This is a genomic window from Halogeometricum rufum (assembly GCF_900112175.1).
In the GTDB taxonomy this organism is placed as follows: Archaea; Halobacteriota; Halobacteria; order Halobacteriales; family Haloferacaceae; genus Halogeometricum; species Halogeometricum rufum.
Window position 1 is genome coordinate 662135 of the sequence record NZ_FOYT01000001.1, and the last position, 221323, is coordinate 883457.

General features: G+C 67.7%; 217 protein-coding genes, 8 tRNA genes and 1 pseudogene. 114 read left to right on the top strand and 112 right to left on the bottom strand.

Going from position 1 to position 221323, the window contains the following annotated elements; all coding sequences use genetic code 11:
- Window positions 1-47 precede the first annotated feature (47 nt).
- Window positions 48-120, bottom strand: a tRNA-Val gene (locus BM310_RS03505).
- Between the two features lie 86 nt (window positions 121-206).
- Between BM310_RS03505 and BM310_RS03510 the strand changes: the two genes are divergently transcribed.
- The 3 genes from BM310_RS03510 (at window position 207) to BM310_RS03520 (ending at window position 3057) form a co-directional block, all read left to right on the top strand.
- Complete coding sequence (locus BM310_RS03510; RefSeq protein ID WP_089804670.1) at window positions 207-707, top strand: DUF192 domain-containing protein; 501 nt, start codon at window positions 207-209, stop codon at window positions 705-707.
- A 38-nt stretch (window positions 708-745) separates the two neighbouring features.
- Complete coding sequence (locus BM310_RS03515; protein WP_089804672.1) at window positions 746-1021, top strand: DUF7538 family protein; 276 nt, start codon at window positions 746-748, stop codon at window positions 1019-1021.
- A gap of 92 nt (window positions 1022-1113) precedes the next feature.
- Window positions 1114-3057: an ABC transporter ATP-binding protein gene (locus BM310_RS03520; protein WP_089804674.1), complete on the top strand. Its 1944-nt coding sequence runs from the start codon at window positions 1114-1116 to the stop codon at window positions 3055-3057.
- 22 nt (window positions 3058-3079) lie between these two features.
- Here the strand turns inward: BM310_RS03520 and BM310_RS03525 are convergent, their stop codons facing one another.
- Window positions 3080-3379, bottom strand: coding sequence for a DUF5789 family protein (locus BM310_RS03525; protein ID WP_089804676.1), 300 nt, complete (start codon window positions 3377-3379; stop codon window positions 3080-3082).
- 117 nt (window positions 3380-3496) lie between these two features.
- On the opposite strand from BM310_RS03525, the gene BM310_RS03530 reads away from it, so the two are divergent.
- On the top strand, window positions 3497-4243 hold the full coding sequence (locus tag BM310_RS03530) for a creatininase family protein (protein ID WP_089804677.1): 747 nt from the start codon (window positions 3497-3499) through the stop codon (window positions 4241-4243).
- Window positions 4244-4306: 63 nt separating this feature from the next.
- Here BM310_RS03530 and BM310_RS03535 read toward each other — a convergent pair whose 3' ends face one another.
- Both BM310_RS03535 and BM310_RS03540 read right to left on the bottom strand, forming a co-directional pair.
- Window positions 4307-4822 (bottom strand): DUF5790 family protein, encoded by a 516-nt coding sequence (locus tag BM310_RS03535; RefSeq protein ID WP_089804679.1) that lies wholly within the window; start codon window positions 4820-4822, stop codon window positions 4307-4309.
- Window positions 4823-4907: 85 nt separating this feature from the next.
- Entirely contained in the window at window positions 4908-5252 is a 345-nt protein-coding gene (locus BM310_RS03540) for a dihydroneopterin aldolase family protein (RefSeq protein WP_089804681.1), read from the bottom strand.
- A 100-nt stretch (window positions 5253-5352) separates the two neighbouring features.
- Between BM310_RS03540 and azf the strand changes: the two genes are divergently transcribed.
- Window positions 5353-6117 (top strand): NAD-dependent glucose-6-phosphate dehydrogenase, encoded by a 765-nt coding sequence (gene azf / locus BM310_RS03545; RefSeq protein WP_089804684.1) that lies wholly within the window; start codon window positions 5353-5355, stop codon window positions 6115-6117.
- A gap of 3 nt (window positions 6118-6120) precedes the next feature.
- On the opposite strand, the gene BM310_RS03550 is transcribed toward azf, so the two are convergent.
- The gene (locus BM310_RS03550) at window positions 6121-6741 is read right to left on the bottom strand and encodes a DUF309 domain-containing protein (protein ID WP_089804686.1); all 621 of its coding nucleotides are present in this window, start codon (window positions 6739-6741) and stop codon (window positions 6121-6123) included.
- Between the two features lie 170 nt (window positions 6742-6911).
- Here BM310_RS03550 and BM310_RS03555 point away from each other — a divergent pair, with 170 nt between their 5' ends.
- On the top strand, window positions 6912-7130 hold the full coding sequence (locus BM310_RS03555) for a DUF7564 family protein (RefSeq protein WP_089804688.1): 219 nt from the start codon (window positions 6912-6914) through the stop codon (window positions 7128-7130).
- Between the two features lie 144 nt (window positions 7131-7274).
- Here BM310_RS03555 and BM310_RS03560 read toward each other — a convergent pair.
- Window positions 7275-7347, bottom strand: a tRNA-Arg gene (locus BM310_RS03560).
- 355 nt (window positions 7348-7702) lie between these two features.
- A tRNA-Arg gene (locus BM310_RS03570) sits at window positions 7703-7775 on the bottom strand.
- 141 nt (window positions 7776-7916) lie between these two features.
- Here BM310_RS03570 and BM310_RS03575 point away from each other — a divergent pair.
- The 4 genes from BM310_RS03575 (at window position 7917) to BM310_RS03590 (ending at window position 11650) form a co-directional block, all read left to right on the top strand.
- Window positions 7917-8408, top strand: a complete 492-nt coding sequence (locus tag BM310_RS03575) for a hypothetical protein (protein ID WP_089804692.1) — start codon at window positions 7917-7919, stop codon at window positions 8406-8408.
- A 219-nt stretch (window positions 8409-8627) separates the two neighbouring features.
- On the top strand, window positions 8628-10082 hold the full coding sequence (locus tag BM310_RS03580; protein WP_089804694.1) for a single-stranded DNA binding protein: 1455 nt from the start codon (window positions 8628-8630) through the stop codon (window positions 10080-10082).
- A 119-nt stretch (window positions 10083-10201) separates the two neighbouring features.
- Window positions 10202-10633, top strand: a complete 432-nt coding sequence (locus BM310_RS03585; protein WP_089804696.1) for a histone family protein — start codon at window positions 10202-10204, stop codon at window positions 10631-10633.
- Window positions 10634-11650, top strand: a complete 1017-nt coding sequence (locus tag BM310_RS03590; RefSeq protein WP_089804697.1) for a histone deacetylase family protein — start codon at window positions 10634-10636, stop codon at window positions 11648-11650.
- A gap of 87 nt (window positions 11651-11737) precedes the next feature.
- Here BM310_RS03590 and cca read toward each other — a convergent pair whose 3' ends face one another.
- Complete coding sequence (gene cca, locus BM310_RS03595) at window positions 11738-13102, bottom strand: CCA tRNA nucleotidyltransferase (RefSeq protein WP_089804699.1); 1365 nt, start codon at window positions 13100-13102, stop codon at window positions 11738-11740.
- A 147-nt stretch (window positions 13103-13249) separates the two neighbouring features.
- Here cca and BM310_RS03600 point away from each other — a divergent pair.
- The 4 genes from BM310_RS03600 (at window position 13250) to BM310_RS21980 (ending at window position 16478) form a co-directional block, all read left to right on the top strand.
- Window positions 13250-13322, top strand: a tRNA-Asn gene (locus tag BM310_RS03600).
- Between the two features lie 106 nt (window positions 13323-13428).
- Window positions 13429-13503, top strand: a tRNA-Ile gene (locus tag BM310_RS03605).
- Window positions 13504-13634: 131 nt separating this feature from the next.
- Window positions 13635-14465 carry a site-specific tyrosine recombinase/integron integrase gene (gene xerA, locus BM310_RS03610; RefSeq protein WP_089804701.1) on the top strand — a complete coding sequence of 277 codons (831 nt, stop codon included), beginning with the start codon at window positions 13635-13637 and terminating at the stop codon, window positions 14463-14465.
- Between the two features lie 387 nt (window positions 14466-14852).
- On the top strand, window positions 14853-16478 hold the full coding sequence (locus tag BM310_RS21980) for a DUF7845 domain-containing protein (RefSeq protein WP_449271703.1): 1626 nt from the start codon (window positions 14853-14855) through the stop codon (window positions 16476-16478).
- A gap of 314 nt (window positions 16479-16792) precedes the next feature.
- Here the strand turns inward: BM310_RS21980 and BM310_RS20850 are convergent, their stop codons facing one another.
- From BM310_RS20850 to BM310_RS03630, 4 genes are all read right to left on the bottom strand, one after another.
- Window positions 16793-18400, bottom strand: a complete 1608-nt coding sequence (locus BM310_RS20850) for a hypothetical protein (protein WP_143105102.1) — start codon at window positions 18398-18400, stop codon at window positions 16793-16795.
- Complete coding sequence (locus BM310_RS03620; protein WP_089804705.1) at window positions 18397-22011, bottom strand: Eco57I restriction-modification methylase domain-containing protein; 3615 nt, start codon at window positions 22009-22011, stop codon at window positions 18397-18399. The genes BM310_RS20850 and BM310_RS03620 overlap by 4 nt, the downstream gene beginning before the upstream one ends.
- A gap of 124 nt (window positions 22012-22135) precedes the next feature.
- Window positions 22136-25915, bottom strand: a complete 3780-nt coding sequence (locus BM310_RS03625; RefSeq protein ID WP_089804707.1) for a helicase-related protein — start codon at window positions 25913-25915, stop codon at window positions 22136-22138.
- A gap of 75 nt (window positions 25916-25990) precedes the next feature.
- Entirely contained in the window at window positions 25991-29548 is a 3558-nt protein-coding gene (locus BM310_RS03630; protein ID WP_089804709.1) for an Eco57I restriction-modification methylase domain-containing protein, read from the bottom strand.
- Window positions 29549-29940: 392 nt separating this feature from the next.
- Here BM310_RS03630 and BM310_RS21210 point away from each other — a divergent pair, with 392 nt between their 5' ends.
- The 4 genes from BM310_RS21210 to BM310_RS21710 all read left to right on the top strand — a co-directional run bounded on the left by BM310_RS21210 (window position 29941) and on the right by BM310_RS21710 (window position 34137).
- Window positions 29941-31266: a restriction endonuclease gene (locus BM310_RS21210; RefSeq protein WP_177232521.1), complete on the top strand. Its 1326-nt coding sequence runs from the start codon at window positions 29941-29943 to the stop codon at window positions 31264-31266.
- A gap of 1012 nt (window positions 31267-32278) precedes the next feature.
- On the top strand, window positions 32279-32485 hold the full coding sequence (locus tag BM310_RS03645) for a hypothetical protein (RefSeq protein WP_089804711.1): 207 nt from the start codon (window positions 32279-32281) through the stop codon (window positions 32483-32485).
- Between the two features lie 143 nt (window positions 32486-32628).
- On the top strand, window positions 32629-33378 hold the full coding sequence (locus BM310_RS03650; protein WP_089806992.1) for a tyrosine-type recombinase/integrase: 750 nt from the start codon (window positions 32629-32631) through the stop codon (window positions 33376-33378).
- Window positions 33379-33852: 474 nt separating this feature from the next.
- Entirely contained in the window at window positions 33853-34137 is a 285-nt protein-coding gene (locus BM310_RS21710; protein WP_245778422.1) for a DUF5797 family protein, read from the top strand.
- Here the strand turns inward: BM310_RS21710 and BM310_RS03660 are convergent.
- Entirely contained in the window at window positions 34076-34837 is a 762-nt protein-coding gene (locus BM310_RS03660) for a hypothetical protein (protein WP_089804714.1), read from the bottom strand. The two genes, BM310_RS21710 and BM310_RS03660, sit on opposite strands and share 62 nt — an antisense overlap.
- Window positions 34838-34972: 135 nt before the next feature.
- On the opposite strand from BM310_RS03660, the gene BM310_RS03665 reads away from it, so the two are divergent.
- Entirely contained in the window at window positions 34973-35386 is a 414-nt protein-coding gene (locus tag BM310_RS03665; protein WP_089804717.1) for a winged helix-turn-helix domain-containing protein, read from the top strand.
- 238 nt (window positions 35387-35624) lie between these two features.
- Here the strand turns inward: BM310_RS03665 and BM310_RS03670 are convergent, their stop codons facing one another.
- Both BM310_RS03670 and BM310_RS03675 read right to left on the bottom strand, forming a co-directional pair.
- Entirely contained in the window at window positions 35625-36089 is a 465-nt protein-coding gene (locus BM310_RS03670) for a hypothetical protein (RefSeq protein WP_089804719.1), read from the bottom strand.
- Window positions 36067-37563 carry a PIN domain-containing protein gene (locus tag BM310_RS03675; RefSeq protein WP_089804721.1) on the bottom strand — a complete coding sequence of 499 codons (1497 nt, stop codon included), beginning with the start codon at window positions 37561-37563 and terminating at the stop codon, window positions 36067-36069. The genes BM310_RS03670 and BM310_RS03675 overlap by 23 nt, the downstream gene beginning before the upstream one ends.
- Before the next feature lie 266 nt (window positions 37564-37829).
- Between BM310_RS03675 and BM310_RS03680 the strand changes: the two genes are divergently transcribed.
- Together BM310_RS03680 and BM310_RS03685 are read left to right on the top strand one after the other, a co-directional pair.
- On the top strand, window positions 37830-39698 hold the full coding sequence (locus BM310_RS03680; RefSeq protein WP_089804723.1) for a DUF262 domain-containing protein: 1869 nt from the start codon (window positions 37830-37832) through the stop codon (window positions 39696-39698).
- A 280-nt stretch (window positions 39699-39978) separates the two neighbouring features.
- Entirely contained in the window at window positions 39979-40452 is a 474-nt protein-coding gene (locus tag BM310_RS03685; protein WP_089804725.1) for an EVE domain-containing protein, read from the top strand.
- Between the two features lie 774 nt (window positions 40453-41226).
- On the opposite strand, the gene BM310_RS03690 is transcribed toward BM310_RS03685, so the two are convergent.
- The 4 genes from BM310_RS03690 to BM310_RS03705 form a co-directional block, all read right to left on the bottom strand.
- The gene (locus BM310_RS03690) at window positions 41227-42228 is read right to left on the bottom strand and encodes a halocyanin domain-containing protein (protein ID WP_089804728.1); all 1002 of its coding nucleotides are present in this window, start codon (window positions 42226-42228) and stop codon (window positions 41227-41229) included.
- A gap of 1 nt (window position 42229) precedes the next feature.
- Window positions 42230-43375, bottom strand: a complete 1146-nt coding sequence (locus BM310_RS03695; protein ID WP_089804730.1) for a multicopper oxidase domain-containing protein — start codon at window positions 43373-43375, stop codon at window positions 42230-42232.
- A 193-nt stretch (window positions 43376-43568) separates the two neighbouring features.
- On the bottom strand, window positions 43569-45263 hold the full coding sequence (locus BM310_RS03700) for a thermonuclease family protein (protein WP_089804732.1): 1695 nt from the start codon (window positions 45261-45263) through the stop codon (window positions 43569-43571).
- 253 nt (window positions 45264-45516) lie between these two features.
- Window positions 45517-46569 carry an iron transporter gene (locus BM310_RS03705; protein ID WP_089804734.1) on the bottom strand — a complete coding sequence of 351 codons (1053 nt, stop codon included), beginning with the start codon at window positions 46567-46569 and terminating at the stop codon, window positions 45517-45519.
- Window positions 46570-46663: 94 nt separating this feature from the next.
- Between BM310_RS03705 and BM310_RS03710 the strand changes: the two genes are divergently transcribed.
- Both BM310_RS03710 and BM310_RS03715 read left to right on the top strand, forming a co-directional pair.
- The gene (locus BM310_RS03710; RefSeq protein WP_089804736.1) at window positions 46664-46864 is read left to right on the top strand and encodes a hypothetical protein; all 201 of its coding nucleotides are present in this window, start codon (window positions 46664-46666) and stop codon (window positions 46862-46864) included.
- Between the two features lie 119 nt (window positions 46865-46983).
- A complete protein-coding gene (locus BM310_RS03715; protein WP_089804738.1) occupies window positions 46984-47391 on the top strand; it encodes a DUF7575 domain-containing protein in 408 nt (135 codons plus the stop codon).
- A gap of 19 nt (window positions 47392-47410) precedes the next feature.
- Here the strand turns inward: BM310_RS03715 and BM310_RS03720 are convergent, their stop codons facing one another.
- The 3 genes from BM310_RS03720 to BM310_RS03730 all read right to left on the bottom strand — a co-directional run bounded on the left by BM310_RS03720 (window position 47411) and on the right by BM310_RS03730 (window position 50146).
- The gene (locus BM310_RS03720; protein ID WP_089804739.1) at window positions 47411-48241 is read right to left on the bottom strand and encodes a winged helix-turn-helix transcriptional regulator; all 831 of its coding nucleotides are present in this window, start codon (window positions 48239-48241) and stop codon (window positions 47411-47413) included.
- A 284-nt stretch (window positions 48242-48525) separates the two neighbouring features.
- Window positions 48526-49623, bottom strand: coding sequence for a hybrid sensor histidine kinase/response regulator (locus BM310_RS03725; RefSeq protein WP_089804741.1), 1098 nt, complete (start codon window positions 49621-49623; stop codon window positions 48526-48528).
- Between the two features lie 94 nt (window positions 49624-49717).
- Complete coding sequence (locus BM310_RS03730) at window positions 49718-50146, bottom strand: CopG family ribbon-helix-helix protein (protein ID WP_089804743.1); 429 nt, start codon at window positions 50144-50146, stop codon at window positions 49718-49720.
- 244 nt (window positions 50147-50390) lie between these two features.
- Between BM310_RS03730 and BM310_RS03735 the strand changes: the two genes are divergently transcribed.
- Window positions 50391-51371 (top strand): C-terminal binding protein, encoded by a 981-nt coding sequence (locus BM310_RS03735; RefSeq protein ID WP_089804745.1) that lies wholly within the window; start codon window positions 50391-50393, stop codon window positions 51369-51371.
- A gap of 33 nt (window positions 51372-51404) precedes the next feature.
- Here the strand turns inward: BM310_RS03735 and BM310_RS03740 are convergent, their stop codons facing one another.
- Window positions 51405-52064: a DUF6663 family protein gene (locus BM310_RS03740; RefSeq protein ID WP_089804747.1), complete on the bottom strand. Its 660-nt coding sequence runs from the start codon at window positions 52062-52064 to the stop codon at window positions 51405-51407.
- 95 nt (window positions 52065-52159) lie between these two features.
- On the opposite strand from BM310_RS03740, the gene BM310_RS03745 reads away from it, so the two are divergent.
- Complete coding sequence (locus BM310_RS03745; RefSeq protein ID WP_089804749.1) at window positions 52160-52621, top strand: phosphate-starvation-inducible PsiE family protein; 462 nt, start codon at window positions 52160-52162, stop codon at window positions 52619-52621.
- 40 nt (window positions 52622-52661) lie between these two features.
- On the opposite strand, the gene arcD is transcribed toward BM310_RS03745, so the two are convergent.
- Window positions 52662-54140, bottom strand: a complete 1479-nt coding sequence (arcD, locus tag BM310_RS03750; protein ID WP_089804751.1) for an arginine/ornithine antiporter ArcD — start codon at window positions 54138-54140, stop codon at window positions 52662-52664.
- 141 nt (window positions 54141-54281) lie between these two features.
- Between arcD and BM310_RS03755 the strand changes: the two genes are divergently transcribed.
- The gene (locus BM310_RS03755) at window positions 54282-55466 is read left to right on the top strand and encodes a sensor histidine kinase (RefSeq protein ID WP_089806994.1); all 1185 of its coding nucleotides are present in this window, start codon (window positions 54282-54284) and stop codon (window positions 55464-55466) included.
- Here the strand turns inward: BM310_RS03755 and BM310_RS03760 are convergent.
- The 4 genes from BM310_RS03760 to BM310_RS03775 form a co-directional block, all read right to left on the bottom strand.
- Window positions 55434-56837 carry a dihydrolipoyl dehydrogenase family protein gene (locus BM310_RS03760; RefSeq protein ID WP_089804753.1) on the bottom strand — a complete coding sequence of 468 codons (1404 nt, stop codon included), beginning with the start codon at window positions 56835-56837 and terminating at the stop codon, window positions 55434-55436. The two genes, BM310_RS03755 and BM310_RS03760, sit on opposite strands and share 33 nt — an antisense overlap.
- A gap of 84 nt (window positions 56838-56921) precedes the next feature.
- Window positions 56922-57881: a bifunctional 2-dehydro-3-deoxygluconokinase/2-dehydro-3-deoxygalactonokinase gene (gene kdgK1 / locus BM310_RS03765; RefSeq protein WP_089804755.1), complete on the bottom strand. Its 960-nt coding sequence runs from the start codon at window positions 57879-57881 to the stop codon at window positions 56922-56924.
- A gap of 87 nt (window positions 57882-57968) precedes the next feature.
- Window positions 57969-60305, bottom strand: a complete 2337-nt coding sequence (mutL, locus tag BM310_RS03770) for a DNA mismatch repair endonuclease MutL (RefSeq protein WP_089804757.1) — start codon at window positions 60303-60305, stop codon at window positions 57969-57971.
- The gene (locus BM310_RS03775) at window positions 60302-60706 is read right to left on the bottom strand and encodes an NUDIX hydrolase (RefSeq protein WP_089804759.1); all 405 of its coding nucleotides are present in this window, start codon (window positions 60704-60706) and stop codon (window positions 60302-60304) included. Before BM310_RS03775 ends, mutL begins: the two co-directional genes overlap by 4 nt.
- A 167-nt stretch (window positions 60707-60873) precedes the next feature.
- On the opposite strand from BM310_RS03775, the gene BM310_RS03780 reads away from it, so the two are divergent.
- Both BM310_RS03780 and BM310_RS03785 read left to right on the top strand, forming a co-directional pair.
- A complete protein-coding gene (locus BM310_RS03780) occupies window positions 60874-62832 on the top strand; it encodes an ABC transporter ATP-binding protein (protein ID WP_089804761.1) in 1959 nt (652 codons plus the stop codon).
- A 62-nt stretch (window positions 62833-62894) separates the two neighbouring features.
- Window positions 62895-63833 (top strand): Gfo/Idh/MocA family protein, encoded by a 939-nt coding sequence (locus BM310_RS03785; protein ID WP_089804763.1) that lies wholly within the window; start codon window positions 62895-62897, stop codon window positions 63831-63833.
- Between the two features lie 6 nt (window positions 63834-63839).
- Here BM310_RS03785 and mutS read toward each other — a convergent pair whose 3' ends face one another.
- The 3 genes from mutS to BM310_RS03800 form a co-directional block, all read right to left on the bottom strand.
- Complete coding sequence (mutS, locus tag BM310_RS03790) at window positions 63840-66584, bottom strand: DNA mismatch repair protein MutS (RefSeq protein ID WP_089804764.1); 2745 nt, start codon at window positions 66582-66584, stop codon at window positions 63840-63842.
- A 237-nt stretch (window positions 66585-66821) separates the two neighbouring features.
- Window positions 66822-67136: a hypothetical protein gene (locus BM310_RS03795; RefSeq protein ID WP_089804766.1), complete on the bottom strand. Its 315-nt coding sequence runs from the start codon at window positions 67134-67136 to the stop codon at window positions 66822-66824.
- 118 nt (window positions 67137-67254) lie between these two features.
- On the bottom strand, window positions 67255-68907 hold the full coding sequence (locus BM310_RS03800) for an NADH-quinone oxidoreductase subunit D (RefSeq protein WP_089804768.1): 1653 nt from the start codon (window positions 68905-68907) through the stop codon (window positions 67255-67257).
- Between the two features lie 84 nt (window positions 68908-68991).
- Between BM310_RS03800 and BM310_RS03805 the strand changes: the two genes are divergently transcribed.
- Both BM310_RS03805 and BM310_RS03810 read left to right on the top strand, forming a co-directional pair.
- On the top strand, window positions 68992-69669 hold the full coding sequence (locus BM310_RS03805; RefSeq protein WP_245778424.1) for a helix-turn-helix domain-containing protein: 678 nt from the start codon (window positions 68992-68994) through the stop codon (window positions 69667-69669).
- Window positions 69670-69772: 103 nt separating this feature from the next.
- Window positions 69773-71446 carry a methyl-accepting chemotaxis protein gene (locus tag BM310_RS03810; protein WP_089804770.1) on the top strand — a complete coding sequence of 558 codons (1674 nt, stop codon included), beginning with the start codon at window positions 69773-69775 and terminating at the stop codon, window positions 71444-71446.
- A gap of 76 nt (window positions 71447-71522) precedes the next feature.
- Here the strand turns inward: BM310_RS03810 and ubaA are convergent, their stop codons facing one another.
- A complete protein-coding gene (gene ubaA / locus BM310_RS03815) occupies window positions 71523-72332 on the bottom strand; it encodes an SAMP-activating enzyme E1 (protein ID WP_089804772.1) in 810 nt (269 codons plus the stop codon).
- 165 nt (window positions 72333-72497) lie between these two features.
- Here ubaA and BM310_RS03820 point away from each other — a divergent pair, with 165 nt between their 5' ends.
- Window positions 72498-72818: a rhodanese-like domain-containing protein gene (locus BM310_RS03820; RefSeq protein ID WP_089804774.1), complete on the top strand. Its 321-nt coding sequence runs from the start codon at window positions 72498-72500 to the stop codon at window positions 72816-72818.
- A gap of 69 nt (window positions 72819-72887) precedes the next feature.
- Window positions 72888-73700 carry a CPBP family intramembrane glutamic endopeptidase gene (locus tag BM310_RS03825; RefSeq protein ID WP_089804777.1) on the top strand — a complete coding sequence of 271 codons (813 nt, stop codon included), beginning with the start codon at window positions 72888-72890 and terminating at the stop codon, window positions 73698-73700.
- 85 nt (window positions 73701-73785) lie between these two features.
- On the opposite strand, the gene BM310_RS03830 is transcribed toward BM310_RS03825, so the two are convergent.
- The 5 genes from BM310_RS03830 to BM310_RS03850 form a co-directional block, all read right to left on the bottom strand.
- The gene (locus BM310_RS03830) at window positions 73786-74376 is read right to left on the bottom strand and encodes a 50S ribosomal protein L15e (RefSeq protein ID WP_089804779.1); all 591 of its coding nucleotides are present in this window, start codon (window positions 74374-74376) and stop codon (window positions 73786-73788) included.
- Window positions 74377-74558: 182 nt separating this feature from the next.
- The gene (locus tag BM310_RS03835; RefSeq protein ID WP_089806997.1) at window positions 74559-75113 is read right to left on the bottom strand and encodes a cupin domain-containing protein; all 555 of its coding nucleotides are present in this window, start codon (window positions 75111-75113) and stop codon (window positions 74559-74561) included.
- A gap of 141 nt (window positions 75114-75254) precedes the next feature.
- Complete coding sequence (locus BM310_RS03840) at window positions 75255-76337, bottom strand: sugar ABC transporter permease (protein WP_089804780.1); 1083 nt, start codon at window positions 76335-76337, stop codon at window positions 75255-75257.
- Window positions 76334-77299, bottom strand: coding sequence for a carbohydrate ABC transporter permease (locus tag BM310_RS03845; RefSeq protein WP_089804782.1), 966 nt, complete (start codon window positions 77297-77299; stop codon window positions 76334-76336). Before BM310_RS03845 ends, BM310_RS03840 begins: the two co-directional genes overlap by 4 nt.
- Before the next feature lie 7 nt (window positions 77300-77306).
- Window positions 77307-78602, bottom strand: a complete 1296-nt coding sequence (locus BM310_RS03850) for an extracellular solute-binding protein (protein WP_089804784.1) — start codon at window positions 78600-78602, stop codon at window positions 77307-77309.
- Window positions 78603-78734: 132 nt separating this feature from the next.
- Between BM310_RS03850 and BM310_RS03855 the strand changes: the two genes are divergently transcribed.
- Complete coding sequence (locus tag BM310_RS03855; RefSeq protein ID WP_089804786.1) at window positions 78735-79856, top strand: ABC transporter ATP-binding protein; 1122 nt, start codon at window positions 78735-78737, stop codon at window positions 79854-79856.
- A 26-nt stretch (window positions 79857-79882) separates the two neighbouring features.
- On the opposite strand, the gene BM310_RS03860 is transcribed toward BM310_RS03855, so the two are convergent.
- Complete coding sequence (locus BM310_RS03860) at window positions 79883-81907, bottom strand: glycoside hydrolase family 15 protein (protein WP_089804787.1); 2025 nt, start codon at window positions 81905-81907, stop codon at window positions 79883-79885.
- A gap of 104 nt (window positions 81908-82011) precedes the next feature.
- Between BM310_RS03860 and BM310_RS03865 the strand changes: the two genes are divergently transcribed.
- Both BM310_RS03865 and BM310_RS03870 read left to right on the top strand, forming a co-directional pair.
- Window positions 82012-84114: an alpha-amylase family glycosyl hydrolase gene (locus BM310_RS03865; protein WP_089804789.1), complete on the top strand. Its 2103-nt coding sequence runs from the start codon at window positions 82012-82014 to the stop codon at window positions 84112-84114.
- 152 nt (window positions 84115-84266) lie between these two features.
- Window positions 84267-85319, top strand: a complete 1053-nt coding sequence (locus tag BM310_RS03870; protein WP_089804790.1) for a TrmB family transcriptional regulator — start codon at window positions 84267-84269, stop codon at window positions 85317-85319.
- 241 nt (window positions 85320-85560) lie between these two features.
- Here BM310_RS03870 and BM310_RS03875 read toward each other — a convergent pair whose 3' ends face one another.
- Window positions 85561-86472, bottom strand: coding sequence for an RIO1 family regulatory kinase/ATPase domain-containing protein (locus BM310_RS03875; protein WP_089804792.1), 912 nt, complete (start codon window positions 86470-86472; stop codon window positions 85561-85563).
- Between the two features lie 173 nt (window positions 86473-86645).
- Here BM310_RS03875 and BM310_RS03880 point away from each other — a divergent pair, with 173 nt between their 5' ends.
- Genes BM310_RS03880 through BM310_RS03890 form a run of 3 tightly spaced genes read left to right on the top strand, consistent with a single transcriptional unit; the run spans window position 86646 to window position 89410 of the window.
- A complete protein-coding gene (locus BM310_RS03880) occupies window positions 86646-87341 on the top strand; it encodes a hypothetical protein (RefSeq protein ID WP_089804794.1) in 696 nt (231 codons plus the stop codon).
- Window positions 87338-88669: a hypothetical protein gene (locus BM310_RS03885; protein WP_089804795.1), complete on the top strand. Its 1332-nt coding sequence runs from the start codon at window positions 87338-87340 to the stop codon at window positions 88667-88669. The genes BM310_RS03880 and BM310_RS03885 overlap by 4 nt, the downstream gene beginning before the upstream one ends.
- A 45-nt stretch (window positions 88670-88714) precedes the next feature.
- Window positions 88715-89410 (top strand): hypothetical protein, encoded by a 696-nt coding sequence (locus BM310_RS03890; protein ID WP_089804797.1) that lies wholly within the window; start codon window positions 88715-88717, stop codon window positions 89408-89410.
- A gap of 79 nt (window positions 89411-89489) precedes the next feature.
- Here BM310_RS03890 and BM310_RS03895 read toward each other — a convergent pair whose 3' ends face one another.
- Window positions 89490-89960 (bottom strand): DUF4112 domain-containing protein, encoded by a 471-nt coding sequence (locus BM310_RS03895; protein ID WP_089804799.1) that lies wholly within the window; start codon window positions 89958-89960, stop codon window positions 89490-89492.
- Window positions 89961-90203: 243 nt separating this feature from the next.
- Between BM310_RS03895 and BM310_RS03900 the strand changes: the two genes are divergently transcribed.
- The 3 genes from BM310_RS03900 to BM310_RS03910 all read left to right on the top strand — a co-directional run bounded on the left by BM310_RS03900 (window position 90204) and on the right by BM310_RS03910 (window position 92232).
- On the top strand, window positions 90204-90563 hold the full coding sequence (locus BM310_RS03900; protein ID WP_089804801.1) for a hypothetical protein: 360 nt from the start codon (window positions 90204-90206) through the stop codon (window positions 90561-90563).
- Between the two features lie 81 nt (window positions 90564-90644).
- The gene (locus BM310_RS03905; protein WP_089806999.1) at window positions 90645-91367 is read left to right on the top strand and encodes an SDR family NAD(P)-dependent oxidoreductase; all 723 of its coding nucleotides are present in this window, start codon (window positions 90645-90647) and stop codon (window positions 91365-91367) included.
- Window positions 91368-91404: 37 nt separating this feature from the next.
- Window positions 91405-92232, top strand: coding sequence for a lipoate--protein ligase family protein (locus BM310_RS03910; RefSeq protein WP_089804803.1), 828 nt, complete (start codon window positions 91405-91407; stop codon window positions 92230-92232).
- On the opposite strand, the gene BM310_RS03915 is transcribed toward BM310_RS03910, so the two are convergent.
- Window positions 92229-92759, bottom strand: coding sequence for a peroxiredoxin family protein (locus BM310_RS03915; protein ID WP_089804805.1), 531 nt, complete (start codon window positions 92757-92759; stop codon window positions 92229-92231). The two genes, BM310_RS03910 and BM310_RS03915, sit on opposite strands and share 4 nt — an antisense overlap.
- Before the next feature lie 123 nt (window positions 92760-92882).
- On the opposite strand from BM310_RS03915, the gene BM310_RS03920 reads away from it, so the two are divergent.
- The 3 genes from BM310_RS03920 to BM310_RS03930 all read left to right on the top strand — a co-directional run bounded on the left by BM310_RS03920 (window position 92883) and on the right by BM310_RS03930 (window position 96243).
- Window positions 92883-93758, top strand: coding sequence for a deoxyribonuclease IV (locus tag BM310_RS03920; protein WP_089804807.1), 876 nt, complete (start codon window positions 92883-92885; stop codon window positions 93756-93758).
- Between the two features lie 91 nt (window positions 93759-93849).
- Window positions 93850-95394, top strand: a complete 1545-nt coding sequence (locus tag BM310_RS03925) for an endonuclease/exonuclease/phosphatase family protein (protein WP_089804809.1) — start codon at window positions 93850-93852, stop codon at window positions 95392-95394.
- A 45-nt stretch (window positions 95395-95439) separates the two neighbouring features.
- Window positions 95440-96243 carry a class I SAM-dependent methyltransferase gene (locus BM310_RS03930; protein ID WP_089804811.1) on the top strand — a complete coding sequence of 268 codons (804 nt, stop codon included), beginning with the start codon at window positions 95440-95442 and terminating at the stop codon, window positions 96241-96243.
- Between the two features lie 33 nt (window positions 96244-96276).
- Here the strand turns inward: BM310_RS03930 and BM310_RS03935 are convergent, their stop codons facing one another.
- Entirely contained in the window at window positions 96277-96492 is a 216-nt protein-coding gene (locus tag BM310_RS03935) for a zinc ribbon domain-containing protein (protein ID WP_089804812.1), read from the bottom strand.
- A gap of 126 nt (window positions 96493-96618) precedes the next feature.
- On the opposite strand from BM310_RS03935, the gene BM310_RS21215 reads away from it, so the two are divergent.
- Complete coding sequence (locus BM310_RS21215) at window positions 96619-96783, top strand: hypothetical protein (protein WP_177232523.1); 165 nt, start codon at window positions 96619-96621, stop codon at window positions 96781-96783.
- A 27-nt stretch (window positions 96784-96810) separates the two neighbouring features.
- On the opposite strand, the gene BM310_RS03940 is transcribed toward BM310_RS21215, so the two are convergent.
- Window positions 96811-97455, bottom strand: a complete 645-nt coding sequence (locus BM310_RS03940; protein WP_089804814.1) for a DUF7095 family protein — start codon at window positions 97453-97455, stop codon at window positions 96811-96813.
- Between the two features lie 103 nt (window positions 97456-97558).
- On the opposite strand from BM310_RS03940, the gene ncsA reads away from it, so the two are divergent.
- Window positions 97559-98527 carry a tRNA 2-thiolation protein NcsA gene (ncsA, locus tag BM310_RS03945; RefSeq protein ID WP_089804816.1) on the top strand — a complete coding sequence of 323 codons (969 nt, stop codon included), beginning with the start codon at window positions 97559-97561 and terminating at the stop codon, window positions 98525-98527.
- A 91-nt stretch (window positions 98528-98618) separates the two neighbouring features.
- Here ncsA and ftsZ read toward each other — a convergent pair whose 3' ends face one another.
- From ftsZ to BM310_RS03960, 3 genes are all read right to left on the bottom strand, one after another.
- Window positions 98619-99824, bottom strand: a complete 1206-nt coding sequence (gene ftsZ / locus BM310_RS03950; RefSeq protein WP_089804818.1) for a cell division protein FtsZ — start codon at window positions 99822-99824, stop codon at window positions 98619-98621.
- 4 nt (window positions 99825-99828) lie between these two features.
- Entirely contained in the window at window positions 99829-100008 is a 180-nt protein-coding gene (locus BM310_RS03955) for a ribbon-helix-helix domain-containing protein (RefSeq protein WP_006056364.1), read from the bottom strand.
- A gap of 206 nt (window positions 100009-100214) precedes the next feature.
- Window positions 100215-100844 (bottom strand): double zinc ribbon domain-containing protein, encoded by a 630-nt coding sequence (locus BM310_RS03960; protein WP_089804820.1) that lies wholly within the window; start codon window positions 100842-100844, stop codon window positions 100215-100217.
- Between the two features lie 110 nt (window positions 100845-100954).
- Between BM310_RS03960 and BM310_RS03965 the strand changes: the two genes are divergently transcribed.
- Window positions 100955-101028 (top strand) — tRNA-Tyr (locus BM310_RS03965).
- 250 nt (window positions 101029-101278) lie between these two features.
- Here the strand turns inward: BM310_RS03965 and BM310_RS03970 are convergent.
- Both BM310_RS03970 and BM310_RS03975 read right to left on the bottom strand, forming a co-directional pair.
- On the bottom strand, window positions 101279-101485 hold the full coding sequence (locus tag BM310_RS03970; protein WP_089804822.1) for a TOBE domain-containing protein: 207 nt from the start codon (window positions 101483-101485) through the stop codon (window positions 101279-101281).
- 92 nt (window positions 101486-101577) lie between these two features.
- The gene (locus BM310_RS03975; RefSeq protein WP_089804824.1) at window positions 101578-102060 is read right to left on the bottom strand and encodes a peroxiredoxin family protein; all 483 of its coding nucleotides are present in this window, start codon (window positions 102058-102060) and stop codon (window positions 101578-101580) included.
- A gap of 112 nt (window positions 102061-102172) precedes the next feature.
- On the opposite strand from BM310_RS03975, the gene BM310_RS03980 reads away from it, so the two are divergent.
- The 11 genes from BM310_RS03980 (at window position 102173) to BM310_RS04030 (ending at window position 112008) form a co-directional block, all read left to right on the top strand.
- Window positions 102173-102613: a DUF5789 family protein gene (locus BM310_RS03980; RefSeq protein ID WP_089804826.1), complete on the top strand. Its 441-nt coding sequence runs from the start codon at window positions 102173-102175 to the stop codon at window positions 102611-102613.
- A 92-nt stretch (window positions 102614-102705) separates the two neighbouring features.
- The gene (locus BM310_RS03985) at window positions 102706-103905 is read left to right on the top strand and encodes a M24 family metallopeptidase (protein ID WP_089804828.1); all 1200 of its coding nucleotides are present in this window, start codon (window positions 102706-102708) and stop codon (window positions 103903-103905) included.
- A 136-nt stretch (window positions 103906-104041) separates the two neighbouring features.
- Complete coding sequence (locus tag BM310_RS03990; protein ID WP_089804831.1) at window positions 104042-104953, top strand: DNA-3-methyladenine glycosylase family protein; 912 nt, start codon at window positions 104042-104044, stop codon at window positions 104951-104953.
- Between the two features lie 48 nt (window positions 104954-105001).
- Entirely contained in the window at window positions 105002-105661 is a 660-nt protein-coding gene (locus tag BM310_RS03995; protein ID WP_089804833.1) for an HAD family hydrolase, read from the top strand.
- Window positions 105652-106575, top strand: coding sequence for an adenosylcobinamide-phosphate synthase CbiB (gene cbiB / locus BM310_RS04000; RefSeq protein WP_089804836.1), 924 nt, complete (start codon window positions 105652-105654; stop codon window positions 106573-106575). Before BM310_RS03995 ends, cbiB begins: the two co-directional genes overlap by 10 nt.
- Window positions 106566-107318 (top strand): adenosylcobinamide-GDP ribazoletransferase, encoded by a 753-nt coding sequence (gene cobS, locus BM310_RS04005; RefSeq protein ID WP_089804838.1) that lies wholly within the window; start codon window positions 106566-106568, stop codon window positions 107316-107318. Before cbiB ends, cobS begins: the two co-directional genes overlap by 10 nt.
- Complete coding sequence (locus tag BM310_RS04010) at window positions 107318-107878, top strand: NTP transferase domain-containing protein (RefSeq protein WP_089804840.1); 561 nt, start codon at window positions 107318-107320, stop codon at window positions 107876-107878. Before cobS ends, BM310_RS04010 begins: the two co-directional genes overlap by 1 nt.
- Window positions 107869-108855: a nicotinate-nucleotide--dimethylbenzimidazole phosphoribosyltransferase gene (locus BM310_RS04015; RefSeq protein WP_089804842.1), complete on the top strand. Its 987-nt coding sequence runs from the start codon at window positions 107869-107871 to the stop codon at window positions 108853-108855. Before BM310_RS04010 ends, BM310_RS04015 begins: the two co-directional genes overlap by 10 nt.
- Entirely contained in the window at window positions 108845-109870 is a 1026-nt protein-coding gene (locus BM310_RS04020) for an aminotransferase class I/II-fold pyridoxal phosphate-dependent enzyme (RefSeq protein WP_089804844.1), read from the top strand. The genes BM310_RS04015 and BM310_RS04020 overlap by 11 nt, the downstream gene beginning before the upstream one ends.
- Window positions 109867-110646 (top strand): adenosylcobinamide amidohydrolase, encoded by a 780-nt coding sequence (locus BM310_RS04025; RefSeq protein WP_089804846.1) that lies wholly within the window; start codon window positions 109867-109869, stop codon window positions 110644-110646. Before BM310_RS04020 ends, BM310_RS04025 begins: the two co-directional genes overlap by 4 nt.
- A gap of 51 nt (window positions 110647-110697) precedes the next feature.
- Window positions 110698-112008, top strand: coding sequence for a cobyrinate a,c-diamide synthase (locus tag BM310_RS04030; RefSeq protein WP_177232580.1), 1311 nt, complete (start codon window positions 110698-110700; stop codon window positions 112006-112008).
- 35 nt (window positions 112009-112043) lie between these two features.
- Here BM310_RS04030 and BM310_RS04035 read toward each other — a convergent pair whose 3' ends face one another.
- Entirely contained in the window at window positions 112044-113381 is a 1338-nt protein-coding gene (locus BM310_RS04035) for a hypothetical protein (RefSeq protein WP_143105103.1), read from the bottom strand.
- On the opposite strand from BM310_RS04035, the gene BM310_RS04040 reads away from it, so the two are divergent.
- Both BM310_RS04040 and BM310_RS04045 read left to right on the top strand, forming a co-directional pair.
- Window positions 113380-114087 (top strand): cob(I)yrinic acid a,c-diamide adenosyltransferase, encoded by a 708-nt coding sequence (locus tag BM310_RS04040; RefSeq protein ID WP_089804852.1) that lies wholly within the window; start codon window positions 113380-113382, stop codon window positions 114085-114087. The genes BM310_RS04035 and BM310_RS04040 overlap by 2 nt on opposite strands.
- Window positions 114087-115760 carry a cobyric acid synthase gene (locus tag BM310_RS04045; RefSeq protein WP_089804854.1) on the top strand — a complete coding sequence of 558 codons (1674 nt, stop codon included), beginning with the start codon at window positions 114087-114089 and terminating at the stop codon, window positions 115758-115760. The genes BM310_RS04040 and BM310_RS04045 overlap by 1 nt, the downstream gene beginning before the upstream one ends.
- An 11-nt stretch (window positions 115761-115771) precedes the next feature.
- Here the strand turns inward: BM310_RS04045 and BM310_RS04050 are convergent, their stop codons facing one another.
- Both BM310_RS04050 and BM310_RS04055 read right to left on the bottom strand, forming a co-directional pair.
- Window positions 115772-117307, bottom strand: a complete 1536-nt coding sequence (locus BM310_RS04050; RefSeq protein ID WP_089804856.1) for an NADH-ubiquinone oxidoreductase-F iron-sulfur binding region domain-containing protein — start codon at window positions 117305-117307, stop codon at window positions 115772-115774.
- A gap of 106 nt (window positions 117308-117413) precedes the next feature.
- The gene (locus tag BM310_RS04055) at window positions 117414-117617 is read right to left on the bottom strand and encodes a hypothetical protein (RefSeq protein WP_089804858.1); all 204 of its coding nucleotides are present in this window, start codon (window positions 117615-117617) and stop codon (window positions 117414-117416) included.
- Window positions 117618-117727: 110 nt separating this feature from the next.
- On the opposite strand from BM310_RS04055, the gene BM310_RS04060 reads away from it, so the two are divergent.
- Genes BM310_RS04060 through BM310_RS04070 form a run of 3 tightly spaced genes read left to right on the top strand, consistent with a single transcriptional unit; the run spans window position 117728 to window position 119842 of the window.
- A complete protein-coding gene (locus BM310_RS04060; protein ID WP_089804859.1) occupies window positions 117728-118501 on the top strand; it encodes a nucleotide-binding protein in 774 nt (257 codons plus the stop codon).
- A complete protein-coding gene (locus tag BM310_RS04065; protein ID WP_089804861.1) occupies window positions 118498-119058 on the top strand; it encodes a hypothetical protein in 561 nt (186 codons plus the stop codon). The genes BM310_RS04060 and BM310_RS04065 overlap by 4 nt, the downstream gene beginning before the upstream one ends.
- Before the next feature lie 43 nt (window positions 119059-119101).
- Window positions 119102-119842: a hypothetical protein gene (locus BM310_RS04070; RefSeq protein ID WP_089804863.1), complete on the top strand. Its 741-nt coding sequence runs from the start codon at window positions 119102-119104 to the stop codon at window positions 119840-119842.
- Between the two features lie 13 nt (window positions 119843-119855).
- Here the strand turns inward: BM310_RS04070 and BM310_RS04075 are convergent, their stop codons facing one another.
- Window positions 119856-120128 (bottom strand): DUF7521 family protein, encoded by a 273-nt coding sequence (locus tag BM310_RS04075; RefSeq protein ID WP_089807001.1) that lies wholly within the window; start codon window positions 120126-120128, stop codon window positions 119856-119858.
- Window positions 120128-120487: an ArsR/SmtB family transcription factor gene (locus BM310_RS04080; RefSeq protein WP_089804865.1), complete on the bottom strand. Its 360-nt coding sequence runs from the start codon at window positions 120485-120487 to the stop codon at window positions 120128-120130. The genes BM310_RS04075 and BM310_RS04080 overlap by 1 nt, the downstream gene beginning before the upstream one ends.
- 166 nt (window positions 120488-120653) lie before the next feature.
- Between BM310_RS04080 and BM310_RS04085 the strand changes: the two genes are divergently transcribed.
- Window positions 120654-121097: a hypothetical protein gene (locus tag BM310_RS04085; RefSeq protein WP_089804866.1), complete on the top strand. Its 444-nt coding sequence runs from the start codon at window positions 120654-120656 to the stop codon at window positions 121095-121097.
- A gap of 1 nt (window position 121098) precedes the next feature.
- Window positions 121099-121437, top strand: a complete 339-nt coding sequence (locus tag BM310_RS04090) for a hypothetical protein (protein WP_177232524.1) — start codon at window positions 121099-121101, stop codon at window positions 121435-121437.
- 44 nt (window positions 121438-121481) lie between these two features.
- On the opposite strand, the gene BM310_RS04095 is transcribed toward BM310_RS04090, so the two are convergent.
- Together BM310_RS04095 and BM310_RS04100 are read right to left on the bottom strand one after the other, a co-directional pair.
- On the bottom strand, window positions 121482-122030 hold the full coding sequence (locus BM310_RS04095; protein WP_089804868.1) for a hypothetical protein: 549 nt from the start codon (window positions 122028-122030) through the stop codon (window positions 121482-121484).
- Entirely contained in the window at window positions 122027-122764 is a 738-nt protein-coding gene (locus tag BM310_RS04100; protein WP_089804870.1) for a DsbA family protein, read from the bottom strand. The genes BM310_RS04095 and BM310_RS04100 overlap by 4 nt, the downstream gene beginning before the upstream one ends.
- Window positions 122765-123125: 361 nt before the next feature.
- On the opposite strand from BM310_RS04100, the gene BM310_RS04105 reads away from it, so the two are divergent.
- Window positions 123126-123449 carry a hypothetical protein gene (locus tag BM310_RS04105; RefSeq protein WP_089804872.1) on the top strand — a complete coding sequence of 108 codons (324 nt, stop codon included), beginning with the start codon at window positions 123126-123128 and terminating at the stop codon, window positions 123447-123449.
- Between the two features lie 27 nt (window positions 123450-123476).
- Here BM310_RS04105 and BM310_RS04110 read toward each other — a convergent pair whose 3' ends face one another.
- From BM310_RS04110 to BM310_RS04150, 9 genes are all read right to left on the bottom strand, one after another.
- Window positions 123477-123869 carry a response regulator transcription factor gene (locus tag BM310_RS04110; protein ID WP_089804874.1) on the bottom strand — a complete coding sequence of 131 codons (393 nt, stop codon included), beginning with the start codon at window positions 123867-123869 and terminating at the stop codon, window positions 123477-123479.
- 262 nt (window positions 123870-124131) lie between these two features.
- A complete protein-coding gene (locus tag BM310_RS04115; protein ID WP_089804875.1) occupies window positions 124132-124806 on the bottom strand; it encodes a helix-turn-helix domain-containing protein in 675 nt (224 codons plus the stop codon).
- Window positions 124807-124874: 68 nt separating this feature from the next.
- The gene (locus BM310_RS04120) at window positions 124875-125399 is read right to left on the bottom strand and encodes a DUF7261 family protein (protein WP_245778425.1); all 525 of its coding nucleotides are present in this window, start codon (window positions 125397-125399) and stop codon (window positions 124875-124877) included.
- Complete coding sequence (locus BM310_RS04125) at window positions 125387-125794, bottom strand: DUF7262 family protein (protein ID WP_089804877.1); 408 nt, start codon at window positions 125792-125794, stop codon at window positions 125387-125389. The genes BM310_RS04120 and BM310_RS04125 overlap by 13 nt, the downstream gene beginning before the upstream one ends.
- Window positions 125787-126461, bottom strand: a complete 675-nt coding sequence (locus BM310_RS04130) for a DUF7263 family protein (RefSeq protein ID WP_089804879.1) — start codon at window positions 126459-126461, stop codon at window positions 125787-125789. Before BM310_RS04130 ends, BM310_RS04125 begins: the two co-directional genes overlap by 8 nt.
- Window positions 126458-127054, bottom strand: coding sequence for a DUF7266 family protein (locus BM310_RS04135; protein ID WP_245778426.1), 597 nt, complete (start codon window positions 127052-127054; stop codon window positions 126458-126460). Before BM310_RS04135 ends, BM310_RS04130 begins: the two co-directional genes overlap by 4 nt.
- Window positions 127051-127788, bottom strand: coding sequence for a DUF7289 family protein (locus BM310_RS04140; RefSeq protein ID WP_089804881.1), 738 nt, complete (start codon window positions 127786-127788; stop codon window positions 127051-127053). The genes BM310_RS04135 and BM310_RS04140 overlap by 4 nt, the downstream gene beginning before the upstream one ends.
- Window positions 127785-129695: a type II secretion system F family protein gene (locus BM310_RS04145; protein WP_089804883.1), complete on the bottom strand. Its 1911-nt coding sequence runs from the start codon at window positions 129693-129695 to the stop codon at window positions 127785-127787. The genes BM310_RS04140 and BM310_RS04145 overlap by 4 nt, the downstream gene beginning before the upstream one ends.
- A gap of 108 nt (window positions 129696-129803) precedes the next feature.
- On the bottom strand, window positions 129804-132059 hold the full coding sequence (locus tag BM310_RS04150; protein ID WP_089804885.1) for a type II/IV secretion system ATPase subunit: 2256 nt from the start codon (window positions 132057-132059) through the stop codon (window positions 129804-129806).
- A gap of 464 nt (window positions 132060-132523) precedes the next feature.
- Between BM310_RS04150 and BM310_RS04155 the strand changes: the two genes are divergently transcribed.
- Both BM310_RS04155 and BM310_RS04160 read left to right on the top strand, forming a co-directional pair.
- The gene (locus BM310_RS04155) at window positions 132524-134005 is read left to right on the top strand and encodes a S8 family peptidase (RefSeq protein ID WP_245778427.1); all 1482 of its coding nucleotides are present in this window, start codon (window positions 132524-132526) and stop codon (window positions 134003-134005) included.
- Window positions 134006-134271: 266 nt separating this feature from the next.
- Complete coding sequence (locus BM310_RS04160; RefSeq protein ID WP_143105104.1) at window positions 134272-134766, top strand: hypothetical protein; 495 nt, start codon at window positions 134272-134274, stop codon at window positions 134764-134766.
- Window positions 134767-134871: 105 nt separating this feature from the next.
- Here the strand turns inward: BM310_RS04160 and BM310_RS04165 are convergent, their stop codons facing one another.
- Window positions 134872-135441, bottom strand: coding sequence for a response regulator (locus BM310_RS04165; protein ID WP_089804891.1), 570 nt, complete (start codon window positions 135439-135441; stop codon window positions 134872-134874).
- A 121-nt stretch (window positions 135442-135562) separates the two neighbouring features.
- Between BM310_RS04165 and BM310_RS04170 the strand changes: the two genes are divergently transcribed.
- Entirely contained in the window at window positions 135563-137275 is a 1713-nt protein-coding gene (locus BM310_RS04170; protein ID WP_089804893.1) for a sensor histidine kinase, read from the top strand.
- Here BM310_RS04170 and BM310_RS04175 read toward each other — a convergent pair.
- Both BM310_RS04175 and BM310_RS04180 read right to left on the bottom strand, forming a co-directional pair.
- Window positions 137246-138628: a PGF-pre-PGF domain-containing protein gene (locus BM310_RS04175; RefSeq protein WP_089804895.1), complete on the bottom strand. Its 1383-nt coding sequence runs from the start codon at window positions 138626-138628 to the stop codon at window positions 137246-137248. The two genes, BM310_RS04170 and BM310_RS04175, sit on opposite strands and share 30 nt — an antisense overlap.
- A gap of 73 nt (window positions 138629-138701) precedes the next feature.
- The gene (locus BM310_RS04180) at window positions 138702-139016 is read right to left on the bottom strand and encodes a hypothetical protein (RefSeq protein WP_089804897.1); all 315 of its coding nucleotides are present in this window, start codon (window positions 139014-139016) and stop codon (window positions 138702-138704) included.
- A gap of 202 nt (window positions 139017-139218) precedes the next feature.
- On the opposite strand from BM310_RS04180, the gene BM310_RS21220 reads away from it, so the two are divergent.
- The 3 genes from BM310_RS21220 to BM310_RS04190 all read left to right on the top strand — a co-directional run bounded on the left by BM310_RS21220 (window position 139219) and on the right by BM310_RS04190 (window position 142229).
- The gene (locus BM310_RS21220; protein WP_177232525.1) at window positions 139219-139380 is read left to right on the top strand and encodes a DUF7331 family protein; all 162 of its coding nucleotides are present in this window, start codon (window positions 139219-139221) and stop codon (window positions 139378-139380) included.
- A gap of 66 nt (window positions 139381-139446) precedes the next feature.
- On the top strand, window positions 139447-141060 hold the full coding sequence (locus BM310_RS04185; protein WP_089804899.1) for a bacterio-opsin activator domain-containing protein: 1614 nt from the start codon (window positions 139447-139449) through the stop codon (window positions 141058-141060).
- Window positions 141057-142229, top strand: coding sequence for an ATP-binding protein (locus BM310_RS04190; protein WP_143105105.1), 1173 nt, complete (start codon window positions 141057-141059; stop codon window positions 142227-142229). The genes BM310_RS04185 and BM310_RS04190 overlap by 4 nt, the downstream gene beginning before the upstream one ends.
- Before the next feature lie 43 nt (window positions 142230-142272).
- Here the strand turns inward: BM310_RS04190 and BM310_RS04195 are convergent, their stop codons facing one another.
- Window positions 142273-143331, bottom strand: a complete 1059-nt coding sequence (locus BM310_RS04195; protein WP_143105106.1) for a DUF5995 family protein — start codon at window positions 143329-143331, stop codon at window positions 142273-142275.
- A 186-nt stretch (window positions 143332-143517) separates the two neighbouring features.
- A complete protein-coding gene (locus BM310_RS04200) occupies window positions 143518-143853 on the bottom strand; it encodes a hypothetical protein (protein WP_089804904.1) in 336 nt (111 codons plus the stop codon).
- Between the two features lie 194 nt (window positions 143854-144047).
- Between BM310_RS04200 and BM310_RS04205 the strand changes: the two genes are divergently transcribed.
- Entirely contained in the window at window positions 144048-144689 is a 642-nt protein-coding gene (locus BM310_RS04205; RefSeq protein ID WP_177232526.1) for a helix-turn-helix domain-containing protein, read from the top strand.
- Window positions 144690-144783: 94 nt separating this feature from the next.
- Here the strand turns inward: BM310_RS04205 and BM310_RS04210 are convergent, their stop codons facing one another.
- The 7 genes from BM310_RS04210 to BM310_RS04240 form a co-directional block, all read right to left on the bottom strand.
- On the bottom strand, window positions 144784-145434 hold the full coding sequence (locus tag BM310_RS04210; protein WP_089804909.1) for a potassium channel family protein: 651 nt from the start codon (window positions 145432-145434) through the stop codon (window positions 144784-144786).
- 2 nt (window positions 145435-145436) lie between these two features.
- Window positions 145437-147005: an APC family permease gene (locus BM310_RS04215; protein WP_089804911.1), complete on the bottom strand. Its 1569-nt coding sequence runs from the start codon at window positions 147003-147005 to the stop codon at window positions 145437-145439.
- A 185-nt stretch (window positions 147006-147190) separates the two neighbouring features.
- On the bottom strand, window positions 147191-147520 hold the full coding sequence (locus BM310_RS04220) for a hypothetical protein (protein ID WP_089804913.1): 330 nt from the start codon (window positions 147518-147520) through the stop codon (window positions 147191-147193).
- Between the two features lie 118 nt (window positions 147521-147638).
- Window positions 147639-148640 carry a hypothetical protein gene (locus tag BM310_RS04225; RefSeq protein WP_089804915.1) on the bottom strand — a complete coding sequence of 334 codons (1002 nt, stop codon included), beginning with the start codon at window positions 148638-148640 and terminating at the stop codon, window positions 147639-147641.
- A 94-nt stretch (window positions 148641-148734) separates the two neighbouring features.
- Window positions 148735-149208, bottom strand: coding sequence for a redoxin domain-containing protein (locus BM310_RS04230; RefSeq protein ID WP_089804917.1), 474 nt, complete (start codon window positions 149206-149208; stop codon window positions 148735-148737).
- Window positions 149209-149395: 187 nt separating this feature from the next.
- Complete coding sequence (locus BM310_RS04235; protein ID WP_089804919.1) at window positions 149396-151168, bottom strand: cation:proton antiporter; 1773 nt, start codon at window positions 151166-151168, stop codon at window positions 149396-149398.
- 104 nt (window positions 151169-151272) lie between these two features.
- Window positions 151273-152073, bottom strand: coding sequence for a helix-turn-helix transcriptional regulator (locus BM310_RS04240; protein ID WP_089804921.1), 801 nt, complete (start codon window positions 152071-152073; stop codon window positions 151273-151275).
- Between the two features lie 375 nt (window positions 152074-152448).
- Here BM310_RS04240 and BM310_RS04245 point away from each other — a divergent pair, with 375 nt between their 5' ends.
- Genes BM310_RS04245 through BM310_RS04260 form a run of 4 tightly spaced genes read left to right on the top strand, consistent with a single transcriptional unit; the run spans window position 152449 to window position 155742 of the window.
- Complete coding sequence (locus BM310_RS04245) at window positions 152449-153378, top strand: DUF4129 domain-containing protein (RefSeq protein ID WP_089804923.1); 930 nt, start codon at window positions 152449-152451, stop codon at window positions 153376-153378.
- Entirely contained in the window at window positions 153375-153941 is a 567-nt protein-coding gene (locus tag BM310_RS04250; RefSeq protein WP_089804925.1) for a DUF7269 family protein, read from the top strand. Before BM310_RS04245 ends, BM310_RS04250 begins: the two co-directional genes overlap by 4 nt.
- Entirely contained in the window at window positions 153938-155209 is a 1272-nt protein-coding gene (locus BM310_RS04255) for a DUF58 domain-containing protein (RefSeq protein ID WP_089804927.1), read from the top strand. The genes BM310_RS04250 and BM310_RS04255 overlap by 4 nt, the downstream gene beginning before the upstream one ends.
- Window positions 155206-155742: a DUF7519 family protein gene (locus tag BM310_RS04260; RefSeq protein ID WP_089804929.1), complete on the top strand. Its 537-nt coding sequence runs from the start codon at window positions 155206-155208 to the stop codon at window positions 155740-155742. Before BM310_RS04255 ends, BM310_RS04260 begins: the two co-directional genes overlap by 4 nt.
- 48 nt (window positions 155743-155790) lie before the next feature.
- Here BM310_RS04260 and BM310_RS04265 read toward each other — a convergent pair whose 3' ends face one another.
- On the bottom strand, window positions 155791-156678 hold the full coding sequence (locus BM310_RS04265; RefSeq protein WP_089804931.1) for a halocarboxylic acid dehydrogenase DehI family protein: 888 nt from the start codon (window positions 156676-156678) through the stop codon (window positions 155791-155793).
- A 59-nt stretch (window positions 156679-156737) separates the two neighbouring features.
- Window positions 156738-157688 (bottom strand): AAA family ATPase, encoded by a 951-nt coding sequence (locus tag BM310_RS04270; RefSeq protein WP_089804934.1) that lies wholly within the window; start codon window positions 157686-157688, stop codon window positions 156738-156740.
- A gap of 104 nt (window positions 157689-157792) precedes the next feature.
- Between BM310_RS04270 and BM310_RS04275 the strand changes: the two genes are divergently transcribed.
- The 5 genes from BM310_RS04275 to BM310_RS04295 all read left to right on the top strand — a co-directional run bounded on the left by BM310_RS04275 (window position 157793) and on the right by BM310_RS04295 (window position 161627).
- Window positions 157793-157877: transfer RNA gene (locus BM310_RS04275), tRNA-Ser, on the top strand.
- Window positions 157878-158202: 325 nt separating this feature from the next.
- Window positions 158203-158523, top strand: a complete 321-nt coding sequence (locus BM310_RS04280) for a DUF7344 domain-containing protein (RefSeq protein ID WP_089804936.1) — start codon at window positions 158203-158205, stop codon at window positions 158521-158523.
- A gap of 248 nt (window positions 158524-158771) precedes the next feature.
- The gene (locus BM310_RS04285) at window positions 158772-159461 is read left to right on the top strand and encodes a hypothetical protein (protein ID WP_089804938.1); all 690 of its coding nucleotides are present in this window, start codon (window positions 158772-158774) and stop codon (window positions 159459-159461) included.
- 249 nt (window positions 159462-159710) lie between these two features.
- Window positions 159711-161336: a molybdopterin-dependent oxidoreductase gene (locus tag BM310_RS04290; protein WP_089804940.1), complete on the top strand. Its 1626-nt coding sequence runs from the start codon at window positions 159711-159713 to the stop codon at window positions 161334-161336.
- Between the two features lie 108 nt (window positions 161337-161444).
- Window positions 161445-161627 carry a hypothetical protein gene (locus BM310_RS04295; protein WP_089804942.1) on the top strand — a complete coding sequence of 61 codons (183 nt, stop codon included), beginning with the start codon at window positions 161445-161447 and terminating at the stop codon, window positions 161625-161627.
- A 76-nt stretch (window positions 161628-161703) separates the two neighbouring features.
- Here BM310_RS04295 and BM310_RS04300 read toward each other — a convergent pair whose 3' ends face one another.
- Window positions 161704-163275: a (R)-citramalate synthase gene (locus BM310_RS04300; protein ID WP_089804944.1), complete on the bottom strand. Its 1572-nt coding sequence runs from the start codon at window positions 163273-163275 to the stop codon at window positions 161704-161706.
- Window positions 163276-163363: 88 nt separating this feature from the next.
- Complete coding sequence (locus BM310_RS04305) at window positions 163364-163711, bottom strand: DUF192 domain-containing protein (RefSeq protein ID WP_089804945.1); 348 nt, start codon at window positions 163709-163711, stop codon at window positions 163364-163366.
- A 96-nt stretch (window positions 163712-163807) separates the two neighbouring features.
- Here BM310_RS04305 and BM310_RS04310 point away from each other — a divergent pair, with 96 nt between their 5' ends.
- Window positions 163808-164365 carry a DUF7097 family protein gene (locus BM310_RS04310; protein ID WP_089804946.1) on the top strand — a complete coding sequence of 186 codons (558 nt, stop codon included), beginning with the start codon at window positions 163808-163810 and terminating at the stop codon, window positions 164363-164365.
- A gap of 18 nt (window positions 164366-164383) precedes the next feature.
- Here BM310_RS04310 and BM310_RS04315 read toward each other — a convergent pair whose 3' ends face one another.
- On the bottom strand, window positions 164384-165424 hold the full coding sequence (locus tag BM310_RS04315) for a flippase-like domain-containing protein (RefSeq protein ID WP_245778428.1): 1041 nt from the start codon (window positions 165422-165424) through the stop codon (window positions 164384-164386).
- Between the two features lie 240 nt (window positions 165425-165664).
- On the opposite strand from BM310_RS04315, the gene BM310_RS04320 reads away from it, so the two are divergent.
- From BM310_RS04320 to BM310_RS04335, 4 genes are all read left to right on the top strand, one after another.
- Window positions 165665-166216, top strand: coding sequence for a GMP synthase subunit A (locus tag BM310_RS04320; RefSeq protein WP_089807007.1), 552 nt, complete (start codon window positions 165665-165667; stop codon window positions 166214-166216).
- A gap of 41 nt (window positions 166217-166257) precedes the next feature.
- Complete coding sequence (locus BM310_RS04325) at window positions 166258-168168, top strand: DUF2070 family protein (protein ID WP_089804948.1); 1911 nt, start codon at window positions 166258-166260, stop codon at window positions 168166-168168.
- Window positions 168169-168288: 120 nt separating this feature from the next.
- Window positions 168289-169116 (top strand): ZIP family metal transporter, encoded by an 828-nt coding sequence (locus BM310_RS04330; protein WP_089804949.1) that lies wholly within the window; start codon window positions 168289-168291, stop codon window positions 169114-169116.
- A 60-nt stretch (window positions 169117-169176) separates the two neighbouring features.
- Complete coding sequence (locus BM310_RS04335; protein ID WP_089804951.1) at window positions 169177-169599, top strand: universal stress protein; 423 nt, start codon at window positions 169177-169179, stop codon at window positions 169597-169599.
- A gap of 82 nt (window positions 169600-169681) precedes the next feature.
- Here the strand turns inward: BM310_RS04335 and BM310_RS04340 are convergent, their stop codons facing one another.
- The 7 genes and pseudogenes from BM310_RS04340 to BM310_RS04370 all read right to left on the bottom strand — a co-directional run bounded on the left by BM310_RS04340 (window position 169682) and on the right by BM310_RS04370 (window position 172307).
- Window positions 169682-169882, bottom strand: a complete 201-nt coding sequence (locus BM310_RS04340) for an HVO_0649 family zinc finger protein (protein WP_089804954.1) — start codon at window positions 169880-169882, stop codon at window positions 169682-169684.
- Window positions 169883-170047: 165 nt separating this feature from the next.
- Window positions 170048-170281, bottom strand: a pseudogene (locus tag BM310_RS04345) (DUF3194 domain-containing protein); the annotation flags it as partial.
- Window positions 170282-170285: 4 nt separating this feature from the next.
- Window positions 170286-170675, bottom strand: coding sequence for a prefoldin subunit beta (locus BM310_RS04350; RefSeq protein WP_089804958.1), 390 nt, complete (start codon window positions 170673-170675; stop codon window positions 170286-170288).
- A 67-nt stretch (window positions 170676-170742) separates the two neighbouring features.
- On the bottom strand, window positions 170743-170994 hold the full coding sequence (locus BM310_RS04355) for a KEOPS complex subunit Pcc1 (RefSeq protein WP_089804960.1): 252 nt from the start codon (window positions 170992-170994) through the stop codon (window positions 170743-170745).
- 20 nt (window positions 170995-171014) lie between these two features.
- Window positions 171015-171149: a DNA-directed RNA polymerase subunit P gene (locus BM310_RS04360; RefSeq protein ID WP_006056430.1), complete on the bottom strand. Its 135-nt coding sequence runs from the start codon at window positions 171147-171149 to the stop codon at window positions 171015-171017.
- 32 nt (window positions 171150-171181) lie between these two features.
- Window positions 171182-171463, bottom strand: a complete 282-nt coding sequence (locus tag BM310_RS04365) for an eL43 family ribosomal protein (RefSeq protein WP_089804962.1) — start codon at window positions 171461-171463, stop codon at window positions 171182-171184.
- A gap of 121 nt (window positions 171464-171584) precedes the next feature.
- Entirely contained in the window at window positions 171585-172307 is a 723-nt protein-coding gene (locus BM310_RS04370) for a DUF2103 domain-containing protein (protein ID WP_089804963.1), read from the bottom strand.
- A 102-nt stretch (window positions 172308-172409) separates the two neighbouring features.
- On the opposite strand from BM310_RS04370, the gene BM310_RS21225 reads away from it, so the two are divergent.
- Complete coding sequence (locus tag BM310_RS21225; RefSeq protein WP_089804964.1) at window positions 172410-173726, top strand: hypothetical protein; 1317 nt, start codon at window positions 172410-172412, stop codon at window positions 173724-173726.
- Between the two features lie 70 nt (window positions 173727-173796).
- On the opposite strand, the gene truD is transcribed toward BM310_RS21225, so the two are convergent.
- The 4 genes from truD to BM310_RS04395 form a co-directional block, all read right to left on the bottom strand.
- Window positions 173797-175203 carry a tRNA pseudouridine(13) synthase TruD gene (gene truD, locus BM310_RS04380; protein WP_089807008.1) on the bottom strand — a complete coding sequence of 469 codons (1407 nt, stop codon included), beginning with the start codon at window positions 175201-175203 and terminating at the stop codon, window positions 173797-173799.
- Window positions 175204-175315: 112 nt separating this feature from the next.
- A complete protein-coding gene (locus tag BM310_RS04385) occupies window positions 175316-176710 on the bottom strand; it encodes a PAS domain-containing sensor histidine kinase (protein WP_089804966.1) in 1395 nt (464 codons plus the stop codon).
- Between the two features lie 89 nt (window positions 176711-176799).
- Window positions 176800-177138 (bottom strand): peptidyl-tRNA hydrolase Pth2, encoded by a 339-nt coding sequence (pth2, locus tag BM310_RS04390; RefSeq protein ID WP_089804968.1) that lies wholly within the window; start codon window positions 177136-177138, stop codon window positions 176800-176802.
- A 39-nt stretch (window positions 177139-177177) separates the two neighbouring features.
- The gene (locus BM310_RS04395) at window positions 177178-178398 is read right to left on the bottom strand and encodes an AI-2E family transporter (RefSeq protein ID WP_089804970.1); all 1221 of its coding nucleotides are present in this window, start codon (window positions 178396-178398) and stop codon (window positions 177178-177180) included.
- Between the two features lie 128 nt (window positions 178399-178526).
- On the opposite strand from BM310_RS04395, the gene dcd reads away from it, so the two are divergent.
- From dcd to BM310_RS04415, 4 genes are all read left to right on the top strand, one after another.
- Window positions 178527-179165 carry a dCTP deaminase gene (dcd, locus tag BM310_RS04400; RefSeq protein WP_089804972.1) on the top strand — a complete coding sequence of 213 codons (639 nt, stop codon included), beginning with the start codon at window positions 178527-178529 and terminating at the stop codon, window positions 179163-179165.
- Complete coding sequence (locus BM310_RS04405; RefSeq protein WP_089804974.1) at window positions 179165-180073, top strand: thiamine-phosphate synthase family protein; 909 nt, start codon at window positions 179165-179167, stop codon at window positions 180071-180073. Before dcd ends, BM310_RS04405 begins: the two co-directional genes overlap by 1 nt.
- A 2-nt stretch (window positions 180074-180075) precedes the next feature.
- A complete protein-coding gene (locus BM310_RS04410; protein ID WP_089804976.1) occupies window positions 180076-180747 on the top strand; it encodes a class I SAM-dependent methyltransferase in 672 nt (223 codons plus the stop codon).
- A 96-nt stretch (window positions 180748-180843) separates the two neighbouring features.
- The gene (locus BM310_RS04415) at window positions 180844-181347 is read left to right on the top strand and encodes a halocyanin domain-containing protein (protein ID WP_089804977.1); all 504 of its coding nucleotides are present in this window, start codon (window positions 180844-180846) and stop codon (window positions 181345-181347) included.
- Window positions 181348-181428: 81 nt separating this feature from the next.
- On the opposite strand, the gene BM310_RS04420 is transcribed toward BM310_RS04415, so the two are convergent.
- Window positions 181429-182355 (bottom strand): sulfide-dependent adenosine diphosphate thiazole synthase, encoded by a 927-nt coding sequence (locus tag BM310_RS04420; protein WP_089804979.1) that lies wholly within the window; start codon window positions 182353-182355, stop codon window positions 181429-181431.
- A 153-nt stretch (window positions 182356-182508) separates the two neighbouring features.
- Here BM310_RS04420 and BM310_RS04425 point away from each other — a divergent pair, with 153 nt between their 5' ends.
- The 3 genes from BM310_RS04425 to BM310_RS04435 all read left to right on the top strand — a co-directional run bounded on the left by BM310_RS04425 (window position 182509) and on the right by BM310_RS04435 (window position 185139).
- Window positions 182509-183510 (top strand): glutathione S-transferase family protein, encoded by a 1002-nt coding sequence (locus BM310_RS04425; protein WP_089804981.1) that lies wholly within the window; start codon window positions 182509-182511, stop codon window positions 183508-183510.
- 171 nt (window positions 183511-183681) lie between these two features.
- Window positions 183682-184815, top strand: a complete 1134-nt coding sequence (locus BM310_RS04430) for a molybdopterin-dependent oxidoreductase (protein ID WP_089804984.1) — start codon at window positions 183682-183684, stop codon at window positions 184813-184815.
- Window positions 184816-184875: 60 nt separating this feature from the next.
- A complete protein-coding gene (locus BM310_RS04435) occupies window positions 184876-185139 on the top strand; it encodes a hypothetical protein (protein ID WP_089807010.1) in 264 nt (87 codons plus the stop codon).
- 42 nt (window positions 185140-185181) lie between these two features.
- Here BM310_RS04435 and BM310_RS04440 read toward each other — a convergent pair whose 3' ends face one another.
- From BM310_RS04440 to BM310_RS04455, 4 genes are all read right to left on the bottom strand, one after another.
- Complete coding sequence (locus BM310_RS04440; protein WP_089804986.1) at window positions 185182-185931, bottom strand: 4-phosphopantoate--beta-alanine ligase; 750 nt, start codon at window positions 185929-185931, stop codon at window positions 185182-185184.
- 94 nt (window positions 185932-186025) lie between these two features.
- Complete coding sequence (locus tag BM310_RS04445; protein WP_089804988.1) at window positions 186026-186946, bottom strand: pantoate kinase; 921 nt, start codon at window positions 186944-186946, stop codon at window positions 186026-186028.
- A 107-nt stretch (window positions 186947-187053) separates the two neighbouring features.
- Window positions 187054-187395 (bottom strand): hypothetical protein, encoded by a 342-nt coding sequence (locus BM310_RS04450; protein WP_089804990.1) that lies wholly within the window; start codon window positions 187393-187395, stop codon window positions 187054-187056.
- Window positions 187396-187503: 108 nt separating this feature from the next.
- Window positions 187504-188094, bottom strand: coding sequence for a hypothetical protein (locus tag BM310_RS04455; RefSeq protein WP_089804992.1), 591 nt, complete (start codon window positions 188092-188094; stop codon window positions 187504-187506).
- A gap of 96 nt (window positions 188095-188190) precedes the next feature.
- On the opposite strand from BM310_RS04455, the gene BM310_RS04460 reads away from it, so the two are divergent.
- Together BM310_RS04460 and BM310_RS04465 are read left to right on the top strand one after the other, a co-directional pair.
- Window positions 188191-188493, top strand: a complete 303-nt coding sequence (locus BM310_RS04460) for a UPF0175 family protein (RefSeq protein WP_089804994.1) — start codon at window positions 188191-188193, stop codon at window positions 188491-188493.
- Window positions 188494-189018 carry a hypothetical protein gene (locus tag BM310_RS04465; protein ID WP_089804996.1) on the top strand — a complete coding sequence of 175 codons (525 nt, stop codon included), beginning with the start codon at window positions 188494-188496 and terminating at the stop codon, window positions 189016-189018.
- Between the two features lie 342 nt (window positions 189019-189360).
- Here the strand turns inward: BM310_RS04465 and aspS are convergent, their stop codons facing one another.
- On the bottom strand, window positions 189361-190665 hold the full coding sequence (gene aspS, locus BM310_RS04470) for an aspartate--tRNA(Asn) ligase (RefSeq protein WP_089804998.1): 1305 nt from the start codon (window positions 190663-190665) through the stop codon (window positions 189361-189363).
- A gap of 166 nt (window positions 190666-190831) precedes the next feature.
- Here aspS and BM310_RS04475 point away from each other — a divergent pair, with 166 nt between their 5' ends.
- Window positions 190832-191563, top strand: a complete 732-nt coding sequence (locus tag BM310_RS04475; RefSeq protein WP_089805000.1) for a DUF4013 domain-containing protein — start codon at window positions 190832-190834, stop codon at window positions 191561-191563.
- 163 nt (window positions 191564-191726) lie between these two features.
- Here BM310_RS04475 and BM310_RS04480 read toward each other — a convergent pair whose 3' ends face one another.
- Together BM310_RS04480 and BM310_RS04485 are read right to left on the bottom strand one after the other, a co-directional pair.
- The gene (locus tag BM310_RS04480; RefSeq protein WP_089805002.1) at window positions 191727-192449 is read right to left on the bottom strand and encodes a phosphoglycerol geranylgeranyltransferase; all 723 of its coding nucleotides are present in this window, start codon (window positions 192447-192449) and stop codon (window positions 191727-191729) included.
- Window positions 192450-192727: 278 nt separating this feature from the next.
- Window positions 192728-195337 (bottom strand): DNA topoisomerase I, encoded by a 2610-nt coding sequence (locus BM310_RS04485; protein WP_089805004.1) that lies wholly within the window; start codon window positions 195335-195337, stop codon window positions 192728-192730.
- A gap of 288 nt (window positions 195338-195625) precedes the next feature.
- Here BM310_RS04485 and BM310_RS04490 point away from each other — a divergent pair, with 288 nt between their 5' ends.
- The 3 genes from BM310_RS04490 to BM310_RS04500 all read left to right on the top strand — a co-directional run bounded on the left by BM310_RS04490 (window position 195626) and on the right by BM310_RS04500 (window position 197766).
- Window positions 195626-197059, top strand: a complete 1434-nt coding sequence (locus BM310_RS04490) for an MATE family efflux transporter (protein WP_245778429.1) — start codon at window positions 195626-195628, stop codon at window positions 197057-197059.
- A gap of 72 nt (window positions 197060-197131) precedes the next feature.
- The gene (locus tag BM310_RS04495) at window positions 197132-197311 is read left to right on the top strand and encodes a hypothetical protein (protein ID WP_089805006.1); all 180 of its coding nucleotides are present in this window, start codon (window positions 197132-197134) and stop codon (window positions 197309-197311) included.
- A gap of 101 nt (window positions 197312-197412) precedes the next feature.
- Complete coding sequence (locus BM310_RS04500; RefSeq protein WP_089805008.1) at window positions 197413-197766, top strand: YrdB family protein; 354 nt, start codon at window positions 197413-197415, stop codon at window positions 197764-197766.
- Window positions 197767-197852: 86 nt separating this feature from the next.
- On the opposite strand, the gene gatB is transcribed toward BM310_RS04500, so the two are convergent.
- Window positions 197853-199343, bottom strand: coding sequence for an Asp-tRNA(Asn)/Glu-tRNA(Gln) amidotransferase subunit GatB (gatB, locus tag BM310_RS04505; protein ID WP_089805010.1), 1491 nt, complete (start codon window positions 199341-199343; stop codon window positions 197853-197855).
- A 123-nt stretch (window positions 199344-199466) separates the two neighbouring features.
- On the opposite strand from gatB, the gene BM310_RS04510 reads away from it, so the two are divergent.
- The 5 genes from BM310_RS04510 to BM310_RS04530 all read left to right on the top strand — a co-directional run bounded on the left by BM310_RS04510 (window position 199467) and on the right by BM310_RS04530 (window position 206339).
- Complete coding sequence (locus tag BM310_RS04510; RefSeq protein ID WP_089805012.1) at window positions 199467-200219, top strand: SAM-dependent methyltransferase; 753 nt, start codon at window positions 199467-199469, stop codon at window positions 200217-200219.
- Window positions 200220-200336: 117 nt separating this feature from the next.
- Complete coding sequence (locus BM310_RS04515) at window positions 200337-201155, top strand: alpha/beta hydrolase (protein WP_089805013.1); 819 nt, start codon at window positions 200337-200339, stop codon at window positions 201153-201155.
- Between the two features lie 144 nt (window positions 201156-201299).
- Window positions 201300-201800 carry a DUF7518 family protein gene (locus BM310_RS04520; protein WP_177232527.1) on the top strand — a complete coding sequence of 167 codons (501 nt, stop codon included), beginning with the start codon at window positions 201300-201302 and terminating at the stop codon, window positions 201798-201800.
- 29 nt (window positions 201801-201829) lie between these two features.
- The gene (gene smc, locus BM310_RS04525) at window positions 201830-205426 is read left to right on the top strand and encodes a chromosome segregation protein SMC (RefSeq protein WP_089805015.1); all 3597 of its coding nucleotides are present in this window, start codon (window positions 201830-201832) and stop codon (window positions 205424-205426) included.
- Complete coding sequence (locus tag BM310_RS04530; protein WP_089805017.1) at window positions 205419-206339, top strand: segregation/condensation protein A; 921 nt, start codon at window positions 205419-205421, stop codon at window positions 206337-206339. Before smc ends, BM310_RS04530 begins: the two co-directional genes overlap by 8 nt.
- 135 nt (window positions 206340-206474) lie before the next feature.
- Here BM310_RS04530 and BM310_RS04535 read toward each other — a convergent pair whose 3' ends face one another.
- From BM310_RS04535 to BM310_RS04555, 5 genes are all read right to left on the bottom strand, one after another.
- Entirely contained in the window at window positions 206475-207713 is a 1239-nt protein-coding gene (locus tag BM310_RS04535) for an ABC transporter substrate-binding protein (protein ID WP_089805019.1), read from the bottom strand.
- 68 nt (window positions 207714-207781) lie between these two features.
- Window positions 207782-208642 carry an S-methyl-5'-thioadenosine phosphorylase gene (mtnP, locus tag BM310_RS04540; protein ID WP_089805021.1) on the bottom strand — a complete coding sequence of 287 codons (861 nt, stop codon included), beginning with the start codon at window positions 208640-208642 and terminating at the stop codon, window positions 207782-207784.
- A gap of 72 nt (window positions 208643-208714) precedes the next feature.
- A complete protein-coding gene (locus BM310_RS04545; RefSeq protein ID WP_089805023.1) occupies window positions 208715-209671 on the bottom strand; it encodes an AEC family transporter in 957 nt (318 codons plus the stop codon).
- 73 nt (window positions 209672-209744) lie between these two features.
- Entirely contained in the window at window positions 209745-210227 is a 483-nt protein-coding gene (locus BM310_RS04550; RefSeq protein ID WP_089805025.1) for a DUF6653 family protein, read from the bottom strand.
- Between the two features lie 54 nt (window positions 210228-210281).
- Entirely contained in the window at window positions 210282-210995 is a 714-nt protein-coding gene (locus BM310_RS04555) for a phosphoribosyltransferase (protein ID WP_089805027.1), read from the bottom strand.
- A 169-nt stretch (window positions 210996-211164) separates the two neighbouring features.
- On the opposite strand from BM310_RS04555, the gene BM310_RS21230 reads away from it, so the two are divergent.
- The 3 genes from BM310_RS21230 (at window position 211165) to BM310_RS04565 (ending at window position 212734) form a co-directional block, all read left to right on the top strand.
- Entirely contained in the window at window positions 211165-211320 is a 156-nt protein-coding gene (locus BM310_RS21230) for a DUF7563 family protein (RefSeq protein WP_177232528.1), read from the top strand.
- A 130-nt stretch (window positions 211321-211450) separates the two neighbouring features.
- Entirely contained in the window at window positions 211451-212350 is a 900-nt protein-coding gene (locus BM310_RS04560; RefSeq protein ID WP_089805030.1) for a PhzF family phenazine biosynthesis protein, read from the top strand.
- 63 nt (window positions 212351-212413) lie between these two features.
- Entirely contained in the window at window positions 212414-212734 is a 321-nt protein-coding gene (locus BM310_RS04565; protein ID WP_089805031.1) for a DUF7344 domain-containing protein, read from the top strand.
- A 1-nt stretch (window position 212735) separates the two neighbouring features.
- Here the strand turns inward: BM310_RS04565 and BM310_RS04570 are convergent, their stop codons facing one another.
- Genes BM310_RS04570 through BM310_RS04590 form a run of 5 tightly spaced genes read right to left on the bottom strand, consistent with a single transcriptional unit; the run spans window position 212736 to window position 214975 of the window.
- Window positions 212736-213491, bottom strand: coding sequence for a proteasome assembly chaperone family protein (locus BM310_RS04570; RefSeq protein WP_089805033.1), 756 nt, complete (start codon window positions 213489-213491; stop codon window positions 212736-212738).
- Between the two features lie 4 nt (window positions 213492-213495).
- On the bottom strand, window positions 213496-213678 hold the full coding sequence (locus tag BM310_RS04575) for an RNA-protein complex protein Nop10 (protein ID WP_089805035.1): 183 nt from the start codon (window positions 213676-213678) through the stop codon (window positions 213496-213498).
- Window positions 213679-213682: 4 nt separating this feature from the next.
- Complete coding sequence (locus BM310_RS04580) at window positions 213683-214480, bottom strand: translation initiation factor IF-2 subunit alpha (RefSeq protein WP_089805037.1); 798 nt, start codon at window positions 214478-214480, stop codon at window positions 213683-213685.
- 24 nt (window positions 214481-214504) lie between these two features.
- Window positions 214505-214690, bottom strand: a complete 186-nt coding sequence (locus tag BM310_RS04585) for a 30S ribosomal protein S27e (RefSeq protein WP_089805039.1) — start codon at window positions 214688-214690, stop codon at window positions 214505-214507.
- 3 nt (window positions 214691-214693) lie between these two features.
- On the bottom strand, window positions 214694-214975 hold the full coding sequence (locus tag BM310_RS04590) for a 50S ribosomal protein L44e (protein ID WP_089805041.1): 282 nt from the start codon (window positions 214973-214975) through the stop codon (window positions 214694-214696).
- 290 nt (window positions 214976-215265) lie between these two features.
- On the opposite strand from BM310_RS04590, the gene BM310_RS04595 reads away from it, so the two are divergent.
- Window positions 215266-216621: a PQQ-dependent sugar dehydrogenase gene (locus tag BM310_RS04595; RefSeq protein WP_245778430.1), complete on the top strand. Its 1356-nt coding sequence runs from the start codon at window positions 215266-215268 to the stop codon at window positions 216619-216621.
- Window positions 216622-216707: 86 nt separating this feature from the next.
- On the top strand, window positions 216708-216971 hold the full coding sequence (locus tag BM310_RS04600) for an HAH_0734 family protein (protein ID WP_089805044.1): 264 nt from the start codon (window positions 216708-216710) through the stop codon (window positions 216969-216971).
- A 32-nt stretch (window positions 216972-217003) separates the two neighbouring features.
- On the opposite strand, the gene BM310_RS04605 is transcribed toward BM310_RS04600, so the two are convergent.
- On the bottom strand, window positions 217004-219391 hold the full coding sequence (locus tag BM310_RS04605) for a DUF2298 domain-containing protein (protein WP_089805046.1): 2388 nt from the start codon (window positions 219389-219391) through the stop codon (window positions 217004-217006).
- A 177-nt stretch (window positions 219392-219568) separates the two neighbouring features.
- Between BM310_RS04605 and BM310_RS04610 the strand changes: the two genes are divergently transcribed.
- The 3 genes from BM310_RS04610 to BM310_RS04620 all read left to right on the top strand — a co-directional run bounded on the left by BM310_RS04610 (window position 219569) and on the right by BM310_RS04620 (window position 220957).
- Window positions 219569-220363: a glycosyltransferase gene (locus BM310_RS04610; RefSeq protein WP_089805048.1), complete on the top strand. Its 795-nt coding sequence runs from the start codon at window positions 219569-219571 to the stop codon at window positions 220361-220363.
- Window positions 220360-220812 carry a GtrA family protein gene (locus BM310_RS04615; protein ID WP_089805050.1) on the top strand — a complete coding sequence of 151 codons (453 nt, stop codon included), beginning with the start codon at window positions 220360-220362 and terminating at the stop codon, window positions 220810-220812. The genes BM310_RS04610 and BM310_RS04615 overlap by 4 nt, the downstream gene beginning before the upstream one ends.
- 70 nt (window positions 220813-220882) lie before the next feature.
- Window positions 220883-220957: transfer RNA gene (locus BM310_RS04620), tRNA-Met, on the top strand.
- The last annotated feature ends 366 nt before the right edge of the window (window positions 220958-221323 follow it).

Genomic DNA, 221323 nt, shown 5'->3' on the forward strand with positions numbered 1-221323 from the left:
GCCCTCTCGTCGCAGAAATCCTGCTCGCTGTCGCTCGCAGATTTCAGTGGGCTCGGGCGGAGTCGAACCACCGATCTCTTCCTTGTAAGGGAAGCGTCATAACCACTAGACCACGAGCCCGCAAATCGAACGAATCCGCACACGCGGATAACGGTTTCCAATTGTCGCGGCGGAACCGTTAGGTCCGCGGCACTCGTGGCACCGATATGGCCGCTCTGCGGTACTCGCTCGGGTCCGTCGCACTCGCCGTCTTCGTCGTCGCGTCCGTGACTGCGCTGTTCGTCGCGTTCAACCCGACGGCGCTCCCCGGCGGCGGCGAGTACGACCGGACAACCGTCACCATCGCCTCCGAGGGCGAGGTAGTGACCGAAGTCGAGGTGCGCGTCGCCGACACGTACGAGAAGCGGTACACCGGTCTCAGCGACACCGAGTCGCTCGGACCGAACGAGGGGATGCTGTTCGTCCACGACGACGAGAGCCAGTACGCCTACGTCATGCGCGACATGGACTTCCCCCTCGACATCCTGTTCGTCGCCGAGAACGGCACCGTCACGCGGATTCACCACGCCGAACTCGAACCGAACGCCTCCGAGGGCGGACTGACGCGCTACCGCGGCGTCGGCAAGTACGTGCTCGAAGTCCCCTACGGCTACACGAACGAGACGGGCGTCGAGGAGGGCGACACCGTCCGTATCGGCGACTACTGAAGCGAAACGACGAGGTACGAGGAGACGCGAGTGAACGTATGAGCGACGACGCGGACACCGCCGCACTCGCCGAACTCGACGGGTGGCGGACCGAGGGCTTCGCCGCCCGCGTCCACTACCGCGGCGCCGACGACCGGTACAGCATCGAGTACTACGCCCCCTCGGAGTGCGTCCTCTACTGGAAGGTGAAAGGCGACGGCGAGACTGCGGTCCCCGTCGGGCGCGACACGGTGCCGGGCCCCCTTCGGACGCGCATCCGCGAGGACCTCTCGGAGGCGGGCATCGACCCCGACGTGGAGTCGCGACATCTCTGAATCGAGTCGGCCTCGGAACGGCGCTCTCGGGAGCCGGGGTATTTCGATTCGTAACGAACGCTTTTGTGTGACCGACGCTTGGAAGACGTGTAATGGTCGCTCCCGAAGACGAAGACGACCCCTTCGAGGACCAACGGGAGAACGTCGAGAACCCGATGCGGCGACTGTTCGCCGAGTACGGCCGCGACAACGCCTCCGCGTTCGTCGTCGGCCTCCTCTCCAGCGTCGTCGCCCGTCTCCTCGACCTGATGCCGCCCGTCCTCCTCACCCTCGCCGTGGACGCCATCTTCCTGAACGAACGGGCGTTCAGCATCTGGCTCGTCCCCGATTCGTGGCTCCCGGCGACGCGAACGGGCCAACTCTACCTGTCGACCGGTCTCATCGCGTTCGCCTTCTTCGGCGGCGCGGCGTTCCACTGGACGCGCAACTGGGGCTGGAACTCCTTCGCCCAGCACATCCAGCACGCCGTCCGAACCGACACGTACGACAAGATGCAGCGGCTCAACATGGACTTCTTCGCCGACAAACAGACCGGCGAGATGATGTCCATCCTCTCGAACGACGTCAACCGCCTCGAACGATTCCTCAACGACGGGATGAACTCCGCGTTCCGTCTGGCCGTGATGGTCGTCGGCATCGCCGCTATCCTCCTCTACTGGAACTGGCAACTCGCCGTCGTCACCCTCGTCGTCGTCCCCCTCATCGGCTACTTCACCTACCGGTTCATCCAGACCATCCAGCCGAAGTACGCCGACGTCCGCTCCTCCGTCGGCCGCGTCAACTCTCGACTGGAGAACAACCTCGGCGGCATCCAGGTCATCAAGACGTCCAACACCGAGTCGTTCGAGTCCGACCGCGTGGAGGACGTCTCGCAGGACTACTTCGACGCCAACTGGGACGCCATCGGCACGCGCATCAAGTTCTTCCCCGCCCTGCGCGTCATGGCCGGCGTCGGCTTCGTCCTCACGTTCCTCGTCGGCGGCGTCTGGGTGCTCACCTACCAGGCCACCAACTCAGCACCGCTGTTCTTCAGCGGGTCGCTCACCCCCGGTGAGTTCGTCGGCTTCATCCTCTTCACCCAGCGGTTCATCTGGCCGATGGCGCAGTTCGGGCAGATAATCAACATGTACCAGCGCGCCTACGCCTCCAGCGCGCGCATCTTCGGCCTCATGGACGAACCCTCGCGAATCAGGGAGGACCCCGACGCGGACGAACTCGTCGTCGAGGAGGGCGACGTCGTCTACGACGACGTGACGTTCGGCTACGACGAGGCCGAGACCATCGTCGAGGACGTCTCCTTCGAGGTGGCCGTCGGCGAGACGCTGGCGCTCGTCGGCCCGACGGGTGCCGGGAAGTCGACGGTTCTGAAGCTCTTACTCCGCATGTACGACGTGGACGAGGGAGCCATCGAGATAGACGGGACGGACGTCCGCGACGTGACCATCCCGAGTCTCCGGCAGGCCATCAGCTACGTGAGTCAGGACACGTTCATGTTCTACGGGACGGTCGCAGAGAACATCCGCTACGGCACGTTCGGCGCCACGCAACAGGAGGTGGTCGACGCCGCCAAGGCCGCCGAGGCGCACGGCTTCATCGAGAACCTCCCCGAGGGGTACGACACCGAAATCGGCGAACGCGGCGTGAAGCTCTCGGGCGGCCAGCGGCAACGCCTCTCCATCGCTCGCGCCATCCTGAAGGACCCCGAGATTCTCGTCCTCGACGAGGCCACCTCGGACGTGGACACCGAGACGGAGATGCTCATCCAGCGCTCCTTGGACCGCCTCACGCGGGACCGAACGACGTTCAGCATCGCCCACCGACTCTCGACCATCAAGGACGCAGACCAGATAATCGTCCTCGAGGACGGGCGCATCGTCGAACGCGGCGGCCACGACGAACTTCTCCGCGAGGACGGCCTCTACGCGCACCTCTGGGGCGTGCAGGCGGGCGAGATAGACGAGTTACCGGAAGAGTTCGTCGAACGCGCGAGTCGCCGCGCCTCGCGGACGACCGTGGACTCCGCCGACGACGACTAGTCGAGAAGAGAAGCGGTCCGCCTCAGAACGACTCGGTCTCTTCGTCGGGGGCCGTCCCCGCGCCGCGGTCGCTGTGGCCCTCGTCCGTCGCTTCGCCGCCGACCATCATCATCACCGTCTCGTACACCTCTTCTGCCGACTCGAACTCGTCGACGCCGACGCCTTCGAGGACGTCGTCGAGGGACTCCTCGCCGTCGTTGTACTCGACGGTCTCCTCGCCGAACTCCTCGCGCAGTTCCTCGGGCGTCGCCGGGTAGTCGTAGTTCTCTAGCTCGTCCTCTACGTCGCCGAAGTCGACGCCTTGGCTTCGTTCGTCGCTCATGGACCTGCACGTTCTGCCGCCCACCTGAATGGTCTTTGGGCCGCCGGCGACCCGTTCGACTCGCCCCGCGGCCGGGCCGTCCGTCGCTTACAAGCGACTCCGTCGTCCATACGGGGTATGCGACTCACAGAGGCGACGTGGACGGACGTATCGGACCTCGCCGCGGAGACGAACCTCGCCTTCCTCCCCGTCGGCAGCACCGAGCAACACGGCCCGCACGCGCCCCTCGGAACGGACGCGTTCACCGCCGAGGCCGTCGCCGAGGCCGGCGCGGAGGCGTACGACGGGGAGGTACTCGTCGCGCCGACGCTCTCGGTGGGCGTCGCCGCCGAACACCGGCAGTTTCCGGGGACGCTGTGGCTCTCGCCCGACACCTTCCGCGACGCGGTCCGCGAGACCGTTCAGAGCCTCGCTTCCCACGGCTTCGACCGCGTCGTCGTCGTCAACGGCCACGGCGGGAACGTCGACGCCCTCCGGGAGGTCACCGGGACGATAACGCGCGAGGACGACGCCTACGCCGTCGCCTTCACGTGGTTCGAGGCGGTCGGCGAGCACTCCTCGAAGATGGGGCACGGCGGGACGCTGGAGACGGCGCTGCTCCGGCGCGTCGCCCCCGAGACGGTGCGCGAGGACCGAATCGAGGCGGCGCGGGGCGGCGGTGCGGAGCGCTGGGGCGACTGGGTCTCCGGCGTCAACCTCGCGCACGACTCCGCGGAGTTCACGGAGAACGGCGTCGTCGGCGACCCGGCGGCGGGGGACGAGGAACTGGGCGAAGAACTGCTGGAACTGGCGTCGGCGTCGCTGGCGCGACTGACGGCGGCCGTCGCGGACCGCGACGTGTCGCGGCCCGAACGGCGCGAGTGACTCGGGGGTCGGCCCTACGTCGTGTGCCGCCGGTGTCGCTCTGTCGGGTCTCGTCCGCGCCGCTCAGTCGTCCGCCTCGGCTTCGTCTGCGGCGTCGTCGGCGTCCGCCTCGGCCTCGCTGTCGTCTGTCTCGGCCTCTTCCTCGGCGTCGTCCGCGTCGGCGTCGTCTTCCGCGCTCTCGGCGGCGTCGGCGGCCTCCTGCAACTGGCTGCGCAGTTGCGGCATCGTGCTCGTGAGTTCGCCGACGAGTTCGCTCGCGTCGTCGACCGTCTCGAGCAGTTCCGCGGCGGACGCTATCTCGGCCTCCAAGTCGTCGGCGTCGTCGAACGCGTCGGCGCGCTGACCGACGACGAACGTCTTCTTTGCCTGTCGCAGGTGCTCCTCGGCGTCGCCGACGTCGAGCGACGACCGAAGCCCGTTGAGGACGCCGAGGACGTTGTCGGCCTCGGCCTCCCACACGTCGTCGGCGTCCGGTAGCGACGCCCGGGCGGCGTCGAGGTGTTCTTCGACCTCCGCGCGCATCTCCGCAGCAGCCTCTCCGAACAGGTCGTCGTCAGCGAGTGTGCTCTGGCTACTCATACCGGTGGCTTCGGCGCGAGATGGTTTAAATACACGCCCGAAAGTGAAAGTGAAATCGCGGTCGCGGAGCGGTCTCCGGAGCGATTTACTCGTCGACCGAGACCAGTTTCATCAGGGGGTAGCCGTCCTCCATCTCCATCTTCGCTCGGACCGCAGTCCCCTCGTACCGCACGTCTATCTCGACGTCGAGGAAGCGCCCGGTCAGTTCCGTGTAGTCGGCCGTCGAGTCGGCGAGTTCGGCTTCGAGCGCCTCCCGGCGGACGGTCACGCGCACCGCCTCGCAGTGCGGTTGGTTCTCGATGGACTCCTCCATCGCCCGGGCGAGGCTGTCGGCGCTGTCGGGGCTGACGGGCGTCCCCGCGAACTGGTGGTAGAGCGACCCGAACTTGATTCCCGCCTCGAAACAGGCGTTCTCGGCGTCGGTGGGCATGGCTGTGCCTCCGGCGGAGCGGTGATAGGCGTGTCGTCTCGTGACGAACGCAGACGCGAATCGGACGTTTCTTAGCCATCCTTCGCGCAGTGTCGACCGAATGGACGAACCGGTTCTGTTGACTGGGGCGGGCGGGCGTGTCGGGCAGGCCATCCTCCGGCACAGCGGCGACCGGTTCGAGTGGCGACTGCTCGACCGGGAACCGCTCGGCGCGGAGAAGCGTCCCGACGGCGTGGGGGAAGACGACGTCTACATCACCGACATCACCGACGAGGAAGCCGTCGAAGCGGCGATGGACGGCGTCTACGCCGTCATCCACCTCGCGGGCGACCCGCGACCCGAGGCGCCGTGGGACAGCGTCCTCCGGAACAACATCGACGGCACGCACAGCATCTTCCAGGCGGCCGTCGACGCGGGCGTCGAGAAGTTCGCGTTCGCCTCCTCGAACCACGCCGTCGGCGCGTACGAGACGCCCGACCGGAAGCCCGACCTGTACCGTCCGGAAGACGAGTTCCGACTCGACGGCGACGAACTCCCCCGTCCGAGCAACCTGTACGGCGTGAGCAAGGCGACGGGCGAGGTGCTGGGTCGCTACTACCACGACCACCACGGCATCTCCGTCGTCAACGTCCGCATCGGCAACCTCACCGAGGGACACCCGCCCATCGACTACGAACGCGGACAGGCGATGTGGCTCTCCTACCGAGACTGCGCGCATCTGTTCGAGCGCTGCGTCGTCGCCGACTACGACTACGAAATCGTCTACGGCATCTCGGACAACGACCGCAAGTACTACTCCATCGACCGCGCGCGAGAGGTGCTCGGGTACGACCCCGTGGACAACTCCGCGGAGTTCGAGGACTGAAGGCTACTCGAACAGCCCCGAGACGTCCGCTTCTCTCCCGCGTCGACGGCCGACGTGTTCGCCGAGTCGCTGGTAGACGAGTCCGCGTCGCTCTCGGTCGCCGACGAACTCGAACAGGAGGGCGACGAACCGCGTCGTCGACTCCCCGGATTCGACCTCTTCGCGCGCGTACCTCGCCGCGTCGGCTAGCACGCTCTCGTCGAACGCCTCGTAGTCCTCGGCGACGACTGCCGCCGCGTCGGCGACTTCCTCGACCGACAGGTCCGCGGCGCGGACGACGCTGCCGTTCACCCGCAACGGAACCGGCGGCGCCCGTTCGCCGAACTCCGGGTCGGCCGCCAGACGCTCGAGGTAGCCCCGAACGCCGCCGACGTTCACCGCCCGGTAGTCGGACGCTACCTCGTCGAGGTAGGCGCCGGCGCTGGTCGCCAGCCCCTGCGCACCGCTCCAGTTTCGGTTCCCCACGTGGTACACCGCCGCCGTGTACTGGATGAGTCCGTGGAGCAGTCGCTCGTCGGCCGTCCCCTCGTCCAGCGACAACCACTCGTCCTCCCACGCGTCGTGCGCGGCGTGGTGGTCGCCCGCGTTGAACACCGCCGCGCCGACACGAAGGCTCCGCTCCATGTGTTCACGACGGGCGTCCGGGAGTAAATACCCTGCCAGTCCCGTCGGTGACGCTCCCGAATCGGTCTCCGTCCGGTGTTTCGACGGTCATACTTATGTTCTCTCGACTGCTATGTGGCACGTTAACATATGAACGCTCTCCAGCGTCCGACCGGCTCGGGTGGTGTCAGATGAGCCGAGTGCGTCCTTCGGCCTGCATCAGTTGCGGAGACAGCTACCAGTTCACGAACAAGTACAAGGGAAACTACTGTCCCGACTGCCACGACGACTGGTCGTCGCGGCGGCCCGAGCAGTCGCGTCCGCGGCCGATACCGTCGCGCGCGACGCCGTCCGTCCGTCGTATCGAGGACGAGGAGACCGACCCGCCGTCTCGGTACGACCGGGAGTGACGGGGCTCCACTCTTCGTGTCGAGTCGGCCGCCGAGACTCGCTCTCGCTCGTCGCGTAGCGCCGGGAAACTGGAGCGTCCTGACGGAGTCCCAGACGATGAGTCTGGGGCAGGTCAGGTCGCGAACGGACCGAAGTGAAGTGAGCGTCCTGACGGAGATTTGAACTCCGGTCCCTGGCTCCGCAAGCCAAGAGGATAGTCCACTACCCTATCAGGACTCATCTCTGGATACAGCGCATTCGCTTAAGACGGTTACGATGTCGGTACCGTTCACGGGGACGTTCGTTCGCCACGTACCGTCGGGTGGACGGGGACTCGGACCCGACAGAATCCGCTTCGCTCGTCGCGTAGCGCCGGGAAACTGGAGCGTCCTGACGGAGTCCCAGACGAACGAAGTGAGTCTGGGGCAGGTCAGGTCGCGAACGGACCGAAGTGAAGTGAGCGTCCTGACGGAGATTTGAACTCACTCGTTCTGTTCGCTGTCGCTCACGTCACTCGTTGCTCAAATCACCGCGTACGAGTTTTACAGCGTGTACGGTCGCTCGCGTTGCTCACGACGTAGCACGCTGAAAACGTCCTGACGGAGATTTGAACTCCGGTCCCTGGCTCCGCAAGCCAAGAGGATAGTCCACTACCCTACCAGGACTCATCTACCCGTAGTCGGCACCCATTGAAAGCGGTTGCGATACGACGGCCCCTCGCAGTGTGACACCTCGGGACGCGATAAACGGAGAGAACTCTTTGTGTCTACGCCACCGTTTTTCACTCCCGCGTCGTCGGCGAACGCATGCGACGCCGAACGGTACTCGCGGGTGTCGCGACGTTCGCCCTCCCACTCGCAGGCTGTCTCGGCGGGTCCGAGACGCCGGGAGGCGACGCCGCCACGCGGACCGACGGAGGAGACACCATGGACGAAACCGAAGACGCCGGGAGACCGGCACCGACCGTTCGCGCCGCATCGCTGTCGGCAGTCGACGCGTGTCCGGAGGCCCGGGTCCGCGCGGACGACGACGCGGTGGTCTGCCGCGGATGCGTCCGCGGGAAGAACGGCTGTACCGTCGCCGTCCTCGACGGCGCGACGTACGACGCCGCGGCCGACGAACTGCGCGTCGTCGTCGCCACCGAGGAGGACCGCGAGGCGGGCGCGATGTGCACGCAGGCCATCGTGCGACTCGGCTACGAAGTCACCGTCGCGTTCGACGACGGCCTCCCCGGGACGGTGATTCTCGTCGAATCCGACGTGGACGGGTCCCGCGAGGTGGTCACCGCGTCGCTCTGACGGCGGCGAACGTTTTTATCCGAGTACGAGCCCACACTCACCGTGCCACGTCGAGACGACGAAATCGGGAGACAGCGGCCGGATACTCCCCACAAGACAACGCTTAAGCGCGGGCCTACCTTGGTCCCGAACATGACTGTGGTCGCTGCATTCGGAGTCCCGGACCTCTCTCTCCGGACCGAAGCGCGCCGCCGAGACTCCGTCGGAGGTGTCGCGTAGATGGGTGCCATCGAGGACGTGTACGACGACCTCGACACCGACGTGCCGTTCGAGGAGTTCGAGGCCGCGGTGAACGACAAGGTCGAACAGATGGGCGGCCTCGCCGACGAGGAGACGGCTGCGATGCTCCTCGCGCACGAACTGCGCGACGAGGAGGTCGAGGGAATCGCCGACATCGAACCCGGCATGGACGACGTGAAGTTCCTCGGGAAGGTGATGAGCGTGGGCGAACTCCGGACGTTCGAACGCGACGGCGAGGACGAAGACGGCCGCGTCGTCAACGTCGAAGTCGCCGACGAGACGGGGCGAATCCGCATCTCGATGTGGGACGGGATGGCCGAAGAGGCCCTCGAGAACCTCGAAGTCGGGCAGGTGCTCCGCATCGCCGGCCGGCCGAAAGACGGCTACAACGGCGTCGAGGTCAGCGTCGACAAGGTCGAACCCGACTCCGAGGCGGAGATAGACGTCCAGACGCAGGACAGTTACCGCGTCGAAGACCTCTCGCTCGGCCTCTCGGACGTGAACCTGAAGGGTCGCGTCCTCAGCACCGACAGCGTGCGCACGTTCGACCGCGACGACGGCTCCGAGGGCCGCGTCGCCAACCTCACGCTGGGCGACCCGACGGGTCGCATCCGCGTGACCCTCTGGGACGAGAAGGCGGACCTCGCCGAGGAGTACGACCCCGACATCACCGTCGAAGTCGTCGACGGCTACGTCCGCGAACGGGACGGCAGCCTCGAACTGCACGTCGGCAACCGAGGGACGGTCGAGGAACTCGACGAGGACGTCGAGTACGTCCCCGAGACGACGGACATCGCCGCGCTGGAGATCGGCGAGACGGTCGACATCGCCGGTGGCGTCATCGAGACGGACCCGAAGCGGACGTTCGACCGCGACGACGGCTCCGAGGGGCAGGTCCGGAACGTCCGCGTCAAGGACGACACCGGCGACATCCGGGTGGCCCTCTGGGGCGAGAAAGCCGACACGGACGTAGACCTCGCCGACTACGTCGTCTTCACCGACGTGGAGATACAGGACGGCTGGCAGGACGACCTCGAAGCCTCCGCCGGGTGGCGGTCGACCGTCTCGGTGATGGACGAGGTGCCGGACGGCGCCGCCGGAACCGACGCCGGCGACCCCGACGAGGCGTCCCAGTCGAAGGGACTCGGGGCGTTCGAAGACGGCGCGTCGCCGGCGTCGAACGGGGACGCCGGGGACGCGGCCGACGCCGGTGCCACCGCCGGAACCGACGCCGACGACGCCGGGGACGGTGCGGTCGAGGAGTTCACCGGGACCGTCGTTCAGGCCGGCAACCCGGTCGTCCTCGACGACGGCACCGAGACGCGGAGCGTCGAGACGTCCGAGAGCCTCCAACTCGGCGCCGAGGTGACCGTCCGCGGCCCGGTCCGCGACGGCCGCATCGAGGCGACCGACGTCGAGTCGGTCACCCGCTGACCCGCCGCGCGGCGCACGCGCTGTTCCGTCCGACGGGCGGAGACGCCGTCGCGTCCGCGGAGAGTCGCAGAGGGCCGTTACGGAAAGGATTATACGCGGCACGCCCGGCATATGTGGGTATGAGTGTCGAGTTACCGTTCGCCCCGGTCGACACGATCATCCGCCGGAACGCTGGTGACCTTCGGGTCAGCGCCGACGCGGCGGAGGAACTCGCCCGTCGCATCCAGCGACACGGCTCGGAACTCGCCATCGACGCGGCGGAGCGAGCCCACGAGGACGGCCGAAAGACGTTGATGGCGGCGGACTTCGACGTCGAGCAGGTCGTCCCCCGGGACGAACTCGAACTCCCCATCGCACCTATCGACCGCATCGCCCGTCTCCGTATCGGCGACCGGTATCGAGTCTCGATGGACGCCCGCATCGCACTCGCGGACATCCTCGAAGACTACGCCGACAACGTCGCGGGCGCCGCGGCGAAACTCGCTCGACACGCCGACCGACGCACGATACAGGCAGAAGACATCGAGACGTACTTCGCCCTCTTCGAGTAGATGCAGTTCGGCTACAGCGAGACCTGTCTCGCACACGACACCGGCGAGCGTCACCCCGAGACGGCCGACCGTCTCCGCGCCATCCGACGAGCGCTGGCCAAGCGTCACGGCGCGGAGTACGTCGAAGCCGACCCGGCGGACGACGAGGACGTGGCGTCCGTCCACGAGGACGACTACGTCGCCGAGATTCGGGCGTTCTGTGAGGACGGCGGCGGCAACTGGGACCCCGACACCGTCGCCTCCGCGGAGACGTGGGACGCCGCCCTCGCCTCGGCGGGCCTCGCACAGTGGGCCGCGCGGAAGGCCGTCGAGGGAGTGAACGGCCGCGACACCGCGTTCTCTCTGGGCCGACCGCCGGGGCACCACGCCGTCGAGGACGACGCGATGGGCTTCTGTTTCGTCAACAACGCGGCCGTCGCGGCCCAGACGGTCATCGAGGACGACGGCCTCGACGCCGAACGCGTCGCCATCTTCGACTGGGACGTCCACCACGGCAACGGCACGCAGGACATCTTCTACGACCGCGGCGACGTGTTCTACGCCTCGTTCCACGAGGACGGCCTCTACCCCGGGACCGGCCACGTGGACGAAATCGGCGAGGGCGACGGCGAGGGGACGACGCTGAACGCACCGCTCGCCGCCGGCGCGGGCGACGCCGACTACGACCTCGTCGTGCGCGAGGTGCTTCGGCCGGCCATCGAACGGTTCGACCCGGACCTCTTCATCGTCAGCGCGGGGTTCGACGCGCACCGCCACGACCCCATCTCGCGGATGCGCGTCTCCACGGAGGGCTACGCGCAACTGACCGACAACGTCCGGGCCATCGCCGACGACGTGGACGCCGGACTCGCGTTCGTCCTCGAAGGCGGCTACGGTCTCGACACGCTCTCGGAGGGCGTCGCCATCGTCCACGAGACGTTCGACGGGCGGACGCCGATGGCGGTGGACGAGGAACCCGACGACAAGGCGAAGACGCTGGTCGGCGACGTGAAGGACGCTCACGGACTGGACGACTGAGAACGACCGGGCGAAAAACGACCGGCCGACAGGCGACTGGACGGCCGAGAACCGACCGGACTGCCGACGGACCGCGCCGGCGGTCGACTACGGCCGCGGGTCGAAGTACCGCGCGAGTTCGACGCCGAACGACTCGGCGAGTTCGCCGACGTCGTCGCCGACGAGTACCTCGTACCCCTCTCGAAGCTTCTGCTCGACGTTCGCGCCGAGTCCCACCTCGAACAGCGTCTCGCTTCGCAGGAGGTCGGCCGCGTCGGTGAACTCGCGTTCCCGTTCGACGACGTACCGGTCGCCGTTCAGGAACGGGCCGTAGGCGTCGCCGCCGGCGTACGCCTCGTAGAACCCCTCGGCGTGGTCGCGGACGTGGACGGGCGGGCCGTCGTGCCGCGCCACGTTCGGGAGCGTCCGGTGGGCGAGTTCGACCAACAGGACCGCGTCGTCGTCGGCGAACGTCGCCGACCGAATCGGCGCGAACCCCCGCCGGCCGAGTTCGGATTCGACGCCCGCGATGGACTTGTACAGTTGGGGGTACAGTTGGTCGTCCACGACGTCGGGCGCGTCGAACACGACGGCCACCGGCGTCGTCCCGCGTCGTCGCACGTGGTCGCGGACCGCCGCGGCGGACAGCGGTTCCGGTTCGTCGTCGACGAACAGTTCCTCGCGGGGGTCCGCGAGGAGTTCGCGGGCGTAGTGCTGCAGTCGGGCGACGTTCTCCGCCGAGCAGACGGCGGCGACGTTCCGCGTCGAGTCCGTCGGGTCGACGACGACGAGTGGGTCGTCGAACGACCGCGTGCCGTGGTCCTCGGGGTCGAGTTCGACCGGCGGGTGCCAGTCGGCGGCGGCGCGAAGCAGCGACTCGAAGCTCCCGTACTCGAGGACGAGGAGTTCGGTGAGATACCCCGAGAACCCCTGCGTCCGGAGGTTGCTCCCGTACGCGCCGATGCCCTTCAGGAACCGCTTGAACACCCGCACCTCGGCGGCGAGTTCCTCGTCCAGGCGCGCGCGGAGGTACTCGTTGTGGTGCGGCGTTCGGTCCACGGCGGACTGGATGGCGGCCCCCTCGTCCACGTCGAAGCACGGCACCAGGTCGACGTCGAAACCGTCGAACTCCCCGACGACGTACGGGTGTTCGGCGTACTCCTCGTGGCCCTCGGGGAAGACGGCGTTGCCGACGGCGAGTCCGTAGCGTTCGAGCGACTCGCGGTCCACGTCGTCGGGGAAGCGGACGAACAGGTCGATGTCTCGGTCGCCCGAGAGCCACGTCCCGCGGGCCGTCGACCCCACCTGAATCACGTCCGCGTCGACGGGTACCTCGTTCAGCGCGTCCTCGACGCGGGCCGAGAGCGCCTCGACCGCTTCGCGGAGCGCCGTTCGCTCGGCGGCGTCCGGGTCGATTCGTTCGCGGACGCGGGCGACGACGCGCGACAGGTCCTCGGAGTCCGACTCGGCCATTGCTGCTTCGGCGTTGTCCGTGACCGGGCGAAAGCGTGTCGGTGTGGCCCCTTTCGGACGCACGCTGACACCCCGCACGCGCGGGGCAAAACGAAAGCCCTATCAAAGTTCCTCGGTGTACGATAGATTGCAGTCGCACGCCCCCGAGCCGTCGTAGCTCAGTTGGTAGAGCACCTCGCTGTTAACGAGGTGGTCCCAGGTTCGAGTCCTGGCGACGGCGTCAGTTTCTCCGTGGATTCCGCCGGCCAGTCGTTGCTCCGTCGGCCGGTTCCTCGGCGGACAACGACAACGCTAAAGAGGTGCCCGCGGAAACTGGTGAACGAATCGGGCCCTTAGCTCAGTCTGGTTAGAGCGCTCGGCTCATAACCGAGTGGTCGATGGTTCGAATCCGTCAGGGCCCATAGAAACGACGGAGGTTCTTCGAGAGCCTCCCTCGTCCATTCTGTGGCCTCCGCTCGGAACTCGTGAGACAGTCCTCTGCAGCGTTCGGTACGTTCCTTTGCGCTCGTGGTCGCCGCAAGGAGACCAAAGGATGTACGAGCTCAAACGAGACGACGTATTGGACGATTACAGGCGGTTTCTGAAGGTCGAGCGCGGGCTGAACGAGACGACCATCGAACAGCACACGACGATGCTGCGGGTGTTCCTCGACCGCTACGAGCAGATCCGTCCGCCGCAGGAACTCGCCAAGGAGTTCCAAGAGCACCTGATGGACGAGGGCTACTCGAACAGCCACGTCAACAACACGATGAAGGCGATTGATTACTACTACGAGTTCCACGGCGAGCAGTTCGACTTCAACCGCCTCAATCGCCGCAAGAAGTTACCCGAGACGCTCAGCGAGAATCAGGTGAAGCGTATCCTGTACGCGTGCGACACCTACCGCGACTTCGCGATCATGAAGACGCTCACCTCCAGCGGGGTGCGCGCCTCGGAGCTGTGCGATCTGGACGTCGTCGACGCGGACCTGGACAACCGGACGCTTCTCATCCGTCAGGGGAAGTTCGACAAGGACGGCTACGCGAAGATCTCCGATACCTGCGCTGAGGCGATCAGTCAGTACCTCGAACGGCGGGACGACGACGCCGACCCCTTGTTCCTCTCTCGAACCGGTGACCGTCTGACTCGCAACGGGTTACTCCAGTTGGTCAAGCGACGGGCGCGGTCGGCTGGCATCGAGCAGAACGTGACGGTCCACATGTTCCGCCACTACTTCGCGACGAAGATGATCGAGAACGGTGCCGACATCTCGATCGTGAAGGAGCTGCTGCGTCACGACGACATCACCTCGACGATGAAGTATCTGCACATCAGCGGGGAGGCGCTGAGTGAGCAGTACGACCGGTACGTCGATGACGTCTGAATCCGGCGGCGTGGTTCGACTCGGATTCTCTTCGGGTTGGCCCGTTCGGGGGTCGCGCAGCTATGGGGTCGACTGTCTGGAGAAGCGATGCGAGACGGTCGCGAACAGGAGACGACGACCGTGAATCGAAAGTCAACCGAGAGGGCCCTCAACCGTTCCAAAGCCTGGGCCCTCGTCGGTTCACCGCCCCAAGAGTCTGAGGCATCCGGTCCACCAGAGGTGGTCCGGCGTGTCTAACGACTCGGGTGGACGCATTGAGGGTTACGACGCCGGGTCGACGACGGTCGAATCCTCGTCCGCCGAGGCTTTGGAACACATCGGTCACCGGCAGGTCTGCTTCTGTCGGGGAGGTCGACCGTGAGACTCATCGAACCGAGTTGGCACGAGGTGTCCGCCAACTTCCTCTACGACGAGCACGGACTCGCCCCGTTCTTCGCCGCCGACCGCCGGGTCAAGCAGGGCGGTGGCTCGCAGACAGCCGAGTTCCGCGATGATGGCGAGCGTTGGGTCGTACGGCTCTACTACCAGAACTCCGGGATCGTCCATCCCGGTCCGAGAACGCCGACCGGCACCGAGTTCCGCCTCGACGAGATGCGCGAGTATCGACTGGCGGTCGCTCGCCACGCCGAAGAGGATCCGACCGGTCAGCAGTCGTTCAACGCACACCTCGCCCCGCGCTGGTCGGGCATGAAAGTCGAGAACGCGCGCGGTCGACGGAGCACGCTCGACGTTCCGATTCGGGAAGGCGTCAACGTCAAAGTCAGCGGGTCGAACATCGATATCTTCCGCTATCAGGACCTCCTCCGTCAGGCGGCCGAGGCAGTCGGTATCAACGGTCGGTACTTCGAGGACCCACACGAGTACTCGAACGTTCAGGACGCAGAGCGGTACGTTAGAATCCACTGTGACGCATCGGGACCGATACACGCACGCGACGGACCGATAGCGAAGATTGGCCACCTCCTCGAACACGACCGGACGGGCTACCGCAAGGTCGTCCAGAACGACGACGATTCGCACGGCCGAAATCTCCCTGGCTACTACCACACCGTCACGCTGGGTCCGCGACGAGTGCGAGAGGCGTTCCCGTCTCACCGATTCCCGATCGAGGTGAAGCACTACTACGCACGCGAGGCGCGGTCGAAATCGAAGGACGACCCGCTCCGACACCCGAAGGTCGGCGTCTCGTATCAGGTAAGTCGGTGGGACGGGAAGATCGGGGTGACCGACGAAGACCTGGAGGAACTCCGACGCCAGTTGGACCGGACGCTTCACGCGGTGCTCATCGACGCGGGACTCAACCCGACGCCGAGCAGCGACGGTGCTGGAACGACCTACGTACCTGATCCCTACTTCCCGGCAGACGTCGACGAGGACGCCGAGGAGCCGCCGAGTCTCGATCTCACTCACATCCGTCACGAGCAGGAGAGCATCGTCGTCCGCGCTCTCACGGACGGCCTCTCGCCCGTCGAGTGGGAGTCGCTGGAGACGCTGGTCACCGATGGCGGAAGAGTATCGCCGAGGGATATCGCGGCTCGTCACGATCGCCACGAAGAGAGTGTCCGACGAGCGCTCAGACGGATGGGCGAGATGGTTGAACGCGAGTACGGGACCGTCTCGCTGAAGAGCACCTACGTCGCAGAGTTGGTCTACGACGCGGTGCAGGAGGCAGAAGCGTCTCGCGAGTCGTTCAAGCGGGCCGCTGAGACCGCGGGAAAGGCGCTCGCGTCGGCGAGGCGTGGGCTCGACGACCGGACGAGTGCGCTTCTCGCCTGGTGTGCTCGGTACGATGTCGAAGTCGACAGCCGCGGTGACGCAGTCCAACGGATTCGTCTCGGCGAACTGGATCGGGATTCCGACGCTGATCCCGAGATGCTCGTGAAGCGCGCGTACGAACTCTGGACTGACGCGAGGCAGGACGTCGAAGCGTTCCGTTCTGCTGTCGTCGAGTTTCGGCGGCCCGAGGACCGTGGCGTGCGGACGGTTGAGGCGTGGCGATTGCTGAGACGGTAGTTTCCCCGGTCGGGTCGCGGTAGGTGACCTGTCCGGGGTAGTGGCGACGCTATCTGAGTACCGTTTTCTCGGTCGAATTTGCTTGTTGTACGGGTCTGTTACACCCTCTGTTAGTGGAGTTGAGGCGTCAGGAAGGGGTTGTTCATGCTTGGTAGTCGAGAGTGGTCGGCCGAAATCGAACGGGAGGGGTTTTGTTCTCTGTTAGGGGTGTGGCTAAGAAGCCACAGCACTAAAACACCGCCTCGCTTCGCTCGGCAGATTACAGCAGAAACATAGGGGCAGGCGCGCCTGATTTGCCCCGCCCTGACATCTACTCAGTCGTATCCATTCCAGTTCTGGGCGGACTGTCTCCTCTTCAGTTGTATGTTCTTCTCTTCAAGTTCATCTTCGAGATCTCCACACAATTCAGATATATCTGATACTGAATCTTCGATCGCTTTTTCCGATTTGTGCCCGTACCAGAGGATTCCTTCTGCAGCTTGTCTTTCAACTCCAGACGCAAACATTTCGAGGTATAAATCAATTAGCCCATCAAGTGCGATACGAAGAGACGCAGTATCACGACCATACACGCCTGTTTCTTCACCTCCGTGGACCACGTGATTGCGTCGCCGTCGGAGGACGTCGAGTCGCATTTTTAGAAGTTTGTATCTACTTGGCCGATTCCACGGTACACTTGAGTCGGCTCGATCTGGTTGGTTCTTAACCGCACCACTCCCATACTCTATGACATCTTTTGAATCAGATGATCCACCATCGGTCATTACCAGCGCTTCTACCGCTTGCCACAAACAGTGGTACTCATCAATGATCGTATCGGCGGCAAACGACCGATGATACGCTGCCAAGCCTTTGCGCCAAGCTTCGGTTATTTCTTGATCACACCCAGTCCGGACAAATAGTTCGTCAACTTGCTCGGACTGTTCGCTTGACAGTCTGTGCGGCGACCCGTACTCCACCGCATTAGTCGTGCCAAAATTGAGACAGTTGTGGTCCTCGTCGCAGATGAGATGGAACGGTGGCATTGGCACGTGAGATTTGTCTATTGAGTCTGTATACTCCGGAATATCGTATGGCGCGTAGTCCGTCTCGTGATCGTAAACTACTGTAGCCACACCACCGAGAATAGCCTGAATCGTCCTCCTGAATTGAACATTGGCCTCTTCAACACTTGATGCATCGTACTTAACCCGCCAATATGAGACGGTGTTGTCGCTAGGGAGTCCGTCAGAATCACAGTACTGACTAAACGACTCTTCTGGATGTTCAATATCCCGTACTGACCCGGAGCTTAAAGCGGACTCTACTACACTCTCCCATTGCTCAGAGGTAACTGTGCGGACTGCTGATCCTCCAATATTCAATACGGACGGGAGCCGGCCCCCGTCACTCCCGACAAGATTGAGTGCACAGTAGATTTGGAACGTTCGACTTTCATCATTGGTGTCGTTTTTATTGAGAATTTTCTCGAAGATCGCATGAGGTTTCCAATCTTCAGGGAGCTGGCTTTGTCCTATGCCCAGATTCTCTTCGATACTGTGAATTTGACTTGGCGATAGGTCTTCCGCCCATGGACTTGGCGGACCATCGAAAAGTGACCGGACACGGTCGTCATCATCTGCCCGTGCTTCATAGGCTTCTAGCAACTCTTCTTCACATCTAACGATGCTTTCGATTGCACTATGTATAACGTGAACCCGGTGGTGGTCGGGGAGTCTGACGTCAAACCCAAATGTCTTCGAATCTCTATCTCCACTGTTAGAGTCTGGTATGTCGGGGTCTAGTCTGTGACTGAGTATAGCAAGAATCTGAGGGTATCGTTCTCCGTGAGCCCAAATACTAGTCGTTTCTCCTTGTTCGGCTGCATAGCGGACCTCCTTAAGTGCCCAATTCAACACGAGACCCGCTGCGACGGAACTCATCCGTTGATCCCCTCAAATTCTTCTTTTACCTGTTCGAAATAGGCTTCATTCATCAGGCGTGGGTTACTAACGCGATGGAAATCATCGCAAATGAACTCTACCTCCTCTTGATTGAACCCATACGCGTCAAAAACGGCTGCATCCACTTGTGCTTGTACCTCACGCCGCTCATCTGATGAGCCAGGTTCGATGATCTTGTCACTGACTCCAAGCTCGCTTGCAAGATCCTCGAAGGGTTCCCCGTAACAATTGAGACGGGCAGCCCTGCGCCATACCTCTTCAAAGTGTTCATCGTCGTCAGTAAGGTGTGGGAGTTGCGACTCACGGAACTTGTACATCACCACACTCTTGTCCACCTTAGTCCGCATTAGATAATCGAACGCGAGACTGTTCAGCACCCCAACCGCGGCAAACAGTTCTTCATCTGTGAATATGCGTTTGTACGCACTATGAAGTGTGTCGTTAGATAGATCCGAGAGATCTAGATCAACTTCTAACGGCCGGACAGTGTGCAGCTTGTTGTGGCAGACGTATCCTTTCGGGATTACGGTCGCGATCATCGTCCGCTCGTCGGTTGGTTGAGCAATGTCTCGATAGACGATTCGGTGTTCTTCACAATCGAGTTTGACGTCATCTTCTGAGAGCGGTGTTCCCCGTGTTTCCTCCAACAGATCGTTGACCACAGACTTCTTCGAGCCACTCTGAGTGACTCCTGTCTGCTCTCGGATTGCCGCAGATTCACCGACAAAATCGTACAGTTCGGATTTCAGGTTCCGAACCTGTTTCTCTCGAATTCGCTGTTTCGCGCTCCGTTCCGACCCATCGTCTACTGACCAGAACCTTGGTGGTTCTATATTAAACGCTGAGTCGTCGTACTGGAACGAATAGATGTTCCGCCCACCCAGGACTGGATAGTCTGCTTCCTCTCTCTCCTCGAAGAAGCGGTCGGAGTCGCTTGTTCTATGGAGCTCGCAGTAAGGATTTGCATACCAACTGTCGTCAACACTTCGACTTGCTTCGGGGTGCTGAATAATTGTCTTTAGTACATCCACCTGTTCTTGCGTTTGGACGATTGGGAAGGTGCCAGCAGTTGGTGAGTAATCGGCGAGTACAGATGCAGGTATATCCAGTAATCTCGACGAATCTCCCTCCTTGAGTTCTCGGAGGATTCGGAGGTCGGGCTGACCAAAGATACCGCGCAAGTGGTCTGTACTTCCAGAGTTCTTAAATACAACAATCCCAAATTTGTATCGGCTATCGATATTCTGGAAGATGCCGTTGTTTTTGAACCCAATAATGGACTCAGTTGTTTTCGACTCCATCAGCTCCTGACGGAGATCCTTCGTTGCGAGCCCAGTGAAGATGTTTCCAGGGAGGATCTGAGCGACATACGTACTTTCATCAGCCAGCTTATAGATCCGTTCTAAGAAGAGTGCGGAAAGATCGTTCTCTGTAGACCGTTTCCGTCCATCAACCTTGGGGTCCTGAAACTCGTAGTAATTGCTACTGTGGAAATACTCTGCGAGTCGGTGGATCTGTTCTTCATAGTGGTTATACTCCTCTTCGAGTCCGGGATTCGCTTTGGATACCTTGTCTATCTCTTCTTCTTGCTCACTCGGTAGTAGCGTTCTGAATGACTCAATCCGGTCCGCGTAGAACTCGTCACGAGTCGGACGAATCCGGTCCCACGGCGGATTACCGATGATCACGTCGAACCAGCCTTCTTGATAGACCTTTGCGAACTCGACCACCCAGTGGAATGGGTTGTAATCATTGACTTCTTCCTGAGTAACCTCCTCAAGCCCAGCCTGCTCAAATTCGTTCTTGACTCGTTCGTTGAGGTCATCACGCGCAGTATTCATCTTATTTTCAACTTCCTCGCGAAGTTCAACTGCACGCGCCCCTGACGCGGCTTCTTGATCTTCGATGAGGTCTGCGACTTCGTCGATGTAGCTCTCAACGGTATTTTCCCCGAAGTCATCCAGCGTGGTATTATCGTCGAGAACGCTTTCTTCGTCGGTGATGAACCCAATCAAGGAGTTTCCGTCTCTGATGTTGAAATCGATATTCGGTAGTGGTTCTACGCGATCGGGGTCATTCTCAATTTGTGCCACCATCGACAACCACAGTCGGAGTTTACAGATCTGTACAGCTCCGTCGTCGATGTCAACACCATAAAGATTGTTCTGGATAATCAGTCGCTTGGCAGTGAGCTCCTCCTGATCTGGGTCAAGCTGGACTGCAGTTTTGAGCGGTGACTCTTGGTCATATTCGTCGGCCGTGTGAGTCCGCTTGAGCGTCCGAATAGATCGGAGATATAGTTTGAGTAGAACCTCTTCGGCGGCAAGGAGGAAGGCCCCACTTCCCACTGCAGGATCCAGAACCGCGGTCTCGAGAAGGACGTCTTTGTAGAACGTCTCTACGTCCCGATTGAGGGAGAAGACTTGCTCGAGCGAATCGTATTGCTGTGTAACCGATGAGTGTTCATTGAGTTCGTCAATTAGATATGGCCGAATCGACCGCTGGGCCATATACTCGGTGATTTCTTCGGGGGTGTAGTAGGCTCCCAGTTCCTTTTGATTGACTGTCTGTTCGAAGATATGCCCCAAGATCTCCGGTGAGAGGTATTTTGGTTCGACAATATCGAGTCGCTCGTCGACGTTCCAATTCCACTCGTCGAGGAAACTCAATATCCTGCGGTAATTGTCATTCCGCTCTTCACTTGTCCGACCGAGTCGGATTCGTGGATTCTTGTTTTCGACGGTGGATTTTGCGAACAACCCGCCGTTCAGGTATGGAAGGTTGTCATCAGAGATGAATGAGGTGTCGATCTCACTATCTCCGTCAGCACCTTGGTCTTCTTCGGCGAGGACTTTGAAAAAGAGCGGCTCGTAGAATGCTGAGTAAACGTCGTTCTTTTCTTCGGCTGCATCATCGTGCTTCTCAAGGAGATAATCGGAGTTTCCGTTGAGCAGGCCCTTCTCCTGGATGAAATGGAGGAAGATGAGCCTGTTAAATAGTGTCTGGACATACCGGGCTTTCGCCTGGCCAGGTTTGTCCACATCTGATGACAGACCGATGACTTCGCCGATTAGCTCCGTTCTGTGAGTCTCGAATTCGTCATAGAATCGCTTGACAACCTCACGTGTGTCGTAGAGATTCTGAATAGATGTAACGTCATCTGCTTTTAAATCGTTCAGCTTGTCCAGGACAGTATACTTCCGCCCATCTCCCGTGAACTGCTGCTTTTTGAATGAATATCGCTGATAGGTGGTCTCGGTTCGTTCGCCAAACGATGGCTTTCGCGTGACAAACGTATATTGTTCGAAGTCATCAATGACAAAACAGGTCCGTTTGTTGTTGTCCAGAACACCCCGATAATCCATCGGTGACTTCCCCTCCTCGGCCAGAATGATTAGTATGAATTGACTCTCAGAGAGTTTTAGAACACGAAACGATGCCTCCTCCAGCGTTTCTTCGTCGCTGGCACTAAGCTGGTTGGAGATATCGACCTCTTCTAGCCCTCGATAACCAAACGTGTCTACAACATCATCCAACGTTTCCCACTCCGAGATATCACGTGCAGTGATATTTTGGAAGACCGTATCCATTGGTCACTTCTCGGACACGACCCTATATAAAATCATGCCACTAACTCTGTGGCTTTTCGCAGACGGTTCTATCTCGATAGAGTGACGAACATATCCGAAGCTGGACAGTATCTATGTGTTACACTCACCGTGCCGTCACGATCCCCCAACAGAAAATACCTGCTGCAGCTGAGCTCGCACCAGCCAAGGTCGACTGAAAGTCTGGATTCTCCTCAATGAACTCCTCCAGGAAATTGTGCAACTCCGCTAAGAATGCCTCCGTCTCCCAATCAGTCAGTGCCTTCCCTTCAATCCGGAAGCGCTGACGGAGTTCGTAGTCCTCGTCGGTATTGGCCAACAGGACTCCATTCAGCCGCTCGTGCAACTGTTCGGCCCACTCGCCGACTTCGGTCGGATCTCCGCCGGGCCCTGTCACTACCTCGGTGTTATTCATCAACCGAAGTTCGAGGTACTGCAGGAGTTTCTCTTGCTCGACAGAGATTTTGTCCCCTTGTTTGAACGCGCCGCCAACCTGTCCGGCCTGGATTTCTTCCAATCGGCCCTCCAGCTCGTCATCGATCCGCTCTTTCAACGACTGGATGTCTCCGGACCCGAGGTCAACTCCCACCGACTGTGTCTCTGGTGCAATCCCTAACCGCCGGACCTTCGCCACTTCCTCTACATCATCTTGCCCCGTCGCGTGATACAATGCCCGTCGCGTCCGTCCTAACGGCGGCGAACTTCCATCATCGAACCACAGATGTGCTAATCCAAACACACCCGGGTTGACTGTCTCCGGCGAGTTTTGGTACACCGTGTACAGCGGGTCGCGCTCCTGGGGCGGGGTATCGAAGTAATCCACGGCGAAATCGAAGTCTTCGGGCTCCAGGTCATACGTCTCCACCAGCTGCCGGCGCAGTTCCAATCGCTCCAACGCAGCACGCTCGTCACTGCCGGCATTCCGAAGCAGCGGGTTCGTACTTACGTCGTCGAGTTCATTGTAGTCCTCGACGGACCGCGTCCGCTCAAGCGACTCGCCGATCTCTTCGACTTCGATTTCCCCGATCGTTTTCTCAGTTTCAATCCCGGCTTTCTCTAGGGCAGCGTTCTCGTTGGGGTCGAGGATGTTGTTCTCTTTTCCGACGATGAGTGCGATGTCGCTGATCTTGGCCTGCAACCGTTCCAGCAGTTTGATCGCCGCCTCGATATCTCCGTCCGGGAAGAAGTTGTGGACGAACTTGTCGTCGGTATTCCCAATGCGGTCAATCCGACCAACGCGCTGGACGATCCGCATGGGATTCCACGGCAGGTCGTAGTTCACCACGACTTGGACGTCTTGGAGATTCACACCCTCACTCAGCGTGTCCGTAGCGACTACGTACTGGAGCTCGGATTCACCAGACTCGGCCAGCGTTCGCTGGTAACCCGACGCCTCCGGTGCGAATCGCTTGATGACCTCCTGTTTGTTGTCGTCGCCACCTTTCACCACAGCGCTGTTGGCGTCGGTGACGCGGCTGCTCTTGCGCCGGAGTGACTCATAGACGTAATCGGCGGTCGCCCGGTACTGCGTGAAGATGAGGATCTTCTTGTCGTGCTTTTCGATGACCTCGCACAGTTCGTCGATCTTTGGGTCGCGGAAACGCTGGAGGCGGAAAACTTCCTCGTAGAACTCCTTCGTCTCCTTGATGACGCCCTCCGGATCGCGGGCGGGGTAGATACGCGGATTGATTTCATCTTCGGGCACATCGGGGATCCCCGCCAAGCCGTTTTGTCCGAGCCACTGGTTGACCCCAACGGAGAGGTCGCTCAATCGGCCAGGCTCCTCGCTGATTTGACTTATGAAAATAGCGAGGAAATACGCCAACAGCGTGATGTCTTCACGGACATACCGCACCACGTCACCGATCGTCGCATCCTCGAGCTCGTCACTCGATCCATCCGAACGGATCGCGCCGGTGTCAAACCCGAATTCCTCGAGCGTCTCTTCGATTTGGTTCGCTTCCCGTTCGCTCCCGACGAACTCGGCTAGCGTTACAGGTGCCTCCTCGTCGCTATCTAAGCCCACCTGCAGGGCCCGTAAGCGCTCGATGTGTTCGTCAGAGGGCAACTCCTCCAATGCACGCAGCAACGCCGTCTCACTGTCGTACAGCGTCTTGATCGACTGGACGAACGCGTACGTCGATGACTCAAGCCGCTTGAGGAGATTTAGCTTGAACAGCGCTTTCAGCGTCCCACCGGACTGGGGATTGCGCACCGTAATATGGGGGAGGTGCAGCGCGTCGATCACTTCCGGGAGATTATCGTAGACCGGCCGATAGGCCCCCGGGAGTTGGTACTCCTCGCGGGTCACCTTCGGCGGCTTGAAACTCATATCGATGTCGTCACTCTCGATGATGCTGTCTTTCACGTGCTTGCGCGACCGCAGCACCATGATTTCGTTGAGGATCTTCGAGATCTCCTCGGAACGATCTTGCAGCTGGTCGTTGATCTTTGCGAGGCGCTCATCGGAGGCCTCTTGCTTTCCGGAGACGATCTCCTTGCGATCTTCGGACTGCTGGACATACTCATCAAAGGCGTTGAAATCGAGATTCGCCTTGTTCCGGAGTTCGTTCTCGTCGGTGAACAGGCTGATGAGGTTTTGGAGGTCCCGGGCGGAGTTGTTGATCGGCGTCGCGGTCAGCATAATCATCGTCTTCCCGCGCAACTCGCGGATGTTGGCGTGGCGTCGTGTCCCTTTGTAGTCGTCCTCGTCGTCGGGGCTGGGAGCCCACTTGCCGTGGTTGCGGAAGCGGTGTGCCTCGTCGATAAGCACCACATCCCACTGCTGCTTGAATTCCTGCAGCGTCTCGTAGGTGAGGTTCTGGAACTTGCTGATGCTCATGATGTCGAGGTGGGTCCCGTCAACGTCGAGATTGAAGAACGGGTTCCCATCCTCGTCAGTGGCGTCCTGCAACAGGTCTGACCACTGGTCGGTCAGGTTCGCGGGGACGATCAATAGACACCGCTCGTTGTTCAGCCGATAGTCTCGGAGCAGTTCACCCCCTATGAACGACTTCCCCAGTCCAACTGAGTCGGAGACGATACAGCCATTGTAGTTCCCGAGCTTCTCGCGAGCACTTTCGTAGCCTACCGCTTGGAAGTGGTATAGGGGGCTGTCGAGGCGTTCGTCGATATTCCCCCCGAGGGCGTCGTAGGCGACCAGCTTGTACAGCTCGAACGGCTCGATCTCCGTGCCGAACGTCTCCGATTCGCCACCGTTAGATGCTTTCCAATCCTGGTAGTTGTCGTTCTGCTGGATGACGTCGATAATATCGAGACTGAACTCCTCGGAGTTGGCCCACTGACTATCGTACCACTCGTCGAACGCCGCGACGTCGTCTGACTCTTCGGTGGTGAGGTTCAGTTCGATGTTACGTGTGTGACCCGAATGCGTGAAGTTCGATGACCCGACGACGGCAGCGGGCTCGTCGGTCGCGGGATAGCCGTCTTCGGTTCGAGCGGCGGTGTGGAAGCTCGCGCCCTTCGCATGGAAATAGCCGTCATCGGTGAGGCGAACGCGAACGTCGACGACGCCTTGTTCGATATACTCGCGGAGTTGATCGACCTGTTCCAGTTGCGCGCTGTTGAGCACAGAAATATCCTCATCTAAGCGCTTTCGGAACGTCTCCCGGAGGGTCATCCCCTCATCAATCTCATCGGCGGTACGTCGGTCCGTTTCATTCCCCATGAGGATCCTGAGAGGTGCTTGTTCGTCCTCGTTGGTTCCGTGGAGGTGGTTAAGTGACTCGTCGACGAGGTCGAATCCAGAGAGATAGAAATAGCCGGTGGCGATGCGGATCTCCTGACTTTCAGGGACGAGCGAGTCGAACGTGTCTGCGAGCGTCTGGCCGCGATTATCGATTAAGCGTTCGAGGTCACCGGGCATTGGTCTTCTCTGTTACTACCATCCCCTAAGTATGTATGCAGTCGGCCGTCGGAGGGGATGTCTGGACAGGCCAAGTTACGCAAGTTCGTGATACTGCTCGCTGACCATCTCGAGATACTCGTGATCCATCAGCCGTGGGCCGTCGACGAGATGGAAGTCGTCGAGGACGAACTGCATCTCCTCGGGGGCCAGTCCGTAGGCGTGGAACGCGGCGGCGTCGATCTCGGCCCGGAGTTGCCGGCGCTCGTCCTCGTTGGTCACCGGGTCGACGCCGCCCAGTCGCTCGCGCATCTCCTCGAAGGCGTCGCCGTAGCAGTTGAGCTGTGCAGCGCGCGTCCAGATGAACTCGAACCACTCATCTCCATGGGTGATCCTAGGCATCTGGGATTCCACGAGCTTGTACATCACAATATGCGAATCAACTTTTGTTCGCATCATAAAATCGAATGGAATGCTGTTCAGTAACCCCAATACCGCGAAGAGTTCCTCGTCAGAGAATACACGCTCGTAGACGTTGTGAATAGGATTCTGTGATAGGTCTTTATCGCTTGGTGAGATATCGAGTGGACGGATTGTATGGAGAGTATGAACGCACATTGTGTCTCGTGGAACGACACTTGCAATAACTGTCCGTTCATCAGTAGCTCTGGCAACCTCACGCATCACGATCCGGTATTCCGAACTGTCGGGAACGACGTCTTCAGCAGAGAGTCCTTCGCCTCGCTGATCTTCAAGTAGGTCATTGACAAACTTCTTCTGCGATTTACTGGTTTTTTCACCTTCAAGTTCATAGTAGAGGGCTCGTTTCAGGTTCCGCAGATCCTTCGATTTGACTCTGGCTCTTGCACCAATGGATTCATCGTCAGAATTGAGCCCCCACAAAGACACATCATCGAGGTTGGAGAATTCGTTATTATAGGCGAACTGCCAGACGTTCTTTCCTTCTATGATTGGATAATCTCCCTTCTTGGCATCTTCGACGAACAGATCAGAATCCTTCGATCGGTGAAGCTCTGAATATGGTTCTATTTTCCATACCCCGTCGATTTCCTCGCTGACGGACGGAAAGTCCAGGATACTACTAAGCGTGTCAACTTCGGCTTGGCTACGGATATACGGGAAGATAGCCGCTTCAGAAGAAAATCTTCTAAGCACGTGTCGCGGAATGTCCGCTGCAGCCTCAGGCATTGTTTCAAGTACGCCTACGTCCGTCTGGTAGAATATCCCCTTGACGCTCTCTGTTTCTCCCGAGTTCTTGTAGGTTATTATCGAGAATTTGTATCGGCTATCAACATCTGAGAATATTCCCTTATTTTCGAATCCAATGATCGAGTCAACAGATGTCTCCTCAAGGAGGTGTACTCGCAGGTCCTTTTGAGTTGCTCCATTTGTGATCGCTCCCGGAAGGATCTGTGAAACGTAGCCGTGGTTGGGGGCTAGACTAAAGACGCGCTCAAGAAATAATGCCGAAAGATCATTTTGGTTGTTCCCGACAGTCTTCCCTCCAATTTTGGGCCGCTGGAGTTGATAATCTGTACTTGCATTGAATATATCCGCCCGCAAGTGCATCCGGTCTCTGAACTGTTCCCAGGCTTGGGAGATTTCAGACTCTTCCAAGAGTTCTTCCTGTTTTTCGTCTTTCTCATTTGGTGGACGAGTTCTAAAGACCTCATCATATTTTGAGAAGAAGTCGTCTCTGTCAGGACTGAGAACATCCCACGGGGGGTTTCCGATAATAACATCAAATCCGTTATCAGCCATCGCTTCTGGGAATTCGACTACCCAGTGGAAACAATCGAATTCTTGTAACATCTCAGCTGTAACTTCCTTTACTCCTGCACCTCGGAGGCGTTTTGCCAGGTCTTCATCTAGTTCGCTTCTGTACCGAGTCATTCGCTGCTCAGCAATACGCCGCCAATTGGCAGCGTCCGAACTGGTGGTAGCGGACCGGTGATTATTGACTGCCTCAATTATTTCGTCGAATTTTTGTAGTACAGTGTAATCTCCGAGTGTCGTCTCTCCGTCTGAAGATGCTGGTAATTCGTCTGTGAACCCCAACAAAGAGTTCCCCTGCCGAATGTTGAAATCGATATTTGGCAGCGGCTCTACTTCATCGGGATCGTTCTCGATATCGGCAACCATCGACAACCATAGTCGAAGCTTACAGATCTCAACAGCACCGTCGTCGATATCCACCCCGTACAGATTGTTCAGAACGATCTCCCGCTTGGCGTACAGCGTCTTGCTCCCAGAGTCTTCCACCTCCTCTAGCGCCTCCTCGATAGCAGGCGTGCGCTCGAACGCCGGCAGCGCCTCGAAGTACTCTAAACAGCTCAGATAGATATCTAAGAGTACGTCCTGGGCCGCAAGGAGAAAGGCCCCACTCCCGACCGCAGGGTCGATGACACGCCCTTCCTGGAGATGCTCGAAATACAGCGTCTCGATGTGCTCACGCTGAATCGAATCTATCGCCCCGATTTGTGCGACGGCGCCCCCATCAGCGATCGCCACATCTGTCCCTCCATCACTTTCGCTGCCCAGCCCGAACAGCTCGTCAATAGACTCGTAGGACGATCCAACGTCCTCGTTCAATTGGTCAAGGAGATATGGATGAATCGTCTCCCGTGCCATGTAGTCGGTGATCTCAGCGGGCGTGTAGTACGCCCCCATCTCCTTTTGATTGACAGTCTGCTCGAAGATGTGGCCGAGGATCTCCGGCGAGAGGTTCTTCGGCTCGACGATGTCGAGGCGCTCGTCGACGTGCCAGTTCCATCCGTCGAGGAACTCTAGAATCCCACCGAATAGTTCGTTTGTCTCTTCTGTGGTCTCGCCAAGTGTCACTTCCGGGAACTCCTCCTCGATAGGAGTCGTTGAGAACAGCCCGCCATTGAGGTACGGCACCGTGCCGAAGCCTTCGGCCTGCTTGTTGTCCGCCAGCACCTCGAAGAAGAGCGGGTTGAAAAACTCCTCGTACACGTCCTCCCCCTCGTCGACGTACTCGGTGTGCTTCTCAAGGAGGTAGTCCGTGTTGAAGTTGAGGAGGTTCTTCTTCTGAATGAAATACAAGAAGATGAGACGGTCCATCAGCACTTGCACGTAGCGCTGTTTCGCGTCACCACGGTCGTCAGGAATCCCCGCAACTTCCGTCACCAGGTCCGTCTGCAGCGACTCGAACTCGGTGTAGAACTCTTTGACGACTTCTCGGGTGTCGTACAACGCTTGGACTGACTGTCCGTCGCCGTACTCGATCTCGTTGAGTTTGTCCAGCACCGAGAAGCGACTCCCACCGTCTTCAAAGGCACTCCGGTCGAATGAGAACTGTTGGTAGGTGATCCGGCCGGCTTCCCCGAATGAACGTCGCCGCGAAATGAAGGTGAATTCCTCGAACTCGTTGGTCGAAACGAGGTTCGTATGCCGACGGTAAGTCATTCGGTTCGTGAACGACTTTGCTTCCTGCGTCGGTCCGGCTTCGATGATGGAGACGAACTGATCGTCGTCTAGTTCCATCACCAACTCGTCGTCCTCGCCGAGATCCTCACGAGGGACGAGACCCCGCTTCTGGAGAGACGTAGAGATATCCTCAAGCGAGGTCCAGCCTGCAACATCGGCCGCAGTAATCTGCTGGGTATCCATACCCGAGCATCCGGCCACCCCTTATTGAATGTGTATGTAGGAGGCGACGAGATCGCCTTTGAGCTCCCAGAGGTGTTGGAGCTCTTGGAGAGCGGTTCAGGCTTCTTCATCGCAGTCCCAAGCGCCAAGATCGTCGACGCACTCGTCGAGATAGTACCTCGAGAAGAGGTCGGAACTGCGGTAGGGCGTGGCTCCGATCGTGACCTGGCTCATGCAATACCCCTAGCCGTTACTGAATCGTCAAGAAGGCAGGGGGGTCTTGGGCTTGGACTATCGGGGATGTCCGATTAATTCTGGTTCGACAAACTCCAAGCATACTTGTCAGGTATCCTGCTTAGCTGGCCTGCCCGTATGAATCTATTTGTATTTCATCAACTATGTCCAGCCAAGAGATGACTGGAATCGTAATCCTCCCCGCTGGCCGCGATGACGCGTTCGAGGACTACAGACAATTCATCCGAAGCGGACACCCGATTGACGACATCGAGTACTACCTCGATAAAGACGACATCGAACTATTTCGGACGACCTCAGACGACGATCTCGTCCACGTCTGGGGGACCTCAGTAGACAGGACGTGGCAAAACGTCGAGCGCAACGACATCGCACTCGTCTACCACGATGGCGGGTTCGTTGCCAGGGGACAAGTCCTCCAACTGCGACATGACCCCGACCTCGCGGAGTACCTCTGGAAGGAGAGCGTCGACCACGGCCGGTGGGATGACCAGAGTCCTTGGGAATACATGACCTTCCTCACCGATATTGAGGAGGTCGACGTCGACATCGAGGAGTTCAACGAGCTCGTCGGCTACGACGAGACCTACCGCCCCCAGGGGTTCACCCGCGTCGCCGACAAACGTCTCGACCAACTTACCGAGGAGGAGTCAGTCGAGACTGCCATTGCCGACCTGACTGATGCCGGCGAGCGTGTCCACCCTGTCGACGACGAGGACGATGAACCAACTCCTGCCCTCACCGACCAACTCCAGGCGGCCAGCACGAATGGTGACGCCCACGAGGAGTTCGAGAAGCTCGTTGCAAAGGCCTTCTCCCGGCTGGGGTGTACCGCCGACTGGATCGAGGGCGGCGGTGACACCGACGTGGAGATCCGCTCTCCGAAACACGTCGTTGTCGAAGTGAAGGCCCGGAGCAACGGGCGAGTCAATTCTCTCGAGGTCACCAACGTAGACAAGCACCGACGACAGCGTGGGGCCGACCACGCCATCGTGGTCGCCCCGGGATTTGCTCCGAAAGTCATTGATAACGCCGAGACAACGGACCTGACCACCATCGCCGTCGACGATCTCGTCGAACTCCTTGACCGTCGAGACCAATATGCTGTCCCACCCGAAGAGACCATAGCCCTCCTGACACGCGCTGGAGCCTTCCAGGATGACAGGCTTGACCTCCTCGATGAGTCCATACAGGACCGCATCGACGCCGGGGAGACTCTCCTCTCGATCATCCGAGCCCTTGAACGGGCTGACGGACCCGTGAAAACGGCCGAGGATGTCCGGTGGATCGTCGTCGGAATGGAAGACTCAGACGACATCCCAGCCACGGGGGAGATCCGGTCTGCCCTCCAACTCCTGACCCACTCTAGCGTGGGAGTCGTTGAACAGGACGAGAAAGGGTATCGGGTCACCACCGACTACGAGAACGGGGTACAGCTGATACGATCCCTCGGGAACATCGTACAACCATCAAGAGACGAATAATTGGTCGGGCTTTCCGGTTGTTCTAGGTGTACTGATCCTTGTTACGTCGGAATCTCGACGGGAACCGACTACTGACGACCTCCTTCCAATTCACCGAATAACTTGTCCAACGCGGAACGTGGGAGTAACCTCACAACTCGACAGGAAGATACTCACGGCAGAACTCGTGGAATGCGAGCTCTCCGAGGTTACCGATGCGCTTTCCGTCTAAATCGTCAGCTGCTTGATGGTGGGCCCGTTCACGATCGATCTCACTAGGAGTGAATCGATACATTAGCCGTATATCAGATACTCTGAGTATGAACTTTTTGCACTCCCTAGTAACAGACTGTAACGTACGTTCTTGCCACCAACAAGGGTGGTTCAGCAAGCCTTGAAGAGAAAATATTCAAATCGCGCTGTAACACCGCGTTACACCCACCGGACAGCCTCGAACGTTATTCAACTTATCCTTATCAAATACCGGCGAGGTAGTATACTTCCGTCTTCGATGCTGATCTCCCTTCCTTCCGGTCTCGATGTCGATCAGATGGTTGGGTACACAGACCTCGTCACCAGAGATGTTGCTGGTGAGTTCACACATGGCTGACAATAATTAGACAGACTGCCATCTCCTCTCTTAAATACCCCTAAGGGACGGAGCATCCACCTCATGGTTCATCTGAGGAATTTTACTGCTTCAGCCCAATTGATTGGCCCTATTGCGCATCTACGCCATTTCGGATATGATCTCGCGCCCAATTCCCGTTCACACATCGCATTAACGATTGAACACTCCGAAACCGTCAAGATCGAAACCTGAATTGGTGCCGGGTGCTCGAATCGGTACCTGTGATTGGTGTCGGCAGTCCCAAGTTTGCTCGGCTGTCGGGTAGTAGTGTAGATCCTGCTACCGTAGTTACAGCGAGAACCGAATTACTATCTTCCCTGTGACATGAATTGGTGATTCCCAATTCACCAATTACCAATTCTAATGGTCCGTATATGTACTCGATCTCGCATCCTCGAGAGTATGACGTCAAGAACGTCAGAGGCGTTCGCTGGTCGGCTCCCCGCCGACGAAGCAGCCCTCCTGGAAGCAGCAATCGAAGAATCGAGCGAAACAGAATCCGAGATCGTACGGCGCGCTCTGCGGCTCTACGTTCGGCAAAACCCGGATGACTTCGAGGTCCTCCAATCTCCAGACCCGTTCGAGGCATTCGTGGAGGAGCTGTTCTGATGAGCACTGCTGACGAGTCCTCACCGGTGGAGGGCTCAAACTCGATCGACGAGTGCGAACTCATAACGCGACTCGATGAGTTCTCCAGCTACCTCCGAGTCCGTCAATCACTCTCGAAGAAAACCGTCGACCAACACCGGTGCATGGTTCGGGCCTTCCTGACGGAAGTCGAGTTGCTCGAGCCGGAGCCCTCTGACGCGTGGGCACACAAAGAGCGGATGATGGACCAGGGCTACTCGAACAGCCACATCAATAACACGATGAAAGCGGTCGAGTACTACTTCGACTACCTGGGGCGAGGCGACGAACTCGCCACGTCCGAACGCCGTAATCTCCCCCGCAAGCGAACGGAACCGAATCCGCTGACCGCAGACGAGGTACGCGAAATTCTCGGCACCGCGAAGACGTACCGGGATACGGCTATCTTCCGCGTGTTGGTCTCGTCTGGAATCCGGAAGTCGGAACTCGCGAACCTCGACATCGAAGACGTGAATCTCGAACGGCGACGGCTGACGATTCACGAGGGCAAGGGGAACAAAGACCGGACGGCGGTCATCTCCTCAGAGTGCGCCGACGCGATCAGCGCGTATCTCCTCCGCCGCGAAGACGCCGAGACCGACGCTCTGTTCCTGTCGCGCTACGGGAACCGATTGACGCCGAACGGCGTGTATCAACTGGTCAAACGGACGGTCGCCAGAACCGATATCGAACGGAACGTGAAGGTGCACACTTTCCGCGCGACGTTCGCTCAGCGTCTCAAGGAGAACGGAGCGGACATCTACCGAATCAAGGAACTCCTCGGCCACGATGACATCCGCTCGACGATGGTCTACCTGCGAATGGAGCCCGACGAGCTGGGACGCGAGCACGACAAGTACTACGTTGATTACTGACCTAGATCGTCGTCGGACCACTGTTCCGCTATTCGCTGTTCGATAGCGGCCAGGACCGACGATACGACGTCAATCGGATGATACGATTCTAGCGCGAGATCCTCGACCTCTTCGCCGGCCGGTGGTCGATGAAAGTGTACTCGTGCGTTGTGAGGATTCGGGTGGCGGTCCCATCGACACTCCCAGCGTTCACCGCCGTTCGCCGTCTCGACGTAGTGGAGAGAAATCACCCGTCGAAAACCAGCGGAGGTCCAACCGTGCGCTTTCAATTGCGGGCGGGTACTGATCGAGGTCGAACCGAACTCGAAGCAGTCGCGGTTCGTAACTGTCCGGGTCGTACACCGTCGTGGCCACGAGAGGGTCGTCGGACAGAATCCGTTCGAGAATTCGGTCCCTGAGGACATCGACTCTGGAGCGCCCGCGACCAATGATGGAACCGGGACATGTGACGCAAACTCATCGCTCCCGCCAGAGATGGTAGAGCGAATCCTCGATATCGTCGCTGTCCAACCGACCAGTAATTCCGAACTAAGCGATCGATGGGGGATGTCTTATGGGAAAGAAGTTCATCGATATCTCACCTCAAACCTCGAGGAGTACTACTATCGCGGCCCTGATGTGAAAATCCGCGCAACTGAAGCCGCCGAAAAAATTCGTAGAGAGTGGGACGTAGTTCGAAGTTCCCATATTGAATTTCTCACGTGTCTCCGGGGCAACCGAGCTCGTACTGGTTCGTCCGGGCTTCAGCGGGTAAATTGATCGAAACGGGCTCGCCGTAGTCATTGTACGTGGTAGTCATGCTTGCTGTCGCTGTATTTTCTCCTTTCGACACTGTAAATCGGAGTTCTGTTCTGAGGAGCCGCCCGGTCTCCGCATTAATCCAAGCACGAAGTTCGGCATTGTCGATTCTCGGACCCCCGATCAACGGTTGCGACTGTGTATCCTGATACTCCGTGAGCGCGTTGACGGTCGGTTCGCCAGTAATGATCATTATCTGCTCGCCGTCGACGGTCTCGGTACCGTTCCAGTAGAGCGATCCTGACCCCAAGAGCGATAACTGTCGGGTAGCTGGAGTCTGATCTACCCACCTGGTGTCGTCGTCGAGTTCTTCGACTGCCCAGCCGTCCCAGGGGTATGCACACTCTCGATAGAGAGTCCCATTCAACACGAGAATCCGTCTCGACTCGTCGTCAGTGGTGGCGGTCGCGCGCATCTCTCGGGTTGTAGCGTCAACGACGCCGCTCAGGTCGACATCAACTCGTTCGGTGCGACTATCGGTGGTGGCCGTGATGATCATGTTCGATTCGAAGCGGTACGTCTCAGTCGTCGCTAGGGTGTCCCTCGCGTTGTCGAGAGCCTCTACGGCACGCTCTTCACGCACGTGGTTGGGACCAAGTTGTAAACATCCTGCAGTCAGGAGGGAGACGGCCAGCAGGATGTGGAGGGCAAGGCGGGCCATGAGCGATGCGATACGTATCTGGCATAAAAAATGTTGCCCGGTCAATAAACGAGATTGACACGAAGGCAGAACACGTATTCGAGAACCTTCGGCTTGAGTAACTCTAAGAGTCTCTCGCTCATACCGTCGCGTAAAATGGCGACGAACGATACTCGGAGGGCCAGCGGTAGCATCCCGGAAGACCCGGAGGATCTGCTGCCAGAGGAGAGCGTTCTCAGCCTTGACGAGTACCTCGCGATGCACGCTGCCGTAGGACACCGGACGAGATACGAGATCCTGTACCGACTCGTCCACAGCGGAGATATGAGCCCCAAAGAACTGGAAGAGGCGATGGAGGTCGACGACAGCACCCTGCATTACCACCTCAACAAGCTCGTCGACGTCGGCCTCGTCGAGAAGCGCCAGCGGACCGATCGAGGGCAAGACGGACTGTACACGTACTACCGGGCGACGGTCTTCGGAGAGGTGACGCTCACCGAGGGCGTCGACGAGTTGATCCGCGGTGAACAGGAGTTCGAAGCGATGTACGACAGTTCCGATGAAGAGTAGCCTCCGAGTTTTTCTGAGACGGTTCTGTTGAAACCCATTGCAACTGACGGTTTTCGAGGCCATGCTGAGTACACAGTGCGAGTCTGGCACGCGACTTTCATAACTGTATTAGAAAACACCAAGAAATTGTTCAGTTGATTATTCTGAAATAAATAGAAAGTTGTAGTTTCGTCCTTTGAGGTGACTGAATACAGGTCTTTCCAAAGTCGCGCCTACGTTTGAACGGCTCGATCTCAGCCTAATCAGACGAGAACTGAGGCAGTCGAGTCATCTGCGTTTCAGCCGATTCAGGGAAGTACTCCCGAAGCGTCGCGTCCATTTCCGGATCGGGATAATAGAACGAAACAGGCGGAACGAACTCCTTGAACAGGTCGGTCGGCGTGATTGGCTCTTGGAGGCGGTAAACAGTATCGATTTTGATGGCGTACCCGGTCTTGACACCTTCATAGTAATCCATGAACTGCTCTCGTTCCTCGATACCGGACTGATCACCGAATAGCCCCCACATCTCCTCTGGCGACGCTTCGATAATACGCTGGTAGGTGAAGCCTCCAATTATTTTCATCACAGGCGAGGATGCGTAAAGGTAGACGAAGTCGATAGAGTCTGCGTCGCTGAAGATGGTGCGACGGAACTCGTATTGTTTCTCGCCAGCCAGAATCTTCTCCCCGAACTCTGGCTTAATAGAGAGCAAAGCGTTCATCAATGCCTCCTTCTGTCTTTATATACTTATACTCTTCTTCACCGATTGAGTGGATTGCTTGTGGGGCCCACGATAGTACGTCATCATCTATTAAAGTCTCAAGCGAGAGGGGATTCTCTAAGTCGAAGTGCCACGAGAATCGAATCACGGTTGTCGGCTTCTCTGCCATCTCCTCGATCTCCTGCTCAGAGAACACAGACCGTTTGCCGACAAACTTCTGAATTTTGTCCGAATCGGTAGTACGGGAAAGAACTTCCTCACAGACGCCCAACGACGTAATCTCCTTGTGATCCTTCGAGCGGTAGAACAGTAGGATATCACCTGAAGACAATTTTGTAATGCGCGAATGGGAGAGATACGCCTTATGGATAGCATTCCCCTCAGAGTTGAATTCCCCCATGAACTCGCCGAGTCCCGGCTGTCGCTTTGAGTAGCCAGTGAAGAGCTTGTTATGGTACCGAGGCTGAATCGGAATGAGGAACTTCTCAACCTCCTCACCATCATAGAACGACGGGTAGTAACGCCGAGCAATCTCTGATGGGTCGATGGTCGTGTCTGGTGGAGGCGTAAGCCGCTTGAGAAAGATTTCTTCTCCGTCATCTCGATTCGATTCATGCTCAAACCCATATCTCTCGATGAGTCTCACCAAGTAGTCTTCCTCGTGGTCGACGTAGTGCGTGAGATAGACCTGATCGATTTCATACCCGATCGCTTCCCGGATGGCGATGGAGATGAGAAGCTCGCCAAGTTTCGAGCCCCACTGCACCTCTCCGACTTTGAGAGTGGAGATCTTCAGCCGTTTCTCACGCCCAAGCGGTGGATCTACGCCGATCTCCTCAATCTCCTTCGGCTTAAGGATAAGGACTGCACCAAGCTGTCCTCCATCGGTATAGTTGACCCAAGCTGGGCGGTCCGACTTTGAATTCGCCCACTTAACGAACTCGTCGTACTCTTTCTTGAGCGAGTCGAAGATGGGATCCGAAAGGTCCAATTCTCCGAAAGTAGTCCGCTGGATTGCTGCAGGCCCGCGAATTGGTGGCCGCTCAGATTGGAAGTGATCACGTCCTTCTGCAATGGTGAAAACCCGGTCTTCGATACCGAGATCCATCGCCTTCTTATGGATGCCTCGATCCTCGGTGATCAGGAACTCTACAGCGTCAGCGAAAACTGCGTAGAGTAGCATGTTGTCCACTCTGTCGTTGCCCGTCGCCTTTTTAACACGCTGTCTGAATTCGGAGTCGTTACCGCTGGGCGTAGGTGGGTAGGAAAGCTCAAGATACGTCTCGATTCGGGATTCGTTTCGTTTCCGCCGTTCCTCGTTGCTGTCTTTCCTGAGTTCGTCGGCCGAGAAAGGGTGTATCAAAATGGTGTGTCCCTTCTTTTTCAACGACTGTTCCAGTTCGCGGAGGGGTTCTGGAACGATGTCGTCATCCTCTCGGTGAATGAAGATGTTTGTGTCAATGAGAATTTTCATATTTAGCGGCGTATTCGACTATTACAACTCCTTCTCTTAGCATCACTTAGTGTTTGACATTACGCAGTATGCCATTCAGCCGAACTCCGAATTGTAATCAACTGAGACCGTTTCAATATCTCAGGGCAGAGGTCGATATCTGCTTCGATCAGTCTGCCAACTAAATCGGTCAGCTGTAGGCTACGGCAATCGACAACGTCTCTGGAGAAGTATCGGGGAGGGTGGACCCAACTACTTATTAGAAATCCCGAAATTCATGTACCATCGTGGCTAGCGCTCCCAGCCCAGAATCAAACACTGTCGCTCAGGTACTCCCCCGACTGAATGATTCCCTATTCATCCCCTGCCTCCAGCGCGATTACTGTTGGAGTCAAAGGCAGGTTGAGATGCTTTGGGACTCGTTACTTCGCGGTCTCCCGCTTGGATCACTTCTCATATGGGACAGCACAGTCGAAACCCGACAGGACCCGGCATACAAATTCATCAGGCATTACGTCGATGAGCGAGGCTACTCGCATGAGGAGGAGGTCCACCGTTACAGTGAGCGCCTCCCTGACTTTCCGGAATCATACTCGCTCATTCTTGATGGCCAACAACGACTGACTTCGTTCTACATTGGCCTCCACGGGAGCTATACAACACGGGTGCATGGGGCATGGAAGAAGAACGCGAGTTCGTACAACCGGCGTCATCTGTATCTCAACCTCCTCTCTGGAGAGAAGAACGATGACCACGACCGTGGTCTCGTGTACGAATTCGACTTCAGAAAGAGCGGCGGGCTGAACACTGCAGGCGACAAGTACTGGCTCTCCGTGAGTGACCTCTTAGACGCGGAGGATGAGCTCACTCAGAGGGCATTCCTCAGTAAGGACAAGTTCGTGGAGAGTGTACGTTCCGAGCTACCGCCAACCATCAGCAAGGCAGATGCATTGGATACTGTAGAGGACCTCTGGCGTGGTGTAAACGAGCGAGAGGCCGTCCTCTACGAAACAACAGTGACCAAAGACAAAACGGCACGAGAGCTATTCATTCGTCGCAACAAAGGTGGAATAGAGCTTTCAGGCGTCGATATTTTGCTTGCATTGCTTACTGGCTATTGGGATACGGTTAGTGACGAAGGTGGGCCGAAGGATGCGAAGAACGAGATAGAGCAGTTTACTGAGCGACTCTCTGGTCACGATCGTCTCTCTGACGAAGGATTCTCATTTGGCAAGCGGTTCACCCTCAGGACTCTGCTGTTACTAGCTGACGAGACGCCCTCATTCAGGAGAGATGGCCGTTACGACGGAGAGTTGTTGAAGAATTCTGAGGAGATCTTCCGTGACGATGAGTTCGAACAAGCAGTCGAGGATGCGTTTGAGGTCGCTGCTGACCTCGGGTTCCACAACGCCGCCCTCTCCAGCAAGAACGTCGTTGCACCAGTGGTCCAATTCCTCTACGAGAACGACTACGACACGTCTGAGGGAAACGAAAACATCCACTACTGGTTGGCCACAGCAGTCCTGAACAGCATCTACGGCGATATTGGGTCGCAACGAGTGCTGGAGACGGCTCGGGAACATGTACGAGAGTCGGATGGGAAAGAATTCCCCGCGGCAGAGATTCTGGAGGACCTGAGTGGCCGAGGAACGACGACACACCTTGACAAAGATGTCCTTGATGGGCTGCTCGAAGAGGTAGACTACCAATCCGGCTCGCGGCTGAACGTGCTACTGACACACCTCTACCGAGGCGACCGACGAGCAGGTTACGCAGGATATGAGGTCGATCATATATTCCCCCGAAGAAAGCTTGCCAAGGCCGAGTACCTCCAAGACCGAGGCGTCTCCCCGGAGCTCGTTGAATGGTACAAGGACAACCGCGACCATATCGGCAACCTCCAGCTTCTCACTGGACCGGAGAATAAGTCAAAAAGCGACCGTGACTTTACCGACTGGATAGCCCGGATTGAGAATGGAAAGGTCGAAGGTGTCCAAGATATTGATAATTACTTCAGTACACATCAAGTTTCGCCTGACAGGGACCTGCACAAGTATCCGCAGTTCAAGCAGTTTGTGATGGGTGAAGGAAATCGGCGACAAAGGATAACCGAGCGGCTACGGGAGACTCTTCCCCTGAGGCAGCTACCAGAGTAGAGGCTTCACGGCTACTGCTCAGGCTCATGGTCCACTATCTTGTCGGCGTTGGGGCCGTCGATTATCAAGAGTTGGGTGACAAGCGCATACAGTAGCGACTTCAGGTAGAGTGTTATGTCCTTATTGAAACCCTCTGCCAGTGATATATTTTGGAACCGGCACTAAATACAGAGCGCATATTTTATATCATATTCTTCGTCAATGCGGGGAACTAGTCACTTCTCGCCGAAATATTATATAGGGAACTCAGTTTGATGTGACCTCACCGGCTAATAAGATCATGAGTGGAGACCTATTTCGAATCACCGTTGACGAAACGAACTACAGTCGTGTACTCGGAACTTCTCCGGATGAATCGCTGCTGACAGACGCTCACCTTCAGGAGCTTCGAGGGTCCCGACTGTGGGCTCAAAAAAACACCGAGAAAGGCCAAGAAGTCTATGATGCGATGGAACCCGGAGACGGTCTTCTCTTCTACAAAGTCAAACGTGGGATTGCCCCCGACGAAGGCATGTATGTTGGAACTGGCAGAGTCGGTGAGAAAGTTCGGTTAGACGAGGAGCAGGCGAGGATACTTTTTAGAACAACAGTAGCAACGCTCGCATACACTGTGACTGAGTTCAATCAAATCAGAAAATCAATTGAAGAAGTAGAATCCGCGCTTGGTTATGTGTCTTACCCACAAAGTAGCCATCGAGTCACCAACAATCGATACACCACCGTCGACAGAGCACTAAAAATGCTATCCCATTGAGATACGTCCACAAGCAATACAGAGTGTCTATTAGTTGATGGCGATGTGGAGGGAGAATTCTTTGACCACTCTGCACGCCTACCTACGTCTGTTTCATCGCTTTTGTAACGAAGCGATAGACAACCGTCTGCTGCATACAGTCTCTGTATTCAGCACGCGATTCCTGTCACGGCTTGAGGAGTTCAACCGAGTCACTTGAGACCGGATGATACAGATGTCGGCTTATTCCACTATTCTGACTGAGAGAATCTGATCTCCGGACAGAATTGAGTTATCAGTGAATCGTAGGATTCGGAACCGGCAATACCATTGATTTCCCCCTATTGTTCCAGAAACCGAGGACCACTCGGCAAATCTGATATATATCTGTTCTGTGACCAGAGGTAAGCCTCAGACCCAGGTTTATATATACTCCGTGCTCGGCGATTGCTTTGTTCTTGTAATACCATCTGAAACTAACTTGCGTATAAAAACAAAAACACAGGATGGAGCCGTTCTATCCGTCCGTCGACGTTCGCCGAGTAGTCGTGAAAATCCGCCTTGAGCGTGACAAGGCACCGTGCTTTGTTCTCCGATTGATATAAAGCACTCCCACGAGAGAGTCGTCGTAGGCGGCCGTGAGCACCGGAAGGATGTCGCCGAACGTCTGCGTCGGGGACTGGCCTCATAACCGAGTGGTCGATGGTTCGAATCCGTCAGGGCCCATAAAAAACCCGCGAGCGACGGCGACCGGCGCTTCGACGCTATTCTGACGACTCGAGTCGCGCCGCCTCGCTAGGACTCCTCGTCGGGGTCGTACTGGGACGCCGTGCGCAGGTGTAGCCCGACGCCGAGGGCGGCACCGACGGTGGCCAGTCCGACGGTGCCCGCGGCGACGCCGACGCCCATCGGCGTCAACTCGTCCACCGGCCCGTCGCCGACGAGGACGACGCCGCGCATCCCTCGGTCGCGGTACGTCGTACACTCGTACGTCGAGAGGCCGTCGCCGTCGAAGGCGAGGGCGAACTCGTGGCCGGTGCCGCGCACTCGTTCGCTGGCGTACCCCACGCCTTCGTCCACGACGTCGTAGGCGCCCGCCGTGCCGACCCACTCCCACCGGACGACCGTCCCCGGGTCGACGTGGACCGCCGCGGGTTCGAACGCGAACGCGCCGCCGTTCCCCGTCGCGCCGACTTCGACGGTCACCTCGGACTCGTCGCGCCGGTCGGCGACGCCGTCGTAGTTGTCCGTACCGGCCAGCCAGCCGTCGAAACTCGGCTTCGGGGCGTCGTCGCCACCGTCGGATTCGCTCGCACTCGCGTCGTCGGCCGCCGCGCCGCCCGGGAGCGTCACCGCGACGTCGCCGACGACGAGGGCGCCCCGCATCCCCATCGGACTGTGGGGCGCGCAGGCGTAGGGAATCACGCCCGGCGACGACGGCGAGTGGGAGAACGTCGCGCCCGCGTCGGTTGCGAACGCCGACTCGAACGAACCGTCATCGGCGACCACGTTGTGACTGCCCCCCTCGCCGGTCCACGTCCACGTCACCGTCGCGCCCGGGGAGACCCGGACGACGGCCGGCGAGAAGGCGAACGCGCCGCCGTTGCCGGCCGTCCCGACTTCGACGGCCACGTCGTCGCGGCCGGTGGCGTCGACGACGGCGTCCGCGCCGTCGGTGTTCGCCAACCACTCGGTCAGGTCCGCCGCCTCCGCCGCGCGGGCGGGTCGGGCGAGGAGCGCAGAACCCATCAGGGCGCCCGTGCCGGCCAGCATCTGCCGCCGCGTGTAGCCCGGCATCTCACACCTCGTAGCCCGCGTAGGCCATCACCTGCTCGAACAACTCGGTGTCCATCGCGGGCGTGTAGACGACGGCCGACAGCATCCCGCCGGGATACGACGACCCGTTCCGGACGTGGTCGACCTTGTGGCAGTGGATGAGGTAGATGCCGGGGTCGGCGTCCGCCTCGAACTCGACGGTGTAGCGTTCGGCGGGCGCGACGTTCACCACGTCCTGCATCAGTTGCATCGCCTCGGGAATCGGCGACCCGTCCTTCTCGACGACCTTGAAGCGGTGGTTGTGCAGGTGCATCGGGTGCGCCTGGAAGCCCGCGTTCACCCAGTGGATGCGGACCGTGTCGCCGGGGTCGACGACGAGCGGCGACCCCGTCTCGGGGTGGAACGTCGCGGGCGCGGACTTGCCGTTGATGGTGAACGTGTCCATCTGCCGGTTCGTGATGTCGTACGTCGCGCCCTCGCCGCCGTACTGCCGCGAGAGGCGGGTGTCCCACTCCTTGACGGTCATGTAGTACTCCTTGTCGGCCCGTTCGTACCCCTCGGGTTCGACGCGGAGGACGCCGTACATCCCCATGTCCATGTGTCGCGGCGTCTGGTAGTGGCAGTGGTAGAGGTGCGTGCCGGCCACGTTGGCGGTGAACTCGTACGTGTGCGTCTCGCCGGGTTCGACGGTGACGCCCGTCGTCGTCGGCACGCCGTCGTTCTCCCACGTCTTCCGCAGGCCGTGGACGTGGAACGTGTGCGGCATGTCCATCTCCGTGTTGTCGAGGGTGACCGAGAACGTCTCTCCCTCGGCGATGCGGAGAATCGGGCCGGGGACGGAGGGCGTTCCGTCGTCGGCCTGCCACGCCCACACGACGGGGAGCGTGATGGGGCCGTTCATCGTCTCGCCGGGGTGGACGTGGTGGACCGCGCTCACGGACTTCAGCGTCACGTGGTTGTCTCGGTCGCCGAGTTCGACCACCTCGGGCCGGCCGGTCGTCGGGAGGTCGCCGGCGACCGACTGCGCGGCCGACGCGTCGACCCGCGTCACAGTCGGCGTCGAACTCGTCAGGCAACCGGCGGAGGCGAACAGGCCCGTCGACCCCGTCGCCGCGAGGAACTGTCGTCGGGAGATTCCGTCACCGGGGGCACCAATCTCGTTCGTCATAGCTCGTAGTTATCCGTAGGGGTACATATTCACTGAAGCAAACTCTCACCCACCGAGAAACAGAGCGTTTAATTGGCTGTAGACCCGTTCTCACGGCCTGATAGTTCACGAACGAACGTGACTGCCCGGAGAGTGATAATGATACGATATGAGACAACTAGCGGGGCTGAGTCACCTCGTGGGCCGTCTCCCGTCAGGCGTCGGCCGTCGTCTCGTCGTCGTCGTTCGACGCATCGGAGTCGTCGGCGTCGGCGTCGTCTTCTTCTTCGCTCGTGTCGGTCTGGGAGTCGTCGGCGTCGGCGTTCTCGGAGCCGCCATCGTCTGCGGCGGCTTCGTCCGCCCGTTCGTCTCTGTTCGCCTGCGTTTCCGACGCCGCCGCGTCGTTCTCCGCTGCCGACTCGGAGTCACTCGTCTCCGCCGTCTGCGTGGCGTCCGTCGTCTCGGTGGTCTCGGAATCCGCCGACGCCGTCTCGGTGGTCTCCGAATCGTCGTCCTCGCCGCTCACCGTCTCGGTCAGTATCTCGGTCACCGTCTCGGTCAGTGACTCGGTCGGCGAATCCGTCGACTGGGCCGTCTCGGGTTCGGCGTCCGTCGGTTCGACGGTGGCAGTCTGCGTTTCAGTTTGCGTCTCGGTCGTTGTGGCCGTCTGTGTGTCGGTCCGCGTTTCCGTTTCCGTGTCGGCCGTCTCGGTCTGCGTCTCCGTCGACCCCGACTGCGTGCCCGTCGTCGTCGTCTCGGCCGGTTCGGCTTCGCTCTCGGCGTCGTCGCCCTCGCCGTCGTCCTCAGCGTCGTCGCTCTCGTCGGATTCCGTCGGTTCCTCGGTCGCCAGCGGGTTCGGCTCGAAGAACTGCCAGAGGCCGGTGTAGCCGTGCTGGGCGTTCGTCGCTAGCTCCTCGTAGCGCGCCCGCTTGGAGAACGAGTGGTCGGACACCTGCGCGTGGCCCTGTTGGACCAACTGCTCGTTCAGCGTGTCGCCGCCGGCGTCGAGGTAGACGAGGAGCCGACCCTGCGAGTCGCGGCGGTCGGCCGCGGAGTCGACGCGAATCGTCACGCGTTCGCCCGCCACTCGCTCGCGCGTGAAGTCGGTCGCCTCACTGACCCACTCGTCGAGCCACTCCTCGCCGCCGTCGTCTGTGGGCATCCCCTCGAAGTCGTCGTCCTCGTACTGCCCGTCCGGCGCTTCGACGCCGACGAGTCTGACCTCGTCGACGCTCCCGTCGGGGAACTCGACTCGCAGCGTGTCCGCCTCCACCACTTCGACCACCGTCACGGTCCACTCGGTCCGGTTCGCGTCGTCCGGGGACGAATCGGACGTGGACGTCGCGCCGGGCGTCGCGGTCGTGGTCGCGTTGGACGTCGAGGTCATCGTCCCGTTGTCGGCGCTGTCGTTCGTGCTCTCCGGTGCGGCGTTCGACTGCGCGCCGGTGTCCGTGTCCGCCGACGAATCGTCGTCGTCGGAGGCGTCGTCGTTAGAGTCGTTAGAGTCGTTAGAGTCGTCGTCGCTCGAGTTGTTAGAATCGTCGTTAGAGCCGCTAGAGCCGTTAGAGTCGTTAGAGTCGTCGTCGGAGGCGTCGTCGTCTGAGTTATCGTTAGCGTCGTCACCGGAGTCCGCAGACGCGTCTGTCGGTGAACTCGTCCCCGCGTCCGCTTCGTCGCTCGCACCACCGCCCTCCTCGCTCGCTTGCGCGGTCTCACCCTCGGCGGCCGCCTGCTGCGCGTCGGTGGCGACGTCCGTCGTCGAAGCCGTTCCCGAGTCGGTCGCCGTCTGTGCGTTCGCCGTGGAGACTTGCGTCTTGACGTCGCTGTCGTTGGAGGATTGCGGTCCCGCAGACGTGCACCCCGCCGTGATGAGCAGGAGAGCGACTGCGAGCGCTGCTAGCCGGGACATGCTGTACCCGACCGACTCCCCCGCGGACCATATAATTCAGCATAATCTCTGGTGATATAATGTCTCGTTATACACACAGTCAATTTTTACAGTATAAATTATCGTCGCGGGCGGCTGTTCCCGTTTCAAGAGTGTGGATTAACGAACAGTTTTCGGCGGTCCCTCGACGGTACTCGCTCCGCCCGCCGACAGACCGCCGTCCGGGCCGTCGTTCGGCGCGGACTCGATGCGGGGCCCGTCCCACCCGCGCCGACTACGCCAGCGTCACCGTCGGCATGTCGAGGAACGCCGTCTCGTACCCCTCGTGGCGGGCGACCTGTGGCGGCGTCTCGACGCGCAGTTCCGCCGTCTCGCCGTCCGCAAGTCCGGGCGCCGGCGCCCCGTAGTGGAACCCGAGCTCGGGGTCCAGTCCGGCGCCCAACGGGCCGTCGAACGACGCCCCGCCGTCGATACTCGCCTCCAGCGCCATGCCGGGGAGGACCAGTCCGTTGTGCGGCGTCCGCGGGGAGACGACGACGTACGGGTCGTCGCCGAACCGGTCGGCGGAGACGACGCTTCCGAGGAACGCCGCGTCGCCGCTGGTACCGCGTCCCAGCGACGCGCCGGGGAGGGTTTCGGGGGCCCGTCCGACCGGAATCGTCGCCATCTCCATCGGTCTGACCGCGCCGCGTTCGCCCTGCCTGTCCGCCAGCGACTCCGACGTGATGTCGTTCAGCGTCCGCGTGGCGAACTCCAAGGCGACGGTTCCGGTCGCCGGGTCCGCGAACCGCCCCGCGAACGACCCGAAGCGGTTCGCGTCGAGGCCGCCGACGCTGACTTCTACCTCGTACGTCCCGTCGCCGTCGAGCGGAAAGTTCGCGCCGTAGTGGACGCCCATCCGCTGGGAGAGCATCGGGTAGACGACTTCTTGACTCACGAGTTCGCCCTCGCGACGAATGGCGACCGACAGTCCGGTGTTCGGGACGACCAGTCCCGTCTCGGGTTCCCACACCGACACCATCAGGTGGACGCTGTCCTCTGCCGTCGCCGCGACGCGCTTCGTGACGAACGCGCCGTCGTCTCGCTCGACGACCCAGAACCGGTGCGGATAGGAGTACGTCACCGCGGCCCGCAGGTCGCCGACGGCCGTCGTTCCCGCCATCTCCATCGAATCCACGTGCGTCGGGACGTAGACGGCCGCCGGCCGGTCGGCGACGACGGGCGGTTCCCTGCTCCGCCGTTCCAGCAGGTCGGGAACGCCGATGCACCCGGCGAGACTCCCGACTCCGGCCGCTCCCGCGGCGGAGAGAAATCGTCGTCGGTCCATGCAGGTTCGCAGACGGTTGCGCGATATACCCCTTCTGGTGTACGTGGCGAACCGCGGTGGACACACTCTTGACCACCGGCCTCGGAGCCTCCGTATGGACGCAGAGAGTCGGTCGCCCCTCGACTGGAAGTTCGCGGCGGCGGGGTTCGCGCTGCTCGTCGTCGGGGTGGGCGTGGTGACCGAACGCCCCCTGCTGTCGCTCGGAGCGGCGTCCCTCCTCCTCCTCGCACTCTCGTTGGTCTACCCGTTCGCCCGGTTCGCGGGCGAGACGAACCCACGAGAGGGTCGGCGGTAACCGCCGCCCTCGGGCGGTCCGACTCGCCCGGCGAACGCGACCGAATCGCTCGCGAACGTCCGTCTCGCCGACGCTCGCCGGCCCCCAAGAGTTATCCTGACCGAACGTTCAGTTGAAGCATGGAGCGGAACTCACGGAAACGGCCGTGGCTCGCTGCCGCCCTCGGGACGCTCGCGACGGGGGCCGGCCACGTCTACCTCCGCCGGTGGAAGCGGGCGTTCGGGTGGTTGGCAGTCGCCGTCGCCGCCGCCGTGTTGCTCGTTCAACCGGCGGAGATGCAGGCGTTCGTCGACGGGACCGGCCCAGTCGAACCGCTGTACCCCGTTCTCTCCATCGTTCTCGCGAGCGCGTTCGACGCGTATCTGGTCGCTCGCGCCCAGAACGAGGCCGCTCGCCGCGCCGTCGAACCCGACGGAACCATCACGCACTGTCCGCAGTGCGGGAAGGAACTCGACGGCGACATCGACTTCTGTCCGTGGTGTACCGCCGAACTCGACGAGTTCCGCGTCGCCGACGCTCCGGAGTGAACTGAGAGCGACCGCCGACTCACTCCTCTGGGAGGAGACCCGCCCCGGCGGCGATTCGCTCCGGGTCGTCCAGGTCCCGTGCCAGTCGCTCGCGCCGCGCTTCCAGTTCTCGGTAGGCCTCCGTCCCGGTGTCGCCCCGGAACGCGGTCATCTTCGCGACGACGGAGAGATATCGACGGGCCTGCTCCGACCGCGGCGTCAACAGGTCTTCGACCGCTTCGGCCAACTCCGTCGCCGTCACCGGCTTTCTGACGTACCGGTCGAACGGCACCGACAGCGCCGCCTCGTCGAGGCGGGCGGACGCGAGGAGCGCGACCCGTATCTCCGGATACTGGTCTGCGATGCGTTCCGCGACGTGTTCGCCCGAGACGTCCGGCATCTTCCGGTCGAGGAGGACCACGTCCACGTCCTCGCCCACCGCCGCCAGTCCCTCGGTGCCGTCGTTGGCCGCCCTGACCTCGAACCCCGACAGCATCGACGCGTACATCTCCGTCAGGCGCGGGTCGTCGTCCACGACGAGGACGACGGGCGACCCGTCGCCACGGTGCCGGTCCGCCCACCGGCCGAGGTCCGAGAGCACGGCCGCGAGTTCGCGCCCCGCCGCCGTCGGCGTGTACTCGACGCGGAGGGGACTCGTCTGCAGTTCGTGCCGTTCGACCAGTCCGTCGTCGACGAGGTCCGCCAGCGCGTCGTTGAGCACCTTCGCGGACACGTCGAGTCGCCGTTCGAGGTCGGAGAAGCCCGCCGGACCGTCGGTGACGAGCGAGTAGACGACGGCCGGGTGCCACTTCTTGCCGACGACTGCCGCCCCCTCGAGGACGGCGCGGAGCGACGGGTCCCGGTCGGTCATTCGTCCGTCTATCAGTATCTCTCCTGATAACGATTTCTCTCGGTGGGCTGCGTCGAAAGAAATGTGACGCGCGACGGAACCGGGACGGAAGGGGATGGATGGGGGGTGGGTCGATGAGGTCGCGTGACTCCGTCGCGCCGAAGCCTCCACCGTGCCCGACGACGTGGTGACGCTTCGCAGTGTGGTCGAGTCCCACAGGACCGGCGTCGTCGGCATCTCGACGTTCTCGGTATCTATAAAAAACTCTTGGCTAACCCCGAAGTGCGTGGGTACTTACTTGGAGGTTAGTCGGTCGCGCGGAGTTCGACGACCACCGTCGCGTCGGCGTCTTCGACCCGGACGTCGCCGCCGTAGGCGTCGACGAGCGTCTTCACGAGAAACAGACTGATTCCCGTGGCGGGACTGTCCAGTTCGCTCTCCCCGAGTGCGCGTCGCCGTCGGCCGTCGGGGTCCGTCGCCCCGCCCTCGATGCGGACCCGAACGATGTCGCCGTCGCGTTCGCCGGCGACGCGAACCGCCGGGTCCGTCCCGGCGTGGTTCGCCACGGCGTCGTTCAGGAGGTTGCGGAACACCGACTCGAGCAGCGAGTTCGCGGCGACGCGGCACGTCGGCACCTCGTCGAGTTCGACGACCGCGTCGCCGAACGTCTCGCGTCGGGTCTGGACCGTCCTGCGGAGGACGGGTTCGAGGCGGGTCGGCTCTACCTCCTCCGTCCCGTCGCCGACGATTATCTCCACCGCGTCGCGGGCCACGTCGGTCAACTCCAGCGTCTGCCGGCCGTTGTCGAGGATGCGGTCGAGGACCTCCTCGTCGTCCTCGTCGACGGCGTCGCGCAGGACGTCCGCCCACCCGACGACCACCGACAGGTCGTTGCGGATGTCGTGCGTGAGGACGCGCGTGAGCGTCTCCAACTGCGCCGCCGTCGACCCGCCCGTTCGGGCACGCTCGCCGGTTCGGTCGGCGCCGTCCGCGTTCGCGGCCGCGACGACTCGCCGTTCGAGCGTCGCCGCCTCGTCGGATGCCGTCCGCGTCGTCTCCTCGGTTCCCGCTTCCTCCCCTGTCGCGTCCCCGACCACGTAGTCCGACGCGCCGGCGCGGAGGGCGTCGCGCGCCACCGCCTCGTCGCCGACGGCCGTGTAGACGACCACCGGTAGCGACGGGTGGGCGTCACGCAGTTTCGAGACCACACCGACGCCGTCGCCGTCGGCCAACGCGTAGTTGCAGACCACGCAGTCGTACGTCGCCGGGTCGAGGTCCGACGCCGCCGGAGAGGCGACGCCGTCGACTTCCACTCCCCGCGCCCCCGACTCGAGGCGGTGCGGCGACACCGCCGTCGGGTCTTCGTCCCCCTCCACGAACAGCACTCGCACCCGTCTGTCCATGTCTGGTAGAGTTCGATGGGATACAAAAGTCCTCACGACCCGCGAGTGACACGTCGCGCCCGCGCCGAACCGACTCGGCGGCGACGCGCCGGCCTCAGTCGTGCGTGGCGAACGCCGTGAAGTCGTCCACCGGCATCACCGAGTAGTCCACGCTGAGGGTGTCCTTCGTCGCGCGAATCTTCCCGACGAACGTGGAGATGTCCTCCAGTTGACCCTCGAGGACGAACAGTTCCATGCAGTAGTGCTCGCCGACGTGACTGTGGAAGTTGGAGGCGACGAACCCCTCGTACTCGTGTCGGAGTTTCATCATCCGTTCCTCGACGCTCGTCGTCTCGTAGTCGAAGATGACGGTGACGACGGCCATCAGTCGGCGGTCTTCGAGGCGCCTGTCCTCGAACTCCCCGAGGAGGTTCCGTGCCGCCTCGCGGACGACTTCGCTCCGCCCGGTGTAGCCGTGTTCGTCGGCGAACGTGTCGATTCGCTCCAACAGTTCCTCCGGCATGGAGACGCTGACGACTGTCATGTATTAAAACAACGCCGCAAATATATTAAGGATTGTTACGCGAGCGCTCCCGACGATGCGAGAGTCTCGTACGCCGTCGATTCGGTCCGAACGCTCTCGGGGACGCTCCACTCGAACTGACGTGAACGATTCTGAACTTTTCTCCGGCAGATGGTTTTGTTCGTGACTGCTTCAGTTCCTTTCTTCTCGCTACCACAGAATATAAATCAGGACTAAGGGTCAGGAGTCCGAACCCTCGGACGAGATGCCACACCAAGTCGTCGCCAGCGACTACCACATGGTCCGGCCGGAGATACTCCGACGGACGCTCGACGGGACCGCGGCGGTCACTCTGGCCGACCTCGGTTCGACGGACCGTCTCGTGGACGCCTGCGAACGGGTGGACGCCGACGCCCTCATCACCGACATCGCGACGCCCGTCACCGAGGAGGCACTCGCGCGTCTGGACCTGTCCGTGGTCGCCCGCGCCGCCGTCGGGTTCGAGAACATCGACGTCGCCGCCGCGGAGGAACACGGCGTCGTCGTCACGAACGTCCCCGGCTACTGCACAGACGAGGTGGCGACGCACAGCGTCGCCCTCCTCCTGTCGGCCGTCCGGGCCATCCCGGAGGTCGATAGCCGCATCGGCGCCGGCGAGTGGCCGGAGGCCGACTCCACCGCCAACGAGATACACCGCCTCCGCGGTCGGACGCTCGGGTTCGTCTCCTTCGGTGCAATCGCCCGCCGCGCCGCCGAGATGGTCGGCGGGTTCGGCCTCGACCTCGTCGCGTTCGACCCCTACCTCGACGACGGCGCTCTCGACGACCTGTCGGTCGACGTCGAACTCGTGGACTTCGAGACGCTGCTGGACCGGTCGCACTACGTCTCGGTGAACGCGCCCGCGACGCCGGAGACGCGGGGGATGTTCGACGCCGAGGCGTTCGCCCGGATGCGCGACGACGCCGTACTGGTCAACACCGGCCGAGGGGCCGTCGTCGACGAGGACGCCCTCCTGACGGCGCTCGACGCCGGCGAACTCGACTGCGCCGCCCTCGACGTGTTCGAGTCCGAACCGCTCCCCGCCGACTCGCCGCTTCGCGACCGAGCGGACGTCGTCGTGACCTCCCACACGGGGTGGCACTCCGTGGAGGCCAGCGCCGAGGTGAACGAGACGGCCGCCGCCGACGTGCGCCGGGTGTTGCGGGGCGAGACCCCCGAGAACCGCGTGGACCCCGACTGGGTCTGAGGCGGCGTCTCGGAGCCGGAAACGGGCGGTTCTTCAGTCCCGTACGTACGTGTCACGCACCGTCTGCGCCAGCACGCTCTCGCGGTCGAAGACGATGTAGACGGCGAGGAACGGTTCGTCCGCCGGTCGCAACACGAACACCGCGCGGGGTTGCTCCGCCTCCGACGGCAGTTCGACGCGGTCGCTCTCGCCAGTCTCGACGCGGCTGACGAGGGGGTCGAGGGGGCGCACGCCGTCGCGGAACTCCGCGAACAGGTCGCGCGCGCCGGATTGCTTGGCGAAGACGTACAGCGCCCCGTTCGGGTCGCCGTCGGTGCCGCGCGTGACGCGGGCGTTCATCGCCTCGTTCTCCGCCTCGGCGACCATCCACGCGCTCTTGGCCGCCTCGAACATGCCGGTGACGCCGTCGGCGAAGGCGAACGTCGTCTCGGCGACGACGGCGAGGCGGTCGAACCGCGGGTCGCCGTCGTGCCACGTCAGGTCGGCGTCGACGACGTTGCCCGCGGCGACCGACTCGACCGTCTCCGCGAGTTCGCCCTCGTAGCCCGTCGCGTCCACGTACGTCGGCGCGAACGCCTCCTCGGGGTCCGCGTCCCCGTCGTCGCCCGCCGCCGGGAGTTCGACGAGGAGGAGTTCGTCGGGCTCCCGGGGCCGTCCGAGGACGCGGTATCGCCCCTCCGTGGTCAGGTCCATGGGCGACGTTGCGACCGAGGTGAAATAAGGTGGCTGGTTCGACGGGCGCGGCGTTGGGTACGTCGCTTTTGTTCTCACGACGCTAACACGTCTGTGTGAGTCTGGAAGCGTACGCCGAACGTTCGGAGTCCGTGATGCAGTGGCTCGAACTCGCCGCCGCGTACTTCCTCGTCGTCCTGTTCGCCATCGGCGTCTTCGACCTCGCGCTGTCGCTGTACGAACTGGTCGCTTCGGGGGACTTCACCGATCCGAACGCGGTCATCGACCTCATCGACACGGTCCTGGTCCTCCTCATCATCGTCGAGGTGTATCAGACCGTCGTCGCCTCCAGCCGGAACGAACCCGTCGTGCGTATCGTCATCAACGCCGCGCTCATCGCTATCGCGCGGAAAGTCATCAGTTTCCGTCCGGGAGAGTACGAGAGCGTGGAGGCGGCGTTCGTGGCTGCCGGGTCGTTCGCGCTCCTCCTCGCGGTACTCGTCCTCGCGTTCTTCGTGCTCCGGCGGGTGGACCTCGGCCCGATGGTCCCCGGTTCGACCTCGTCGCGCGACGAGTAGCCGCGCTCGCGCCCGGCCGTCCGGCCACGGGGGTCGGTCCTCAGTCGTCGGCCAGCGACTCGACGGCGCCCTTGATACCGACCGTCGTGTCCTCGGACTGCTTCGTGACGCGCCACCCGGTGTAGCCCATGACGATGAGGATGGCCGGCGAAAGGAAGCCGAGGAAGTAGTACGGCGCGTACTCCAGCGTCGGCACGCCCAGCACCGTCGCCATGTAGACGCCCCCCGCGTTCCACGGCACGAGCGCGCTGGTCGTCGTCCCGGACGCCTCGACGGCGCGCGAGAGGTTCCTGCTGTCCAAATCGAAGTCGTCGTAGAGGCCGCGGAGGCTCATCCCGGGGACGACGATGCTCATGTACTGCTCGGCGGCGAGGACGTTCATGCCGAACGCCGACAGCGCCGTCCCGGCGGTGAGGCTCCCGACGCTGTGGAGCGACTGGCCGATGTGGTAGGCGACGACGGCCAGCACGCCCGTCCGTTCGAGGATGCCCCCCAGCGCGAGGGCGGCCACGACGACGGTGATGGTCCACGACGACCCGACGAGGCCGCCCGACGACAGCAGTCCGTCGACGAGTTCCAGCCCCGTCTCGGCCGTCGTCCCCGACTGAGCCACCTCCATCGCGGCGACGACGCCCTCAACGGAGCGCGGCCCCTGCACGAGAATCTGCGTCGCCACGCCCGCGAACACGCCGGACGTGATGGCCGGCAGGGCGGGGTAGCCGTACAGCGCGAGTCCGAACGTCAGGACGAGGGGGGCGAACGTCAGCAGCGAGACGGTGTAGGCGCCGGTGATGGCCGACTGAATCTCCGCGACGCGCCCCGGGGGAATCGCCCCCGTCGCGGTGAGGCCGAGGTAGGTGTACAGCCCCAGCGAAATCAGCATCGCGATGCCCGTGCCGACGCGCATCGTCCGGACGTGAGTCATCAGGTCGGTGTTCGTCACGGCCGCCGCGAGGTTCGTCGTGTCCGACAGCGGCGACACCTTGTCGCCGGTGTACGCCCCCGTCAGCACCGCGCCCGCCGTCATCGGTTCGGGGATGCCGAGCCCCGCGCCGATGCCGATGAACGCGACGCCGAGCGTCCCCGCCGTCGTCCACGACGACCCGATGGAGAAGGCGACGACGGCCGCCAGCACCGTCGCCACCGGGAGGAATATCGCCGGCGACAGCAGCTCCAGCCCGTAGTAGATGAGCGAGGGAATCGTCCCCGCGCCCGTCCACGTCGAGATGAGCATGTAGATGACGAAGATGATGAGTATCGCCTGCATGCCCATCCGAAGGCCGTCCACGATGCCCTCGTACATCGTCGCCCACGACGTGCCGTACCAGTACCGCCCGACGAGGCCGGTGAACGCGATGCCGACCAACAGCGGTAGCTGAGGGTCCAGGTCCAGTGCGATGGCGCCGACGCTGAGGAACAGCAGCATCCCGAACACGGGGACGAGCGCGGCCAACAGCGAGGGTCGCTCGTCCTCCGGGATGTCCTCGTACGTCAACGGGTCGAACGAGAGTGTCGCCATTACGCGCCGAGTATGCAACTGGCGCATTTGTATTCGTCGCCTTGATGCGTCATAGGCATTCGGTACCGTGGGGAGGGCTCACAGCGGACGCCGGCGGAGACGAAAGTATCATGAATAATGACGTTCCACAACGCGTATCAGATGACGTCTCTCCGCCGATGGCTCAGCGACGGTCGATGGCTCTGGGCCCTCGGCGGCGGCTCGCTTCTCTGGCACGCCTCTCACTCCGTCGACCACGCCACGATGTACGACAGTCTCCCCACGGCCCTGTTCAGCGTCCTCGGGCCGAGTGCGGCGTCGCTGTTCGTCCTCGGTCTCGGCGTCGCCGTGGGCCGTCGTTGGGGCCCCGAATCGCTCCGCGGCGTCGGCCGGTGGGCCCTCGTCGGCGCCGCCGGCCTGACGCTGGTCGGCCTCCTGACCGTCGCGTACTTCCGCACGAACGGCGTCGCGCTTCCGGAGTGGGTCCACTTCGTGCTGAACGCGACCACCGGCGGCGCCGCGGGCGGCGCACTCGTCGGCGTCTACGACGAACGCGCGTCGCGCATCGCCGCCACCCTGCGACGGGAGCGACAGCGCGTCGGACTGCTGAACCAGCGACTCCGCGTTCTGAACCGGGTGTTGCGGCACGACCTCAGAAACGACATGAACGTTATCCAGGGCTACGCCTCGCTCCTCGAAGCCGACGACGACCCCGAGGTGGCCGGGCGCGCCGAGACGATTCGCCGGACCGCCGAGGAACTCACCTCGCTGGGCGAACGCGCGCGCCACCTCGAACGCCTCCTCGACGACGAGGCGGCCGAGACGCGGACGGACCTCGCGGCCGTCGTCGAACGCCGACTCGACGCGTTCGAGCGAGAGTACCCCCACGCGCAGGTCCGGGTGGACGTCCCCGACCGGGCACCGGTCGGTCCGGTCCCCCTCGTGGGCGTCGTCGTCGACTTGCTGGTCGAGAACGCCGTCGTCCACAACGACCGGGAGGAACCGATGGTGTCGGTCGGCGTCCGGACCGCCGAGGACCACGTCGTCCTCCGCGTCGCCGACGACGGCCCCGGCATCCCCGAGTCCGAACGCGCCGTCTTCGAGTCGGGGACGGAGACGCCGCTTCGCCACTCGGAGGGCCTCGGTCTCTGGGTGGTCGAGTGGGCCGTCACCGAGGCGGGCGGGCGACTCGACCTGCGCGACCGAGCGGTCGGCACCGTCGTCTCCGTCGCCCTCCCGCGCGTGGAACCGTCGCCGGCGGCGGCGACCGACGCGGCCCGCGACGCCGCCCCCGTCGCCGACCGCTGGGGCCCCTCACTCCAGTCGCTCCGCGGCGGCCCGGAGTAGTCCGTCGAGAATCTCCGGCGTGGTGGGGTGGTACGCGCGGTCCGGTATCGCTCGCACGTCCATCTCCTCCTCGACGACCACCTGCATCGTCTTGGCCATCACGTCCGCGTGGTAGTGCAGGCCCTGGTAGCCGAGGACGGTGCCGTCCGTCGCGACGACGAGCGAGGCCCGCCCTCTGGGCGTGAGCTTCGTCTTGAACACGCCATCGCTGGACGCCTCGCGGTGGACGACGTGGGAGTCCAGACCCGCCTCCTCGGCGGACGCCTCCGAGTGTCCGACGCGCGCGTACGGGTAGACGCTCGCCCCCGAGAAGACGACGTGGTGGTGGACGTTGTCGTACTCGCGGAGCGAATCGCCCCGCACGTCCGCGAGGACGTTCTCGGCGGCGACCGCACCCTGCTCTTTGGCGACGTGCAGGATTGGCTCTCGCCCGTTCGCGTCGCCGACGACGTACACCCGGTCGTCGTCGCGCGCCTGCATCGTGTCGCGGACCCAGCCGTCCGACTCGGGGTCGACGCCCGTCTCCGCGAGGCCGAGGCCGTCTACCGCGGGCCGCCGTCCGGTGAACAGGAACAGTCGCTCGGCGTCGATTTCGTCCGCACCGTCCGGTCCCTCGACGTGCATCCGCACGCCGTCGTCGGTGGACTCGACCCGTCGCTCCCAAGTCTCGGTCCGTATCTCGACGCCGAACTCCTCGCGGTACAGCGACAGAATCTCCTCGCCGTACGCCGGGTCGGCTTGGTCGAGGGGACGTTCGTCGTGTTCGACGACGGTGAGGTCCACGCCCGCCTCCGCGAGGTAGGGGACGAGTTCGAGGCCGACGTAGCCGAACCCCATCACGACGCCCGAGTCCGGGAGGGCCGTCGCGTCCAACACGTCCGCGCTGGTCAGGTAGTCGACCCCGTCGATGCCGTCCACGTCGGGCACGTTCACCGACGACCCGGTGGCGACGACGACGTAGTCGGCGTCGACCCGTTCGTCGCCGATTCGGAGCGTTCCGTCGTCGACGAACCGCGCCCGTTCGTGGCGGAACTCGACGCCTCCGCGGCCGTCCATCCGGTGGACCGCCGCGCGTCGGTGCGAGGCGAAGTTCGACGTGTGTTCGTCCTTCGTCGCCACGACGGCGTCGAGGTCCATCTCCGGCGGGTCGCCGTCGAGACGGTGGTCGTGACGGGTCTGGTACCGGTGCGCGGCGGCCGACAGCACCTCCTTCGAGGGCATGCACCCGCGGAGGATGCAGAGGCCGCCGCCGGGCGTCCCGTCGTCGACGAGCGTGAGGCGGTCTATCTCGTCGCCGACGTGTTCGACGAGTCGTTCCGCGGCGGCGACGCCGGCGCTTCCGTAGGCGCCGACGATGACGACGTGTGTCATACTACCGTAGCGTACGGCGAGAAGAATAGGCGTTCGGGCGTCCACGTCCGACGCGGGCGTTCGAGCGACGGTCCGCGGGCGAGACTACCGCGAGATGGCGTCGGCGTCCTCTTCGACGACGGCGGCGACTTCCTCGGGCGTGACGACGGCCAGGTCGCCGTCGATGGTCCGCTTCAGCGACGCCGTCGCGGCGCCGTAGGCCAGCGACGAGGGCACGTCGCCGCCGTCGAGGCGGTTCGCGAGGAAACCGCCGACGAACGCGTCGCCCGTCCCGATGGCGTCGAACGTCTCGGCGGCGTAGACGCCCTGTTCGTACACCTCGCCGTCGTGGACCGCCACCGACCCCTCGTCGCTCAGCGTGACGATGGCCGTCTCGAAGTCGTACTCGTCGGCGAGTTCCCGCGCCACGTCCGCCGGGTCACCGCTCCGTCCGAGACAGGCCTCGATGTCGCGTTCGGCCCCGACGAGGACGTCGACGTGGGAGAACAGCGACTCGTACTTCTCGCCGGCTTCCTCGGGCGTCCACAGTTTCGACCGGTAGTTCAGGTCGAACGCGGTGGTCGTGTCGGCGTCCTGCGCCGTCTCCAGGAGCGACGCCGTCGTCTCCGCCAGCGTCGAAGAGAGCGCGGGGGTGATACCGCTGGTGTAGAACACCTCGGCGTTCCGAACCGCGCCGCGCGGCAGTTCGTCCGGTTTCGCCGTCGTGACGGCGGCGCCCGACCGGTCGTAGATGACGTTCGTTCCGCGCGGGTCGCCGCCGTGTTCGAGGTAGTACGTCCCCATCCGCGTCTCCCCGGAGTCGTCCCACGCGATGCCCGTCCGGACGCCGTGGCTCCGCAGTTCCGAGACGACGCGCCGACCGAGCGGCGAGTCCGGCAGTTTCGACAGCCAGACGGCGTCGCACCCCAGTCGCGCGGCGGCGACGGCGACGTTGCTCTCCGCGCCGCCCGCCTGCACGTCGAGTTCGCCGGTGCGTTCCAGTCGGTCGCCGCGCGGCGGCGAGAGGCGCAGCATCGTCTCCCCGAAGGTCACGATGTCGGTCATGGCTGCCCGTTCTTCGAGGCGGCATATAAGTCCGGCCGGTCCGCCATCGCCGCCGCTCACACCGGCGGCGGGCCGTCGTCACCCCGACTACTCCGACCGCCGGCCGCCGTGGCCGGGGTAGTCCCGTTCGAACCGGTCCGCTATCTCGTCGCGGTCGAACTCGACGACGACCGGTCGGCCGTGCGGGCAGGCGTACGGGTTCTCGCAGTCGTCGAGCGCCGACAGGAGGTCCACGACCGACCCCTCGGTCAGCGAGGTGTTGCCCGTCACCGACGGGTAACACGCGAGGTCCGCGAGGAGTTCGTCGGCGACGGCGTCCACCGTCTCGTGGCCGCCGTCCTCGCCCTCGGAGACGAACGCGGCGAGTACGTCCCGCAGGAGTTCGGGTCGGAGCGCTTCGGCGAACACGGCCGGGACGCTCCGCACCTCGACGGTCCGTTCGTCGGTCCGTCCCGCGTGAAAGCCCGTCTGCGCGAGAGCGTCGCGGTACTCCTCGAACAGGGCCGCCTCGCGCGCGGTGAGTTCCACCTCGACGGGGTCGGCCAGCGCCTGCGTCGTCACGTCGCCGGCTAACTCCGCCTGCAGACGCTCGTAGTTCACCCGTTCGTCGGCCGCGTGCTGGTCGACCAGCACCATCCCCTCGGCCGTCTCCGCGACGATGTACGTGTCCTGCAGTTGCCCGAGGACGCGCATCGACGGCAGCGTGTCGAACGCCGGCGAGAGCGTCGCCTCGTCGCCGCCGAGGTCGCGCTGAACCGTCGGCGCGCCGAGGCGTCGAGTCCCCTCGACCCGCGGCGCTCCGTCCGACGCCGACTCCGCCGACCCGTCGGTCACGTCGCCCAGCGACGACTGGGTTCGGTCGGCCGCCGCCGTCCCCGCGTCCCGCGCCGGTTCCGCACCCCGCGCGGTTCCCGCGTCCCCGGCCGTCCCCGAGTCACGGGTCGCGGACGGCCCCGGCGCGTCCGTCGTCGCTCGGTCCGCGTCGCCGTCGGCGGGGCCGCCGTCGTCGGCCGACTCCGCCTTCCCGCTCGGCGTCTCCGGTGCGCGCGAGGGGCGCGAACGCGTCCGGCCCGCCGAGACGGACCACGCCTCGTCGCTGGTCACGTCGCCCGAGGCGTCGTCCGCCGGACGGTCCGCCGCCGCGTCGTCGCCGTCTCCGGTCGTCTCCGTCGCCTCTCTCCTCTCTGCCGGCGACGCCCCCGTTCCTTCCGTCGCCTCCGTCGGCGACGACGACTCGGACGACGTTCGGCCCGTGGTCTCCGGTCCGCCGTCGTCTCCGCCGGCCGACCGGGACGGTTGCGGGCTGTGTCCCTTCCCGCCGCGGGCCTCCGTCGTCGGCGACTCGGGCGCGGGGTCCACCTCGTCGGGCGCGGAGCGACCGCGCGGGGCCGACGAGCGAATCAGCCCCTCGTCGAGGAGGGCCGACTCGACGGCGGACTCGACGGCGCGTTTCACGCCGCTCTCGTCGTCGAAGCGGACCTCCATCTTTCTGGGGTGGACGTTCACGTCGACGGCGTCCGGCGGCACCGCCACGAACAGGACGGCGAACGGGTAGCGGTCCGCGGCGAGTTGGCCGCCGTAGGCGTCGAGGACCGCCTCGCGGAGGACGCGCGCGGTCACGTAGCGGTCGTTGACGAACGTCGAGAGGTAGTCCCGCGCGCTCCGGGTCGTCTCGGGGTGGCTGACGAGGCCGGTGACCGACGCGACGGCCCCGGCGTCGGGTTCGTGGTCGACGCGGGTCATCGACTCCGCGACTTCCCGGCCGTACACCGAGAGCACCGTCGCTTCGAGACTGCCGCGGCCCTCGGTGGCGAACACCTCCCGGTCGTCGTGTTCTAAGGAGATTGCCACGTCGGGGTTGGCGAGGGCGTACTGCGTGACGACGGTGTTCACGTGGTCGAACTCCGTCGCCGTCGTCTTCAGGAACTTCCGGCGCGCCGGCGTGTTGAAGAACAGGTCGTCGACTTCGACGACGGTGCCCTCGGGACACCCCGCGGGGCGCACGTCGGTCACCTCGCCGCCCTCGACGCGGAGTTCCGTCCCCGCCTCGTCGCCGCCCCGCGGTTTCGACCGGACGGTGAGGCGCGAGACGGCCCCGATGGTGTGGAGCGCTTCGCCCCTGAACCCGAGGGTGCCGACGCCGGCCTCTAAGTCCTCGATGTCGGAAATCTTGCTCGTCGTGTGCTCGTCGACGGCCATCCGGACGGCGTCGCGGTCCATGCCGACGCCGTCGTCGCGGACGCGGACGCCCTCCGTGCCGCCGGCGTCGACGGCGACGGAGACGCGGTTCGCGTCGGCGTCGAGGCTGTTCTCCACGAGTTCCTTGACGACGGAGGCGGGTCGTTCGACCACCTCGCCCGCGGCTATCTGGCGTATCGTCCGGTCGTCGAGGGCGCGGATCGTCGGCCGGTCGCCGCCGCTCACTCCTCGTGCACCTCCCGCGCGTTGTTCACCGCCCTCCCCTGCGGGCCGCTCAGCCGTTGCTCGGCCCGCCCCGGCGGGAGCCACTCGTACTCGACGTGTTCGTGGCTCAGCGACACCGCCCGCTCGGTCACCCGCCCGTAGTAGTAGACGCCGAACCGCCCGTTGTCGTCGTCGTTCCGCCACGCGGTGGCGTGGATCGGGTGGCCGAGGTCGACCGCCAGTCCCGTCTCCTCGACTATCTCGCGCTGGACGCCCTCGGTGGCGTCCTCTTCGGCCCCGAGTCGGCCGCCGGGGAGTTCCCACCCTTCGTCCGTCGTCCGCTGTACGACGAGTACGTCACCGCTCGGCGCGAACAGCACGCCGCGGAGACTCACCGTCGCCCGGAGTGGTTTCTCAGTCATTGTCCAACAGTTGGCGTTGCGGCTCTTGTACCTTCGCCATGTTCCCGGCCCGACGCAGCCACGACGCGCGAACTGCGACCCCTCACTCCGAGACGCCACCGGAGCGTTTCACCCCGATATCGCCCGCAGTCATCGGATACTTGAACGCGTGTCCGATAGGGTGTGTAATGGCAGACGACCACGGTGGCCTCGAACACGTCCGCGACAACGTCGACGGCCATCCGATGGTGAGCCTCCTCTCGTACGCCCGAACGTACTGGGTCCGGCTGACGCTCGGCGTGGCCGCCGCCTTCCTCACCCGATTCGCCCGGCTCGTCCCGCCGGTCGTCGTCGCCGCCGCCATCGACCGGGCCATCCGGCAGTCGGGAGAGACGGGTCTGTTGACGGACGTGGGACTGCTCCCGGCCGAACGGGTGGCGGGACAGGCGGCGCGGCTCGCGCTCCTCGAACAACTCGTCCTCATCGCCGTCCTCGCGTACCTCCTCCGGTCGGCCGCCCGCTTCGTCTCGCGCTACCTCCTACAGGCGACCGCACAGAAGGTTCAGCGCGACCTCAGGGACGACACGTACGACCACCTGCAACGCCTCTCGATGTCCTTCTTCGCCGACCACCAGACGGGCGGGCTGATGTCCATCCTCAACAGCGACATCAACCGGCTGGAGCAGTTCCTCAACACCGAGTTCCGCCAGTTCATCCGCGTCGTCGCCACCGTCGGCGGCATCGGCGTCATCCTGTGGACGTACTCGCCGAAACTCGCCCTCGTCGCGCTGGCTCCGGTGCCGATAATCGGGCTGGCCAGCGGGCAGTTCCTCACGTGGATCGAACCGCGGTACAAGTCCATCCGCGAGACGGTCGCACGACTGAACACCCGACTCGAGAACAACCTCGGGGGCGCGGCCGTCATCAAGTCGTTCGACCGCTACGGCTTTGAGCGCGACCGGGTCGCCGAACAGAGCGAGGCGTACCACGACGAGAAAGTGGCCGCGCTCCGCATCCGCCGGGGGTTCTTCGCGGCGCTCAGGATGCTCACCGGCGTCGTCTTCGTCGCCGTGCTGTACGTCGGCGGCACCGACATCATCGCCGGCACCCCCGGCGAGAACGGCGCGCTGACGCTGGGCGGGTTCACACTCTTCTTCCTCCTGCTCCGCCGGCTCTACTCGCCGATGCGCCGCGTCGGCAAGTCCGCGAACAAGTACCAGCTTGCGATGTCCAGCGCCGAACGCGTGTTCGGGCTCCTCGGCCGCGACCCGGAGATAACCAGCCCGACGCCGGCACACCGGCCCGAGACGGTCGACGGCGACGTGTGCTTCGACGACGTGACGTTCTCCTACGGCGACCGCGAACCGGTCGTCCGGAACGTCTCGCTGGACGTGCCCGCGGGGTCGACCGTCGGACTCGCCGGGGCGACCGGCGCGGGGAAGTCGACGCTTCTGAAACTGGTCGCCCGGTTCCACGACGTAGACGACGGAGCCGTCCGCGTCGACGGCGTCGACGTGCGCGACTACGACCTACAGGCGCTTCGCGACGAGGTTGCCATCGTCGAGCAGAGCCCGTACCTGTTCTCGGGGACGGTCGCCGAGAACATCGCCTACGGCGACCGCGAGGCGCTCGAAGCCGAGTGGTACGACGACGAGGGCACCGGCGACGGGCGCGCCGACGACGCGAGCGGTGACGGGCACGACGGTCGGACCGCCCGCGAGCGCGTGGTCGAAGTCGCGAAAGCCGCCGAGGCCGACGAGTTCGTCCGCGAACTCCCCGACGGCTACGACACCCGGGTCGGCGAGCGGGGCGTGAAGCTCTCGGGCGGTCAGCGCCAGCGCATCGCCATCGCCCGCGCCCTGCTGAACGACCCCGCGGTCATCATCTTCGACGAGGCAACCTCCGACGTGGACACGGAGACGGAGGAACTCATCCAGCAGAGCCTCGACAGGCTGGTCGAGGAGCGCACCGCGTTCGTCATCGCGCACCGCCTGTCGACCATCCGCGACGCCGACGAAGTGGTCGTCATGGACGAGGGCCGCATCGCGGAGCGCGGTTCGCACGACGAACTCGTCGCCGCCGGCGGGTCGTACGCCGACCTCTGGCACGGACAGGCCGACGAAGAGGCCCCGCCAGCCGACGACTGACGCGCCGCCGGTCACTCGCCGCCGGGCATCGCTTTGATTGCCGTCACTCCGCAACGACGAGTATGACCGTCGACATCGGCGTCATCGGCGCGGGCGGGATGGCGGAGCGACACACGGACAACTTCGACGCGGTCGGCGCCCGACTCGCGGGCGTCTGCTCGCGGTCCGAGGAGAGTGCCCGGGAACTGGCCGAGGCGCACGGCGCGACGGCGTACCCCGACGCGGAGACGCTGTTCGACGCGGCGGACCTCGACGCCGTCCTCGTCACGGTCCCGCCGTTCGCGCACGACGACTACGAACTGCGGGCCGCCGAACGCGGCGTCGACTTCTTCGTCGAGAAACCGCTCGGTCTCTCCCGCGAGGCCGCCCGAGAGCGACGCGACGCCGTCGCGGCGAACGACCTCGTCACGCAGGTCGGCCACCAGTTCCGGTACGCCGACGTCGTCGAACGGGCGCACGAACTGCTCGCCGACCGCACCCTCGCGCAGGTCGAAGGGCGGTGGGTCGACGCCGTCTCGCCGCTCCCGTGGTGGAGCCGGGAGGCCGAGTCCGGCGGCCAACTGGTCGAACAGTCGGCGCACGTGTTCGACCTCGTGCGCGACTTCGCGGGGGAAGCGGCCGACGTCGCCGCCGTCGGCGGGCATCGCGTCGTCGACGACGTGGACTTCGCCGACTCCTCGGTGGTGGCGATGCGGCACGACTCCGGCGTCGTCAGCCACGTCACGTCGACGTCCGCCTCGCCCGAGAAGGACGTGAGCCTCGAACTCGTCGCCGAGGACTGTCGGCTCGAACTCGACCTCGTCTCGCACACGCTCGACGGAACGGTCGACGGCGAGTCGGTCCACGTCGAGGGCGACGACCGCCCCTACGAGAAGGAACTGGACGCGTTCGTGACGGCCGTCGAGACGGACGACCCCTCCCTCCCCCGGTCGCCGTACGCAGACGCGCTCCGAACGTTCGAACTCACGCTGGACGCCACCGACGGCCTCGCCGTCGCCTGAGGCGCGCTACTCGTCTTCAGCGAGGCGCTCCTGCCACTCCTGCACCCGTTGCACGACGTCCAGCGGCGACTGCGAGTTCACGTCCGTCTCGCGGAGTTCGTCGGCGACGGCCGCCAGTTCGGGGTCTATCGCCGTCTCGTCGTCGCCGGCGTCGCCGGAGTCGGCACCCCCGACGGCCTCGGTTCCGCCGTTCGCCGCCCGGCGCGTCTGCTGGACGGCGGCGGTGCCGTTCTCGCGCCGGTCGTCGGCCGCCGTCCCGGCCGCGCCGTCGTCCGTCGCGCCGGAACTGAACTGCCCGGACGACAGGTCGAACACGGCCTGCACGGGGCCGTCGCTGCCGCCGCCTCTCGCCTCGATGGCTTTCTCCGCGCGCAGTCTCTCCAGTACGTCGCCGGCGCGGGAGACGACCGGTTCCGGCACGCCCGCCAGGTCGGCGACGTGGATGCCGTAGGACCGGTCGGTCGGACCGTCCTGGACGGTTCGGAGGAACGTCACGTCGCCGTCGCGTTCCTCCGCCGCGACGTGGACGTTCGCCACCCGGTCGAGGTGGTCCGCCAGCGAGGTGAGTTCGTGGTAGTGCGTCGCGAAGAGCGTCTTCGCGCGAATCTCGTTGTGCAGGTACTCCGTCGCCGCCCACGCGATGGAGATGCCGTCGTAGGTGGCCGTCCCGCGGCCCACCTCGTCGAGGACGACCAGCGAGTCCTCGGTGGCCGAGTGGAGGATGTTCGAAAGCTCCTGCATCTCCACCATGAACGTCGACCGGCCCTGCGCGAGTTCGTCCAGCGCGCCGACGCGGGTGTAGATGCCGTCGACGACGCCGATTTCGGCCGCGCGAGCGGGGACGAAGCTCCCCACCTGCGCGAGGAGGACGATGAGCGCGGCCTGTCGCATGTACGTGGACTTCCCGCTCATGTTCGGCCCGGTGACGATGAGAAAGCCCCGCTCGCGGTCCATGAACAGGTCGTTCGGGACGAACTCGGTCGTTCGCTCCACCACCGGGTGCCGGCCCGCCTCGATGCGGACGGGACCGGGTTCGGCCAGCGTCGGGCGCGTCCAGTCGTTGCCGGCGGCGTGCGCGGCGAGGGAGGCCAGCACGTCCACCTCGGCGAGGGCGCGCCCGACGTCCTGCAGGAGTTCGGCGCGTTCGGCGACGCGTTCGCGGAGTTCGCAGAACAGGTCGTACTCCAGTTCGCCGCGGGCCTCCTCCAGCCGGAGAATCTCGCGCTCCCGTTCCTCTAACTCCTCGGTGACGAACCGCTTCGAGTTCTTCAGCGTCTTTATCTCGCGGTAGTGTTCGGGCACCTGGTCGGCGACGGACTTGCCCACCTGGATGTAGTGGCCGTCCGTCTTGTTCCGGTCCACCGTGACGTGCGAGAGCCCGTACTGGCGCTTCTCGCGCTCCGCGAGCGTGTCTATCCACTCCTCGGCCGCCTCGTGGCGGTCGACGAGTTCGTCGAGTTCGTCGTCGTAGCCCTTCCGAAACAGCCCGCCCTGCCGCACCGTCTTCGGCGGGTCGTCGGCGAGTGCGTCGGCCAACTCGTCGCGGAGGGCCGCGGCCGCCTCGCGGTCCGGTCCGGCCACCACGTCCGCCACCGGCGAGTCCGCCAGCGGACTCTCCTCGACGGCCTCCGCGACGGCCGGGAGGACCGAGAGCGTGTCGCGCACCGACAGCAGGTCCGAGGCGCCGGCGCTCCCGGAGGCGGCGCGGGCGGCGAGGCGTTCGAGGTCGTACACGTCGTCGAGCGCGTCGCGCACTCGCTCGCGCGAGAGCGCCTCCCGGGCCAACGCGTCGACGGCGTCGAGGCGGCGTTCGAGTTCCTCGCGGTCACGGCGAGGGCGCGTCATCCACTCCCGAAGGAGTCGGCCGCCCGGACTCGTCACGGTGTGGTCGACGGCGTCGACCAGCGTTCCCTCCGTCTCGCCGTGCATCGTCTCCGTCAGTTCGAGGTTCCGCTGGGTCGTCGCGTCGAGTTCGAGGTGGTCGTTCGTCTCGTACGTCTGCAGGCGCGTCAGCGACTGGAGGACGCCCGCCCCCGTCTCCTCGACGTACCGGAGGACCGCGCCCGCCGCGCGAATCGCCAGGTCCGAATCCAGCCCGACGCTCTCCATCGTCTCGCGCCCGAACTGCTCGCGGACGACGTGTTTCGACCGGCCGGGCGCGAACGCCTCGGCCTCGAACAGCGACAGCGACGCGTCCGTCTCCTGCCGCAGGCGCGAGAGGAAGTCGTCGTCGCTGCGGACCGCCGGCCCGGGGAGTATCTCGACGGGTGCGAAACGGTACAGCTCCGAGTGGGCGGCGTCGACGTCGGCCGTCTCGGTGACGAAGAACTGACCGGTCGTCACGTCGGCGAACGCCAGTCCGACCCCCGCGGCGTCCTCGGGCGCAACGACGGCGGCGATGTAGCGGGCGTCGGCGTCCGTCGTCTCCAGGAGGGTGCCGGGCGTGGCGACGCGCGTAATCTCCCGGTAGTGGCCGTCGTCGCCCTCGAACTGGTCGGCGACGGCGACGCGGTAGCCGCGTTCGACGAGGGTCTTCAGGTACGGCGTGAGGTCGTCCACCGGGACGCCGGCCATCGGATACGACGACCCGTGCGAGGACTTCTGCGACACCTTCAGGTCGAGTTCGTCGGCGACGAACTCCGCGTCGTCTCCGAAGAACTCGTAGAAGTCGCCGCACTGCATCGTCAGCACGTCCGCGTCCGTCTCGGACTTCAAAGAGAGAAATTCCCCGACGATTCCCTGCGAGGTCATACTCCTACCTCGGCCGTCCGGCCGATAAAACGCTGTGGTCTCCCCGGTCGGGCTTCTCGGGGCCCTCCGTCGTCGGCACCGGACGGCCGAACGTTCAAGTGGGAAGTGGCGGCCAGACTCGCCGTGACCTGACCGACGCCGCGGGCGACCACGCGGAGTGCGGCACCCCCGTCCGCGGAGACGCGCATCGTCGACTCGACTCCGGTGCCGCCGGTTCGCCATCCGCCGAGCGACGCGTCAGACCGTGTCGTCGGGGTCGTGTCGCTCTCGCATCCGTTCGGCTTCCGTGCGGTAGCGTTCGACCGTCTCGGGGTCATCGACCGTCGACAACCGCGCCGTCGCCACGTCCCGGGCGGCGGTGACGGTCGGTCCGGGACTGCTGCCGTAGCGGTTGAACGCCCACTCCTTCTGGAGGTACCGCGCGCCGTCCAGCGTCGCGTAGACGACGACGAGGATGTTCGGCGAGTCCGCCGAGTACGTCCGCTCGACCATCCACACCTGCGTCTCCTCGGCGTCGTCCACCCCCGCCGTCGATGTCGTGTCTAGCTCCATGTGTGAGACGACGCGTCCCGCGGAGAAAACGGCCGTAACCGGTTCTCGCCGTCCGAGAATCGGCGACGGTCGCCGCGCGCACCGCACCCCCGTTCGGGTGCGTCGACTCGGAGACCGTTCAGCGGTCCACCTCGCCCATGATGGTGTCGAGACTCCCGAGCGTGGCTATCAGGTCCGGTACGTACTCGCCGCGCGCCATCTCGGGGAGCGCCTGCAGGTGCGAGAACGACGGCCCGCGAATCTTGAACCGCGCGGGCGTCTCGGTGCCGTCCGAGCGGACGTAGATGCCGAGTTCGCCCTTCGCGGCTTCGACCGCTCGGAACACCTCGGTGTCGTCCTCGGGACGTATCGTCCGGGGCACGTTCGACTGGATGGTCCGCTCGTCCTCGGGCCAGTCTTCGAGCAGGTCGGCGCACTGTTCGACGATGCGCGCGGACTCCTCTATCTCGCGGAGGCGGACGAGCAGACGGCTGAAGTTGTCACAGCCGTCCTCGGTGACGACGTTCCAGTCGAGTTCGTCGTAGTAGCCGTACGGGTCGTCCCGCCGCAGGTCGTAGTCGACGCCCGACCCGCGCGCCACGGGACCCGTACAGCCGTAGGCCTTCGCCACGTCCGGGGGCAGGTGGCCGGTGTCGACGGTCCGGACCTGAAATATCTCGTTGGCCGTCAACAGGTCGTGGTACTCCTCTAACTTCGCCGGCAGGCCGTCGACGAAGGCGTGCACCTTCTCGAAGAACTCCTCGCGCGGTTCGGGCAGGTCCCAGACGACGCCGCCGAGGCGGAAGTAGTTGAACATCAGTCGCTGGCCGGTCACGTCCTCCAGGATGTCCTGTAACTTCTCTCTGTCTCGAATCGCGTACATGAACGTCGCGGTGAACTCGCCGCTGACGTCCAGGGCGTACGCGCCGACGGCGAGAAAGTGCGCGAGCATCCGCGACAGTTCGGCTACCATCGTCCGGACGACCTGTGCGTACTCGGGAACGTCGACGTCGGCGAGCGTTTCGGCGACCCGGGCGTACGCCCACTCGTTCAACAGGCCCGCGCCGCTCCAGTCCCAGCGGTCGGGGTACGGCATTATCTGGTGGCGGTACGTCTTCGACTGGCACATCTGCTCCTCACAGCGGTGGATGTACCCGAGGTCCGGTTCCACGTCGACGACTTGCTCGCCGTCCAGCGTCACCTCCAGGTGGAGGACGCCGTGGGTCGCGGGGTGATGCGGCCCGACGTTGAGAAACAGCGTGTCGCCCTCCCGACCGTCGTCCTCGACCGGATTCGCGTGTTCGCTGAACGAGACGACCTGCGGGCGGTCTCGGTCGTACCCGCGCGAGAGCGGGTGACCCTGCCACGTCTCGGGGAGGAGGATGCGGCGGAGGTCCGGGTGGTCCTCGTACCGGACGCCGACGAGGTCGTACGCCTCGCGTTCGTGCCATCCCGCCGTCGGGAAGACGGGAGCGGCGGACTCGCTCACGGGGGCGTCAGCGGGCAGGGGGACGACGACGCTCACCTCTCGGGTCGGGTCGTCGTACGACTTCAGGTGATACACCGTCTCGTATCTGTCCGCGTACTCCTGCGCCGTGACGCACGACAGGTGGTCGAAGCCCGCGTCGTCGCGAAGTCGCGTCAGCGTCGCCTGCACGTCGTCCGGGCGGACGACGAACCCGGGGGCGTTGACGTGGTCGTCCCGGCGGTACGCCAGGTCCGAGAGAAGCGCGTGAACTCCGCCCGCCGCCTCGACTTCGGCGCGGTCGGCGGACCGCGTGTCAAGACTCATATCTCGACATCGGCGCGACACCGCCTCGCCCTTCTGCCGCAATCGTGAGGTCCCTTTTTGTGCGCCGGTTCCGGAGTCACCGTCGTGAAGTCGCTCCGCATTCGCCTCGGTCTCCCCGACCGGTTCGTCCATCCGATGCACGCGTTCGTGGCCGAGACGCCCGGCTTCAGACGGACGAGTCTGCTCCACTGGAATCCGGCCGTCGGCGAGCGAAACACCGTCCTCTTCCACGTCGACGGCGACGACCCCCGGCGCTACACGGCGGCGCTCGACGCCTCGGCGTCGATTCTGGACTACGAAGTCGCCGACGCCGAGGACCGTCCCGGGTTCTACCTCGCGGTACAGGAAGAGCAACGGAACGCCGACGCCACCCTCGTCGCGCCTTTCCTCGACACCGGCGTCGTCGTCGTCCCGCCGGTCGTCTACCGCGGAGACCGGCGCGTCGACATCTCCGTCGTCGGCGCGACGGGAGCCCTCGACGACGCCCTCGACGGTCTGCCGTCGGGCGTCGAGATGGACATCGTCAGGATTCGCGACTACACCGGCCGCGTCGCCGAACCCGCGGCGGAACTCTCCGCACGACAGCGAGACGCACTCGCGGCGGCGGTCGAACTCGGCTACTACGGCGACCCGCGCGGCGCGTCCGTCGCCGACGTCGCCGAGCGACTCGACTGTTCGACCGGAACGGCGGCCGAGCACCTCCGAAAGGCCGAAGCGGCGGTGCTGGGCCGCGTCGTGGACGACGACCCGGTGCGGTGGTGACTGGGCCCTCGAGGCGGTGACGGTACCCGTTTGCTGCCTTCTGAGTATCAGTTCTGAAAATCGCCGCGGTACAGTTATCTATCATGTTGCGAAAAGGGGGACGATGCTCAGTTCGTTGCTCACCCGATTCGTGAATGCGCTTCCGGTGGGCGGCGACCGCCCACGGACCGACGGGGGTCTCGCGGCCGGAGACCACCAGACGGTATCCGGCGTCGCGCGCTCGCTCGACAGCACACAGCTTCTGGAGAGCGTCGGCGCCCCCACGTTCGTCCTCGACGCTCAGGGCGTCGTCGTCGCGTGGAACCGCCAGCTAGAGAACCTCACCGCGGTCCCCGCGTCCGAGGCGCTCGGCTCCGAGCACGCCAGCGAGGCGTTCTATCCCGACGGCCGTCGGGCGAAGACGCTCGCCGACAAGGTGCTCGAAGCGCCTCGGAACGCCGAGACGGAGTTCGGCGTCGCCGCGACGGGCGACGGCGGGTTCGAGGACAGCAGCACGATGGTGACCGGCGACGGCGTCGAACGGCACATCCGCTTCGTCGCCCAACCGGTGTTCGAGGACGGTGACCTCGTCGCCGTCGTCGAGACCATCTACGACCGCACGGACGTGGTCACGCGCCAGCGAGCCTCGACTCGACTCGTCGACGAACTGCTCGCGACCGTCAGCGCACTCGCCGACGGCGACCTGTCCGCACGCATCGACTTCGAAGACGACACCGACCACCTGGACGAGCGGACGCTGTCCGTCGTCCCCGAGTTCAACGCGATGGCCGAGCGCTTCGAGCGACTCGCCGAGGAGGTCGACGAGAAGGCGGTCCACCTGGGCGAGGCCATCGAACGCGCCGCCGACGCCGCGACGCGCATCGAGTCGCAGGTGACCGAACAGAGCGAACTGCTCGACGAGGGCGCAGACGAGATGCAGGACCTCTCGGCGAGCATGGAGGAGATAGCCGCCACCTCCGACGACGTCGCGAGCTCCGCGGCGCAAGCGCAGACGGCGGCCGAGAGCGCACGGGGGGCGGGCGAGTCCGTCCGGTCGGCGACCGACAACGTCATCGACATCTCCGACGACCTGCTCGCCACCGTCACCGAACTCCAAGAGCGAATGGGCGCTATCGAGGAAGTCGTCGAGGTCATCGCAGAGGTCGCAGACCGGACGAACCTGCTGGCGCTGAACGCCAACATCGAAGCCGCGCGCGCCGGCGAGGCGGGCGAGGGGTTCTCCGTCGTCGCCGACGAGGTGAAACAACTCGCCAACCAGACGCACGAGCACACGGAGGAGATCGCACAGAGCATCGAACAGATTCAGGAACAGGCCGACGAGACGGTGACGGCCTCCGAGGAGTCCCACGAGCAGATTCAGGTCGCCTCCGGCGAGATAGAAGACGTCCTCGAGTCGCTCGAGGAGATCGCTCAGGCGACGGACGCCGCCGCGGACGGTATCGGCGAAGTCGCGCGGGCGACCGACAGTCAGGCGAAGAACATCGAGGAGGTCACCACGACCATCCAGACCGCGCAGACGCACGCGTTCGACGCGCGCGACGCCTCCACCGAGATAACCGACGCGACGGCCGACCAGACGATGGCGCTGGACGAACTCACCGACCGCGTCGCGCGTCTCTGCGGCGGCGACGTCTCGGCGACGTTCGAGGCCAGCGAGTTCGACGTGGTCGCCTCGGACTTCGACGAGGGCGAGATGGACGACGACGCGTCGCCACCGACCGACGCCGAACCCGCGGAGGCCGCGCCGACCGACGGCGGGACCGACGCGGGTCGGTGAGGCGTCGCGACGAGACCCCCCCGCCGTCCGGCCCCGTTCGTTCCCGACTGTTCTCTTCGCCGTCCGCCGCCCCGACTCACTCCGACGATACCGCGCAGACGTCGGTGTACTCCACCTCCGCGACGGAGTCGATGGGGTCGTCGCCGCAGACGGGGCAGTCGGGGTTCTGCTGGTACGGCACCGTCTCGAACGTCATGTCCATCGCGTCGTAGAACAGGAGGCGACCGACGAGAGGGTCGCCGGCCTCCAGCACGAGTTTCACGGCCTCCGTCGCCTGGATACAGCCGACGGTCCCCGGGAGGACGCCGAGGACGCCCGTCGTCGCGCAGTCGGGAACCGTCCCGGGTTCGGGTGCCTCCGGGAACAGACAGCGGTAACACGGCCCGTCCGGCGCCAGCGTCGTCACCTGCCCCTCGAACTTGTATATCGCGCCGTGCGCCACCGGGATGTCGTGGAGTCGGCAGAAGTCGTTGACGAGGTAGCGCGTCGGGAAGTTGTCCGAGGCGTCCACCACCACGTCGTAGTCGGCGAGGAGTTCGACGTTCGCCTTCTCCAGTCGTGTCTCGTACGTCTCGACGGTCACGTCGGGGTTGAGGCCGCGGACGAACGCGGCCGCGCTCTCGGCCTTCGGCGTCCCCACGTCGTCGTCGCGGTGGACGACCTGTCGCTGGAGGTTGCTCCGTTCGACCACGTCGTCGTCGACGACGCCGAGGCGGCCGACGCCCGCGGCGGCGAGGTACTGAATCACCGGCGACCCCAGACCGCCCGCGCCGACGACCAGCACGGACGCGTCGAGGAGCCGTTTCTGCCCCTGCGGTCCCACCTCGTCCATGATGATGTGTCTGGAGTAGCGGTCGAGTTGCGTCGCGTCGAGTGAGAGAGACATACCCGACGTTGGTCGGTGAGCCGAATAAATCCGCGCCCGGCGGCGGCGAGGGTCGCCGTTCGCCGACCGACGACGCAAGCGCCCGCGCCCCCGTCTGTCACGACGAATCGTGAGAGAGCCTCCCGAATCGAAGACGGTTTGAGACGCCGTCCGTCAGCCACGGGTATGGTCACGGAGACGAACCCGGAGACGCTGGTGGCGAAACTGGAAGACGACGACACCGAGACGACGGTCGTGGACATCCGCGACCCGTCCTCGTACGCCGCCGGCCACATCGAGGGCGCGGTGAACCTCCCCGCGTCGCGTCTCTCGCTCGCGACGGTCGACTCCGACTGGAGCGACGACGTGGTCGTCGCCTGCTACGTCGGCCAGAGTTCCCGCCGCGTCGCCTCGTTGCTCGACTCGCACCTCGACGCCTCCGTCTCCAGTCTCCGCGGCGGGTTCGACGCGTGGGACGGCCCCACGGACTCCGGCCACGACGCCTGACCGCCCCGCTCCCGTCGCCCCCGGCGTCGAACGCCGGGCTTATTTCTGTGCCGTGTGACCACGGGACAGATGGCGGGGACTCACGCACTCGGCCGCGAGCCGAACGCTCGACGCCGGTACGGCCGCCGCGTCGGTGCGCTCTTCGCGCTCGGACTCCTCGGTATCGCGTCCCTCGGCGCGACGCTCGCCGCCACCGGGTTGCTCCCGTCGCCCCCGGGGAGTTCACCGCTCGTCGTCCTCGCCCTCTCGCTTCTCACCCCGACGGCGTTGCTCGTCGTCGCCGTCCTCGTCGGGACGTTCGCCACCGCGCGCGTCGGCCTGCGCTCACTCGTCGCCGAACGCGCGGACGGCGGCGACCCCGTCCTCCCGCAACTGCGCCGAACCGGTCCGCGAGCGCTCCTCGCCGGTATCGTCGTCGGCTTCCTGCTGGCGGCGCTCGACGTGACGTTCTCTCCGCTCGGGGCCGTCCCGGCGTCGGCGACGGCGACGCCGACGCTCGTCCACATCGTCGCCTCCGCGCCCGTCAGGTTCCTCTACGGCGGACTGACCGAGGAACTCCTGCTGCGCTGGGGCCTGATGTCGGCGCTCGCGTGGGTCGGCTGGCGCGCCGCGGGCGGGGTCAGTCGCCCCGGACCCGACGTGATGTGGCCGGCCATCGTCCTCACCGCACTCGTCTTCGGCATCGGACACCTCCCCGCGCTCGCGGGACTCGGACCGCTCACGTTCCCGACGGTGATTCGGACCGTCCTCCTGAACGCCATCGGCGGCGTCGTCTACGGCTGGTTCTTCTGGCGGTGGCACCTCGAAGCCGCGATGCTCGCGCACGCGGGGACGCACGTGGCGTTCATCGGTCTCTCGGTCCTCGGATTCGCGTTGACGTGAGTCGGGTGTCGTCGCGACACCTCGCGCGCGTCGGCGTCGTCACTCGCCGGGCGGCGTCGAAAGAAAGTCGGAGTCGAGCGTCGGATTACTTGCCGCGGCGGCGACCGCTTCGGATGCTCGGGCGGGTGTGTTCCGCGCCCTTGCCGCGGTTGTTCAGACCGCGGTTCGAGGACCCGGCGTTCGTCAGGCCGCGGAACGTGCGGCCCTTGTGGTCGTCGCTGCAGATCCAGTTGAGGTCGTCGTCGCTCTGGATGGCCGGGTGCTCGGGGTCGACCATGATGATCTCGTGCCACTTCTGGGAGCCGTCTTCGCCGACCCAGTAGGAGTTGAGCACGCGCAGGTTCGGGTACTTGCGCGCGGCGCGTTCCTCCGCGATGCGCTGGATGCTCTTGCGGCGACCGATGCGGTTGACGCCCTGCCGCTTCGTCCGACGGCCGGCCTTGAACCGTTGCTTGCGCGCCCCGCCCTTGCGGACGGAGACGCGGGCCACGACGATGCCCTGTTTGGCCTTGTAGCCGAGTTCGCGCGCCTTGTCGAGGCGCGTCGGTCGGTCGACGCGGACGATGGCGCCCTGGTCGCGCCACTCCTGCTTTCGCTGCCACTGCAGTTCGCCGAGTTTCCCGTCGCCGGGGTTCTTCCACGCGTCTTTGATGTGGGAGTAGAAGCTTCGTGCCATAGTTTCACCACGGGCGCTTGCGATTCGGAGGACCTTCGAGGTCCGTCCACATTTCGTCCCGAGTCCTCGGGTGCCCGCTGGCGTCCCGTTCGGCCAGCGAGTTACAGGGTCTACCCCGGAGACGCCTTTAACGACTTCGAATCCGACGGGCCGTGCCCCCGCGTCTCAGGGCCGGGGGCGCTTCAGGTGTCGGTGTCGGTGTCTGTGTGGGTGCCAGCGTCGCTATCGGTGTCAGCGTCGGTGTCGAACGGGGACGGCCCCAGCATCTCCACGTCGGCGTCGGCCAGAAACGAGTCGAGACGGGCCAACTCGGCGTCGTCCGGGCCGTCGGTGGGAACCGTCGCCTCCTCGACGGGCGTCCCCACCTCGGAGAACAGCGTCTCCACGCCCGGCGAGACGAACAGCAGGCATCTGGTACCGTCGGCGGCGATTCGGAACGCGTGCGGGACGTTCCGCGGGGCGAAGGCGGTGTCGCCCGGCCCCGCGGACCGGACCCGGCCGTCCACGAACAGTCGTATCTCGCCGTCGAGGACGTACCAGAGTTCGTCGGCCGACCGGTGGACGTGCAACGGCGTCACGACGCTGTCCTCGTCGCCCCGCCGTTCGACGAGGCTGAACGCGCCGTCCGTCTCCTCGCTCGTCGCTTTCAGTAACGCCAACGCCCCCAGCGCGTGGTACGCCTCGCCCTCGTCGACCGTCTTCACGAAGGCTTCGGCCGTCTCCGTCTCTTCGCTCACCTGTCTCACCTCGTTCGTTACGGGGTCGGCAGAGGGGGGAGTATCTATCGGTCGCGACTGTGGTGCTGACGCACGCGCGTGCGCGAAGTAGAAGAATACCGCGTCGAAGAAGGAGAATGTCGCGTCGAAGAAGGGGGCCCGTCAGCCCTCCATCCCGCTGAACGACAGGCCGCCCTCGATGTACCGTTGGGCGAAGAAGTACACCAGCATGAGCGGTGAGGCGAACACGAGCGCGAACGCCGAGAACCGCGCCCACGGGATGGAGTACTCGTCGACCAGCGAGTAGAGGCCGACCGGGAGCGTGTAGTTCTCCGTGCCGAGCAGCGTCTGGGCGACGACGAACTCCGTCCACCCCGTGAGGAAGGTGAAGATGAACACCGTCGCCAGCCCGGCGGCCGACAGGGGGAGGATGACCTCCGTGACGACGCGCCACGGGGGCGCGCCGTCCACGACGGCGGCCTCCTCGTACGACGTGGGGATGCCGTCCATGTACGTCTTCAAGAGCCACGTGTTGAACGGCACCGCCGTCGCCGCGTAGTAGACGGCCAGCGCCAGTTTGCTGTCGTTCAGCCCCACCTGCACGTACACCGTGTAGAGGCCGATGAGCAGGGCGATGCCGAGGCCGCCGCCCACCTGCGTCAGGAGGACGTAGACGAACAGAATCTTCCGGCGGAAGATGAACTCCCGGCGCGAGAGCGCGTACGACGCCGGGACGATGAGACACATCGCGATGATGACCGTCGGAATCGACACCGTGAGGCTGTTCCAGAAGAACCCCTTGAAGTTCGAGGGGTTCTCGACGCCGTAGGCGGACGCGTCGAGGAACACCAGTTCGGGCGTGTCGAGGACCACCGCGAGGTCCGTGAACGGGAGGTTCAGGCTGATGGCGTACGACGGGACGATGAGGTCGCCGACGACCCAGAGGAACGGCTTCAGCGAGGGGTCCTGCGGGAGCAGGGACAGCCCGTTCGTCGTGTAGATGGAACCCCCGGACCCCGACAGCGCGGACATGAGTATCCAGTAGACGGGGAACAGGAGTAGTCCGACGACGACTGTGGCCCCGAGCGTCGCGCCGAGCGTCTTCAGCGGGCCGGCCGGCGAAATCTCGCCGCGAGCGACTCCGCGGGCGGTGTACGCCGCGTCGCGCCCGACTTCCACCGGCGTGTACGCGGCCGCCTTCACGTCGTCGGCGATGCTGTCGACGACGCCGCCGAGGAGGCTCACGCGTCCCCCACCCCGTCGGCGAGTCGCCCTTTCTTCACGTTCAGCCACATGAACGCGCCGATGAACGCGACGGCGAGCAGGCTGATGGCTGCGCCCTCGCCGTACTGTGAGAACGTGAACGCCTCGCGGTAGCCGTAGACGACGATGAGTTCGTTCGCTCGCGCCGGGCCGCCCTGATTGAACACGTACGGGATGAGGAACGCCTGGAACGACGCCGCGGCGGTCAGGATGGACGCGAACATCACCGGCCGCTTGATGGAGGGCAGGGTGACGTGCAGGAAGCGCGAGACGTAGCCCGCGCCGTCCACCATCGCCGCCTCGTGGAGTTCCTCGGGAACGTCCTGCAGTGCGCTCACGGTGATGAGTACCATGAACGGGTAGGCCAGCCACACCTCGGTGACGTTGTAGGCGAGAAAGGCCGTCCACCGCTGTGAGAGCCACGCGACGGACTCGAAGCCCACCGACTTGAGGAGCTGATTCGCCAGTCCGAACTCGGCCGTACTGAAGATGCCCCGCCAGACGGTGACGACGAAGATGGCCGGCAGGCCCATCGGGATGATGATGAGAGAGCGCATGAACCGCTTGCCGCGGACGCGGTCACCCGTCACCACGAGGGCGATGCCGACGCTGAACGCTATCTTCGCGGTGACGCTCGTCGCGACGAACAGCCACGTCACGCCGAACGAGTTCCAAAAGGCCGGGTCGGTCAGCGCCGAGACGTAGTTCTGGAGGCCGACGAACTCGGCCTGTCCGAACGTCAGGACGTCCAGCGCCGTCTCGCCGGCGAACAGGTTCGCCGGCCGCGCGTTCGTGAAGGAGATGCCGACGAGGTACAGCACCGGAAACAGCATGAACGCGGAGAAGACGAACAGCCCCGGCAGGACGAGGAGGAGCGAGGTGTCCTCTCTGTCGAGGAACGGGACGTCCGCGACTCGGGTGGCGACGCGGGAGGCGGTGCTCATGGCGCGGTCACTCCCAGTTGCTACGGACCGTCTTCGCCGCCTCGTCCATCGCGGCGCCGACGTCGGCGTCGCCGTTGAACGCCTTCGTCAGCGCGTCCTTGACGGGCGTCCAGACGGCGTTCATCTTCGGGTGCGTCGGCATCGGGACGCCCTGTCTCACGGCCTTCGAGAAGCCCTGCACCGCCGCGGGCAGTTCGTCGCTCGTGGCGATGCTCTCCAAGACGGGAATCGAGCCCTGCTCTTTCGCGTTGCGCAGGAGGACGTCCTCGTTCGTCGTGTACCACTCGACGAAGTCGAGGGCGGCCTGCGTCGTGGCGTCGTCGCCCTCCATCCCCTTCGAGAAGTACCACATCGTGATGCCCGTGTAGGGACTCGGCTCGCCGCCCTCGGGCGCGGGGAGTTCGGCGACGCCGTAGTCGATGCCCTTCTCGTTCAGCGTGCTGAGGTACCACGGGCCGTTGATGGCGAACGGCGCGTTGCCCTCGGCGAACGCCGCGGCCTGCGGCCCGTACGTCGGGTCGTTCGGCATGTACGGCACGAGTTCGTCGACGGCGAACTGGAACCCCTTCACCGTCGCGTCGGCGTTGATGCCGAGTTGCGGGTCCGCCTCGGAGTCGAAGTAGTAGCCGCCGAACGCCTGCCCCCACGCGCTGACGAAGTAGGGGTCGAACGGGTAGCCGAGACCGTACGTCCCGTTCTCGGGGTCGTGGTACTCCTCCATCACGGACTGCATCTCCGCCACCGTCGAGGGCGCGGAGTCGACCATCTCCTCGTTGTAGACCAGCGCAACCGTCTCCGCCGCGTGCGGGAGGCCGACCGTCGCGCCGTCGAACTGGACGGCGCCCGCGGCCGCGTCGGTGAACTCGTCGAGACTGACCGAGAGCGCGTCGCTCTTGTCGACGACGAACCCGCGCTGGTGGTAGTCGCCGACCCAGTCGTGCGCCCACTCGAACGTCGCCGGGCCCTGGTTGGCCGGGACGGCGGAGGTGGTCTTCTTCCGCAGGTCGGAGATGTCCGCTCCCTCGACGGTGTGCTTCGTCGCGTCGTTGTACGACTGGATGGCCTCCTTGCGGGCCGGCACCTCCGTATCGGCGAGTTGGTACCACGCCTTCGCCGTCCCCGCCGGGCCGGACTCCGTCGCCGTCGCGTCGCCGCCGGAGTCGGTGGCGTCGGAGCCGGATTCGCCGCCGGACTCGGCCGCCGTCTGCTCGCTCTGGTTCTGTACGCCGACACAGCCGGCGAGGGCGCCGACGACGCCCGCGCCTCCGAGGTGCTTCAGCACCGTTCTGCGGTCCATTGTCATGGGTGAATAAGAGTTGAATTATTCGTTCACAACTTAAATCATTCGAACTCAGAAAAAGTAGTACGAAATCGTACCTCACAAATTCCACACAGAGGGCAAGAACTATATCTCGTCGTCACAAGCATCGGTCAAATGGCAACTGTAACGCTCGATAATCTACGAAAGGAGTTCGACAACGGCCGCATCGTCGCGGTGGACGACGTCTCGTTCGAGGTGGCGGACGGCGAGTTCGTCACCGTCGTCGGGCCGTCGGGGTGCGGGAAGTCGACGACGCTGCGGATGATGGCCGGCCTCGAATCGCCCACGAGCGGGACGATTCGCTTCGACGACGAGGACGTGACGGACGTGCACGCGCGGAAGCGAGACGTGGCGATGGTGTTCCAGAACTACGCGCTGTACCCGCACAAGACCGTCCGCCAGAACATGGCGTTCGGCCTGCGGATGAGTACGGACCTCTCGAAGGACGAACGCCACGCGCGCGTCGCGGAGACGGCGGAGATGATGGGCATCGAGGACCTCTTGGACGACAAGCCGAGCGAACTCTCCGGCGGGCAGAAACAGCGCGTCGCCCTCGGGCGCGCCATCGTGCGCGAACCCGACGTGTTCCTGTTCGACGAACCGCTGTCGAACCTCGACGCCAAACTCCGGACGACGATGCGGACGGAGATTCAGCGCCTCCAGAACGAACTCGGAATCACGTCCATCTACGTGACGCACGACCAGGAGGAGGCGATGACGATGGGCGACAGACTCGCCATCCTCAAAGACGGCGTCCTCCAGCAGGTGGGCGAACCGAAGGACGTCTACGAGAACCCGACGAACGAGTTCGTCGGCGGGTTCGTCGGGTCGCCGTCGATGAACTTCGTCGACGTGGAGGCGACGGGCGACGGCGGGTCGGTGACGCTGTCGAACGACGACGGGTTCAGTTACGCGCTCACCGGCGACGTCGCCCGCCGCGTCTCGGCCGTCGACGCGCGGGCGCTCCGACTCGGCATCCGCCCCGAGGACGTCCGCGTCGCCGACGCGGGCGAGGGCATCGAGGCGACGGTGGACGTGGTCGAACCCGTCGGCTCCGACAACTACCTCCACCTCGACGTGGCCGCCGACTTCATCGCCCGCGTCGACTCGGACGTGGAACCGACCGTCGGCGACACCGTCGAGGTGACGTTCGACCAGTCGGTCGTCCACCTGTTCGACGCCACCGACGGCGACGCGTTGCTGTCGGACGCGACGAAGCGAGAAGTCCCGGCGTAGCCCGGTTCGCGGAGCGACCCGTCGCCTCAGTCGTCGGCGACGACCGAGCGTTCTTCGAGCAGTCCGTACTCGTCCATCAGGGCCACCGTCGCCAGTCTGAGCGCGTGCGGCCACCCCAGCGGCGTCGCGCTGTCGGGCGTGCCGTCGTCGAACACCTGTTCGGGCAGGTAGCCGGCGTCGGTGGTGAGCGGTCCGTCCGGGAGGACGAGCGACAGCAGGTCCCGCGCCGTCTCGCCGACCGATTCGCTCCGTGCGTCGCCGCTGTCGGCCAAGAGGGCGCTCAGACTCGCGGCGGCGTGCGCGCCCCACGCCGTCGAGACGGTCCATATCTTCTCGTCGTCCTGTTCGCGCGTCCGCCAGTCGTCGCCCTCGTACCGAATCAGCCCGCTGACCGGGCCGGCCGGGTCGCGGGACAGTTCCGCCACCACGCGCTCGACGTGCGAGACGAGTCTGTCAACGCGTTCGTCGTCCACCGCGCCGACCCGCGCGTACGTCCGGTGGGCGTCGACCAACGCCAGCGTCGCGGAGTCGCACCGGTCGTCCAGCCCCGTCTCCTCGTGGTCGTCCGGGTACTCCCGGAGCGCGTAGATGCCGCGGGAGGGAACCCACAGGTCGTCGACGGCCTCGTACACCTCGTCGGCGCGGGCCTTCGCCGCCGCGGCGAGTTCGGTGTCGGTGGCCGCGAGTCGCGCGTACGCCTCGAGGAACGTCGCCGTCGTGTGGGCGAACCGGCCGGACGTGTCCTCCCACGCGTTCTGGCAGGCGACGGGGCGGCCGTCGTCGGCGAGCGTCTCGTTCAGGCCGGCGAGGGCGCGTTCCAGCGTCTCGGTGACGCCCTCGTCGTCGGCCTCCTCGAGGTACGCAGCGAGGTAGGCGACGACGCTCCCCGTCTGGTCGGCCTGATACTCCACGTCCGACCCGGCTTCGAGGCGGCCGTTCGCCCACCCCGGCGCGAGTTCGCCGCTGAACGGCCAGACGCGGTGCGGCCACGACCCGTCGTCCAGTTGCGTCTGCCGGTACGCCCGCGCGCTCCGGTCGTGCCACGCCGACAGCGACAGGTCGAGGTGGTCGTCGCTCTCTAAGAGGAAGCGCGAAATCTCCGCGTCGTCGCGGAACCAGGTGTAGCCGTACCCGCCGGAGTGGGCGTAGTAGGGGTCGAAGTCCGGCCCGGCGACCCGGAGGCCGCGGCGGCCGGACAGGAGCGAGAGGACGTGCAGGTCGGTGGCGACAGCCTCGCCGTGCGGCACGTCGGCGACGCCGTCGTCGGCCGCGGCCGCGGCCAGTTCGTCGGCGTCGTAGTCGGCGGCGGCGGTCCGAACCGCGTCGAGTGCCGACTCGCGGGTGTGGTCCGAACGGGAGGTGAGAAGCGTGGCGAGGGTGGCCGTGCCGTCGTCCGCCGTGGGGACGACGCCGACGACGTCGCCGCTGAGGTGGCCCTCCTCGTACCGGTCCTCCGCGACCGGTCGCGGGTACGTCGCCGGGTCGTCGTCGAGGAACGACTCGAACGTGCCGAACGCCTCGCCGCGGAGTTCGTCGAACCCGGTCGCACTCGCCACGTAGTCCGTCTCCTCGGCGTGGTACACCTCGACGGCGTCGCCGTGGCGGAGTTGGGCGATGCGGGTGTCCCGGCCGTCGGGCGCGAACCCGACGCAGGCGACCACGTCCACCTCGTCGGCGGCCGACGCGTCGAACCGCGTGACGTGCGTCTCGCCGACCGTCAGGTCGTACTGCGTGACGGGGCCGTGGGGCGTCTCGTGGTCGGTGACGACGAGCGTCGTCCCCGCCTCGAATCGCTGGCTGGCTGACCCCGACTCGAACCACGTCGTCACCCCGTCGTCGCCGGCCGGTCGGACCCCGAACCGGGACCGGACGATGCCCGTCAACCCGGTGAGTGGGTAGCTGAAGTCGCGTATCTGCCCGCTCTCGCCCACGTGGACGAGTCGGCCGCTCCGACCGGAGAACCGCCCGGACGTGGTCCGACACTCGCCCGGGAACCGCGTCCGGTGGTCCCGGTTTCGCTTGTAGTCCTTCAACGCGTCGCGCAGTTGCATTGTCCGCCACTCGACGGTCGGGGGTAATAACTTTTGGTGTAATTGTCGTTCACAGATTTCTGCTTCTCCGAAACAGTCAAACGACTGGCCCCGTCTCTGGGCGTATGCACCATCCCGGACCGCCCCGGTTCACGCACGTGGGCGACGCCGTCGAACTCGCGCCGCGGGACCCCGACCCGGCCGAGACGTACCGCTGGCGGGTCGTCGAACGCCCCGCCGACAGCGACCTGACCGTCGGCGACGCGCCCGTCGTCCACCTCGCGCCGGACGTGCCCGGCGTCTACCGCCTCGAACTCGACGCCCCAGACGGGACCCACCGGCAGACCGTCCGCGCGTTCCCCGACCCCCGGCGTCCGGTGCAGTTTCGGGTGGACGCGGCGGCCGTCGACGCGGCCCCCGACGCCGTCGAACGCGTCTCCGTCATCGGCCCGTTCAACGACTTCGAGATGGGGCTGACGCGGGCGACGTTCGACGGCGACGCCTGGACCGCGGCGGCGAGACTCCCGCCGGGCACGCACGAGGCCATCTTCGCGTTCGACGACGCCTTCGACCCGTACGCCCGCACCGAGGTGACCGTCGAGGGACCGGGCCGCCCCCGCGTCCGACTCGACGCCGACCGGCGGGGCGACGAGGTGGTCGTCACGGCGGACGCCCGCCCCGCACCCGACGGGGCCGACCCGTCGGTCGAGTTCTACCTCGACGGCCGCGACGAACTCACCGACGACGACGTGACCGTCTCGGGCGACGAACTCCGCCTCCCCGCCGACGCCGTCGCCGGTCGGACGCGCGTCCACGCCGTCCCCGTCGCCGACCGCCACGGCCTCTCGGACACGGTCGAACTCGGACGCGAGGGCGGAGACGTGGCCGTCTCCCGCCCTGCCGACGCGCCCGCGTGGGTCGAGGACGCCACCATCTACCAGATATTCGTCCGCGAGTTCGCGGGCGAGACGGTGGACGCCACGTTCGCGGAACTCGAACGCCGCGTCCCCTACCTCGAACACCTCGGCGTCGACACCATCTGGCTCACCCCCGTCTGCGAGAGTCCGACGCGCCACGGCTACCACATCACCGACCTGTTCGACACGGCCGACGACCTCGGCACGAGAGCCGAGTTCGAGTCGCTGGTCGACCGACTCCACGAGGCGGGCGTCCGCGTCGTCTTCGACCTCGTGATAAATCACACCTCGCGCGACCACCCCGCGTACCAACTCCACGAGGCGGGCGTCCCGGAGTACGAGGACCTGTACGAGCGGATTCCGGCCGAACGGGACACCTCGGACGTGGACTGGTCGGCCGACGGCGCGCCCGGCGTCCTGTTCAACTGGTGGTCGATTCCGAACCTGAACTACGACTCCCTGCGCGTCCGCGAGTGGATGCTCGACGTGGTCGACGAGTGGGCGCCCGTCGTCGACGGCTTCCGGTGCGACGTCGCGTGGGGCGTCCCGCACGGTTTCTGGAAGGAGGTCCGAGACCGACTCAAGCGCGAGCAGGCCGACTTCCTCCTGTTGGACGAGACGGTCCCCCGTCGCCCCGCGTTCGCGGAGAACGAGTTCGACCTGCACTACGACACCGACCTCTACTACGCGCTCAGAGACGTGGGGACCGGCGAGGCGCCCGCGGAGGCCGTCTTCGACGCGCTCGCGGCGTCCGCTCACCGCGGCTACCCCGACGACGCGGTCCACATGCGGTACGTCGAGAACCACGACGAGGACCGCTACCTCGCCGAGTGCGGTCCCGACGCCCTCCGCGCGGCCGTCGCGGTGACGTTCACGTTCCCGGGCGTCCCTCTCGTATACTACGGGCAGGAACGCGGCGTCACCGAGCAACGCGGGCGGATGAAGTGGCACGACGGCGACGCCGACCTGACCGACTTCCACCGCCGCCTCGTCTCCCTCCGCGCCGCGGAACCCGCCCTGCGCGCCGGGTCGGTCGACCCCCTCTCTCCGACCGTCTCGGGTACCGACGCGGCGAACGTCGCCGCCTACGAGCGAACGACCGACGAGGACCGCCTCCTCGTCGTCGTCAACTTCGGCGCAGAGGCGGCGACGGTGAGGTTCGACGGCGGCGCGACGACGGCCGACGGCGCGGACCCGACGCTTCCCGGCGAGATGCAGACGGATAGGAAGGACCTCCTCTCCGGTGAGAACGTCGCGACGGGCGACGGCGGCGTTCGCGTCGAGGACTGCGTCGTCCTCCGTCTCTCCTGACTCGTTCTGACCGACCCGACCGGACCTGCCCGACCAGTCGCGCCCCGACCTGACTGCCGCCCTCGCGTCTCTGGCCCCTCGCCGCCCTCGTGGACCGCCGCCGGTGCGCGAAGCCACGTCAGTATAAGTGACCCTGTTCTGCATGTCTCACCATGGAAGACGCCGCGCTCATCGAGTTGCTCCAGCGGTTCGGCTTCTCCGACAAGGAGATAGACACGTACCTCACCATTCTCGAACTCGGCGAGGCGAAGGCGAGCACCATCGCCGACGAGGCCGACGTCTCGAAGCGCTACGTCTACAGCATCGCGGAGACACTCGCGGACCGCGGCTTCGTCGAGGTGAACGACCACGCGGTGCCGACGACCATCCGCGCACGGCCGCCCGCGGACGTGGTCGAGTCGCTCACGTCGGACTTAGACGAGATGCGGCCGGCGCTCGAATCGCGGTTCTCCCAGGCGGCCCCCCGGTCGGAGCGGTTCGAGGTGGTGAAGTCGCGGGTGACGGTCATCAAGCGCATCAACGAACTCGTCGGACGCGCCGAGACGGAGGTGACGCTGGGCGTCCCGTACTCGCTCGTGGACGACGTGGCCGACGAACTGCGCGACGCCGTCGACCGAGGCGTCCTCGTCCTCCTCATCGTCACCGGCGTCGGCCCGAACGACGACCTGCCCCTCTCGGGCCTCGCTTCGGTCGTCCGGGCGTGGGAGGAACCGATGCCGACCATGCTCACCGTCGACCAGGAGGCGGGACTGGTCGCGCCGACGGAGATGGTCACGCAGTCGAACAGCGCGGCGCAGGCCATCGTCTTCGCGCAGGAACAACTCGGCCCGGTCCTCGTCGGGTCGTTCCTCGGCAACTACTGGCCGATGGCCGCCGAGACGTACACCTGCGAACCCGACGACCTGCCGACGACGTACGGCGACTTCCGCCACGCCGTCCTGCAGGCGACGGTCCACGCGCGGACGGGGGGGACCGTCGTCGCACACGTCACGGGTCGGTGGGTCCACGTCGAGGACGGCCCCACCGAACTGACGGGCACCGTCGTCGACATCCGCCAGGGACTGCTCGAACCCTCGACCAACTCGTTCCCCGTGGAGAACACGCTCGTCGTCGAAACCGACGAGGGCACCTTCAGTATCGGCGGGCAGGGGGCCTTCGTCGAGGACTTCGAGGCAGAGACGGTCGAACTTCGCCCGCTAGGCTGAGAGCCGCGGCCGCGATGCCGCCTCCTGCGGGTCGACGCTTCTCCGGAACGCTCGCGCCGAGAGAGACGTCTTCGCTGTGAGCGACTCGGCGTTCCGATTCGCGCCACTCACGATTTCGTATCGCGGTATCTGATTTATCGGTGATGAGGCGGCGCTTCGCCCGTCGCTCACGAACGGGTGGAAGACAGGCTGAGTCGTCGGTACGAGAGAGAAGGGTGGTATCGCCGCCGGAACGGGGCGGTCAGTCGGCGAACGCGCGAACCGACTCGAACTCGTTCGCCGCGACGGCGTCGCAGAGTGCCGACTCGTCCACGTCGTCGGGCATCGACCCCGGGTACTTCCGGCGGAAGTAGTCGAGGACGTTCTTCACGTCGCGTGCGAGGAGTTCCCGCGCGTTGTCGTGGTCGGTCGATACCGCCTGCGGCCAGTCGAAGACGGTCACGCCCTGTTCGCCGACGGCGACGTTGTACTCGCTCATGTCGGCGTGGACGTAGCCGGCGTCGTAGGCCGCCGCGATTTCGTGCAGGACCAGGTCGAGGACGCCGATCACCTGACCGGCCTCGAGTTTCGCCCGGTCGAGTTCGACGCCCCCCAGTTTCTCCATCACGATGGCGTGGCGGTTCTGATCGATCGGTCGCGGAACCGACACGTCGGGGTAGAGGTCCTCCAGCACCTCGTACTCGCGTTCGGCCGCCTTCCGCGCGGTGTAGAGCCACGACACGTGCTGGTTCTCGGAGGTGTACTCGCGTTCGCGCATCACCTCGCGGAAGTTGGTGTACCCCTCGCGGTGGAACTTCAGCGCCAGCGGTTTGTACGACTGCACCTCGAACACGTCGCTCTCCTTCCCGACGCCGAGGGGGGCACCGACGCCCTGGATGGTGTCTCGCTTCGAGAACGTCCGCAGGGCGAGTGCGTCGTAGCCCTCGACGGCGAGTTTGTACCCCTCGTACTGGATGGTCTTGCGTTCGACCAGGTCGCGTCGCATGCACCGGTTCAGTCGGTACTCCACGTTCTCCGGGGTGAGACCCGAGAGGTCGGGGAGTTTGCCGCGGTTCACCCACTCGCCGAAGCGCATCCCCTGTTCGACGCCCGAGAGGAGGTAGAAGTCCTCGGCTTCGAGTTCGGCCATCACGCCCGCGACGTTCCGCACCATACCCGAAGGACGCCCGCGACACCTAAAAGGACCGCGAGTCGCGAGTGATAAACCATAAGGCGCGATATAAAATTGCGTTTCGCCGGTCCGGGTCGTGCCTCGGCGGTCTCCCTCGGTGCGATGGGTCGCCTCGAATCCCCAGCGTTTACGAATGTCATTCCGTTAGGACGTGTATGGTCCCGCTCACGCGCCGACGCCTCCTCCACGCCGCGGTCGCTCTCCTCGCGGGGACGGCCGGGTGCAACGCCTCCCAGAGCAGTTCGGTGACGGGAACGGCCGCGGCCGGTCCCGCCGGTCGCCCGGCCGACGCCGTCGTCCCCGAGCACCACTCCCTCCGGAACCCGGCGGACGCACCGCCCGTGTGGCTCCGACCGGCGGACGACGAGTCGACGTCGGCGTCGCCGTCGGCCACGCCCCGACCGTCGCAAGCGCAGGGCTTCGTCGCGTCGGCGGAGACGGCAGACCGCCTCGCGTTCGCGGACGTGAACGGCGCGGCGGCGGCGCGGCGGTTCGTGTCGAACACCGACTTCGCGTCGGAGACGCTCCTCCTCGAGACGCAGAGCGTCGAGGCCTGCCACACGCTCTCGCTCTGTCACGTCTCGTGGACCGACAGCAGTATCGACACCGCCTACGGGAGCACCTACCGGGACGCCGACGTGGACTGCGACGCCGGCGACAGCGACAGCGTCTCGATGCTGATTCGCATTCCCGAGGTGCTGGACCCCGACGCCATCAGGAGTCGCGGGTCGAGTTGGGGGAGTGGCGGGTGCGACAGACGCCGCCCGCGGGAGGGCGAACCGACGACCGAACCGCCGAACTACGGGCCGAAGTCGCCGACGAACGCCACGGCGACCGGAGAAGAGGAATGACCGACGACCCCTTCCGGGCGACCCGTCGCGGGTTCGTCGCGCTGGCGGGGACCGTCGCACTCGCCGGCTGCGGCGGCCTGAACCCGCTCTCCGAACCCGAACCGACGACGATAGACGGGTCGGCGCTGCGCGAGGCGGCGTCGGGCGACCCGCCGACAGTGCCGCCGGCGGTGCCGATAGCGGTAGAACAAGCGTACGTAGACGCGGGCGTCGAGACGGTCCGCGACACCCTCGCGTCCGTCCCGGCGCCGTTCGACGAGCGCGAGGTGCCGAACGGCATGATTCGGCGCGAACTCGGGGAGATGCACGAACGGGCGACCGACGCCCTCGAAGACGTCTCCGAGGCGCCGTCGCCCGCCGAAGCGCTGGGGTCGCTTCGGTACGCTCGCGAGTCCGCCACCGCGGTGGCGACGGCGTGGCGGGCCATCGACGGGGACGTCGCCTTCGACGACGTGCGCGAGACGGCCTCGGCGGTCCGAGGCGAGATAGACGACTTCCGCGGGCGCTGGCGCTACGTCGGCGACGACCCGGTCCGGGCGGTGCTCGCCCACGCCGAAGTCGAGGACCGCGTCGCCACCGCCGGCCGCAGGCTCTCCGGCGCGGTCGACCGGTCGCGGTACGTCGCCGAGAACCCCGTCGTAATCGGCGAGATGGCCGGCGACGTCGCCGCCGCGCGGGCGTCGCTGACGCACGGTGCCTACCTGTACGACCGGTTCGTCGCCTCGCTGGCGGCGACGCGGCCGATGGGCCCGGTGTTCCGCGCGGCGGGCGAGTCGCTGACCGCGACGATGAACGACCGGCGAGAGGAACTCCCGGCCGCGGACGGGTCACCGTCGTCGTACGCCGGGGGCGACGCCGCGGAGGCGCCCGTGGGGTCCGCGCTGGTCGAACTCCGCGACGGCATCGAGTACGCCGACCGAATCGACGACGAACGAGCGACCGGCCAACGGGCGAACGTCGTCCTCTCGGCGTTCTGGACGCTGGTTCGTATCCGGGCGTTCGAGCGTCTCCGCGAACGCGTCGAGCGCGGGGACTACGTGACCGTCGAGAGCGCCGCGGACGTGCGGCGGATGCGCGAGTCGGCGTTTCGGGCGGTGGAGTCCGCGCTGGCGTCTGACGCGCCTCCGCGTCTCGCCCGTCACGTGCTCCAGACGGTCGGCGCGCTGGAGTACGTCGCGAAGCGACTGCACGAGTACGAGGACGACGACGAGGTACACGTCGACTGGCTCGGCCGGGAACTCGGCCGGTACGTCTCCGTCGAGGCGATGGCGCGGGCGACGCCGGAGACGACGAAATCCGTCGCCGACGCGATTCGGTCCGCGCGCTGACCGGGTCGCCAATCTTCTTGGCGCCGCGCCGCGACGTTCGCCCGAATGCCCGCCCGTCACCGACTCCTCCTCGCCCTCGTCCTCGTCAGCGTCGTCGGAACCGCCGTCGCCGCTCCGGCGGCCGCCCGCGAACCGCCCCGCGCCGCCTGCGCCGTCTGCACCGACGCTCTCGACGACGCCGCCGCCGCGGCGGGAGTCACGCTCGACCCCGGCGACTCGACGATGGTCGTTACGGTCGCGGAGAACGGGTCGACGCGGTGGACGGCGCGGGTCGCCCTCGCGTCGGGCGCGGATCGACTGGCGAACGACTCGCTCCGGTCGGCAGTCGTCGCCGACGCGATGGACCAGGGGCGACCCGCGGCGACGCCCGAGGACGTGTCGAGTCGCCTCGACGGCGACACGCTGGTCGTCAGCTACCGCGACACCGACGCCGTCGAATCGGAGGTGGGCGTCCTGTTGTTCACCGCCTTCCACGCGTCGGACCCCGTCCGGCCGTTCGTCGCCGGCGGCGAGGGCACCGTCTTCGTCGGCGCGGACGAACTCGTCGTCCGCGCGCCCGAGGGCTACGCGGTCAGCGGTCGATACGGCGGCGCGGCGGTGACGGCCGACGCGGTCCGATGGACGGGCGACGCGGCGGGCGAGTCGTCGATAGACCGCTCGACGGCCGTCGCGTTCGTCCCCGACGGCGCGTGGTTCCCCCGGGTTCGCGCGACGCTGGCACGTCTGCTCGTCGGGCTCTGAACGGTGCCGCGGCTCCGACTCGGTAGTGCTCGGATGCGATGCGACGCCGGGTCGGACGCGGACCCGGCCGCCGGCGTCGTTACTCCACGTCGATGATGACGGGGCCGTCGTCCCCGTCGTCGCCCTCGTCCATGCCGGCGAGTTCGTCCTCGAAGTCGAGTTCGTCGGTCAGGTCCGACAGCGCCATCTCGATGTTCCACTTGTTCGCCTTCCACACCGCGTCGAACAGCGTCCCGACGTACGGAATCGCGCCGCCCGCGGTGTCGATGACGACGTTCGCGAGCATCGCCAACAGCGTCTTGTAGGAGACGCCGAGGCGCGCCGACTCGGCCACGATGTACAGCGAGAACGCCGCGCTCACCACGTCGCCGACGACGGGAATCGAGCCGAGAATCGGGTCGAGGCCGACCCGGCTGTTCGTCCCCGGAATCCCCACCAGGTCGTCGAAGACGTACGCGACGGTACGCATCCGCTCGACGGCGGCCCGGTCGACGCTCTCGGGAATCTCTCCGCCGTAGCCGTCTAGTTCGTCTGCGATGTCTCGCTTCATAGGCACGCGTAGTCGGTGACGACGCAAAAGTCCGCTGGCTGACTGTATCGGCGGTCTGTCACTCTCTGCCGACCGAACGTACGGTTCGCCGACGGGTGGCGAACCGGCAACCGACCGCGGGGAACGACCGGCCCGCCCTCGGGTCGTCCCCGCTTCCCTTCCGCCTCGCGTCGGCTCACTGTCTCGCCGCCGCCTCGCCGCGACGGGGCCACGTTTATACCGCCCGTCGAAAATCATCGCACGATGGTGGACGGAATCGAGGTCAGGGAAGACCAACTGCGAGCGAAGGTGAAGGGCGAACGCGCCGGGGCGAACGTCGCCGGGATGCAGTACATCGGCTACGAAATCGGCCTCACCGAGAACAGCCTGCACGTCTACGGGAAGCACTGCAACGCCGACATCGCCGACGAGGACTACCGCTACATGGTCGTCCCCCTCACCAGCGTCCGCGCGGTCAAGATGGCCGACGTGAAGGACCGCGGCCGGTCCGTCGAGATTCACCTCGGCGAGGAGGACGACATCGTCCTCTACAGCGAGGGCCAGACGACCCTCGGGAAGAACCTCCGACGCCTGTTCCTCCTCGTCTCCCGCCTCCTCTCGTGACCCGTCGCGCCCGAGACCGAGGTCGTTTCCGACTCGACCGCCACCGACCGACTGATGTCGCCCGCGGCCGTCTCCGCCGACGTGACACGAACTGCCGTCGTCGTCGGCGCGTCGTCCGGTATCGGCCGCGCCCTCGCCCGCGAACTCGCCGAGGGAGGGTACGAAGTCGGACTCGCGGCCCGACGCCTGTCGGAACTCGAATCGCTCGGCGACTCCCTCCCCACGAAGTCCTTCGTCGCGCGGATGGACGTGTCGAACCCCGACGAGGCCCGCGACCGGATGGACCGCCTCGCCGACGCGATGGGGGGCGTCGACCTCGTCGTCCTCTCGGCGGGCGTCGGCTTCGAGAACCGGGAGTTGGCGTGGGACCCCGAACGCGACACCGTGGACGTGAACGCCCGCGGGTTCGTCGCCCTCGCGACGTGGGCGATGGGTCACTTCGAGTCGCGCGGCGCGGGCCACCTCGTCGGCATCTCCTCGGTCGCGGAGTTCTTCGGGAACTCCGTCGCGCCCGCGTACAACGCCTCGAAGGCGTTCGTCTCGCGCTACCTCGACGGTCTGCGCGCCCGCGCCGCCGCCGCGGACGCGGACGTGACCGTGACCGACGTGATTCCAGGGTTCGTCGACACGGAGATGGCGATGGGCGAGACGTTCTGGATGGCGTCGCCCGAGACGGCGGCCGCGCAGATCCACGCGGCGATTCGCGCCGGCCGGAGTCGCGTCTACGTCACCCGGCGGTGGCGACTCGTCGCCCTCCTCGTGCGTCTCCTCCCCGAGTTCGTGACTCGCCGCGCGTTCGACTGACGAAACCGCTTTCCGCGGTTCCGCCGTACCCCGTCACATGACCGACGACGGCGCGCGCGGCCCGCTTGCCGACCGGGAGTGGCGACTGATACGCGAGGAGGCCAGAGACGGCCCGATGCAGATGGCGCTCGACGAGATTGCCGCCGAGACGGCCGCGGCCGGCGGCCCGCGAACGGTGCGGGTCTACCGTTGGGAACCCAGCACGCTCTCGTTGGGCTACCACCAGGACCCCGAGACGGTCGACTGGGACCACTGCGAACGCGAGGGCGTCACCGTCACCCGTCGGCAGACCGGCGGCGGCGGCATCTACCACGACTACGACGGCGACGTCTCCTACTCCATCGTCGCGCCGAAGGACGAACTGCCCGGCGACCTGATGGAGAGCTACCACCTGCTGTGCGCGCCGATTCTCGACGCGTTCGACCGCCTCGGCGTCGACGCCGACTACGTGTCGGAGTCGGTGCCGGAGATATGGCACCCGGCGTGTTACCTGCGGGAACTCCACCCGGCGCACGACGTGGTGGCCGGGGGGAAGAAGGTGAGCGGCAACGCCCAGTACCGCCGGCACGACGCCGTCGTCCAGCACGGCTCTCTCACGTACGTCGTGAAGGCCGCGGCGCACCTCGACGTGTTCGCGGGCCACGACGTGACGCCCGAGGAGTTCGAGTCCCGCGTCGGCGGCATCGCAGCGTTCGCGGACGTGACGCGCGAGGAGGCGGTCGCGGCGGTCGAGTCCGCCCTCGCCGACTGGGCCGACGCGACGGTCGGCGAGTGGACGGACGACGAACTGTCCCGCGCGCGCGAACGCGCCGCGGAGAAGTACGCCGCCGACGACTGGGTCCGCCGGGACCCCCGGGAGCGCTAGAACCCGAACGTCTCCGTCTCCGCGAGACCCAACTCGTCGACGATGGCCTCGTGAATCTCGCCGACCGGCGGCGTGTCGCGCGTCGGGTCCAGCCAGTGGTTTCCGACCCACTTGTACCGAACCGTCATCTCCCCGTCGACGAGGAAGCATGACCGCCGCGCGCGGGTGGAGACGCGGAACGCTTCGTACCGCACGCCGAACGCGTCGGCGAGACGGAGGTCGGTGTCGGCGAAGAGCGGGAACCCGAGGTCGAACTGGCTGATGAACTTTCGGTGGAACCGCTGTCCCGACTTGCTCGCACCGACGACCCGTACGTCCTCGCCGCTTGCGAACCAGTCGAAGTCGCGGAACTCGCACCACTCGGAGATGCAGTCGGGGCTGAAGTCTGCCGTGTAAAAGTTCAGTAACACCGGTTTCTCCGCGGCGAGTTCCGACAGCGGCACCGTCTCCGTCCGCCCGTCGGGCCGAACCAATGCCTGTCGCACGTCCGGAACCGTCTCCCCCACCGCGAGTCCCACCTCAGACATGCTTCTTCGGTGGCGGGGGCGCGTTAATAACGTTTCTAGCTCCCGCGGCGGTTCGACGCGGCCGCGACCAACCGGCCGTCGCCGTCCGAAGTCACTATAGGCGACTACTCCCTGCGGTCTGTCATGCGAGTCGGAGCACACGTCTCGATGTCGAGTTCGAAAGTCTCCTCGGACGAGGAGACGCCACCGCACGGAAACGTCGCCAACGCCGTCCACAGACAGGTCGCCTTCGGCGGCAACTGCGGGCAGATATTCACCACCTCGCCGCAGGTGTGGCGGGACCCCGACATCTCCGACGACGAGGCCGAACTGTTCAGACGGGAGACGGCCGACAAACTCGACGGCCCGTGGGTCATCCACTCGTCGTACCTCGTGAACCTCTGCACGCCGAAGGACGACCTGCGGCGGAAGTCCCTGGACTCCATGCAGACGGAGGTCGACATGGCCGACACGCTCGACATCGAGTACGTCAACGTCCACCTCGGCGCGCACACCGGCGCGGGCGAACAGCAGGGCCTCGACAACGCCGTCTCCGTCCTCGACGAACTCGATATCCCGGACGGCGTCACCGTCCTCATCGAGTCCGACGCGGGTAGCGGGACGAAGATGGGCGACGACTTCGAACACCTCGCGTACGTCCTCGAACAGTCCGAACAGGACCTCGAAATCTGCCTCGACACCGCGCACGCGTTCGCCGCCGGCTACGACCTGTCGACGGCGGACGCCGTCGAGGAGACGGTCGCGGAACTGGACGACGTGGTCGGCCTCGAACACCTCCGGTGCGTCCACCTGAACGACTCCAAGCACGAGTGCGGGACGAACAAGGACGAACACGCCCTCATCGGCGAGGGACTCATCGGCGAGGAGGGGATGCGCGCGTTCGTCAACCACCCGGACCTCGCGGACGTACCCATGGTGCTGGAGACGCCCACCGAGGACGGCAAGGGCTTCGCGTGGAACATCGCCCGCGTGAAGGAACTCCGCGAAGACGAGCCCTGAACGGGTCCGACGCGGCCGGAGCGCTCCGGTCGCCGGACGTTCGCACCGGAACGCACGAAGGTTCATACCCGGGAAGGCGCAACCTCGCCACGTGACCTCCCGCGACAGTCCCGCCCGCACCCGCCGTGCGGTCCTCTCTCGCCGGTCCGCCCTCCGCGCCGGCGTCGCCGCCGGCCTCGGCCTCACCCTGCCGTCTCCCGCCGGCGCGGCCGACCCGTCCGCGACCGAATCGCCCGGAACCGAACCCCCCGGGACCGACCGCGCCGCCGTCGGCCCGACGGCGTCCGCGGAACTCACCGTCGCCACGTACAATCTCGGCCTCGGCGCGAACCTGTTCTCGCTGTTTCTCGTGTCTTCGACCGACGAACTCGCGCGGACCGTCGGCGACCTGTACGCCGACATCGAACGGAGCGCACCCGCCGCTCGGATGGCCGCCGTCGCCGCGGAACTCGCTCGGACGCGCCCCGACGTGGTCGGCGTTCAGGAGGCCGCACTCGTCCGGACCGGCCCGCCCGACGACGGCGGTGCCGCCTCCGAACCCGACGCCGACGCCGTCGCGTTCGACTTCCTCGCGTCTCTCACGGACGCCCTCGACGACGCCGGCGCGTCCTACGAGGTGGCGCAGGTGACGACGAACGCCGACGCGGAGTTCCCCGGCGTCGTCGACGGCGACCGGACGAGCGTGCGCCTCACCGACCGCGACGCCGTCCTGGTTCGCGCGGACGCCGACGTCGAGGTGACGGACGCGTCGGCGACGGCGTTCGACGAGACCACGACCGTCCCCGCGGGCGACCGAACGCTCGACGTCGAACGCGGGTACGGCGTCGTCGCCGCGACGGCGGGCGACGCGGCGTTCACCGTCGTCAACACCCACCTCGAATCCGCCTCCGAGAGCGTCCGCGGCGCGCAGGCCGACGAACTCGCCGCGGCCCTCGCCGCCCTCGACGGCCCGACGGTCCTCCTCGGCGACCTGAACGACGGGCCGGCGTTCGGGGGCGGCGCCTACGAGACGCTCGCGGCGGACCTGACCGACGCGTGGGACGCGGCCCGCCCGGACGCCGACGGCTTCACCTGCTGTCGGGCGACGACGCTGGACGGCCCGGGGTCGATGGACGAGCGTCTGGACCACGTCCTCGTCGACGGGTTCGCCGCGACGGACGCGCGGTTGGTCGGCGCCGACGCCGAGAGCCGTCTGACCGCCACCGTCGACGGCGACGCGCGGGAACTGTGGCCCTCCGACCACGCCGGCGTCGTCGCCACGCTCCGGTCGACGGCGGGCGGGGAGACGGCGGCCGACTCCCGAGCGAACGAGACCGGCACGGGCGGCGAGACGGCGGGGACGGCGACGGCGCCCGGAGAGACGACGACCGGAGCGGAGTCGGCGTCGAACGGGACGGCGAACGGCACCGGAACCGGGTCTGGCGGGGTCGGGTCGGCGAACGGGACGGCGGCCGGCGCGAACGAGTCGGCGGGTGCGGTCGACGCGAACGGCTCCGACCCGGCGGCGACGGGGAACGGGTCGCCGCGTGCCTCCCCCGGCGAGTCGACTCCGACGGACGCCCCGGGGTTCGGCCCCCTCGCGGCCGCCGTCGGCGTCCTCGGCGGCGTCGCCGAACTCCTCCGGCGGCGCGGTTGAGCGCCGACCCGCGCCGCTTTTGTCCGTCGGCCGAGAACGCCGACCGTGCGGAAGTTCTCGCCCGAATACCTGCGGCGGACGCGCGAGGGGATGTGGGACGACTCCCGCGAGGCCCTGCAGGACCTCTCGCTGTCCGACCGGTCGCGCGTCCTCGACGTCGGGTGCGGCACCGGCGAACTGTCGGCGGTACTGGACGCGGAGTCGCCCGGTGAAGTGGTCTGTCTGGACGCCGACCCCGAACTCCTCCGCGTCGCGCGCGAGGCGACGGGCCTCCCCGTCGTCGCCGGCGACGCCACGCGTCTGCCGTTCCCGGACGACGCGTTCGACCTCGTGGTGTGTCAGGCGTTGCTGGTGAACCTGCCGGACCCGGCGGCCGCCGTCGAGTCGTTCGCGCGCGTCTCCGACGACTTGGTCGCCGCCGTCGAACCCGACAACGCCGCCGTCGGCGTCGATTCGACCGTCTCCGCGGAGGTGGCGCTAGAGCGCTCCGTCCGGGAGTCGTACATGGCGGGCGTCCGGACGGACGTGGCACTCGGCGACCGACTGCCCGACATCTTCGAGGCGGCGGGCCTGCGCGACGTGCGGACGCGCCGGTACTTCCACCGGAAGGTGACCGAACCGCCGTACGACGAACTCGAACTGGAGGACGCGGCGCGGAAAGCCAGCGGTGCGGGGTTGGCGTCGCACGAGACCGAACTCCGGCGGACGCTGTCCGACGACGAGTACGACGCGCTCTACCGCGACTGGCGCGAGATGGGCCGGTCCGTCGTCGAACAGATGCAGGAGCGTCGATACCGGCGGGCCGAAGTCGTCCCGTTCGACGTGGTCGTCGGACGGGTCACCGACTGACTGCCTGCGGGGACCGTCCCGCGGACAGGCCGACTACCCGAGGAACAGGTCCGCGAGGTTGCCGCTGGAACTCCGTCGATACAGTTCCGAGTAGCCGCAGTTCGCGCACGTCACGACCGTGAAGCTCCGGTTCTGTACGTCGAAGAACTTCGACAGGCCGGTTCCGCTGGTCGCGATGCTGTCCATCTCCGTCTCGGTGTGACCGCACTTCGGACATCCGCGGTCACCGTCGCGGGGTTCGTGGCTCATGCAGTCTCACGCTGACGCGGCGACGACGTGTAATTTTCCGGGTTAGTCACTCGAATATCGTGACAACTGGGACGGACGGGATACTCGCGGGGTAACGCTGAGGCGTCCGGGGGCCGTGGGTCGCGTATGGTCACGGAAGCCGCGTTCGTCGTCGTGTTCGCCCTCCTCGCACTCGGCGCGCCGTTGGTGCTGTACGCCCTCATCGAGGACGAGACGAACGACCCCGAGACGATGGACCGCGCGACGGCAGAGCGCACCGCACAGGAGGAGGGCCGCCGCCGCCGTCGGTAGCGCGACTCGCCGCCGGCGCGCCCGTTCTCACACCACGTCGCCGCGAACCGTCGCACCCGTCTGGGAGGCGCGGTAGTCGCGGACGGCGTCGGCCGCCACCGACGCGGACTCCTCCTCCATCCCCAGCATCTCCAACGCCTCCGGGAGCGTCGGGAAGACGAGTTCGCCCGTGCGGAGTTTCTCCAGCGCGGACTCCGAGCGCTGGCCGTCGGCGTACAGACAGACGCCGCGCGGGTCGAGAATCTGCTCGTACGCGTCCCGGTCGATAGCGCCCTTCAACCGCTGTCGGACGTTGTCCTCGAAGGAGGCGTTGCACACTTCGAGGTGGACGGGTTCCTCCTCGGGCAGGAGGTGCGCGGCCAGACACTTCTCGGGGGCGGCGTAGCCGTTCGCGTTCGCGCGGAGGTGTTCGGAGTGGGCGTCGGCCCACTCGGCGGAGACGCTCTTGCCGACGCCCTTCACGCCGTGAGACGTCCGGAACCGCTCGCCGGCCTCGGCGTCGCCGCGCATGAGGAGGTCCTTCGTGACGTACACGTCGAGTCGTTCGATGGGGTCGAGTCCGAGGGCGACGTCGCCGTACACCCACACCTCGCGGACGGGGACGGGCATCGGGTCGGACTCGACGGCGTCGAGAATCGCCTCCACTCGGTCGATGGCGCGGGCGCGTTCCATACCCCCGACTCCGCCTTCGGGAGACAAACGGGTTTCGACAGGGCGAGCGAAGGGCGACCGAGAGACGAAACCCGTATTCGTTCCGGCGGGTAAGCGTGTGGTGATGGAGTGCGACAAGTGCGACCGGGACGCGGTGATGCACGCGGGGTACTCCGGGGCCCACCTCTGCGAGAACCACTTCTGCGCCTCGGTGGAGAAGCGCGTCCGCGGTCGGATTCGCAAGGACAGCCTCGTCCCGCGGGACGCGACGCCCGAGGACCCCGAACACTGGGTCATCGGCCTCTCCGGCGGGAAGGACAGCGTCGTACTCACCCACATCCTCGACGAGACGTTCGGCAAGGACCCGCGCATCGAGATGATGGCGCTGACCATCCACGAGGGAATCGAGGGCTACCGCGACGAGAGCGTCGACGCCTGCGTCGAACTCGCCGCGGACCTGCAGATGCGCCACGAACTCGTCACCTACGAGGAGGAGTTCGGCGTCCGCATGGACGACGTGGCGCGAGAGGACCCCGAGAACATGGCTCCCTGCGCGTACTGCGGCGTCTTCCGGCGGGACCTGTTGGAGAACTACGCCGAGGAGTTCGGCGCGGACAAACTGCTCACGGGCCACAACCTCGACGACGAGGCGGAGACGGCCCTGATGAACGTCCTCGAAGGCGACGTCAAGCAGATGGCCAAGCACTTCGACGCGAGTCTCGGCCCGTTCGACGAACGCAACCCCACGGACGACTTCGTCCCGCGGGCGAAACCCCTCCGCGACATCCCCGAGAAGGAAGTCGCCCTGTACGCGCACCTGAAGGACCTCCCGGCGCACATCACGGAGTGCCCGCACGCCTCCGAGGCGTTCCGCGGCGAGATTCAGGAACTGATGCTCGACCTGGAGGACCGCCACCCCGGTACCCGCCACTCCATCATGTCGGGGTACGAGGAGGTGGCGGAGATGGCCGCCGACCGCTACCGCGGCGGCGACGACGACGTGGACCTGAACGACTGCGAACGCTGCGGGTCGAAGACGGCGCGCGACGTCTGCCGGAAGTGCCGGCTACTCGAGTCGATTCGGGCCGTCTGACGGCGGTGCGTTCGCCGCCGCTCGAAGACGTGAAAAAAGACCGAAGTGGAGATACACGGTTCGAGGCGAGCGGAAACCGCCCGCGCTTCGTCTACCGGATGACGTCGAGACCGTTGTTCTTCTGTTCGGACTGGTCGCGGCCGCCGTCGGACTGCCACGACCCGTTGACCGAAGACGTGCTCTGCTGCGAACGACTCTGCCCGCTCCCGCCGGAGTCGAAGCTCGACGGCGCGCCCTCGATGCTCTGACGCGACTTGTCCGCCTGCTTCTGCGTCGAGGGGCCGAGCACCTGTGCCGACTGGACGCCCGTCATGATGGCCATGACGCGGACTTTCCCCTTGTACTCGTCCTGGATGCGAGCGCCCCAGATGACGTTCGCGGAGGCTTCGAGCCGTTCGGTGATGTTGTTCGCGATGCCCTCGGCCTCTTTCAGCGTGAGGTCGGGGCCGCCCGTAATGTGAACGAGGCCGCCGGACGCGCCGCGGTAGTCCACGTCGAGGAGCGGGTGGTTCATCGCGTCGTTCACCACCTCCTGTGTCTTGTTCTTGTCCTGCGTCTCGCCGACGAGCATCACCGCGACGCCGCCCTGGTTCATGATGGTAGACATGTCGGCGTAGTCGAGGTTGATGAGCGACGGCTGGGTGATGGTCTCGGAGATGCCCTTCACCGTCTCCGCGATGATCTGGTCCATCACGGAGAACGCCTTCCCGATGGGGAGGTTGGGCACGTAGTCGAGCAGACGGTTGTTGTCGAGGACGATGATGGAGTCCGCTTCGTTACGGAGTTTCTCCAGCCCTTCCTCGGCTTTCACCGTCCGCGCGCGCTCGACGTTGAACGGGGTCGAGACCATGCCGACGACGATGGCGCCCTGCTCTTTGGCTATCTTCGAGACGACGGGTGCCGCACCGGTCCCCGTCCCGCCGCCCATGCCGGCGGTGACGAACACGAGGTCGGCGTTGCCGAGGACCTCTTTGACGGTCCCCTGCGCCATCTCGGTGGCGCGCTCGCCCATCGACGGGTCGCCACCGGCACCGAGTCCCTGCGTGAGAGACTTGCCGACCAGAATCTTCGTGTCGGCTTCGATCATCTTCAGGTGCTGTTTGTCGGTGTTGATGGCCACCGTCTCCGCACCGTCGACGCCGATGTTGTAGAGGCGGTTGACGGTGTTGTTGCCGGCGCCGCCGGCGCCGACGATGACGATTCGGGGGTTCCCGAACTCGTCCTCGTCGCCTTTCGCCTCGGCGTCGCGCTTCTCGGCCTCGTCGCGCTCCATGGCCTCTCGGACGATATCCTGCATCGTCTTACACCTTGGCCCAGCCGCGCTTGGTAGAGGACTCGCGCCCCTCGACCTGTTGCTCGTTCAACATCTCACGCACGGCGGACCGAATCGCTTCGGACCGGTTCGGGAACTCCCCGGTTTCGACCATGCGCTCGACTTCCTCGATCTGCTGCTTCGGAATTCGTAGTGTCACACGCTCCATTGTGCATTCCCCCGGTAAGACGGCGCGCACGATTCGTGCGAGCGTCTTACACACCGAAATCGCCGGACAGAGGCGACATCACCCCCCTCCGAACGGTGTGTAAGACAACCGTCTTACGCGAGAGTTACCACAGAGCGACATGATATAAATGTAACGGCGGGTGTAAGACACTGACCGCATCTCCCGCATACGGACGCTTCGAGCGGTCAGCTTCGTTCGAGCACGTCCGCGGCCGACGTCCGACGACCGCACCCGGGGCAGAACGCCCAGTCCGAACGCACCTCGTCGCCGCACTCACAGAAGACGCGGTGCGTCGCCTTCTCGCCGCAGTTCGCGCAGTACACGTCGTCTGCGTCCAGTTCCTCGCCGCACTTCTCGCAGGACTTGTCCTGCGTATGCGCGTCCGCGGCCGCCGTCTCCTCTCGTGTCTTACGAACGGCGGACTCGCGCCGAGACTGCTCTTCGGCCGCGTTTACGGCCGTCTCGTCCGTCGACCCCTCGACGGAGATGTTGACGTTTACGTCGCGCGCCGGTGCGGGCGCGGACCGTCCGACTGCGCCGAACCGGTCCGCGAGGAGGGCGTCGACGCGTTCGGTGACGAGTTCGTCCACCCGTGACTGTAACACGTCGTCGATGGTGTCTCCCTCGCCGGCTTCGGCCGTTTCGCCGGCTTCGCTCGTTTCGTCGGCTTCGCTGGCGTCGTCCGTTTCGGTCGAACGCTCCGCTTCGTCGAGGTAGACGCGCAGTGCGTCGCGCATCACCTCGCTCTTGGAGGTGTCCAGTCCCTCCAGTCGCTCGACGAGTTCGTCGTCGGCGCGGAACGTTATCTTACTCATCACCTACATATTTTCACAGGTCTATTTTAATCTTCCCACGCGTCTGACGCTCGTGCCCCGCGATACGAATTGATAATTCTTAAACCGGGCGGTAGGCTACGATTGAGTGACCGCTCTTAGCTCAGCCTGGTAGAGCAGCCGACTGTAGATCGGCTTGCCCCCCGTTCAAATCGGGGAGAGCGGACTTTCTCACTGTCTCGACACCGGGAGATTTCGGCTTGTCCCCCGCTCCCGTGAGCGAAGCGAACGGGAGGCAGCGAGGCGAGCGAAGCGAGTCTCCCTCGCTTCAAATCGGGGAGAGCGGACTTCCTTCCCTATCTCGACTCGATTCCGTCACCGACGCCCGCCGTCGCTCCCGTGCGCGAAGAAAAATATAGAATTATCTGACTGTATCTGTCCCGGGTCAGTGTCGGACGCCGGTCTGCTGTGAGGGTCTACTTCTCGATCATCACTTCGGTCGCCTTCACGACGGCGTCCACCTCGTCGCCCGCCTCGATACCGAGTCGCTCGACCGACCCGCTGGTGATTATCGCCGTCACGGACTGGCCGTCGCCGACTTCGACGACGACTTCGGCCATCAGGCCGTCCGTCTCGACCGACTGTACCGTTCCGTGCAGGTTGTTGCGTGCGCTCAGCGCCATGCACTCCTCTACGCACGGTGACACGATAGCTGCGTCGTTAGCCGTGGTCACTCGTCGCTCGCGCGAAGGCGTCGGCGGGTCGCCGCGCGCGTTCAGTTCGCGAACGGGTCCTCGAAGTTTTGTCGGACGAAGTAGCGGATCCAGTTTCCGTACGTCCGGTCGGCCGGGTGGTCTGCGACCTGCTCGTACCGTACGACGCCGTCCTCGTCTACGACGTACGTCGCGGCGACGCCCGTCAGCCCGTGGCTCGTCCGTTCGGTTCCGCTGTACGCCTCGGCCACGTCGCCGTCCGGGTCGGCCAGCAGCTGCACGTCGAGGTCGTACCGGTCGCGCATCTCCGTCACCGGTCCGAGGGAGTCGGTGACCACGGGGAGGACGTCCACGCCGTCGTGAAACCAGAGGTCGTAGGCCACCTCCGAGAACGTCTGCAACTGTTCGGCGCAGAAACTGCACCAGTGGCCGCGGTTGACGAGGACGACGGTCGGACCCGAGTCGAGGGTGTCCGACAGCGTTCGCTCCTCGCCGTCCGTACTCTGCAGCGTGAAATCCGGGGCTTCGGTGCCTTCCATATTCATGCACTCCGTCGGACGCGGGGTTCGCGGATAACCGTACGGCGGTCCGACGGCGGGCGCACACGACGGGGAAACGCCCATCACGCCTTTCCGCGCTCCGACCCCACGCTCACCCATGCCGAGCGACGAACGCGACCTCGACCGCGCGTCGGACCGCAAGCACGAACGCGCCGAACACGTCGAGAGCATCCTCGACGAGACGGAGTCGCTCGTGCGCGACGAGCAGAAGTTCCCCGTCCGCTCCGAGGAACTCGCCGAGGAGTACGCCGACCAACCGCTCGACATGCCGAACGAGACGGAGTCGCTCGGGTCCGTGTTCGACCGCCTCGAAGACGAGGCGGAGTACGAGAACCCCGAGCAGGTTCGAGAGGCCGTCTACGGCGCGGTGACCGGTGACGCGGGCGGCGACGAGGAGTACAACGAGGAACGCGACCTCGGGGCACTCGACCGCGCGGAGGGCGACGCCCCCCGGAACGACGTGGACGGAGAGGCCATCATGGACGACGTGGCGGCGGACGACGACGCGGAACGGCGCGACCCGCCCGAGGAGCGATAGGCCGAGTCCGCCCGGTCGCCGTCCGCGAGTCACTCCACCACGCGACTGGCCGCCTCCTGAGGAATAAAGGTGATAGAACCGCGTCTTGCGGTATGGCAACGAAACTTCCTCCATCGGAGTTCTCGACGCGTCTCGACGCGATTCGCGGCCGACTGGCCGACACCGACGCGGACGCGGCCGTCTGGTTCGACGCGACCAGCATCGAGTACCTCACCGGCTTCCACCACATCCAGACCGAACGCCCCGTCGTCCTCGCCGTCACCGACGGCCGCGTGGAGATAACGGTCCCCCGTCTGGAGGTCGAACGCGTGCAGGAGAACCCCCGCATCGACGCCGTCCACCACTACTTCGACTACCCCGGCGGCGACCCCATCCGGACGGCGGCGGCGATGCTCGACGAACGCGGCGTCGACGCCGTCGTCGCCGACGCCGACGGCGCGCCGGGCGTGATGGGCTACGAGGGGCCGGCGCTCTCCGAGTTCGTCGAGGTGGAGACGCAGGCGTGGGTGACGCGCATGCGCTGGGAGAAGACGGACGCCGAGGTGGACCTGATACGCGAGTCGGCCAAGTGGGCCAACCTCGGCCACCGGTACCTCGCAGACTACACCGAGGCGGGCGCGCACCCGGCGACCGTCTCCCAACGCGCCTCGACGGAGGCGTCGCGCGCGATGCTCGACACCCTCGGCGACCGCTACTCCGTCCGCGTTCGCGGTAGCGGCCCGGTCAACGCGGGATACATCAGCGGCGAGGAGACGGCCCTCCCGCACGGCCACACGCCGAACGAACGGCTCTCGGAGGGCGACGTCATCGTCACCGGCGCGACGGCCAACGTCGACGGCTACCACTCCGAACTCGAGCGCACGATGTTCGTCGGCGACCCCTCGCCGGACGACGCCCACTACTTCGAGGTGATGCTGGAGGCGCAGACCATCGCCATCGACGCCCTCGGTCCCGGCGTCGAAATCGCCTACGTCGACGAACAGGTGAACGACTACTTCGAGGAACAGGGCGTCGCCGACCTGGCGCAACACCACGTCGGGCACAACATCGGCCTCGGCGGCCACGAACCGCCGTACATCGACACCGGGTGGGCCGACCACTGCGGGTCCGACCACACCGAGATGACCGAGGCGGACGCGACGATGGCGCCCGGGCACGTCTACACCATCGAACCCGGCCTCTACACCGAGGAGGCGGGCTACCGCCACTCCGACACCGTCGCCGTCACCGACACCGGCACGGAGATGCTGACGTTCTACCCGCGCGACCTGGAGTCGAACGTCATCAGGTAGGCCGTCCAGTAGGGTCGGTCGCCGTCTAACGTCCTGCCGGTCGTCACCGTCCCGCGCCGGCTTCACTTTCGCCGCTCCCTTCACTTTCACTCCGCCCTTGGCCGAGGTTCATACCCGCGCTCTCCCACCGGCCGGTATGTCACTCACCGCGGACACGACGCTCGTCCTCCCGGCGACGGCGCCGTTCGAGTTCTCCCTGTCGGCGGCGTTCCTCGACTGCGGTGCGCCCTGTGCGGCGGGGTCGCGCCGTCGCGACGGCGGCGTCGTCACCGGCGGGTTCGCGCCCGAACCGTTCGTCGCCACCGTCTCCGCCGACGGCCCGGACGCGGTTCGCGCGCACGTCGACTGGCTGGACGCGCCGGGCGACGGCTACGCCGTCGCGGACCACCTCGACGCCCGCCTGTCGCTCTCGGACGACCTCGGCCCGATGTACGAGACTGCGTCGGGCGACGAGGCGATGGCCGACGTCGTCGCGGACCTGTTCGGTCACCACCCGGTCCGCTTTCCGACCCCGTTCGCGGCGGCGTGCTGGGCGGCCCTCTCGCGGCGCGGGCCGCGGTCCGTCGCCGCCCGCCGCCGGGATGCGCTCGTCCGCGCTCTCGGTCGCGTCGCGGCCGTCGACGGCGCGCGCGTCTCGCTGTTTCCGACGCCCGCGATGGTCCGCAGTCGACCGGAGGCCGTCGGCGACGCCGTGGTCGACGACCGGAGCGCCGAGTCGGTGCTCGCCGCCGCCGACGCGTTCCTCTCCGCGGACCTGCGCGAACGCCCGACGGACGCGTTGCGGACTCGACTCGAAGCCGTCCCGGGGTTCGGTCCGCGGTCGGCGGCGTTCGTCACGCTCCGCGGGTTCGGCCGGCCGTCCGTCCTGCCGGCGGCCGACCCCCGACTCCGGACCGCCGTCGGCGACGCGTACGGCCTCGCCGACCCGACGGCCGAGGACGTGCGCCGACTGGCCGACCGCTACGGCGACTACCGGGGGTACTGGGCGCACTACCTCCGCGTGCGGGCGGCCCTGCGCGGCGACCGCGAGACGGCGGCGGCCGACTGAGGGCGGGCGTCCGGCATATTCAAGTCTACTTTCACCGATCCAAGCGTAGTGGCAACCTCGTTCGACCTGTTCGGAACGCTCGTCGCCGTGGACCGCCCGGCGGACCCCGCGGCGGCCGTCGGGGACGAACTCCGCGACAGAGGCGTCGCCGTCCCGGACGACTGGGCGGCCGCCTACGCGGAGACGCACGTGGAAGCGCCCGCCGGCGCCGAGGTGCCCCTCCCGGCGCACGTCTCGGCCGCCCTCCGTTCCCGCGGCGTCGACGCCCCGGCGAACGCCCCCCGCCGCGCCGTCGTCGCGGCGTTCGACCCCGCGGTTCGGACTCGTCCGGGCGCCGTCGCCGCCGTGACCGCCGCCGCCGACCGGGGGCCCGTCGGCCTCCTCTCGAACTGTTCGGTCCCCGAACTCGTCGCGCGGACGCTCATCCGCTCGGACCTCGACCGGGGCGCGTTCGACGCGACGGTGTCCAGCGTCGCCTGCGGGTGGCGCAAACCCCACCCCGAGGCGTTCGAGACGCTCGCCGGTCACCTCGCCGTCGACGCCGCGTCCCTCGTCCACGTCGGCGACGACCCGGCGACGGACGGCGGCGTCGCCGACGTGGGCGGCCGGTTCGTCGACGTGACCGAGGCGGGCCTCGACGCCGTCGCCGACGCGCTTCGACGCGGAGAGTCGCTCGGCGACCTGTCGGAGGACGGGCCGTGCCCCTGACCGCCGCCGTCGCCGTCGCCGTCGCGGCCGGACTGGACCTCGCCGTCGCGGAACCGCCGGCGCGCGTCCACCCCGTCGCCCTCCTCGGACGCCTCCTCTCGCACGCGGACCGGTCGTGGTCGCACCCGCGACTCGTCGGCGTCGCACTCGCCGGTCTCGTCCCCCTCGGGTTCGCGGGCCTCGCGGCCGGCGTCGTCGCCGCCGGCGCGACGCTCTCGCCGTGGGGCGGTGCGCTCCTCGCGGGTCTCGTCCTCTTCTCGACGACCAGCCTCCGGATGCTGCTCGACGCCGTCCGCGAGGTGACCCGCGCGGCCGAGACGGACCTCGACGCCGCCCGCGAGGCGTTGCGCGCACTCGCCGGGCGCGACGCGTCGACGCTCGACGCCGCGCACGTCCGCTCGGCGGCCGTCGAGAGCGCCGCGGAGAACCTCGCGGACGGACTGGTCGCTCCGCTCGCCGCCTTCGCCGTCTGCGCGCCCGTCTCCGTCCCCCTCGCCGCGGCGGCCGCGGCGTGGGTGAAGGGCGTGAACACGCTCGACTCGATGTTCGGCTACCGGACGAACCCGGTCGGGTGGGCGCCCGCCCGACTGGACGACGCCGTGATGTGGCTCCCGGCGCGACTGGCGGCGGCGCTCCTGGCCGTCGCCGTCGCCGAGTTCTCCCTGCCGCTCTCCCCGCGGGTTCGGACGCTCGCGCACCGCCCGCCGTCGCCGAACTCCGGGTGGCCGATGGCGACGATGGCGGCGGTGCTGCCGGCGCGACTCGTCAAGCCGGGCGTCTACGACCTCGACCCGGCCTCGGACGCGGCGGACACGCGCCTGCCGACCACCGCCGACGCGATGCAGGCCGTCCGGGTGACGAACCGGGCCGGACTGCTCGCGTTCGCCCTCGCGGGGGTGGTCGCGTGGTCCTGACCGCACTCCGCGGCGGCGTCGTCTTCCTCACCCGACTCCCCGTCGGCGGCGGCGACGCGTCGTGGGAGGCGTTCCGACGCACGCCGCTGGCGTTCACGCTCGTCGGCTACCTCGTCGGTGGCCTCGCCGCCCTCCCCCTCCTGCTCCCCCTGCCCGTTCCCTCGGCGGCCGCGCTGTATCTCGCGACGCTGTACCTCCTCACGGGCGTCACGCACGCCGACGGCCTCGCTGACGTGGGCGACGCGGCGGCCGTCCACGGCGACGCCGAGGCGCGGCGCTCGGTGCTGAAGGACTCCCAGACCGGCGTGGGCGGCGCGCTCGCACTCGGCGTCTCGCTGGTCGTCCTCGGACTGGGCGCCCTCGGCATCGCGGGGACGCTCCCCCGAACCGCGTTCGCCCTCGCGCTGGCGGCCGAAGTCGGCGCGAAGACGGGGATGGCGACGCTCGTCTGCACGGGCGAGAGCGCCCACGAGGGGATGGGGTCGGCGCTGCTCGACGTGAACGACGCGTCGAACCTGCTCCCCGTCGCCGTCGCCCTCCTCCCTCTCCTCCTCGTCGCGCCCGTCACGGGCGTCGCGGCCGTCGTCGCCGCGGCACTCGCGCCCGTCGGCGCGGCGCGACTGGTCGGTCGGTGGAGCGAGAACCACCTCGGGGGCGTCAGCGGCGACGTCCTCGGCGCGGCGAACGAACTCGGACGCGTCGCCGGCGTCCACGCGGGGGTGGTGGCGTGGACGCTCTTCTGATGTGCGGCGGCCGGGGGTCCCGCCTCGGCGGCGAGGCCGAGAAACCGCTCGTGCGCGTCTGCGGCGACCCGATGGTGGACCGCGTCGCCGCGGCGCTCGCGGCCAGTCGCGTCGAGACGGTCCACGCCGTCGTCTCCCCCGCGGCGCCCGAGACGGCGCGGCACGTCCGCGAGCGAGGCCTCTCCGTCGTCGAGACGGCCGGCGAGGGCTACGTCGCGGACCTGACCGACGCGCTCGAAGCGGTCGGGCGACCGGTCGTCACCGTCGCCGCCGACGTGCCGCACCTCGCACCGGACCACGTGGACGCGGCCGTCGACGAAGCGACGGCGGCGGCGGACGACGCCGTCTCCGTCACCGTCTGCGTCCCCGCGTCCCTGAAGCGTCGCCTCGGCGTCTCCGTGGACACGTCGTTCGAACGCGACGGCGAGGAACTCGCGCCGACCGGACTGAACGTCGTCGCCGGCGACCGCGACACCGTGCAGTTGACGTTCGACGACCGCCTCGCTGTGAACGTGAACCGACCGACGGACCTCGAACGCGCGGAGGCGCTGTGCGACTGATACTCGTCGCGGGGACGACCCGCACGGCGGAGCGAGACGGTATCAGCGCCGCCGGCGCGACGCGTGACCTCCTGCTCCACACGCCGAGCGCGGACGCCGAGATTCTGGTGTACGGCGACACCGTCCGCGCGCCGGTCACGCCCGTCAGTCCGTCCGGGTGTCCGACGCCCGCCGCCGTCACCCGCGCCGCCCGCGAACTGGTCGGCTTCGAGGTGACCGTCGTGGACGGCGGCCTCGCCCGACCGACGGGCGCGCCGACCGTCTCCGTGGGCGCGACACCCGGCCGCGACATCGCCGAGGCGGACCCGGTGCAGACCGCCCCCGGCGCGTTCGCCGCCGCCCGCGAGTACGGCCGCGCGATTCCCGACGCCGAACTCGTCGTCGGCGAGACCATCCCCGGCGGGACGACGACGGCGATGGCCGTCCTCCGCGCCCTCGGCGAGGAGTGGCCCACCTCGTCGTCGCTGCCGGAGAACCCCGTCGAACTGAAGGAACGGGTGGTTGAGGCGGCGTTCGAGTCCTCGGAGATAGCGCCGGGGCAGGCGGCGCACACGCCCGAACTCGCCGTCCGGTTCGTCGGCGACCCGGTGTTGGCCGCCGCGAGCGGACTCGTCGCGGGCGCCGTCGAATCCGGGACGGCCGTGACGCTCGGCGGCGGGACGCAGATGCTCGCCGTCGCCGCCCTCGTCCGGCACGCGGGCGTCCTCGGTCCACTCACGCTCGCGACCACCTCCTACCTCGCGGCGGACGTGCCCGAACTCCGCGACGCGACGGACGCCCACGACGTGGCCCTCGTCGTCACCGACCCCGGCTTCGACGACGCAGGCCCGCTCTCGGCGTTCGCCGACGGCGTCGCCAAGGAGGGGGCGGCGATGGGCGGCGCACTCCACCTCGCCGACCGGGCGGGGTCGCTGGCGGACGTGACGGAGGGAACGCTTGATGTGCTCTCCCGACTCCGAGGAGACTATGGACCCTGACGCCGTCGCGGAGGTGTCGCGCGTCCCGCACGGCAGTTCCGACGACGTGAACCTCGTGGACTTCAGCGCCAACACGAACCCCGAACGCCCGCCTGGCGCGGCGTGTGCGTACGAGTCGGCGTTCGCCGCCGCCGGCCGCTACCCGCCCGACGACTACACCGACTTCCGCGTCGCCGCCGGCGAGTACGTCGACTGCGACCCCCACCACGTCACGCCGACGGCGGGCGGGATGGCCGCCCTCCGCCTCGCGTTCGGCGTCACCGTCGGCCCGGGCGACGACGTCCTCCTCCCCGAACCGAGTTTCGGCGAGTACGACCGCGAGGTCAGACTGCAGGGCGCGACGCCCGTCGCCGTCGCCCACGACGAACTACTGGCGACGGACCCCGCCGACTACGCCGCCGTCGTCGTCTGCAACCCGAACAACCCGACGGGCGAGGCGTCCGACCCCGACGAACTCCGCGCGTACCTCGCGGACTGCCGCGCCGCGGACACCGTCCTCGTCGCCGACGAGGCGTTCCTCGACTTCACCGACTACCCGAGTCTCGCGGGCGAACCCGGCGTCGTCGTCGCCCGGTCGCTGACGAAGATGTTCGGGCTCCCGGGCCTCCGCGCGGGGTTCGCCGTCGCCACCGGCGAACTCGCGGACAGACTGGACGCCGCGCGGCCGCCGTGGGGGCTCTCGACGCCCGCCGCGGACGTGGGCGCCCACTGCATGCGCCAGTCCGAGTTCGTGGCGGAGACGAAGGCGCGCGTCCGGCGGGAACGCGAACGGATGCGCGACCGACTCTCGGCCGGGTTCGAGGTGTTCCCGTCGGACGCGCCGTTCCTCCTCCTCGGCGTGACCGGCGAGGGGGCGGCCGGCGACGCGGACGCCCTCCTCCGTCACGCCCGCGAACGCGGGTTCGCCCTCCGCGACGCGCGCACGTTCGAGACGCTCGACTCGCACGTCCGGGTGGCCGTCCGCCGCCCCGACGAGAACGACGACCTGGTGGAGGCGCTCCTGTCGTTCCCGTGACCGACCCCGTCTTCGAGTCGACCGTCCGCGACGGCGTCCTGCGACTCGCCCGCCCGGAGACGCGGTGGCTCTCGACGGGTCACGCCGGCGGCGCGTCGGTCGGACCCGTCGCGTACAACGTGAGCGTCCCCGAGGGCTGGGACGAGATGGACGTGGACGGCTACGTCGAACGCCGCCTCGACGCCGCGGGATTCGACGAACGGGGCCCGACCCTCCTCACGGGCGTCTCGATGCGGCACGCCCGCCGCGCCCGCCTCGGCCCCGTCGAAGCCGTCGTCACCGCCGGCGTGTCGAACCCCGCGGCGCTTCCGGTGGCCGAGTCCGCGCGGGACGCGCCGGTCCGCGCCGTCGACCCGACCGACGACGGTCCCGACGCGACCGAGGATGGCCCGCACGCGGGGACGGTGAACGTGTTCGTCGGCACGACGCGCGCCCTCGACGCGGGCGCACTCGCCAACCTCGTCGCCGTCGCCGCGGAGGCGAAGGCGGCGACCCTCCTCTCGCGGACGGGCTTTCCGGGGACGACGACGGACGCCGTCGTCGCCGCCTGCGACCCGGCGGGCGAGGCGACGCCGTACTCCGGAAGCGCCACGGAGGTCGGGTCGGCGGTCCGCGCGTGCGTCCGCGACGCCCTCTGCGCGTCGCTCGACGCCCGCTACGGAGCGTCGGACGACGCGGTTCCGGACTCCGTCGCCGACGCCGCGCACGGCGTCGTCACCGACGACAGCGCGGCCGTCTCGATTCTCACCGACGAGAACGACGGCGAAGCGCTTTAGCGGCGACGCGACGAGGGGCGGACGATGACCGACGCACCGGTGCCGGCCGACCTGCCCGGCGTCGTCCTCGCCGGGACGGCCTCCGGCGTGGGCAAGACCGTCGCCACGCTCGCGGTCTGTCGCGCCCTCGAACGCGAGGGGCGCACGCCCGTCGCGGCGAAGGCCGGCCCCGACTTCATCGACCCCAGTCACCACGCCGCGACTCTGGAGACGCCGTCGCGCACGCTCGACCCGTGGTTGGCCGACGACGACGGCCTGAAGCGGACGTACGCCCGCGGCGCGCGCGACGGCGACGTCTGCGTCGTCGAGGGGATGATGGGGCTGTACGACGGCGACGTGAGCACCGCCGCCGTCGCCGCGAAACTCGACCTGCCGGTGGTCCTCGTCGTCGACGCCGCCGCCGGGATGGAGAGCGTCGCGGCGACGGCGCTGGGGTTCCGCGCCTACGCCGACCGGATGGACTACGACGTCGACGTGGCGGGCCTCCTCGCCGCCCGCGCCCGCGGCGGCAGGCACGAACAGGGCATCGCGGACGCCATCCCGGTCGAGATGCACTACGTCGGCCGGACGCCGCCGCTGGACGGCCTCGAAGTTCCGGAGCGACACCTCGGCCTCCACGGCGGCGACGAGGCCCCGGTGGACGAGGACGCCCTCGACGCGGCGGCGCGACACGTCGACACCGCCGAACTCCTTCGCCTCGCCCGCCGGCCGCGCGTGGACGCGCCGCCGGACCGCCCCGCCGACCCGACGGACGTCACCGTCGCCGTCGCCACCGACGACGCCTTCAAGTTCGTCTACCCGTCGGTCCGCGAACGCCTCGCCGCGCGGGCGACGGTCGAACCGTTCGCCCCCGTCGCGGGCGACGACCTGCCCGACTGCGACGCCGTCTACCTCCCCGGCGGCTACCCCGAACGCCACGCCGCCGCCATCGCCGACGCGCCCGCCCTCTCGTCCATCGCCGACCGGGCGGCCGAGGGCCTGCCGGTGGTCGGCGAGTGCGGCGGCACGATGGTCCTCGGCGAGACGCTGACGACGGCCGACGGCGACGACCACGAGATGGCGGGCGTCCTCCCCGTCTCGACGACCCTCACGGACCGGCCCGTCGCCCTCGACCACGTGGGACTCCGCGCCCGCCGGGACTCGCCGGTCGCATCCGCGGGGGAGACGGTCCGCGGCCACGAGTTCCACTACTCGGCGGCGACGGCCGCCCCCGACGCCCGCTACGCGTTCGAGGTGGTCCGCGGCGCGGGCGTCGACGGCGCGAACGACGGCCTCCTCGAACATCGGACGGTCGGCACCTACGCGCACTTCCACGCCGAGTCCGGCGCGTTCGACGCGTTCGTCGAGTCGGCGCGGCGGTAGTCGGTCCGTCCGGCGGTCGCTCGCTCTTGTCGCCGCTAGTTCGACTCGCCGGCGCGTTCGACCGCGAACTCGTACGCCGTCCCGTCGATGCGGAGTCGCCGCGTCGTCGACTCGTGCCCCACGACGCCGTCGGCGGCGTGGTCGTCCGTCCGGAGGACGACGCGTTCGACGCCGGACTCGAAGAACGGCACCGTGTTCCGTATCCCGCGCAGGCCGCCGGCGAACCCGCCCGACTGCATCACCTGTTCGACCAGTCGGACCGTCTCCGCGGCGTCGACGCGCGTCGCCGTCACCGTCGCGTCGGGCGGGTGTTCGTCGTCGCCGTACCGCGGCGACGTGACCGTCACCGTCGCCCCGTCGCGTTCGGCCGTCACGTCGGCCGTCGGTTCGACCGACGCGGGGGCGGCGTCTATCTCGACCAGTGCGGCGGTGGCGTCCGTCTCGTCGCCGTAGCCGGCGACCATCGCGTACCGGCCGCCGCCGAGGTGCCCCGCGTCGAGGCCCTCGTCGTCGCACGGGACGGCGGCCCCGTGGAACGCCCGGAGCGGGAACGACTTCGTCGCCCCCGGCGGGAGGACGCGGCAGTCGGAGGTGTGAATTCGCGGCGCGACGTGGAACCACTCGCCGTCGTGCAGTTTGTACAGGTTCCAGTGGCCGCACTCGACGCGCCCCCGCGAGTGGTTCACGAACTCGAAGTCGACCCGTCCGGGGAGCGAGATGCGCTCCGCGCTCGGCCGGACGTACGTCGTCGTCGCCGCGTCCGCCTCGTGGAACCACCCGACGGACTCTCGGAGGGGCGGGACGGACGCGCCCGCGAACCGCGACTCGCCCTCGGGGCCGGGCGACTCGGCGTCCCAGACGGTCAGGCCGAACCCGCCGTCGCGCCACGAGAAGTCGTACCGACCGGTCGGGCGGCCGTACCGCGTCCCCTCGGGGCGGCCCAACAGAACGTACTCGCCGCGAATCCACTCCCTCGGACCGAGGCGGAGACGTTCCGGGAGCCACACCTCCCGCTTCGGCGCGGCGAGTCGCCACGTCCCGTCGTCGGCGAGTTCGTAGTCGGGCACCCGGCGGACGACGTCGTGGTCCGCCGTCGGCGCCAGTACGAGGTCCGTCCGGTAGCCCGCGTCGCGGAGCGACTCGTCGTCGCTGCCCCGCGGCCCGCGGCCGATGCTCCCGCCGCGGCCGAACGGCGGCGTCTCGTCCAGTCGAAACGTGTTGCCGACGTCGCTCGCGTTCCGCAGGAGGAAGACGAGGCACGCGGGGTGGTCGGGCGTCGCCGTCGCTCTCGTGGGACGCCGACGAACCGGTCCGGTTCGACAGCGTCTGAGAACTCGTCGCCTTCTTGTCCGCCCGCGCGAAGCGTCACCCATGAGCGACGGCACGAGCGACGAGCGACCCGACTCGCCCGCGGAGACGCGACGGAACACGCCCGGCGGCGGCGTCTCGCCCGCGGCGGCCGACATCGAACCCGCCGCGCCCGACGAGTTCGGTCTCGTGCAGGCGTGGTGGGGCGACGGCAAGGGCAAGACCACCGCCGCGCTGGGGATGGCGTTCCGCGCCGCGGGCCACGGCTACCGCGTCCACCTCCTCCAGTTCATGAAGGGCGGGGCCGACTCCGTCGAGGACGTGCGCGGCGAGTACAACGCCATCGCGGCCCTCCCCGGCATCTCCCACGAGAACACCGGTCACTACGGCTGGAAGGGCCTCATGGACGGCTCCGACGACGACGAACACGCGGCGAAGGCGCGCGCGGCGTTCGAGCGGACGACGGAACTGGTCGACGCCGCGGGCGAGGCGGACCTGACGGCACCGCTCCCCCTCGACGGCCCGCCGGAAGACGGCGTCCACATGCTGGTGCTGGACGAGGTGCTGTACGCCGTCGAGATGGGGCTGGTAGCCGAGGACGAACTCCTCGAACTGGTCGAATCGAAACCCGCCGACCTCGAACTCGTGCTGACCGGCGGCCACGAGGAGCCGACGTTCCTCCTCGACGCGGCCGACCTGGTGACCGAGGTGCGGAAGGTCAAGCACCCGTTCGACGCCGGGACGCGGGCGCGGAAGGGAACCGAGTACTGATGGGCGACGGCGCGTCCGGTTCGGAACGCGACGGAGACGAGGACGGCGACGCCGGCGGCGCGCGGACGCTCCTCGTCGCGGGCACGGCGAGTCACGTCGGCAAGAGCACCGTCGCTGCCGGCCTCTGCCGACTGCTCGCCGACCGGGGGGTGAGCGTCGCGCCGTTCAAGGCGCAGAACATGAGCAACAACGCCCGCGCGGTGCCCGTCGCGCCGGCCGTCGCCGGCGGCGGTCGTTCGGACCCGGACACGGACGCGGACGCCGCCGACACCGCGCGCACCGGCGACGCGTTCGGCGAAATCGGCGTCTCCCAGTACGCGCAGGCCCGCGCCGCCCGCGTGACGCCGACGACGGACCACAACCCGGTCCTCCTGAAACCCCGCGGCGAGGGGGAGTCGCAGTTGGTCGTGAACGGCCGCCCCACCGGGAACCACGCCGCGAGCGACTACTACGAGGCTGGCTGGCACCGCGCCCGCGACGCCGCCGCGGCGGCCCACGCGCGACTCGCCGAGCGACACGACGTGGTCGTCGCCGAGGGCGCGGGGTCCATCGCGGAGATAAACCTCCACGACCGCGACCTGGCGAACGTCGAGACGGCGCGCTTCGCCGACGCCGACGTGATTCTCGTCGCCGACATCGACCGCGGCGGCGCGTTCGCCTCGCTGGTCGGCACGCTCGAACTCGTCCCCGAGGACGTGCGCGAACGCGTCGTCGGCGCGGTGGTGACGAAGTTCCGCGGCGACGAGTCGATTCTGACGCCCGGCCTCGACGCGTTCGCGGACCGGACGGGCGTCCCCGTCCTCGGCGTCCTTCCGTACGACGACCCCGGACTCCCCGAGGAGGACAGCGTCGCCCTCCCGACGGCGGGCGAACGGGCCGTCGCGGGGACCTCCGGAGACGCGTCCGGCGGCGGGGGCGGGACCGACGCCACAGTCACCGTCGCCGTCCCGCGCCTCCCCCGCGTCTCGAACGCGACGGACCTCGAACCGCTGGCGGCCGAACCCGGCGTCCGCGTCGCGTACGTTCCGCTCGACGCCGACCTCGCGGACGCCGACGCCGTCGTCCTCCCGGGGTCGAAGAACACCGCCGACGACCTGCGCGCCTGCCGCGAGGCGGGCCTGCACGACCGACTCAGCGCCTTTTCGGGGCCGGTCGTCGGCCTCTGCGGCGGCTACCAACTGCTCGGCGAACGCCTCCTGAACGTCGGCGCGGAGAGCGTCCGCGGGGGCGGCGAACGCCCCGGCTTCGGCCTGCTCCCGGTCGAGACGACGTTCGCCGAGGACAAGCGCGTCGCGCCCGTGGCGTGGCGGTTCGACGGCGTCGGACCGTTCGCCGGGTTCGAGGGCCGCGTCTCGGGCTACGAGATTCACACGGGCCGGACGCGCGTCGTCGAGACGGCGAAGAACGGAGAGGAATCGGGGCTCACGACGCCGTTCGCCGCCGACGGCCGCGACGGCGCGTCGCTCGGCGTCGCCCGCGGCCGCGTCGTCGGGACGTACCTGCACGGCCTGTTCGAGAACGACGGCGTCAGGGACGCCTTCTGCGACCACCTGTTCGACGCCGCGGACTCACCGCGTCCCGAACGAGGCGGCGACGACGACTCGCCGTACGACCGCGCGGCCGCCCTCGTCGCCCGCCTCGACCTCGGACCGGTCGGCCTCGGCGACGGTTGAGGCGCGTCGGCTCAGAGCTTCGACTCGCACTGGCCGCTGGGACACCGCCCCTCGGCGTGCGCCTCGAACTCCGCCTCGAAGGCGGTCATCGCCGTCTCGACGGTCCGCGCCGCGCTCCGGCCGAAGTCGCAGGTGCTCGTCGTCCGCATCGTCCGCGTCAACTCGCGGACCACGTCGTCGTCGTAGTCGCCCGCGTAGATGTCGCGGAGCAGGTCGGTCAGCTGTTTCGTCCCCTCGCGACAGGGGACGCACCGCCCGCAGTTCTCCTCGGAGGCGAACCGGGCGCGCGACCCGACGGTGGCCAGCGCGCACCGGTCGTCGCCGAACAGTTCGACCACGCCCTCGGTGCCGAGGTTCGCGCCGTCGAGTGCGGGCGCGGACACCGCGTGGTCCAGTCGGCGCGTGACGCCGCCGAACTGCCCGCCGACGATGGCCATCTTCGTCGTCTCGCGGTCGACGGCCGCCGCCGCGGTTCGGAGCGACGCGCCCGTGGGGAGTTCGACCGTCGCGGGCGCGTCCACCTCGCCGGTGACGGTGAGGAGGCGCGTCCCCGGGTCCGCGTCGTCGCCGTCGAAGTTCTCGGGGCGGAGCAGGGCCTCGCGAACCTGCAGGAGCGTCCGGGGGGTGTGAATCACGGTCGGCCGGCCGTGCAGACCGTGCGTCTCCGGTCCCGGCGGGCGGAGGCGCGCCTCCAGTCGGTCGTTGCCCTCCAGCGACTCCAGCGCCATCGTCGGTTCGCCCGCGATGTAGCGGTCGGGACCGACGGACATCTGGGGCGCCTCGCCGTGCTCGTCGCGGTAGCGCGAGACGGCCGCCGAGAGCCGTTCGGTCGCCAGCGACTCCTCGCCGGCGTAGACGACGACGTCCTCGGCGTCCAGCAGGTGGCCGACGGCCATCGCGGCGTCCACGACGCCGCCGGCGTCGCCCTCGGTGAGCGTCCGGTCCGTCCGGTTTCGCTCGTCGGCGTCGTTGGCGTTCACCACCAGCACGCTGTCGCCCTCCGCCTCGCGGGCCGTCTCCCAACCGCCGGCGACCGGTTCGTCCGCGCGCGCGTCGCCCCGGCCGCGGCCGAGGAGGCCGAGGCGTCGCATCGCCGTCCGCGCCCCCTCGGGGTCGTCGCGCACCGTCTCTCGGAGCGACTCGGCGGGCGGGTCGGCCGGGTCGGCCCAGCCACACCGTCGGAGGGCGCGCCGCCGGCCGACGCTCAGCGGCCCGTCCTCGGGCGTCGGCAACGCCGACCCGTCTCCGTGGTCGGCCGCCGCGACGAACGCGTCCGCGCCGTCCGCGGCGGTGCCGTCCTCCGCGGCGGCGACGGCGTCCGCCACGGCGTCCGGCGACGGCCGGGCGTGGAACGCCGTCCCCTCCGCCGTCGTCACCAGCAGTAGCGGTTCGAGTGCCTCTGCGCCCGTCGGTCCGGTCTCACGAACGGTCGTCGTCTCGGCGGCCTCCCGCGCGGCCTCGGCGACGGCGCTCGCGTCGGCGCGGTGCGTCGACCCCGCGGCGACCCGAACGACCGGTCCGTCCGGCGCGTCCTGCGAAACTGTCATGCCAAAACGATACAGGGGGTCGATAGGAAAGGCTTGTTACGGCCGTCTGACGTGTTGTGTTTCACGCGGCGCGCGGTCACCGCGGTCGGTCGTCGGTCGCCGTCGCTCAGAACGGCGGCTCCGCCTCCTCGTCGTCGTCGCCGCGGGCGACGAGGTAGACGGCGACGAACGCGAGGGCCGCGAGTGCGAGCATCAGCAGCCCGATGCTGCGGCCGCCGTCGGTGGCCTCCTCGACCGGGTCGTCGTCGTCCTCGATGGGGATGCGAACGGGTCCGCTGTCCTCGGAGTCGGCGTCGCTGTCGGTTGCCATGTCCGGAGGTTGGTCGGTCGGAGACAAAGGCGTTCGGGCGGCCGATTCGTCGGACTGACCGACCGTCTCCGCGACCGAACGTTTAACCGGCGGAACCGCGACGCGCGAGTATGGTCGAAGCGTTCGCCGTCGCCAGTGGGAAGGGCGGCACCGGGAAGACGACGAGCACGCTTGCGCTGGGGATGGCGCTCGCGGAGACGTACGACGTGACCGTCATCGACGCCGACACGGGGATGGCGAACCTCCTGTTTCACACCGGCCTCGACGACGCGGCCGTGACGCTCCACGACCTCCTGGTCGAGGACAGAGACGCCCGCGTCGAAGACGCCGTCTACGACCGCTTCGGGATGTCGGTCGTCCCCTGCGGCACGAGTCTGGCGGCGTTCGAGGCGGCCGACCCGGCCCGCCTCCGCGAGGTGGTCGCCGAACTCGCCGCCGACACGGACGTCCTCCTCCTGGACTCGCCCGCCGCCCTCGGGTCGAAGAGCGCCGTCCTCCCCGTCGTCCTCGCCGACCGAGTGGTGGTCGTCCTCCAACCCACCGTCCCCTCCCTGTCGGACGGGCTGAAGGTGCAGGAGTACGCCCGCTCCTACGGCACCGAGACGGCGGGCGTCCTGTTCAACCGCGTCCGCCCCGACGAGGACACCGAGCGAATCGCCGACCAGGCGGCGCGCTACTTCGGCGGGACGACGCTGGCGTCGGTCCCCGAGAGCGACGCCGTCCGCGCGGCGCGGCGGGCGGGCGAACCGCTCCTCGCCCACGCGCCCGACGGCCCGGCGGCCGACGCGTTCCACGAGGCGGCGGCGCGTCTCGACGTGCGCGACGGCGACGCCGCGGGCGTGGCGGACCGCTTCAGGAGCGCCGTCCTCCCCGACCGGGTGTGACCGTGCGGTCCGACGCCCCGTTCCGGATACCCGCCGGCGACCTCCTGCGCTCCCGCGTGGTGAGCGACGCGAGCGAGACGCTCGCGGCCGTGCTGGACCGCGAACTCACCGGCTACGCCGTCTTCGAACCGCAGGGGTCGCTCCTCGGCGGCGGCGACGACGCCACCGTCCTCACGTTCGAGGAGGGGATTCCCGTCCTCGCGTACGACGCCGCGACGGACCGGGGCGGTCCCGACGCCCTCGACGCTCTCGACGCCGCGGGACCGTATCGGGTGGAACTGTACGAACTCGCGGCCGGCGACGTCGCCGCCGCCCACCGCGACGAGACGTGCCGCGTCCCGCCCGCGCGCCCGGCCGACCGGGTGGCCGCCGACGCCGAACTCGCCGACCGGACGCGCGCGGCGGCGCCCGACCACCGACGGGCGGACGAACGGAGTTCCGTCGAGGAGTTTCTCGCCGACGCGGACCGCATCGACGCCATCAGGGAGGAGGCGCGGCGCGAGGCGCAGTCGCGCGCCGCGGAGTGGGGGCTGACCGACCAACTCGACGACGGCTGACGCCGTCGGATTATATAAACGGAGGGCGGTCGAAGGGGGGTGTGTGACCGTTCTCGAACTCGTCCCGTTGCACACTCCCGCCGACTTCGCCGACTGGTTTCGACCCGGTGCGGACTACGTCGTCCGCGTGGCCGACGGGATGGGCTTTCCGACGGGCGACCTGCCCGCTCTCGCCGACGAGGCGGAGGCGGCGATGCGCGCGAACCGGACCGGCCGCGACGTGGCCGTCGAAGTCGCCCGCACCATCGTCGCCGACTTGCTCGCCGACGCGGCGTACGGGCCGCCGTTTCTGGAGTGGACGCCGCTGTGGTACGAACTGTCGCTGACCGGCCCGACGTACTACGCGGGGTGGCGACTCCGCCGCGTCGCCCGCAAGTACGCCGACACGCTCGACCACGTCTCGGTCCCGCGGTTCAGCCGACCGCGGGACGTTCTCTACGAGGGCCGGCCGGCCATCCACCGCGTGTCGGGGTTCGCCGACACGTTCGCGTTCGCCGACGCCATCACCCACCTGGAGTGGTTCGACTACGTCGCCACCGAGTGCGGCCTGCCGGTGCCGCCCGAACTGGTCGCGCGGACGCGCGAGGAGACGGTCGCCTACTACGTCGGCGAGAAGGAGATGGAGGACCTGACGCCGACGGTGCGGCGGTTCCAGCACCTGCTGTTCACCGACGACGTGTGGGCGCGCGAGGTGAACCGCCGGTACGACATCGACAGCGCCCTGTTCAGGCTGTGGGAGCGAATCTGCACCCGCGAGCGCCGCCGGTTCGACCCGCGAGGGTAGGGAGGCCGACCGCTCAGTCGTCTCCGAGCGTCAACGACGCGAGGACGAACAGCAGTCCGCTGGAGACGACGACCCCCTGCACGACGGCCGCCGACAGGAAGGAGGTGTCGAACAGTCGGTAGACGAGGCCCTCACAGACCGCGCCGACGCCGATGAACACGAAGCCGACCGAGACGTAGCGCATCGGGTCGCTCCCGGTCCGCCGGTAGCCGTGGTACGCGAGGTACGCGACGGCGAGGCTGAGGACGAGCGTGACCAGTTTGACGACGAGAAACGGCGCCTCGATCATGTGCTGTCACGGATGTTCTTCCAGAGGGCGCTGAAGTTGTCCGCGAGTTCGTCGCGCTTCTCGACGGACAGCGCGAGTTCGCCGTCGGAGAGTCGGACGTGGAGTTCTTCGAGCGTCGTCTCGAACTGCCGCCTGTGCGCGCCGTCGGACCCGACCGTCGACCGTTCCTCGATGAGGTCGTGGTCCTGTAGCGCGGCGACGCGGCGATACACCGTCGCGAGCGACGCGTCGCAGGCGTCGCTGAGGTCCTTCGCCGTCCGCGGTTCCTCGTCGGCCGCCAGCAGGATGCGCCGCGAGTAGTCGTCCGCGAGGAGGTCGAAGAGGGTCGCCGCGCTCTCGGGGTCGCCACGCGTCATGCCCCCGCGTTGCGGCGCCGCCGTCAAAGGCGCGACGGTTCGGTTCGTCTGCGACCGGTCGTCGACGCCTCGCCACACGTCGCGCGAGTGAGGCCGTCTTCGCGGGTTTTGTCCGAGCGTGCAAAGAGACGGGCCGTTTTCCCCTCCGGACGGCGACGTGGCGGACATGGACGGTTTCCGAAAACGCCTCGCGAAGTCGGTGACGGCCGCCGTCGGCTCGTTCGTCCTCTTCGGCGTCGTCACGGACCTGATTCCGACCCCGCTCTACATCCGACAGGTGCCGCGGACCGAACTCGACTACCTGTTCCTCGTTCTCACCGCCGCCTTCCTCGGCCTCTACGTGTTCCAGCGAACGCCGGACCGGCGAAGCGACGACGGCACGGCGACGACGGGCGCAGTCGTCGGGTTCCTCGCGTTCGGCTGTCCCATCTGCAACGCGTTCCTGCTCGCCCTCTTCAGCAGTTCCGCGCTGATGACGTACCTCGACCCGCTCCGTCCGGTTCTGGGGGTGCTCAGCATCGCCCTGTTCGGAGGACTGCTCTACAGTCGGTCTCAGCGCGCGTGCGACTCCTGTGCGGACGCCGAGCCGACGGGGTCGACGTCCGACTGAGATGCCCGGCGCAGATTCGCCGGTCGATTCGGCGACCGGCGCGGGTTCGGCCGTCGGCGTCGATTCGGCAGATGACGCCGATTCAGCAGACGACCCGGAGTCGAGCGGTCGGTGGTCGCTCCTCGGCGTCGGCGGCGTCGTGAGCCTCTGCTGTCTGTTCGCCGCACCGGCGGCGACCGGGGCGGCGGCCGGCACCGTCGCGGGCGGCGCGACGGCGGCCCTCGGCGGCGGACTCGTCCGGATTCTCGTCTCCGCCGCGGCGGTCGGCTGTCTGGGCGTCGTGCTCCGACTCCGCGCCGACTCTCCGGCCTGTAGCGACTCGACGGACTGCGACGCGTAGCGCTCGACCGCTCCGCCTCGCTACCGGCGGCGCGATGCCGTCGGTCACTCGTCGCGTGCGCCCGATGGGACCGCGCAGCGACGCGGGTCGCCCGCGCGGGCGAGGTAGCCGAGGAGGAGGAGGAGTCCGCCCGCGCGCAGGAGGTTGCCGTGGAAGGGGAGCGCCGCCACCGCCCCCGCGAACCCGAGCAGTCCCAGCACGCCGGCACCGCAACTCGCACACCCCGAGGCGAGGAGCCCCGGAACGGCGCTCGACAGCCCGCTCGTTCCGGAGAGTCCGACCGCGCCGACCCGCCCCGCGACGTTCGTGACCGCGACGCCGGTCACGACGGCATACGAGACGACCAGCCCGAGACCGACCGGTCCGACCGTCGCGTAGGTGTTCGCCGTGAGGGCGACCAGCGCGTCGTCGAGGTAGCCGACGCCGGCACCGAGCATCTGAGCCGAGTAGGCGGGGAACGCGCTCAGCACGAGGAGCGCGTACGTCCCGGCGGCGACGCCCGCGAAGCAGAGGCTCCGGGACGTGGCGGTGAACGGGTAGACGAACGCCGCGCGAAGTCGGTCGGCGTGTCGGTCGAGAGCCCCGTCGCTCACGCGTTCTGCACCCGGGTTATCGCCTCGTCGAAGCGGTCGAACGGCTGTGCGCCGGTTATCTTCCCGGCGACGTCCTCCTCCCGGTTGTACAGCACGAACGCCGGCGTCCCGCGAATATCGAACCGAGACGCTCGCTCCACGTCCTCCCGTATCGACGACTCGATTTCGCTCCGGCGCTCCCGCATGCAGTCGTCGACGGCGTTCGCGTCGACGCCCTCGACGCCGCGCGTGACGTCGAGGAGGTTGTCTCTCGACGCCCAGCCGGAGTTCTCCGACCCCTGCTCGTCGAACAGTGTGGCGTGCCACCGCCAGTACGCCCGGGGTCGCTCCGCCCGCACCTGCCGCCAGACGCACCGGTCCACGACCGCCGCGGTCATCGACGACTTCCCGAGGTACGGGTACTGGACGAAGACCAGCCGAACCGTCCCCGACTGCACGTGCGTCTCGACGAGTTTCGGGAGCGTGTTCCGCTCGAACCGACGGCAGAACGGGCACTGGTAGTCGCTCCAGTAGTAGACGTCGACCGGCGCGTCCATCGACCCCGCGACGGGGTGCCCTCGCAGGTCGACGCCGGCGTCGGTCGTGTTCGAACTGCGGTGAAACGCCGCTTCGGGGAGGTCGGCCGACTCCGTCTCTCGCTGGGATGCGCCGTAGACGATGCCACCGCCGGCGACGACGGTACCGACGCCCGCGAGCAGAGCGCGACGGGTCGTCGGCGATTCGGGGAGGTCCATGTCTTCCGCTGGACGGACCGCACGTAAACCGGTCCCGGCGTTGTTCCGACTCTGCAAACTCGCGACTCACCGGCGGACGGCGGCGCGGTCCGTTCGGTCAGTACGACTCGCGCAGCACCTGTTCCGGCCGGACTCGTTCCCCGTCGCGTCGGATTCGCTCGTGCTGTGCCGTTCGCCCTCCGGCGGCGAGTAACGTGGGGCTCAGGTGTGACCCGACGCTCCGCCGCCGCGACGGAGGCCGAACCGACGGCCACGGGCGTCGCGGTATCGGACGAATACCGTCGGTAAGGTGTCGTTGCGTCAGCGTCTTCGGAACAATACTCTTGGCACGGACACCGTAGATTGCAGTCAAGTGGTTGACATGGAACGAGAAGACGCGTGGGAGACGCTCGTCCGCGCTCTCGACGACGTGAGCCGACGACGCCTGCTGGTCGCACTGTTGGAACGCTCCGCTTCGGACGATGCCGTGCGCGTCCCCGAGGACGTCCACCGCGGTGACCGGGAGTTGGAGGCGCTGAAGTTCGACCTCTATCACGTCCACCTCCCCCTCTTAGAGAGTGCCGACTACGTCCGGTGGGACAGGGAGACGCACGAGGTCGAACGCGGCGACGCGTTCGACGAGATTCGCCCGGTGCTCCGGGTGTTGCACGACAACCGGGACGATTTCCCCGACGGCTGGGTGTGAGTCGGTTCGGTCGGAGCCGGCGCCGTCTCACCGAAGGTGCGTCGAGAGAACCGCGGCGAGCGACTCGCACTTGACGGGTTTCAGCAGGTACTCGTCGACGCAGTCCTCGTTCAGTCCGCCGTCGGGGCGGGACGCGCTCAGGACGACGACGGCCCCCGAGAACGTCGTCTCGTGCAGTCTGTCGACCACCTCGTCGCCGGTGAGTTTCGGCATGTCGCGGTCCAGCACGACGACGTCGACGGCGGCGTCGAGGCTCGCGACCGCCTCTCGCCCGTCCGCGGCCTCGCGGACGGTCCAGTCCGTCCGCTGGGTCAGCCAGTACGCGAACGACTCGCGCAGGACGCCGTTGTCGTCCGCGAGGAGGACGGTAGCGGGTGCCGCGTGCGGTCCGCTCGCCATCGGGTTCGGTTTCGAGGTCACCGGTCGGTCACGCGACCCCAGAAGTTACGACGTATCGCCGCACCGGTCCCGAGACCGAACGCTCGTCTCCGACTCGCCGACGACCGCGGAGTCGGTGGCTACGCACGCGAACGACCCCCTCCACGCGCTGTCGGCCGCCGGTCGCGCCCTCGGTGGGAGTGACCGGGGCCTCGACCGACTCAGCGGGGACGATAGCTGTCTCAATCACGTACGGGACCACTCACTCTGACCGGATAGAGACGGGGACGGATATGTCCGCGTTTTAAATACCCTTCTCGGGTTCGTCGTCGGGCGGCGTGGTCGCGAGTGCGTTCCCGACCAGCCTGTGATGCGCGCGGCGCAGCAACTGGCCGGCGGACTGCTTCGCGATGCCGAGTTCGTCGGCCACGTCTTCGAGGGTGGCCCGTCGGGGCGTCTCGAAGTAGCCCGCCCGCCAGGCCGTCGTGAGCGCGTCGGCCTGCTTCTCCGTGAGTCCGAACTGCGAGCCCTGGTGTCCCTCCGTCTCGTCGAACAGTTGCTTCAGTTCGAACTCGATGCCGTTCGCCTGGCAGTACTCGTTGAAGTCCTGCAGGCTGTGATAGTTCTCGAACCGGACCCGGAGCGACCACCCGTCGCGTCGCCCCGTCGCCTCCAGGATGACCGCGTTGACCTCCCTGTAGACGAAGAGGATGGCCTCCGTCTGCTCGGTCCACTCGCCCCTGAACAGCCCCGCGTCCTCGAACGTGTCCAGTCGGCGCACGTTCTGTATCGACGGGTCTTCGTCGACGGCGCGTTCGAACGCCGCGAGGTCGCAGTCCGAGACCCAGAAGTACGGCGTCAGCGTCGTCCGCATCGACACGACGCGTTCGACCTCGATGACCGCGTCGGGAACGGACTGCAGCGTCGCCGTCAGCGGGAACATCTCCGCCGTGACGTGGAACTTTCCGATGATGGTCATTGGGAACTCCAGTACCGTAGAGCACTGCGATACGCGGTAAATACGTTCGTACTCGCGGTCGCCCCGAGTCACACCGCCCGGACGACCACCGTCGCGTTCGTTCGCTCGTCGGGTGCGACGACGGCGAGGTCGAACGCCGCGGCGACGACGGCCGTCTCGTTGCCGCGTCGTTGCACCACCACGCCGTCCCGGACCGTACAGTCCCCGAACGCTCTCCCCCGGCCCCCGGGGCAGTTGCGTGCGGCCCACCCCGTCGCCTCGCTCCCGTTGTACGAGACGACGAGCGACTGGTCGCCGGCGGCCGCGGCGTCCTCGACGCGCGCGACGTCGTCGGTCAGGTCGGCCCTGACGGCCGCCACCGCCGCCGCTCGCTCGTCCCAGTCGTACTCCCCGTCCGTCTCGACGACGGCTCCGGTGAACGACGCCGAGAGCGCCCGTCTGGCGTCGTCGACGCCGGGGGCCGAGGCGGCGTCGTCGCTCCCGCCCTCGTAGCCGAGTTGCGCGTACGCGAGGGCCATCGGCACGAGAGCGACGGCGACGACGACGGCCGCGAGGAGGACGACCTGTCCCCTGTCGCGGGTCACGCGGACCACACCCTGAGCGTCACCGTACAGCCGTCGGTCGTCAGCGACGCCGCGCCGGTCGGCAGACCGGACGGTAGCGGCTGTCCAACGGCTCCGTGCGGCGTCTCAAGCCGGTACGAGAGGGGGGTCGGAAGCATCGCGCGCAGTCGCCGGTCGAGCGCGTCGGATTCGGTGTCGAACGCCGACGGCGACCGGCAGGCGGCGGTGAGCCGGTCCGTCCCCGTCCCGACCGGCGGTTCGACGGCCAGCACCGAGAGCGCGTCCGCCGCCGTCCGGTCCAGCGTCGGCGCGTCGTCCGTCTCGACGGGGACGACTGCGAACCCCAGCGAGACGGCGAGGACGAGGAGGATTCCAACGGTCACCTCGACCAGCGGCGTCGCCAGTTGCGCTCGGTCCTCACGCACCGACGGTCACCTCCAGCGGTTCGACCGTCGCGTTCGTCGCCGTCCAGCGGATTCTGACGACGCCGTCGACGCCGTCGTCCGTCGCGAACGAGAGGTGCGGCGGGCCGACGCGCGTCACACGGAACTCGTAGGTGCCCGAGAGGCCGTGCGGGTCCCGGAGCACGATGCGGTCGTGCGCGCGGACGGCGGTCAGCGTCGTGGTCCCGTCGGTCGTGACGTCGAGTTCGACCGTCCGCGTTCGGTTCGGCAGCGTCACCGTCCGACGCCCCGAGAGGTTCACCGTCGTCGTCCGTCGGTCCGTCCGCTCGACCCTGACGAGTCGACGGACGGTGACCCCGTCGGGGTCGCCGCGTTCGACGAGGGTCCGGTCGCCCAGTCGGACGCGCACCTCGCGGCCGCGGACCGACGGTGCGATGCGGTCCACCGCGGTGGCGTTCAGCGACCGGACCGCGTCCCATTCGACGGCGTTCGCCCGTCGGGTGTGGGCGGCGTCGGCGGCGACGAGGCGGTCCGCGAGGGTCTCGCCGGCGTGCCGGGCGGCGGGGTCGGTGTCGGCGTCCGCGAGGGCGACGCCGGCGAGGACGACGCTGCCCGTCGTCACCGCGGTGAGGAGGACGAGGGCGGCGGCCAGACCGACGAGGTTCGCCTGTCCGCGGGCGGCGGTCACGGCTGCCCCCCGTGAGCGCTCGGACGCCGGGCGGCCGACGCCTCGACGCGGCCAGCGGTCGCCCCGTCGTTCGCGGCCGGGGTCCCGTTCGACAGCGTCACGGCCACGTGCCCCCCGTCGCCGCGGACGACGACCCACGACTCGCTCACGCTCCGCCACGTCCCGGACACGTTCGCGCCGCGCGCCGGGAACGAGAGCGTCACTCGGCCGCCGACGCCGTCGTCCGGGTGGTCGAGGACCAACTCGGCCGCGCTCCCGTTCGCCGCCGGGACGGCGCGGACCCGGTACGGGTCGCCTCGAATCGTCGCCGGGAGCGAGACGGCGACGCGGCGGTCGATGCGCGCCGTCCGCGACGGCACCGACGACTCGACGGACTCGGCGGCACCGACGAGGGCGCGTTCGCCCACCTCGGCCGCGGCGGCGGTCCGGTAGTCGGGCACCACGTCGCCGTAGAACGTCGTCGTGAGGAGGGCGATGAACAGCACGACGATGCCGAGTTCGAGCGCTTTCCCGACGACCGGCGAGAGGGCGCGGTCGGCGCGCGACTCGCTCTCCCGGCCGAGCGGTCCGTCCCGTCGTCCCCGGTCGCTCACGCCCCCACCTCCATCCGCAGTCGCACGTCGTGGACGACGAGGTGGACGGTGCGACGGCCGGGGAACGCCGCGACGACGCTCGGCGTCCCGTCGCCGTCGAAGTCGCGCCGGGTCGTCGTCGCGTTCCGGTCGCGGAACGCCCGTTCCCACGCGCCGGGGGCCGCCGTCTCCACGGCGACGCGGTAGCGGTCCGTCGGGAGGAGTCGTCGCTCGTGCGTCGGCGCGGTTTCGAGTCGAACGGGCACCGTCGTCCCGCGCGCCGAGACGGCGTCCGTCCCGGAGGCGTTCAAGACGGGGACGCCGACGTACAGCGTCCCGTTCGCGGGCGCGATACTCGGCGGCGCGTCCAGTCGGCTTCGGTTCCCCTCGCCGACGGCGACGGCGCCCGCGACGGCCGACACCCGCCTGTCGCCGGACTCGTACACCAGCCCGCCCGCCGCGGCGGTCCAGACGACGCCGGAGTCGTTCAGCACGCGGACGCGCCGGTCGGCGACGCGAATCGTCCCGCCGGCGAGTCGGACCGTCGCGTCTCCCTCCGCGGCGGTGCCGGCGTCGAGAGCGTCGTCCAGTCCGTCGGCGACGCGGGCAGTCGCGGCCGTCGACGCTCCCTCCTGAATCGCCGTCCCCGCGGCGGCGGTGAGGACGCCGACGCCGACGACGGTGAGGCCGAGGAGGATGGCGACGCCGACGACGGCGGACTGAGCGCGGTCGGAGCGAGAGCCTTCGGCCGTCATATCAGTCCCGCCCCCGCGAAGACGGCGTGGCAGACGGCGACCAGCGCGCCGGAGTGAAGCAGCGCCTCGTACCGCCCCCTGCTGGCGACGCCGGCGAACCACCCCGAGGCGAGCATCGTCGCCTGCGTCGTCACGTAGATGCGGTACCGGTCGCGTTCGAGGTCCACGGCCTGCGGGTCGATTGCGACGCCTGAGAGGTCCGACATCGAGGAGAGTTGTGCGAAGCCGTCGAAGACCTGCGCGCCCGTGGCCACCGTGATGCCGACGACGAGGAGCGCCGTCGTCCACCCGACGGCGACGTACACGAGCATCCCCGACCGGAGCGCCCGCTTCTGGTGGTACAGTCTGCCGACTTCGGACTGCAGCGTCTCGAACACGGTGCCGGTGTCGCTGCCGGAGTCGAGTGCGCCGATGACGAGGCCGATGGTCTGCTCGGCCATCGGCGTCCCGACGCGTTCGACGAACCGGTCCAGGGCGGCGGTTCGCAGGTCCTCGTCCGTGCCGGTGTTCGGCGACGTGAGCCGGAGGTTGAGCGCCAAATCCGCCACGTCGCCAGAGAGGGGTCCCAACTCCACGTCGCGGGCGACGTGTTCGACCGCCTCGGGGAACGGACGGCCGAGGCTGACGTGCCCCGAGACGGCGTGGACGAAGTCCTTCAGTTCGCGGTCCTTCGCGCCGTCGAGGCGCGCGCGGCGGACGGCGACGACGCCGACGGGGACGGCGTAGACGACGTAGCCGGCGAGGGCGACGTCGACGAGCGTCGACCCCGCGACGGCGGCGACGACTGCGCCGACGACGCCGAGAGGGACGAACGCGAGCGTCGCGCTCGCGGGGTTGGTCGTCGCCGTCGCCAGCATGCCGAGCGTCGTGTCCGGGCGCGTGTACGTCACCGTCTGGTCCGGCGGTCGAATCGTCGCCACCAGCGACGCCGCGCCGAGGCCGACGGCGAGGATGAACGCGCCGCTGGCGTAGACGATGAGGCCGCGGAGCGTCGTCGCCCCGACGGGCGTCGGCACCGTCGACGACAGGCCGGGCGCGATGACGCTCATCACGGTCAGGATGATGACCAGGAGGGCGGGGAGGACGAGGAGGACGATGAATATCTCCGCGAGGAGTTCGAGGAAGCCCTCGGCCCGTCGGCGGGCGCGGTCCTGCTGGTGGCCGAGCATCCGACTCTCCATCCGGAGGTAGTTCCGTAGGGCGTCGGAGCCCTGGTCGGCGTGCTCTCTGAACTTCAGGAGGAAGGGGGCCAGCGTGTTCTCCGCCGGCGTGTCGCGAGCGACGCGGCGCAGGCCCTCGTTGACGTTGCCGGTCATCGCGGCGGTGTTGAGCGCCTTCCGGAGGGAGACGGCCGTCTCGCCGTAGGCGTCCGTGTCGGCGACGCGACGGAGCATCGCCCGTCGGCCGTCGCTGCCGGAGGCGAGGACGTGGAGGTAGCGCACTGCGCCCGGGAGCGTCCGGTCGATGTTCGCCCGGCGCGCGGCGGCGACCCACCGGAGGTACCGACCGCCGAGGGCGACGACGGCGCGCTTGACCGCGCCGCCGACGAGGAGTGCGCCGCAGACCCCGAGGAGTAGGCGCGGGACGCGCGGAACCGGGAGCCGTCCCGCGAGTGGGACGACGGACTCCGCGAACGCGACCCAGCCGTCGAGCGTCGCGGCCGGAAGCGCGAGGGCGGCGGCCGGGAGGGGCACCGCGACGAGGAGCATCGCGGCCCACGATGCGCCGTACACCCGCGCGAGGAACAGGTCGAAGCCCACGCGGAGGTCGGTGCCGCGGTAGGCGCGCCGGTCGCGTTCGTGCCGCGACGCGTCGGCGTGGCGGGCGAACAGGGCGTACAGCACGCGGTCGACGACGGAGATGGAGTCGTCGCGCGCGGTCGTCGGCCGGGTGGCCGTCTGGGTCACCGCGGCACCTCGCGGTCGACGACGAAGGGTCGCCGTCGTCGGCGGAGCGCCGGCCCGAGGTGCGCCCGCCTCGTCGCACTCCGCTGTCCCGCTCGCACCGCCTCGGCGTCAGGCATCGGTCCGTCCCCCGTCTTCGGCCATCCGCCGTCGGACGCGTTCGACCGTCGCCGCCTCGTCCGTGCGGAGGTCCGAGAGGAAGCCGAACACGCGGTCGAACTCGGAGACGTCTTCGCGGACGAGGTACTCGACGTAGCCGCGCTTGCGGAGGAACTCCGCCTCGACCGCCTCGACCTCTCTGTCCGTCGCGTGGGCGATGCGGTGGAACACGCGGTGGGAGAGGCGGTGGTGGTCGTCGCCGAGGCGCGGGTGGTCGTACGCCAGCGAGAACGACCCGTCCGTCTCGCGCCACAGGACGGTGTTCCAGTGGAGCGTCTCGCCGCCCTTCTCGACGGTGCCCTTCCGCGCCGTCGGCGGGAGCGCCTCGTAGCCCGCCTCGTCGACGAGTTCGACCACCTCGCCGACGTACCGGTCGCCGTCCGCGCGGTGCGGGAACACGACGAGGTCCAACTCCCGCAGGAGGTAGGCGGGAAGCCCCTGTTCGACGACGCGGTTCACCAGCGTCTCGACGTCCTCGGCGTGCGTCGTCCCGACGACGCCGTGGCCCGTGTTCAGCACCTCGGCGAACGTCTCGAACGAGGCGGGCGTGTTCACCTCGGCGATGACCTCGACGTCCGGATTGAGGTAGTTCGCCTCGGTCATCAGGTCCGCCATCGAGACGCGCTTGAACTCGGACTCGTGGTCCCGCGTCGTCAGCGAGATGCCCGTCTCGTGCGGTAGGCGCACCTCGCGTGACCCTTCGTCGATGCTGACCGGGCGGTGGTCGTACGGGATGAACGGCATGTGCGCGTTCATCAGCGTCGTCTTCCCCACGCCCGTCGGCCCGGAGAACAGGACGACGCGGTGGTGTTCGTACAACATCCACAGAAGGGCGACCAGCTCTATCGGGAGGGCGTCGAGGCGGACGAGGTCCACGGGCGTCATCGGCTCCGCGGACTGCTTGCGGATGGAGACGTGCGGGCCGCCCTCGGAGATGACCGGCAGGGCGACGGCGCAGCGAATCGTCTCGTCGACGCCTTCGGGCCGGAGGTTCACCTTCGCCGACGGCCGGGAGGCGTTCAACTCCACGCCGTCGGCGGCGGCCAACTGGGTGACGACGTTGACGAAACTCGTCTCGTCGTCGAACGCGAGGTTCGTCGGGACCCGGCCGCCGCCGATGGCGGCGTCGTCGGCGACGCCCGCACGCGGGATGACCTTCACGCGTTCGCCGACGCGGTTGGCCTCGATGTCCTCCAAGTTGGGGTCGCGGATGGGGACGGTGAGGACGCCCTCGCCCACGTAGTCGCGGAGGACGTAGTAGACCAGGTCGTCCAGTCGGTCCTCGGCGAACCGGCGGTCGACGGGCGGGAGGGCCAGACCGTACTCGGCGAGGGCCGTCCGCACGCGGAACTGGGTGGCCTCGACCCACGCGCGGGTGTTCCGGGCCGTCAGGCGACGCGAGAGGAACTGCCGGGCGCGTTCGCGGACGAACGCGGCCCGGTCCTCCACGAGTTCGCCCGCGTTGGCCTCCCAGATGCGCTCTTTGCACTCGGCGATGAGAGCCTCGTCGCCCGGCAGCAGGTCGGGTTCGAGGACGGCGTACTTGGTGGTGAACCGGTCGTCGCCGAGGAGGTGGTCGCGGTGCAGGACCACGTCCACGTCGAACCCGCCGAACGGGACGGTGTAGTGCCGCAGTCGCTCGCCCGCGACCCGGTCGGCGAACTCGGCGTCCGTCCGGTACGCCGTCGCCGCGGGCGCGTAGTTCTCCGTGTGGACGACGAGCGTTCCGTCCTCGCCCTCGCGGCCCACGTCCACCACGTCGATGTGGTCGTCCAGCGCCAACGGCGTCACCTCGCCGAGCAGTCGCAACTCGCGGAGCGCGTAGTACTCGACGCGACGCCGGGCCGCGGGCGACACGTCGAGCAGACGGTCGAACACGCGGCGGTACTTCGGCGGCACGCCCTCGTCGGCGCGTTCGGCGGTCCCCTGCCTCGTCAGCGGTCGGCGACGGTTCACGACCGAGAAGTGGTCTCTGACCCGCGCTAAGGCCGCCTCCTCCCGCGGGCCGAGGCCCGGTTCGTCCACCTCGTAGCGGAAGCCGACGCCGTCGTCGTCGCGGACGGTGGCGACGACGCCCGGGACGACTTCGTACTGCGCGCGGACGTCCGGGGCGTACCACGCGCTCCCGTCGTCCGGCGGAAGCGGCGACGGAACCGCCTCGACGACGCCCGCCGTCCCCGCGCCGCCGCCCCGCACTCGACCGCTCATCGTCCGTCACCGACGAACACGTCACACAGCATTGGGACTGCGTTGCCCGGTTCCCGTATTTAATATTTGAGAATCAGGGAATCCGCACGTTCGTCGGCTGTCGGTCCGACAGACCGTGGCTAGATTCGCTCTTCACCGTTTCTACTCTCCTCTCCGCTCGGAATAGAAATAACTCCGCGCAGTAATCAAATCCGGGCGACAGCAAGAGTATCAATACTGGTATTCTGAACCCCACAGTCGACGCTCGATTCGGTCCGGACGAGTCGAACGACGGCGTCGGTCCGGCCGGGGAAACAGTCGTCCCCGCCGGGTCTGAACCGCGCGGGAGACGCCTCCGCGTCGCCGAACCGAGTCTCGATTCCCGACCTGTCGCTCTGCGCGTGTTAAATACAAGCTTCGGACACCTAGCCATTCCGCAATATTTGCCAAGACTTTACTAGGTCGACCGAGCATAGCAGTTCGTCATGCCTTCACTTAGCAGACGTGCGCTCCTGAAGGGAGTCGCGGGAAGCACAGTCGCCCTCGGTGCGATGGGTACCGCCAGCGCCGACGACGGCCGAGACCAGTTCGTCGTGACGGCCGGCGGAAACGGCGTCCGACGGAGACTCGAACGCGCGGGCGGCGAAGTCGTCGCCTCCATCGCGGACGACTCGGTTCACCTGGTCCTCGCGGAGTCGCAGTCCGCACTCGAAGGCGTCGGCGGCGTGAGCGCCGTCGAACCGAACGAGGGCTACCGACTGCTCGGGCCAGCGGAGACGGGGACGACGGCATCGACGGACGACGCGCTCGCCGACAAGCAGTGGGACAAACACGACGACACGACCGGCGCGTTCGAGGCGCACGACGCCGCGACGGGGGCCGATAGACGGGTCGCCGTCATCGACACCGGTATCGAACCCGACCACCCGGACGTGAACGCGGAGATGTCCGCGGGGAAACTGTTCCGCTCGGACGGCGCGTCGAGTCCGGACGGCAGTCCGACCGTCCCCGGCGACGAGGAAGTCGAGGTCCGCCTGCCTCCGTCGGGCGACACCATCGCGCCGTACACCTATCTCGGTGAACCGCAGACGAAGATGCGACGGGCCGCGGACGACGTGGACTCGCACGGCACCCACTGCGCCGGCATCGCGACGGGGAGCAACGCCGGTACGACCGGAATCGCCGGGATGGCGCCGGACGCGAAGGCCGTCCCGCTTCGGGTGTTCTACTGGAAGGCGCTGTCGGGCTACCCGTACGACGAGGACGGCGACGGCGAGGAGGAGTCGGTCACCGTCACGACCCTGTGGACGACGGACTTCGACATCCTGAGCGCCATCGACTACGCGGGCGAGATAGGCGCGGACGCGGCGAACATGAGCCTCGGTGGCGGCGTCGTCAAGGGGTCCGCGCACAAGTCCGGCGACCACGTCGCCTACCAGACGGTCGTCCAGCGGGCCGTTCAGCGCGGTACCGTGGTCACCGCCAGTGCCGGCAACGCGTCCTCGAACCTCCAGCAGGGCGGCTACTACACCCTGCCGAACAGCGTCCCCGGCGCGATGAGCGTCACGGCGACGGGGCCGACCAACGAACTGGCGTTCTACTCGAACTTCGGCACCAGCGACATCGACGTCGGTGCGCCCGGCGGCGGCTACGAGACACTGGAGAAGACGCTCGCCACGGACACCGACTGGCCGTTCCCCACCAACCTCGTCCTCTCGTCGGTGCCGGCCGACCTGAACGACGGAAAACAGTACGACTGGTACGCCGGCACGTCGATGGCCGCCCCGCAGGTGGCCGGCCTCGTCGCACTCGTCCGCGAAGTCGCGCCCGGACTGAGCGCGAAGCAGGTTCAGAACGTCATCGAGCGGACTGCACGGTTCAGTAGCGGCAAGAGTAGTCCGACCATCGGCGCCGGCGTCGTCTACGCGCCCGACGCAGTCGCGGAAGCCGAGCGCTTCTCGAAGTAGCGAGGGCGCTCCGGCGTCTCGTTCTCGCGTCCGGCGTCACGTTCTCGCGTCCGGCGTCTCGAGCCCGGTCGGAAACCGAGCGACACCCGGCCTCGACCGTTCCGACCGACGTCCCGCCGTCTCTAGATACCTAGACCGCCTCCGCTTCGACGCCCCGGAGTATCGAGCGACTGGTTCCACCACGTGCGCTCCCCTCCGTCCAGATGCGGTTGGAGGAACGACCGATGTTCGACCACGACACAGACGAGACGGTTTCGAGGCGCAGCGTGCTCAGAACGATCGGCGGTATCGCCGCCGGAACGACGATGCTGACGACGGCCGGCCGCGGGAGCGCCGAGACGGAGGAGGGACTCCGGATGGAGGTCCGCGAGCGGACCGCGGAGTACCTCGCCGTCGAGGTGTCGTTCCCGAGCGACACCTTCTCGGGCGACGAGGAGTTCCCGGACGACACGTTCGGCGAGGAGGCGTTCCCGGACGGCGTCTTCCTCGGCCACGCCGACCAGTTCGTGGTCCGCGAGGGCGGCGAGTGGGTGTCGCTCCCCGAGGAGACGGACCGACTCGCGCGTCCCGCCCACGCCGAGCGGATCAACGAACGGGGCGAGTGGCCGAAACGGTACGCGATGTACTTCACCGCCGCCAGCGTCGACGAGTTCCCGGAGGCGGACGGGGAGCACCGACTCGGACTCGGCGCGTTCGCAGAGCGGACCATCCCCGGCACCGAGTGGGACACCGCCGTCTGTCCCGGCCATCGGGACTACTAAATTCGTCGGGACTCGACCCGAACCCCCGTCGACGCTCCGTCGAAGCCCTCCGGAGCGAACCCGTGCGGTCACGCTCGTCGTTCGGGAGCCCCTTCGGCAGCCGCCTCAGCCCCCGCGGGAGATGGCCGTGAACGTCTCGACCATCTCCTCGAAGTTCTCCGTGGAGACGGCCAGCTCCTCGCGGAGTTCGTCGCTCCGGCGGCGCATCCGGACGTACTCGCTCGCCTCCGCCAGTTGCTCGGGCGAGCGCTCCGATTCGAGAACGGCGAGTTTGGCGGTGAGACTGAAGAACTCCGTCAGCGGATCGTCGTAGGAGGCGGCTTCGAGCTGCTGGTCCACCGCGGCGAACAGGTCCTCCTTGCCGATCGGTTTGCAGAGGTAGTCGTCGAACGGCATGTCGGCGATACCGAACCCCGGGTCGATAGCGGTCACCATGATGACGCGGCAGTCGTATCCTCGGTCCCGGAGTTCCCGCAGCACCTCGTCGCCGGAGAACGGCATCCGCCGGTCCAACAACACCACGTCGACCGCGTCGTCCATCGCCGTCAGCGCCTCCTCGCCCCCGTACGCCGTCCGCACGTCACCGTACCGCTGACGCAGTCTGAGCGCGTACGCGTCGGTCACCTCCCGCTCGTCGTCCACCACCAGAACGGTTCCGTCTCTCGCCTGTGCCATGCTACCACTGCCCGAACAAAGGTTGGTCGGTATCCGTGTTATAGCTTCGTGCGGGGCGTCCCGACGACCGGTCGACGCCGCGCCACGAACGCTTATCACGTGGTTTGATAACGAATGACGTATGAGGCTGCGGACGAAGTTCGCCGTCGCGTTCGTCGTCGTCACGCTCGTGTTGAGCGCCTCGGTCGTCGCGGCCGTCGAGTTCTACAAGCGCGACGCCGTCGGCGAGTCGCGCGCGGACGTCGACGAGACGGCGACGCGCGTGGCCGACCAGATAGACGCCTCGATCCGGGACCGACGCGACTACGTTGGACTCGTCGCCTCTCGGCCGCAGGCGCGCCAGTTCGACGGCGACGGTCGGTTCCTCGAGGCGTTCCTCGCCAACTCCCGATTTTACGCCGCGCAGGTCGTCGCCGCCAACGGCACCGTCGTCGACTTCCGGGGCGACGTCACGGACGCACAGCGCTCGGCCGTCCTCGGGTCGGATCGGAGCGACGCCGCGTACGTCGAGGCGGCACTCGAGGGCCGGACGTACGTCGGCGAGGCCGAACGTCTCGACGGCACCGACGAGTACGTCCTCGTGTTCGCCGCGCCGATATTCGAACGGGGAGCGGTGAAAGGCGTCCTCGCGGGTGCGATCTACCTCGACACCCGGACGACGTTCGACGCGTTGCCACCCCTCGACACCAGCAGACAGACGGTGACCGTCGTCGACGACGGGGCGGAACTCCACGGCGGGGACCGCCGCTTCGAATCGTCCGTCGAGGGCGTCGCGACCGTCGAATCGACGGGGTGGACGGTGACCGTCTCGCAGGACCGGTCGGCGCTTGACGCCAGACTGCGCACGCTGGCGCTGTTTCAGGCCGGCCAGTTGGGGCTCGTCGTGCTGGTGATGGCCGGGTTCGGCTACTGGCAGTACGCCACGAGCCTCCGACAGACCGACCGACTGCTCGACGCGTTCGCCGACCTCGGCGCGGGCGACTACGACCGGTCGGTGTCGCTCCGCGGCGGCGCCGAGTGGGAACAGATCGGCGACGGGTTCAACGACCTCGCGTCGACGCTTCGAGCGCGCGAAGCCGCCCTCCGCGAGCGAACGCAGCGGCTCGAAGTGATGTACCGCGTCCTCCGACACAACCTGCGGAACCAGTTGACGGTCGTCCTGACCTACGCCGAGGTCGTCGCGGACGTCGCCGCCGACGACCGGGTAGCCGGAGCGGGCCGGTCGATTCTCGACGCCGGCCGGACGCTCGCCAACCTCAGCGACCGCGTCAGACAGATCGAGACCGCCCTCGAAGCCGACCAGTCGCCGACCCGCGTCGAGGTGGTCGGCGTCGTCTCCGACGTCGTCACGGACCTCCGAGAGTCGTATCCGACCGTCGAACTCGAGGCGTCGCTGCCCGACGCCGCGCCGGCCGTCGCCCTGCCGTCGCTCCGACTCGCCGTCGAGAACGTCTGCGAGAACGCCTGCGAACACAACGACGCCGACGACCCGCGGGTGGACGTGTCCGTCTCGACCGTCAGTCGGTCGCCGGCGGAGGCCGTCGCGGACGACTGCGCCGACGCCGGTTCGCAGTGGGTTCGCGTCGCGGTCACCGACAACGGTCCCGGCATCCCCGAACAGGAACGCAGAGCGATCCGCGAGGGCAGAGAGACCGCCCTCGAACACGCGAGCAGCCTCGGCCTCTGGCTGACCTACTGGATCGTCGACGGGTCGGGCGGCGACCTGCGGTTCGCGGACGCCGACCCCCGCGGCACGACGGTCGAACTGCTCCTCCCGGCGGCCGGGTCGGCCGCCGGCGCGCCGTCACCCGCGTCGACGCGCGGCGAGCAGTGAGGCCACGGCGAGGACGGCCAGCCCGGCCGCCGGGAATCCGAACCCCGGGACCGACTCGCCGGTGTCCGCGGCGCCCGCTTCGGTCGTCTCGCTCGGCGCGGCGGCGGCCGCCGTGGTCGCCGCCGATTCGACCGTGACGGTGCCGACGAACCGCTCGTTGACGAACACCTCGTAGGTCCCCGGTTCGCCGAACGAGCGCTCGAACGTCGCCTGTCGGGACCCGTTCGGCGCGATGGACAGTTCCCGGCGGTCGACCACCTCGTCGCCGAGGAGCAACGCCACCGCGTAGGTGCCGTCCGCGCCGCCGACGTTCCGCACGCGGACGAACACCTCCGTTCCCTCGTCGGTGCGAATCCGCGTGACGGTCACGACGGCGTCCGTGATGCGGAACCGCGCCTGCTTGACGCCCGTCGCGAAGTCCGACAGCCCCGGCGCGCGAGCCTCGAAGAAGTGGTGCGTGTCGCCCGCGCCGACGACCCGCGTCGGGAGTTCGGTCCACGTTCCGTTCACGTGCCGGTAGAGGGCGACGTCCTCGGGGTCGGTCTCGTTTCCGGCCAGCACGTCCCGTCGCACGCGGAACCGCACCGTGACGTTCCGGACGTTCTCGTTGGCGATGCTGTGCCGGACGCGGAGATATCCGGCCGACTCGGTCCCGTCGGCGAGGGCGAACGCGGGCACGTCGGCGAACCGGCTCTCGTTCGTGGCGACGCTGAGCGTGACGTTCCCGTCGCGTTCGGGAGTGAACGACAGCGCGTCGATGGCGAACCGGTCGTCGCGCGTCAGCGGCCACGAGAGGTTGAGCGACTGCGTCGTGTTCGCCTCGGCGTTCCGGACGCTCGCGTTCACCAGCGTCTTCGTCGCCAGCACGCGCGACGGCGACACGTCGGCGACGGTCCGGGTGTTCGTGAGCCACACGTTCCGCTGCGGTTCGTCGGGGTCGTCGCTCATCACGTGCACGGTGGCGAACCGGGGGCGGCCGTCACCGCCCGCGAACGAGACGGAGACGTTCAGACGCTCGCCCGGGTCGAGCGTGACCGGGCCGTCGAACCCGGTGTCGAAGGACGACCGGTCGGGACCGACGACGACCACCGATCGGACCGTCAGGGTGGCGTCGCCGACGTTACCGACGGTGAGCGTCCGTTCGGCCGACGAGCGCTCGTTCGGAAACCGGAGCGTCACCGGCCGGACGACGACGTCCGGCGCCGCCGCCTGCGCTTGCTCGACGGAGTCGGCCTCGTCGACGGCGTCGACGTTGCCGGACGCCGCGGGCCGTGTCCCCGCGACGACCGGCGCGACCATCGCCGAGGCGACGAGCATCGCGACGACTGCCCACGCAGGAACGTTCGGTCTCATCGTCGGTCCTCACAGTGTGTGGTACGAAGTAACACAGTATAGAAGTTGACGGTGAGAGCGTCCCGCGACGAACTCAGTACGGGTCCATGTCTTGACCGAGTGCGTAGGGGTCCATGTCTTGACCGAGTGCGCTCACGGGCACCGGTGCCTGCTGTGCGGACGGGCTCACCGAGACGTTGTCGATGGGGAACGCGAGGAACGTCGCGTTGTCGATGGGGAACGCGAACACCTGTACTCCGTCGACTGCGGCCGTATCGACGCCGACCGTGCCGGCCTGCGTCGCGACCGGTGCGAGACCGAGTGTGCCGACCAGACCGCCCGCGAGGACGATACCGGCCAGCAGGAGTTTGACTTCGATTCCATCGGCGATGTGGGCGTCTTCCATCATCACAGGTAGCCGTCGGACCGGTGCGACGATGGCGATAGACGCTCAGTATGCGGGGCGGCGGCCGAACGACCGACCCGGAGTATCTAGAGGCGCCCCGCCGTCGCCTCGTCCCGATAGTTCGCAACGGGTTCCACGGGAGAGGCGGTGCGACTGACAACTGTCGTTCACCGGGCGGACGCCCGGAGACGGACGGTGACCACAGATGACTTCGACCAACGACGGACCCGAACCGACCGACTCGCACCGCACTGCCGACCGAACCGGCCTCCTCCACGCGGCGGAGGGCGTCGTCATCTACGACCGAGAGAACCCCTCGGGGTGGATCCAGTCCGCCGACGCCGTCTCGCTGGCGGACCGGTGCTGATACTTCGACGCACGTCCCCGACCTCCCGTGCGAACCTTAACGTATGTTAACGAACATCACGACACTATGGACGACGTTCTCGACGGCATCGGCGGGGGGGTGATGGTCGTCGACGCCGACTGGCGCGTCACGAGAGCGAACGAGGCTGCGGCCGGACTGTTCGGTCGCGCAGACGCGAACCTGGTCGGTGCCGACGTCCGCGACGCGTTCCCGGAGTCGGTCGAATCGACCTTCGCGGGTCACTTCGGGGGCGCGGACGCGTCGCCGTCGGCCGTCGCCTTCGAGGACTACTTTCCGGCGCTCGAGACGTGGCTCGCCGTCCGGACGGCCCCGGTCGACGACGGCATGGTCGTCTCCCTCCGCGACGTCACCGAACGGCGGCGGCTGGAGCGGACGCTGGCCGACCGTGAGGCCGAACTGGAGCGACTCAATCGAATCAACGCAATCATCCAGGAGATAATCCGGGAACTGGTGGGGGCGACCACCCGCGAGGAGATAGAGGAGACGGTCTGTGAACGACTGGCGGCGAGCGACCTCTACGAGTTCACGTGGGTCGGCGAGCGCGAGGCGACGAGCGACCGGGTCGCCAGCCGAACCGCCGCCGGCGACTCCGACGGACTCCTCGAACTCGTCGACGACGACTCGCCCGACGCGCCCGAGACGCCCGAGCGCGCGGTCCTGCGCTCGGGGGAGACGCGCATCGTCCGCCGACTCGTCGAGGACGAGGCGGTGCCGGAGTCGGTCCGGCGCGTGGCGTTCGCCCGCGGGTTGCAGTCGGCCATCGCCGTCCCTCTCCGCTACGGAACCACGACGTACGGCGTCCTCGGCGTGTACGCGACTCGTCCGGACGCGTTCAGCGACCGTGAACGCGAGAGCTTGGAGACGCTCGGCGTCGCCACCGGGTTCGTCATCAACGCCGCCCGGCAGCGCAACCTCCTCCTGTCGGACACCGTCGTCGAACTGACGTTCCGCGTGACCGACGCGGCGGACGTTCTCGTCGCCGCGTCGGCGCGGTTCGACTGCTCGCTCTCGGTCGCCGGCGTCGTCCCCCTCGGCGAGGGAACGCTCCTCTGCTACGTCGCGGTTCGGGACGCCGACCCGCGAGCGGTCCTCGACGCCGCGGCGTCCCGAGACGGCGTCGAGGGCGGCCGCCTGGTCCACGAGACCGGCGACGACGAGGACGCGCAGGGGGGGCTCTTCGAGGTGACGCTGACGGACGCGTCCCCGTTGCTGTCGCTGACGGAACTCGGCGCGACGGTCCGGACGGCGACGTTCGAGGACGGGGCCGGCCGACTGGTCGCGGAGGTCGCACCCGACGAGGACGTCAGAGCCGTCGTCGAGGCCGTGAGCGCGTCGTTCGTCGGGACCGAACTCCTCGCCAAGCGGGAGCGCCACCGGTCGGTCGAGACCGCACAGGAGTTCCGGAGTTCGCTCCACGAGCGCCTCACGGCCCGGCAGCGGACCGCCCTGCGCGTCGCCTACCACGGGGGCTACTTCCAGTCTCCCAGGGACAGCACGGCCGAGGAACTGGCCGACGGACTTGGCATCTCCTCGTCCACGCTGCACTACCACCTGCGTGCCGCGCAGTGGAAACTGGTCGACGCGTTCCTGCGGGGGGACGACTCGGAGCGACGCCGCGGCGAGACGGCCGAGTGGCACGGCGGGTCGGAGGCGCGATGACGGGCGCGGACGGGGACCGCTCGGACGACGACCGGCCGCCGACGACGCTGTTCGAGTCCCTCCCCGACCCGGTTCTCGCCTGCGAGCGAACGAGCGACCCGGACGGCGACGGGCGCGTCGTCCGCGACGTCAATCCCGCCTTCGCGGCGGCGTTCGCCGTCGAGCGAGACGGCGTCGTCGGGACCCCGCTGGACGACGTGGCGTTGACCGGGGTCTCCGACGCGGGAGGGGACGACGCGCGCGGACGCGAGGTGTCGGACCCCCCCACCGCCGGTTCGCTTCTCGGCCGCGCCCGCGACGGCGACGCGCCCGTGGTTCCGTACCGACGCGAGGCCGGGGACGAGGCGCGGCGGTTCCGCGTCCGGTCGGTCTCGGACGAGTCGGTGCCCGGGCGCGGCTACCTCGTGTTCGACGACGTCACCGCGCTGGAACGGCGACGAGCGGAGGTCGCCGCGGCGCTCGCGGACCTCGAACGCGTCGCGAGCGTCGCGAGCCACGACATCCGGAACCCGCTGGAGGTGGCGAACATCCGGCTCGAAGCGGCGCGAGAGACGGGCGAAGACGTCCACTTCGAGAAGGTCGCGGGCGCGCTGGACCGCGTCGACACCCTCGTCCGGGACGTACTCGCGGTCGGTGGAGAGGGCGTCGACCCGACCGATGCCGTCGCTCTCGGCGCCGTCGCCGCCGCCGCGTGGGACACCGTCGAGACGGGCGACGCCGTCCTCGTCGTCGACGAGGAGTTGCCGACGGTCCGCGGCGACGCCGACCGCCTCCGACGACTGTTCGAGAACCTGTTTCGGAACTCCGTGGAACACGGTTCCACGAGCAGTCGGGCTTCGGCCGACGACACCGCCGAGCGCGCCGACGGCGCCGTCACCGTGACCGTCGCGCCCGACGCCGACGGCTTCGTCGTCGCGGACGACGGTCCCGGCGTCCCGGCGAACGCGCGCGAACGCGTCTTCGAGGCGGGGTACTCGACGGGGTCGGAGAACAGCGGGCTCGGACTCTCCATCGTCAGGCGAATCGCCCGCGGACACGGCTGGCGCGTCACCGTCGCGGACGACGGCGACGGTGGTGCCCGATTCCGGTTCACCGGCGTCGAACGCCTTGCGGGCGACGACGCGGACGAGTCGGGGGTCGGCGACCCGTCGGACGGCGCGGGCGAGTAGTCCACGAGCGCCGTCGCGGCCGCGCGCGGTCCGCGGCGGTCGGTCACAGTCGTCGAACGCCGAGTCGTCGCAGGACCGCGCGAACGGCGCGGGCCAACGCGGGCGACGCGGTCGGAGCGAGGACGACCCCGGCGACGGCAGCCGAGGCGGCCGCAACGAACCAGCGCGAGGCGCGTGCGACGGTCCCGCCGGGCGCTTCGGTGAGTAGCACGGCGATCCACCACGCGCACTCCCGCCCGAGGACGAGCGCCCCGAACCAGCACAGTTCGACGAGCGGACCGACGGCCGCGGTGAGCGTCGCGATGCCCGGCGCGTAGCGGTCGGCGAGTCGGTCGAGCGTCTCGTCGACGAGACTCTTCAGGACGCGGTTTATCCGCCGGTGGTCCGCGTACTTCGCGCGACGGTCGTCGCCGACGCCGAGCTCGCAGAGCGCGAAGGCGAGGTCGAACGCGACGTGCGCGTTGACGCCGAGGGCGGCGTGCTGCAGCACGAGCGTCCCGTCGCGCTCGGCGGCCCGGAAGGCGACCCGCCACGCCGTGGGCAACGCCGCTTCCCGGCCGGTCTCGAAGGCGAGCGCGGCGCGGCGGTAGTGGTTCGCGAACTCGACGAGGTAGTCGGCGACCCACTCGGGGTCCTCGAACGCGCCGCGGCCGACGGCGGCGGCGACTTCCTCTGTGACGCGCGCGTAGACGGTGAGAAACACCGCCCGCCCGTCGCCGCGGTCCCGGAAGTACCGCTCCAGTCCGCGCAGCCGGATACGAGCGTCTTCGACCGTCTCGTACGGCTCCGCGAGGAGCGATAGCGCCCCGGGGTCGGCCTCGCGGGGCGGGCGAGTCGCGTCGACGGCCCGACGGCGTCGCTCCGTCCGGGGTCGCGGTCGCGCCGCTCTCCCGACCCCGTCGCCGCCGGGAACGGGTGCGCCGACGACGGCGAAGAGACAGACCGCATCGGTGACCGACACCGCCGAGACCGACGCGAGACTGGCGACGCCGGCGAGAACGGCGAGCACGCCGGTGAGGCGCCGGCGCCCGGAGCGGTCGGCTCCGCTCTCGTTCGTCCGCGCGGTCCGCCTCCGGTCGGAGCGTCGTTCGATTCTGGACATGGCGTCGTGCTCCCGCGGCGCACCGGTCGATCGGCGCGCCACGTCAGACGAACGGCTCCGAACGGGATTGGATGGGAGTTCTCGATACTCCGAGGCGACCGAGCGCACAGACTCTAGATACGACGAGAGAACGTCGACCGGCGCGGAGAACGGGAGGCCGGTCCGAGAGCCAGGGTCGCCGCCCGGTCAGTTTCGCGCGGACGACGACTCGCTTTTGGCCGCTTCGAGGGCGTCGAGCACCGGTTCGACCTCGTCGAACCGCGGCCCCCGCGAGAGGGCGTCTCGCTCTCGGTCCCACTCGACGAGTCCGGCGGCTTCGAGCTTCGGGAAGTGGACGTGTCGGAGTTCGAGTTCCAGCACGTCCGGTTCGTCACCGTCCGCCATGCTCGGCCTGACCGGCGGTGTCCGGTCGCCGGAGTCGGCGAGTGCCAGCAGAATTCGTCGCCTGTACTCGTGGTCGAGGACGCCCAGCAGTTCGTCCAACCGACCGTCTGCGTCGACGTTGTGGTCTGTCGATGACATAGTAGCTCCCCTCACACCGCGTCTCGTCCGGGCCCCGCCCGCGAACGAGGACGGCTCCGGGTCCCCTCCGCACGACGCGTGTGATGTGCACCCACGTATCGTTTGGACGCCCGACAGATTACTCTGGAGCCGGTTTATTCCGGCATTTTAAATACACCCGTCGCCTCCGGCGTCCTGACGAACGCTCGAAACCGATGTTACTCGCCGAACTCACGCTCCAACACCCGATTCTCCTGGAAACGCTCGGTCGGGTCCCCGACATCGAAGTCGTCTGGCAGGAGACGCACAGACACGAGGACAGACCGACGCAGATGCTCTGTTGGATACTGGCCGACGACTTCGACGCGGTGGCGAGTGCGATGGCCGACGACCCGTCGGTGCGGGACTCCACCGTCGTCGCCGCCCTCGACGGCCGCCGCCTGTTCCGCGTCGATTTCACGGACCCCACCGCCACCGTCGACGTCGTCCCGCAGTTGGTCGCCGTCGGCGCCGTCGTCGACGAAGCCGTCGGGACCGCCGCGGGATGGTGGCTCCGGATACAGTTCCCCGACCGAGACGCCGTCGAGTCCGTCTACGAGTTCTGCCGAGACCACGACATCCCCGTCACCGTCGAGCGACTGTACGAGCAGACCGACTGGGAGATGCAGCACGTGCCGGCGCTGACCGACTCGCAGCGGGAGCTACTGTGCGAGGCGCTCGCGTCGGGCTACCTCGAAATCCCGCGGCGGTGCTCGCTCGCGGAACTCGCCGCCGAACTCGGCATCTCCGAGAGCGCGGCGTCGGAGCGCTTCCGCCGCGGCGTGCGCGGACTCGTCGAACAGACGTTGGGCACGTAGCCGGTCCGCAGGAGTGGACCTCGCGTGCGTGACGCACTGTCGACCGCCGACGTGGGTCGCCGTCGCGCGGGTCACCGTCGACCGCCGACGTGGGTCACCCGCGCATGAGGTTCATCACCTCGTCGCTCACGGCCGGTTCGGTGGCGACGAGGTAGGAGCTGCCGGCCTCCAGTCGCGTGTCGGAGCCGGCGATGCGGTGTCCCTCGGCGTCGGAGACGACGATGGCCCCGCGGGGGAACGTGACTTCGGTCAGTGACTTGCCCGCGACGGGAGCGCCCTCGGCGACGCGGATTTCCACGACGTCGATGGTCCCGGTGACGTCTTCCAGCGACCGCACTTCCCGTTCGACGGCGTTCGCGGTCGCCCGCGCACTCGCGGCGGCCGTGAACACCACCTCGTCGACGAACGGAGCGTACTCGTCGCCCACGTCGACTTCGCTCCGCATCACCGTCTCCACGTCTGGCGCGAGGTGGGTCGCCGCCATGCAGATTGCGAGGTTGGTGCCCGTCTCGCCCGTCAACGCGGCGACGACGTCCGTCCGTTCGAGACCCGCCTGTTCGAGGATTGACGGGCGCGTCGCGTCTCCGCGGATGACCGTCGCGAAGTACTCGTCCGCTATCTCGTCGACCACGTCGCCGTCCTCCTCGACGACGACCACGTCCTGTCCTCGGTCGTCGAGCACTCTGGCGGTGTTTCGGCCGACGCGACCGCCGCCCGCCACGACCGTTCGCTGTGTTCCCGGCATAGCTAGTCGTCTTCCGCCTCTCCCTTATCAACCCCCGTCCCGGCACCGACGCTCGACGGCGCGGTTCCGTCGCCGTCGGCGGTCGCTGCGCCGTCGGCAGACCCGTCGCCGGGGACGTCTCCGGTATCGGCCGTCTCCGCCGCCTCGACCGCCTCCGTCCGTCGGTAGCGCCGGCGAGCGTAGTACGCGACCACGCCGAGGACGATCCAGGCCGCGCTCAGACCGAGCGCCAGCGGGTCCGTCCGCGAGAGGTACTCGACCAGAACCGCGGTCAGGACGAGGTTCAGGACGATGCCGAGTATCGGAGGTATCGGGTAGTAGGGTATCTCGTACGGGCGGTTCATGTTCGGCCGCTCCCGTCGGAGTTTGATGACCGCGCCGTTGACGACGACGAACGAGAGGAGGAAGAACAGACTCGACATGTTGCCGGCGCTCTCGGTCGGGAGCGCCACCGAGGCGAGCATCACGACGGCGCTGCCGAGGATGGCGAGGAAGGGCGTCCCGTAGCGGTGGTGGATGGTGCCGATCGACGAGGGCAACTGTCGCTCCCGACCCATCGAGAACGCGACGCGCGAGGAGGCGATGACGACGGCGTTCAACGCGGTGATGGTCGAGAAGACGGCGCCGAAGACGATGATGGCCCCGCCGTTCCGGATGAGGGGCAGGTCGGTCGGCATGAACGTCGTCGCCGCCTCGGCGATGCCCGCCTCGCCGGCCGCCGCCAACCCTTCGGCGCCGAGCGTTCCGATGGCGACGGAGACGACGAGGAGGTAGACGAGGACGGTCACTCCGAGGCTGACGAAGATGGCCTTCGGGATGTTCTCGCGGGGGTTCTTCACCTCCTCGGTGACCGTGGTGATGAGGTCGTAACCCTCGAAGGCGATGAACGTCAGCCCCATCGCGGGGAGGATGCTCGCCGCCGACCGACCGCCGGGGAACAGGGGCTCGAACTGGTCGAGGGAGAAACTCGTCTCGGTCCCGCCGCCGGCCGAGAGGAAGCCGAACGCGACGAACACGACGAGGATGGCGACCTTCGTCGCGGTGAATATCGTCTCGACGCTCCCGCTGGCGGCCGTCGAGACGGCGTTCACCGCGACGAGGAGGACGACGGCGCCGAACGCGAGGGCGAGTTCCGGCGGCACCGCGACGGCGACGGCGGGGAGGTCGACGGCCGCGACGTTCTCGGGCGCGGGTACGACGCCGTAGAGGTGGAGCAGTTCGAGGAAGTTCGGCGCGAAGCCGAGGGCGTACAGGCCGCCGGCGATCATGTACGCGAACCACAGCATCCACCCCATGACGAACGAGGGCAGGTCGTCGAAAATCTCGCGGACGAACGCGTACCCGCCGCCGGACTTCGGAATCGCCGAGGCGAGTTCGGCGTAGGAGAGCCCGGTGAACGCCGTCACAACGCCGTTGAGCGCGAAGACGAATATCGCCGCCGGGCCGGCGATTTCGGCCGCGAGGCCGGTCAACACGAATATCCCCGCCCCGATCATCGCTCCCATCCCGATCATCGTCGCGTCGAGGAGGCCCAGATTGGCCGCCGGTTCGCGCGTTCGGTCCGCACTCATCGTTCGTGGTAACTCGTATCATCGTCCGACAAAAGTGTGCGTCCTCGCGGGCGGACCGTTCGCTCCCCGCGTCGGTCGGAGCGGGTGCGCCCTCGGTCAGAACTCCTCTGCGGTGTCGACGCCGACGACCACGCCGCCGTCGTCGTCGCCGCGAGGACGGTACCGTCCCAGCACTCCCCGCGGACTCACAGTTCGTCGCCGCCCTTCGGCTTCCAGGTGTTGCCCTCGAGGACGACCAGGTCGTACCGCTTGAGGACGTGGAGCAGTTCGACCACCGCCTCGGCGTCCAACTCGGCGGCCGTCTCCGTGGGGAGGTTGTTGGCGACGGCGCTTCGGGTCCCCTCGCCCATCCGTTCCAGCGTCTCGAGGACGACTTCGACGTCCTGCAGCAGCGGTTCGACGCCCTGTCGGCGTTCCTCGGTGGGACTCAACCGCGACAGCACGTCGTCGTACGTCCCCGTAATCTCCATCGAAACTGTCACGTCGTCGGCCGCTGGCTCCGTCTCGTCGCTCATGGTCGTGGTACGTGCACAAATCGAGTTAGATGTTCCTATATCTCGCACGGAGAGATTCGTCTCGGCGCGACGTGAGAACGAAACGAGGCGAGCGAGAACCGGTCGGCAGGATACGGTCTCAGCGGCCGTCCGCCTCGGTCAGTCGGAGGCGATACTCGAAGTACTCGTCCCCGTACCGAATCAGGTCGTGCGGCGGATACTCGTCCGCGCCGGCGTCCTTCGTCACGTTGCCGTCGACGTAGGCGCGTTCGTCCAGTCGTTTCAGCACCGAGACGAAGGCGTCGGGGAACGGGTGTTCGGCGCTGTAGCCGTCGCCGCTCTGCGCTCTGCGGAACACGTCCCGTTCGGCCGACGAGAGCGACGCGGGGTCGATTCGCGCGCCGACGAGGCGGCCGCGCAGGACCGTCTCCACCTCCGCTTCCGTCTCGGCGACCGGTTCCGCGACCGGTCGGTACACAGCCTCGTGGAACGTCTCGCGTTCGACTTCGACCCGCCAGATTCGGTCGCGGTGAGCGACGTACGCCGGCCCGTCGTCCGCGAGGAGTTCGCTCGACTCGACGGCCGACTCGTCGCGGTAGACGTAGCCGCCGCGCTGGACGAGTCCCCACGGGACGCCGCCGACGTCGCCGCGGGCGCGGGCCGCCATGTAGGCAATCTGTACCGCCCGTTCGTCCGACTGCGGGAGCGCAGCCTTGTCGACGTGTTCGGGCGCGCCGGACTCGTCCTCGCCGAGTCGCCCCTCGTCGTACAGTCGGAGCACCGGGCGGGTCACCGTCTCCTCGCCGACGACCACCTCGTCGAGGCGGTAGTACCGCCCCTCGTACTTCGCCCACTGGGGTTCGCTGCGCGGGAACGGCTCGACGTACTGCGTCGTGAACTCCGACCCGTTCACGGCCGCGGCGAGGGCGTCCTCGTCCCACGGCACGCGCGTCTCGTTCAGGTCGCGGACGTACCGGTCCCGCAGCGTCGCGGTTCGGTCGTACAGGTGGAAGTCGATGGTCGCGGTCGGTTCGCCGTTCCCACCGCTCCCGAGTCCGGTCGAGCACCCGGCGAGCGCGGAGAGTCCGGCCGCGCCGACGGCCGCGAGTGCGCGCCGCCGAGAGCATCGGTTGGAGGGCATCGTCGGCCCGTCACGCTACCGAGACTAATGTCTTCGGTGTCTCTGAGAAATCGCGGCGGGGGGCGGGTGACCGACTCAGGCCGACTCGACCGATTCAGGCCGACTCGACGGCCTCGACCAACTCGTCGTAGTCGGGTTCGTTCTCGGGCGACTCCGCCTCCCACGCGTAGGTGACAGTGCCGTCGTCGTCGAGGACGTACACCGCGCGGTTGGCGACGCCGTGCAGGCCCAGGTCCGCGACGTCTATCTCCAGCCCGTACGCCCGAATCGCCTCCCGGCTCATGTCGCTGACGAGGGGGAAGCCGAGGCCGTGTTCCTCGCGGAACGCGTTGAGCGTGAACGGCGAGTCCGCGCTGACGCCGTACACCGACGCGCCGGCGTCCTCGAACCGGTCGAGGTGCTCCTGCAGGGCGGTCATCTCGTTGGAGCACGGCGGCGTGAACGCGCCGGGGAAGAACGCGAGGAGGGTCGATCCCTCGCCGACGGCGTCCGCGAGCGAGAACTCCTCGACGTCGCCGGTTGCCACCTTGTTCGTGAACTCGGGTGCGTCGTCGCCTTCGGAAACCATGTCCCCAGATTGGGCACAGAGCGGCATAAATCGCACACCGAACGTGTTCCTCGCCGCGAACCCGGACGGTTTCCGTGGCCGATTCCACCGACTTCAGCGTTGTCGCCGTCGTCGCCGCGGCGTCGGGTCCGATACCGGCGTCGGCGAGCAACTCGGCCGCGACGCCGGATTCGGAGGCGGTGCCGACTCAGTCCGTCCCGGTCCCGCCGGCCGGTTCGTCCTCGTCGTCGACGGGGGTGAGGTCGAGGTCCGACTCGTCGGTGAGCGCTTCGACCTCGTCCTCGTCGAGTACCTCCTCGCCGACTTCGAGGCCGAACTCGGCGGCGCGTTCGCGCCAGAACTCGCGGTACCCCTCGTGCTCGACGTCGCTCGTCACCGTCGTCTCGCCCCGTTCCAGTCGCGCCTGCTTCTCGCGGACCTCGGCGATGAGGTCCTCGGCGAGGTCGGTCGAGAGTTGGCCGCTCAACTCCGCCTCCGTGATGGCGCTCTCCTCGGCCTGTAGAATGCGCCGTTCGCTCTGCAGTAGTTCCTGTTTGAGCAGGGAGGGCTCCCGCTCCAGTAGCGAGCGGATGACGTGCTCGAGTTCGCGCTTCTCGCGCCCGTACTCGCGCTTGAACCGTTCGTACACGCCGGTCCGGATGAGGTTCTGCGTGTGGAGGCGTTCGGCCTCGTTCAGCGCCTCGTCAACCGCCTTCGCCCGCGTGAGGAGGAGGTCGTACAGTTCCCGTTCCTTCCCGGACGTCTGCACGCCCACCGCGCGGAGGAACCGCTTCATCGACAGGCCCTGGACGACGAGACTGAACGCGGCGATGCCGAACACGAGGACGCGGAGTTGCTGGCGCGGTCCGACGGACTCCGGCAGTCCGAGGACGAGCGCGATGGGTATCGAACCGTGGAGGCCGCCCCAGACGAGGACGTGCTGGTAGTTCCGCGGCACGTTCGCGTCCGAGAGCCGGTTGGCCACCTCCGTCAGGGGGTAGACGGCGACGGCGCGCGCGGCGAGGACGAGGACGATGGCGGGCAGCAGCAGTTCCGCCTCGGCGATTATCTGCCGAATCGGCGTCTTCACGCCGAGCAGGAGGAAGATGAACGTGTTGACGACGTACGCGGCCGTCTCCCACGTGTTGAACACGGCCGTCTTCGTCTGCGCCGACATGGCGTACTCGCGGCCGCGGTTGCCGATGAGAAGCCCGGCGGCCACGGTGGCGATGACGCCGCTGACGTGGAGGTAGTGCTCGGCGACGAGGAACGCCCCGTAGGCGAGGACGACGGTGAGCACGATTTCGGTCATGTGCTCGTCGAGGTTCGCCATCAGGCGGTAGACGAAGTAGCCCGCGGCGAGTCCGACGACTGCGCCGCCGCCGGCGGAGACGACGATGCCGCCCGCGAGTTCCCCGACGCCCGCTATCGTCGCGAGGTCCGCGGCGCTGTCGCCCGCCTCGACCAGCGCGAGGAGGGCGGAGAAGATGACGACGGAGATGCCGTCGTTCAGCAGGCTCTCGCCCTCCACGAGGACGGCGAGGCGGTCCGGAACCCCCACCTGCTTGAACAGCGCCAACACGGAGACGGGGTCCGTCGGGAGGACGATGGTGCCGAACAGGAGGCCGATGAGCAGGGTGTAGCCGAGCAGTTCCGTGGCGACGAGTCCGACGACGACGATGGACGCCGCCAGTCCCACCGTCGCGAGCGTCAGCATCACCGGGAAGTTCGACCTGAACTCGTCGATGTCCGTCGTCGCCGCCCCCTCGAACAGCAGGGGCGGCAGGACGACGAGGAGGATGATGTCGTGCGTGAGCGTGATGTCTATCTCCAGTCCGACGATGGACGCGCCGAACCCCGCGATGAGGAGCGCGATGGTGTACGGGATGCGTCCGATTTTGGCCAGTACCGCGCCGACGCCGCCCGCGATGAGAAAGACGGTCAACAGGTCGATGAGTTGTTGTTCCAGCCCACTCGCCATTGACAGTTCGTTCTCGGGGCCCACGGTTAGGTTCGGTGGCAGGCGGACGGAGGGTGCGGAGGGGGCGACGGAGCGCGGTGGTAAGGAGAAGGCGATGGGGGCCCTCAGAGCGGGCGCGTCGGGGCGACGTCACCGACGGGCGTCGCGTCCCGCCACACCCACTCGAACAGGTCGTTCCCGAACCGCACCGCGGTGTCGGAGTCGGCGACCAGTTCCGTACTCGGGTCGTACGACCCGTCCAGTCGCGGCAGCGAGAGGAACGTCGTTCCGTCGGCGACGGCGAGGGCGAACGACACGTCCGCGACGCGGACGGTGAGGTTCTCGGGGATGGGGACGTCGCCGTCGTCGTGCCGGCGAACCTCGTCGACGACGGCTTCGGTGACGAGGAGGCGGCCGGGTCTGTCCTCGCACACCTCCCGGAGCGTCTGTCCGAGGTCCGGGAAGTGGACCGGCGAGACGACGGCCACCTCCGCGGCGTTCCGGAGACTGTCGTGGATGAGCCGAATCGCGCCCGCCGGGTCCGTCTCGGAGACGCGAAACACGTCCAGCCCTTCCAGTTCGGACAGGCGGGCACGGAAGGGGTCGGGGAGCGCTCGGATGTCGTGGGTGCGCCAGTAGTCGAGGTCGGTCCACAACGTCGACTCCAACCGCCGCCGCCGTTCGACGGCGTCCGCGACGACGATTCCCACGCCGGTGAGTCGGAGTCGTTCGCCGTCGTCCACTTCGAGCACGCCGTGCTCTCGGAGGTCGTTCACCGCCGCGTAGACGCCCGACTCGCTGGCGTCGAGGGCGGAACAGAGCGCCCGGGTCGTCGCAGACTCTGCGGCGAGCGTCGTCACGACGGACTCGCGAGTGGTGGAACTCGTGACGTACTCGACGACCGGCGGTGCCCCGTCTTCGTTCACTCCTTCGAGTCGACGTGGTGCGAACCTAAACCCAACGGTGCGGCCTCGGTGACCGCAGGGGCCGAAGAGTTGCGGGGAAAAGGTGGGCGGCAGATGAGGTGCGCGTCGTCGACTGGCGGGGTCGACTTCGAGGGGTCTCACGTCCCACGGACGGACCTGCACGGGCACACGTCCGCTGGGACGTATCGTTCTGAGTGCGCATCCCACTTCAAAGTTTATCAATTCTGATAATAATTCTCCGGGAGAATTTCAAAGTTCCAGTCCAGCTTGAATCTCTCGCCCCGGCTGGAAGCAGGGGGTCGGGGCCGCGGGTTTCTGTCAGCACGACACGACAACCTCGAAACGCATTTACTGTGTGTCCCGGTATGTCGTGGCGTGGATAGAGACGCCGCCCGGACGCTCGCTCTCGCCCTCCTCGCCGTCCTCGCCCTCGGTGTCGCCGCGGCCACCATCGACACGGCCGTCACCGGCGGGTCCGGCGGCGTCGGAGGCGGGGTGGGTCCCGCGACTGGAATCGGACCGTCGGACGAGAGCGGTGTCGGCGTGGACGACACGGAAGGCGGCACGGGCACGTTCGGTTCGCTCTGCCTGCCCGCCCTGACGGAACCGGCGGCCATCGCGGCCATCCTCGCCGTCTTCGTCGGGCTCTTGGCCCTCGTCTACTACGACACCCGGTCGCTGTTCCCCGTCGCCGTCTTCGGCATCACGTTCGGTATCCCCGGCTACGTCTTCTGGGCGCTTCTCACCTCCTGCCGAGGGGTCGAGTTCTCCGGCACCGGTCTCGGCGCGAGCAACGGGACGTTCTCGTTGCCGCAGGGTGGCGGCGGCCTCCCGGGGGCCGGCGAGGGTCCGGTCTCCCCGCCGACGGCGATATTCGGCTTCATCCTCCTGCTGGCACTCCTCGGCGCCGTCGCCCTTCTGTTCGTCTCGACGGGCGACGACGAGGTGGCCGAACGCGAGACGGTCGACGACGACGACCCGGTGGACGTGCGCGAAATCGGCCGGGCCGCCGGCGCCGCCGCGGACCGCATCGAGGCCGACGCCGACGTGGAGAACGAGGTGTACCGCGCGTGGGCGGAGATGACCGCCCTCCTCGACATCCCGAACCCCCGGTCGAGTACGCCCGGCGAGTTCGCCTCGGCCGCCGTCGAGGCCGGGATGGACCGCGGCGACGTAGACGAACTGACGCACCTGTTCGAGGCGGTGCGGTACGGCGGCGAGTCGGCCACCGAGGACAGGGAGACGCGCGCCGTCACCGCCCTCAGGCGCATCGAATCGACCTACGGGGAGGGTGAGGACTCGTGAACACGGACGCCCTCACCGCGGCCGTCGGCGTCGTCGCCGTCCTCGGCGGCGTCGCCGGCCTCGCCGGCTTCGTCGTCCCCGGCCTGAGCGCGACGTTCGTGTTCGTCATCGTCGTCGGCGTCGTGGCGGGCGTGCAGGGCCTCCGCTACGCGCTCGGACGCCGGCACGTGGACTACCGCGCGACGGACACCGGCGACCCCGAACTCCGCTACCGCGTCCCGACGCCCGGCGACGACGTCGACCGACGGTTGTCCGAGCGCGGATGGCGCGCGTCGAACGTGACGGAACTCAAGACGCGCCTCCGCGAGGCGGCCGTCGAGACGCTCGTCCTCCACGACAACTGTTCGACCGACCGGGCCGAACGGCACCTCGAGGAGGGGACGTGGACGTCCGACCCCGTCGCGGCCCGCTACCTCGGCGCAGACGTCCCCCTCTCGCTCGTCGACCGGGTGCGACTGGTCGTGCGCGGGCAGTCGTCGACGTCGGCGCGCGCCGCGCGAACCATCGCGGCCATCGAAGCGGTTCACGACAGCGACGACGCCGTCGCGGAGGCGGGCCGATGAAGGGGTTCGACACGAACCGCTGGACCGGTATCGAGGGGGCGGCCCTCGTCGCCGGCGCCGTGGGCGTCGTCTTCCAGCGGCCGGCCCTCATCCTCGTCGCCGGCCTCGGCGTCGCCTACACCGGCTTCGCGTGGTTCACAGACGCGCCCGCCCCGACGCTCGAAGTCGTTCGCGAACTGTCGGAGTCGAACCCGGACACCGAGGAAGACGTGCGCGTGACCGTCACCGTCAGGAACGTCGGCGAGACGGCGCTGACGGACCTCAGACTGATAGACGGCGTCCCGCCGGCCCTCGAAGTGACCGACGGCTCGGCGCGCCTCGGAACGGCGCTTCGCCCCGGCAAGTCCGCGACGTTCTCGTACTCGGTCGAGGCCGTCCGCGGCGAACACGCGTGGGGACCGCTCGAAGCCGTGACCCGCAGTCCGAGCGCCGAGACGGAGCGCACCGAGGCCCTCGACGCCGAGTCGGAGACGGTGCTGCGCTGTGCACCGTCGCTCGAGGCCACCTCCGACCTTCCGCTGCGCGGCCTGACGACGCAGTACACGGGTCGCGTCGCGACGGACGTCGCCGGCGACGGACTGGAGTTCTACTCGACTCGCGAGTACCGCCGCGGCGACCCGCTGAACCGCATCGACTGGAACCGCCGCGCCCGGACCGGGAAGATGGCGACGCTGGAGTTCCGCGAGGAACGCGCGGCGACGGTGGTCCTCCTCGTGGACGCGCGGGCGGACGCCTACGTCGCCACCCACGAGGGCGACCAGAACGCCGTCGAGCGGAGCGTCGACGCCGCGACGCGCGCGTTCTCGTCGCTCCTCGACAGCGGCGACCGGGTGGGCGTGGCCGCCCTGTCGCCGCACGACTGCTGGCTCGCGCCGAGCACCGGCAGCGACCATCGCGCCCGCGCCCGCCAACTGTTCGCCACGAACCCCGCCCTCGCGCCGACGCCCTCGGACGACGCCTACTACCCAGTCGTCGCCGTGCGACGCCTCCGACGGCAGTTGCCGTCCGACGCGCAGGTGCTGTTCTTCTCGCCGATGGCCGACGACTTCGCCGTCGTCGCCGCGCGCCGCCTCGACGCCTACGGCCACCTCGTCACCGTCGTCAGCCCCGACTCGACGACGGACGACACGCCGGGGCACCGACTCGCGGGCGTCGAACGGGAGAACCGGCTGGCGCGACTCCGCCGGTCGGGGATTCGCGTCGTGGACTGGGGTGAAGGACCGCTGGCGACCGAACTCGCCCGCGCCGAACGGCGGTGGTCGCGATGACCGAGATAACCCGGCGCCCCGCCACCGCGGGCGTGTCGCTCTCGATGGTCGCCGCCACCGTCGGCTTCGTCGGCGTCGCGCTCGCGGCCGCCGGGGCCGCCGCACCCGCCGCCGTCGGCGTCGTCGTCCTCGCACTCGGCCTCTACCGAGGCTCTCGCCGGGTCGTCACGTTCGGCGCGTCGGCGCTGTTCGTCGGCATCCTCTACGCGGGCGTGCAGGGTGGGGCGGCAGAACCCCTCCTGCTCGCCGCGCTCGGCACCGTCGTCTCGTGGGACGCCGGCGAGTACGCCATCGGCGTCGGCGAGCAACTCGGTCGCGACGCGGACACGACGCGGTTGACGCTGGTCCACTCGGCGACGACGCTGCTCGTCGGCGTCGCCGGCGCCGCCGTCGTCTACGCCGTCTATCTCTCGGTCGGCGGGAGCCAACCGGTCGCCGCCCTCGTCCTCGTGCTCCTCGGGGCCATCGCGCTGGTGGCGGCCCTGCGCGGGCGGCGCGAGGAGGGCGGGACGGTCCGCGGTCACCGGCGGTAGGTTCGCCCTCGCCCGCCCGACTCAGAGCCCAGTTCGGCTCGGCTCCGTTCAGATCAGTTCGCGCTCGCCGGCGGCGTCGACAGTCGCGGCGAACACCGGCAACGCCGGCAGCACGGTCTCGACCGGCCCCGCGTTGAACTGCCGAAACAGCCCCTGCACGTCCGCCACCGTCTCCTCGTCGAACCCGACCCCAGTCAGGTCGTCGGGCGCGACGCGCGGTCGGTAGGGGGTCGCGTCCACGAACGACGAGACGAGGTCGTCGGTGCGTTCGAGCGCGTCCGCGAAGGCGTCGCGCTCCAGTCTCGGCTCCACGTCCGCCCACATGCGTTCGAAGAACGGCGGCCACTGCGCGAGCGTCCGGTAGATGCTCGGGAGCCCCCCGTCGAAGCCGTGGAACGACCGGACTCGGTCGACGGTGTCCGCGAGTTCGTCTGCGACGTCCGCGTCGTCGAGCAGTGTCGGCGCGCGCCCCCGGTCGCGGTCCAGCCAGTCGGGGAACGGCTCGGTCGCCGCCGACACCTCCCCCGGTTCGTGTCCGACCGGGTCGCCGTGGAGCGCCCTGTCCATCGTCTCGAACAGCACCGCCAACCGCGGCGCGACCACGTCGTAGGTGGCGAGTTGTCCGCGGAGTTCGCGGGCGGCGGCGGGGTCGAGACCCGTCTCGCTCGGCCGGTAGCGCGGAAGCGGGTCGTCGGGCGCGTCCATCGCGTCGAGGACGGCGTCCCGGTAGCGGACGGAGAGGCGAGCGAACGCCCGCGTCTGGAACACCGGCTTGACCTGTCCCCACGCGTAGCGGAGGAACCCCGGTTCGTTCGCCATCGTCGTCCGGAATATCCAGTTGACGATGGGCGCGCGGAACGTCCGCTGGACGTCGGCGTAGAGGCCTCGTTTCCAGCCCCGGGCGTCGAGTTCGTGGAGTTGCCGGTCGGTGTCCATGGTGCCCGATGGGACGGACGCCACGTATGACTGTCGCGGTCGCTACCGCGGACGCCCGGTCACTCCACGGTCGGCACTTCGACCCGTTCGAGCACGTCAGCGATCACGTCCTCCTTCGCCACGTCGTTCACCTGCGCGTCCGGCGTGAGGACGAGGCGGTGCGCGAGGACGGCCGGCGAGACGCGTTTCACGTCGTCCGGCGTGACGAACTCGCGGCCCGAGAGGACGGCGCGGGCGCGGGACGCCTCCAGCAGTCGCTGGGTCCCGCGCGGGGAGACGCCCACCTCGACCCGTCTGTCCGTGCGCGTCGCCCGCGCCACGTCGGCCATGTAGCGCAGCAGGTCCTCGTCCACGCGCACGTCCTCGGGGACGACGCGCACGTCGAGTACCTCTTCGCGGGTCAGCACCGACCCGACGCTCGGACTGCGCGCCTCCCGGCCGACGCGGCGTCGCAGGAGTTCGACTTCGCCGTCGGTGTCGGGGTAGCCGATACTCGTCTTGACGACGAAGCGGTCTATCTGCGCCTCGGGGAGGGGGAACGTGCCCTCGCTCTCGACGGGGTTCTGCGTGGCGATGACGACGAACGGCTTCGGGAGTTCGTGCGTCTCGCCGTCCACCGTCACCTGTCCCTCCTCCATCGCCTCCAGCAACGCCGCCTGCGTCTTCGGTGGCGCGCGGTTTATCTCGTCGGCGAGGACGACGTTGGCGAAGATTGGCCCCTCGGAGAACTCGAAGGACTTCTCGCGCTCGTTGAAGATGTTCGTGCCGGTCACGTCGGAGGGGAGGAGGTCCGGCGTGAACTGCACGCGGGAGAAGGAGAGGCCGAGGGCGGTGGCGACCGACCGTGCGCTCAGGGTCTTCCCGGTGCCGGGGACGTCTTCGAGGAGGACGTGGCCGCGGGCGAGGACGCCGAGCATGATGCGCTCGAGGAACTCCTGCTCGGCGATGACGGCCTTCGAAACCTCTGCGAGGACGCTGCTACACGCCTCGTTCGCTTCGGGGATGTCCATACCAGCCCTCGGGGCGGCATGGGACTTAGTAATCTGGGTCACATCGCCGTGGTCCACCGAAATCGAAACCGATTAAACGCGGCGTCTCCCAACAGCGTATGCAAGCCGAGGTAGCCTAGCCCGGCCAAGGCGGTAGATTCGAAATCTACTGTCCATTCGGACACGTGAGTTCAAATCTCACCCTCGGCGCCTTTTCACAGACTCACCCGGCGAGCGACGCGTCTCGTCGCGCCGCGATGCGCGTGAGCGTCGCGCGAGTCCGCCGTCGACGTGACGTTCAGACGGGACTCCGGGCGCGCAGTCCCGACCGGTCGGTGGTGACGCGTTTCGGGCACAGGAAATATGACGATGAAACTACAACTGTGGATGGGTGCCTCCCCACAGGCACCCACCTACCGCGTCCGGTACGCGGCGTTCGACCGTCTCCCGACTACCCTCTGCGGCAGTCCTCCGCCCCGACCCGAGACTGACTGATGTTCGGAACACACACGACGACGCGACGAGGTGACGCGCGGTGAACGACCGGTACGACCCCGACGAACTCGACAAGGACGACGCGTTCGAACTCGCGACGACGGAACGGCGACGACACCTCCTCAGAGTCCTCTCTGAAGAGGGGCGAACGCCGCTCGGAGAACTCGTGGACGCCATCGTCACCGAGGTGCACGCCGACCCGTCGCACGACGGCGCCGGCCTCCCCCACGAGAGCGTCCGTATCTCGCTTCTCCACACCGACCTCCCCAAACTCGTCGCCGAAGACGTGGTCGTCTACGACGAGAGCGACGGCGCCGTCGCGCCGGGCGAGAACATCGACGACCTGGACCCACTCGTTTGACGAAAACTCTCTGCGCTAGGAGCGCTTAGAGAGTTCTCGATGAGTCTCCTACCCGGCAGTGAATACCTTTCACCGACCAGAACTGGACGATATCTACCCACGAACCCGGATCGTATCCGTACTGGCGGTTCTTCGTATTCACGATGGCAGTTCCTCGGATTGTCAGCGAGAGCGACCTCTCCGCCACAAGTGACAATTGAGCTAAATTATTTGCCGTTCAAACTCGAGGACCGGAGCAGGGGACGTAAATGACTGACAATACCACACATGGGGAGCCGACGCGACGACTCAGTCGTCGAACCGTTCTGCGGGCGACGGCAGCATCGGGAATCGGGACGCTCGCGCTCTCGTCGACGGCGAGCGCAGAGGGGGCGAAACTCGCGCAGGTCAACTTCTGCGGCTGTAGCGAGGTGTGCGTCGTCCGCGAGAACGACAACGGTGACGAGTCGTTCGGGAACAACGAGGACGACGAGGCCGACAGCATGGGTCCGATAACGGTCATCCGGGCCCGGGAAACCGGCGACGGATGGGAGTTCGACAACGTCATCTACTCGACGACGGGATACTTCTGCGACGACAGCGGCGAGGACGGCTGGAAGATTATCGGCGTCTACACCGGAAGCGAGGCGCCGTTCCCCTCGAATCCGACCTGTTTCGTCTGCAATCCGAACCAGTGCGCTCGGAAGGCGCTCGACGCCTACTTGGAGGAGGCACTGGCTATCTGCGTGAACGGCGACCCGGCGTCGTTCGGGCGGTTCAGCCACTCCTGTAACGGAAAGCCGTACCGGTTCCACGTCGTTCGCGGACGCTGCGGTACCCCGGGGAAGGACCCCAAAGGCCGGAAGAAGTCAGCGGACGAGGATCAGAATGGCGATACTGACAACGGCAATCGGGGCGGCCGAAAACGGGGCAAGAACCGCGGCCGCGGCAACTCGTGACGAAGCGACCGACGGAACCGGCCGGTAAATCCGACGTCGTCGGCTAGGACTGCGCTGCCTCACCTTTCCTGTTCGTTCGTACCGAACGGTATAGGCCCCGCTCTTCTGCGCGGAGACGCCCTCTCGTTCACGAACTCGGCCGGGGGGATTGAGACCACGCTCGAGGGGGGTGACGGACCGAGTTTCCCGAGATTATGTATAGATTCTGAATAAGGTACATCCCCATTCAGCCCCGACTACAGACAACAGATGTCTTCGATACAGCCCGCACGGCAACCGCGGCGGACACCCATCGTCGCACTCCTCGCAGGCGTCGCCGCCGTCGCCGGGTCGTACGCGACGGCCGGGTTCACCCCCGCGTTCGTCGTCGCGCCCGTCGAGGCGTTCCTGACGCGGACGGTCCCCGACGCGGTACTCCGGTTCGCCGTCACCACCCTCGGGACGTTCGCCGGCATCGACCACTTCGGCCAGTTGCTCAACCTCGCGCTGGCCGTCGGTCTCGCGACGGCGACGCTCTCGGCCGTCTCGTTCGTCGCCCTCGTCGCGGCCCGTCGGTTCGGCGGCCGGTCCGCGTCCGCCCGACTCGCGTCGGTGGGTCTGGTCGGCGCAGCCACGTGGGCGACCACGGCCCTGCTCACGGGTCGCCCGACGCTCTCGCTCGCGGCGGGTCTCGGCGGGGCCGCCGTCGTCGCCGTGGCGGAACTCGCCGCCGCGACGGGCGGGTCGGCCGCCGGTGCCGACTCGACGGCGGCCGACCGGCGGCGTCTGCTCGGCGGCGTGGCGACGACGTTCGGCGTGGGCGTCGTCGGTTACCTGCTCGGGTCGTCGTCGGACTCCGCCGACACCGCGGCGTCGGTGAGCACCGACTCCGCACCGGCGGACGCGGAGGCGGTCGAATCGGGTTCGTCGGCCGAACGGACCGCCGCCGACGAGGTATCCGAGGAACCGTCGGTGGTCGACCGCTACCTCGCCGAGGCCGAACGCCGGTCGCTCGACGTGGCGGGGTTGGAGGGACTCGTCAGCACCGACTTCTATCAGGTCGACATCAGCAACGTGGACCCGAACCTCCGGGCCGACCAGTGGTCGCTCTCGGTGACCGGGAGCGTCGAACGCCCCCTGTCGTACACCTACGACGAGTTGACCGCGATGGGAACCGAACACCGGTTCGTCACGCTCCGGTGCGTCAGCGACCCCGTCGACGGGAAACTGATGGACACCGACCTCTGGACGGGCGTCCCCATCTCGCGCATCTTAGAGGAGGTGAACCCGCAGGGAAGTCACGTCATGCTCCGCGCGGCGGACGGCTACTTCGAGGAGTTCCCCGTGGAGGCGCTGACGGAGGGGTTCCTCGCCTACGGGAAGGGTGGCGGACCGCTCCCCCGCGGGCACGGCCACCCCGTCAGAGCGCTCATCCCCGGTCACTGGGGGGAGATAAACGTCAAGTGGGTCACCGAGATGGAGATTCTGGACGGCCCCGAGAAGGGCTTCTGGGAGCGGCGAGGCTGGCACGGCACCGGCCCGGTCAACACCGTCGCCAAGCTCTCGGCCAGCGAGCGACTTGACGGCCGGCGACGGGTGGGCGGCCACGCCTACGCCGGCACGCGCGGCATCGAACGCGTCGAAGTCTCCGTCGACGGCGGCGAGACGTGGGCCGACGCGACGCTGTCGGACCGCCTCCCCGCCGGCACCGACGAGTCCGGCGAGGCGGCCGAAGACGCGTGGCGGCAGTGGACGTACACCTACGACGACCCCGGCCGCGAGCACACCGTCGTCGTCCGCGCCACCGACGGCACCGGCGCGGTCCAACCGCGCGAGGAGGAGGGCCCCTATCCCAGCGGTGCCACCGGGTGGGCGTCGAAGACGTTCCCGAAGTAGCGCGGGCGCGTCGCCGACCCGACTCGAAGGCCGGTCCGACGCCGTCCTGCGGTTTCACTTTCACTCCACTAGGATTGCCTACTTATCCGTTCTCGCGAATGTATCGGTATGAACGCGCTCGCCGTCGAGCGAACCGACGAACGGACAGGGCAGACACGCCGAATCGAGGTCACCGAGTTCCGAACCGCACGCGTCGTCGAGTACGCCCGGACGCGGTTCGCCGGCGACGCGGACGTCCACTTCGAACGGCGGGCGGGAACGACGACGCTCGTCGCCGACGAACGTCGATAAGAAGGGAGCCGAGGGCGGAGCGGTTACCGCTCGGACTGCTGCCGCTTCGACGGTCACCGCGCCGACGGCCGACGCCTCAGTCGTCCGCGTGCGGCGGCGACTCGGCCGTGTCGTCCGGTTCGCCGTCGGCGGCGACGAGGAGTCGGTCGAGGGCCTCGACCATCGCCTCGACGCTGCAGCGAGTGATGTCCGAGTCGCTGGTCGCCACGGTGACCGAGCGGTCGCCGTAGGACATCTCCACCTCGACGGTGACGACGGCGTCCGTGCCGCCGGTGATGGCGTCCACGTGGTAAGAGTCCAGTTGCGCGTCGGCGTCGGGGCCGAGCGCAGAGCGCACCGCCTCGACGGCGGCGTCCACCGGACCGCTCCCGGTGCCCGACGCGACGCGTTCGTCGTCGTTCACGCGGAGGCGAACGGACGCTGTCGGCGTTCCGCCGCCCGACGCGGCCGTGAGGTCGAGGAGTTCGACCCGCCGGTCGCGGTCCCGCCCCTGTACGTCCTCGGCGATGGCGAGGAGGTCGGCGTCCGTGACGCGCTTGCCCCGGTCGCCGACGTTCTTCACGCGTTGGACGACGGCCGCGAGTTCGTCGTCGTCCACCTCCACGTCGTGTTCGTCGAGGGCCGCCGCGACGCCCGCGCGTCCGGCGTGTTTTCCGAGGACGAGGCGACGCTCCCGCCCCACCGTCTCCGGCGAGTAGGGTTCGTACATCGCGTCGTCCTTCAGCGTCCCGTCGGTGTGGATGCCGCTCTCGTGCGTGAAGGCGTTCTCGCCCACGACCGCCTTGTTCGGCGGGAGGGGGACGCCCGTCGCGTGGGACACCTTCTGCGCCAGCGCGTAGAGTTCGTCGAGTTTCGCCGTCTCGACGCCGTAGCAGTGCGAGAGCGCTATCGCCACCTCTTCGAGGGCGACGTTGCCGGCGCGTTCGCCGATGCCGTTGACCGTGCCGTGGACCATGTCGGCCCCGGCGGCGAGACTGGCGTAGACGTTCGTCATCGCCAGTCCGAGGTCGTCGTGCGTGTGCGTCGACACCGGACCGAGTTCGGCCAGCGCGGAGACGTACTCGTACGTCGTCTCGGGACTCGCGTGGCCGACGGTGTCGGCGTAACACGACCGGTCGGCGCCGGCGTCGAGCGCGGCCGACGCGATGTCGACGAGGAAGTCGAGGTCCGCGCGGGACCCGTCCTCGCCGATGACCTCGACCCACAGGTCGTGATCCTTCGCGTAGGCGACGAGGTCGCCGGTCGTCTCGACCACCTCGTCGCGCGTCGTGCCGACCTTGCCCTCGACGTGCTTGTCGCTGGCGGGGACGACGATGGTGACGCCGTCCACGTCGCAGTCGAGTGCGAGGTCCACGTCGCGCTTGACGCCGCGGGCGAAACTGGTTATCGTCGCGTCCAGACCGAGGTCGGTGACGCGACGGATGGTCTCGCGTTCGCCCTGCCCGGTGCAGGCGCTCCCGGCCTCGATGTACGGGACGTTCGCCCGGTCGAGGGCGCGCGCGATGTCCGCCTTCTCCTCCGGCGAGAGCGAGATACCCGGCGCTTGCTCGCCGTCGCGGAGCGTCGTATCTAACAGCTGTACGGTGTCGTCAGAATCCAGAACGGATGCGAGGGGTGTGTTGGGGTTACCCCCGAATAAATCGACCACGAGTCATGTGCTCACACGCACCCTTACCGCGGACGGACTTAAAATGGACCTTCATGACAGATTTCGCCGTCGGACCGGAACCGCCCCGTCACTCGACGACGCGGACGGTGTCGCCGCGTTCGACGCCGTCGGCCGCGCCGGCGGGCAGTTCGACGATGCGGTCCGCGAGCCCGAACCCGATTCCCGTCCACCCCGAGAGTCGCTTCTTCTTCGTCACTTCCTCGCCGACCAGCCAGAGGGCGTCGATGTCGAACGGGACGAACAGCATGTGGAGGCTCCGCCTGTCCACGTCGTCGAACTCGAAGACGAGGGCGTAGTCGTCCGGAATCCGGCGGCGGAACATCAGTCCGCGCGACTTCGACAGGAACGAGTCTGCGACTTCCACGTCGCTGGCGATGGTTCGGGGCTTGCCGTCCCGACGGTGTTCGACGTGCACGACGGGCCGTCACCCGGTGACCACATAAAGTCAACGCGCCCGGTGACGGTCGCTGCCGGTCCGCGGATTGAAGGCCGACGGCGCGCAAGGCGGGTCATGGAGGAGACGCCCACGGGAACCCCCGTCGGCGTGGACGACCCGTACGACCACGCTGGCGTCTGCGACCACCTCACGGGCGACGGCCGGTGTCGCTTCGCCCTCGACCGGGCCGGCGACGACCCGTCGTTCGCGGCCGACCGCCGCGCCGCCGACTACGACTGCGTCGCCGCCGACTACGACTGCGTCGCCGCCGACGAGGACTGCGAGTTCCGCGACTGCCCGCACTACCGTTCGACGACCGACGGCCGCGAGTGCGTCCGGTGCGGACTGGAGGAAGTCCGCATGGCCCACGAGGGGGGTGCGCGGCCCCTCCTCGAAGAACACCACCTGTCGTACGGGGGCGGGAGCGACCGGACCGAGGGGTCGGAGCCGAGCCACGAGATAACCGTCGCGCTCTGCCGGTGGTGTCACACGAAGGTCCACAAGTCGTTCGCGCGCGTCGACGACGACGCCTCGCCGGACCCCGAGGCGTTCGCCGCGCGCGAGGAGCGACGCTCCCGCGAACAGGCGGAGTTCGGCTTCAGTTCGGCCGCCGAGCGATTCGACGACGGCTGAGGCGGGAGACGGCGTTTCTCACGTTTCGAGCGTCGCCAGCAGTCCGGCCGCGGCGGCGTCGACCACGACCACGACCCAGTAGCTACACACCCGGTAGAGGAGGGCGACGGCCGCCGCGGCGCTGACCGGGACGCCCGCGGTGGCGGCCAGTCCGGCGGTGACGGCGACTTCGATGCCGCCCGACCCGCCGGGCAGGGGCGACCAGCCGACGAGTCCCGACGCGGGCGCGACGAACAGCGCGGCCCCGAAGGGGACGGCGACGTCGAGGGCGGCGGCGGCGACGGCCAGCGAGGTGCCGAACGCCACCCAGCCGAGGGCGGCGAAGACGGCGGCGAACGCGACGCGCCGCCGGTTCTCCGCCACCGCGTCCAGCGTCGCGAAGTAGCTCTCGATGCGCCGGCCGACGGCGTCGGGGTGGAGGTGTCGCTCGGCGGTCGACAGTCCGAGTCGCGCCGCGAGTCGGTGGCCGACGCCGACGACGCTCACCACCGCCCGTTCGAGCAGGGCGCGCCGACGCGTCACGAGGACGACGACGCCGCCGGCGACGAAGACGGCGCCCGTGAGGCCAGCGACGAACGTCCGCACGTCGCCGAACCCGGACCCGAGGACGAGGAGGAGCAGCCCCGTTCCGGACACCGTCACCGCCGAGAGGAGGTTCAGCAGGTCCGCGACGGTGACGGCCGCCAGCGCCTCCTCGTACTCCAACTCGAACGGCCGGGAGACGGCGTAGCTGATTATCGCGGAGCCGCTCAGCCGACCCATCGGGAGAATCTGCCGCGCGAAGTCCCCCGAGAGGTAGGCGAGTCGGTAGCGGAGCCCCCCGACCGGTTTCGTCGTCGTCAGGGCGTGACGGAGCGACTCGCCCCACGCGGAGATGGCGGCGACGCCGGCGACGCTCCCGACGGCGACCAGTCCGAGGTCGGCGCGGGCGACGGCGACGACCACCTCCCGGCCGCCGGTCAACCGGACGAAGACGGCGAGGACGACGACTGCGAGGGCGATGCCGACCGCGGCGCGGACGGCGGGTCTGACACGCGTGCGAGAATGCGGGGGCTCCACGTCCGGTCGAACGGGGGCGAGGGACTTCAGTCCGATGTCACGGGGCCGGGGGCCCCCGCCGACGTTCGGTCGCGCACTCGCTCTCGTCCGTCCGCGGACCCGTCGCCGCCACCGACGAACCCGTTCCCGTCCGGTCGCGACCCCCGTGTCGCCGGTCAGTCGGCCGATTCGCCCTCCGTTCGTTCCGTCGCCGCGTTCCGGACGCTTTTTGACCGCCTCCCGACTACGACGCAGTAACTGATGACTCGCATCGTCGTCATCGACAACCACGGTCAGTTCACGCACCTCGAACACCGGGCGCTCCGTGACCTCGGTATCGAGACCGAACTCGTGGACAACGACACGCCGCCCGAGGAGATAGACGCAGACGGCATCGTCCTCTCGGGCGGACCCGACATGGACCGCATCGGCAACTGCCCCGACTACCTCGAGTTGGACGTGCCCGTCCTCGGCATCTGCCTCGGCATGCAGATAATCGCCGCCGAACTCGGCGGCCGCGTCGGATCGGGCGAGTACGGCGGCTACGCCGACGTGAGCGTCGACATCCTCGACGAGGACGACCCGCTCGTCGGGTCGCTCGCCCCCGAAACCCGCGTCTGGGCGAGTCACGCGGACGAGGTGAAGGAGGTTCCGGACGGCTTCACCCACACCGCTCGCTCCGACGTGTGCGACGTCGAGGCGATGAGCGACACCGACCGCGACCTGTACGGCGTCCAGTGGCACCCGGAAGTCGCTCACACCGAGGAGGGCGAGGAAGTGTTCGAGAACTTCCTCGACATCTGCACCGCCTGAACGCACGGGTTTTTAGATATCTCCAACTGTCTCTCTCGACTATGACTGCCACTCAGAGCGATTTGGCGGGGCTGTCGCGGTTCATCTTCCGCGCGCCGAGCTGGTACACCAGCCTCGCCTTCGCAGTCCTCATCGCGGCGATGGCCGGCGTCGCCGCGTTCGATTCCGGCGAGTCGATGCGGACGTGGCGCGGCCTGTTCTTCCTCGGAAAGGACGCCTGGGAGGGCATCTTCTTCATCGGCGTGCCGACCGTCGTCGCCGCGTTCGGCACCTCCGGCGTGGACCGCTTCGTCGGCGGGACGCTCACGCCGAACCGGTCGTCGCTGCTCGCACTCGTCTGCGAGGTACTCATCGTCGCCATCGTCACCCTCGCGGCCATCGTCTCGGTGTTCACCGGCCTCGGTCAGCGGTTCGTCTTCGACGCCCTCGTCGTCGCCCTCGCGTCGGTGTTCGCCTTCCGACTCCTCGTCGTGATGGCCGTCTCGCGGTCCTCGCTGCTCGTCGCGGCGATACCGGCGAGCATCCAGACGCTCGCGGCGGCGGTGTTACTGTTCATCTACAGCGGGACGCTCACCTTCATGTCCGTGGGCGGACCCATCCTCGACGCCTACCTGATTCCGTACCTCGCGCGCGCGGACCACGCCCCGTCGGAACTCTCGACCGTCTCGCCGGACCACTTCCTCCTCCTCGGCCTGACGTGCGCCGTCTACGCCTTCGGCGTCTACGTGTTCATCGTCGTCGTGGACCGCCCGTGGCGCAGAAGCCTCGGCGTCTCGGTCCTCGACTTCCTCCGCGGGTTCGTCGGCCACATCGCCGAGGGGACCGACGAGCTAGAGGAGTTCTTCGAGCAACTCGGCGAGAAGGCCATCGTCCCCGTCACCGTCCTCGCGTTCCGGTCCAGCGTCGGCGAGAAGGCCCGCTTCATCCTCCCGATGATACACCCCGGGCCGATGGGCGAAATCGGCGGCGGCAACTTCCCGGAACGCGTCGCCACCCGCTCGGACGGGCTGGCGTTCCCCCCGCACGCCACCGCCGGCCACGACTTCAACCTCGTCACCGAACGCGAAGTCGACACCATCCTCGAAGCCGCGGACGCCGCGTACGACAGAATCGAGTACGGGTCGGAGGCGACCCAGAGCGTGCAGGTGCAGTCGGGCGAGGCGAAGATGCTGGGGCAGGCGTTCGGCGACGACGCCCTCCTTGTCTCGACGTACGCGCCCGAGTTCGCCGACGACGTGGAGTACGCCGTCGGCCTCTCGGCGGCGGCGGAGGCGCGGACGGCCGGACTCGACGACGTCCTCCTCGTCGACGCCCACAACAGCAACAACGGACTCGACGGCCCGGACCTCGGCCACGTCACGCCGGGGTCCAAGCGGTCGTTCGACATGATAACCGCCGCCGGCCTCGCGGGCGAACACCTCTCGGCGGCCGCCCGCGGCGACCTCTCGATGGGCGTCGCGTGGGACCGGACGGAGTGGGAACCGACCGACGGCATCGGACCCCTCGGCATCCGCGTCGCCGTCACCGAAGTCGCCGGCCAGCGGACGGCGTACGTCCTCGTCGACGGGAACAACATGGAACCCGGCCTCCGGGACGCCATCGTCGCGGACCTGACCGAGGGCGAGGAGTCGCTCGTCGACGTGGCCGAGGCGATGACGACGGACACCCACATCGTCAACACCGTCGAGGCGGACAACCAGGTCGGCGCGGCCATCGACCAGGGGGAACTCCGCCGCCTCGTCGCGGACCTCACCCGGGAGGCGGTACGCGACGTCGAACCCGTCGAGGCGGGGATGGCCGTCGAGCGAACCGAGGTGACCGTGTTCGGCAACGACCGGACCGAGACGCTCGCCAGTCACGCCAACGCCGTCGTCGCCATGGGCGGCGCGTTCGCCGTCTCCATCATCCTCGCGGCGATGGCGGTGAGCGTCCTCATCTTCCTGTTCGCCTGACCGAGGGCCGCCGCCGGTCCGCGCCCGCCGCGTCCGTCCGCGCGCCGCGGCACCAACAGACCCAATACCGATACGGAGAGACTTCTTTCCGATGCGCTCACGCGACGAGAGAGGTGGACCGTGATAGCCGACCAGTTCTCGGCCCTGTTCGGGACGAACCCGGTGGTCCACGGACTCGTCGGCGGACTGGTCATCGCCGGACTCAACCTGCTCGGGGCGTCGCTCGTGTTCGTCTGGCGGAACCCCTCCGACCGGGCGATGGACGGTGCCCTCGGCTTCGCCGCCGGCGTGATGCTCGCCGCGAGTTTCACGAGCCTCATCATCCCGGGCATCGAGACGTACTCGAACGGCAACCCGCTCCCGGTGCTGTTCGGCGTGGCGCTCGGCGCTCTGTTCTTGGACCGGTCGGACGTGCTCGTCCCGCACGCGCACTTCCTGCTCTCGGGGCGCCGGCGCGCGGACGCGGCGAACCCCGGCGATGACCTCCCGGTGGACGACGAACGACTCGCCGGCGTCGTCCTGTTTATCCTCGCCATCACGCTCCACAACATGCCCGAGGGGCTGGCCGTCGGCGTCGGCTTCGGCAGCGGGGACCTCTCGACGGCGATTCCGCTGATGCTCGCCATCGGCATCCAGAACATCCCCGAGGGGCTGGCCGTATCGGTTGCGGCCATCAACGCCGGGCTGGACAAGCGGTTCTACGCCGTCTTCGCCGGCGTTCGCTCGGGCGTGGTCGAGATTCCGCTCGCCGTCCTCGGCGCGTACGCGGTGCAGACGGTGTCGACGCTGCTCCCGTACGCGATGGGCTTCGCCGCCGGCGCCATGCTGTTCGTCATCAGCGACGAAATCGTCCCGGAGACGCACACGAAGGGCCACGAACGCGTCGCGACGCTCGGCACCATCTTCGGCGCCATCGTGATGCTCTACCTCGACATCTCGCTCGGCTGACCGCCGCCGTCGGCCGCGCTCACGGTGAATCTATTACTGGCTGTGGCGCGTCTATCCGTTATGTACGACGCCATCCTCTTTCCGACCGACGGGTCTGCGGGGGCGACTCGGGCGTTCGACCACGCCCTGGAACTGGCCGAAGACCAGGAGGCGACGCTCCACGTCCTCCACGTCGTGGACGTGCTCTCGCCCGGGGCGTCCCTCCACGAGACGATACGCGAGCGCATGGTCGAGCGAGGGGGGAGCCTCGTCGAGACGCTCGCGGCGGAGGGGCGAGAGCGCGGCGTCACCGTCGAGACGGCGGTCCGCGAGGGCGACCCGGCGGCCACCATCGTCGACTACGCGTCGTCGGAGGGCGTCGACGTCGTCGTCATGCCGACGCACGGCCGCCGCGAACTGACGAAGGCGGTCCTCGGGAGCGTGACCGACAAAGTCGTCAGGACGGGCGACGTGCCGGTGCTGGTCGCCACCTTCGAGGACTGAACGACCGCTCTGTGGTCCTTGGCGCTCGTTTCGCCGACGCTGACGACGCCCGCTCTTCCGGTACCGCCCGCAGACGGGACGCTCAGGTCTCGATGACCACGCGGTCGGTGTAGCGACAGCTCGGACAGACGTGCTCGTACGTTATCTCGCTGCCCGTCGTCGCCGCCGTCCACCGGCCCTCGGTGTCGACGTGTCCACAGGCCGAACAGCGCATTCGCGTCCGCTCGTAGTGCCCGCGAAGTCGGTCCAGCGGCGTGTCTCCGATGCCACTCCTGATTGCCATACGGTATCATATGGCAACCAAATTGATAACGATTCCTCACGGAAGCGTGAACGAAAGAGAAGACGCGGGTTACGCCGCGTCGGTGTCACCAGACTCGGTCTGGTGGCCCGCAGAGTCGCTCTCTGCGGTATCGGCATCGGCGTCTGCGTCGGCGTCCGCGTCGTCGGCGAACAGTTCGTCGACGGCGTCCCGTGCGGTCCGCGCCGCCTCGTCGGCCACGTCCTCGGCGTCGGCGTCCGCGTCGTCGGGCGCGTTGACGTAGACGTCCACTTCGAGGATTCCCTCCTCGAACGTGACCGTCACGTCGAAGTCCGTGACCTCGGACTGCTTGTAGCGGGCGAAGATGACGCCTTCGGCCGCTTCTGCGGCCGTCTCGACGACCGTCTCGTCCGTCGGCATTCGCTTACGCGCCGCCTGCGCCGCCGGGGCCCATCGGACCGCCGCCCGCGCCGCCCTGCAGCATCTGCTGGAGTTCGCTCTGGAGACTCTCGAACTGCTCCTGCACGCGCTCTTCCTGTTTCTGGAGCTGTTCGACGCGCACTTCGAGGCTCTCGACCTTCTCGCTGAGGTCGTCGTGGGCCGTCTCGTAGTCCGTCTCGACGAGGAGTTCGCCGACTTCGCGGTACATGACGGTGTCCTCGTCGATGTCCTCGAGGGCGTCGAGTGCCGTCTCGGACTCGGTGAGCGTCGACTCGGCGGACTGCTTCTGCGCGGCCACCTGCTGTGCCGTCTCCTGAAGGTCCTGCAGTTCTTCGAGCTTCTCCTGCGCTTCTGGCGGCAAATTACCCTGCATACCCAGACCCATGTGACCCGGACTGAAAAAGACCAGTATTCTCCCCGCGCCGTGTCAGTCGCCGAAATCAGGCCGCACAGTCCGCGACGCGTTCGGCGACGCCGACGAGACGGGTCCACGTGTTCACGCCCGCGCGGAGGGCGACGAGGTCCGCCGCGGCCACGGTGACGCGGACGGTTCGCCCGTCGCGTTCGACGCGCACGGCCGACCGGTCGTCGGCTATCGCGCCCTCCTCGACGCGGACGCTCTCGGCGACGGTCCGTGCGCGTCGCTCGTCGGGGTAGGTGAACGCGAGGGTGACGTCGTGTCGGCGGTCCATCCGCGAGAACGGGGGGGTCGCTATTCGACCGGGACTTCCTTGACGGTCGGTGCGCGCTCCTTCAGGAGCACACGGTGGCCGCAGTAGGGACACCGCACGCCGCCGTACTCGTCGAGTTCGACGTCGCGCTTACACCGAGAACACTTGTAGCTCATCGTTTAGGGGTTGTCGTCGGGCGTGATGTCTCTTACGCGCTCTCCTCGCCGTCGTCGCTCGAGAGAGCGGCGCGGATGGAGCGGCGGACCTGCTTGCCACCGGGCGTCTCGGGGCGGTACGTCCCGCCCGTGAACTTCTCGCCCGTCTCCTCGTTCATCCAGATGCCGGTGCCGACGCGGGTGACGGAGTCGCCGTCCACCTTCGCGTCGCGCATGTCGGCCTCTATCTCTTTCACACGTCGTCGGGCGACGCGTCCGTAGCGCGCACCGAAGCGCCCGGCACTCCCAGTCTTCCGTGCCTTCTGTTCGGCCATAGTATCGCGTCGTAGCCCCGGTACCGGGATAAAGCCTGCGAGTCGGACTCGGAGCGTGCGTCGGTGTGGCACGGGTCGAGACGGCCCTCGTCGGCCTCTCGTCGCACCGCCGCCCCGTCGGTCACTCCTGCAACTCCGCCTCGCGCAACGCCTCGTTCAGGTCGTCGCGGACGAACTCGCCCGTCTCGGTGTCCATCGCGGTGGTGACGATGCGGTTCTCCTGGACGCTCGACCCGTCGCGCAGGAGGAGGCGGACGTTGCCGTTGCGGTCCGCGCGCGTCACCTTCGCGCGGAGGCTCTTCTGCGACCCCATCCCGCCGGCGTCGATGGGGCCCGGGATTATCTTCTTCACGTGCGGGTGGTCGGCGACGACGCCGATGGCGCGCCTGCCCTCTCGGTCGCCGATGAGCGTCGAGTGCGTCCCGCCCATCTTCTCTCTCGGCGGCGTCTCCACGACTTCCAGCGAGCGTTCGCCGCGCCGTTCGAGGACGCGTCTGACGGGCTCCTCGCCGGCGACGCGGTAGAACTCGTGGTGCAACTGCGCGCGCGTCTCCCTGAGCACGTCTCTGTCGCCCGCGGCGTACACCTCCTCGGGTCGCTTCCGTCGAATCTCGTCGGCGACGAGGCCGGCGAAGTTCCGGAGTTCGACCACCATCGCCTCGTCGTCCTCTTCGGGGATGGTCGTCACCGTCGTCGTCCCCACCACCTCCTCGCCGTCCAGCATCGTCAGTTCCGCTCTGTCGCGTTCGAAGGCGGCGACGACGGTGTCGCAGTTGGCGGTGTTGCACGTCAGACAGTAGTCTCCCGGCTTCTCCAACGGCGTGCCGCACCGCCCGCAGTCCATGTGCGAGAGCAGGCGACGGCCGCATAAAAGCCGACTGTTCGACTCGGCACCCGCGCCGACCGAGGGAGAAACGCTTTCAGGGTCGACGGGGAGTCTCGAACGATGACCGGTCGCCGCCCCGTCACGTTCGCCCTCCTCGCCCTCCTCGTCGCGCCCCTCCTCCTCGGCGTCGGCCCCGCCCCCGCCGCGGCGTCGAGTCCGCCGGAGGCGACACCGTTCTGCGAGCGGTCGCTGACTCGGTCGCTCACGTACTCGCTGCCGAACGCGACGGTCGAATCGACCACCGCGCACGCGACGGTGGTGAACGGCACGGCCGCGGACTGGCGCGTGAACGCGACGTTCCGGAACCGCTCGACGGTGACCCGACTCCGCGGCGACGAGTCGCTCCGACGCCGGGTCGTCGCGGACGCCTCCGGCACCGTCTCGCCGGCGAACGTGACCGTCGCCGCCGCCGGACCCCGGACGCTGGCGTTCCGGTTCCGAACCGACGACTTCGCCGCCCGGACGCCCGGTGGCCTGCTTCGAGTCGACTACTTCCACGTTCGCGGCAGCGAGTTCCGAACCCTCTCCTGCGACCGACTGACGCTCGTCGGCCCGCCCGAGACGACGCTGTCGAACCGGCCGACGGAGACTCGGACGACGGTCCGGTCGACGGGGAACCGCGTCGTCGTCACCGACACCGCCGACTACCGCCCGGCGTCGTTCTTCGTGTTCGCGCCCGACGGGACGCCGCCCCTCCTGCGCGACGGACTCACCGCCGCCGCACTCGCCCTCGCCGTCTCCGGCACCGTCGCGGGGAACCTCGCGTTCGTGGTCTGCGTCCCGACGGCCGTCCTCGCGGCCGGGTTCGTCTCGGTCCACCGCCTGTTCGGGTCGCTCCCCCGTTCGGGCCTCCGCGCCCGCGCCCGCGAACTCGGGCTGACCGTCCTCGGCCTCGTCGTCGTCGGCGTCGTACCGACGGCGCTACTCCTGTTCTTCGACCAGTCGGCGCTCCTCGTCGCCGTCCCCGGACTCGCCGTCGCGGGGGCGGCCGTCGTCGTCGGCCCGTGGACGCACTCCTCGCGGGCGTCGCTCGTCCCCGTCGTCGCCGGCGTCGCCGCGGCCGGTGTCGCCGCCGGCGTCGGCACCCTCCTCGGACTGCTCGCCCTCCGGACCGGGGTGGCGACGACGCTCGCCCTCGCGGCCGTCTTCGCGGGGTATCCGCTCGGCGTCGCGGCGTCGTCGGGCCGCCCCGCGCGGCGTCCGACCGCCCTCGCCGCACTCGCCTTCGGCCTCGCGGCCGCCACGTACCTCCCGCTCACCGTCGCGGGCGGGTCGCTGTACGCCGTCGCCGTCGTCTTCGTCGCCCTCGTCGCGTTCGGCCTCGCCGTCGCCGCCGTCCCGTTCGCCCTCGTCGGTGTCGGGAGCGTCGGGCGATAGGGCGGCGGTCGGGGGCCGAGGATGGGTCGGCGGTCGGAGCAGGCCGCCGGTTGCGGACGCGGCGGCCCGCTCAGAGGTCCTGCGGCGTCGTCTTCAGGTACTCCCGCAGGAGCACCGTCGCGTACGACCCCGACGGGAGCGAGAAGGAGAGTTCGTAGGCGTCGTCGTCGGCGTCCACCGCCGTCTCCACGTCCGTCCGGAGGAGGACCGCCCGGCGCGTCCCCGAGGAGTCGAACTCGCCCGGCAGGTCGAAGTCCGACGGGGCGAGGTCCAACTCGTCCAGCACGGCGCGTTCGACCTCGCCCGCCTCCCCCTCGGCCAACTCGGTGTCGGTGCCGACGAGGGGCGCGGTGACGAACGCGCGGCCGCGTTCGCAGTGGCGGGCCATCACCTCGACGCGGCGGCCCGTCGCCACCTGCGTCCGGTCGGGGTCGGCGCGGGACAGTCTCTCGGGTGCGTCCCGGTCGGCGAAGCAGACGACGTCGCCCTCGACGGGGCGGGTGAGCGGCAGGCCGCGTTCGAGGCGTTCCGAGAGGATGCGGTTGAACGCGTACGACTGCGCGGCGTTGACGAACAGTCGCTGGAGGTTCCGGGGGACGGCTTCGAGGGCGTGCCGCCAGTCGTCGTCCGTCTCGTCGCCCTCGTCGGCGAGTCGGTGCAGCATCGACCGTTCGTAGCGCAGGCGGTGCGGCATCTCGTCGAGGGCGGCGTGCCAGTCGGGGTCCGGCGAGTCGGCCTGTTCGTCGACGAACCGGCGGGCCGCCTGCGTCCCCTCGGGTTCGGCGTCGGCGGGGTTGCCGACGTACGAGAGCACCGCCTCGCGCCATTCGCCGCGGACGACGTGCAGGCCCACCTCGTGCGTGACCGGGCGGCGACTGCCGAACCGCTGGTGGCCGAAGTAGTTCGGGACGGCCACCGGGACGGGGCCGTCGGTCGCTGTGTCGCCGTCGGCGTCGCCCTCGCCGCCCACCGGTTCCTCGCCCGTCAGGAACGCCCCCAACTCGGCGGTGACGGCCGCGGCGTTCTCCGGGGCGTCGGCGTCGCGGACGCGCACGTCGAAGTCGTTGCCCGCGAGGTCACCGAAGCCCAGGTCGCGGCCGATGCGGCCGACGACTTCGACGTCGGCGTCCGAGATGTCGGGGACGGCCTCGGGCGAGACGTCGCGCACCGAGAACAACTGCGTCGTGACGGCGTACTTGTCCTTCGTGCCGGCCCACGCGACGCGCTCTCTGCTGACGCCGAGGGCGTCCGAGAGGCGGCGCGCGAAGTCGTTCGTGTCCCACCCGCGGAGCGTCACGCGGAGGAGCAGGTTCGGGTAGTCGCCGGGGTCTTCGTCCACGTCGACGGAGTCCATCGCCTCCACCTCGCGCACCCGGAAGTCCTCCGGGGCGACCCGGAGGCGGCCGCCCGTCCCCTCCGCGTCGCTGACGTAGTGGTCGATACCGACGCGCCGTTCGAGTGAGTGTGCGTCGCGCATGTCGGTCGTGGTCTGTCCGGCGTTCTCGCCGCGCGGGTAAGCCCTCTCCGGTTCGGCCGTCACGCGGACGCGGATTGTCACGCGGACGCGGATTCGCCGCCGCCGTCGCCCGTCACTCCGGCGGTGTTCCGCCGTTCACGCCGGTAATCTCGAAGCGCGCACCGCCGGACTCGCTCTCGGCGGCGACGACGTTCCAGTCGTGGGCGTCCGCTATCTCGGCGACGATGTTGAGTCCGAACCCCGTCCCGTCGTCGGCCGTGGAGTAGCCGTACTCGAACACGTCGTCGCGTTCTTCGGCGGGGATGCCCGGTCCGTCGTCGGCGACGGCGAACCCGTCCGGCAGGGGGTCGACGGTGACGGTCACGTCGTCGCCCCCGTGACGGGTGGCGTTGCTGAACAGGTTCTCCAGCAGGCGGCGGACGCGCTGTCTGTCGCCCTCGACGGTCCCCAACTCCCCGTCCGCGGCGAGCGTCGCCGCCTCGGCGGTCACCGTGTTCCACGCCTCCGCGACGACGTCGCCGAGAGGGAACCGCTCGGGGTCGGTGACGTACTTGCCCTCCCGCGTGAGCGTCAGGACGTCGTCGATTATCTCGGCCATCCGGTCGGTGAGGTCTTCGACCGTATCGACGTACTCGTTGTCACAGCCCTCGACCTCGCGGAGGAGCGTCAACTGCGCCATCGCGGCGTTCAGCGGGTTCTTCAGGTCGTGGCTGAGGACGCTCGCGAACCGTTCGAGTTTCTCCTCGCGGCGCTTCCGGCGCGTGATGTCGCGGGCGACGCCCACCGCGCCGCCGAACGACCCGTCCTCGTTCGGCGGCAACAGCGCCATGTGCGACTCGATGGTCCGTTCGCTGCCGTCCTCGCGGGTGATGGTGCCTTCGAGTCGAATCGACTCCTCCTCGGAGTCGACGAGGTCGTGAATCGCCTCGAGGTGCTCCATCGACTGGTCCCCGGAAGCGGCCACCTCCCGCGGATGCGACCCGAGCAACTCCTCGCGCGAGTGTCCCGTGAGTCGAAGCGTCGCGTCGTTCACGTAGTCTATCTCGTCGTTCTCGTCGAACGTGAACACCGGGTCGGAGATGAGCGAGATGAGGCGGTCGCGCCGTTCGAGTTCGAGTTCGCGCACCTTTCGCTCGGTGATGTCGCGGACGACGTTCACGAGGACGGGCCGCCCGTCGAGTTCGGTCCGCGAGATGTTTATCTCGGTCCAGAATTCGCTGCCGTCGGCGCGTTCGGCCTTCCACTCGAAACTCGTCTCTCCCGTCTCGCGCGCCTCCGAAATCAGTTCCTTCGCCCGCCCTTCGGTGTACTTCGGCGGACCCGCGCTGTAGTCGGCGATGGAGAGTTCGCGGAACTCCGCGGGCGTGTAGCCGTACATCTCCTCGACGGCACCGCTGACTGCGAGCGTTTCGCCGGTCTCCGCGTCTCGGACCGTGATGACGTCGTTGACGTTCTCCAGCACCTGGAGAAGCGTCTGGCCCGTCTCGGAGGCGGCGAAGTCGTCCATCGTCGGCACATCGGCAGTCACCCGATGTAAGTCGTTCGGCCGACGACGCCCGCGAGTGCGACCGTTCGGGCCCTGCGGCGCTTCCGCGGTCAGTAGAGAGAGAGGTCCCCGGTCACCTCGTCCACGAGGTCGTCGCGCCCCGGGCCGACGGCGAGGCAGGTAACGGTCCCTGGGTCCAGTTGCGTGTGTCCGGCGTCGCGGACGACGGCGTGCGGGAGGCCCCGGCGTTCGGCCTCGTCCGCCAGGCGGAACAGCGCCTCCTCGCCGTTCGCCTTCAGGACGACCTTCTTCTGACCGGACCCCTTCCACTCCGTCCGCGCCGTGCGGTCGGCGTCCTCGAACGCCGAGAGACTCGCGTGGGCGACCTGTGCGGCGAGTTTCCCGCGACTCATCCCGAGGTCGGCCCGCGCGACGATGGCCTGCTTCATACGGCCGCATCCCCCGTCCACGGATAAATCACTGCCGAGTCACTGTCCCTCTCCGCCCGCAACGTCGGAGGCGGCGTCCGCGTCGTCGCCACCGTCGCTCCCGCCGTCGCCGGCCACTTCCGGTTCGCTCGACCCGAGCGACGCCGCCGACTCCACCTTCGGCGTCAGCGAGTCGCCGTGGACGAGGTCGGTGAACGTGACGCGCACCACCTCGATGACGAGGACGACGACGAGGGGGAGCAGGAAGAACCCGTACCAGCCCCAGACGACGGGGCCGAGGATGTAGGCGAACAGCAGGAGCCCCGGATGCAACTGCCGCCCCGTGACGTACGGTTGGATGACGCCCTGCGGGAGGAGGTCCAGGACGACGAGACAGACGACGAAGAACCCGCCGACGAACAGGTAGTGGTTCGGCGACGTTCCCACGGCGCTGACGGCGAGGTACGCCGTGATGGGGACGTAGACGAGTTTGCTCACGACGAGGGGGATGAGGCTCGACACCCCCGAGAGCACCGCGAGTACCAGCGGCATGGGGACCGACAGCCCCGACGGAGCGACGGCGTTCGTCCCGAGGTAGACGGCGGCGGCGATGACGGCCATCGTGGCGACGAACAGCACGTTTCCGAAGTAGAGCGACTCCAGGTCGTCGTCCACCGCCGCGGCGTACTGGCCGGTCGGCGAGTCCCGTTCGGCGACGTTCGAGTGGAACCACGCGGCGATGCTGTCGTCGTCGCGCAGGAGGTAGAACCCCATCGCCAGCGCGAGCGTCAGGTGCAGCAGGCCGTTCAGGACGGTCCCGAGGACGCTCGCCGCCCGCCCGACGAGCGACGTGATCGACTGCTGGTTCAGACTGAGCGACTGCGGCGGGTTCGTGACGAGCGTCGAGAGCGTCTCCCACTGGGCCTGCGGCATCGACTGGACGCCGGTGAACCGGGTGACGAGCGACTGGACCGGCGGCGGAACGCTCCCGAGCGTCGCCTGCAGACTCGTCGCCGTGTGGACGCCGGCGTACACGAGCAACGCGAGGACGGGGAGGACGAACCCGAGCATCGTCGCGGCCGCGGTGATGCCGTCCGAGTCGGTCACGCGGCTGATTCGGTCGTACAGCGGTCGCGCCGCGTAGTAGGCGAAGACGCCCAGCACGAACGTGCCGACGAACGAGTAGACGACGAACGCGAGGACGAGGCCGAGTCCGAGGACGTACGCCCACCACCCGAGGCGAGAGCGCTCCACCGACGACGAGGACGAGAGCGACCACATCACTGCTCGGTTCGCCCGGGGCGGGGGAAGTTCTTATGCCCGTCGTACCGGAAATTAAGCCGAATCGGTCACACCGGCGTCCGGCCGAGAGGAGTGGCTTTACGTCGTCCGAACGCGCCTCCCCGAACATGATACTGTCCGACGCGGACATCCTCGAACGACTGGGCGAGGGTGACCTCGTGGTCGAACCGCTGGACGACCTCGACATGCAGGTCCAACCGGCGAGCATCGACCTCCGACTCGGCGAGGAGTTTCTGGAGTTCCAGCGGACGAACATCTCGTGCATCCACCCCAACCGCGAGGAGGAGGTGTCGAAGTACGTCCGCGAGACGCACGTTGAGGAGGGCGACGAGTTCATCCTCCACCCCGGCGACTTCGTCCTCGGGACGACCAAAGAGCGGGTGGAGATTCCGCCGGACCTCCTGGCCACCGTCGAGGGCCGGTCGTCGCTCGGCCGTCTCGCCATCGTCATCCACGCCACGGCGGGCATCGTCGATCCGGGGTACCACGGGCAGATAACGCTCGAACTGTCGAACCTCGGCACCGCGCCCGTCGCTCTCTCGCCGGGGATGCGCGTCTCGCAACTCGTCTTCACCGAACTGAAACAGCCCGCCGACCGACCGTACGGCGTCGAACGCGGCTCGAAGTACCAGGACCAGGAGGGTCCGCAGGCCTCGCGTATCGGCCACGACCCCGAGTTCGCCGCGGCCCGCGCCGACGCGGCGGACGCCGAACGTGAGTCCGGACCCGACGGGGGAACCGACTGATGCGCTTCATCGAGGAGATCGTCGTCGAGGAGTTCCTCCCGACGTTTCGCTCGATGCTCGCCGAGGAGTTGCGCGAACGCGGGTTCACCCAGCGCGAAGTCGCCGACGCCCTCGGCATCAGCCAGTCGGCCGTCTCGAAGTACGCTCACGGCGAGGTGAGCCGCAACGACCTGTTCCTCGAAGACGACCGCGTGCGGGAACTCGTCGAACGCGTCGCGGAGGGACTCTCGACTGGCGACATGACGCCCGTGCAGGCACTCGTCGAGGCGGAAGTGCTCGTCCGCCGTCTGGAGGAGGGCGACCTGCTCGCGACCCTGCACGAGGAACAGATGCCCGCACTCGCCGAGTACGACGGCGCGCTGAGCGTCCACGACCCCGACAGCACCCTCCGGACGGCCGAACGCGTCCGGTCGTCGGTCCGGCGCGGCCTCCGGACGCTGACGAACGCCAGCGGGTTCGCCGGCCTCATCCCGAACGTGGGCTCGAACCTCGCGGAGTGCCTCCCGGAGGCCGACGACATCGAGGACGTCGCGGCCATCCCCGGCCGCATCTTCGACGTGAAGGGGAAGGCGACGGTCCCCTCCGACCCCGAGTTCGGGGTGAGCGAGCACGTCGCCTCCGTCCTCCTCTCCGCGCGTGCGGCGGGCCGAGACGTCCACGGCGCCGTCAACGTCCGCTACGACCCGGACCTCGTCGATGCCCTCGAAGCCGCCGGGTACGACACGCTGGAGTTCGACCCCGACGCGCCCGAGGACCCCATCGTCGCCGCCCTCGAGGGCCGCGACGACCTGACGGACACGTTCGTCCTCTACCAGACCGGCGCGTACGGCATCGAGGCCATCACCTACGTCCTCGGCCCGGACGCGCCGACGGTGGCCCGCGCCGTCCGGACCCTCCTCACCGACTGACGATGGCGGACGGCGTCACCGCCACGCAGGAGTTCTACACCCGATACGCGGCCCTGTACGACCGGATAGCCAGACGGACGCCGGGCGTGGGGGGCCTCCGCGAGTCCGTCGCCGACGCACTCGACCCCGCACCCGGCGACACCGTCGTCGAGATGGGGTGCGGGACGGGCGCGAACTTCCCGTACCTCCGAGAGCGAGTCGGCCCCGCGGGGACCGTCGTCGGCGTGGACTTCACGCCCGGCGTCCTCGAAGTCGCCCGCGACAGGGCGCACGCGTGGGAGAACGTCCACGTCGTCCGCGGCGACGCCACCCGCCCGCCCGTCGCGGACGCCGACGCCGTCCTCGCGACGTTCGTCTCGGGGATGCTGGCGGACCCCGCCGCCGCGGTGCGGACGTGGGGTGAACTCGCCGGGCCGGGCGGCCGCCTCGCCCTCGCGGACCTCGGCCGGACGACGCGGACGCCGTTCAGACCGCTCAACGGTCTGTTCAGGGGTATCGTCCGCGCGTCGTCACCGCCGGGGACGCGAAGCCAGTTGGCGCAGTCGCCGACGGCGACGCTCGACGCCAGGCTGGTCGCCGCCCACCGCGAACTCGACGCGGTCTGCGAGGACGTCCGCCACGAGACGCGTGCGCTCGGGTTCGCTCGGGTGTCCGGCGGACGGGTTCGCGAGTAGGTCCGCCCGGCCCCGACTGCGGGCCTCCCCGGGCGCGCACTCTGCGACCGTGCGAACCAGCACCACTATACTCGACAGCGGCCTATCACTAGATGCATGTTAACAAGCACGCGGCGGGCGGTGCTCAGAGGGGTCGGCGTCGCGACGGCCGTCGGGGTCGCCGGCTGTGCCGGCGGGGGCGACGGCGGCGTGTCGGGGAGCGACTACCCGGCGATGGACGAGTGGCTGACCGAGACGGAGGTGGGTGCCGCGACCGACGGCTACGACGGTCGGGTGGCGGACCGGACGGGGAGCGACACGGTCACCGTGGCGGTCGGTGCCGAGGGCAACGGCGGCTACTTCGTCTTCGACCCGCCGGCGCTCCTCGTCTCGACGGGGACGACGGTCGAGTTCTCGTGGACCGGTCGGGGGAACCCGCACAACGTCGAGGCTGAACCGGCCGAACAGATCGGCGAGTCGGATTACGAGTTCAGTTCGGGCGAGGCGGAGGGCGGCGAGGGCGTGAAGTTCACGCAGACGCTGGACCGTGCGGGTGTCGCGCTGTACCACTGCGAACCGCACCTCTCGCTCGGGATGAAGGGCGGTATCGCCGTGGAGTGACCGACGGGCCGGCGGACGCGGGGACGGTCGTCCGCGACGGCCGTCCGCGACGTTTGCCGGCGGCGCGGCGACCGTCGAGCGTCAGTCGTCCGCGGGCGCGGGCGTCGAGAACTCCACCGCCGGCGCGTCGCGGCCGAGTTCGTCCAGAATCGACTGCGCGGCGCGCTTGCCGGAGACGAGCATCGCGCCGAACGTCGGTCCCATGCGCGGCAGGCCGTGGACGGTGGCGACGGCCATCCCCGAGGCGGCGACGCCGGGGTGGACGACGCCCGTGTGTTCGACCACCGCGTCCTCGGACTCACCGACCCACATCGAGTCGTGGCCGGGCGAGTCGTGGCCGGGTGCGCCGTACTCGTCGTCGCCCGTCTCGTCCATCCCGGTGTTGTGTTCGGCGGCGTGTTCGATGCCCGGCGCGTCGAGGACGCCCCGTTCGGACAGTTTCGAGACGACGACGGCGTCGTGGCCCGTCGCGTCCAGCACCATCTCGGACTCGACGGCGACGGGGTCCACGCAGGTGAGTTCGCGCGGGAGCGCGTGAACCGGCGTCCAGTTGAGGACGACGCCGCCGACGCGGTGGTCCTCGCGGACCACCACGTCCGTGAACTCGGTCATGTTCTGGACCGTCGCACCCGCGTCACAGGCGGCCTGAATCAGCGCCGAACAGGCGTGCGGGCCGTCCGCGACGTACAGCCCTGGTGCCTCGTCGGACTCCTCGTGGGGAACGCCCAGTTCGTCCAGTACCTGCTGTGCCGGGTCGCGCACCGTCACCTTGTTCATCAGGAACCCGCCCAGCCAGAACCCGCCGCCGAGGTAGTTGTTCTTCTCCACGATGGTCACGTCCACGTCGCGTTCGGCCAGTTCCTTCGCCGCCATCAGCCCCGACGGGCCGCCGCCGACGACGATGACCTCCGTGTCGACGCGGTCCAGGAACTCCTCGGACCAGTCGGAGGCGATGGCGCGCGTCACCTGTGCTTCGCTGACGTCCGCGAATCCGCCGAATTCGGACATACCACCTAGTGTTATTACTGGCTACTAAACAGTTTCGGCGCGCGAGGGTGGCGGGGTCGTGTGTCCGCCGCGTCCGCGCGCCGAACGACTTACTGGTTCACGTCGCTAACGGGAGACGATGACGCGACGACTCACCAGTGGGGGAATCGGCCGATGAACATGCTCGTCGACGGCGAGTGGCGGACGGACGCATACGAATCGACGAACGAGGAGGGGGAGTTCGACCGGCAGGAGACGTCGTTCCGCGACTGGATACAGGACGACGAAGACGCCGAGTTCCCGGCCGAGGCGGGTCGCTACCACCTCTACATCTCGCGGGCGTGTCCGTGGGCGCACCGCGCGGCGATGACGCGCCGCCTGAAGGGACTGGAGGACGCAATCTCGCTGTCCGTCGTCGAACCGGTCCGCATCGACGACGGCTGGGAGTTCTCCGCGGAGTACCCCGACCCTCTCTACGGCGAGGACTACCTGCGCGACGTCTACACACGCGCGGACGACGACTTCACGGGGCGAGTCACGGTGCCCGTCCTCTGGGACACGGAGACGGAGACCATCGTCAACAACGAGTCCCGCGAGATAATGCGGATGTTGAACACCGAGTTCGAGGCACACGCGAAGCACGACGTGGACCTCTGGCCCGAGGGCTCTCGCGAGGCGGTCGAAGAGATTCTCGACGACATCTACGAGCCGATAAACAACGGCGTCTACCGCGCCGGATTCGCCGGGTCTCAGGCCGCCTACGACGAGGCGGTGGACGAACTGTTCGACGCCCTCGACCGCTGGGAGTCGGTCCTCGACGACCGGCGGTTCCTCGCGGGCGACGCCCCGACGGAGGCGGACGTGGCGATGTTCGCCACGCTGATTCGATTCGACCACGTCTACCACACGCACTTCAAGTGTAACCGGCGGGCGATACACGAGTACCCGAACCTCTGGAACTACACGAAGGAACTGGCGCAACTGCCCGGCGTCGCCGAGACCATCAACCTCGACCACATCACGCGCCACTACTACGAGAGTCACGGCGACGTGAACCCCTCGCGTCTCGTCCCCACCGGCCCCGACATCGACTTCTTCGAGTCGCACGACAGGGACCGACTCCCCGCGGACCTGCCGGACGCGCTTCGCGGCGACGCGGCGCCGGCCGACGACTAGCCACCATTCTGCAGACTCGGGTCGCACTTCGCGCGACCGCTCGTTGCAAAAAGCTGGACCAAAAAGGTTCCGCGAGACTCGGCCTGACGGCCTCGCTCGCGGTACGACCGATAGCGGGACGCCGCCCCGCACTGGCGACGCCTTCTTTCTCTCCGACTCCCTAGCGACGCCATGGCAGACCGGCGCACGGGTCCGTTCGCTCGCCTCCGTCGACTCCTCGCGAGGGTCGAACCGTCGCCGCGACTCGTCGACTGGTCCATCCTCGCGTGCGTCCTGTTCGAGGTGGGGAGCGGCGTCCTCAGTTTCGGCGCGGGCGCGCCCGCGAACTGGCCCCTCTTCGAACTCCACGCCGTCGTCGGTCTCACGCTCTCTGCCCTCCTCGTCTACAAGTTCCGTCGCGTCCGCCGGCGCGTCACCGACGCGCGCCTGTGGGACCGCGCGACGGGCCTCTCCGTCCTCACCGCCGTCGTCGCCGTCTCCGCCCTCCTCACGGGGGTGTGGTGGGCGCTCGGCGGCAACGCCCGCGTCCTCACCTACTGGAACCTCCTGAACCTCCACGTCGGCCTCGGACTCCTCCTCGTCCCCCTCGTCCTCGGCCACCTCTACACTCGATTTCGGACGCCCGCGCGCGCGGACTTCGAGGGCCGACGGACCGCCCTGCAGTACGGGACGCTCCTCGTCGGCGGCGCACTCCTCCTGCGCGCGCAGGAACTCGTCGTCGCCGCTTTCGACACCGGCGGCCGAGTGCGACGGTTCACGGGGTCGAAACCGGTCGAGGACGACGGACTCGCGCCCGAGGGAGACGTGGGCGACGGCAACGCCTCCTTCCCGGTGACGAGTTGGGTCGCCGACGACCCCGACCCGGTGGACGCCGCGGCGTGGCGACTCCGCGTCGGCGGCCTGGTCGAGTCCCCGCATTCGCTCTCCGCGGCGGACCTGACCGCCGACACGGAACGGCGCGTCCTCCTCGACTGCACCAGCGGGTGGTACGCCGAACGCGACTGGCGCGGCGTCCGACTCGGGGACGTCCTCGACGCCGCGGGCCCGCACGCCGACGCCGCGTGGGTGACGGTCCACTCGGTGACGGGCTACCGCTGGTCGTTCCCCCTCGACGAGGCCCGCGAGATGCTCCTCGCCACGCACGTCGGCGGCGAACGACTCACGCACGGCCACGGCTCCCCCCTCCGCCTCGTCGCGCCCGACAGGCGCGGCTTCCAGTGGATAAAGTGGGTCGACGGCGTCGAGGTCAGGCGCCGGCGCGACCCGGCGCAGTGGCTGGCCGTGCTGGTCAGCGGTTTCGAGTGAACGGGAGCCACCGTCTTCACTAATCACAAGGCATTTCCACTACGTTTCAGACAGATGACCATGCTCGACGGTCCCGCCGGAGACTCCTTTCGATACGCACTGAACCCCGAATTGGCCAAACTGTACGGAATCACCGTTCTCGGCTATCTCGTCGCCGTACACTCACAGCGTTGGTTCGACATCGTCGGTCGCGAACCGTTGCAGAGTCTCGTCGAACTCCCGTTCCTGCTCTGCGGGTTGGCGCTGTTCTTCGGCGGATTAGTCGGCGTCCTCCACCGCGTCGTCTCGGATGCGGGCCGAATCCGAGGAGGCGGCCGAATCTGACCGTTCCCGTCCGAACCGACCACCGACGAGACGGTCCGAAGACTACGCCAACTCGCCGCCGCGAATCGCCGCTTCGGCCTCCCGCAAGGCGGCTTCGCGGTCGAACGTCTCGACGATTCGCTCCAGTTCCTCGCGGGAGGCGTCCGACAGGTCCCGGGCGTGTGCGGTGACGTTCGGCACCGCGCGGACGATGTTGTCGACGATGGGGACGGCCGCCGACTGCGCCGAGCGAGACATCGGGTTGAGGTCGACGACTATCTCGACTTTCCCCATCGCCGCCAGCGCCTCCGCCCGGTCGCCGTCTTCGAGGGGGACGAGGACCACGTCCGCCGACCCGATGCCGTCGGCGTCCACCTTCGCGCGTTCGTGGTCGAGGCCCGGGATGCGACCGTCGGCCGTGAGCCCCTTCACTTCGCTCGCTCCGTGGTCGCGCAGGTGGTCTGCGATGGCGCGGAGTCGCTCCTCGGTGCGGTTGAACAGGTTCACTTCGATGTCCGCGCCGACGGCGTCGGCGAGTTCGACCATCTCGCCGGGGACGAGTGCCGCGACGTTGCCGTTGACCGAGAGCACCGGGTGCTCGGCGAGGAGCAATCGGGCGGCCGCGGCGCGTGCGGCGGCGTCCGCCGAGGGGATGGTCTCCTCGCCGAGGAGGTAGTCGAACGCCTCGCCCCTGCCCTCGGCGATGAGGCCCTGCTTCGAGGTGATGCCCTTCTCCACGCCCTCCTCGATGCGGTGTCTCGTGAGCAACGAGAGGTATCGCGGGTGACTCTCCGGAATCTCGATGTCGCTCATGGTCGAACGTGCGCGGTCCGCCGAGAAAAACGGGACGATGCGCCGCGGGGCGTCGCCGACCGACGCCGGGTGCCGCCGACGCGGGTGCCGACGGCTACTCCGGGACGAGACTCGACCCCGCGGGGTGGACGCCGCACACCTCGGGGTCGTAGCCGGCGTCCGACAGCGCCGTCCCGAACGCGAACACCGTGTCGCCGAGCATCGCCATCGAGGCGTCGCCGCCCGCGTCGCGCACGTCGGCGACGATGGCCGCGACCCGGTCGGTCGTCAGACCCGCCTCGCGGGCGAACCGCCGCGAGAGCGACACGAGTCGCTCCGGCGTCGGGTCCGCTCGCAGGTCCGAGAGGGCGCGTTCGCCGGCGGCGGTGAGGCGCGTCGTGTCGCCCGACAGCACGTCTTCGGTCGACACCTCGCCGAACGTGACGTACTCCACCCGCGGGCGGGCCGGGACGCCGTCCATCGCGCCGTGCCCCGGCGCGCCGGGTTCGAGGCGTATCGGCAGGCCGCCGCGGGCCTGCGCCACCACGTCGCCGAGGCCCGTGCCGGCCTCCACCTCGGCGCAGTGGGCGACGTCGACGAGTTCGTTCTCCGACCGGCCGATGCCGAAGACGCGGTTGGCGGCGTAGGCCGTTCCCAGCGCCATCGCACCGCTGACGCCGAACCCGGCGCCGAGGGGAAGCGGCGTCTCCGCGTGCACCGCCGCGCCGGGGACGCCCAGCGACCGCCGGACGGCGTCCACCGGCGGCATCGAGACGGCGTCTCCGTCCAGAGTCGTCGGTCCGGGTGCGCCGCCGTCGGTCTCACCATCGTCGCTCGAATCGTCACTCGCCGTCTCTCCGCTCGTCTCGTCGCTCCGCCCGTCGGTCGCGTCGGTTCGCCGCACCGTCACGCGCACCCCGTGGGAGAGGGCGACGCCCGCGCCCCGCGACCCGGCCACCGCCGGGTCATCGTGGGGGTGGGCGCTGAAGAAGCCCGTGACGTGCCCGGGGACGAACGCCGTCGCCTCGTCGGTCATGCTCGCAGTTGGCGCGCCGACCGTTATGTCCGGTGCGGTTTCGCCGCGCGCCTGACCGCACTCACGCGACCGGTCGTCATCGGTCCGCTCGTCCGTACCGGCGTCGCTTACGTCTCGTCCGCCGAACGGTCCTCGGCGATGGGTTCGACGCGGAACACGTAGTCCTCGTAGACGCCGTCGAGGTTGGTCGGACTCTCTTCGGCGGTGTGCGCCCGGCACAGGTACGCTTCGGCCTCGACGGCGCCGTGGCCGGTCTCCTCCTGGTACCGTTCCAGAACGAGGAACGCCGCGAGTTCGTTGCAGTCGCGGCGATGGCAGGTCCGCGGCGCCTCCTCCTGCGGCGGTTCTTCCTCGTCGCCGCGTTCGAGCGACTCTTCGACGTCCCGCCGGCGTCGGCGCTTCTCGGCGTCGCGAGCCTGTTTGTCTCGTCCCTGCTTCGTGTCAGGCATACGCGTGTACACGGGGATGCGGGGGATAACGCTGTGGGGGAAACGAACGCGCTCACCGCACGCCCGCCGGTCGATTCGAGGCCCGCTATCGAGGCCCGAACTGTCGTCTTAGCCGTGGTCCACGCCGACCAGTTCCACCCGCGCGTCGGGATGTTGGTCGAGGCGTTCGGCGACGACGTCGTCGTCGCGCAGGCTCTCGAGTTGCGCCTTCGCTTCCTCCCACGTCGGCGTGCCGAGGACCGTCACCGCGTTCAGCAAGACGTTCTCGGGAACGCCGGGGCCGCGCCCGCCGCCCTCGCCGAACGCCGCCTCCGAGTCGCCCACCTCGGCGATGATGGTCTCGACGAACCGACGGACGTCGTCCTCACCCGCCAGCGCTTCGTGCCACTCGCGCGGGTAGACGCTCACGTGGTCGTCGCCGGTGGCGTACAGCCTCCCGCCGCCGACCCACGACTCGCTCTCGACCGCTTCGGCGGCGGCGGCCCGGACGTCGTCGGGAGTCACCTCGTGTCCGCCCTCCGGGAGCGCGTCGGCGTACGCGACGAGGCGGTCGACCGAGACGCCGAACGCGTTGGATTCGATGGCGACCGGGTCGTGCCGTTCGACCAGCGCCGTCAGTTCCGTCGTCACCAGGTTGTCGCCGCGGTCCGCGGCCGCGTCGACGACGTCGTCGATGAGGTCGATGTCGGTGTCGGCCATGTCAGTCGGTGGTTCGACTGTGCAGGGAAAGGTGGCACGGCCGTTCGGGGACGGGGCGTAGGTTCAAGTACGAATACGTTGTAACACAACGTATACATGCCGTCGATAAGCGCGAGAATCCCCGACGACGAACGCGACGAGTTGGAGGAAGTCGCCGAACTCCTCGGCGAGGACAAGAGCGCGACGATTCGGAAGGCGCTGGACGAGGGCTTGAAACAGATACGCGTCCGTATCGCCGCAGAGCGTTACCAGTCGGGGGAGATTTCGGTGAATCAGGCGGCCCGCGTCGCCGGTGTCTCGCTGGCAGAGTGGCTGGAGATATGTCGCGAGCGGAATCTGACGACGCAGTTGAAGCCCGAGGATATAGAGCGAGACGCGGATACGGCGCTGGACCTGTAGATGGACATCTACGTCGACGCGACGACGCTTATCTCGTTGGGGAACGTCGGGGAACTGGAACTGCTGACGAACTTCGACGGACGAATCGTCGTTCTCGATGCCGTGCGCCAAGAGGTCACTAGCCCTGCCGCCTCTGTCGAAGTCGAACGACTTCTCGATCAGGGTTCTGCCTCCAGAGCCGCCCACAAGGGTGCGTATATTCCTTCCGCCGCAGACATCCTCGGAGATGACGAACTGAACGGGGATATCGCCGTCGTTACTGCGGTTCTTCGAGCGAACGAACAGAGTAAGTCCGTGGCCGTCGTCTCTGACGACCGACGCGTCAGGACCGTCGCCGAAAATTTGGGTGCAACCGTCACCGGAACTATCGGTGTCGTCGTCCGGGCCGTTCACGAGGGGATGTCGCCCGACGAGGCAAAAGAACTCGTCCGCCGCCTCGACTCGCAGGGCCTTCATATGACGGGCGAACTCCGCGAGACGGCGTACCGTCTCGTCGACGAGGCTGCGAAAGAACACGAGGAGTGATTGCGGCGTCGCCTACGGAGAGAGCCGCTGTCGGTCCGACGAGAGTCGCTGACGCTCCTCTCGTTGGCTCGCCACGTCTTCGCCCTCCGGCGACAGCCGCTGCCGGTCTCGCGGGAACACGGTCGCGGCGAAGCCGCTCCCCGTTCCCGCTCGCCCGCGCCGCGACTCTACGGAGAGAGTCGCTGCCGGTCTCGCGGGAACAGCGAAAAGCTCGCTTCGCTCGCTTTTCTGGCCCCCGCGCTCGTCGTCGCGGCGTCGCCTACGGCGACAGCCGCTGCCGGTCTCGCGGGAACACGGTCGCGGCGAAGCCGCTCCCAGTTCCCGCTCGCCCGCGCCGCGACTCTACGGAGAGAGCCGCTGCCGGTCTCGCGGGAACAACACCGCTTCCCGGATGTTGTCGAGTCCGAGCATCGTCATCACGAGACGCTCGCCGCCGAGGCCCCAGCCCGCGTGCGGAGGCATGCCGTACTTGAACATCTTCGTGTAGTACTCGAACTGGTCGGGGTCGAGCCCTTGCTGTTCGAAGCCGGCCACGAGGTGGTCGTAGCGGTGTTCACGCTGACCGCCGGAGACGAGTTCCATCCGCGGGTGCATCATGTCGAAGCCCGTCGAGAGCTGCTCGTCGTCGTCGTGGTCCTTGATGTAGAACGGCTTTATCTCGGAGGGCCAGTCGGTGATGAAGTAGTGCTCGCCGACGTCCTCGCCGAGCGCTCGCTCCGCCTCGGTGGACAGGTCGTCGCCCCACACGAGTTGCACGTCGAGTGCGCCCGTGGCGTTGACGCGTTCGATGGCCTCCTCGTAGCTGAGACGCGGGAACTCGCCCTCGGGCACCTCGAACTCCTCGTCCAGACCGAGCAGTTCGAGTTCGCGTTCGCAGTTCTCGGCGACGCCCTCGTAGGCGGCCTTGACGACGTGTTCGCAGGCGTCCATCGCCTCCGTGTGGTCGTAGAACGCCGACTCGAAGTCGATGGACGTGGCCTCGTTCAGGTGCCGCGGCGTGTTGTGCTCCTCCGCGCGGAAGATGGGGCCCACCTCGAAGACGCGTTCGAGACCCGAGCCGACCATGAGCTGTTTGAACAACTGCGGCGACTGGTTCATGAACGCCTCTTTGCCGAAGTACGTGATGGGGAACAGCTCCGTGCCGCCCTCGGTGCCGGTGGCGACTATCTTCGGCGTGTTGATCTCCGTCGCGTTGAGGCCGCGGAAGGCGTCGCGGACCGAGCGGAGAATCTCCGCCCGAATCTCGAAGATGGCCTTCACCTCGTCCTTTCGGAGGTCGAGCGTCCGGTTGTCGAGTCGCGTCGAGAGTTCGGCGTCGACCTTTCCCGAGGGGTCGAGGGGGAGTTGCGTGTCCGCCTCGGCCATCACGTCGATGCTCTCCGGGACGATTTCGACGCCCGTGGGCGCGCGAGGCTCCTCCTTCACGTCGCCCGTGACGGAGACGACGCTCTCGCGGGCGACGTCGAGGCCCGTCTCGACGAGGTCCTCGTCCATCTCGTCCTTCTCGAGTTTGATCTGTATCTTGCCGCTCTTGTCGCGCAGGATGAGGAAGGCGATGCCCCCGAGGTCGCGCACCTCGTGGACCCACCCCGCGACGGTGACGCTGTCGCCGGGCGCCGCGTCTGCCGTGTAGGTACGGTTCTGCATGTGCCGTGATTCCGGCCGCCCGGTCTTAAAAACGGTCGTTTCGGACTGCCGACCGCGCCGGAACCACACGTTCGATGCGGCACGACGCGGCCCGTCCGCTCGCTCGCTGACTCGCGTCTCCTCGCCTGAAGGTATATGTAGGGAGACGGGGCCAGACGGCTCACCGATGTTCGACGCACTCGCCGACCGCGCACCGTTCGACGCCGACCGGACAGACACGCTCCTCGTGGGGACGCTCCTCACCCTCGCGACGGCCTCGGCGCCCGTCGTCGGACTCCTCGTCCTCGGCTACGCCGTCCGCACGACGCGTCGGCGGGCGCGCGGTGAGGGCCTCCCGGCGTTCGACGACTGGCGCGCTCTCGCCGGCGACGGCGTCCGCGCCGCCGCCGCGACGAGCGTACTCCACCTCCCGGCGGCCGCCGTCGTCGCCGTCGTCGGCCTCGACCGGATGCTCCGCGGCGCGTCGTCGCTGGCGTACCTGAGTCACTACGCGCTCTCGCCGGACTACGGAGCGGTGGCCGCCATCGCCGCCGTCGCCCTCCTCGAACTGGTCGCCGGCTACCTCTCGGTTGCGACGCTGGTCGGCCTCGCCCGCACGGGGGCCGTGGACGCCCGCCTCCCGTCCGTGGTCGCCGAACTCGTCCGAGACCCCCGGTTCGGCCGCGCGTTCGGCCTCACCCTCGCCGTCGGCGGCGGCGCCCGCCTCGCGCGACTCGCACTCGCGACGCTCCCGGTCGTGGGCGAACCGCTCGGCGCGTTCGTCTCGTTCGTCGGCGTCGTCGTCGCGGCGTCCGTCCTCGCGAGCGTCGTCGACGGCCGCGACGACCGACTCGCGTCCGCCGCCGAGGCCCTCGGCCGCGACGGCGTCGATTCCGACGGCTACCGCTCGAACGCCTGATGGACGCCGACGCGCCCGACGAGGTGCCGGAGGACGACGCGGACGGTCGACGAGTCGGCGAGACTGCGAGGAGAGACGTGTAGGGGAAAGGAGTGCCGTAGAGACCGAGAGCGGTCCGGAACCACTCTCGGCGCTCACGTCGCTGCGACGCCGCGCCGCGACCTTACGCTTCGGCGCGTTCCTTCATCGCGTCGCGCGCGCCCTCGACGGTCTCTCGCACCGCGTCGACGCCCTCGTCGTGGAGGAGGTCGCCGACCACGACGACGTCCGTGTGCTGACCCATCTCGTACGCGGAGTCGTAGTCGTGGATGCCGCCGCCGTAGAACAGCGTGCAGTCGTCCAGCGCGTCGTGTGCCGCCTGCACCTTCTCGGTGTCGCCGAACGTGCCCGAGTACTCTACGTACACGATCTCTTGGCCGAACATCCGCTCTGCGACGGCGGCGTAGGAGGCGACGTCGTCCACGGCGAGGTCGCAGTTGGCGTCGGTCAGTTGGGCGACGGACGCCTCGGGGTTGAGGACGATGTACGCCTCGGTGTGCGTCCGCTCCCAGTCCATGCCGTTCTCGATGCGGACCCACTCCTTGTGGGCACCCGTGATCCAGAAGGCGTCCTTGGCGTTGAACACCGTCGGGATGAGGTAGCCGTCAAGCGCCTCGTCGTCGACGACGACGCCGGGGTTCGACGGCTCCTGATACAGGGGGACGTCGTACTCCGCGCAGGCATCCACGACGCGTTGCATCTTGTCCGCGGTGATGTCGAGGGTGCCGCCGATTTCGATGGCGTCCGTGCCGGTCCGGCAGACGTCCTCGAACGTCTCGTCTCCCACGAGGTCTTTGTCTGGGTCCACTTTGAGGACGTGGTTCCAGTCGGTCCAAGGCCCGGTCATTGGGCGTACTACCACCGGGGAGCGATAAAAATGGCGCGGATGAGATGTCTCTCTGCAGATGGTGAAGTTGGTCGAACAGTCGTTCTCGGCATCGCGGAGACGTCCGAGCGACGAACTCCTCTTTCGCCCCGGAGACACCGTCTCGTACGAAAATCGCGGCGCGATTTTCGGCCGACGACCGAGCGGAGTGAGCGAAGCGAACGAAGCGAGGGAGGAGCGCTTTTGGCCGAGCTTTTGCCGAGGGCCAGCTTGCTGGCCCGCAGCGCAAAAGGTCGTAGTTAATCCGCCGCCGACTGCCACTTCCGGACCGTGTCGGGACCCACGCCGTCCATCAGGTCCGCCAGCGCGTCGGGTTCGGCCTCCTTCAGCGAGGGAACGTCCTCGACGCCGGCGGCCTTCAGTTTCTCGGCCGTCTTCTCGCCGATGCCCTTCACGCTCTCCAGTTCCGAGCCGTCGACCTGTTCGGCCTGGTACTCCCGGTAGTTGCAGATGGGACAGCCCAGGTCCCACGGTTCCCTGTCGCTGTCGCCGTAGGTGATGCGAATCTTCGGCAGGTCGTGTTCCTCGCACTCCTCGTCGGTCACCTCGATGTCGCCGCGACGGGGGAGGGGCAGCGAGTAGTCGCAGTCGGGATAGCGCGTACAGCCGACCAGTCGGGACCCCGACCGGAGGCGCTTGATGGCGAGTTCGCCGCCGTGTTCGCCTTCGACGGCTTCACCGTCTCCGTCTCGCGGCGTCTCCGACGCTGCGCCTTCCCCACACTCCGGACACGCGCCGATGACGAGGTCCTCCTCCTCGTCGGCCTCCTCGGCCTTGCAGAGCGGACAGCCGTGGACGAACGTCTTCCGGCCGGCGAGCATCTTGATGTGGCTCAGCCCGTGTTCCTCGCACTCCTCGTCCATGATGAGCGGTTTGCCCGTGGAGGGCAGGGGGAGCGTGTACGTGCAGTCGGGGTAGCCGTCACAGCCGATGAAGTACGACCCGCGGCGACTCTTCCGAATCACCAGGTCGTGGTCGGACTCGGGACACGTGCCGACCGTCTTGTCCGCCTTCAGCGACTTCTGGAGGTGTTTGCCGACCTCCTCGCCGGACTCCATCAGCCCCTCGAACACGTCCTCGAGAATCTCGCGGGACTCCTCGGTCACGTCGTCGAGGGTGGCCTCGCCGCGCGCGATGGCCTGCATGTCCGCCTCCAACTGGGCGGTCATCTCTTCGGACACGATGAGTTCGGCGAACTCCTCGGACGCCTCGACGACGGCGCGGGCCAGTCGGGTCGGCCGCGGCGGGTCGCTCTCGATGTAGTTGCGGTCGTACAGTTTCTGGATGACGTCGTGCCGCGTCGCCTTCGTCCCGATACCCATCTGCTCCATCGTCTCGATGAGGCGCGACTGGCCGTAGCGACGGGGCGGTTGGGTCTGCTTGGCCTCCATCTCCGTGTCGGTGACGGCGAGTGCCTCGCCCTCCTCCACGTCGGGGACGAACGACTCGCTGGAGTTGAAGTAGGGGTACACCTCGTGGTAGCCGGCCTTCACGAGACGCTTGCCGTTGGCCTTCAGCGACAGGCCGCCCGCGTCGGCGACGACGCGCAGGTGTTCCCACTTCGCGGACTCCGCGACGGTGGCGAAGAAGCGCCGAACGACGAGTTCGTACACCTCCCACTCGTCCTCGGTGAGGTCAGCGCGCGAGGGGAGTTCGCCCGTCGGGTGAATCGGCGGGTGGTCGGTCGTCTCCTCGTCGCCCGCGGTTGGCTCTATCTCCTCCTGTTCGAGGAGCGTCTGCGCGTCCTCGCCGAACGTCCGGTTGGCGGTGAACTCGTCGAGGAGTTCCCGCGGGTCGAGGTCTTCGGGGTAGACGGTGTTGTCCGTCCGCGGGTAGGTCATGTAACCCGCGGTGTAGAGGTCCTCCGCGATGCTCATCGCTCGCTGGGCGGAGTAGCCGAGCGACCCCGCGGCGCGGATGAACTGCGTCGTGTTGAACGGCGCGGGCGGGTCGTCCGTCCGGGTGCGACGGCGGACCGACGTGACGGTGGCCGTCTCGACGTTCCGGAGGGTCTCGTAGGCCTCCTCGGCCGCCTCGCCGTCCCAGACGCGTTCGGCCTCGTTGCCGTCCTCGTCGAGGTAGAAGTACTGCGCCTCGAACGACTCCTCGTCCCGAGCGGACTCGTCCGCTCGGGGGTCAGCCGAGGGCTCCTCGGTGGAGTCTTTCTGCAGGTCGGCGAACAGTTCCCAGTAGTCCTCGGGGTCGAACGCGTCTATCTCGCGTTCGCGGTCCACGATGAGTTTCAGCGTCGGCCCCTGCACCCGGCCGACGGAGATGAAGTCGTCGCCGAGTTGCCGGGCGGACAGGGAGAGAAAGCGCGTGAGGGCGGCGCCCCAGACGAGGTCCACTATCTGCCGCGCCTCGCCCGCCGCCGCGAGGTCGAAGTCCAGTTCGTCGGGGTTCTCGAACGCCTCGGTCACCTCGCGGTCGGTGATGGAGGAGAAGCGCACCCGGTCGACGGGCACGTCCTCGTTCACCTCCCGCACGAGTTCGTACGCCTCCTTGCCGATGAGTTCGCCCTCGCGGTCGTAGTCGGTGGCGATGACGACGCGACTGGCGTGCCGAGACAGGCGGCGCAGGGCCGCGACGATGTTCTCCTGCGTCGGGTGTTTGTCGATGGGCGCGTCGATGAGTTCGACCGGTTCCACGTCGCGCCAGTCGTTGTACTCCGGGGGGAAGTCGACGCCGACGACGTGGCCCGACAGGCCGATGCAGCGCTTGCCACCCCACTTGTAGACGTTGACGCCGTTGACTCGGTCGGACTCGGCGGACTCGCCGCTCAGGATGTCGGCGATGCGCCGGGCGGCGTTGTCCTTCTCGGTGATGATGAGTTCGGGGCCCTTACTCATTGGCCGGCGATATGCGAGGGCGTGGCCTAAACCTTTCGCGCCGATTCCGCGGAAATCGCCGGCCAGCGCGGGCGTGCGAGCGAACGTGCGTGCGGGCGAACGTGTGTGCGATGCGACGTGCAGAGGTGCATGCGTCGCGGCGTGGTGCGGAATGCGGTGCGGGAGAGACGACGCGGACGGGGTGGCGGGCGCCGACGACGGGGAGAGGGGCGCATCCACGACGAGGCAACCGGCAACGGGGGACCGTTCCCCAACGCATAGGTAGCGGCACGTGGTGTTGCACGTACCGTGTCCGACCGCGAGAGCCGAATCGACGTGACCGAGGGAGCGGTGACGCCGAAACTCCTCTCCCTGTCGTGGCCCCTCGTCGCGGGCAACCTCCTGCAGACGTTCTACAATCTCGCGGACATGTTTTGGGTCGGTCGCGTCGGGTCGGAGGCCGTCGCCGCCGTCTCGCTGATGTTCCCCACCGCGTGGATGTTCGTCTCCGTCGCGATGGGCGTCACCGCGGCCGCGGTGGCTCTCGTCTCCCAGCACGTCGGCGCGGGCGACGACAGGGCGGCGGAACGAGTCGTCGGCCAGACGCTCCTGCTCGCCGTCGCCGTCGGCGTCCTCCTCGGTATCGTCGGCTACCTCGGGAGACACCCGTTGCTCGCCCTCATCGGCGCGGAGGGCCGCGTCTACACCGAAGCGCTCGCCTACGCCGAAGTGCTGTTCGTGACGCTGCCGTTCACGTTCGTCTTCTTCGCGTTCCGCGCCGTCCTGCGCGGCGCGGGCGACACCCGGACGGCGATGTGGCTGGTGGTCGTCAGCGCCGGCCTCAACGTCGTTCTCGACCCGCTCTTCATCCTCGGCTGGGGCTCCCTCGGCGTCGAGGCGATGGGGACGCGCGGTGCCGCCGTCGCGACACTCGTCGCGCGCGTCGTCGCCGCCGTCGCCGGCCTCGCCATCCTCCTGCACGGCGGGTGGGGGGCGCGCCTCCGCCTGCCCGACTTGCGCCCGGACCCCGCGCTCCTCCGGAAACTCGTCGACGTGGGCTACCCGGCGACGCTGGACGGTCTCGCGCGGAGTTTCGCCGCCGTCGCCCTCGCCGCCCTCGTCGCCCGGTTCGGCGCCGTCGCCACCGCCGCCTACGGCATCGGTCTGCGCCTCATGTCCGTCTCCTGGACCGTCAGCGGTGCGGTGGGGCAGGCCGCGGCGACGGGCGTCGGCCAGAATCTCGGCGCGGGCACGCCGGACCGCGCGGCGGAGGTGACGTGGAAGGCGACGGCGGGGACGATGGCGATTCTCGGCGCCGTCGGCGCCGTGGTCTGGGCGTTCCCCGCCGTCTTCGTGCGCGTGTTCATCGGCGACGCCGCCGTCGTCGCCGCCGGCGTCGAGATGCTCACGATAGTCGCCCCGTTCTGGGCGTTCCTCGGCGGACTGATGGTGATCCAGGGCGCGTTCCGGGGCGCGGGTCGGACCCGCATCTCGATGGCGCTGTCGCTGATTTCGCGGTGGGTCGTCCGCTTCCCGGCGGCGTTCGTCCTCGCGTACGCGCTCTCGTGGGGCGTCACCGGGCTCTGGTGGGCGCTATCGCTGTCGGGCGTCGTCACGTTCGCCGTCGGCTGTCTGTGGTTCCTCCGCGGCGATTGGCGCTCCGCCGTCGTCGGGAGCGCCGACGAAGACGCGTCCGACGACGCTCGACAGGACGACGAGGACGCGCCGTCCGTCGCCGACTGAGGCCGGTCAGCGCGCCAGAGTCTCCCGTTTCCCAGAAAAAGTGACAAGTAGATGTATGTCCCACGTTCACGCATGTCGCACACACCAGACCTCCCCGAGGAGTACGTCTGTACCGGCTGTCACGCCATCTACGCCGGGACGGTGTCTAACGACGGCGACACCCACCGCTTCGAGGCGCCGGACGAGTGCGCGGCCTGCGGTTCGACGGCGTTCGTACCGCTCGAACAGTACGTTCACGAGGCGAGTGCGTAAGCGGGACGTGGGGTTCACCGGGCGTGGGGGCGGTCCACCGGACGTGAGAGCCGAGACGGACCGCCCGTAGATTCATCCCTCTGGCGGCCCACGGTCGAGCGATGGCTGGCGAGTCCGCGGCCGTACGATGGGTGAATCTGGGCGTCCGGTTCGGACTGGAGATGGGGGCGTTGGCCGCCCTCGCGTACTGGGGAGTCCGAACCGGTGACGGTCTGCCCGCGCAGGTGGGTCTGGGACTCGGCGCTCCCCTCCTCGCGGCCGTCGTGTGGGGACTGTTCGTCGCGCCGAAGGCCCGGTTCACGCTCGCGCCGGTCGCTCGACTCGGCGTCGGACTCGGGGTGTTCGCCGCGGCGGCGGCCGCCCTCGTCGTCTCCGGGTTTCCGACGCTCGGCGTCGCGTACGGGGCCGTCGCACTCGTCAACAGCGTGTGGGTGTACGCGAACGGCGACCTGTGACGGGTCGTCGGAAGGCGGTGATCTGTGACGGGTCGTCGGAAGGCGGTGATCTGTGACGGGTCGTCGGAAGGCGGCGACGGACGGGGCTACTCGTCCAGTTCGTCGCGGAGCATCTGGTTCACGTCGCCGGGGTCGGCGCTCCCGCCGGTCTTCTGCATCACCTGACCGACGAGGAAGTTGATGGCGCCGCCCTCGCCCGCGTGGTAGTCCGCGACGGCGTCGGGGTTCTCCTCGATGGCCGCCGAGACGGCGGTGACGACTTCGTCGTCGTCGGCCGCGCCCAGCCCCTCTGCCTCGACGATTTCGTCGGGCGCGTCGCCCTCGTCCAGCATCCGGCGGAGCACTATCTCCTCGGCGTTCTTCGTCGTAATCTCCCCCTCGGCGACGAGTTCCACGAGTCGGGTGAACTCGTCCAGTCGGTGGGTCACGTCCGTAATCTGCATGTCGCGGTAGTTGAGTTCGCCGAGGAGGTTGTCGGCCACCCACGTCGCCGCGAGGTCCGGGTCGAACTCCTCGGCCACGTCCTCGTAGAAGTCGGCGACTTCCTTCGTGGAGGTGAGCTTCGACGCCGACTCGGCGTCCAGTCCGTACTCCGCCTGGAAGCGTTCGCGGCGGGCGTCGGGGAGTTCCGGGATGTCGATTCGCTCCTTCCAGTCGGCGACTTCGAGAGGCGGGAGGTCGGCCTCGCGGAAGTAGCGGTAGTCCTTCTCCTCCTCCTTCGAGCGCATCGAGACGGTGATGCCTCGCGACTCGTCCCAGTGGCGCGTCTCCTGTTCGACGGCGCGGCCGCGTTCGATGGCGTTCTTCTGCCGCGTCACCTCGTAGGCGAGGGCCTTCTCCGCGCCCTTGTGGCTGGAGATGTTCTTCACCTCGGTGCGGTTCGCCGACGCGAGGGCGTCCTCGGAGATAGAGCCGTCGTCGGCCACTTCGTCGTCGGGCACCATCGAGATGTTCGCGTCGATGCGGAGCGACCCGTCGCGCGTCGCGTCGAAGACGCCCAGATACTCCAGCACCTCCTCCAACTTCGCGAGGAACGCCCGCGTCTCCTGCGGACTGCGGAAGTCCGGCTTGGTGACGATCTCCATCAGGGGCGTCCCCGCGCGGTTGTAGTTGACGAGCGTGTAGTCCGCGGTGTCGATGCTCCCGCCCTTGTGCTGGAGGCTCCCGGGGTCTTCCTCCAGGTGGGCGCGTTCGATGCCCACCTCGCGGCGGTCGCCCTCGACGGACACCTCCAGCGTCCCGTCGGCGCAGATGGGGGCGTCGTACTGCGTTATCTGGAAGTTCTTCGGCAGGTCGGGGTAGTAGTAGTTCTTCCGGTGGAAGCGGGTCTGCTCGGCGACGGTGGCGTCGAGCGCCTTCCCCACCTTGACGGCCGCCTCGACGGCCCCTTCGTTCAGGACGGGCAGTGCGCCGGGGAGTCCGAGACAGACCGGGCACGTCCGCGTGTTCGGTTCCTCGTCCTCGGCCGCGTCGGTCGAACACCCGCAGAATATCTTGGTGTCCGTTTCGAGCTGGACGTGGACCTCCAGCCCGATGACGGTGGCGAGGTCGCGCTGAGAGAGCGCCTTCGCGGTCATTAGGCGCGATTTGGCGTCAGGCGGCTAAAGAGTAACGGGAAGCGCCGCGCGGCCGTCGGCCGACGCTGCCCGGTCAGCGGACGAACAGCAACTACATGTCCCGACCCGGCGTCCGACCGTCGTATGAGCCTGCGGTACTTCGAGATAGCCGAAGCCGACCACCGGATTCAGAACCCCCTCTCCGAGGAGAAGCTGCGACTGTTGGGCGACGTCTGCGGGGTCTCGGCGGACACGACGTTGCTCGACCTCGCCTGCGGGAAGGGCGAGTTGCTGAGTCGGTGGGCGGCGCGGCACGGCGCCGCCGGGACTGGAGTGGACGTCAGCGACGTCTTCCTCGCTGCGGCCCGCGAACGCGCGGCGGACCTCGGCGTCGCCGACCGCGTCGCGTTCGTTCGCGAGGACGCCGCCGAGTACCCGGTGGCGGACCACGACGCGGACGTGGTGAGTTGCCTCGGCGCGACGTGGATCGGCGGCGGGCTTCGGGGGACGCTCCGCCTCCTCGCGCCCGCGACCCGAGACGAGTCCAGTTTCGTCCTCGTGGGCGAACCGTACTGGACCGAAGAGCCGCCGGCCGAAGCCGTCAGCGCCCTCGCGGACGGCGACCGGGACCGCTACGGTACCCTGCCGGAGGTCCTCGACCGGGTGGCGGCCGAGGGGTTCGACCTCGTGGAGATGGTCCTCGCGGACGGCGACGACTGGGACCGGTACGAGGCGCGCCACTGGAAGACGGTCGACGAGTGGCTCCGAGCGAACCCGGACCACCCAGACGCCGCGGACCTGCGCGCGCGGCGCGACGAGAGCCGGCGGGAGTACCTGACGTACGGGCGCCGGTACTTCGGCTGGGGGGTGTTCGTCCTGCGCAGAGCGCCGGTCTGAGTCGTCCGCCGCCGACGCCCGGGACGACCGACTCCCGCCGCGAGTCCGAGTCGGCGCCGCCCGTCCCGACAAGCGCAAGCTATTCATTCCCGAGATGCGACGCGTTCACAGACACAGATGCGCCCATCGTTCGGTTCGCCGCCCGTCGAAGTCGTCCGCGACGTGGCGTTCGCCTCGCCGCCGGAGCGACCCCTCTCGCTCGACGTCTACCGCCCGGCCGGCGGGTCGGGCGCGAGACGGGCGCTCGTCGTTCTCCTGCACGGCGGCGGCTGGCACGCGGGCGACCGACGCGACCTGACGCAGGTGGCGCTCTCCTTGGCCGAACGTCGGTTCGCCTGCGCCGTCCCGGAGTTCCGGTCGAGTCGCGAGGCGACGTTCCCGGCGGCGATACGCGACGTGAAGGCGGCGATTCGGTGGTGCCGCGCCCACGCCGACGCCGTCGGCGTCGCACCGGACCGCGTCGCCACCTTCGGTCCCTCGACGGGGGCCCACCTCGCGGTGCTGGCCGCCCTCACGGGCGACGACCCGCGCCTCGCGCCCGACCCGAGCCACGTCTCCGACGCCGTCGCCGACGCCTCCGACGCGGTGGCCGCGACGGTGGGCGTCGGCGGACTCTACAACTTCGAACACACGCCCGACCGGGCCGAACTGACGGCGTTCCTCGGCGGGTCCCGCAGCGACGTTCCGGAGCGCTACGAACTCGCGTCGCCCTCCACGCACCTCGACGGCGGCGGGCCGCCGACGCTCCTCCTCCACGGCGGCGACGACGACGTGTTGCCCGCGATGGCCTCCGAACTGTTCTACGACGGCCTCGAAGACGCGGGCGTCGACGCGGAGTGCGTCGTCGCCGACGGCGTCGGCCACCGCGTCCTCGACGAGCAGTTCGACTGGGTGCTCGACTGGTCCGAGGGATTCCTCGACAGACACCTCCGGTAGACCGCCGGAGACGGCCACTGAAGGCGGAACTGACGGGGGACCGGCGCGCCGCCGCCGGACCGCGCCGCGTCGTGACTCCCAACTGTCACATCGCGTCTGTATGTCTGACGTACGTTTATGTGTAAGCGGCCGGGGAATACACGCATGAGTAACCGGGTGGAGGAACTCGAGTCGAAAGTCGCGGAACTGCAGGCCGCCGTCAACGGCCTGACCGAGGAACTGGTCGAGACGAAAGAGCGCGTTCGTCTCCTCGAAGACCAGGTCGAAGTGGACCTCACGGCGGGGACCCGCCCCGTGGGCCACGCGCCCTCCCAACCGGACGCCGACGCGGAACCGCAGCGAACCGAACAGACCGAACGGGCCGGTACCGACGAGAGCCGAGGGGCCGAGGAGGCCGACGAGGAGAGCGACCCGCACCTCCGCGAGTCGCCGGCACAGGCGCAGTCCCGGGCCGCGACGTCCCAACAGCCCTCCGACGACGCGAGCTTCATCGACGCGGACGCCGACGCGGACGCGACCGAACCGCCGGTCGAGACGACCGAGGAACCGGACGAACCCGCGGACGACGAAGTCAAGTCCGACGAAGCCGACGGTGAGGACGAGGCGGAGTCGGCCGAAGACGACAGCGATATCATCGTCGCGTAACTGGGTGGCTCCGCCCCTACGAGCAACCCATGCACATCAAAGAGCTCGTCCTTGACGGATTCAAGAGCTTCGGGCGCAAGACCCGAATCCCGTTCTACGAGGACTTCACGGTGGTCACCGGCCCCAACGGGTCGGGCAAGTCGAACATCATCGACGGCGTGCTGTTCGCGCTCGGCCTCGCGCGCACGCGAGGTATCCGAGCGGAGAAACTGACGGACCTCATCTACAACCCCGGACACGCCGGCGACGACGCCGGCCGCGGCGGCGGCACGAAGGAGGCCAGCGTCACCGTCGTCCTGGACAACTCCGACGGCAAACTCGACCGCTCGCAGGTGGTCAACGCCGCCGGCAGCGACGACGTGGGCGACGTGTCCGAGATACGCGTCAAGCGCCGCGTGAAGGAGACGGACGACAACTACTACTCGTACTACTACCTCAACGGCCGCTCCTGTAACCTCTCGGACATCCAGGACCTCCTCGCGCAGGCCGGAATCACGCCCGAGGGCTACAACGTCGTCATGCAGGGCGACGTGACCGAGATAATCAACATGACCCCGTACCAGAGACGGGGCATCGTCGACGAGATAGCGGGCGTCGCCGAGTTCGACGCGAAGAAGGAGGACGCCTTCGGCGAACTCGAAGCCGTCGAGGAGCGAATCGACGAGGCGGACCTGCGAATCGAGGAGAAGCAGTCCCGCCTCGACCAACTCGAAGACGAACGCGAGACGGCGCTGAAGTACCAGTCGCTCCGCGAGGAACGCGAGGAGTACGAGGGCTACCTCAAGGCCGCCGAACTGGAGGACAAGCGCGCCGACTTAGAGCAGACGGAGTCGAAGGCAGAGGCGAAAGAGACGAAGCTCGAATCGCTCCGCGAGGAACTCGACACGCGACAGGGTCGGGTCTCTCGCCTCGAATCCGAGTTAGAGGAACTCTCGAAGGAGATAGAGCGGAAGGGCGAGGACGAACAGCTCCGAATCAAATCGGAGATAGAGTCAGTCAAAGGCGAGATAGACAGGCTCGAAAACGCCATCGAGGCCGCCGAGGACCGCATCGACGAGGCCGAGACCGAACGCCGGAAGGCGTTCGTCGAACTCGACCGCAAGCAGGAGAAGATAGACGACGTCGAGGACGACATCCGCGGCGTCAAGGTCGAGAAGGCGTCGGTCAAATCCGAGATCAAGTCCAAGGAGACCGAACTCGCCGAAGTCGAGGCCGAGATAGCCAGCGTGGACACCGAGTTCGACGAACTGAAAGAGGAACTCGCAGAGCGGAAGTCGCGACTGGAAGAACTGAAGACGGAGAAGAACGACCTCCAGCGCGAGAAAGACCGGCTCCTCGACGACACCCGACGACGCTCCTCGGAGATTTCGGAGACGCAGGAGAAGATAGCCGAGGTCCGCGAGGAACTGCCGGAGTTGAAGGCGAAGCTCTCGGACCTGCACTCGGAACTCGACAAGGCCGAGAAGAACAAGGCGAAGATAGACGGCGTCATCGAGGACCTGCGCGAGGACCGCTCGGCGCTCAAATCCGACCTCGACGAGGTGGAGGAGGACCTGCGCTCGAAGCAGTCCGAGTACGCCGAACTGGAGGCCCGCGCGGGCGAGAACGGCGACACGTCGTGGCCGCGGGCGGTCACGACCATCCTCAACTCCGGACAGTCGGGCGTCCACGGCACCGTCGGCCAACTCGGTTCGGTGCCGGGCGAGTACGCGACGGCGTGTGAGACGGCCGCCGGCGGGCGTCTCGCGCACGTCGTCGTCGACGACGACGGCGTCGGCTCCTCCTGTATCGACTACCTGAAGTCCCGGAACGCGGGGCGGGCGACGTTCCTGCCCATCACGAAGATGGACGACCGGGGACTGCCGTCGAAACCGAACCGCCCCGGCGTCGTCGACTTCGCGCGCAACATCGTGGAGTACGACGCCGAGTACGAGCCCATCTTCTCGTACGTCCTCGGTTCGACGCTCGTCGTCGAGGACATGGAGACGGCCCGGTCGCTGATGGGCGACTACCGGATGGTGACGCTCGACGGCGACCTGGTGGAGCGCTCCGGCGCGATGACCGGCGGTTCGGGCGGCGGCTCTCGCTACTCGTTCTCGAAGTCCGGGTCGGGCCGACTCGAACGGCTGGCCGTCGAGATTTCGGACCTCGAAGACGACCGGCGCGACCTCGAACAGGAGATTCGCGAGGTCGAGTCCACGCTCGACGACGCACGCGAGAAGGCCTCTGACGCCGCCGACCGGGTCCGGTCGGTCGAAGCCGACATCGAACGAGCCGAAGAAAGCGTCGAGGAGAGAGAAGACGAGATAACGCGCCTCGAAGACCGCATCGAGGAACTCCGCCAGAAGCGCGCCGAGGTGGACGAGGAGATGCAGTCGCTGGACGAGGACATCGACGCCGTCGACGCCGACATCGCGGACGTGCAGTCGGACATCGACGAGTTGGAGGCCGAACTGGCGGACTCGGAGATTCCCGAACTCACGGCGCGGGCCGACGAGATTCGCGCCGACATCGAAGAGCGCGAGGACCGGATGGACGAACTCGACGGCCGCCTCAACGAACTCCAACTGGAACAGGAGTACGCCGAGGACGCCATCGAGGACCTGAACGAGACGGTCGAGAGCGCACAGGAGCGGAAGGCGGACGCCCGCGACCGGATAGGCGAGGCGGAGGCGGCCATCGAGGAGAAGGAGGCCGTCCTCGAAGAGAAGCGCGAGGCCGTCTCCGACCTCGAAGCGGAGTTGAAGGAGCTGAAGGCCGAGCGTTCGGACCTCCGCGAGGACGTGCGCGAGGCGAAGTCCGAACGCGACGAGCAACGCGACGCGGTCGACCGGGTGGAGTCGCGCGTCGAGAGCCTTCGGGAGAGCGCCGAACGCCTCGCGTGGGAGATAGACGAACTCGAATCGCAGGTCGGCGACTACGACCCCGAGGAGATACCCGACCACGACGAGGTGCAGGAGAACATCGAGCGGTTGACGGGGAAGATGGAGTCGTTAGAGCCCGTCAACATGCTCGCCATCGACGAGTACGACGAGGTGCAGGAGAGCCTCGACGACATGCAGGAGCGTCGCGACGTCCTCGCCGAGGAACGGCAGGGCATCCAAGAGCGCATCGAGCAGTTCGAGGCGCAGAAGAAGGCGACGTTCATGGAGGCGTTCGACGCCATCAACGAGAACTTCACCGACATCTTCGAACGCCTCTCCGACGGGACCGGCGAGTTGCACCTCGAGAACCCCGAGGACCCGTTCGAGGAGGGGCTGACGATGAAGGCCCAACCCGGCGACAAGCCCATCCAGCGACTCGACGCCATGTCCGGCGGCGAGAAGTCGCTGACGGCGCTGGCGTTCATCTTCGCCATCCAGCGGCACAACCCCGCGCCGTTCTACGCGCTGGACGAGGTGGACGCGTTCCTCGACGCCGCCAACGCCGAACGCGTCGGCGAGATGGTGGACGACCTGGCGGGACGGGCGCAGTTCGTCGTCGTCTCGCACCGCTCTGCGCTGTTGGAGCGCTCCGAACGCGTCATCGGCGTCACGATGCAGGGCGACAACGTGAGCGCGGTGACCGGCATCCAGTTGAGCGACGACGAGGACGAGGAGGCCACGGAGGCGACGGCCGATGACTGAGGGAGCGCCCGTCCGCGAGGCGGTGATGCCCGACGACGTGGACGTCCCCGACGGCGACGACTCGGAGGTCGAACCCGTCGAACTGCTCGTCCAACTGGCCGAGGAGGGCGAGATAGACCCGTGGGACATCGACGTGGTCGAGGTGACGGACGCGTTCCTCGACCGCCTCGACGCGACGGACCTGCGGACATCCGGGCGTGCGCTGTTCTACGCCTCAGTCCTGCTCCGGATGAAGTCCGACGCGCTGTTGGAACCCGACGCCGAGCAGGAGGAACCGGAGATGGAACCGTGGGAGATGGCGCTGGAGGGCGGCGGCGAGATGGCCGGCGGCGACGACGGCGGGCCGGGCGGCTTCGACCCGGTGGACGCCCTCGAAGCCGAGATGGACCGCCGACTGGAGCGCAAGCACGCCCGCGGCAACCCCGAGACGCTGGACGAACTCGTCCGCGAACTCCGGGAGGCCGAACGCGAGTCGTGGTGGAAGCGCCGCCGCGAGTACGACACCTCCGACTCCCCGCGCGGGTACAGTCGCGGGACGCAGACGCTGGACTACCGCTCCGCGGACGAGTTGCGCGCGGACGAGGAACCGACGGCCGCCGACGTGACGGGGACGGCCCACACCGAGGACATCGAGTCCTCGATAGCCGACGTCGAGGCCGCGCTCCGCGAACAGTACGGCAACGGCCGCGACGAGGTGCTGTACGCGGAGATTCGGACGGTGACGACGACGCCGGTGACGACGTACCTCTCGCTTCTGTTCCTCTCGCACCGCGGCGTCGTCCGCCTCCAGCAGGACGACCTGTTCGGCGACCTGTGGGTGCAGGACCCCGAGGCCGTGGACCCCGACGACGCGGGCGACGACGGCGTGGAGACCGAAGAAGAAGAGGAAGCGGTCGAAGCCATCGCCGACTGAACCGGCCGCCCGAGTGGGGTCCCTCTGTTCCGTCAGCGCCGTGTCGTCTCGCTCCCGTTCGCCGCACTCGCCGGCGTCCTCGTGGCCGGTTCCGCCTCGACCCGAACGGCTACGAGCGACCCGCCGAGAACGCCGTCAGACGTCTCCCGCGAGGACGTCCGCGACCCGTCGGTGGTCGAACAACTGCTCGCCGGCCCCGAACTCGGGATAGTCGTCGCCGCTCTCGTACTCGGGCCACGCGCCGAACTGGTCGGGGTAGAGCTGTTTGGCGGTCATCTCGAGTTGGAAGAGGTTCATCAGCGGCCCCTGCCACCGCGTCCCCTGCGGGTACACCCGGCCGTTCCGGACGGCGGTCAGTTCCCCGCCGACCGGGTCGTCTTCGAGGTTCTGCGTCAACGTTCCGAAGTCGAACGTGTCCGTGACCGTCCACAGCGCGAGGACGACGTCCGGGTCGGCCTCCGCCAGCGCCTCCATGTCGACCTGCGCGAACGGCCCCGAGAACTCCTCGCCGCCGAACGCGTCCGTCGCGCCGAGCGGGCGGGTGTGGGAGTTCCAGTAGCCGGGGGCGTTCAGACGGAGCCGGTAGATGGAGGAGAGGTCCTCCGAGATGGAGAGGTACGCGACGGTCGGCCGCTCCGACTCCGCCGGGAGCCCGTCTTCGACGGTCTCGAGGAGGTCGTCGTGAACGGACGCGAGCGCCTCGTACCGCGAGCGCTCCCCGTAGAGGGCGGCGACGCGGCCGAACGTCTCCCACAGCGTGTAGTACTCGTACTCGTCGGCCCACTCGTCCGGGGGGCTGGCGTGATAGCTGCTGTAGTAGTTCCCGAGCCACGGCCCCACGTTGTCCGCGACTTCGTCGACGTCGTCCCGGGTCCAGTTGTCCTGCGTCGTCACCCACGCCGGGTCCACGAGGTGGAGGTCGCTGTCCAGTTCGTACAGCCGTTCCTTCGAGAAGCCGTACTCGGTCGCCTCGTCGGCCCACTCGACGTCGAAGCCGTCGAACTCGGCGGTGAAGTAGTCGAGGCCTGCGGCGGTTCCCTCCCACCAGAGACTGTTGACGGTGTCTCCCCGACCGAGTGCGCTGGCCATGTCCGGGAACCACGGGAAGTGCGTGAAGACGTTCTCGGGGGGCGAATCGAGCGTGACGCTCCCGACCGGCGCCAGTTCGGTCGCGTAGTTCGACTCCGCCGTCGCCGTCTCCGATTCGGTCTGCTCGGCCGTCACCGCCTCGGTCGTCGCCGTCTCGGAGTCGGTCGCTGGCGAACTCGTCTCGGTGGTCGCGTCGGAGTCGCCGGAACAACCGGCGACGAGTCCCGCGCCCACGAGGGCGCCGGTCCGCTTCAGATACGTTCTCCGCGTGGGTGTGTCGGCCATCTGTTTTAGGTAGGCCTAAACAGAGGTAAATGAGTTCTGGTTCGCGTGAAACGGCGCGTTCCGGGCGGTCAGTCCACGTAGCGGCCGATGAGGGGGCCGAGATCGGACTTCACGTCCTCGGGGATGGCCTCGTCGGGGGTGTTGATGGTCCCCTCCAGCGAGGTGTGACACGGACACTCGTGGTCTTCGGGGATGGCCTCGATGGCCGCCTCCACCGTCTCCTTGATGGCCGTCTCGTTCTTCGCGGCGTTCTTCAGCACCTCGTCGAGGGTGACTTCGCTGTCTTCCTTCCAGACGTCGTAGTCGGTGACGCCGGTCACCGTCGCGTACGCCATCTCCGCCTCGCGGGCGAGTTTCGCCTCCGGGATGGTGGTCATCCCGATGACGTCCCAGCCCTGTTCGCGGTAGAACTCGCTCTCCGCGCGCGTGGAGTACTGCGGCCCCTCGATGCAGACGTAGGTGCCGCCGCGGACCACGTCCGCGTCCGTCGCGTCTTCGGCGGCGTCGGCGAGAATCTCGTTCAGTTCCTCGCAGTAGGGGTCGGCGAACGGCTGGTGGACGACGACGTCCTCGTCGAAGAACGTCAGGTCGCGGTGTTTCGTCCGGTCGTATATCTGGTCGGGAATCACGAGCGTCTGCGGCGGCAGGTCCTCGCGCAGACTGCCGACGGCGTTCGACGCGAGGACGTGCGTGACGCCCATCTCCTTCAGGGCGAAGACGTTCGCGCGGTACGGGAGCGTCGTCGGCGAGCGCTGGTGGTCCGGACCGTGCCGCGGGACGAAGACGACTTCGCGGCCGGTGTCGCCGAACTCGCCGACGGTGAGGGGTGCGGAGGGTTCGCCGTACGGCGTCTCGACGTCGACGGTGCGCGTGTCGTTGAGGGGCAGGGCCTCGTAGATGCCGCTGCCACCGATGAACCCGATGGTCATACTCGTCCCTGCGGGGGAGAGGACGTAAAACGTGGCGGGTCGCGGCGGGTGCGCGGGTCGGTGCCACGCCGCTCAGAACAGCAGTCCCGTCTCCAGTAGCGCGATGACCGCCGTGAGGAGGGGGACGCTGACCAGCGTCGTGACGAAGACGGCAGTCGAGACGAACTGCGCGACGGGGACGCCCGACACCGTCCCCTCGGAGAACTCGGCGACGAGGATGATGGGGGTCACCGCCGCCGGCATCGCCGTCTCCAGCACCACCGTCTTCGCCACCGTCGGGTCGGAGATGCCGACGGCGAGGACGGCTCCCAGGCCGACCACCGGGGCGACGACCATCTTCAGCGCCGTCGCGACGCCGACTTCGCGCAGGGTCGCGCCCACGTCGGTCCGCGAGAGTTGGACGCCGACGATGAGCAGCATCAGCGGGATGGAGGCGTCGCCGACGAGTTTCAGCGTCACCATCGCCGTCGAGTCGGCGGGCGGGACGACGCCGAGTCCCCGCGCGAGGAGGGCCGCGACGACGGCGTAGACGAGCGGAATCCGGAAGACGCGCTTCGCGCCGGCCAGTCCGCCGCTCCCGCCGCCGCGGGAGGCGATGAAGACGCCGAGCGTGTAGATGAGGACGCCCTGCACGGAGAGGAAGACGACGGCCGTCGCCCGCCCCGCGTCGCCGAACGCGAAGTTCGAGACGGGGATGCCGTAGTTGCCCGAGTTCGAGAACGCCGAGACGAGGACGAGTGCGCTCAAGAGGGGGTCCGTCTCCCCGAGGAGGCGGCCGACGCCCTCGGCGACGACTATCATCACGAGGTGGTAGGCGGTCACCGCCGCGACGATGCCGACCAAGGTGGACCCCGCCAGCGTCGTCGTCGCGAGACTGTGGAGGACGAGTGCGGGCGCGAGGACGTAGACGACGACGGTGTTCAGCGGGTCGGTGTCGACGTCCTTGGTGCGACCGAGGGCGAACCCGACCGCCCCGACGGCGAGTATCGGGAGGATAGCCGTGCCGAAGATAGAGAGTAGCGAAGCCACGTTCGGGTCTGTCCCGGCACGCTCTCAAACGCTTCGGAGACGGCGCGGCTTACCCGTAGTCGACGAGGTTCCGTCACTCCCCGTCGTCGCCGGTTCCCGACGCGGTGGCGTCGGTACCGGGGTCGTCGGCCTCGCTCGCGTCCTCGTACAGTCGCACCATCCGGTCGAAGAACGCCAGCATGACGACCACCGAGACCACCGTCCCGAGTGCCGTCCGGACCGGTCTTCGCGCGGCCGCCGCCCCGAGCGTGTACAGGTACACCGGAGCGGCGAGTACCGCGAACGCCGTCTCCGGCCGCGACGAACGGAGGCCCCGGTCGAGCCAGACCCGTTCGCCGCGCACGACGCGCGTGGCCCACGCTCGGTCGTCGGCGGGCGGGGAGAACAGCAACGGGTTCACGGCCACGAACAGGAGCGTTCCGACGAGCAGTCGGCGGTCCCGGCGGTAGACGCTCGGGACCAGCATCGGATACGCCCCGACCAGCGTCCAGACGCTCCCGGGGTTCTCGTGTCGGGACCAGAAGAAGCGGTCGACGGGGCTCGAACGCTGGGTCACGGTCTCTCGTCCCCGCTTCGTGGGGACGGGTAGTAAGTGCGCGCCTTCGTCACGTCACGCGCCGACGCCGTCGTTCTCGACGAGTCGCCACTCGCCGTCGGGCGTCGCCTCGGCGTAGCCGCGGCGTTCCATCTCGGCCATCACCTCGCTCATCCGGTTCGGCTGGGCTATCTCCATCTCGATGCGGTCGACGTCGTGGTACTCCGCGAGGAAGTGGCGGACCGACTCCACGTCGAACGTCTCCCGGTCGGCCTTCTCCATGACGCCGGTCGTGAGGTCGATCATGTCCTCGATGAAGTTCCACGGGTAGACGACCCACGCCCACTCTTCGAGGCGTTCGCCGACGAAGTCGGGTTCGAACTCGCTGCTCTGGAGCAGTTGGAGCGTCGCCGTCCGGACTTCGCCCGCGTCGCGTTCGGTCACGTACTCGTAGGCGCGTTCGATGGACCCGCCGGTGTCGGCGATGTCGTCGATGATGAGCACGTCTTTGCCCTCGACGCTGCCCTCCGGCATCGGGTAGCGCACTTCGGGTTCGCCGGACTTCTGGGCCGTTCCGACGTAGTGTTCCATCTTCAGGCTCGTCAGGTCGTCCAGTCCGAGGAAGTCGCAGATGCACCGGCCCGCGAACCACCCGCCGCGCGCGAGTGCGACGACCACGTCCGGTTCGAATTCGGCGGCCTTCACCTGGTCGCTCACGTCGCGGCACCGGCCGTAGATATACTCCCAGTTCGTGATCGTGCAGTTAAACTCGTCGGGGAGGTCGCCCATGGGCTTCGTTCACCACTACACGAACGGGGCGTTGCCCCCTTTAACGTGTCCGTCTCGCCTCGCGCTCGTCAACTCGACGGACGTTTCACGACCCCTACCTATCCGCTACCGAGCACATACTTTTATACGACCATGTTGTATGCCAACATACAACAGGATGTGACGACCCATGTACACCTGCAACAACTGCGGCGAGTTCGTGACCCGTGACTTCGTGCGCGTCTTCGGCGACACCGAGGACGAAGTGTTCGGCTGCCCCTCGTGCATGAACATGCGCGAGGTGATGGAGGGCGAGGCGTCCCGCCCCGGCGTCGCCACGGAGTGACGCCGCCGTCCGTCGCCGTTCGAGACGCCGACGTCCGGGTCCCGAAGCCGTCGCCGGTGGGAGGGCGACGGGCGGAGGGGACTCGCTCGAACCGCCGGGATTCTTACCCGCGAGGGCCGTCGAGGGCTCTATGCAGACTCGTCGTACGCTCCTCGTCGACGCGTTCTCGGCCGAACCGCTCGCCGGCAACGCCGCCGGCGTCGTCCCCGACGGTGACCTCGCGACCGAACAGATGCGGGCCGTCGCCCGAGAACTCGCCGTCAGCGAGACGGCGTTCGTCCAGTCGTCGAGCAGTGCGGACCGCCGACTTCGCTTCTTCACGCCGACGCGCGAGATAGACCTCTGCGGGCACGCTACCATCGCCGCGCACGCGCACCTCCACCGCGACGGCGTCGTCGACGCCGGCACGCACACCGTCGAGACGAACGTCGGCGTCCTCGACGTCGACGTCGAAGCCGACGGCACCGTCTGGATGACGCAGGACGCGCCGAGCGTCGACCGCGTGGAACTGGACTACGACAGACTCGGCGACGCCCTCGGCGTCGACCCCGCCGCGTTCCGCGACGTGGGCGCGTCCATCCCGCCGGCCGTCGCCTCGACGGGCCTCCCCTTCCTCGTCGTCCCCGTGAACTTCCTCGAACATCTCGGCGGCGCGGACCCGGACCTGCCCGCCGTCGAGGCTCTCACCGACGAGTACGACGTCGCCGGGGTGTACGTCTTCACTTTCGACGCCCTCGAGGCGGACTCGACGCTCCACGCGCGGATGTTCGCCCCCGGTATCGGCATCCCCGAAGACCCCGTCACCGGCACCGCCAGCGGTGCCTGCGGCGCGTACCTCCGCCACGTCGACGCGTTCGACGGCGACGTCCCCGACGAGATGGTCTTCGAACAGGGTCACTTCGTCGACCGACCCGGTCAGGTCCGAGTCCGCGTCGATACCGACGTCCGAGTCGGCGGCCGGGCAGTCACCGCCCTCGACGGGTCGCTCTCGATTCCCCCGGTCCAAGACGACGACATTCTCGAAGCCTGACGGTACCAGATACGTACCATCAATATCAGGATATAATACATTCGGGATTGTGTTGATTACGTAGTGACACGAGACGCCATCGTGAACGAGCGGTTCGTCGCGTTCGCAGACGCGGTACGGCGTCGCATCCTCACGTACCTCTCTCCGGCGTCGAACGGCCCCGACGAGATAGATTTCGACGCGCTGGTGTCGAGGCTCGTCGCCGACGACGAGTCGGGGCTGAACTCGCCCTCGGTGGCGAGGCTGAACCTCGTCCACGTGCACCTGCCGAAACTGGAACAGGCCGACCTCGTCGAACGTGACGGCGATACGATACGACTCACCGTCGCGCCCGACGTGGTGGCCGACGGACTCGACCTCGCGAATCGGTTCGAGACGGCGTAGCTCAGCCGATGTACCGCAGGTCGTCGTCGCTCATCCCCTGCTGTTGGTTCTGCATCTCCTGAATCTTGCCGACGACCTCCTTCATCTCCTCGGCGCGTTCCTCAAGCGACTCGAAGCCGACTTCGAAGCCGATGGCCTCCTGCAGCACTTCGAGCACCACCTGAGCGCTCTGGGGGTCCACGAGGTAGCCGCTGGTCTCGCCCATCAGACAGGCGACCGAGAGGCCGCGACGCTCGCCGAGTCCGAGGAGGAGGCCGCTGACGCCGACGATGCCGCCCGCGGGTTCGTCCTCGCGGAACTCCACGCCGGCGTCTTCGAGCGACGCCGCGTCGTCGGCGTCGGTCACCGCACCGAGGACGGTCGGTTCGTCCACGAGTTCGCCCGTCGGGACGCCGCCGAGGGCGTACCCCTCCTCGACGCCGAACTCCTCGGCGACGTCGAGGAACGTGTCCGTGAGGTGGTAGTGGCCGGCGTTCGACTGCGCCTGGTGGTCGCCCGTGAGGACGAGCAAGTCCCGGTCGCCCGCGTCGACGGCGTAGAACTCCGCGCGGGCCAACTCCGCGACGCTGTCCTCGTCCAGCGTCACCTGCGGTGGGAACTCGTCGGCGTAGACGTACCGGACGGGTTCGCTGTCGAGTTCTTCGAGAAGGTGTTCGACGGCGAGTTTGCCGACGTGACCGACGCCCGGCAGTCCCTCCACGAGGACCGGGTCACGGAGGTCCGGTTCCGCGAGCGTCTCCACTTCGATATCTTCCATGCCCCTATTCCCGAACGCGGCGTTTAAGAGCGCGTCGGTACTCTCCGTACGGGTCCTCGGGGTTGAACGGAGCCGGCGCGCTGTTGACGGCGTCCGCGCCGCAGTCGGGACAGGTGTCAGAAAGCGTGTAGACGGGCCGCTCGTGCGCGTCGCGCCACGCGCTACAGACCCGGATGTCCGACTTCACGGTCCTACTCGTCGTCTTCGTGCCGTTCGCGGTGGAAGTCGCCGGTGCCGCCCTCGGCCTCGATGACCGACTTCGCGCGTCCGGCGGCGTCTTCCAGCGCCGTCTCGGCCGTCTTGTAGTCGGGCGCGCGCACCTTGATGCGGTACTCGGGCGCGCCGACGTAGGTGACCTCGAGCTGAATCTCCTCGGGCACGTCGTCGCCTTCGGCGGCCTTCAGCGCCTCCTTGATGTGGTCGACGCCGTCGCCCGTCGGACACCGGATGTCGACGTAGCCGGTGACGTTGACGTACGGCACCGAGACGTTCTGTCGGGCCGTCTCGACTATCGTCTCGACCTCGTCGTCGTCGAGGTCGACGTCGTCGAGGGCGGCCGCGCCGTGGATGGCCGCCTGCTCGAAGCCGTCGTAGAGCGTCTCGTACTCGGCGAGCACGGCGTTCGCGATGGCGCTGTACTCCTCGTCGGAGACGTCCTCGCCGAACGCGAGACTCATCCACTTGTCGGCCTTCTGCTCGTTCTTCCACTCCTGGATCTTCTCCTTGCGCTGGTGCTCGTTGACGTCCTTGATGGAGAGGTCTATCTGCTGGGACCCCGTGTCGACGTCGAGCACCTTCGCGACGACCGTCTGTCCCTCGCGGACGTGGTCGCGGACGTTCTTGATCCAGCCGCTGGCGACCTCGCTGATGTGGCAGAGACCGCGCTTGTCTTCGTACTCTTCGAGGTCGACGAAGACCCCGAAGTCGGTTATCTCGTCGACCTTTCCGACGACGAGTTCACCGCTGTCGGGCCAACCGCTGTACTTCATTTGTAAATACCTCCAGAGGGGAGCTTACGCCTCGGCAGAGCGTCGTTCGACCGTCTCGACGACTTCGCCGTGAATCTCGGCGTCACCGCCGGTCGGCGTCGCCAGCGTCGTCCCGCAGACGGCGCAGTTGACGACGGACGAGGCCTTGCCGAAGACGACCTGTTCGTTGTCGCAGTCGGTGCACTGAACGAGGTAGAAGTTACCCGCCATGAGTTACTCCTGGAACTCCAGTCGGCCGGCGCGCCAGCCCTCGCGCATGTGGGCCTTGCCGCAGTCCGAGCAGATGTACTTCAGGTGGGTCTTCTTCGTCGGCTTGTCGCCACCGGGAACCTTCGAGAACTTCCCGGCGTTCCCGATGACCGCCTTTCCGCGGCGGGTCTGACGGGCGTTCCACTTCATCCCCGTCGGACGTCCGGTTCGGACTTTCTCGACCTCGTGTTCGTGGTGCCCGTTGCAGTTCGGGCAGTACGTGTTGAATCGGCGTGGCATCTGCATAGATATCGACCTTGTGCGTGTTTCGACACGGCCCGTTAAAACCCGTTTGGTTCGCGGACGCCGCACGAACCGCCGTGGTGAGGTTTCACGTACCCGCTCGCCGCTCCGCGCCCGCGGCGTTCATGGGGGCGCGACCGACTGGGGCGACCGACCGGGCGCGACCGACCGAACTCGACGACCGAGGTGAGCGACGCCCCGCCGTATCAGTTCCATACTCGTCGGTCGCGCCGGTAATGGACCGCATACTTACCATCCAAACCGCCGTTGGCCGACCCGAGGCCTATGTCACGATGAGACGGCGGGCGCTGCTCGGCGGCATCGCAGGGACGGTGCTGGCCGGCGGTCTGGCGAATCGGCGAACGAACTGGGGGAGCAACCGGCCGGCGACGAGTGCGCTCGAAACCGGGCCGTCGGTTCGCCTCGAACCGGTCGCGACCGGGTTCGACCAGCCGCTGGCGTTCGAGTCGGTCCCCGGGCGACCGGAGCGGTACGTCGCCGACAAGACCGGTCGCGTCCACCTCCTCGACGGCGACGGCGTCCGATCCGACCCGTTCCTCGACGTCAGCGACCGGATGATGGAACCCGTCTCGTGGGAGCAGGGGCTCCTCGGGTTCGCACTGCACCCGGAGTTTACGGACACCCGACGGTACTACGTCCGCTACAGCGCACCGCGACGGCCGGGCACGCCGTCCGGCTACAGCCACACGTTCGTCCTCGCGGAGTTCACCGCGACGGCCGACCTCCGAGACACGGTTCCGGGGTCCGAGCGGACGATTCTGGAGATTCCACAGCCGGGGCGGAACCACAACGCGGGGGCCGTCGAGTTCGGTCCGGACGGCCACCTCTACGTCGCCGTCGGCGACGGCAACCACGGCACCGGCGACGGGGGTCGGGGGCACGCGAACGACTGGTATCTGCTGAACAGCGGCGGGAACGGACAGAACCTGACGGACAACCTCCTCGGGAGCGTCCTCCGCATCGACGTGGACGCGGACGCGGACCCGTACGCCGTCCCCCCGGACAACCCGTTGGTCGGTCGGAGCGGACTCGACGAGCAGTACGCGTGGGGGTTTCGCAACCCCTACCGGATGTCGTTCGACGGCGACGACCTGTACGTCGGCGACGTGGGCGTCGACCGGTTCGAGGAGATAAACCGCGTGCGGCGGGGCGGGAACTACGGCTGGAACGTGCGGGAGGGTTCCCGGTGTTTCAGCAATCGGCTCGCGATGGCAGCCCTCGCGAAACTGACGGGCGGCAAGCGCTCGTACCCGGCGTGTCCGACGACGACGCCGGCGGGCGACCCCCTCGTCGACCCCGTCGTCTGCTACCCCCACCGGCGCGAGGGGACCGAACTCGGCGCGGCCGTCGTGGCGGGCTACAGGTACCGGGGAGAAGCGGTCCCCGCGCTGGAGGGCGGGTACGTGTTCGGCGACCTGCTCGGCTCGCTGTTCGTCGCGACGCCGAGCGACCGTTCCGGCGACCTGTGGCCGATGGCGACGCTCGACCCCTCGACGCCCGGGGCGGACCCGTTCGCGGAGTCGGTCCTGTCGTTCGGCCGCGACGCCGACGGCGAACTGTACGTCCTGACGACGGCGTTCGCGCCGGGGTCGGGGCGGGTGTATCGGTTCGGCTCCGCCGCCGACTGACCGCTCTCGCCGTCGACCGACCGCGCCGCCCCCCGCGCCGAACCGTCTCCGAAGCCGTTAAGCCGCGACTGGCCGAAGCGTCGGGCATGAAGAAGGTCATCATCCGCGGCGACCCCGGCATCCGGCGGGGTGCGACCATCGAACTCGACGGCGAGGAGGTAATCTGCTTCTCCATCGACCGGCAGGGTGACTACCACGGTCCGGACACCCCCCAACTGTGGTGTACGGTCGGTACCGAAGACGAACGCGAAGCGTTCGAGAAGCGCCAGTTCGTCCCGCACTTCCTCGACGTGGAGACCATCGACGCCGACGCCATCACCGTCGTCTCCGACCGCGGCGCCTCGGCCTGACGACGGGCCGGCCCGCCCGCCGCGAGACGCGACTATCCTTCGACCGACCCGTTCGCCGCCGGCAGTCGCTCCTGCGTCACCTCGTAGACGGTCACCGACCCCGACCGGTGGGCGACGCTGACGCCCTGCATCTCGAACGAGACGTCGCCGTAGCGGGCGCGTTCGCCCGGACCGACCCAGACGTACCGCACGTCGTACTCGCGGAGCAGTCGCGCCCGCGTCGCCGCGTCGCCGGTGTACATCGCGTCCACGTCGGCGACGCGCCCGTAGTAGGCGTCGGGGCCGCGGTAGCCGACTTCGTGCGCCCACCCGGCGACGGTGGGCAGACCGGTCAGACTCGACGCCGGGTTCGCGTTCCAGTTGTACATCACGTCCTCGCGCCCGTCCGTCCCCGACGCGTAGAAACTCGTCCCGGGCGCTTCGAGGAGGACGGGCGTCCCCTCGCGTTCGTCCAGCCAATCTATCGCCTCGGCGTACTCGGGGTGTGACGTCTCCACGAACTGCGTCGCGTCGAGCGTCGTCCCGCCGGGCGGCCCCCGTTCGACGTGGTTACCGACGGCGACGACGCCGTAGACGCCCGTCGAGGCGACGAGGAGGCAGGCGAAGGCGACGGCGGCCACGCGGCGCCACGACCGGCCGCCGGCGCCGTCGGTGGCGACGGACGGGGCGGCGTCGCGCACACGCGCGGTGACCCGTGCGGCCGTCGGGACGCCCCGAATCAGGCCGGGGACGGCCACGCCCATCGCCGTCGCCCACAGCACCCACACCTGCATGTACGTCTTGAACACCGTGTTCATCCGGCCGGGGCCGGCCTGTTCGTTGAGGTAGACGAGTTCGACCAGCGTGACGAGTCCGGCACCCGCGACGATGAGGACCGTCTCGTAGCCGACGGGCCGGTCCGAGCGGAGGGCGACCCAGCCGAACACGAGGAGGGGCACCGAGACGGCGAGGGCGGCCAGTCCGACGTCGAGGCCGACGTACGCGGCGGCGAGGAGGCCGACGACGAGGTACACCGGACGGCGGACGCGGAGGCGCGAGAGGAGGTACGCGCCGAAGGCGGCGACGAACGCGCCGTGGACGAGGAGGAGGCCGCCGAGACTGCTCCGCATCTCGGGCCCCAGCAGTTCGACGGTTCGTTCGCTGCCGCTGACGGCCGTCCCGAGGAAGAAGGGCGCGGCGACGGCGAGGGCGACGACGACGCCCGCGACGGTGACGCCGAGGGCGACGCCGACGCGCGTCAGTTCCTCGGCGAGTCGAGAGCGCGCCGCGAGTCGGTCGCCGGCGTCGGCGAGTCCGGGGACGAGCGTCCACGGTGCGGCGGGGGCGAACACCACCGCGAGGGTGCCGAGAGCGAGGACGCTGGGGAAACTCCACGTGTTGTGTATCGCCTGCCAGCCCGCGACGACGGGGAGCGTCGAGAGGAGGAGGCGACGCCGGCGAACCTCGGCTTCGGGCGTCCGGTAGTAGGCGTAGCCGACGGCGGCCGCGAGGAGGAGGAACGGCGTCCCCGTCATGTGGGCGTGCAGGTCGCCGTTCAGCCACGCGAACAGGGGGAACTCGTTGATGGTGCCGGGGATGACCCGCGAGGCGTCCCAGTAGGAGAACGCCGCGGCGCCCTCCAGAATCCCCGAGACGGTGTAGTCCGTGCGCGCGGCGACCATCTGCGCGACCGGTCGCCGCAGGCCCTCGGGGAGGAACACCAGCGCGAACCGACCCGCGGTGACGAGGTTGCTGGCGAACCCGACGAAGAACGCCGCGAACGCGCCGCTGACCCGCCGCGAGAGGCCGTGGTCCTCGCCCACCGTCGCGGCGAGTTCGAAGGCGGCCGTCACCAGCGTGGCGTAGAACCCCGCCAGCGCGAGGTTGTAGGCGAACCGCGTCGGCGTCGCCGTCAGCCACGCGAACAGCGTCGTCACGAGGTGGCCGCCGTAGTAGTACTTCACCGCCTCGCCCGCGAACCAGAGGTCCTCCGGCGGGAGCGTCGGCGCGCGCCGGAGGCTCTTCAGGAGCCCGAAGTCGAGGAACTTCTCGCCCGCGACGGGGAAGACGCCGGGGTCGAACGCGCGGACGACGAGGAGGAACGCGAACGAGAGGCCGAACACCACGGCGGCGTCGCCGACGGCGCGCCGCGGCACGTCGACGCCGAGTTCGAGGCGACCCGCGCGGAGGGCGTCGTGGTCGGCGGCCGCGAGGGCGGACGCGACGAGGAGGACGACGACGCCCGCCAGCAACGCCGGGAGGCCGAACGCGACCTGTCCCACCCAGTAGGCGGGCACCGTGAGCACCAGCGTCGCGGCGGGGACGGCGAGGCCCGCACCCCGGCCGCGCGCCCCCGGGAGGAGGCGCGCGACGAGGGGGAACCCGGCGGCGAAGAGGGCGGCGTAGAGGACCAACCAACGAAGGACGAGGGCGTACTCCATTCTCTACCGGAGGCACCGTAGCCGGGCGGCATACGTCTTATGATGCGGTATCCGCGTCCGCCGCCGGCGACTGAGACCGCCGCGTCGTCGTCGGATTGCCGCCGCCGGCGTCGGCGTTTCCGCCGGTCCGAGACGCGAGCGATTCGTTTTTTATCCTCCCTCTCGGTACTCCACCCAATGACTCGCTCCGTCGGTATCGTGGTCCCGGCTTACCGACCGGACCTCGAACGTCTCGCCGACTACGTCGCGGCACTCCGGTCGGCGCTCTCGCCTGCGGTCGTCCGAATCGAACTCGACGCGCCGCGCCCCGACGCCCTCGAACGCCTCGCGGACGTGCCGGCGACGGTGAACGCCGTCGACGCCCGACGCGGCAAGGGCGCGGCCATCACCGCGGGGTTCGAGGCGATAGCGGACGACGTGGACGTGCTGGCGTTCGCCGACGCGGACGGGAGCACGCCCGCGCCGTCGTTGGCGTCCGTGGTCGAACCGGTCGTCGAGGGCGACGCAGACCTCTCCGTGGGGTCGCGACGCCACCCGGCGGCCGACATCGCGTCGCACCAGACGTTCGCGCGGCGACGCCTCGGCGACGGCTTCGCGTGGATGGCGCGCCGCCTCCTCGACGAACAGCTCTACGACTACCAGTGCGGCGCGAAAGCGCTCACGACGACGGCGTGGCGGTCGGTCCGCCCGCACCTCTACGAGGCCGGGTTCGCGTGGGACATCGAACTCATCGCCGTCGCCGGCGCACTCGGGGAACGCATCGTCGAGGTGCCGGTCCGCTGGGAGGACCGCCCCGGTTCGACCGTCTCCACCGTCGACACGTCGTACCGACTCGCACGCGCGCTGTTCAGTTCGCGCCACCGCGCACGCCTCATCAAAGAGCACAGCCTCCACACGTTCATCGAATCGACGCGGGACCACGAACCCGCGCTCGTGGACCGACTGGGTGAGACGGCCGAGACTCCCGAATGAGCAACAGCAGACTCACAGCCCTCCTCTCCGGCGTCCGCTTCGGGAAGTTCGCCTCCGTGGGAGCCGTCGGCGCGGTGTTCGACGTGACGACGACGACGGCGCTCATCGTCCTGTTCGACGTGCTGAACGAGTACGCCAAACTCGCCGGCGCGGAGGTGGCCATCGTCGTGATGTTCTTCATCAACGAGCACTGGACGTTCGCCGACGCGGGGACGGCCGAGGGAGTCCTCCCGACGCTTCGGCGACTCCTCACCTCGAACGTCGTCAGAAGCGGTGGCCTCGCCGTCCAGTTCCTCGTCGTCCGCGCGTTCCGCGAGGCCGGGTTCTCCTATCTCGTCCTCGGGTTCGACGTCTGGGAGTTGCTGCCGATTCCGCTCGCCATCGGGGCGTCGATGCTCCTGAACTACGTCGCCGAGAGCGTGTTCACGTGGCGCATCGCTGGGGCGTGAGTCGAGGTGGAAACTACCACACGGCGGTCGAATCACAACCCTTAACCGTAACCCACGGTTTCGTTGATGTAGCGGGATGGGATAGCCAGGAGATTCCGCCGGGCTCATAACCCGGAGATCGGTAGTTCAAATCTACCTCCCGCTATGGTTTTGCCGAACTCACTCCCCCCAAGCGAGGCGTTTCATCGCCGAGCGACGGCCGAGTTCGGCACCGTAGCGCAGAGTAGATTTGAACCGGAGAGTGACGCGAGCGTCAGCGAGCGGCACGAACGAGGTTCAAATCTACCTCCCGCGATGGTTTTGCCGAACTCGACCTCCGAGCGAGGCGTCTCGTCGCCGAGTGACGGCGAGTTCGGTACCGTAGCGCAGAGTAGATTTGAATCAGAGAGTGACGCGAGCGTCAGCGAGCGAAACGAACGAGGTTCGAATCTACCTCCCGCGATGGTTTTGCCGAACTCGACCTCCGAGCGAGGCGTCTCGTCGCCGAGCGACGGCGAGTTCGGTACCGGCG

What these genes read in the sequence shown, in the direction of transcription:
- BM310_RS04415 (WP_089804977.1), top strand. Translation starts at nt 180,844, where the DNA reads ATGTTAACAAGCACGCGGCGGGCGGTGCTCAGAGGGGTCGGCGTCGCG.
- BM310_RS04585 (WP_089805039.1), bottom strand. Translation starts at nt 214,690, where the DNA reads ATGGCGGGTAACTTCTACCTCGTTCAGTGCACCGACTGCGACAACGAA.
- BM310_RS03975 (WP_089804824.1), bottom strand. Translation starts at nt 102,060, where the DNA reads ATGAATATGGAAGGCACCGAAGCCCCGGATTTCACGCTGCAGAGTACG.
- BM310_RS03955 (WP_006056364.1), bottom strand. Translation starts at nt 100,008, where the DNA reads ATGGAGCGTGTGACACTACGAATTCCGAAGCAGCAGATCGAGGAAGTC.
- BM310_RS04140 (WP_089804881.1), bottom strand. Translation starts at nt 127,788, where the DNA reads ATGACGGCCGAAGGCTCTCGCTCCGACCGCGCTCAGTCCGCCGTCGTC.
- BM310_RS04165 (WP_089804891.1), bottom strand. Translation starts at nt 135,441, where the DNA reads ATGGCACAGGCGAGAGACGGAACCGTTCTGGTGGTGGACGACGAGCGG.
- BM310_RS04285 (WP_089804938.1), top strand. Translation starts at nt 158,772, where the DNA reads ATGACTGACAATACCACACATGGGGAGCCGACGCGACGACTCAGTCGT.
- BM310_RS04310 (WP_089804946.1), top strand. Translation starts at nt 163,808, where the DNA reads ATGGAGGAGACGCCCACGGGAACCCCCGTCGGCGTGGACGACCCGTAC.
- aspS (WP_089804998.1), bottom strand. Translation starts at nt 190,665, where the DNA reads ATGCAGAACCGTACCTACACGGCAGACGCGGCGCCCGGCGACAGCGTC.
- BM310_RS04520 (WP_177232527.1), top strand. Translation starts at nt 201,300, where the DNA reads ATGAGTAACCGGGTGGAGGAACTCGAGTCGAAAGTCGCGGAACTGCAG.
- BM310_RS04405 (WP_089804974.1), top strand. Translation starts at nt 179,165, where the DNA reads ATGCGCTTCATCGAGGAGATCGTCGTCGAGGAGTTCCTCCCGACGTTT.
- azf (WP_089804684.1), top strand. Translation starts at nt 5,353, where the DNA reads ATGGACGAACCGGTTCTGTTGACTGGGGCGGGCGGGCGTGTCGGGCAG.
- BM310_RS04445 (WP_089804988.1), bottom strand. Translation starts at nt 186,946, where the DNA reads ATGACCGACGAGGCGACGGCGTTCGTCCCCGGGCACGTCACGGGCTTC.
- BM310_RS04295 (WP_089804942.1), top strand. Translation starts at nt 161,445, where the DNA reads ATGAACGCGCTCGCCGTCGAGCGAACCGACGAACGGACAGGGCAGACA.
- BM310_RS04225 (WP_089804915.1), bottom strand. Translation starts at nt 148,640, where the DNA reads ATGCCCTCCAACCGATGCTCTCGGCGGCGCGCACTCGCGGCCGTCGGC.
- BM310_RS03520 (WP_089804674.1), top strand. Translation starts at nt 1,114, where the DNA reads ATGGTCGCTCCCGAAGACGAAGACGACCCCTTCGAGGACCAACGGGAG.
- cca (WP_089804699.1), bottom strand. Translation starts at nt 13,102, where the DNA reads ATGGCCGAGTCGGACTCCGAGGACCTGTCGCGCGTCGTCGCCCGCGTC.
- BM310_RS03865 (WP_089804789.1), top strand. Translation starts at nt 82,012, where the DNA reads ATGCACCATCCCGGACCGCCCCGGTTCACGCACGTGGGCGACGCCGTC.
- ncsA (WP_089804816.1), top strand. Translation starts at nt 97,559, where the DNA reads ATGGAGTGCGACAAGTGCGACCGGGACGCGGTGATGCACGCGGGGTAC.
- BM310_RS03845 (WP_089804782.1), bottom strand. Translation starts at nt 77,299, where the DNA reads ATGAGCACCGCCTCCCGCGTCGCCACCCGAGTCGCGGACGTCCCGTTC.
- BM310_RS04350 (WP_089804958.1), bottom strand. Translation starts at nt 170,675, where the DNA reads ATGCAGGGTAATTTGCCGCCAGAAGCGCAGGAGAAGCTCGAAGAACTG.
- xerA (WP_089804701.1), top strand. Translation starts at nt 13,635, where the DNA reads ATGTACGAGCTCAAACGAGACGACGTATTGGACGATTACAGGCGGTTT.
- BM310_RS04185 (WP_089804899.1), top strand. Translation starts at nt 139,447, where the DNA reads ATGGACGACGTTCTCGACGGCATCGGCGGGGGGGTGATGGTCGTCGAC.
- BM310_RS04605 (WP_089805046.1), bottom strand. Translation starts at nt 219,391, where the DNA reads ATGGAGTACGCCCTCGTCCTTCGTTGGTTGGTCCTCTACGCCGCCCTC.
- BM310_RS03510 (WP_089804670.1), top strand. Translation starts at nt 207, where the DNA reads ATGGCCGCTCTGCGGTACTCGCTCGGGTCCGTCGCACTCGCCGTCTTC.
- BM310_RS03885 (WP_089804795.1), top strand. Translation starts at nt 87,338, where the DNA reads ATGACCGACGACCCCTTCCGGGCGACCCGTCGCGGGTTCGTCGCGCTG.
- BM310_RS04105 (WP_089804872.1), top strand. Translation starts at nt 123,126, where the DNA reads ATGGAACGAGAAGACGCGTGGGAGACGCTCGTCCGCGCTCTCGACGAC.
- BM310_RS03780 (WP_089804761.1), top strand. Translation starts at nt 60,874, where the DNA reads ATGGCAGACGACCACGGTGGCCTCGAACACGTCCGCGACAACGTCGAC.
- BM310_RS03760 (WP_089804753.1), bottom strand. Translation starts at nt 56,837, where the DNA reads ATGACACACGTCGTCATCGTCGGCGCCTACGGAAGCGCCGGCGTCGCC.
- BM310_RS03970 (WP_089804822.1), bottom strand. Translation starts at nt 101,485, where the DNA reads ATGGCGCTGAGCGCACGCAACAACCTGCACGGAACGGTACAGTCGGTC.
- BM310_RS04210 (WP_089804909.1), bottom strand. Translation starts at nt 145,434, where the DNA reads ATGCCGGGAACACAGCGAACGGTCGTGGCGGGCGGCGGTCGCGTCGGC.
- BM310_RS03870 (WP_089804790.1), top strand. Translation starts at nt 84,267, where the DNA reads ATGGAAGACGCCGCGCTCATCGAGTTGCTCCAGCGGTTCGGCTTCTCC.
- BM310_RS04035 (WP_143105103.1), bottom strand. Translation starts at nt 113,381, where the DNA reads ATGGGTGACGCTTCGCGCGGGCGGACAAGAAGGCGACGAGTTCTCAGA.
- BM310_RS03730 (WP_089804743.1), bottom strand. Translation starts at nt 50,146, where the DNA reads ATGACAGTCGTCAGCGTCTCCATGCCGGAGGAACTGTTGGAGCGAATC.
- BM310_RS04195 (WP_143105106.1), bottom strand. Translation starts at nt 143,331, where the DNA reads ATGTCCAGAATCGAACGACGCTCCGACCGGAGGCGGACCGCGCGGACG.
- BM310_RS04365 (WP_089804962.1), bottom strand. Translation starts at nt 171,463, where the DNA reads ATGGCCGAACAGAAGGCACGGAAGACTGGGAGTGCCGGGCGCTTCGGT.
- BM310_RS03880 (WP_089804794.1), top strand. Translation starts at nt 86,646, where the DNA reads ATGGTCCCGCTCACGCGCCGACGCCTCCTCCACGCCGCGGTCGCTCTC.
- BM310_RS03705 (WP_089804734.1), bottom strand. Translation starts at nt 46,569, where the DNA reads ATGGACCGACGACGATTTCTCTCCGCCGCGGGAGCGGCCGGAGTCGGG.
- BM310_RS03580 (WP_089804694.1), top strand. Translation starts at nt 8,628, where the DNA reads ATGGGTGCCATCGAGGACGTGTACGACGACCTCGACACCGACGTGCCG.
- BM310_RS03630 (WP_089804709.1), bottom strand. Translation starts at nt 29,548, where the DNA reads ATGGATACCCAGCAGATTACTGCGGCCGATGTTGCAGGCTGGACCTCG.
- BM310_RS04045 (WP_089804854.1), top strand. Translation starts at nt 114,087, where the DNA reads ATGGGCGACGGCGCGTCCGGTTCGGAACGCGACGGAGACGAGGACGGC.
- BM310_RS04420 (WP_089804979.1), bottom strand. Translation starts at nt 182,355, where the DNA reads ATGTCCGAATTCGGCGGATTCGCGGACGTCAGCGAAGCACAGGTGACG.
- smc (WP_089805015.1), top strand. Translation starts at nt 201,830, where the DNA reads ATGCACATCAAAGAGCTCGTCCTTGACGGATTCAAGAGCTTCGGGCGC.
- BM310_RS04480 (WP_089805002.1), bottom strand. Translation starts at nt 192,449, where the DNA reads ATGACCGGGCCTTGGACCGACTGGAACCACGTCCTCAAAGTGGACCCA.
- BM310_RS04355 (WP_089804960.1), bottom strand. Translation starts at nt 170,994, where the DNA reads ATGGACCGCCGACACGACGTCACCCTCGCGTTCACCTACCCCGACGAG.
- BM310_RS04255 (WP_089804927.1), top strand. Translation starts at nt 153,938, where the DNA reads ATGAAGGGGTTCGACACGAACCGCTGGACCGGTATCGAGGGGGCGGCC.
- BM310_RS04090 (WP_177232524.1), top strand. Translation starts at nt 121,099, where the DNA reads ATGCCCGGCGCAGATTCGCCGGTCGATTCGGCGACCGGCGCGGGTTCG.
- BM310_RS03685 (WP_089804725.1), top strand. Translation starts at nt 39,979, where the DNA reads ATGAGTGGAGACCTATTTCGAATCACCGTTGACGAAACGAACTACAGT.
- BM310_RS04020 (WP_089804844.1), top strand. Translation starts at nt 108,845, where the DNA reads ATGGACCCTGACGCCGTCGCGGAGGTGTCGCGCGTCCCGCACGGCAGT.
- BM310_RS04080 (WP_089804865.1), bottom strand. Translation starts at nt 120,487, where the DNA reads ATGACGCGTGGCGACCCCGAGAGCGCGGCGACCCTCTTCGACCTCCTC.
- BM310_RS03825 (WP_089804777.1), top strand. Translation starts at nt 72,888, where the DNA reads ATGGCGGGGACTCACGCACTCGGCCGCGAGCCGAACGCTCGACGCCGG.
- pth2 (WP_089804968.1), bottom strand. Translation starts at nt 177,138, where the DNA reads ATGAAGCAGGCCATCGTCGCGCGGGCCGACCTCGGGATGAGTCGCGGG.
- BM310_RS04220 (WP_089804913.1), bottom strand. Translation starts at nt 147,520, where the DNA reads ATGAGCGACGAGACGGAGCCAGCGGCCGACGACGTGACAGTTTCGATG.
- BM310_RS03855 (WP_089804786.1), top strand. Translation starts at nt 78,735, where the DNA reads ATGGCAACTGTAACGCTCGATAATCTACGAAAGGAGTTCGACAACGGC.
- BM310_RS04335 (WP_089804951.1), top strand. Translation starts at nt 169,177, where the DNA reads ATGTACGACGCCATCCTCTTTCCGACCGACGGGTCTGCGGGGGCGACT.
- BM310_RS04055 (WP_089804858.1), bottom strand. Translation starts at nt 117,617, where the DNA reads ATGGCAACCGACAGCGACGCCGACTCCGAGGACAGCGGACCCGTTCGC.
- BM310_RS03775 (WP_089804759.1), bottom strand. Translation starts at nt 60,706, where the DNA reads ATGACTGAGAAACCACTCCGGGCGACGGTGAGTCTCCGCGGCGTGCTG.
- BM310_RS03980 (WP_089804826.1), top strand. Translation starts at nt 102,173, where the DNA reads ATGCCGAGCGACGAACGCGACCTCGACCGCGCGTCGGACCGCAAGCAC.
- BM310_RS03890 (WP_089804797.1), top strand. Translation starts at nt 88,715, where the DNA reads ATGCCCGCCCGTCACCGACTCCTCCTCGCCCTCGTCCTCGTCAGCGTC.
- BM310_RS04180 (WP_089804897.1), bottom strand. Translation starts at nt 139,016, where the DNA reads ATGATGGAAGACGCCCACATCGCCGATGGAATCGAAGTCAAACTCCTG.
- BM310_RS04360 (WP_006056430.1), bottom strand. Translation starts at nt 171,149, where the DNA reads ATGAGCTACAAGTGTTCTCGGTGTAAGCGCGACGTCGAACTCGACGAG.
- BM310_RS04530 (WP_089805017.1), top strand. Translation starts at nt 205,419, where the DNA reads ATGACTGAGGGAGCGCCCGTCCGCGAGGCGGTGATGCCCGACGACGTG.
- BM310_RS04115 (WP_089804875.1), bottom strand. Translation starts at nt 124,806, where the DNA reads ATGACCATCATCGGAAAGTTCCACGTCACGGCGGAGATGTTCCCGCTG.
- mtnP (WP_089805021.1), bottom strand. Translation starts at nt 208,642, where the DNA reads ATGACCATCGGGTTCATCGGTGGCAGCGGCATCTACGAGGCCCTGCCC.
- BM310_RS04370 (WP_089804963.1), bottom strand. Translation starts at nt 172,307, where the DNA reads ATGGACTGCGGGCGGTGCGGCACGCCGTTGGAGAAGCCGGGAGACTAC.
- BM310_RS03960 (WP_089804820.1), bottom strand. Translation starts at nt 100,844, where the DNA reads ATGAGTAAGATAACGTTCCGCGCCGACGACGAACTCGTCGAGCGACTG.
- BM310_RS03670 (WP_089804719.1), bottom strand. Translation starts at nt 36,089, where the DNA reads ATGAACGCTTTGCTCTCTATTAAGCCAGAGTTCGGGGAGAAGATTCTG.
- BM310_RS04155 (WP_245778427.1), top strand. Translation starts at nt 132,524, where the DNA reads ATGCCTTCACTTAGCAGACGTGCGCTCCTGAAGGGAGTCGCGGGAAGC.
- BM310_RS04535 (WP_089805019.1), bottom strand. Translation starts at nt 207,713, where the DNA reads ATGGCCGACACACCCACGCGGAGAACGTATCTGAAGCGGACCGGCGCC.
- BM310_RS03645 (WP_089804711.1), top strand. Translation starts at nt 32,279, where the DNA reads ATGACGTCAAGAACGTCAGAGGCGTTCGCTGGTCGGCTCCCCGCCGAC.
- BM310_RS04570 (WP_089805033.1), bottom strand. Translation starts at nt 213,491, where the DNA reads ATGGAAGATATCGAAGTGGAGACGCTCGCGGAACCGGACCTCCGTGAC.
- BM310_RS04200 (WP_089804904.1), bottom strand. Translation starts at nt 143,853, where the DNA reads ATGTCATCGACAGACCACAACGTCGACGCAGACGGTCGGTTGGACGAA.
- BM310_RS03530 (WP_089804677.1), top strand. Translation starts at nt 3,497, where the DNA reads ATGCGACTCACAGAGGCGACGTGGACGGACGTATCGGACCTCGCCGCG.
- BM310_RS04060 (WP_089804859.1), top strand. Translation starts at nt 117,728, where the DNA reads ATGGTCGAAGCGTTCGCCGTCGCCAGTGGGAAGGGCGGCACCGGGAAG.
- BM310_RS03860 (WP_089804787.1), bottom strand. Translation starts at nt 81,907, where the DNA reads ATGCAACTGCGCGACGCGTTGAAGGACTACAAGCGAAACCGGGACCAC.
- BM310_RS04205 (WP_177232526.1), top strand. Translation starts at nt 144,048, where the DNA reads ATGTTACTCGCCGAACTCACGCTCCAACACCCGATTCTCCTGGAAACG.
- BM310_RS04410 (WP_089804976.1), top strand. Translation starts at nt 180,076, where the DNA reads ATGGCGGACGGCGTCACCGCCACGCAGGAGTTCTACACCCGATACGCG.
- BM310_RS04385 (WP_089804966.1), bottom strand. Translation starts at nt 176,710, where the DNA reads ATGGACGACTTCGCCGCCTCCGAGACGGGCCAGACGCTTCTCCAGGTG.
- BM310_RS04100 (WP_089804870.1), bottom strand. Translation starts at nt 122,764, where the DNA reads ATGGACCTCCCCGAATCGCCGACGACCCGTCGCGCTCTGCTCGCGGGC.
- BM310_RS04260 (WP_089804929.1), top strand. Translation starts at nt 155,206, where the DNA reads ATGACCGAGATAACCCGGCGCCCCGCCACCGCGGGCGTGTCGCTCTCG.
- BM310_RS03895 (WP_089804799.1), bottom strand. Translation starts at nt 89,960, where the DNA reads ATGAAGCGAGACATCGCAGACGAACTAGACGGCTACGGCGGAGAGATT.
- BM310_RS04235 (WP_089804919.1), bottom strand. Translation starts at nt 151,168, where the DNA reads ATGGCGAGTGGGCTGGAACAACAACTCATCGACCTGTTGACCGTCTTT.
- BM310_RS04610 (WP_089805048.1), top strand. Translation starts at nt 219,569, where the DNA reads ATGACTCGCTCCGTCGGTATCGTGGTCCCGGCTTACCGACCGGACCTC.
- BM310_RS03620 (WP_089804705.1), bottom strand. Translation starts at nt 22,011, where the DNA reads ATGGATACGGTCTTCCAAAATATCACTGCACGTGATATCTCGGAGTGG.
- BM310_RS04455 (WP_089804992.1), bottom strand. Translation starts at nt 188,094, where the DNA reads ATGGCCGACACCGACATCGACCTCATCGACGACGTCGTCGACGCGGCC.
- BM310_RS21220 (WP_177232525.1), top strand. Translation starts at nt 139,219, where the DNA reads ATGACTTCGACCAACGACGGACCCGAACCGACCGACTCGCACCGCACT.
- BM310_RS21215 (WP_177232523.1), top strand. Translation starts at nt 96,619, where the DNA reads ATGGTCACGGAAGCCGCGTTCGTCGTCGTGTTCGCCCTCCTCGCACTC.
- BM310_RS03710 (WP_089804736.1), top strand. Translation starts at nt 46,664, where the DNA reads ATGGACGCAGAGAGTCGGTCGCCCCTCGACTGGAAGTTCGCGGCGGCG.
- BM310_RS03875 (WP_089804792.1), bottom strand. Translation starts at nt 86,472, where the DNA reads ATGGTGCGGAACGTCGCGGGCGTGATGGCCGAACTCGAAGCCGAGGAC.
- BM310_RS04395 (WP_089804970.1), bottom strand. Translation starts at nt 178,398, where the DNA reads ATGTGGTCGCTCTCGTCCTCGTCGTCGGTGGAGCGCTCTCGCCTCGGG.
- BM310_RS04050 (WP_089804856.1), bottom strand. Translation starts at nt 117,307, where the DNA reads ATGACAGTTTCGCAGGACGCGCCGGACGGACCGGTCGTTCGGGTCGCC.
- BM310_RS04325 (WP_089804948.1), top strand. Translation starts at nt 166,258, where the DNA reads ATGACTGCCACTCAGAGCGATTTGGCGGGGCTGTCGCGGTTCATCTTC.
- BM310_RS04270 (WP_089804934.1), bottom strand. Translation starts at nt 157,688, where the DNA reads ATGGACATCCCCGAAGCGAACGAGGCGTGTAGCAGCGTCCTCGCAGAG.
- BM310_RS04320 (WP_089807007.1), top strand. Translation starts at nt 165,665, where the DNA reads ATGACTCGCATCGTCGTCATCGACAACCACGGTCAGTTCACGCACCTC.
- BM310_RS04580 (WP_089805037.1), bottom strand. Translation starts at nt 214,480, where the DNA reads ATGAAGTACAGCGGTTGGCCCGACAGCGGTGAACTCGTCGTCGGAAAG.
- BM310_RS04500 (WP_089805008.1), top strand. Translation starts at nt 197,413, where the DNA reads ATGGCTGGCGAGTCCGCGGCCGTACGATGGGTGAATCTGGGCGTCCGG.
- BM310_RS03695 (WP_089804730.1), bottom strand. Translation starts at nt 43,375, where the DNA reads ATGACGAACGAGATTGGTGCCCCCGGTGACGGAATCTCCCGACGACAG.
- BM310_RS03915 (WP_089804805.1), bottom strand. Translation starts at nt 92,759, where the DNA reads ATGTCTGAGGTGGGACTCGCGGTGGGGGAGACGGTTCCGGACGTGCGA.
- BM310_RS03550 (WP_089804686.1), bottom strand. Translation starts at nt 6,741, where the DNA reads ATGGAGCGGAGCCTTCGTGTCGGCGCGGCGGTGTTCAACGCGGGCGAC.
- BM310_RS03525 (WP_089804676.1), bottom strand. Translation starts at nt 3,379, where the DNA reads ATGAGCGACGAACGAAGCCAAGGCGTCGACTTCGGCGACGTAGAGGAC.
- BM310_RS04495 (WP_089805006.1), top strand. Translation starts at nt 197,132, where the DNA reads ATGTCGCACACACCAGACCTCCCCGAGGAGTACGTCTGTACCGGCTGT.
- BM310_RS03900 (WP_089804801.1), top strand. Translation starts at nt 90,204, where the DNA reads ATGGTGGACGGAATCGAGGTCAGGGAAGACCAACTGCGAGCGAAGGTG.
- BM310_RS03755 (WP_089806994.1), top strand. Translation starts at nt 54,282, where the DNA reads ATGACGTCTCTCCGCCGATGGCTCAGCGACGGTCGATGGCTCTGGGCC.
- BM310_RS04265 (WP_089804931.1), bottom strand. Translation starts at nt 156,678, where the DNA reads ATGGACACCGACCGGCAACTCCACGAACTCGACGCCCGGGGCTGGAAA.
- BM310_RS03715 (WP_089804738.1), top strand. Translation starts at nt 46,984, where the DNA reads ATGGAGCGGAACTCACGGAAACGGCCGTGGCTCGCTGCCGCCCTCGGG.
- BM310_RS03740 (WP_089804747.1), bottom strand. Translation starts at nt 52,064, where the DNA reads ATGGACCTGACCACGGAGGGGCGATACCGCGTCCTCGGACGGCCCCGG.
- BM310_RS04040 (WP_089804852.1), top strand. Translation starts at nt 113,380, where the DNA reads ATGAGCGACGGCACGAGCGACGAGCGACCCGACTCGCCCGCGGAGACG.
- BM310_RS20850 (WP_143105102.1), bottom strand. Translation starts at nt 18,400, where the DNA reads ATGAGTTCCGTCGCAGCGGGTCTCGTGTTGAATTGGGCACTTAAGGAG.
- BM310_RS03700 (WP_089804732.1), bottom strand. Translation starts at nt 45,263, where the DNA reads ATGTCCCGGCTAGCAGCGCTCGCAGTCGCTCTCCTGCTCATCACGGCG.
- BM310_RS03785 (WP_089804763.1), top strand. Translation starts at nt 62,895, where the DNA reads ATGACCGTCGACATCGGCGTCATCGGCGCGGGCGGGATGGCGGAGCGA.
- kdgK1 (WP_089804755.1), bottom strand. Translation starts at nt 57,881, where the DNA reads ATGACCGACATCGTGACCTTCGGGGAGACGATGCTGCGCCTCTCGCCG.
- BM310_RS04340 (WP_089804954.1), bottom strand. Translation starts at nt 169,882, where the DNA reads ATGGCAATCAGGAGTGGCATCGGAGACACGCCGCTGGACCGACTTCGC.
- BM310_RS03935 (WP_089804812.1), bottom strand. Translation starts at nt 96,492, where the DNA reads ATGAGCCACGAACCCCGCGACGGTGACCGCGGATGTCCGAAGTGCGGT.
- ftsZ (WP_089804818.1), bottom strand. Translation starts at nt 99,824, where the DNA reads ATGCAGGATATCGTCCGAGAGGCCATGGAGCGCGACGAGGCCGAGAAG.
- BM310_RS03725 (WP_089804741.1), bottom strand. Translation starts at nt 49,623, where the DNA reads ATGGACAGACGGGTGCGAGTGCTGTTCGTGGAGGGGGACGAAGACCCG.
- BM310_RS04170 (WP_089804893.1), top strand. Translation starts at nt 135,563, where the DNA reads ATGAGGCTGCGGACGAAGTTCGCCGTCGCGTTCGTCGTCGTCACGCTC.
- BM310_RS04450 (WP_089804990.1), bottom strand. Translation starts at nt 187,395, where the DNA reads ATGCCTGACACGAAGCAGGGACGAGACAAACAGGCTCGCGACGCCGAG.
- BM310_RS21230 (WP_177232528.1), top strand. Translation starts at nt 211,165, where the DNA reads ATGTACACCTGCAACAACTGCGGCGAGTTCGTGACCCGTGACTTCGTG.
- BM310_RS03985 (WP_089804828.1), top strand. Translation starts at nt 102,706, where the DNA reads ATGGCAACGAAACTTCCTCCATCGGAGTTCTCGACGCGTCTCGACGCG.
- BM310_RS03675 (WP_089804721.1), bottom strand. Translation starts at nt 37,563, where the DNA reads ATGAAAATTCTCATTGACACAAACATCTTCATTCACCGAGAGGATGAC.
- BM310_RS03535 (WP_089804679.1), bottom strand. Translation starts at nt 4,822, where the DNA reads ATGAGTAGCCAGAGCACACTCGCTGACGACGACCTGTTCGGAGAGGCT.
- BM310_RS04290 (WP_089804940.1), top strand. Translation starts at nt 159,711, where the DNA reads ATGTCTTCGATACAGCCCGCACGGCAACCGCGGCGGACACCCATCGTC.
- BM310_RS04595 (WP_245778430.1), top strand. Translation starts at nt 215,266, where the DNA reads ATGAGACGGCGGGCGCTGCTCGGCGGCATCGCAGGGACGGTGCTGGCC.
- BM310_RS03920 (WP_089804807.1), top strand. Translation starts at nt 92,883, where the DNA reads ATGCGAGTCGGAGCACACGTCTCGATGTCGAGTTCGAAAGTCTCCTCG.
- BM310_RS04510 (WP_089805012.1), top strand. Translation starts at nt 199,467, where the DNA reads ATGAGCCTGCGGTACTTCGAGATAGCCGAAGCCGACCACCGGATTCAG.
- BM310_RS04485 (WP_089805004.1), bottom strand. Translation starts at nt 195,337, where the DNA reads ATGAGTAAGGGCCCCGAACTCATCATCACCGAGAAGGACAACGCCGCC.
- BM310_RS03540 (WP_089804681.1), bottom strand. Translation starts at nt 5,252, where the DNA reads ATGCCCACCGACGCCGAGAACGCCTGTTTCGAGGCGGGAATCAAGTTC.
- BM310_RS03800 (WP_089804768.1), bottom strand. Translation starts at nt 68,907, where the DNA reads ATGAGTCTTGACACGCGGTCCGCCGACCGCGCCGAAGTCGAGGCGGCG.
- BM310_RS04600 (WP_089805044.1), top strand. Translation starts at nt 216,708, where the DNA reads ATGAAGAAGGTCATCATCCGCGGCGACCCCGGCATCCGGCGGGGTGCG.
- BM310_RS04555 (WP_089805027.1), bottom strand. Translation starts at nt 210,995, where the DNA reads ATGGGCGACCTCCCCGACGAGTTTAACTGCACGATCACGAACTGGGAG.
- BM310_RS04190 (WP_143105105.1), top strand. Translation starts at nt 141,057, where the DNA reads ATGACGGGCGCGGACGGGGACCGCTCGGACGACGACCGGCCGCCGACG.
- ubaA (WP_089804772.1), bottom strand. Translation starts at nt 72,332, where the DNA reads ATGTCTCTCTCACTCGACGCGACGCAACTCGACCGCTACTCCAGACAC.
- BM310_RS04230 (WP_089804917.1), bottom strand. Translation starts at nt 149,208, where the DNA reads ATGGTTTCCGAAGGCGACGACGCACCCGAGTTCACGAACAAGGTGGCA.
- arcD (WP_089804751.1), bottom strand. Translation starts at nt 54,140, where the DNA reads ATGGCGACACTCTCGTTCGACCCGTTGACGTACGAGGACATCCCGGAG.
- BM310_RS03830 (WP_089804779.1), bottom strand. Translation starts at nt 74,376, where the DNA reads ATGGCACGAAGCTTCTACTCCCACATCAAAGACGCGTGGAAGAACCCC.
- dcd (WP_089804972.1), top strand. Translation starts at nt 178,527, where the DNA reads ATGATACTGTCCGACGCGGACATCCTCGAACGACTGGGCGAGGGTGAC.
- BM310_RS04465 (WP_089804996.1), top strand. Translation starts at nt 188,494, where the DNA reads ATGGACATCTACGTCGACGCGACGACGCTTATCTCGTTGGGGAACGTC.
- BM310_RS03720 (WP_089804739.1), bottom strand. Translation starts at nt 48,241, where the DNA reads ATGACCGACCGGGACCCGTCGCTCCGCGCCGTCCTCGAGGGGGCGGCA.
- BM310_RS04435 (WP_089807010.1), top strand. Translation starts at nt 184,876, where the DNA reads ATGCTCGACGGTCCCGCCGGAGACTCCTTTCGATACGCACTGAACCCC.
- BM310_RS03575 (WP_089804692.1), top strand. Translation starts at nt 7,917, where the DNA reads ATGCGACGCCGAACGGTACTCGCGGGTGTCGCGACGTTCGCCCTCCCA.
- BM310_RS04425 (WP_089804981.1), top strand. Translation starts at nt 182,509, where the DNA reads ATGAACATGCTCGTCGACGGCGAGTGGCGGACGGACGCATACGAATCG.
- BM310_RS04175 (WP_089804895.1), bottom strand. Translation starts at nt 138,628, where the DNA reads ATGAGACCGAACGTTCCTGCGTGGGCAGTCGTCGCGATGCTCGTCGCC.
- BM310_RS04460 (WP_089804994.1), top strand. Translation starts at nt 188,191, where the DNA reads ATGCCGTCGATAAGCGCGAGAATCCCCGACGACGAACGCGACGAGTTG.
- BM310_RS04475 (WP_089805000.1), top strand. Translation starts at nt 190,832, where the DNA reads ATGTTCGACGCACTCGCCGACCGCGCACCGTTCGACGCCGACCGGACA.
- BM310_RS03690 (WP_089804728.1), bottom strand. Translation starts at nt 42,228, where the DNA reads ATGCCGGGCTACACGCGGCGGCAGATGCTGGCCGGCACGGGCGCCCTG.
- BM310_RS03910 (WP_089804803.1), top strand. Translation starts at nt 91,405, where the DNA reads ATGACCGACGACGGCGCGCGCGGCCCGCTTGCCGACCGGGAGTGGCGA.
- gatB (WP_089805010.1), bottom strand. Translation starts at nt 199,343, where the DNA reads ATGACCGCGAAGGCGCTCTCTCAGCGCGACCTCGCCACCGTCATCGGG.
- BM310_RS03625 (WP_089804707.1), bottom strand. Translation starts at nt 25,915, where the DNA reads ATGCCCGGTGACCTCGAACGCTTAATCGATAATCGCGGCCAGACGCTC.
- BM310_RS03795 (WP_089804766.1), bottom strand. Translation starts at nt 67,136, where the DNA reads ATGGAGCTAGACACGACATCGACGGCGGGGGTGGACGACGCCGAGGAG.
- BM310_RS03660 (WP_089804714.1), bottom strand. Translation starts at nt 34,837, where the DNA reads ATGGCCCGCCTTGCCCTCCACATCCTGCTGGCCGTCTCCCTCCTGACT.
- BM310_RS04085 (WP_089804866.1), top strand. Translation starts at nt 120,654, where the DNA reads ATGGACGGTTTCCGAAAACGCCTCGCGAAGTCGGTGACGGCCGCCGTC.
- truD (WP_089807008.1), bottom strand. Translation starts at nt 175,203, where the DNA reads ATGCGCGACGCACACTCACTCGAACGGCGCGTCGGTATCGACCACTAC.
- BM310_RS21210 (WP_177232521.1), top strand. Translation starts at nt 29,941, where the DNA reads ATGACTGGAATCGTAATCCTCCCCGCTGGCCGCGATGACGCGTTCGAG.
- BM310_RS03515 (WP_089804672.1), top strand. Translation starts at nt 746, where the DNA reads ATGAGCGACGACGCGGACACCGCCGCACTCGCCGAACTCGACGGGTGG.
- BM310_RS04215 (WP_089804911.1), bottom strand. Translation starts at nt 147,005, where the DNA reads ATGAGTGCGGACCGAACGCGCGAACCGGCGGCCAATCTGGGCCTCCTC.
- BM310_RS04515 (WP_089805013.1), top strand. Translation starts at nt 200,337, where the DNA reads ATGCGCCCATCGTTCGGTTCGCCGCCCGTCGAAGTCGTCCGCGACGTG.
- BM310_RS03735 (WP_089804745.1), top strand. Translation starts at nt 50,391, where the DNA reads ATGCCACACCAAGTCGTCGCCAGCGACTACCACATGGTCCGGCCGGAG.
- BM310_RS21225 (WP_089804964.1), top strand. Translation starts at nt 172,410, where the DNA reads ATGACCGGTCGCCGCCCCGTCACGTTCGCCCTCCTCGCCCTCCTCGTC.
- BM310_RS03590 (WP_089804697.1), top strand. Translation starts at nt 10,634, where the DNA reads ATGCAGTTCGGCTACAGCGAGACCTGTCTCGCACACGACACCGGCGAG.
- BM310_RS04150 (WP_089804885.1), bottom strand. Translation starts at nt 132,059, where the DNA reads ATGAGCGGTCGAGTGCGGGGCGGCGGCGCGGGGACGGCGGGCGTCGTC.
- BM310_RS03850 (WP_089804784.1), bottom strand. Translation starts at nt 78,602, where the DNA reads ATGACAATGGACCGCAGAACGGTGCTGAAGCACCTCGGAGGCGCGGGC.
- BM310_RS03555 (WP_089804688.1), top strand. Translation starts at nt 6,912, where the DNA reads ATGAGCCGAGTGCGTCCTTCGGCCTGCATCAGTTGCGGAGACAGCTAC.
- BM310_RS03810 (WP_089804770.1), top strand. Translation starts at nt 69,773, where the DNA reads ATGCTCAGTTCGTTGCTCACCCGATTCGTGAATGCGCTTCCGGTGGGC.
- BM310_RS03990 (WP_089804831.1), top strand. Translation starts at nt 104,042, where the DNA reads ATGTCACTCACCGCGGACACGACGCTCGTCCTCCCGGCGACGGCGCCG.
- BM310_RS04440 (WP_089804986.1), bottom strand. Translation starts at nt 185,931, where the DNA reads ATGAGCGACATCGAGATTCCGGAGAGTCACCCGCGATACCTCTCGTTG.
- BM310_RS03650 (WP_089806992.1), top strand. Translation starts at nt 32,629, where the DNA reads ATGGTTCGGGCCTTCCTGACGGAAGTCGAGTTGCTCGAGCCGGAGCCC.
- mutS (WP_089804764.1), bottom strand. Translation starts at nt 66,584, where the DNA reads ATGACCTCGCAGGGAATCGTCGGGGAATTTCTCTCTTTGAAGTCCGAG.
- BM310_RS04560 (WP_089805030.1), top strand. Translation starts at nt 211,451, where the DNA reads ATGCAGACTCGTCGTACGCTCCTCGTCGACGCGTTCTCGGCCGAACCG.
- BM310_RS03940 (WP_089804814.1), bottom strand. Translation starts at nt 97,455, where the DNA reads ATGGAACGCGCCCGCGCCATCGACCGAGTGGAGGCGATTCTCGACGCC.
- BM310_RS04590 (WP_089805041.1), bottom strand. Translation starts at nt 214,975, where the DNA reads ATGCAGATGCCACGCCGATTCAACACGTACTGCCCGAACTGCAACGGG.
- BM310_RS03820 (WP_089804774.1), top strand. Translation starts at nt 72,498, where the DNA reads ATGGTCACGGAGACGAACCCGGAGACGCTGGTGGCGAAACTGGAAGAC.
- BM310_RS03665 (WP_089804717.1), top strand. Translation starts at nt 34,973, where the DNA reads ATGGCGACGAACGATACTCGGAGGGCCAGCGGTAGCATCCCGGAAGAC.
- BM310_RS03585 (WP_089804696.1), top strand. Translation starts at nt 10,202, where the DNA reads ATGAGTGTCGAGTTACCGTTCGCCCCGGTCGACACGATCATCCGCCGG.
- BM310_RS04430 (WP_089804984.1), top strand. Translation starts at nt 183,682, where the DNA reads ATGGCAGACCGGCGCACGGGTCCGTTCGCTCGCCTCCGTCGACTCCTC.
- BM310_RS21710 (WP_245778422.1), top strand. Translation starts at nt 33,853, where the DNA reads ATGGTAGAGCGAATCCTCGATATCGTCGCTGTCCAACCGACCAGTAAT.
- BM310_RS04010 (WP_089804840.1), top strand. Translation starts at nt 107,318, where the DNA reads ATGTGCGGCGGCCGGGGGTCCCGCCTCGGCGGCGAGGCCGAGAAACCG.
- BM310_RS04615 (WP_089805050.1), top strand. Translation starts at nt 220,360, where the DNA reads ATGAGCAACAGCAGACTCACAGCCCTCCTCTCCGGCGTCCGCTTCGGG.